This window comes from Epibacterium sp. ABV4_022, from assembly GCF_056159345.1.
On record NZ_JBSWVA010000001.1, the window covers coordinates 1 to 229,233 of the forward strand.

Consider the following 229,233-nt stretch of genomic DNA (forward strand, 5'->3'; position numbering starts at 1 on the left):
GTCCGACCGCACAGGTCGGAAGCCCCTTCTGACACCAGGGAAACGGGGGGCGTACTAGGCGGCGGATGTGCTCAGGCTGCGTTCGATCTCGATCAGGCGCTGCTTACGCCACAGGCCGCCACCATAGCCGGTCAATGCGCCGTCGGCCCCCAGCACCCGGTGACAGGGGATCATCACCGCGATCTGATTGGCCCCATTGGCACGGGCCACCGCGCGGCTGGACCCGGGGCGCCCCAGCGCCTTGGCCAACTCGCCGTAACTGCGGGTTTCCCCGGCGGGGATCTCGCGCAGGGCGCGCCAGACCTCCGCTTCGAAGCCGGTGCCATGATAGGCCAGCGGCGTCTCAAACCGCGCCGCCTGACCCGCGAAATAGGCCGCAAGCTCCTCTGCCGCCTGGTCGATCACCGCCGGGCGACCAAAGCCGAGCCCGCCGGGCTGGCGCTTTTGCAGCTTTGCCACCTCGCGCGGCAGCGCCTTGCGATCGGCAAATTCCAGCAGGTGCAGGCGATGCTGGCCGGCCACCGCCACCATCGCCCCCAGCGGCGTATCGATCCAGTCGGCCAGCAGCTGCGCGTCCTTGCGAAAGGCACCCGGCGCCACCCCGACCAACCGTGCAAAGGCGGCGCGAAAGGCGCTTGGGCTCTCGAAACCGGCATCAAGCTGCGCCGCAATCACCGGCTCGCCCGCGCTCAGGGTGGTGAAACCGTCCCGCAACCGGCGCTGGCGGGCCATTTCCAGAAAGGTCATGCCGAACTGCCGCTTGAAGGCGCGCCGGGTGGTGGAGGGATCCAGCCCCATGGCGATCACGTCACCCTCGCCCCAGCGATGGCCCGGGCGCGCTTCCAACGCCGCCAGCAAGCGCCGCACGTTCGGATCATTGCCCGCCGCCGCATCGACCGGGTGGCAGCGTTTGCAGGCGCGAAACCCCGCCTCGATACAGGCGCCGGGCGTGGCAAAGAACTGGCAGTTCTCGAACTTCGGCTTGCGCGCCGGACAGGTCAGGCGACAGAAAATACCGGTCGAGGTGACCCCCACATAAGCGCGCCCGTCATAGGCCGCATCGCGGGAGAGCAACGCTTGATACAGCGTCTGTGAATCAGGCAAATCGAACATCATGACACCAAGCTTAGCCCAGATCGCCCGGCGATGACGCCGAAAATCGGGCGTCTATTCCCCCGCCGCTGCGCGGACGAAAATGCGGTCGACACGCGGTTTCCCCCGTAAAATCCACCAGCGCGCACCCCACACCTGTTTTGCATTGTGCAAAGGAAGCCCCATCAGGACCCAGAAAAGGACCCCCATGGCCACCAAGGACCTCGGCAAGCTGGCGGCGAAATAGGCCCACCGGGGTCCGATGCGGGATGCGCCCCGCGCCGGGCCACCTTCGCACACAACGACAATGGGCCCGCGACCAGAGCGCCCGTCCCGAGGCCGCGCCACACGCCGGCAGGGCACGCCCCCCCGTTGCCGGGCCCCCGCACGCGCCGGTGACCGGATCCTCAGATCCCTGTGGCAGGCTGGCGGGGATCGATCACCTCTACCCGGCGCGGGCAAACTGTGTGGCTGCCCGCGCTCAGACCGGAGACCGGCCCCGATAAAAAGGGGGTCGTTCTGGCAAGCCAGTGCGAGCAGGCCCCGCGGGGTCTGTCCCTCCTCCACCCGGCGGCGCCGCCCCCCTTTCGGGGCCCCAGCCACGGATCACTGGATCACCGGATCAGGCCAGCAGCCTCGGCAATGGCGATGATCCCCCGCACCCTCCGCACCAGTGTGCGGACAGACCCGCCCGGCCTCAGGCCCCGGCGGCCCTGCGTGCTTGTCGGCGCCCGCACGCCAGCCCGCACGCAAGCCGACAGGCAAAAAGGGCCGCCCGAAGGCAGCCCTTGCGTGTTGATGCGCCCGGCGCGGGATGCCCGGTATCAGTCCTTTGGACCCAGCGCCGACAGGCCCTTGAGGATGTCGATGGCATAGGCCAGCTGATAATCCTCCTCGCGCAGCTCGGCGGCCTTCTCGGCCTTTTCGCGGTCGGCCTCGATCTGGCGCACCTCGTCCTCGGACAGGCTGTCGTTGTTCAGACGCCCACGCAGGTCGGCTTCGGACCGGGGACCAAAGGCAGAGCTTGCGGGCTCGTCCTCTTCGGCCTCGGGGCGGCGGCGGGGCTGCTGCACCACGATGTCGGGGCTCACACCCAGCGCCTGAATGGACCGGCCCGACGGCGTGTAATACCGCGCGGTGGTCAGGCGCATGGCGCCATCGCCGCGCAGCGGCATCACCGTCTGCACCGAGCCCTTGCCGAAGGATTTTGTGCCCACCACGATGGCGCGGCGGTGATCCTGCAAGGCGCCGGCGACAATCTCCGAGGCCGAGGCAGAGCCGCCGTTGATCAGCACCACGATCGGCTTGCCGTCGATCAGGTCGCCCGGGGTGGCGTTGAACCGTTCGCCGTCCTCGGGCTGACGCCCGCGGGTGGAGACGATCTCGCCGCTGTCGAGGAAACTGTCGGCGACGCTGATCGCCTGGGTCAGCAACCCGCCCGGGTTGTTGCGCAGGTCCAGCACGATGCCGTTGACGTTGTCCATGCCGCCCAGCGCCTCGACCTGTTCCTCGAGGTATTCCTCCAGATTGGGCGTGGTCTGTTCGTTGAAGGTGGTGACCCGCAGCACGACGCTGTCGCCTTCGGTGCGGCTGCGCACGGCGGTGAGCTTGATGGTGTCGCGGATGATGGAGACGTCAAACGGCTCCTCCTCGCCCTCGCGCACCACGGTGATGATGATCTCGGACCCGACCGGGCCGCGCATCAGCTCCACCGCTTCATCGAGGCCGAGGCCCAGCAGGCTCTCGCCATCCACATGGGTGATGAAATCGCCCGCCTCGACACCGGCCTCATAGGCGGGGGTGCCATCCATCGGCGAGACCACCTTGACGAAGCCGTCCTCCTGCGTGACCTCGATGCCGAGGCCGCCGAATTCGCCCCGGGTCTGCACCCGCATCTTGGAGGCGTCATCGGGCGACAGGTAGCTGGAGTGCGGGTCGAGCGATTGCAGCATGCCGCCGATCGCGGCCTCGATCAGCTCGGTCTCGTCCACCTCTTCGACATATTGTGCGCGGATGCGTTCGAAGATGTCTCCGAACAGGTCGAGCTGCTCGTAGACGGTTGCCTCACTGCTTTCCTGTGCCAGCAGCGGTGCCGCCACATAGGTCGTCGCCACAAAGCCCGCGAGCGTCCCGCCCAGAGCCGCCATCGCAAATTTCTTCATCTCTTGCCTATCCACCTTGCCCGGTCCTGAACCACGTTTCCGGGTCCACGGGACTGTTTTCCATTCTGACTTCTATATAGAGCGTTTCCGAGCGGCCAGTTCCACCCCCTTCACCGCTAAGTGACAAAATCGCGCTGCTCGCGGCCGCCTCACCGCCCATCAGACCCACCGGCGTGCCCTCGGGAATGACCTGTCCGGCGCTGCCAAAGACCTCGGCAAGGCCGGAGAGGATGAACAATGTGTCCGGCTGCGGCTCAAGAATCACCACATTGCCCAGGTCCAGCAAGGGCCCGAGATAGCGGATGGTGGCCGCCGTAGGGCTGGTGACCAGCGCCCGCGGACGGGTCGCCACCAGCACCCCGGCCCGGGCCACCCCGGCGGCATCCCGCTCGCCGTAGCCACGCAGCAGCAGCCCCTCGACCGGCAGCGCCAGATCGCCGCGGCGGTCGGAGATGTCGCCACGGGTGGTCTCGATGCCGTTGGCCTCGGCAATCAGCGCCAGACCGTCCGCAAACCCGGTGAGCGTCTCGGTCGAGGAGATCAGGATCGCGGTCTGCACCGGATCCTCGGTATAGCGCTGCGGCAGATCCTGGCGGTCGGCGATCGCCGTCGACAGCGCCGCACGGGCCGCCTGCACCCCCTGCAAGCCCTCCTCCAGTTTCTGCGCCGCGCTCTGTTGCAAGAGCCGCAGGTCGCGCACCTCCTGCACGTCGTTGCGCAGCGCATCGGCGCGGGCCTGCACCCCCGGGGTGACCTCCGCCAGCATCATCGCCGACCGGGCCGCGCCGAGCGGGCCGGAGGGATGCAGCATCAGCACTGGCGGCGTCGAGGTCTCGATGGTGGTGATCACCCCCAGCAGCTCCGCCACCTCGCCCTCGCGCGCCTTCAGCTGCGTGGTCAGCTGGGTTTCCCGCCGCGCCACCCGGCGCAGCCCGTCCCGCATCGCCTGCAGCCCGGCCTCATAGGCCCGCACCGTCTCGGTGAGCGCCTTGACCCGATCGCGCGCGCCCTCGGCCTGATCCAGACGCACTGCCGCCGCCTCAAGCGCCGACGCGGCCGATGCCGCCGCCTCGCCCGGGTCGGACGGCGCCGCCCGCACCACGCCCGCCGTAAACGCGGCGAGGCCGAGTCCCAGAACCATTGCCCATGCCCGGCTCATGCCAGCAGGCTCTCCCCGGTCATCTCCGCGGGTTGCTCCAGCTCCATCAAGGCCAGCAGCGTCGGCGCCAGATCGGCCAGACGCCCGTCCTTCAGCGCCGCCCCCTCCGGCCCACCGACCAGCGCCACCGGCACCAGGTTGGTGGTATGCGCCGTATGGGCGCCGCCTGTGTCCGGGTCGACCATCACCTCGCAATTGCCGTGGTCGGCGGTGACGATCATCGCGCCGCCCGCCTCTTTCAGGGCCGCGACAACCGCGCCAAGGCCCTGATCCACCGCCTCACAGGCCCTGATCGCCGCATCGAGGTCGCCTGTGTGACCAACCATGTCGGGGTTGGCGTAATTGGTGACAATGAGGTCATAGCCCGCCTTGATCGCCTCGACGAATTTCGCGGTGACCTCGGGCGCGGACATCTCGGGCTGCAAATCATAGGTCGCCACCTTGGGCGATTTGGGCATGAAGCGGTCCTCGCCCTCCTCGGGTACCTCCTTGCCACCATTGAGGAAGAAGGTCACATGGGGATATTTCTCGGTCTCCGCCAGACGGAACTGGCGCTTGCCCTGTTTGGCCACCCATTCGCCCAGCGTGTTGACGATAGCCTTTTTTGGATAGGCGGTGGTCATATAGGCGTTGTGGCCCTGGGAATATTCCACCATGCCCAGCAGCCCCGCGAGCGCGGGCCGGGGGCCGGTGTCGAACTCTGCAAACTCCGGCTCGCCAATGGCGCGCAGGATTTCCCGCGCCCGGTCCGCCCGGAAGTTGAGGCAGAAAAACCCGTCGCCGTCCTGCATGCCATCGAACCCCTCGACCACCGTGGCCTTGACGAATTCGTCCAGCTCGTCACGCCCATAGGCGGCCTCAACTGCCTCTTTGGCGGTGGCGGCGGTGAACTGACCTTCCCCCTTCACCATCGCAGCATAGGCCTGCGACACCCGTTCCCAGCGGTTGTCGCGGTCCATGGCGAAATAACGCCCGGTGACGGTGGCGATCCGCGCCCCTGCGGCCATACCGGCCTCAAGCTGATCCAGATAACCCAGCGCCGATTTCGGCGCCACGTCGCGCCCGTCGGTGACCGCATGCAGCCAGACCGGCACGCCCGCATCGCGGATCGCCTTAATCGCGGCCAGGATGTGGGTCACATGGCCATGCACGCCGCCATCGGAGACCAGCCCCATCAGATGCGCCGCCCCCCCAGTTTCCTTCAGCTTTGCGATAAAGGCCTGAAGCGCGGCATTGTCGTAAAAGGACCCGTCCTCGATCGCCAGATCGATCTGGCCGAGATCCATCGCCACCACCCGGCCCGCGCCAATATTGGTATGCCCCACCTCGGAATTGCCCATCTGACCGCTGGGCAGCCCCACATCGGGACCATGGGTGATCAGCCGCGCGGTGGGGCTGCTTGCCATGATCGCATCCAGCGTTGGCGTCTTTGCAAGATAGGGCGCATTGGCCGGTCCCGGCTCGGCACTGCCCCAGCCATCGAGGATGCAAAGAACAACGGGTTTGGGTGCGGGCATGTTTCGTCTCCGGTCAGCGACAATGGTTTGTCCCGGGTTCTACAGCCTGTGACGCGGTTGGGAAACCGGGGAGTGCGATCTCGGCAGTTTTGTGACAGCGGGCCTTGCAGGTTTCATGCATCGCCAGCGGCGCGCGATGCGCAGCGCGCCGCCAGGCGCGCTGCCGGGCCCAACGGGGGCGGCGGCATTTACAATGCAGACGCCCCCGGCGGGAGCCTCCCCCGGCATGGGGCGCCTGCCACCGCGGCGAAGGCGCAAGATCCGGGTCGCGGCGGCAATGCAGGGGTTGCTAGCCATGGCGGACAGATCAACAATAGGACGATCCCCCATGCCCCAGATCATCGCCATGCCCACCGAAACCGTGCGCGCCTATCAGGCCGGCCAGCCCGACGCCCATGGCCAGACACCGGAACGCGCCACCTCTGACGGCGGTGGCAACCCCTGTCGCCATTGCCTGACCTATATCCCCGAGGGGGCCGAGATGCTGATCCTCGCGCATCGCCCCTTTCCCACAGCACAGCCCTATGCGGAAACCGGGCCGATCTTCCTCTGCGCCGATGCTTGCACCCGGCACGCGGGCCCGGAGATGCCCGAGGTCTTCACCCGGTCCCCCGACTATCTGATCAAGGGGTATGGCGCAGACGACCGCATCGTTTACGGCACCGGGATCGTGATCGACAAGGACCGGATGATGGCGCAGGCCGAAGAGATCCTCGCCGACCCGCGCGTGCGCTACATCCACGTCCGATCCGCACGCAACAACTGCTATCAGGCGAGGATCGAGCGCTGACGCCCTTAGCGCGCGGCAACGAGGCCAAGGCCACTGGCGACGAACACCCCGCCCGTGGCCTTATGCAGCCGTGACATCGCCCGGCGGGACAGTTTCAATTCGCGCACCCAAGCGCCAAGCCCGCAGTAAAACGCCGCCACACCAAATGACCCCAGTCCGACCACTGTGACCATTGTGGCAAGCTGTCCAAGTCCTGTGCCTTCAGGTGACAGGAACTGCGGAAACAACGCGGTGAAGAATATGATGGCCTTGGGATTGCTCGCCGCCACGGTGAAGCCGCTGATAAACAGGCGGGCAGAACTCATGGTGGCTGGCCCCATCGCCTCTGCCATATCGACCCGCCGCGCAGCGCTGCGCCACATCTGGATACCCGCCCAGATCAGATAGGCAGCGCCCAGGTATTTTACCACCAGAAACAGGCTCGCGGACCCGGCAAGCACCACCCCCAGCCCGGCAGAGGCTGCAATCGCCTGCAAGATCGACGCCGATGCATTGCCCAGCGCGGTCCAGATCGACCGCAGCCAACCGCTCGCTGCACCATGGGCAAATGCGATCAGCGTGCTTGGACCGGGAATGAGAGAGACCCCGACAACCGCAGCTGCAAACAGGACGATCTGATGCAAATCCATTCCTAAAATCCCTCTCAGCCAAATACCGACGCCCAACACAGCCGTGCCGCGCCTGAACGTTTCAGGAACCTTATGCGGCGCGATCGCCCGGAGCGAGCGTTCATTGCGCCAGAGTAAACCTAGGGCAGCGTCTTGGTCATTGCGTAATTGTGGATCATCACACCGCGCCGTTCGAACTCGCGGCGCCCGGCCTCGGAAAAACCCTGCCGCAGAAAGAACCGCCGCGCCGCCTCGCTGGCTTCGACATAAAGCGACGCAAGACCAAGATTGCGCGCCTCCCCCTCCAGCTGGGCATAGAGGTCGGCGCCGATGCCCGTGCCAGCCACCTCGGGGGCAAGGTAGAAACAGTCGATGTGGCCGTCGGCCTCCAGCTCGATAAAGCCTTGCGCCACGTCGTTTGCATCCGCTGCGACCCAGATACGGCGGCCGTCGCGGGCGCGCTCCAGCACCCGGTCGACCGGGGCGGGTTCCGGGCTCCATGCGGCGCATTGTGCGGGGGTATAATCCCGCGCGCCGACCTGATGCACGGCGGTGTGAAAGATCCGCGCCCAGTCGGCGGCGTCACGGGGTTCAAACGGGCGGATCCGCATCAGCGGGACTTCGTCAGCGCGAGGAAGACATCTTCGAGGTCGGCCTCTTCGGTTTTGACGTCCCGGATGGAAATCCCGGCTGCGCGCACCGCCTCCAGCACCGCCTCGGCAGAGGTTTCGTTGCTGTGATAGCGCAGCACCACCGCGCCGTCGCCGCGCAGCTCGGCCTCGATGCCCGGCCCTTGTGGCAGGGTCGTGACGGGGGCGGCGGGCTGAACCACCATGGCGCGCGCATCAAGGCGGCCCAGCAGGTTTGCAGTCGAATCCCGCGCCACCACTTCGCCCTGATTGATGATGGCGATCTCGTCGCACATCTCCTGCGCTTCCTCCAGATAATGGGTGGTGAGGATGATGGTCATGCCCTGCGCGTTCAGCTTGCGGACGTTCTCCCACAGCATCTGACGCAACTCGATGTCGACACCGGCGGTGGGCTCATCCAGCACCAGGATATTGGGGCGATGCACCAGCGCCTTGCCCAGCAGAAGCCTGCGCCGCATACCCCCCGAAAGCGTGCGGGCATAGGCTTCGGCCTTGTCCTCCAGTCCGATCAGTTTCAGGATGCCGTCGCTGTCGCGCTCGGCCTTCGGCACGCCATAGAGGCCCGCCTGCACCTCCAGCGCGCCGCGTGGGGTAAAGAACGGGTCCAGGTTCAATTCCTGTGGCATCACCCCGATCGAGGCGCGGCTCTGACGCGGGTTTTCATCCTGATCGAAGCCCCAGATCGTCACTTTGCCACTGGTCTTCAGCACCAGCCCGGCAAGGATATTGATCAGCGTCGACTTGCCCGCGCCATTCGGCCCCAAGAGGCCAAACACCGATCCACGCGGCACGGTGAGGTCGATCCCCTTCAGCGCCTGTTTCTCGGGCTGGCCCTTGCGGCCCTTGTAGGTCTTGCGCAAGGCTTCAATTCGGATTGCCTCGTCAGTCATCGCGGCTCTTGCCCCCGGTATTTCCATGGCTCATAAAGCCCCTAACGCATTAGCCAGAGGATCGCCAGCGATGACCATAGAAGCGCCGGAAACCAAGATCGTAGACAGCTACCGTGTCGCCTGCGACGGCAGCGAAGGCGCGCTCGGTCATCCGCGGGTCTATCTGCAAATCCCCGAGGACAGCGGGTTTGTCGAATGCCCCTATTGCGATTGCAAATACATCCACCGGGATTTTGAGGGCAAAGTCGCCTGAACCGGGCCGGCCCGCGCTTTTGATCCGCGCCCGGGTTCGCTAGTCTGCCGGATATGGCAGAGCTGTTGATCGTATATCATTCCCGCACCGGCGGCAGCCGGCAGATGGCCGAGGCCGCCTATGCAGGCGCTTCGGGCGAGGGGGGCGCGCGTCTGGTGCGTGCCGAGGACGCCGGGCCGGAGGATCTGCTGGCGGCCTCTGGCTATCTGTTCTGCGCGCCGGAAAACCTCGCCGCGCTGTCCGGTGCGATGAAGGAATTCTTTGATCGCTGCTACTATCCGGTGCTGGGACAGATCGAGGCGCGCCCCTATGCGCAGATGATCTGCGCCGGGTCGGATGGCGAGAACGCCGCGCGGCAATTGGCACGGATCGCGCAGGGCTGGCGGCTGAAGCCGGTGCAGGAGCCGCTGATTATCTGCACCCACGCACAGACTCCGGAGGCGATTCTGGCCGACAAGGTGATCCCCGAGGATGCATTGCAGATGTGCCGTGACTTGGGTCAGGCCCTGGCGGCGGGCCTTGTGATGGGCATGTTTTGAAGCACTGAGGACAGCCCCCGAGCCTGGGTGGGGGTGAAGCCCCCTCCCGGGGGGAGGGTCGGGGGCTGTCCGACCTATCGGCCGGACGGTGGCGCTTTCCCAAGGTCAGGCACTGTCCTCTGCAACCTGCCGATCAGCCCCCCAATCCCAAACTCCAATTGCCCTTGGCCCCCGGATCATCGATAACCCAGAAACAGAACACGAACGATTTCCCGAGAAGGAGCGCGACGGTCATGAGCGGAACGCAATTCGGCAAAGGCTGCCATCTTCACCTGATCGATGGCTCCGCCTTCATCTTTCGCGCCTACCACGCGCTGCCGCCGCTGACGCGCAAATCCGACGGGCTGCCGATCGGTGCGGTCGCGGGGTTCTGCAACATGCTGTTCAAACAGGTCGAGGACAACAAGGGCCCCGATGCGCCGACCCATGTGGCGGTGATCTTTGACCATTCGGGCAAGTCGTTCCGCAATGACATGTACGACCAGTACAAGGCCAACCGCCCCCCCGCGCCCGAGGATCTGGTGCCGCAGTTCCCGCTGACGCGCGAGGCCACCCGCGCCTTCAACATCGCCTGCAAGGAAATCGAAGGCTTCGAGGCCGATGACATCATCGCCACATTGGCCTGTCAGGCGCGCGAGGCCGGGGGTCGCGTCACCATCATCTCCTCCGACAAGGACCTGATGCAGCTGGTCGGCGACGGGGTCGAGATGCTCGACGCGATGAAGAACAAACGCATCGACAGCGATGGCGTGCGCGAGAAATTCGGCGTCGGCCCCGACCGCGTGGTGGATGTGCAGGCGCTGGCCGGTGACTCGGTCGACAACGTGCCCGGCGCGCCCGGCATCGGCATCAAGACCGCCGCGCTGCTGATCAATGAGTTCGGCTCGCTGGAGGATCTGCTGGACCGCGCCGAGGAGATCAAACAGCCCAAGCGCCGCCAGACCCTGGTGGAAAAGCGCGACCAGATCGAGATGTCCAAACGGCTGGTGCAGCTGGATTGCGACATGGAGCTGGACTTCACCCTCGACGATCTGGAAGTGCGCGACCCGGACGCCGAAACGCTCCTGGGCTTCCTCGCCGAGATGGAATTCCGCACCCTGTCCAAGCGGATGGCCGACCAGCTGGGCCGCGAGGCCCCGACCATCCCCGAAGCTCCCTCCGCCGCGGCCGCCGCGCTGGAGTTGCCCGAGGCCCCGGGCTTTGACAGTGCCGAATATACCACCGTGCGCGACGCCGAGACGCTGCAACAGTGGATCGACCTCATTCGCGACCACGGCTATGTCGCGGTGGATACCGAGACCACCGGCCTCAACGAGATGATCGCCGATCTGGTCGGCATCTGCCTCTGCGTGGTGCCCGGGCAGGCCTGCTATGTGCCGCTCACGCACAAGGCGGGCAATTCCGACGATCTGTTTGGCTCTGACGATCTGGCCGAGGGGCAGATGCCACTGACGCAGGCGCTGGAGATGCTGAAACCGGTGCTGGAGGATGACGCCATCCTCAAGATCGGCCAGAACATGAAATACGACGCCAAGATCTTTGCCCGCAACGGCATCGACGTGGCCCCGATCGACGACACCATGCTGTTGTCCTACGCGCTGCATGGCGGCATGCACGGGCATGGCATGGACACGCTGTCGGAACGCTACCTCGATCACCAACCGATCCCGATCAAATCTCTGCTGGGCAGCGGCAAATCCGCGATCACCTTTGACCGGGTGCCGATCGAGGACGCCACGCCATATGCCGCCGAGGACGCCGACATCACCCTGCGTCTGTGGCAGCAGTTCAAACCGCAATTGCACCAGAAACAGGTGACCACGGTCTACGAGACGCTGGAACGGCCGCTGGTGCCGGTGCTGGCGCAGATGGAGCAGAACGGCATCAAGGTGGACCGCGACACGCTGAGCCGGATGTCGAACGCGTTTTCGCAAAAGATGGCCGCACTGGAGGCCGAAATCCACGAGCTCGCGGGCGAGAGCTTCAACGTCGGCTCGCCCAAACAGCTGGGCGAGATCCTCTTTGACAAGTTGTCCCTACCGGGCGGTAAGAAAGGCAAGACCGGGGCCTATGCCACCGGCGCCGACATTCTGGAGGATCTGGCAACCGAGCATGAGCTGCCCGCCCGTGTGCTGGACTGGCGGCAGCTGTCGAAACTGAAATCCACCTATACCGACGCCTTGCAGGAACATATCCACCCGGAAACGGGCCGGGTGCATACCTCGTATTTGCAGACCGGGGCCAACACCGGGCGTCTGGCCTCGACCGATCCGAACCTGCAAAACATCCCCGTGCGCAGCGAGGAAGGCCGCCGCATCCGCGAGGCCTTTGTCGCCGAAGAGGGCAATGTGCTCCTGTCGCTCGACTACAGCCAGATCGAGCTGCGCATCCTGGCCCATGTGGCGGGAATCGACGCGCTGAAACAGGCCTTTGCCGATGGTCACGACATTCACGTCATGACCGCTTCTGAGGTCTTTGACGTGCCGCTGGCGGAGATGACACCGGAGATCCGCCGCAAGGCCAAGGCGATCAATTTCGGGGTGATCTACGGCATCTCGGGCTTTGGTCTGGCACGCAATCTGCGCATCCCGCGCGGCGAGGCGCAGGGCTTCATCGACCGCTATTTCGAGCGCTTCCCCGGCATCCGTCAATATATGGACGACACGGTGAATTTCGCCAAGGAGCACGGCTATGTGCAGACGCTGTTTGGCCGCAAGATCCACACGCCGGAGATTGCCGCCAAGGGGCCGCGGGCGAGCTTCGCCAAACGGGCGGCGATCAACGCGCCGATTCAGGGCACCGCCGCCGATGTGATCCGCCGCGCCATGGTGCGGATGCCGGATGCGATTGCGCATCTGCCTGCCCGCATGCTGTTGCAAGTGCACGATGAATTGCTATTTGAAGTTCCTCAGGATCACGTGGACGAAACCATTTCGGTCGCCCGCGAGATCATGGAAGGCGCGGCCGATCCGGCGGTGCATATGGACGTGAAACTGGTGGTGGACGCCGGTCGCGGCCAGAACTGGGCCGAGGCGCATTAACGCGCGCTCTGGCCCGTTTCAGACAAAGCCCTTCCCGGCGGGCGCCCGACGTGGCCGCCGGTTTTTGACCAAACCAATTGGACGACCCGTTTTGAAACCGATCATCTTGACCGCACTGCTGGCGGCGCTGACCGCCTGCGCCCATCACATCGACCCGCAGGTCACCGCCTATAACGGCGACAGCGTCACCATTGCCACCAAACAGAAATTCAAACGCCACTGGGCGCTGAAAGTGGCCCGGGACGAGGCCGACCGCGTCTGCCGCGCCGGTCAGGGCAAGCGCGCCGAACATGCCTCGACCGAGACCGACCGCGCCCGTGGCCGCAATCTGGACCTGTTCCTCTGCTTGCAGTGACCGGTCGCGCCAATACGCCCTGCGCCGCGCCAGCGGCGCCGGGCCCAACGCCCGCAGATCATCTGTGATGATCGCACGGGGGGCGGGAGCGCCCCCTGCCTGCAACAGTGACCACCCCGGAACACAGCGCATACGCAGACCTCGCCGCCGCAAACGTCAGCCTTTCAGTCAGCAAGCCAGCCAGATCAGATCGCGGGGTTCAGGCCGCTTCCAGGCTGCGCATCCAGCTCAGGCTGTCCTCGGTCCGCGGCGTGCTGGGGGTATATTCGGCGCTGACCCAGCCCTGATAGCCACTGGCGTCGATCGCCGCAAAAAGCGCGCCGAAATCCAGCGGCCCGTTGCCCGGTTCGCAGCGCGAAGGTGCGGCCGCAAACTGCACATGGGTGGCGCGGTCTCCAAAGGTCTCCCAGACCTTGAGCGCATCGCCATGGATCAGCTGCGCATGGTAGGCATCAAACTGCAGGGTCACATTCTCGCGCTCGACCTCGTCGAGGATCTCCGCCGCGAGGTTGTAATCATCGAGGAAATAGCCCGGAAAATCGCCGCTGTTCAGCGGCTCGATGGTGAACTGCTGCTGCGGTGCAGAATCCGCCGCCGCCCGCAGGTTCTGCACAAAGGTCTCGCGCGCCGCCGCGCCCTTGGCCGGACCGGCCATCACATGGATGCGCCCGGCCTTCAGCATGTCGGCATAGCGCAGCACCCGGCGGATGTCGCGCTGGAACCGGTCGGCCAGCTCCGGCACCGCCGCATAGCCGGGATCGCCGCCGGTGTAATTCGGCGGTGGCGCATTGATCAGCAGCAGGTCCAGCCCGTTGGCCAGCAGCGCGCGCTGGGTTTCCTTGGCCGCAAACTCATAGGGAAACAGCACCTCCACCGCCTCGAACCCTGCGGCGGCCGCGGCCGAAAACCGGTCCAGATAGGGAAGCTCCGCAAAGAGCATGGATAGATTGGCCGCGAATCTTGGCATTCTCACCTCCTGCTGCACGCGTGCAGTCCGGACCCGAAGTGTAGCACACTCCGCCACCGGGCGTGCGCGGGTTTTAATTTAACTTTGAACTGCATCTGCTCTGTCGAGGCCTGATATGCCGCGCCGCCACGCAGAAGAAAACGGGTTGTTTTGTGCAATTTTAATGGCCTTCCTGACGCCGCACCGCCCGGGGGCGGCGATGGCGCTGCCACCCTCAGTTCGGCCAGTCTGCCGAGGCGCGCAGCTGTCGGCAAGGGGCCAGCCCGGGGGGTGCGAGGTCAGGCGGACTCCAGCCCATCTTCCGGCAGGATCGCAAAGAACTGCCCGCCCGACCACAGGCCGAACCAGCCGTCGTGGATCTCGCCGAGCTCCATCAGCCGGTAAAAACTCTTGCGGTCGATCAGCGCCTCCAGCCCGGCCCGCACATGCACATAGGGCGACGGCTCTCCGGTGGCGGGGTCCTGCTCGACCCGGATCGCGTTCTCCGCCCCTGCCACGCTGCGGTCGCCGACCTGGGTGACAAAGGTCAGGACCTGGTCCCGGCCGCTGCCGTCGACCTCGAAATCCACCGCCACAAAGGGCGCATCCTCCACCGTGATGCCGACCTTTTCCACCGGCGTCACCAGGTAATAGCGGCCCTCTTCCAGCTTCAGAATCGACGAAAACAGCCGGACCAGTTCGACGCGGTTGATCGGCGAGCCGAGATAGCTCCAGCTGCCGTCGCGATGAATGCGGATGTCGAGGTCACCGCAATAGGGCGGGTTCCACAAATGCACGGGCGGCAATCCGCCTTTGCCAGCGGCTTTTGCGCTGGCTTCAAGGCCCTTTGCCGTCGGGGTCACAGCTTTTTGTCCACTCATTCGTTTTGCCATTCCATCTGCGCGCGATACACTCAGACCATATAAGCCCACGGAAAGGGAAGTCATGAGCGAAGCACAGGATCTGTTGTCCGACATCGAAGCGCTGGAAGCAAAGCTGCAAGAGGCGCGCGCCTCGATCACCCGCCGCTTCATCGGGCAGGAACGCGTGGTGGACCTGACGCTGGCGACGCTCTTGTGCGGCGGCCACGGGCTGCTGATCGGCCTGCCGGGCCTCGGCAAGACCCGGCTGGTCGAAGCGCTGTCGACGGTGATGGGGCTGCGCGGGAATCGGGTGCAGTTCACCCCCGACCTGATGCCCGCCGATATTCTCGGCTCCGAGGTGCTGGATACGGCACCCGACGGCACCCGCGCCTTTCGTTTTGTGCAGGGGCCGATCTTCTGCCAGCTCCTGATGGCGGATGAGATCAACCGCGCCTCGCCGCGGACGCAATCGGCGCTGTTGCAGGCGATGCAGGAAAAAACCGTGACTGTCGCCGGGGCGGATCGCCCGCTGGAGGCGCCGTTTCACGTGCTGGCCACCCAGAACCCGATCGAGCAGGAGGGCACCTACCCGCTGCCCGAAGCGCAGCTGGACCGGTTCCTGTTGCAGATCGACGTGCACTACCCGGATCGCGACACCGAGCGCGACATCCTGCTGGCCACCACCGGGGTCGCCGAGGACGCGGCGCATCAGGTGTTCACCGCCGAGGAGCTGGTGGCCGCCCAGACCCTGCTGCGGCGCATGCCGGTGGGCGAGTCGGTGGTCGAGGTGATCCTCGATCTGGTGCGTGCCTTCCGCCCGCAGGAGGCCGGGGTCAGCGACCGGGTTGCCCAGACCGTGGCCTGGGGTCCGGGACCGCGCGCAGCACAAGCGCTGATGCTGGCGGTGCGGGCCCGCGCCCTGTTGCAGGGCCGCCTCGCCCCCAGTGCCGAGGATGTGATCGACATGGCCCGCCCGGTGCTCAGCCACCGCATGCAGCTCAGCTTTGCCGCCCGCGCCCGCGGCGACAGCCTGGCGGATCTGATCGACGAGACCGCCGCCACCCTGATCCGGACCGAGGCCGCCGCGTGAGCCATCCTGCCACCTCTCGCGATCTGGCCGCCCGGGGCCCCGCAGGCCAGATCCGCAGCCGCGCCGAAGAGGCCGCCAGCGTGCTGCCGCCCCTGCTGGTGCAGGCGCAGCAGCTCGCCGGGGCGGTGCTGCTGGGCGAACACGGGCGCCGGCGGTCCGGCGTGGGCGATGATTTCTGGCAATACCGTCCTGTGCAGCAGGGCGACAGCCGCCGCATGATCGACCACCGCCGCTCTGCCCGGGGCGATCAGCAATTCGTGCGCGAGCGGGAATGGCAGATCGCGCAGACCGTGCATCTGTGGGTCGATCAGGGCCAGTCGATGCGCTTTGCCTCCACCGCCGACCTGCCGCAGAAGATCGACCGCGCCCGCCTGCTGGCGCTGGCGACGGCGGTGCTGATGGTGCGCGGCGGCGAACGGGTCGGGCTGACCGGCGGGGTGCTGCCGCCCCGGCGCGGCAATATGCAGATCCTGCGACTGGCGGAGCATTTCACCACCCACGACGACACCGCCTATGCCCCGCCGGAACACCGGGCGCTGATCCCGCATGCCCGGGCGCTGTTCATCTCGGATTTCCTCGGCCCCTTCGAGGAGCTGGAAATCGCCCTCAGCAAGGCCGCCGACCGGGGTCTGCGCGGGGTGCTGTTGCAGGTGCTGGACCCGAGCGAGGAGCAGTTTCCCTTTGCCGGGCGCACCCGGTTCGAAGGGCCCGGCGACGGCGTCACCCATGAAACGCTCAAGGCGGCAGCGCTGCGCGACCGCTATCTGGAGCGGCTGGCAGAGCGCCGCGACGCCCTGGCGCGCCTGTGCCACGCCGCCGGCTGGACCTTTGGCCTGCACCACAGCGGCGAGAGCGCCCAGGCCGGGCTGCTGTGGCTCTATCACGCATTGGAGCGGCGCCGATGACCATGATCGCGGGCATAGGGTTTGCCAGCCCCTGGCTGCTGCTGGGGCTGTTGGTGCTGCCGCTTCTCTGGCTGCTGCTGCGGGCGATCCCGCCGGCTCCGAAACGGCAGCTGTTCCCCGCCGTCCGGCTGCTGCTGGGGCTGAAGGATGACGAGAGCCTGTCAGACCGCACCCCCTGGTGGCTGCTGCTGTTGCGGATGCTGGCGGTGGCGGCGGCAATCATCGGCCTGTCCGGGCCGGTGCTGAACCCGGCGCAGGACCGGAGCGGCAGCGGGCCGCTCCTCGTGGTGATGGACGCGGGCTGGGGCGGCGCGCCGCACTGGCAGCAGAACCGCACCCAGATCGAGGAAGCACTGGCCGAAGCCGGGCGCGCGGGCCGCCCGGTGGCGCTGTTGCGCCTGACCGCGCCGGAGCCGTTGCAGTTCCTCGCCGCCGGACGCTGGGAGCGCCAGTTGCCGGGTCTCACCCCGGCGCCCTGGGTGGCCGCGCCGGATCAGGTGCAGGCGGCGCAGGAGCTGATCGCCGGGGTCGAGGGCGGCTTTGACACCCTGTGGCTGAGCGATGGCCTCGCCATGCCGGGGCGGGCGGATCTGGTCGCCGCCCTGGCCGAACGCGGCGATATCGAGGTCTACGAAAGCGGCGCGCCGGTGGTCGGGTTGCTGCCCGCCACCTATGAGGACGGCGCCATTGTCCTGCGGGCCCTGCGCAGCGGCGCCGGGCTGGCGCAGGACCTGACGGTGCAGGCGCTGGGGCCGGATCCGAACGGCGTTGAACGGGCGCTGGCGGCGGCGACGCTGCGCTTTGAGCCCGGCGCCACCCAGGCCGAGGCGCAACTGGCGCTGCCGATGGAGCTGCGCTCCCGCATCAGCCGGTTCGAAGTGCTCGAAACCCGGTCGGCGGGGGCGGTCTCGCTGACCGATGACCGGCTGCGGCGGCGCGAGGTGGCGCTGATCTCGGCCCAGAGCAGCGACGAGGGGCTGGCGCTGTTGTCGCCGCTGCACTACCTGCGCCAGGCGCTGGAACCGACGGCGGAGCTGCTGGAAGGCGCGCTGACCGATCTGCTGCCCGCCAACCCGGATGTGGTGGTGCTGGCCGATGTGGCCCGGCTGGCCCCGGCGCAGGAAGAGGCGCTGGTCGACTGGGTCGATCAGGGCGGGCTGCTTCTGCGGTTTGCCGGGCCGCGGCTGGCGGCCAGCGACACCGCCCGCGACACCGAAGAGCCGCTGATGCCGGTGCGCCTGCGGATCGGCGGGCGCAGCATCGGCGGCGCCATGAGCTGGGGCGAACCCAAGGCGCTGGCGCCCTTTGCCGAAGGCTCGCCCTTCTACGGGCTGGAGATCCCGCCGGATGTGACGGTCAGTTCGCAGGTGATGGCGCAGCCCGACCCGGAGCTGGCCAGCCGCGTGGTGGCGGAGCTGAGCGACGGCACCCCGCTGGTCACCCGCAAGCCATTGGGACAGGGACAGGTGATCCTGTTCCATGTCACCGCCAACGCGGAATGGAGCACGCTGCCGCTGTCGGGCCTGTTTGTCGACATGCTGGAGCGGCTGGCGGTGTCCTCGGCGGCGAAACCGCCCGCGGCAGAGGATCTGGAGGGCACCACCTGGCAGGCGGCCGAGGTTCTGGACGGGTTTGGCCGTCTCAGCGATGCGGATACGCTTGGCGGTGTCGCCGGGCCGGATCTGGTCGCCGCCGCCGCCGGGCCGGATGTGCAGCCCGGGCTCTATACCAGCGGCAGCCGCGCCTATGCCCGCAATGTACTGCGGGACGGTGATGAGATCCAGCCCGCCACATGGCCCACCTCGGTGCCGGTGCTGCGCTATGAAGGCGCGGAGGAGCGCCCGCTGGGTGGCCTGATGCTGAGCGCGGCGCTGGTGCTCATGGCGGTGGATGTTCTGGCGGCCCTCGTGGTCTCCGGCCTGTGGTCGCCCGCCCGGATCGCCAGCCTCGCCCTGGCGGCGGGCCTTGCATCGGCGCTGATCGCGACAGGCCCCCCCGCGGCGCGCGCACAGGAACAGGCACAGGCCCAGGAACAGGCGCAGCGGGGCGCACCCGCAGCCACCGCCAGCCCGACCGAGCTGACATCCGAGCTGACCCTGGCCCATGTTCTGACCGGCGATGCGCAGGTGGACCGGGTGGCACAGGAAGGCCTGCGCGGGCTCAGCAACGTGCTGGCCCTGCGCACCTCGGTGGAGCCGGCAGCCCCCCATGGCGTTGACCTTGAAGCGGATGAGCTGGCGTTCTTTCCCTTCCTCTATTGGCCGGTGACGGAGGCGCAGCCGCTGCCCTCCTCGGCGGCCTACAGCAAGCTGAACGCCTATCTGCGCACCGGGGGCATGATCCTCTTTGACACCCGCGATGCCGATCTGGCGCTGGCCGGGGCCACCAGCGGCGCGGCGCGGCGGTTGCAACAGCTGGCGCTGCCGCTGGACATCCCGCCGCTGGAACCTCTGCCTGCCGATCACGTGCTGACCCGGGCCTTTTACCTGTTGCAGGATTTTCCCGGCCGTCACCCGCGCGGCGAGATCTGGGTCGAGGCCGCGCCGCCGGATGCGGAGCAGGTCGAGGGCCTGCCCTTCCGCAATCTCAACGACGGGGTGACGCCGGTGGTGATCGGCGGCAACGACTGGGCCGCCGCCTGGGCGGTGGATCAGAACAACGCGCCGCTCTATCCGGTCGGGCGCGGGTTTTCCGGCGAACGCCAGCGGGAGCTGGCGCGGCGGTTTGGTGTCAACCTGCTGATGCATGTGCTCACCGGCAACTACAAATCCGACCAGGTCCATGTGCCTGCGCTGCTCGACCGTCTGGGGCAGTAACCGCATGCAACACCCTGATCCCGTGGCGCAAGGAGCCCAGCCGCAATGACGCAAACGATCCTCTTCGACCCGCTGGTGCCCTGGGCGCTGGTCGCCGGGCTGGCGGCGCTGAGCCTTCTTGCGCTGGGGCTGGCGATCTGGCGGCGCCTGTCGGGCTGGGCGCTGCGGGCGGCGGCGGCGCTGGTGCTGCTGGCAGCCCTTTCGGGTCCGGTGATCCAGGTCGAGGACCGCAGCCCGCTCAGCGACATCGTCATCGTGGCGGAGGACCGCACGGCGAGCCAGGGGCTGTCGGACCGGCCCGACCAGATGACCACGGCCCGCGCGGAGCTAGAGGCAGCACTGGCCGCCCGCCCCAATACCGAGGTGCGCTGGATCACGGTCGAGGACAGCCCCGATGATGGCGGCACCCAGCTGATGGACGCGCTGTCGCGGGCGCTGGCGGATGAACCGCGCGCCCGGGTCGCCGGGCTGATCGCACTGTCGGACGGGCAGGTGCACGACATGGCCCGCAGCCCCGATCTGCCGGCGCCGCTGCATCTGCTGATGACCGGCCGCGCAGAGGACTGGGACCGCCGCCTGATCGTCAGGAATGCGCCTTCCTTTGGCATCATCGGCGAGCCGATGACCCTGACCCTGCGGGTGGAGGACCAGGGCGCCGCGCCTGCGGGGGCGCGGCTGACCGACCTGCAGATCTCCATCGACGGCGGCCCGGCGCAGAGCTTTCGCCTGCCGGTGGGGGTGGATTTCGACCTGCCGCTGACCCTGCCCCATGGCGGCCGCAACGTGGTGGAGTTCCGCGTCCCCGAGGCCGAGGGCGAGCTGACCGCGCGCAACAATGCCGCCCTGTTGCAGATCAACGGGGTGCGCGACCGGCTGCGGGTGCTGCTGGTCTCCGGCGCGCCGCACCCCGGCGGGCGCACCTGGCGCAACCTGCTGAAGTCCGACAGCGCCGTCGATCTGGTGCATTTCACCATTCTGCGCCCCCCGGAAAAGCAGGATGGCGTGCCGGTGGACGAGCTGTCGCTGATCGCCTTCCCGACGCGGGAGCTGTTCCTGGAGAAGATCGAGGATTTCGACCTCATCATCTTTGACCGCTACAAGCGGCGCGGCATCCTGCCGGCGATCTATCTGGACAATGTCGCCAATTACGTGCGCGGCGGTGGCGCGGTTCTGGTCGCGGCAGGGCCGGATTTTGCCAGCGCCGACAGTATCTTTCGCACGCCGCTGGCCGAGGTGCTGCCAGCCCGCCCCTCGGCCCGCGTGCTGGAGGAACCCTATCGCCCCGCCATCAGCGAGACCGGCCTGCAACACCCGGTCACCGCCGAGCTGACCGGCGCGGAGGACTGGGGCCGCTGGATGCGGCAGGTGGAACTGGAGACCACCGGCGGCGATACATTGATGCGCGGCATCGGCACCCGGCCGCTGTTGACCCTGGACCGGGTCGAGGAGGGGCGCGTGGCGCTGCTGGCCTCGGATCATGCCTGGCTCTGGAGCCGCGGCTATGAGGGCGGCGGGCCACAGCTGGAGCTGCTGCGTCGCCTCGCCCACTGGATGATGAAGGAACCGGAACTGGAAGAGGAGGTTCTGACCGCCGAGGCTACCGGCCAGCGCATGCGCATCCAGCGGCGCACCCTCGGTGATCGCGTCGGCCCGGTGACCGTGACCGCCCCGGATGGCAGCAGCTCGGAGGTGCGCCTGCGCGAGGTCCGCCCCGGGCTCTGGGTCGGGCGCTACGAGAGCGACCAGATCGGGTTGTATCATCTGGAGGAAGGCGACGAACGCGCGGTGATCGGCCTTGGCCCCGCCGCACCGCGGGAGTTCGAGCAGACGATCGCCACCGCGCGCGTGATGGAGCCTCTGGTGCAGAGCCTGCGCGGCGGCGCGATGGCGCTCGAAGACGGTATGCCCTCGCTGCGCAACATCCGCGCGGGGCGTCCTGCGGCGGGGCGCGGCTGGATCGGGCTGGTGCCGCGCGGCGCTTATGAGACCACGGCGGTGACCCAGTCCCCGGTGCTGCCGTCCTGGCTCTTGCTGCTGCTGGCGGCGGGGCTGATGATCGGGGCCTGGCTGCGCGAGGGGCGCAGCTAGGCGGTTCGATCGTCCCGGCCCGGGTGGCTGCGCCTGATCCGTGATCGCGTGCCGGGATCCTGCATGGTTTCTGCAAGGGTTCCGCATCAAGGCCAGTGCCGACGCTGTCTGCTGTGACCGTCACGCCGTCCGGGGGCGCTCCCGCCCAGGCTTGAGATCTTGCAATCTCATCGCCCGGTTGGGCCGCGCGCCGCGCCAAAGGCGCGGCGCGGGTCGCATCGGGCACAGCCCGATGCGAAACCTCTCATTCCAACGATCCCCGCGCACATCCTCGCATCAGGACGTCGACCCGAAGGTCACCGCAACCTGCGGATCACCAGGCAGCCCCTCATAGGTGACCGTGGCAGCACCATGAAGATCGGCGGGCGGCACCAGAGCGCCGAAGGATCCGACCGACACCAGATCGCCGGCCTTGAAGGTCACGCCAGCGGCGTGCAGCCACAGGATCGTTTCGGCGGGATGTCCCAACACCGCCGAGCCGGGTGCGGAGACCACCACCCGCCCCTGCGCATCCCGCAGCGTGACCTGCATCTGCGCCAGGGCAGCGGTCAGCTGCGGCACCTCCGCGACCTCGATCTCCGCGCCCAATACTCCAAGGCGCGCCCCGACCCCCATTGCAGTGATCGTCTCCGCCGTCATCGGCTCTCCGGGCGCGAGAGCAAGGTCCGGCAGTTCGATGAAGGGGCGGATGCTGCGTATGTTCTGCATCACCTCCTCCGGCGTGGTGGCCCAGTTGACCGCGGCATCCCCGATCTCAAGGATCAGATCCGCCTCCACCATCGGCACCGCACCCCAGGGGACCGGCACCGTCGCGCCGCTCGGCACCATCATGTCGCGATAGAGCACGCCACGCACCGGCGCCTCGGCGCCAAAGCGCGCCTGCGCGGGCGGGCTGGTCAGCCCGGCCTTGTAGCCGATCACCGGCCCCATGTGCGCCGAGAGGGCTTCACTCAGCCGCGCCTGCGTACAGAGTGCATCCACCATGCTCCCTTCCGCGCCCAGGGCCACGGTCGGCGTGAACCCCATGTAGTCCGATACGAAGCGCGCAACCTCCTCTGCGCTGGCACAATCGGCCCGCGCCCGCAGCGGTGTCAGCGCCGCAATCGCCGCCACCGTTGCGATCAGGGCCAGCCGCCTTGCTGGTTGCCTCAGCCGCCTCTTCTGCATGCCTTACCCTCTCTCCTCGATTTCCACCGTCACCCGCGCAGATTGCCCATCCGCATCGATCACCACAAGCGTGGCGTGGCCCGGCCCGGGGCTCGGAAGGTCGAGATCGCGGGACCGCAGACCCCGGGCCACCGGCAGACCGTTGGCCAGCACCGTAAACGGCAGCCGTCCCCCGCGCAGCTTCAGCGCCAGACGGCCCTCCACCAGCGCCAGCCGGGCGCGGGCGGGCGGAAAGACCACCTCCGGCGCCCCAGCCCCCGCGTCAGAGAACACCGCGTCCCGCGCCCGGAACCGCTGCAGGGGCTGCGGCAACTCCGCCGAGGCGAGCACCAACGCATTGGGCGGGGGCGGCGCCAGCGGCGTCAGGTCGGGCTTCAACGCCGCAAAGGCCTCGAAGAGGACCGGCGCCGCCAGTTCCGCGCCAAAGACGCCCGGAACCGGGGTGCCATCCGCCCGTCCCAGCCAGACGCCGATCACATGCTGGCCGTCCCACCCCACGGCCCAGGCATCGCGATGGCCGTAGGAGGTGCCGGTCTTGTAGGGCAGAACGCCCGCCCTGGCGCCGCGCGGCACCGGCACATCGCGCAGGGTATTGCCAAGATACCAGGCTGCAACAGGGGAGATCACCCGCGGCGTCCGGTCGGCCCTGTCGCCCACCTGAACCGTCAGCCGTGGCCCGGTCCCGCCCGCCGCCAGCACCGCATACATCTGCACCAGATCCTGCAGGCTGACGCCAACGCCACCCAGGCTCACCGCCAGCCCCGCCTTGCCGCCGGGCAGCTGTGGCTGCATCCCCGCCTGCCGCATCGCTGCCATCAACCGCGAGGGGCCAAGCGCCTCCGTCAGCATCACCACCGGCGTGTTGAGCGACATCTGCAGCGCATCCCGCACCCGCACATCGCCGCGAAACGCCCCGTCGAAATTCTGCGGCGCGTAGCCGCCAAAGGACACCGGCGCGTCGCGGATCAGCGTATCGGGATGCACCAGCCCCTCGTCAAAGGCGAGGCCGTAGACCAGCGGCTTCAGGGTCGAACCGGGCGAACGGGTGGCCGTCACCATGTCAACAAAACCGCGCCGCGCCGCGTCGGTATAGTCCGGTGCGCCGATCCGGGCGAGGACCTCTCCCGTGCGGTGATCCGCCACGATCATCGCCGCACCAAGCCGCGGCCCCGCCGCCGTCACCCGCCGGTGCAGCACCGCCTGCAGCCGCGCCTGCAGATCGGCGTCCAGCGTCACGTCAAACCGCGCCTGCGCCGGCGACGCGCTCCGCAGCTGGTCGCCCAGATGCGGCGCCAGCAGGGGGAACGGGCGGCGGCTATCCGGCATCCGCGCCTGTGCCGCATCACGTGCAACCTGCGTCGACAGCACCCCGGCCTCCCGGCTGCGCTGCAACACCCGCGCCCGTGCAGAGCGTGCTGCGCCTACCGAACGGTCAGGACGGCGTGTTTCCGGCGCTTGCGGCAGCGCCACCAGCAGCGCAGCCTCGGCGGCGGTCAGGCGGTGCGGCTCCTTGCCGAACCAGGCAAAGCTCGCCGCCCGCACCCCTTCGAGATTGCCGCCAAAGGGCGCATGGGTCAGATAGAGCGCCAGAATCTCCGGTTTCGACAGCTGCCGCTCCAGCGCCAGCGCCACCCGGATCTGGCGCAGCTTGCCCGCCCAGCGCCCTGTGGAGCCATCCTCCAGCAACCGCGCCACCTGCATGGTCAGCGTGGAGCCGCCGGACACCGTGCGCCCATGCCACAGGGCTTGCCCGGCCGCGCGCAGCATCGCCAGCGGATCCACCCCGATGTGGGTGTCAAACCGCTTGTCCTCATAGGCGCGCAGCATCTGCAGATAGGTCGGGTCCACATCCTCGACCCGCACCGCCATGCGCCAGATGCCATCCGCCACCGGATAGGCCCGCAGCAGGCGCCCATTGCGGTCGTGCAGCTCGACAGAGGTGTCCGCGAGTGTCTGGGGAAGCACCGTCGCGTCGACCCACCGATCAAGCGCGTGGGCGGTGAGCGCCCCCACGACAAGCAGGACCAGCAGCGGCGTTCTGACACCCGCCAGCCACCGCCGCAGGGGGCGCAGCGCGCCCCCGCCTGACCGAACGGTCAGGCCGCGCCCGGCCCCGGCAGGGGCCGGGCGCCCCCGCCATCGGCGCCGACGCAGCAGCACCCTGCCGGGGCGATCTGCCGGTGTCATTCGACCTGCAACCGTCCCGCCGCCGTATTGGCGCGATAGGCCGGACGGTACATGTCCTCAACCGAAGCCGCAGGATGGTGGAAGTCACCGGGGCTGACCGCGCGCACCATATAGGCCAGCGTGATCGGATCATCCCCCCGCGAGGTCACCGTCGCGAGGAAACGATCCGAGCGGAACTCCACGTGATCGGCCTCCCAGAGGCTCAGCCAGTCCAGATCGCGCAGATCGCCGGAGCGCAGCAGGTTGGGATTGTCGATCTCCAAACCCGCCGGCAGCGGGTCATTGACCATCAGCCGCGCGCCGATCTCCTCTTGCGGCAACACCCGTAGAACCGTCACCAGCCGGGTGCCGACCGCGACCGAAGCCAGATCCACCGGCTCCCCTTCCAAGGTGTAATACTCCCGCGTCAGGGCAAAGCCGTAGCCACGCGCCGCGGGGGGCACGACAGGCACGCCGATGCGGGTCAGGGTGATGTCGGTGCTGCGCCCGGAGGCCGCGGTGACCGAGAGATCCGCCGGGCTGTTACCCTGCATCACCTCGACAAAGGCTCCGGTGACCGGCTGGCCATTGACCCGCAGACCGGAGTCTTCGGGGTTGTCGACCAGCGCCTGCGCCGCCATCAGGCTCCAGGCGGCTTCCTGGGTGGAGCGATAGCCCTCACCGCCCGCAACCCGCGCCGTGAGGTAGTCGCGATTGACCGCCGCGCTGCCGGCCTCCACCGCGAGCGCCAGGACAGCCGCCGAATCGCGCAGCTGGGTGCCGTAATCGACCCGCAACAGCGGCTGTTCCGCGCCTTGGCCGGCGATCATCTGCGCGGCGCGGGCAAACATCTTGTCCGCCCGGCGCTGATCGCCATAGGCCGCGAGTGCGGCCCCCAATTGCGCCGCGCCCATTGGGGTGGAGAAGGCCTCGGCCTTCACATCCGCGTAATAGCGCAGATCGCCCATCGCCGCCGCGCCCTCGCGCGCCAGCACCAGCAGCGCATAGGCCACGTCCTCGCCACCGCTGTCAAAGTCCGGCGCGTAGTTCAGCCGGTTACGCAAATTGTCCATGGCGCGGGCAAAGGCCTGATCGGGCACCATATAGCCTTTGGCCCGGGCCCGGCTGAGGAAGTCAGACGCATAGGCATCCAGCCACAAATCACCGCTCTCGGCGCGCCAGAGGCCAAAGGCGCCATTGGCGGCCTGCCGGGTCAGCACCTTGCGGATGGCACCGTTGATGCGCGCGTCCACCTTAGGGCCATCGCCCAGACCGGCGGCCTCGGCCACCGACGACAGATAAAGGAGCGGCAGCGCCTTCGACGTCACCTGTTCGGTGCAGCCATAGGGGTAGCCGTCCAGCTGCGACAACAGCCCCGGCACGTCGAACTTGGCCAGCGGCCCCGCGGACATCACCGCGCGGGCAGAACCCGGGCGCAGACCTGCAAACACATCCGCGTTGAACAGGAAGCTGTCGCCACCCGCCAGCGAGAAGCGCCGGGTTTCCGACACCTCCGGATCATTGGCGCGCACCGGCAGGCGCAGGGTCTGGTCCAGCACCTCGCCGCCGGGGGTGGTCAGGCTCAGGCGGACCTCGGGATCGCCCACGGCCTCTGCCGTGACCGGCAGTTCCAGCAACACCCGGCCCTGTTCGGTGAGCGTCACCGAAGGCGGCAGCGCGCCCAGTTGCAGCCCGGCCCCGATCACCTCGGCCGCCAGACCGATCTCGCCCGCAGGCCCATCGGCGTGGGTGATATCCAGCCGGATGCGGCTCTGATCGCCGGGCGCGAGGAAGCGCGGCAGCGAGGCGGTCAGCACCACCGGATCGCGCACGATCATGTCGGCCTCCGCCTGCCCGACCGAGCGATCAGTCCAAGCCACAGCCATCAGCCGCACGGTACCGTTGAAGTCCGGCAGATCGATGGGCAGGGTCACGCTGCCATCGTCCCCGACCTGCACCGCGCCGTGGAAGACCGACATCAGATCCTGCGTCGGCGGCGGTGACTGGAATTGCGCCCCAAGCCCGGCATCGCCGCCGGAGCGCACACGCCCCAACGCGCCGTTGCCGGGGTCGATGAGGCGGCCATAGATGTCGCGCAGCTCCATCCCCAGACGCCGCTGACCGTGGAAATAGCCCACGGGATCCGGGCTTTGAAAGCCCGTGAGGTTGAGAATGCCGACATCAACGGCGGCCAGCGTCAGCCAGACCTCCTCGCCCGCTTCGGCCCCAGCGACCTCCACGGTTGCCTCGACAGTCTGGCGGGGGCGGGTGACCTCCGGGGTGTTGATCGTGACATCCAGTTGCTGCCCCGGCTGGGTCACCGTGGCATGGGCGATGCCCAGAGCCCGGGTCGGTGTGCGGCCCTGCCGACTGGCGACGGGCTGCACAACAGAGGCGGTCACATAGGCGCCGCTGCCCCACTCGGATGTGACCTCAAGCGGGATCACGTTCTCGCCCGCCGTCACCTCCACCGCCTGCCGGTGGATCAACTCGCTGCCCATCACGGAGATCAGCGCGGTTCCCGCCGCTTGCGGTACGATCCGCAGGCGGGCGGTGTCGCCGGGGGTGTAGCTTTCGCCATCCAGCGACAGTTCCAGACGATCCGGGGTCTGCGCGTCGGAGGCGGGCACATACCAGCCGGCGTAGAAATCCTGCGCGGCGGTCACATAGTCGCCATCCAGACGTTCCACCACCAGCTCGTAGCGGCCCCAGTCCACCGGAGCGGAGACCGCCACCGGATCGCCGCCCAGCATCGCCTCGCCCGAGGCCACGCGGGTGCGGCGGGTGATCGGCTCCCACTGCCAGTCGCCATAGAGCTGATACCACTGATAGCGCGTCTCGACCCGGTTCAGCACCCATTGCACCTGCATCGGCGCGGGGGTGAGATCCGGTGCCAGCGAGATCAACTCGAACCCAGCCTCGGTGCCCTCGGCCACCACGTCATCGGCAAACTGCGTCTTGATCCCGATCACGGGGGTCGCAGGCTGGACCGGCACGGTCAATTCACGCTCGACCGGACGGGCGGAGCCATCCGAGAGCCGCGTGCGCAGGCGGGCCTCAAGCGGCAGACCCGCTGCCTGCACCTCGGGCAAATCACCAACCGCGACGGACTGGCCATTGGCACCGGTGTCCTCGCCGCTGAAATAGCGGGTCTGGCGGTTGGTTTCCGCATCATAGCGACCAAAGCGATAACCGGGCCAATCGGCCAGCTGCCGCACCGGGGCGAGGGAGACATCGCCCTCGACGCTGAGGCCAGCGCCGGGTGCGCCAAACAGGAAGCGGGCGTCGATATCGACGACCAGCTGACCGCCGGGGCGCAGGCCCGCGACATCGCGGATCTCCTGTTCAAAGTCGATCCGCTCGGGCAGGAAATCCTCGACCAGCACGGTTTGCCGCGCCAGCGGCTCCGCCTTGGGGTCGGCATAGATCTCGATCGCCCAGGAGCCGCGCGGCGCGCTGTCGCCCACGGGCAGGGCATAGACATGACCGCCTGCATCACCGCCTTCGGAGATATGGCGCGAATATTCCACCCCATCGGGGCGTTTCAGCACCGCGATCAGCGGCAGACCTTCGATGGCCTGCGCGCGCGGATCGCGCGACAGGGCGGTGACGTTGATGGTTTCACCGGCACGATAAGCGCCCCGATCCGTGGTCAGGAAGACATCAACCGGGCCGGGCGCAGGTCGGCCCTCGACACCACGGTCCGACAGATCAAAGGCGGCATCGCGCAGCGACAGGAAGGCAAAGTCCTCCTCTCCGGCGCGGGCCAGCAGCATCGCGGGCGCAGCACTGCCGGTGCCCCGGGTCAGCCCCGGCGCAAAATGCGCATAGCCAGTGGCATCGCTGGTGCTGCGGGCAATCACCGCGTTGGCCTCCGAGATCAGCTCGACCTCGACACCGGCGCGGGCCTTGGCGTCCGACAGCCCCTGCACCTGCACATGCAACCCATCGGCCCCGGACATGGAGCTGAGACCCAGATCCGTGAGCACAAACCACTGCATCGCCGCCGGGCTGTCATAGGGATCGGCCCCCGGCACGGAAGCGCTAAGCGCATAGATGCCCACGGGCTGATCGGCCAGCACCTCGTCCAGCGGCAACCGGGTGGTCATGTCGCGGTTCAACGCCTGCTGCACCTCGGCGGTGCCGGTCCAGAGCTCCTCGGCCAGGGTGGCGTCGAAATTCTCGCTCTGCCATTGGTTCAGCGGGCGGGCGAAGAGATCCTCCTGCATGCTGCGCAACAGGTTGCGGTCGCTGATGCGGGAGAGCTTCAGGTCCAGCGTATCCACATTCACCGTCTCCACCGGCAGCGCGGTCACATCGCTGCGCGCCAGCACATAGGCGCGGCCCGGAAAGCGCACCGAGGGGCTGCGGTCGCGGATGTAGTGGCTGAGGTCCACATCCTTGATCAGCGCCTCGCCATTGGCGGCGGGAAGGCCGCGGCGCAGGGTGACCCGCAGGTGCTGGCCATGGGTCAGGCCGGTGAGGCACAGCTCCTGCCCCGAGGCCTCGACCGCCAGGCCCTCGGCCTCGGACTTCAGATAGTCGCCATAGGTGACGCCGGTCTTGGCCAGGTTTTCGGAGAAGACGATGCACATACGCGGATCGGCGCTGTCGGCCTCGACCCGGGTGTCGCTGACCCGAAAGCCGTATTTCGCCACCGCACGATCCAGCAGATCGGCGATGTCCTGACGCGGCGCGATGTCCTGTGCCAGGCGCAGCACGGAGACCATATCGCGGCCCCGGCCCAGTTTCTCGAGCGCCAGACCAGCCTCGCTCAGGGCGGTGGCCTGCAAGGGGGCGGCATCCGCACGCAGATAGCCGTTCAGCGCCGCCGCAACGGACTCGGCCTGAAGGCGACGGGTCTCGCTGCTGCTGTCGCTGGGCATGGCGCGCAGATAGCGGGCATAGTCCACCCAGAGATCCGGCGCATCGCTCAGCGCCACCGCCTCGCCCATCCAGCGCGCCGCAAGCGTGGCGTTGTTGCCGGCAAAGAACTGCCCGGCCCCATCCACCAGCGTGTCGAGGGGTTGGCCGCTCAGCGGGTAGCGGGTGCCGATCTCCTCTGCGAGCCTGCGCGCCGCGTTCAGATCCGTGCGACCGGACAGCGTCAGCCGCGCCGCACGCTCTTCCGCGCGCGCCGCCAATCCCGCGTCCACCGGAAGCTTGCGCACGCTCAGGGCGCCGACAAATCCCGAGGGGTCGCGCAGTTCGGATTTCGGGAAACAGGCATTGGATTTGGTGTTGTAGACAAAGCCGGCGCAGGCGTCCTGCGTGGCACAGGCCTGCTGGCAGGCTGACAGCGAGGTGTCGAACAGCGCCTGCAGGTCGGCGCCGAAATGATCGGTATCCGGCTGCGTCACAAACCGCATCTGCGGCAGCGGGGCATCGCCCGCGCCCTGCGCAGACACCGCAAGGCCTAAAGTATTCGAAAAAATAAAAGTCAATAAAATCAATAGGCGCCGCATGGAATCCTCCCTGTCACCAGCTAGAAGCTGACACGCGATTAACCACATGGCAAGCATCAGCGCCATAACACCAACGCTAAAGCCAAATTAAGGATTGCCTGCGAGATTGGGGCCGCAGGTGCGGAATAGAGTAGTTTGGAGTTGGCGCGCATGTCGCTTGCTGAAAAATTGGCACAGGAACGCCGAGCCCGACTGGCGGCGGAGCGGCTTCTGGAGCTCAAACAGGCGGAATTGACGGATGCGAACCGCAAACTTGGTCGCCATGCGCTGGCGCTGACCAAGCGTATTGGCGCGACTCAGGCCGAAATCGCCACCTTTCGCGATGAGAACGAGAAGGTCAAAAGCGACCTCAACACCGCCAATGAAAAGGTGGAACAGGCCGAACGCCGCCTGTGGCACTCGATCCAGGCGTTTCAGGACGGGTTTGCGTTCTTTGACAGCAACAGCAAGCTGATCGGCGCCAATACCGCCTATCTCAACATTTTTGAAGGCGTGGAGGAGGTCTCGCCGGGGGTGTCCTATGTGCGCATCCTGCAGATCCTCACCGACGAAGGGCTGATCGACACCGAAGAGCTGTCGGCCGATGCCTGGCGCGCGATGATGACCGAACGCTGGATGTCCCCGGCGCCGGAGCCGACGGTGATCCGGCTGTGGAACGACCGCTATCTGAAGCTGATCGACCAGCGCGGCCATGACGGCGACATCGTCAGCCTCGCGCTCGATATCACCACGACGGTTCACTACGAGGAAGAGCTGCGCGCCGCCCGCGAACGGGCCGAGGCCGCCAACCGCGCCAAATCCGCCTTCCTCGCCAATATGAGCCATGAGATTCGCACCCCGATGAATGGGGTCGTGGGCATGGCCGAATTGCTCAACGACACCAATCTGACCGAAGAGCAGCGCCTCTACGCCAATACGATCAAGAACTCGGGCGAGGCGCTTCTGGTCATCATCAACGACGTGCTCGACTATTCCAAGATCGAGGCGGAGAAACTGGTGCTGCATCCGGAACCCTTTGATCTCGAAGCCTGCATGCACGAGGTGGTGATGCTGCTTCAGGCCAATGCCCGCGACAAGGGGCTGACGCTCCTGGTGGATTACGACCTGTTCATGCCGACCAATTTCATCGGCGATCCGGGGCGCATCCGCCAGATCCTCACCAACCTGATCGGCAATGCGGTGAAATTCACCAATGAGGGCCATGTCACCGCCCGCGTCACCGGCGTGCCGCAATCCGAGGACAACACGGTGATGCTGCATATCTCGATCGAGGACAGCGGCATCGGCATTCCCGAAGAAAAGATCCGGCACATCTTTGGCGAGTTCAACCAGGTCGAGGATGAGGCCAACCGCCAGTTCGAAGGCACCGGCCTTGGCCTGGCGATCACCGAACGCCTGATCAAGATGATGGACGGCGAGATCTGGGTCGAGAGCGAGCTGGGACAGGGGTCCTGTTTTGGCTTCCGGCTGCCGCTGGTGGTCTCTGACGGGTCTCAGATCAACGCGCCGGAGCTGCCGGAGAATCTGAACTGCGTGATGATCGTCGACGATATGGAGATCAACCGCGAGATCCTCAATCGCCAGCTGCAGCGGCTGGGGCTCAAGGTGATCGCGGTCAACAGCGGTGCCGCGGCGCTGGAACAGATGTCGGCCGAGGTCGATCTGGTTATCACGGATCGCAACCTGCCCGGCATGGACGGTCTCAAACTGGCGCGCAGCCTGCGCCACGCCTGGCAGGATCTGCCGGTGCTGCTGCTGTCCTCCGACCCGACCGACACCAGCGATCCCGCCGTCGGCGCGATCTTTGCCGGCGTGTTGCAGAAACCCCTGCCACGGGGCGCGCTGTTCACCGCCTTGACCAACCTCAGCGCCCCCACCGCAGCCGCGCCCCCGGCCCCCCCGGCGCCGGAGCCTGCCCCTGCCGCCAGCGTCAGCGCCCCTGCAGAGCCCGTCACGCCGTCGCCGCCGCTGGCCTCCGATTTGCGCCGCATGCGGGTGCTGGCCGCCGAGGACAACCGCACCAACCAGCTGGTGTTCCGCAAGATGGTCAAGGATCTGAACATCGACCTGCGCTTTGCCAACAACGGGCAGGAGGCGGTCGAGCAGTTCCAGAGCTTTGCGCCCGACCTGATCTTCATGGATATTTCGATGCCGAAGATGGACGGCAAGGAGGCCACGCAGGCGATCCGTGCGCTCGAAGGCCCCGAGCACCGCCGGGTGCAGATCGTGGCGCTCACCGCCCATGCCATGGATGGCGATTCCGAGGGGATTCTGGCCGCGGGTCTGGACGACTATCTGACCAAACCGCTGCGCAAGGCGCTGATCCACGACCGGCTGATGAAGAATGTCCCCCCCGGTGTGGCGCCGCTGAACACCGGTGAGGATGCGCTGCGCGCCACCGGGTAGGCAGCGGGATTTATGTCGCCGCAGCCTAGGGTCAGGATCCTAGGGCCGCGTGCGGCGTCAGGCGCGGCGCAGGAACACCGGCGCGTCGGGCTCGGACATCTCGGGCTGATAGGCATAGCCGCCGCTGTCAAACCCGGTGATCGCCGCCGCATCCGTCAGCCGGTTCTGGATGATAAAGCGCGTCATGGCGCCCCGGGCCTTCTTGGCGTAGAAGCTGACCACCTTGGGGCCGCCCGGCTTGTCCTCCAGGAACACCGGCGTCACCACGCGCGGCTTCAGTACATCGAGATCCACCGCCCCGAAATACTCCTGGCTGGCGCAGTTCACCAGAACATCGCTGCCCACAACATCGGCCTGCGCATTCAACGCGTCGGCGATCTTGCGGCCCCAGTAGGCATAGAGGGTCTTGCCCTTTTCCGTCGCCAGCCGCGAGCCCATTTCCAGCCGATAGGGCTGCATCGCATCCAGCGGGCGCAACAGCCCGTAGAGCCCGGACAGGATGCGGAAGTGATCCTGCGCCCAGGCCAGTTCATCGGCGTCGAGCGAGGTCGCCTCCAGCCCCTGATAGGTATCGCCGGCAAAGGCCAGCGCGGCAGGGCGCAGGTCCGCGTCCTTGGGGTCGGCCTGAAAGCTGCGAAACCGGTCGTGGTTCAGTTTGGCCAGATCCTCGCTGATATGCATCAGCTTCATCAGATCACCCACCGACAGGCTCCGGGCCACCTCCGCCAGGGCGATGGCATCGTCCTGGAGCGCGGGATAGGTCATCTCCACATCGCGGTCGGACCAGTCGAGTTTCTTGGCGGGGGATGTTACTACCAGCATTCTCTGCCTCCGTTTGCTCTTGGCACCGACTTAGCCCGCGCCGCGCAGGACGTCCAGAAACGCCGATGCAAAACGTTCCGCGCGGCGCTCCCCCAGCAGACGCTCCATGCCGCTCTCGTCGTCGCTGCGCATCTGCGCCACCTTGGCCAGTTGCGAGGCCGAACAGGTCAGCGGCTTCTGGGTGCCGCACTCGCCGCGTTGCAACCGCGCCTGTACCTCCAGCAGCGTGTCGTAGATCGAGCCCTGTTCGCGTCCGGCCAGCTTGCGCCGCGCCGGGTGCAGCGCTTCGGCCTCGCCGGTGATCACCCCTAGGAACTCATCGCCGTAGCGGTCCAGCTTTTTTGCCCCAACGCCGGAAATGCGCGCCATTTCATCGAGGCTCTGGGGGCGTTTTTCCGCCATCTCGATCAAGGTGCGGTCGGGAAAGATCACATAGGCCGGGACTTTTTGCGCCTCGGCGAGGGCACGCCGCTTGGCCTTCAGCGCCGACAGGAGGGGCGCATCTTCGTCCGAAACCAGCGCCTTGACCGCCGGGCGGCGGGTGGCGGATTTGATGGTATCCTTGCGCAGGGTTATGCTGTCCTCACCGCGCAGAATCGGCAGCGCCGGTTCGGTCATCCTGAGCGCGCCATGCCGCTCCGGGTCGGGACGCACCAGATCGCGCCCCATCATCTGGCGGAAAATCGCCTGCCACTCGGGCTTTGAATGCTCGCGCCCGCAGGCAAAAACCGACAGATCGTCATGCCCCTTCTGGCGCACGCGGTCATTGGCGTTGCCGATCAGAATATCAATGAGATGCCCCGCGCCATAGGTCTCCTCGGTGCGCAGAATGGCCGAGAGCGCCTTCCTCACGGCAGTGGTGCCGTCAAACGTCTCGACCGGCACATCACAAAGATCGCAATTGCCGCAGGGCTGCGCCTCTTCGCCGAAGTAACTCAGCAAGGTCTGACGACGACAGGTCATCGCCTCCGCCAACCCCAGCAAGGCGTTGAGCCGTGCATGATCCGCGCCGCGCCGCTCCGCAGGTGCAAGCCCCTCGTCGATCTGGTTGCGGCGCAGGCGGATGTCTTCGGGACCAAACAGCGTCATCGTCTCAGCCGGGGCCCCATCGCGGCCGGCGCGGCCGATTTCCTGATAATAGGCCTCGATGCTTTTGGGCAGATCCGCATGGGCCACCCAGCGAATGTCGGGCTTGTCGATGCCCATGCCAAAGGCCACCGTGGCCACCACGATCAACCCATCCTCGCGCGCAAAGCGGGTTTCCACGATGCGGCGGTCCTCGGCCTCCATACCGCCGTGATAGTGACAGGCCACATGGCCCGATGCCTCCAGCGCGCGGGCGATATCCTCGGTCTTGGCGCGGGTGCCGCAATAGACAATGCCCGACTGGCCGCGCCGCGCATCGGCAAACTCCAGGATCTGTTTGCGCGGGCTGTCCTTGGCGGCAAAGGCGAGGTGAATATTGGGCCGGTCAAAGCCGCGCAAGAAGGCGCGCGGGGCCTCGCCATCAAACAGCTTCTGGATAATCTCTTGCTGGGTTTCCTGATCCGCCGTCGCGGTAAAGGCCGCCAGCGGCACGTCAAGCGCGCGGCGCAGCTCGCCGATGCGCAGGTAATCCGGGCGGAAATCGTGGCCCCATTGGCTGACGCAGTGCGCCTCGTCCACCGCGATCAGCGACACGCCAATGCGGCGCAGCATCCCCATGGCGCTGCCTGCGGCCAGCCGTTCGGGCGCCATATACAGGAGCTTCAGCTCGCCCGCCTCGATCGCGTTCCAGACCGCCTCGGTCTCTTCCTCGGTATTGCCAGAGGTGAGCGCCCCGGCAGAGACACCGGCCTCCTGCAAGGCGCGGACCTGATCGCGCATCAGCGCGATGAGTGGCGAAATCACCACCGTGATCCCCTGCCGCCTGAGCGCAGGCAATTGGAAACAAAGGGATTTGCCGCCCCCCGTGGGCATGATCGCCAGCACGTTTTCGCCTGCGCTCACGGCGTCGACGATCTCTTCCTGTCCGGGGCGAAAGCCGTCGAATCCAAAGATATCGCGCAACAGGGGGATTGCGTCGTGCATAGGGGGCCTGTGGGTTGGTCTGCTCAGGTTATGAGCGGCACAATCCCACAGCTGGAATCGGGGGGCAAGACCCGCCGCGGGCCGCAGCGGTCAATTGGCGCAGGCGCTAGTAGAACATCGCCGCGTTGTTCACCAAGATGATGCGCAGCGCATAGACACCGATCAGCACCACCAGCGGCGCCAGATCGAGCCCTTGCATATTGGGCAGGATGCGGCGCACCGGCGCGTAGAGCGGTTCGAGGATACGGTTCAGACCATACCAGATCTGCGCCACGAACTGCTGGTTCAGGTTCAGCACCTGGAAATTGATCAGCCAGCTCATGATCACATGGGCAATGATGAAGAACCAGACAATGTCCAGGACCAGCATCAGGATTTGAAACAGCGACTGCATCTTTGAACTTTCCTCTTTCGAACCGCAACACAGGTAGGCGGGGCGCGCGGATTTCGCAACCCTTCCGCAAGGTCCTAGGTTGACGTGTGGTGAACAGGTGGCATCAAGGGAACAAGTAAACCGGAGTGTTCAGATGTACCCGATCGTCCGCCTTTTGAAAGATGCCGTGATTGCCAGCCGCCAGCCGCGCCTTGCGCCGCTCGACACCCATGTGTCGCGCCACCACTGCTGGCCGTGGGACATCGACATCTGGATGGAGCTGAACAACGGCCGCACGCTGACGCTCTATGATCTGGGGCGCACGATGCTGACCCTGCGCACCGGTCTGGCAGGCGTGTTGAAACGCGAAGGCTGGGCGGTGGCCGTGGCGGGCACCTCGGTGCGCTATCGCCGCCGCATCAAGGCCTTTGAACGGTTTGAGATGAAAAGCCGCGCCATCGGCTGGGACAACCGCTTTATCTACGTGGAACAGGGCATGTGGAAGGCGAACGGCGACTGCGCCAACCACGCACTCTTGCGCACGGTGGTGACCGACAAGAACGGCATCGTGCCGCCCGAACGGGTCATCAAGGCCTGGGGCCAGGACATTCCGACCCCGGATTTGCCCGACTGGGTGCAGGCCTGGTGCGCCGCCGAAGATCAGCGCCCCTGGCCGCCGATGGCAGATGCGGGCACCGGTGCCCACCACGAGAGGCTTGCAAGCGCCTCCTGACCCCTGCCATAGCTAGACCCAACGTGCAGTCGGGCATTTGGGGGCGGTAATGGCGGAACTTACGGCGGCGCAGGGCATTTCCCTGCGCAAACGCATCTGGGGCTGGTGGTTTTTCGACTGGGCGAGCCAGCCTTATCACACGCTGCTGGTGACCTTTGTCTTTGGTCCCTTCTTTGCCGCAAGCGCGACCGAGTATTTCCTGGCAACGGGGCTGGAGAGCGAGGCGGCCAAGGCGCAGGCGCAATCGAGCTGGTCGCTCTGCCTGACCATCACTGGGCTGATTATCGGTCTCTCGGCGCCCTTCCTTGGGGCGCTGGCCGATATTGCCGGGCGCAAACTGCCGTGGATCATCGGGTTTTCCGTGGCCTATGTGGCGGGCTCGGCGGGGCTGTGGTTCATGGATCCGGCGGGCAGCAACCTGTGGTGGATGCTCATTAGTTTCGGCGTCGGCTTTATCGGCGCGGAGTTTGCGCTGATCTTTGTCAATGCGCAGCTGCCGTCGCTGGGAAGCAAGGAAGAGGTCGGGCAGCTGTCCGGTTCCGGTTTTGCCTTTGGCTATCTCGGCGGGGTGGTGTCGCTGTTCATCATGCTGTTGCTGTTTGTCGAACAGGACAGCGGCAAGACGCTGATCGGCCTGGACCCCGTTCTGGGCCTCGACGCCAGCGCCCGCGAGGGCACCCGCGCGGTGGGGCCCTTTGTGGCGATCTGGTTTGCGCTCTTCATGATCCCCTATTTTGCCTGGGTGCGCGATCCGCGCGGCCCCCGGCGTGGCAGCGCAAGCCTTGGTCGGGCGGTGTCGATGGTGGTCGCCTCGGTGAAAGGGCTGGCCCATCGCAAGAGCCTCACCAGCTATCTGGTGTCCTCGATGCTGTATCGCGATGCGCTCAATGGGCTGTATGGGTTTGGCGGCGTTTATGCGGGGCTGGTGCTCGATTGGTCGATCACCCAGATCGGCATCTTTGGCATTATCGCCGCGATCTCGGCGGCGCTGTTCAGCTGGATCGGCGGGCTGGCGGACACGCGGTTTGGCCCGAAACCGGTGATTGTGACCGCCATTCTGGTGCTGAGCCTCGTTTGCCTGATCGTGGTCAACATGTCCCGCACGCAGATCTTTGGCGTCGCTTTGGCCGATGGATCAAGCCTGCCGGATCAGGTCTTTTTCGCCTGCGGCGTGCTGATCGGCGGCTTCGGCGGAATATTGCAGGCCACCAGCCGTACCCTGATGGTGCGTCACACAACCCCGGAAACCGCCACCGAAGCCTTTGGTCTATATGGGCTTTCCGGGCGGGCGACAGCGTTTTTGGCGCCTGCGCTGATCGGCCTGATGACAACACTCACGGGCAGCGCGCGGCTTGGGATTACACCAGTGATTGCGCTCTTTGCCCTTGGTCTGCTTTTATTGACCCGGGTGGATGGTGAAGGAGATCAGGTTTGAGGTTCATTCGACAGGTCACCCTGGCGGCGTTTGTGCTGGCCGCCTGCGCGCCGACGCAGGACAGCCCGCGCCCATCCGCCGCGTCATTTGCCAACAAGGCGGTGAACTCCACCGCGCCCGCCAAACAGCTGTTCGGCGCCAAGCGCGACGGCTCCGCCCAACGCCCGGCGCCCCTGGGATCCTACGCCAAGGGCTGCGTCGCGGGGGCAGTGCAACTGCCCGAGACCGGCCCCACCTGGCAGGCCATGCGCCTGAGCCGCAACCGCAACTGGGGGCACCCGGAGACCATTGATTTCATTCAGGACCTGAGTCGCGTCGCCGCGCGTCAGCCGGGCTGGCAGGGGCTTTACGTGGGCGACATCAGCCAGCCGCGCGGCGGGCCGATGCTGTCCGGGCACCGCAGCCACCAGATCGGTCTGGATGCCGATATCTGGATGCTGCCGCCCGACCGGCTCGATCTGAGCCGCGAGGCCCGCGAAAACATCTCGTCGATCTCCTTGCGGCGCGCCAGCGGGGCCTATGTGAACAGCAATTGGAGCGCCCAGCATCACGAGATCCTGAAAGCCGCCGCATCGGACCCGCGTGTGGCGCGGATCTTTGTCTTCCCCGGCGCCAAGGTGAAGATGTGCGACACCGCAACCGGCGACCGCAGCTGGCTGCGCAAGATCCGGCCCTGGTGGGGGCATCACTATCATTTCCACGTGCGGCTGAATTGCCCGCGTGGCGCCCGGGGCTGTGTCGATCAGGATCCGCCCCCGCGCGGCGATGGCTGTGATGACGCCCGGCAATGGGTGGCCAACATCCTGAACCCGCCGCCGCCAAAACCGGTTGACCCGAACGCGCCAAAGCCTAAACCGCGCAGGGACTACACCCTTTCGGATCTTCCCCAACAATGCGCCGCCGTTCTCTCGTCCGACTAGCCTCGCTCTCTGCTGCCCTGATCGTCGCGCTCTGTGCGGCGGCCTGGGCGGCATCGGCGGTCTGGAAAGTAACCCACGCCGAGAGCAACAGCGCGACCCATGTCTCCAGCTATCGCTGGCAGGAGGACGCCCCGTGGTTCGGCGGCCTGTCGGGGCTGGAGCTCTCGGATGACGGCCGGCGCTTTACCGCGATCACCGACCGCGCGCATATGGTCTCGGGCGAGTTCACGCGCGACGAAGGCGTCATGACAAGCGTGCGGATGACTACAAACGGACGCTTGCGCGACGCGGATGGCGCGCCCGTGGCCGAAAAGGTCGAGGACAGCGAGGGCCTCGCCCTGGCCGGCAATGACAGGTATTTCGTGTCGTTCGAAAGCCCGCATCGGGTGCTGGAGTATCACGGCACGCAGGTCCGCGCCCTGCCCGCGCCCGCGGCGTTCAAACGGTTCTATTTCAACGCGTCCTTTGAATCGCTGGCCTATGGCCCGGCGGGCGAACTGCTGCTGATTTCCGAAGCGGCCGCCCGCGATACGCAGGTCTCGCGGGTCTGGCGCTGGACCCAAGCAACGGGCTGGCAGGGGTTTGGCCCCTATCCCGAAGGCGACGGGTTTCTGCCGGTGGGGGCTGATTTCGGCCCCGATGGTGCCCTTTATGTGCTGGAGCGCAAATTTGTCACCGTGGGCTTTCGCAGCCGCCTGCGCCGGTTTGATCTGTCGGATCAGGGTCTGAGCGGTGGAGAGGTGTTGCTGAATACCCCTCTGGCACAGCACGACAACCTCGAAGGTGTCAGTGTCTGGCGCACCGCATCCGGCACGCTGCGCGCAACCATGATTTCGGACGACAATTTCTTTTGGGTGCAGCGCACGGAGCTGGTCGAATACGACCTGCCCGACCGCCCCTGATGCGGATCGCCCCATAAAAACAGGGGGCACTCTCTTGCATTTGCCCCGGGATCTGCATAAACGAAGCGATCTTTCGCGCTCCGGACCGGGGTGCACAAGTCTCCGCGACCTTGTCTAAAAAACGGTAATATACATGACCCGCACCTATCTTCCTGGCGTTCTCGCCATGGCTGCCGTCGTGGTGGCCTCCAACATCCTCGTGCAATTCCTGTTCGGCAACTGGCTGACCTGGGGCGCGTTTACTTATCCCATCGCCTTCCTCGTCACCGATGTGACCAACCGCGTCTATGGCGCAGGCCCCGCGCGCAAGGTCGTGCTGGCCGGTTTCATCGTCGGCGTGATCTGTTCGCTGATCGGCACCCAGATCATGGGCGAGTTCGGCCCGCTGGTGACCCTGCGGATCGCCATCGCCTCCGGCCTGGCCTTCCTGCTGGCGCAGCTGTCGGACGTGGCGATCTTTGCCAGCCTGCGCGGCGGCAATTGGTGGCGGGCGCCGCTGGCCTCCACGCTGATCGGCTCGTCGCTCGACACCGCGATCTTCTTCACCATCGCCTTTTCCGGCGCGCTGACCTTCATCGAGCCCGGCAATGACGTCTCCTGGGCCGGGGAAATGCTGCCGCTTCTGGGCGCAGGCCCGGTTGCGCCGCTCTGGGTGTCGCTGGCCGTGGCCGACTGGCTGGTAAAGCTGTCGCTGGCGCTGATCGCGCTGATCCCCTTCCGCCTGATTGTTGCCCGTTTGACGCGCAGCCAGACCGCCGAGATCTGATTTCGCGCGATTTTCATTTGGTGATCCGAGAATTCCGTGCCACTCTGAGGACAACAGAAACAGAGAGAAAAGGAGGTGATCCAGTGTCAAGAAAGGGATTGGAGCAAGGAGCAGCAACCACCGGAGCGGTCCGCCACTGAGGCAGCCCTCTCTGGCAGAGGCCAACCGGCTGGGTTTGCATAAAAATGCACCCTAACCTGCCTTTGCTCTCAAAGACTTTCGGAAGGGCCGCCCCATCTGGAGCGGCCCTTTTCCGTGCATGGTCAGGGTATTGTGCGTGCCAACCGCGTGCTCTGGCCGTTGCTGCTGACAAGGCGGGATCTCAGTCCCGTCTCAGATGCAATTGCCCCGATTGCGTTTATCCGGGGGCAAAACCGGTTCCCACTTTTGCACGACATGCTCTTCTGGATGACGCATGTCTGGTGGTGCAAAACCGGTTCCCACTTTTGCACGACATGCTCTTCTGGATGACGCATGTCTGATTGCGCAAAACCGGTTCCCACTTTTGCGCGACATGCTCTTGTTGGTGCCGCATGTCTGATTGCGCAAAACCGGTTCCCACTTTTGCGCGACATGCTCTATGGTCCGCCCATGCTACGCATAAACGACGATATCACCCTGCAGGATTGGGAACTGACCGAGAGCTTCATGCGCGCTTCTGGCCCCGGCGGGCAGAACGTCAACAAGGTCTCCTCGGCTGTCGAACTGCGCTTTGAGGCCGAACGCTCGCCGCATCTGCCCGGCCCGGTCAAAACCCGCCTGCGCCGCATCGCCGGGCGGCGCTGGACCAATGACGGCGCGTTGATCCTGCAATGTGACGAAACCCGCTCGCAGGCGCGCAACCGCGAGATCATCCGCGAACGGCTGGCGGAGTTGATCCGCCGCGCCCTGGTGAAACCCAAGCGCCGCATTGCCACCAAACCCACCCGCGGCAGCGTCGAGCGTCGCCTCAAGGCCAAGAAGACCCGCGCCGAGGTCAAATCCCTGCGCGGTCGCGTCGACGGCGACTGAGCACAGATCCGGCAACGCCCCTTGCGCCGGTTGCGCCCCCGCGCCATCCTGCCGCCAATCAGCAGGAGAGGGAGGGCCAACCATGCGCCTCAAGGACAAGACCGCCATCGTGACCGGCGGCGCCTCGGGCTTTGGCAAGGGAATCGTGGAGGCGTTTCTGCGCGAAGGTGCGCGGGTGATGATCGCCGACATCAACGGCACGGCGGCGGCCGAGCTGGCGGCGGCGCACGGGCAATCCGCCTGCGCACAGACCGTGGATGTGGGAGATCGCGCGTCGGTCCAGGCGATGGCCAACGCCGCGCAAGAGACATTTGGCCAGGTCGACATCCTGGTGAACAACGCCGGCGTCACCCATCTGCCCACCCCGCTGGAAGAGGTCTCGGAAGAGGATTTCGACCGGGTGTTCAACGTGAACATGAAATCCGTCTACCTGACCGCTCAGGCGCTGGTTCCACACATGAAAGCGCGCGGCACCGGCGCAATCCTCAATGTGGCCTCCACTGCGGGCGTGTCACCGCGCCCAAGGCTCAACTGGTACAACGCCTCCAAGGGCTGGATGATCACCGCCACCCGCACCATGGCCGTCGAACTGGCCCCGTCGGGCGTGCGGGTCAATGCGATCAACCCGGTCGCCGGCGAAACGCCGCTGCTGAAATCCTTCATGGGCGAGGACACGCCGGAGGTGCGGGCCAGGTTCCTCTCGACCATTCCACTGGGCCGCTTTTCCACCCCGGAGGACATGGGCAACGCCGCGCTCTATCTCTGTTCGGACGAGGCCAGCATGGTCACCGGCGTCTGCATGGAAGTCGACGGCGGCCGGTGTATCTGACACCTGCGCCCGCCCCCAATCCGCGCGCCAGCGCTTAACCTGTGCGCCCCGTCAGGGGCGCTCCGCTTTGCAACAGGATTTCGCAATGACCCCAGGCCCCCGCAACCTGATCACCGATGTCGCTGGCCTTCGGGTCGGCAATGCCGCGGATCACGCCCTCAAATCCGGCACCACGGTGCTGACCGCCGATCAGCCCTTTACCGCCGCCGTCCATGTCATGGGCGGCGCGCCGGGCACGCGGGAAACCGATCTGCTGGCCCCGGACAAGACGGTGCAGGCGGTGGATGCGCTGGTGCTTTCGGGCGGCTCGGCCTATGGGCTGGATGCCTGTTCCGGCGTGGTCGCGGGGCTGCGCGCGATGGGGCGGGGCTTTCGCCTCGGCCCCGCCGTGGTGCCGATCGTGCCCGGGGCGATCATCTTCGACCTCCTGAACGGCGGCAACAAGGACTGGGACGACAGCCCCTACCCCGCCCTGGGCCGCGCCGCGCTGGAGGCCGCCGATACCGAGTTTCACCTTGGCAGCCACGGCGCCGGCACCGGCGCACTGACCGGCATGCACAAGGGCGGGTTGGGCTCGGCCTCGCTGCTGCTCGACAGCGGCCACACCGTCGGGGCGCTGGTGGTGGCCAATCCGATCGGATCCGTCACCACACCGGGCGAGCGCCATTTCTGGGCCGCCCCGTTTGAGATCGACGGCGAGTTCGGCGGTCTTGGCCCCGACCCCGCATCCGGCCTCGGGCGCAGCCTGCGCAGCCGCAAGATGGAGGCGATGGCCGCGCTCGCCGGGGCGCCGGTGTCCTCGGACGGGACCAATACCACCATCGCCATCGTCGCCACCGATGCCGTGCTGACCAAGGCCGAGGCTCAGCGCATGGCCACCGCCGCCCATGACGGCATGGCGCGGGCGATCGTTCCTTCGCACGGGCCGCATGACGGCGATCTGGTCTTTGCCGCCGCCACCGGCGCCGTGCCGCTGGACGATCCGGCAACCCACATGCTGGGCCTGTGCCATGCCTCGGCGCTTTGCCTGTCCCGGGCGATCGCCCGCGCCGTCCACGCCGCCACCCCCGCAGCCGGAGACATCCTTCCCTGCTGGTCGGCCTGATCGGCAAGTGTTTTGGCACCATTTGCCCCTGCCCTTTGCGCCAAGGCGCACCACATACTCCGCCTAGGACCAGAATGTCGCGTTGACTCCACCTCGGCGTCCGACAGAACCTGCGACCAGCGACTAGAACGCATAGGAGCCAGTTTTATGAAACCCATTCTTACCACAGCCCTGCTTGCCAGCCTTGCTGCCGCCCCGGCCTTTGCCGAGGGCGACGCCGACAAGGGCAAGAAAGCCTTCAACAAGTGTAAATCCTGCCACCAGATCGTCTCTGACACCGGCGAAAGCATCAGCAAGGGCGGGCGCACCGGCCCCAACCTCTGGGGCATTGTCGGCCGCCAGGCGGGCACGGTCGAGGATTTCCGCTACGGCGATGATCTTGTCGCCGCCGGCGAAGCCGGGCTGGTCTGGGACGAAGAGCAGTTTGTCGCCTATGTTCAGGATCCGCGCGATTTCCTGAAAACCTATCTCGACGATGGGGGCGCCAAGTCGAAAATGTCCTTTCGCCTGAAAAAGGGGGGCGAGGACGTCTATGCCTATCTGGCGCAGTTCGGCCCGGCCGCAGCGGAGGGTGAGGCGGACGAGAGTTCTGCCACCAACTGACGCTGCCCGGACGGCACAGACTGGCACAGAGCTGCCAACGCGCCGCAGCCCCGGGGGTCTGCCCCGGGGTTGCGGCGCCGTGTAGCAAGGGCGCGCTCTTGAGATATGGCCGCGCATGGCTTAAATCACCGGCTTTCGACAGTCGCCCGACCGGGCCCATGTAGCGTCAGGAGAACCATGCCAGAGCGCCGTCCCGATTTGATCCCCGCCTGGGTCGATGACCGGCTGACCCCGGTGGACAAGCTGCGCGCCCATCAGGACGGGCTGCGGCACAAGGCCGTTTCGGTCTTTGTGGTGCAGGGGCGCAAGATCCTGATGCAGCGCCGGGCGATGGGCAAATACCACACCCCCGGGCTCTGGGCGAATACCTGCTGCACCCATCCGATGTGGCGCGAAGCCTCCGACCATTGCGCCGTGCGCCGCCTGGAGGAGGAACTGGGGCTGACTGGCCTCTATCCGCAGTATCGCCATACGCTGGAATATCGCGCCGACGTCGGCGACGGGCTGATCGAACACGAGGTGGTCGATGTCTATCTCGCCCATATGCTGGCGCCGCTCGGGCTGGCGCCGAACCCGGCCGAGGTGATGGAAACCCGCTGGGTGGATTATCACGACCTGCTGGCCGAGGTCGCGCGCCATCCGGAGCGCTTCACCCCCTGGCTGAAGATCTATCTGGCGGACTATGCCGATGTGATCTTTGGCCCCGAGTTGATCGTCACCTCGCGCAGCTGAGCGCGGCTTGCCTTTTGCGCCGGGGCCATGGTCTTATGCGGCGCGGGAGGACATATCACGATGACAGTTTTGATTGCGGGCGGCGGGATTGCCGGTCTGGCCCTGGGGCTGACGCTTCACCAGATTGGCGTGCCGTTCAGGGTCTTCGAGGCCACCCGGGCGCTGAAACCCATGGGCGTCGGCATCAACCTGCAACCCAACGCGGTGCGCGAGCTGTTCGACCTCGGGCTGGAGGCACAGCTGGACGCAATCGGCGTGCGCACCCGCAGTCTCGGGTTCTTTTCCAAACTGGGCAAGACGATCTGGGAGGAACCGCGCGGGCGGGAGGCGGGCTATGCCTGGCCGCAGTTCTCGGTGCATCGCGGGGAATTGCAGATGCTCTTGTACCGCACCCTGCTGGAGCGCGCCGGGCCTGACGCGATCGAGACCGGAGCGCGGGCCGTGGGCTGGGCGGAGACCGATGCGGGCGCGACCTTGCAGCTGGCAGACGGGCGCAGCATCAGCGGCGCCATGGTGGTGGCGGCCGACGGCATCCACTCCGCGCTGCGGGCCTGCCAGTACCCCGAGGAGGGCGCCCCGATCTGGGACGGGCGCATCCTGTGGCGCGCCACCACCCGCGCGCCCCTGTTCCGGGGGCCCGGCGCGATGGTGATGATCGGCCATGACGCCCTGCGGTTTGTCTCCTACCCGATCTCCGCCGCCGATGCCGACGGCATCGCCACGCTGAACTGGATCGCCGAGAAACGCTTCGACCCCGATCAGGCGTTCCAGCGCGAAGACTGGAACCGGGCCGTGGGCATTGACCGGTTTGTCCATGACTTCGCCGCGTGGCAGTTCGACTGGATCGACGTGCCGGCGCTAATCCGGGGCGCGGAGGTGGTCTATGAATACCCGATGGTGGATCGCGATCCGCTGCCGCGCTGGACCTTTGGCCATCGGACCCTGATGGGCGATGCCGCGCATCCGACCTATCCCATCGGGTCCAACGGCGCGAGCCAGGCCATTCTGGATGCCCGCACCATTGGCGCGCAGATGCTTGCCCATGGGGTGACGGCAGATGCCCTGGCCGCCTATGAGGCCGAGATGCGCCCGGCGGCCACCAAGATCGGGCAGGCGAATCGCTCGGGCCAGGGGCCGGACGCGGTGCTGCAACAGGTGGAGGACCGCTGCGGCGGCGCCTTTGAGGTGATCGACGAGGTCATCCCGCAGGCGGAGCTGGCCGCACATGCGGCGAAATACAAGGCGATCTCCGGCTTTTCGATCGAGGCCCTGAACGCACAACCGCGCCGGATTGCCGAGGGGCATCGCCTGGCATGACGCTGGCGGGGGGCGGGGCGCTGCCCCTCTTGCCCTGTCGGGCAATTCACCCCGAGGTATTTCTAAAAAGATGAAGCCAGAGCCGTGGCGCCCTCTGCCAGTGGCGCGCGATCAGACCCCGATCACCGCCTGCACGGCCCGTTTCCAGCGGGCGTAGGCCTCTTCCCGGCGGCCGGCATCCAGCATCGGTTTGAACTCCCGGTCCAGCGCCCAGGTCGCGGCAAAGCCGTCCTGATCCGGGTAGACCCCCGCCTTCATCCCGGCAAGCCAGGCGGCGCCCAGCGCGGTGGTTTCCTGCATCACCGGCCGGTCCACGGCGGCGCCGAGGATGTCCGACAGGCTCTGCATTGCCCAGTCGCTGGCGCTCATGCCGCCATCGACGCGCAGGGTGACATTGGCGTCGCCCTCCCAGTCGGCCCGCATCGCTTCCCAGAGATCGCGGGTCTGGTAGGCCACGCTTTGCAGGGCGGCACGGGCAAATTCGGCGGGGCCGGAACTGCGGGTGAGGCCGAACATGCCGCCGCGGCAGTCGGGTTCCCAGTAGGGGGCGCCGAGGCCGGTGAAGGCGGGCACCAGGATCACATCCTGGGTGGGGTCGGCCTTGTCGGCCAGCACGCCTGATTCGCTGGCCTTGCCGATGATGCCAAGCCCGTCGCGCAGCCATTGCACCGCTGCACCGGCGATAAAGATCGACCCTTCAAGCGCATAGGTCGGTTTGCCATCGAGCTGATAGGCGATGGTGGTCAGCATGCGGTTTTTTGACAGCACCGGCGTCGCCCCGGTGTTCAGCAGCGCAAAGCAGCCGGTGCCATAGGTCGATTTCATCATCCCCGGCTTAAAGCAGGTCTGCCCCACCGTGGCGGCCTGCTGGTCCCCCGCCACGCCGAGGATCGGAATCGCGCCGCCAAGATGATCCTCCGCGGTGGTGCCGAAGTCTGCCGCGCAGTCCCTGACCTGCGGCAGCATCGCCTGCGGCACCCCGAGGAGGGCGCAGATTTCCTCGCTCCACTGGCCCGCCTTGATGTCATACATCAGGGTGCGGGCGGCATTGGTGGCATCGGTGACATGCGACGCCCCGCCGGTCAGACGCCAGATCAGGAAACTGTCGACGGTGCCAAACAGCAGCTCGCCCGCCTCGGCCCGGGCGCGGGCGCCCTCGACGGTGTCGAGAATCCATTTGACCTTGGTGCCGGAGAAATAGGGATCCAGCAGCAGGCCGGTGGTATCGCGCACCATGTCCTCGTGGCCGTCATCGCGGAAGCCTTCGCAGATCTCGGCGGTGCGCCGGTCCTGCCAGACGATGGCATTGTGGATGGCCTTGCCGGTGGTCTTGTCCCAGACCACGGTGGTCTCGCGCTGGTTGGTGATGCCGATGCCGGCAATGTCGGAGGCGGAAATGCCCTTGTCAGAGAGCACCTTGCGGCAGGTGGAAAGCGTCGTGGACCAGAGGTCCTCCGGGTCGTGTTCCACCCAGCCCGCCTGCGGATAATGCTGCGGGAACTCCTCCTGCGCCACGGCGGCCACCTGCATATCGGCATCGAACAGGATCGCACGGGTCGATGTTGTCCCCTGGTCGATCGCAAGAATGAATGTCATGAGCTCCCCCTCCAAATCTGTCTTGAGGCGGAGATTAGACATAAATCTGTTAGCGCGACCAGCCCTTACTAATAAATTAGTAGAAACGGCGCGGAGATCGGCCTGCCTCAGACGGTGTCAGACCGCGATATTGTCGATCAGCCGCACCCCGTCGAGCCAGGCCGCCACGAACATGCGGGCGGGGCGGTCCAGCCGGTCCAGGGACACGAGGGTTTCGGCGCAACGCAGGTCGATATATTCCACCTCGCCAAAGCCAAGCTCCTGGAGCCGGGTCCGCATCCCGGCCTCCAGCGGGGCGTAGGCGTCACCGGCGCGCAGGCGCGCGGCGGCGGCTTCCATCATCGGGTTCAGCTGGCCGGCACGTTCCACCGCCTGTGGCGACAGGCGCATATTGCGCGACGACAGCGCCAGCCCGGAGGCTTCGCGCACGGTGGGGCAGGCGATGACCTCGATGGGAATGTCCAGATCGCGGGCCATGCGCCGGACCACCATCAGCTGCTGATAGTCCTTTTCGCCAAAAAAGGCCTGATCGGCGCCCGATTGCAGGAACAGCTTGGCGACGACGGTGGCGACGCCCTCGAAATGGCCGGGACGGTTGGGCCCTTCCATCACCTCGGTCACGCCGTCGAGGCTGACGGTGGTGGCGTAGCCTTCGGGATAGATCTGGTCCGGGTCGGGCACATAGATCGCATCGACACCAAAGGGGGCGAGCTTGTCCGCGTCCTCATGTTCGGTGCGCGGGTAGTTGGCCAGATCCTCGGGGCTGTTGAACTGTCTGGGGTTCACGAAGATCGTCACCACCACATGGTCGCAGGCGGCCTTGGCGGCCTCTACCAGCGACAGGTGGCCCGCGTGCAGGGCCCCCATGGTGGGCACGAGGCCGAGGGTTTCGCCCTTCAGCATCCAGGCGCGGCGCAGCGCGCGCAGGTCATCCAGACGGCGCAGGATCGGGGTCGTCATGTCGGGCGTGGTCCTTCAGTCTGTCTTGGGCGCCAGGTCGGCGAAGGTGTGTTCCGGGGCCGGAAAGCGCCGGGCGCGGACCTCGGCGGCATAGTCGGCGATGGCCTCTTCGGCGGCGGGGCCCAGTTCGGCGTAGCGTTTCACGAACTTCGGTTTGAAGGCGGTAAAGAAGCCGAGCATGTCATCCACCACCAGCACCTGCCCGTCGCAGCCCGCAGAGGCGCCGATCCCGATGGTGGGGATCGGAACGATCTCGGTCACCTGATCGGCGAGGCTGGCGGGGACTTTTTCCAGCACGACGGCAAAGGCCCCGGCATCGGCGACCGCGCGGGCATCGGCGATCAGCGGTTTGGCCGCCTCGTCGCGGCCCTGTACCTTGTAGCCGCCGAGCGTGTTGATCGACTGCGGCGTGAGGCCGATATGCGCCATCACCGGGATGCCGCGCTTGACCAGGAAACGGATGGTCTCGGCCATCTCCACCCCGCCTTCCAGCTTGACAGCGGCGGCGCCGGTTTCGGCCATCAGGCGGGCGGCGTTGCGGAACGCCTGCGCGGGACCTTCCTCGTAGGAGCCGAACGGCATGTCGATCACCATCATCGCGCGGCTCAATCCGCGGGCGACGGCGGCGCCATGCATCACCATCATGTCCATCGTCACGCCGAGGGTGGAGGGCAGGCCGTGCAGCACCATGCCGACACTGTCGCCGACCAGCACAAAGTCGCAATGGGCATCCATCAGCCGCGCCATCGGCGTGGTATAGGCCGTGAGGCTGACGATGGGGCGCTGCCCTTTCAGCGCGCGGATATCCTCGGCATTGAGGGCGGTCTTTCGGGCGGTGGCGCTCATGTCTCGGCTCCTCGGCTGGACGGGCCACGGATGCGGGTCGCACGGGCCAAAGCGGGCAAGGTTTCGCGTTTCTATCACTTGCCGCTGCGGCTTACCAGTGATGCGGCGATGCAGCAAAGCTTGATTACGCGGGGAAAACCGGCAAGCCTGTGGGCAATGCCCGGTGCACACGGGCGGCATGACCCCGGTGGTGCAGAAGCCGCCGACAGAGGAGGATATTGGACGATGACATTCAAGACGCCGATCGTGGCGGCTGTCTCCGCGCTGGCGCTCTGGGCCGGTGCGGCGATGGCCAAGGAAACGGTCACCTATGCCACCCAGCTGGAACCGCCGCATCTGGACCCGACCGCGGGCGCGGCCCAGGCCATCGATTCCGTGGTCTACCTCAATATCTTCGAGGGGCTGACGCGCTTCACCCCGGATGGCGAGGTGGTGCCGCTGCTGGCCAGGGACTGGACGATCTCCGACGACGGGCTGACCTATACCTTCACGTTGCAGGAGGGGGTGACCTTTCATGACGGCAGCGCGATGGACGCCGAGGATGTGAAATTCTCGCTCGACCGGGCGCGGGGCGCGGACAGCACCAACGCGCAGAAGGCGCTGTTTGCCGATATTGCCGAGGTCACCGTCACCGATCCGCAGACCGTCGTGGTCACCCTGTCAGCGCCCAATGGCAGCCTGCTGTTCAACCTGGCCTGGGGCGATGCGGTGATCGTCGCGCCCGAAACCGTCGAGACCCTGAAAACCGCCCCCGTCGGGACCGGGCCCTATCGGTTCAACGAATGGGTGCAGGGCGACCGCGTGGACCTGGTGCGCAACCCCAATTACTGGGGCGAGGTGCCGGCGCTGACCGGCGCGACGATCAAGTTCATCTCGGACCCGACCGCCGCCTTTGCCGCGATGATGGCCGAGGACATTGACGCCTTTGACAATTTTCCGGCGCCGGAGAATGTGGTGCAATTCGAGGCCGATCCGCGGTTCCAGGTGATCGTCGGCTCCACCGAGGGCGAGACCATCCTGTCGACCAACAATGCCCAGGCGCCGTTTGACAATCCGAAGGTGCGCGCGGCGATCGCGCATGCCATCGACCGGTCGGCCCTCATCGACGGGGCGATGTTTGGCTATGGCACCCCCATTGGCACCCATTTTGCACCGCACAACCCGGCCTATGTGGATCTGACAGACCAGTCCGCCTACGATCCGGAAGCCGCCCGCGCCCTGCTGGCGGAGGCGGGGCTGCCGGACGGGTTCGAGACCACGCTGCACCTGCCGCCCCCCGCCTATGCCCGGCGCGGAGGCGAGATCGTGGCCGCACAGCTGGCCGCGGTCGGCATCACGGCGGAGATCATCAACGTCGAATGGGCGCAGTGGCTGGAAACGGTGTTCAAGGGCAAGACCTACGGGCTCAGCATTGTCAGCCACACCGAGCCAATGGACATCGGCATCTATGCCCGGCCCGACTATTACTTCCAGTATGACAACCCGGATCTGCAAGGGCTGATGACGCGTCTGAATGCCACCACCGACCCGGAGGCGCGCCGCGAGATCCTGCAACAGGCGCAACGGATCATCGCCGAGGATCACGTCAACGGCTATCTGTTCCAGCTGGCCAAGCTGGGCATCGCCAAGGCGGGCCTTCAGGGGGTCTGGGCAAATGCGCCAACGGCGGCCATCGAGATCGGCGCGCTGAGCTGGGCCGAGTGACACGCAGCGGGTGGGAGTCCCTTCGGGGCGGGGGAGGCTCCCGCTCGCTGTGTCTGCATTGAAAATGCATCCCCATCCGTTGGGCCCAGCGCCGGGCCTGCGGCCCGGCGGGCGCAGCGCGTCACGGCAGGTCGTGGCAGGTCACCACAGATCACGGCAGGTGGTCGCCCGGGATCAGGCGCGCTGCCAGCGCTCTCCCGCCTGCTGCCATCGGCGGCGCAGGACCGCGACCCGATCCACGATCGAGGGCCGCAGAGGGCCGTCGCGCGGCGCATCGCGGAACGTGGTGAACCAGTGCTCGGGTGGATTGCGGCCCAGCCTGTGGCCCTTGAATTCCAGCCGGCGCAACAGCTCTTCGGCCTCTGCCGGCACCCGGTCGGGAATGTCCTGCCCGTTGAGCGTGCCCCAGACCCCGGTCCAGAGCCGCCCCACCGACCACGGGTTATACCCGCCGCCGCCCAGCACGAGATAGCGCGGAGCCAGCGGTTTCAGCGCCGCCACAATGGCCCAATGGGCGCTGTTGGACAGGTCGAGATGGGCCAGCGGGTCCTCCGTCACCGCATCCGCCCCGCATTGCAGCACCACCGCATCGGGCGCAAATCCCGCCACTGCCGGCAGGATCAGCGCCTCGCGGATATGGGCCATTTCGCTGTCGTTGAGACCGCGGGGCACCGGCAGGTTCAGGGCTGAACCGCCCGCATCGTCCTGCAGGAGGCCGGTCCGGGGCCAGAGGTTTTCCTCGTGCACCGAGATCATCAGCACATCCTCGTCCCCGTGAAAGGCCGCCGCAACCCCGTCGCAGTGATGCGCGTCGATGTCCACATAGGCAATGCGCCGCGCCCCATGGTGGCGCAGCGACAGCATCGCCAGCACCGGATCGTTGAGGTAGCAAAAGCCGTTGGCCCGGTCCGGCATGCCGTGGTGGGTGCCGCCCGCCGGGTTGTAGACAACGCCGCCCCGGGCCAGGAGCTCCCCTGCGAGGATCGACCCGCCTGCCGCGGTGGCCGGGCGGCGAAAGATCTCCGGGTAGACCGGGTTGGACACGGTGCCGATATGGTGGCGCGCCCGGACCTCGGCACTGACCGCCTGCGCCTCCTCGGCTGCCTGCAATGCCGCCACATAGGCCGGCGTGTGCCAGGCGTGCAGCGCGGCGGGTTTGGCCCGGGGCGAGGTTACGAAGGCCGCGGGCGGCAACCAGCCCAGCGCCCGGGACAGATCCATTGTGGTCGACACACGCGGCACCCGCAGCGGGTGCCAGCGCCCGTAGGAGGAGCCGCGATAGATCTCGTGTCCGATAAACAGGGGGCGGGTCAGCATGGCTCAAGAGCTAGCGGATCTGACGCGCCGCACAAGGGGGACGGGGCGCAGGGCGGTTTTCTCATGCTGCCACTGGACGGCTGGGCTGCCGCCGCCTAACCTGCCGCCAATGCTGCACTATCTCGTCAGACGCCTCCTCTCGCTCATGCTGAGCCTCGCCGTCGCCTCGATGGTGATCTTTGCCGTGATCGAAGTCGCTCCGGGCGATCCTGCATCGTTTATGCTGGGCACCGGCGCGCAGGAGGAAACCGTCGCCGCCCTGCGCGAGGAGCTGGGGCTCGATCAAGGTAAGGTCAGCCGCTATCTGGACTGGGTCGGCGGCATGCTGACCGGGGATTTCGGCACCTCGTATACCTACCGCACCCCGGTGGCAAAGATGGTGGGAGAGCGGCTCTGGGTCTCATTGCCGCTGGCGATCTATGCGCTGACGCTCTCCACATTGATTGCGCTCCCGGCGGGGATCTATGCGGCCTCGCGGCGTGGCAAGGCGGGCGACATGGCCGTTATGGGCGCAACACAGCTGGGGGTGGCGGTGCCGAACTTCTGGTTTGCGATGCTGTTGGTGCTGGTCTTTGCCATCAACCTGCGCTGGTTTTCGGCCGGGGGATTTGTCGGCTGGGACAAGGGGCTGTGGGCGGGGCTTCATGCGCTCACCCTGCCCGCCGTGGCGCTCGCGCTGCCGCAGGCGGCGATTTTGGCCCGCGTGATGCGTTCGGCGCTTCTGGAGGTTCTGGGCGAGGATTTCATGCGCTCGGCCCGCGCCAAGGGGCTGAGCCAGAAACAGGCGATCCGCCGTCATGGGCTGCGCAATGCGCTTATTCCGGTGCTGACCATCATCGGTCTGCAGTTTTCGTTTCTGCTGGCGGGGGCGATCATCATTGAACAGGTGTTCTATCTGCCGGGCCTTGGGCGGCTGGTGTTTCAGGCAATCTCGGCGCGCGATCTGATCGTGGTGGAAAGCGTGGTGATGCTGTTGGTCTTTGCGGTGATCCTGGTGAATTTCCTTGTCGATATGGCCTATGCGGTGGTCGATCCCCGCCTCAGGAGAGCAGCATGAAAATCTTGGGTTTTGCCAGCCACACAGGACAATCCCCGGCCTCGGGTGGGGGTGAAGCCCCCTCCCGTGGGGGAGGTCGGGGGCTGTCCGGCCTCACGACCGGACGTGACCTGATTGCGAGGGCGTCATGAACCGAAGCCTGCTTCTTGGCGGTCTCCTCTCTGGGATCATGCTGCTTCTGGCCATCGTCTCCTTTGTGTGGACGCCGTTCGACCATGCGGTGATGAACATCCCCGACAAGCTCCAGACGCCAAATGGCACGCATCTGTTGGGCACCGATCATTTTGGCCGCGATATCCTGTCGATGGTGATGGTCGGCGCGCGCACCTCGTTGGCGGTGGCCCTGCTGGCCGTCGGCATCGGCATCGGTCTGGGTGTGCCGCTTGGACTGGCGGCAGCGGCAACGCGCGGCTCCTGGCTGGATGAGGTCATCATGCGCGGCAATGATCTGGTCTTTGCCTTCCCCTCGTTGGTGATCGCGATCCTGATCACCGCCGTCTTCGGCCCCAGCGCGATCAATGCCATCATCGCCATCGGCATTTTCAACATCCCCGTCTTTGCACGCGTGGCGCGGGGTGGCAGCCTCAGCCTTTGGGCGCGGGAGTTCATTCTGGCCGCGCGGGTGGCGGGCAAGTCGCGCGCGCGGATCTCGGCAGAGCATATCCTGCCCAACATCGCCAACCTCCTGATCGTGCAGGGAACCATCCAGTTCTCACTTGGCATTCTGGCCGAGGCGGGGCTGTCCTACGTGGGTCTTGGCGCCCAGCCCCCGACCCCCAGTTGGGGCCGTATGCTGGCCGAGGCCCAGACCCTCGTGAGCCTTGCGCCGCATCTGGCGATCGTGCCGGGCTGCGCGATCATCGTTACCGTGGTGGGGCTGAACCTGCTCGGTGATGGCTTGCGCGACCGCTTTGATCCCCGCCTGATGGAGGGGCGCGCATGAGCCTTTTGGATGTGTCCAACCTCTCGGTCTCGATCGGGGCGCTGCCGATCCTGCGGGATGTGACCCTGTCGATTGCCGCAGGCGAGATCCTTGCGGTCACCGGCGAGAGCGGGTCGGGCAAGTCCATGACTGCGTTTTCAGTGATGCGTCTGCTGCCGCAAGCCGCCGTCACCCGGGGCGCGATCTATCTGGAGGATGAGGACCTCTGCGCCCTCTCTGAGGACGAGATGTGCCAGCGGCGTGGGCGCGACATCGGCATGGTGTTTCAGGAACCGATGACGGCGCTCAACCCGGTGATGACCATCGGCGCGCAGGTGATGGAGACGATCCTGCTGCATACCGACACCAGCGCGGCAGATGCAAAAGCCGAGGCCGCGCGCGTGCTGACCCGTGTTGGCCTGCCTCCCGAACGGTTTCCGATGGACCGCTACCCGCACGAACTGTCGGGTGGTCAGCGCCAGCGCGTGGTAATCGCCATGGCGATTGCACTCCGGCCCAAGCTCTTGATCGCGGATGAACCCACCACCGCGCTGGATGTGACCACGCAGGCGCAGATCCTGGATCTGCTGCGCGATTTGGTGCGCGAATACGGCATGGGGCTGATGATCATCACCCATGACCTCGCGGTGGTCGCGGACCTTGCCGACCGCATCGTGGTGATGCGCAAGGGCGAAGTGGTGGAGCGCGGCCCCACCCTGAGCGTGCTGACCCATCAGCGCCACCCCTACACACGGATGCTGTTTGAAGCCTCCGCCCATAAGGTCGCCCTGCCCGCCGCACCAGAGGCCCCCGCGCCCCTGCTGGAGGTCCGCAGCGCCGTGCGCGACTACACCACGCCCCGCAAAGGCTGGCTTGGTAAGCCGGGGCAATTTCGCGCGGTGAACAACGTCAGTTTCACGCTCCACAAGGGCGAGCGGTTGGGGCTGGTGGGCGAGTCGGGCTGCGGCAAATCCACCCTGACCCGGGCCATTTTGGGCCTCGAAGAGCTGCAAGGCGGCGATCTGCTGCTGAACGGTCAGCCGCTGTCGCAACAGCGCAGTCCCGCCCAGCGGCAAGCGATGCAGGTGGTGTTTCAGGACCCCTATGGCAGTTTCAATCCGCGCCACCGGGTGGAGCGCCTGGTCACCGAACCGTTTCACCTGTCGCCAGATGCCCCAACGGGCCGCGCCCGGCAGGATCTGGTGGGTCAGGTGCTTGAGGATGTCGGCCTGTCGGCGGCGGACGCGCAGAAGTATCCGCATCAGTTTTCAGGCGGGCAACGTCAGCGCATCGCCATTGCGCGCGCCCTCATTACCCGGCCCGAACTCATCATCTTTGACGAGGCGGTCTCGGCGCTTGATGTCTCCGTCCGCGCCCGCATCCTCGACCTGATTGCCGAGCTCTGCGACGCCTATGGGCTGACCTACCTCTTTATCAGCCACGATCTGAGCGTGGTGCGCGAGGTCTGCGACCGGGTGCTGGTCATGCAAAAGGGTGAAATCGTCGAGCAAGGCCCGGTGGAACAGGTCTTTACCGCGCCCAGACACGCCTACACCCGGACGCTGCTGGCCGCCGCCCCGGTGTTGCCGGATATCACGCCGACCGAACCGCTCGAGGCCCCGGCATGAGTGTCACGCTCTCGCTGATCCTGCCGCGAGAGCGGGGACGGCTTGCCAGCCTGCTGGCGCCCTATTTTGCCGAAGTCGCCCCCTTGGCGCGCATTGATCCGACGGAACGGGCGGGTCAGTTGCTCAACCGCAAGGATGTGACGGCCTTCTGGATCCATGACGCCGCCACGCGCGTCGGCTTTGCCATCGTGCTGAACCTGCCCGATGACCGGCGGGAGTTTTCTGAATTCATGGTCCTGCCGCAACACCGCCGCAAGGGGCTTGGGATGGAGGCCGCCGCGCTGATCCTCAACGAGTTTCCCGGCTATTGGCGCATGGGCATCTCGCGGCATTCGCCGGCGGCGGCGGCGTTCTGGGGCACCCGGCTGAGCCTGCTGCCAAACGTCCGCGCCCTGCGCGAAGGCGCGCCCTTCACCGACCACCAGGTCAAGAGCTTCACCTTTGAAATCGAAGGACCCCCGCATGGCTGACACCTCCCCCCTGTGGTTCGACCCGGCGCTTTGCCTGATTGGCGGCACATGGCAGGCGCCCCTGGGTGGCGCCACCTTGCCGCTGATAAACCCCTCCGATGGCAGTGAAATCTGTCAGATCGCACGGGGCACCGACGCCGACATCGACGCCGCCGTGCACGCCGCCCAGACCGCGCAGGAGGGCGCATGGGGCGAGATGAGCGCCACAGAACGCGGCCGCATCCTGACCCGCCTCGGACAGATCATCGCCGACAATACCGACAGGCTGGCAGCGCTGGAGGTGATGGATGTGGGCAAACCCCTGACCCAGGCGCGCGCCGATGCGGTGGCGCTGGCGCGCTACTGCGAGTTTTACGGCGGTGCGGCGGACAAGGTCATGGGCGAGAGCATCCCCTATATGAACGGCTACACCGTCTACACCCTGCGCGAACCCTTTGGCGTGACCGGCCATATCGTGCCCTGGAACTATCCGATGCAGATCATCGGACGGTCTGTTGGCGCGGCGCTGGCGATGGGCAATTCCTGCGTGCTGAAACCCGCCGAAGAAGCCTGCCTGACGGCGCTGGCCTTTGCCCATCTGGCAGCGGAGGCCGGCCTGCCCGCCGGGGCGCTGAACGTGGTACCGGGTCTGGGGGCGGAGGCCGGGGCGGCACTTTCGGGCCATGCGGGCGTGCAGCATATCTCCTTCACCGGCTCGGTCGCCACGGGCGCGCTGGTGCAGGCTGCGGCGGCAAAAAACGTGGTGCCGGTGACGCTGGAGCTGGGCGGGAAATCCCCGCAGATCGTCTTTGCCGACGCCGACCTCGACGCGGCCCTGCCGTTCCTTGTCAACGCCGGCATCCAGAACGGCGGCCAGACCTGCTCTGCCGCCTCGCGAATCCTGGTCGAGCGCCCGATCTACGAGGCGGTCAAGGCGCGGATGGCTGCGGCCTATGCCGATCTCACCGTCGGCCCGGCAGCAGAGGACCTGCGCCTGGGCCCGCTGATCTCAACCCGCCAGAAAGAGATTGTCGAAGGTTTCTTGGCCAAAGGTGCGGATCTCGAAATCGCCGGTCAGGGCCGGATCAGCGCCACCGCGCCCGCAACAGGCGCCTATGTGCGCCCCACCCTGTTTGCCGATGTGCCCCCGGATCATCCGCTGGCGCAGCAGGAGATCTTCGGCCCGGTGCAGGTGCTGATCCCGTTTGAGACCGAGGCCGAGGCGGTCAGGATCGCCAACAGCACCGACTACGGCCTTGTTGCCGCGCTCTGGACCCGCGACGGGGCTCGGCAGCTCCGGCTGGCCAAGCGGCTGAAAGCGGGACAAGTCTTCCTCAACACCTATGGCGCCGGCGGCGGCGTAGAGCTGCCCTTTGGCGGCATCGGCAAGTCCGGCCATGGCCGAGAGAAGGGCTTTGAGGCGCTCTATGGGTTTTCACAATTGAAAACCGTGGCCGCGCATCACGGCTGAGCATTTCATCTTTTCAGAAATACCTCGGGGGTGAGGGCCCAATGGCCCGAGGGGGCAGCGCCCCCTCCTCCCCCTGTCACCGTTCACCACGCCGTCAGACGATCACGTCGATGCTCTCCTGCGTCCCGACGCCAAAGACCCGCTTGTAGCGCGCGATCTCCTCTGCCGGTCCCATCGCTTTCTCCGGGTTGTCCGACAGTTTCACCGTGGGCCGCCCATTGGCCGACACCGCCTTGCAGACCAGTGAGAATGGCGCCAGCCCGTCATCGGGCACCAGTCCGCGAAAATCATTGGTCAGCAGCGTGCCCCAGCCAAACGACGCCTTCACCCGGCCCGAGAACTGCCGGTGCAGTTCGGCGATCTTGTCGACATCCAACCCGTCGGAGAAGATCACCCGCTTGTCACGCGGATCCTCGCCTCGCTCTTGCCACCAGCGGATGGCAATCTCCGCCGCTGCCGCCGGATCGCCGCTGTCGACGCGAATGCCGGTCCAGCCCGCCAGCCAGTCCGGCGCATTGTCGAGAAACCCCTGGGTGCCATAGGTGTCGGGCAGGATGATGCGCAGGTTGCCGTCGTGCTCCTCATGCCAGTCCGACAGCACGTCATAGGGCGCCTGTGCCAGCGCCGCATCATCTTCTGCCAGCGCCGAATAGACCATCGGCAGCTCATGCGCGTTGGTACCGATCGCCTCGACCTCGCGGCGCATGGCGATCAGGCAATTCGAGGTGCCGGTAAAGGCATCCCCCAGCCCCTCCATCATCGCCTGCACGCACCAGTCCTGCCACAGGAAGCTGTGGCGCCGGCGGGTGCCGAAATCGGCAATGCCAAGACCGTCGACCTGCCGCAGCCGCTCGATCTTTTCCCAGACCTTGGTCATCGCCCGCGCGTAGAGCACCTGCAATTCAAACCGCCCCATGTCGTTGAGCACCGCGCGGGAGCGCAATTCCATCAGCACCGCCAGCGCCGGGATCTCCCAGAGCATGACCTCCGGCCAGGAGCCCTCAAACGTCAGTTCGTATTGGTCGCCCTTGCGTTCCAGGTGATAGGGCGGCAGGCGCAGCCCCTCGAACCACTCCATGAAATCGGGCCGGAACATCTGCCGCTTGCCGTAGAAGGTGTTGCCGCGCAGCCAGGTGCTCTCGCCGCGGCTCAGGCTCAGGGACCGGATGTGATCGAGCTGTTCGCGCAATTCGCCCTCGTCGATCAGCTTTGCCAGTGGCACCGACGTGGTCCGGTTGATGAGCGAAAACGTGACCTGAGTGCTGGGCTTGTTTCGAAACACCGATTGGCACATCAACAGCTTGTAGAAATCCGTATCGATCAGGGACCGGACGATCGGATCGATCTTCCACTTGTGATTGTAGACGCGGGTTGCAATGTCCACGGGCAGACCTCTTCCGATTGTTCACTGATTGATAGGACAGGCTGCAACCATTCGGCAAGCGGTTCAACCGCCCTGGGTTTCCCGCATGGTCTGCGCAAAATTCAGCAACACGGTCAGCAGTTCGTTGCGCGACAGCGGTTTGCTGAGGAAACAGTCCATCCCGGCCTCCAGACAGGCCTGGCGGCTGGTCTCGTCCGCATTCGCCGTCAGCGCCGCGATGAAGGGTTGCGCTATGTCGAGCTTCCGGATCGCGCGCGTCGCCTGCAGCCCGTTGACCTCCGGCATCGACATATCCATCAGCACCACCTGCGGCTGCTGGCGGCGGACCAGGGCCTCGGCTTCGGCACCGTTTGTGGCAAACTTCAGATCAACCGGCGCATCGGCCAGGAACTTGCTGATCAACAGCCGGTTGACGCGATTGTCCTCGGCCACCAGCAAGCGCAGGCCGCGCAGATCCTGCAACAGGGCCGGTGTCAGCGCCGGCGCATCCGTCACCGCCTCGCCAGCCGGGGCGGAGGACACGGCCAGATCGATGCGCAGGGTAAAGCAGGAGCCCACATCCGGGGTGGAGGTGACCGATATGTCACCGCCCATCGCCCGTGCCAGCCCGCGCGAAATCGAAAGGCCCAGCCCCGTGCCACCGTGGCTGCGCGAGATCGCGGTATCCGCCTGGGTGAACCGTTCGAAGATATAGTCCAGCTTGTCGGCGGGGATGCCGATCCCGGTATCCTCGACCGAGACCACCAGTTCGATCTGCTCCGCGCGCAGCTCGGCGCGGGCCCGCAGGGTGACCCCGCCCTGTTGCGTGAACTTGACGGCATTGCCCACCAGGTTCATCAGGATCTGTCGCAACCGCCGGTCATCCCCCGTCACCCAGACCGGCAGATCGGGATCAAGATCGATGTCGAAGGACAGCCCCTTGTCGCTGGCCTGCCCCTGCAGCAGAAGCGCCGTGTCCCGGATGCAGCTGTGCAGGTCGAAATCCACATCGAACAGCGAGACCCCGGCGGCATTCATCCGCGACAGGTCGAGCACGTCGTTGATCAGCGACAGCAGCGCGCGGGACGAGCTGAGGATGGTTTCCGTATAGAGTTTCTGATCCTCGCTCAGATCGGTGGCCTGCAACATCTGGGCCATGCCGATGACCCCGTTCATCGGGGTGCGGAATTCATGGCTCATGGTGGCCAGGAACTCTTCCTTGATGCGGGCGCCCTCTTCGGCGGCATGGCGGGCCTCTTCCAGCTCGCTTTCATGCTGCTTGGCCGCGGTCACATCGCGTTCCACCGCGATATAGGTCTCGATCCGGCCATTGTCGTCAAAGATCGGCACCTGATTGGTCTCGATCCAGATGTCCTGTCCGTCCTTGCGCCGGTTCACCAGCTCGGCGCGGAAGGGTTTGCCCGCTGCCCGCCCCTGTTCGATCAGGCGCAGGGCCTCGGGATCCGTTTCCGGGCTGTTCAGCAGTGCTCCGGGGGAGGATCCGACCAGTTCGTCAAAGGAAAATCCGGTCATCCGGACAAAGCCCTCGTTGACCCAGCGCACGATGCCATCACACCCGATCAGCATGACCCCGTCATTGGCGTGTTCGGCGATCATCGCCAGCCGGCGCGCCTCCTGCTTCTGGTCGAACAGGCGCATGTAGGCGTCTTCCAGCGCTTGCCGCTGGAGCGCCTGAGACCGCATCGCCCGGCGCGAGTGCTGGTGCCGTTTCTGTACAAAGACCAGGAACCAGATCTGGGCGATGTAATAGGCCAGGAACCCGGCGCCGATCAATTGCAGATCCGGCCCGATATTGGGGTGGTCGCTAAAGAAATAGGCCACCATCAGCAGCGGCATCAACGCAAAGATCGCCAGCCTGACCATCGCCGCCGGAGGGTTGTAGCGATAATCGAGCGACGCGCTCAGCGACGGGCCCAGCACCACACAGAGGGCAAAGAAGGGCTCTGCCAGGATCAGGTGGCCGTCCGTCGGGTCCAGGGGATGCAACAGCGGTACGGTGGCAAACCCGCAGACCGCAACCGCATAGAGCGCCGAGAACAGCGTCGTCAGCCCCCGGGCCTGCGCCACGCTCTGGCCCGCCTGCAACCGGGCCGAGAGCCGGCGCAGGTAGAGGGTTTCGCTGCCGTCGGCGACAACATAGGTGAGAAAGGTCAGCGCGGCCCAAAAGAGGCCGACGATCAGGGCAAGCGCCGCCGCCGTGGCAAAGGCAATCGCCGCGCGGGCCGGGAACAGTTCGCTGCGCGCAGTGGCATAGCGCTGCAACAGCCCCTCAGAGCTGAATTGCGCGTTGTGCTGCGCCAGTGGCCCGTCTGTCGTGCGGTTTGTCTGCTCCATTCCCTGCGAACCCGGTTATATCCGCTCCGTCATCTGTGGATCGGCCTCTGTGTACAGGTTTGAGATTAACAAATTGGGTGATGCTTTCAGGCAAATTTCACGCCGCATTGACGCATATTCTCAATTTGTGCCTCCAGCGAGCCCTCCAGGTTGATCGCCCGGCAGGCCTCTGGCACAACTCTGACGGAGAACCCCAACCGCCGGGCATCCAGTGCCGAGAAGGCAACGCAGAAATCGGTGGCAAGCCCCACAAGCGTCAGGTCGGTGATACCGCGCGTGCGCAGATACCCTTCGAGACCGGTGGGCGTGGTCTGATCGTTTTCGAAAAAGGCGGAATAGCTGTCCACTTCGGGGCGAAACCCCTTGCGGATAATCAGGTCGCCATCGGTGCGCAGATCCGGGTGAAACGCCGCGCCGTCACTGCCCTGCACGCAATGGTCGGGCCACAGAACCTGTTGTCCGTAAGGCATTTCCTGCGTGTCGAATGGTCCCCGCCCCAGATGCGTGCTGGCAAAGGAGGAATGTCCCGCCGGATGCCAGTCCTGGGTCAGGATCACGGTGTCGAACCGCGCCATCATCGCATTGATCGGCGCCACCACCTGATCCCCGTCCGGGACCGCCAGCGCGCCACCCGGACAAAAGTCGTTCTGTACATCGATTACGATCAGCGCCTCGGTCATCTCGGTCTCCTGTGTCCTGTCTCCGCCCCGGTCGAGTGTGCGTCGAAACCCACGACAAGTGCAATCAACCTGAAATTGAAAACCGTCGGGCCAGCCTGTGACACATTCGCAAACATTTTATGTATTTCACATACTTATTTCGACGCTGGCGCTTGACATCTTCGCATCTTGCAAAACCCTGCGCGAGGCTCTATGCGCGCTGGCATGTACACCATCGCCGCGCTCTATCAGTTCACCCGCTTTCCCGATCCCGCCGCACTGAAACCGGCGCTGCTGGATCTCTGCGTCGCGCAGAACGTCAAAGGCTCGCTGCTGCTGGCCCATGAAGGGATCAACGGCACCATCGCCGGGCCGCGAGCGGGAATTGATGCGGTGCTGGCCCATATCAGGTCCCTGCCGGGCTGCGCCGGGCTGGAGTGGAAAGAGGCATCCGCCGCGGAGCCCCCCTTCGGCAAGATGAAAGTGCGGCTGAAAAAGGAAATCGTGACCATGGGGCAGCCGGATGTGGATCCGCGCGCCTCTGTCGGCCACTACGTGGAGCCGGAAGAGTGGAACGATCTGATCCGCTCTGAGGATGTGGTGCTGATCGACACCCGCAACGACTATGAGGTGGCGATCGGAACCTTCGAGGGCGCGATCGACCCCAAGACCGAGAGCTTTCGCGAATTCCCGCAGTGGTGGGAAGAGAACAAGGACCGGTTTCACAACAAGCGCGTCGCCATGTTCTGCACCGGCGGCATTCGCTGTGAAAAGTCGACGAACTACCTTCTGTCGCAGGGGGTGGAGGACGTCTATCACCTCAAGGGCGGCATCCTGCGCTATCTGGAGGAAACGCCCAAGCAGGACAGCACCTGGCAGGGCGAGTGTTTTGTGTTCGACAACCGGGTGTCCGTGGGGCACGGCCTGGTTGAAGGCCCCCACCACCTGTGCCACGGCTGTCGGCGTCCGATCCTGCCGGAGGACACCGCCCGGCCCGAGTATGAGGCCGGGGTTTCCTGCCACCAGTGCATCCATGAAACATCCGATGCGGACAAGGAGCGCTTTCGCGAGCGCCAGAAACAGATCCGCCTGGCCCGGGAACGCGGCGAAACCGTCTGAGACCGCCCCGGCTGGCCCGGGGCGGAGACCTCATACCGTGGCCGAGGCCTGACGGTTCTGAATGCTCCGGCGCAGGAAGGCGATCACAAAGATCCCGGTCAGGATCAGCACGATCGTCGGTGCCGGGGCGCTGTCGATGAAGAAGCTGAGATAGACACCGCCCAGCATCGAGATCATGCAGACCAGAACCGCGACCGGCAGCATCCGCTTGAGGCTGCGCACCAGCAGAAAGGCGATCGCCCCCGGCGCGATCAGCAGCCCGACGGCGAGGATCAGCCCGGTGGCCGAGAGCGTCGCCACGATGGTCAGCGACAGGATCGCCAGCAGACCATAGTGCAGCAGCCCCACCGGCAGGCCGGAGACCTTGGCCTGCGCGGGATCAAAGGCATGCAGCATGAAGTCCTTCCACTTCACGCCCAGCACCGCCGCGACGCAGACCGAAATGATCCCCGCCGTCCACAGGTCCTGCGCGCCCACCCCCAGCATGTTGCCGAACAGGATGTGATCCAGGTGCACATTGGTCTGCAGCCCGACATACATCACGATGCCAAGCCCGAACATGCCGGAGAAAACCACACCCATCACGGTGTCCTGCTTGATGCGGCTGTTTTCCGACAGGTAGCCCGTCGCCACCGCCGTCAGCATGCCCGCGGCAAAGGCCCCGAGGATGAGCGGCAGCCCGAGAAGATAGGCCAGCACGATCCCCGGCAGCACCGCATGGCTGACCGCGTCGCCCATCAGGGCCCAGCCTTTCAGCACCAGGAAGCAGGACAGCAGCGCCGTGGGAACCGAAACCATCACCGCGATCCAGAACGCGTTCTGCATGAAACCGAACTGGAAGGGCATCAGAAGCGTATCAAGCATCAGACCAGTTCCTCCTGCATCGCGGCGGCGGCCTTCCTGCGGGCAGCGAGCAAGCCGTGCTTGGGCGCCAGCACAAAGGTGGTCAGGAAGATCGCCGTTTGCAGCACCACGATCACCCCTCCGGTGGCGCCGTCGAGGAAATAGCTGATGTAGGCGCCGGCAAAGCTGGTCACAGCGCCGATCGCCACAGAGGTCAGGATCAGCCGGGGGAAGCGGTCACACAGCAGGTAGGCGGTGGCCCCCGGCGTCACCACCATGGCGATAACGAGGAACGCGCCAACCGTCTGCATCGCCGCAACCACGCTGGCCGACAGCAGCATGAAGAACACCGCCTTCAGGAGCCCCGGGCGCAAGCCGATCGACCGCGCGTGGCTTTCGTCAAAGAAGGTGACCATCAGGTCTTTCCACTTCGCCAGCAGGATCACCAGCGACACCAGACCGATGATCGCCAGCTGCAACGTGTCCTCGGGGGTGATCGCCAGGATATTGCCCATGGTGATGGTCTGGATCGAGACCGACATCGGATTGACCGAGACCATGAACAGCCCGAGACCAAAGAAGGAGGTGAAGATGATGCCGATGATGACATCGACCTTCAGGCCCGACCGGTCCGACAGGAACAGCATCGCCGCCGCGGCCAGCCCACCGGAAAAGAACGCACCCAGCGCGAAGGGCAGCCCGAGCACATAGGCCCCGGCGACACCCGGCACCACGGAATGGGCCAGCGCGTCGCCAATCAGTGACCAGCCCTTGAGCATCAGATAGGACGACAGAAAGGCGCAGACCCCGCCCACGAGGGCCGACACCCACATGGCATTGGTCATGTAGCCATAGGCAAAGGGCTCCAGCAGAACGCTCATTTCAGGCGCTCCGTCTTGCGGGTCTTTTCACCGTATTGCACCAGCGGGCGCTCATCATCGGTGAAGATCGACACCTGCCGTTCGTCGTCATCCTCGTGCAGGTCGGCACCGCCAAGGGTGAAATGTCGCAGCACGCCGCCAAAGGCCATTTCCAGGTTCTCGCGAGTGAAGGTGGTCTCGGTGCGGCCATGGGCGAGCACCGTGCCCTTGACCAGCACGGTGCGGTCGCAGAACTCGGGCACCGAACCGAGGTTGTGGGTGGAGACCAGCATCACCCGGCCCTCGTCGCGCAAGGCGCGCAGCAACGCGATGATCTGCTCCTCGGTTTTCACGTCGACGCCGGTAAAGGGCTCATCCAGCAGGATCACCTTGCCATCCTGCGCAAGGGCCCGGGCCAGGAAGACGCGTTTTTTCTGCCCGCCGGACAATTCGCCGATCTGACGATGCCGGAACTCCAGCATGTTCACCCGCGCCAGGGCGGCCTCGACCGCCTCGTGATCGGTTTTGGACGGGCGGCGCAGAAAGCCCATATGGCCATAGCGCCCCATCATCACCACATCCTCGACCAGCACCGGAAAGGACCAGTCCACCTCTTCGGACTGCGGCACGTAGGAGACCAGGTTGCGCTTCAGCGCCTCCTTGACGCTGAGGCCCAGCAGGCGGATGTCGCCCCGGGCCACCGGCACAAACCCCATGATCGCCTTGAAGAGTGTCGATTTGCCGGCCCCGTTCACCCCCACAAGCGCCGTCACGGTGCCGCGCGGGATCTGGAAACTGGCGTTGCGCAGGGCGGTGTGACCATTGCGGTAGGTGACGGTGACATCCTGGGCCGCGATGCCGTCGCCGGCCTCTTGCGCCCGGACCATATGGCTTTCGTCTTTCATAACACTCTTTCTACCGGAAAAGGTCGGTGCCTGAAACGGCCGTGACCCGCCGGACGACGATACGCCCGACGGGTCCAACGGCAAGGGGAGTCTTTAGTTGGTGCCGGTGGTGAGCCCGTCCGCCACGGTCTGCGACGTCACCTTCAGCAGGTCGAGATAGGTGGGCACGGCGCCATCGGGTTCTGACAGGCTGTCGACATAGAGCACCCCGCCGTAATGCGAGCCGGTCTCGCGGGCGACCTGTTCGGCGGGGGCGGTGTTCACCGTGCTTTCGCAGAAGACCACCGGAATGTCGTTGTCCCGCACCCCGTCGATCACCGCGCGCACCTGTTGCGGCGTGCCCATCTGGTCGGCGTTCATCGGCCAGAGGTACAGCTCCTTCATGCCGAAATCCCGTGCCAGATAGCTGAACGCCCCCTCGCAGGTCACCAGCCAGCGCTGGGCCTCGGGGATGGTGGCGATCTCCTGCCGCAGCGGCTCCAGCGTGGCGCGCAGCTCATCCTTGTAGGCGGCGGCATTTGCCACATAGGTCGCGGCATTCTCCGGATCGTGCTCGGCAAAGGCTTCGAGGATATTGTCGATATAGACCAATGCGTTGTCGAGCCCCATCCAGGCGTGCGGATTGGGCTTGCCCTCGTAGGCGCCCGAGGCGATCGAGATCGGGTCGATCCCGTCGGTCAACGTCACGGAGGGGACGTCGCCGAGGTTGGTCAGGAACTGCTCGAACCACAGTTCGAGATTCATGCCGTTCCACAGGATCAGATCGGCGCCCTGCGCCCGGACAATGTCCTGCGGTGTCGGCTCATAGCCGTGGATTTCCGCGCCGGGTTTGGTGACCGAGACCACCTCGGCGGCGTCACCAGCCACATGCTGCGCCATATCGGCCAGAACAGTGAAGGTGGTGACGACCTTCATCTTGTCGTCCTGCGCCATCGCCCCACCGGCGGAAAACACCATGGCAAGCGCCGTGGCGGCCGGCAGCAACACCCGTTTGGTTCGCGTCATCTGTTCACTCCTTGTCTCGAATCAGCCCTCTGCGGGGCCAACATCTTGCCCTTGTGATAGTGCGGCGGCTGTGCAGCGTCAATGCAATTGCGAAGCATTCTCAAAAACGTTGAAATCGCAAACGGCCTCGCTTAAGACCTGAGCCATGATGAAGGGTTCTGACGGTTTCGCATATTCCACAGCAGTACGACGCCCGCCGAGGCGGTGCATCTGTGCTTTCGCCTACCGGACCGCGGGCCTGCTGCGCGCTCCACGGGCAGGCCGGGCGATGGCATGGCAAACGGACAGGGGGATCGGCCTGTGCGGGAGCGGCGCCGCATCAAGGCCGGGCCAGCACCTGCCGGCAAGATCCCAAACCGCCATGGGCGCAGGCAAGGGCGCAGACATATGAGCCCCCCAGCGCGCCTGCCACCCGAAGACCTGCTCTGCGCCCACGGCCTGCGCCCCACGCGCCAGCGCCGCGCCCTGGCGGCATTGCTGTTTACCGGCACGGGCCGCCACATCGACGCGCAAACCCTGCATGCAGAGGCGACACGGGCGGATGAAAAACTGTCCCTGGCGACGGTCTACAATGCACTGCGGGCCTTTGAAGAGGCGGGGCTGATCCATCGCGTTGCCGTGCCCGGTGAACGCGTCTGGTTCGACACCGGCACCGGCGCGCATGGGCATTTTTATATCGATACCGAAAACCGCGTGCTCGACATGCCTAAAGGCACACCGATCCGGCCCCCTGCCGGGTATCGGGTCACGCGCATTGAAACCGTTGTGCACCTCGAAAGGGCCGCAGATGATGACTGATCCCCTCCGCCGCAATGCGCTCAGAGCCGATCACATCGACACGGTCTGGAAACGGCTGACGACACAGGCGAATGCCGCCTTTGACGCCAACGACCTCTCGCGTGCGCAGCCGCTCTATGACCGGGCCCTCCGCGAGGCGCAGTGGCGGTTCCGAACCGACCGGGACAGCGCCACGCTGGCCGGTGCGCCGCCGATGCTGGTGGCCGCCAGCGCCAATGCGGCGGACTGCCATGCCCGCGCGGGCCTGCTGACCAAAGCCGCGCAGCTGACCTTTGACGCGCTGGGCGCCTTGCGCGACGCGATGAGCACTGTCACCGAGCCGCCTGCCTTCCGCCTCGCCTGTTTCCATCACCTGAAACCAGCCCTGTGCGAATACGCCCATCGCGCCGGAAACGCCCGGATCACCCCCGCCCTGACCCGACAGACGGCGCTGTGCACGCGCGACGCCGCCCTTGCCTTTGTGTCCGAGAACCACAGGCGCCACTGACACGCGCCCCGCGCCCGGCAGAGTTTTCTGCACACAACACCCGCGACGAGATGGCAGTGCGCCCTGCCGCGTGATAGCCATATGCGCAGGTCACGACTGGAGAGAATGCATGAGAATTGCCACTGCCGCCTACCCGCTCGACTGGCTCGACAGCTGGGCCCAGTATCAGGACAAGCTTGCGGACTGGGTGGCGACGGCTGCCGGGAACGGTGCGGATCTGCTGGTCTTTCCCGAATACGGCGCGATGGAGCTGTCGACGCTGGATGGCACGGCGATCGCCGGCAACTTGGAGGCGTCGATTCAGTCGGTGTCGGACAAGATGGAAGACGCCGCGGCACTGCACCTGCAACTTGCGGCGGAATACAAGGTTCACATTCTGGGCGCATCCGCGCCGGTGCATGCGGGGTTTGCACGCCCGGTGAACCGGGCGGAGTTTTATACCCCCACCGGCCTGCGGGAGGCCCAGGACAAGCAGATCATGACGATGTTTGAACGCGACCCGTGGGACATTGCCCCTGGCGGCCCGCTCAAGATCTTTGACACCGCGCTGGGCAAGATCGCCGTGCTGATCTGCTATGACAGTGAATACCCGCTGTTGGGGCGCGCCCTGGCAGAGGCGGATGTCATCCTTGTCCCCTCCTGCACCGAAGCCCTGGCCGGTTACTGGCGCGTCCGCATCGGCGCCATGTCCCGCGCATTGGAACAGCAATGCGTCACCGCCATGTCGTCGATTGTGGGTCCGGCCGATTGGTCCGAAGCGGTGGATGTCAATACCGGCATGGGGGGCATCTTTGGCCCGCCCGACACCGGCTTTCCCGCGACCGGCGTGCTGGCAGAGGGCCAGCTCAATCAGCCGGGATGGACCTATGCCGATGTGGATCGCTCGGCCATCGATCACGTGCGCCGGGAGGGCGTCGTGCGCAATCGGTCCCATTGGGAAGAACAGGAAACCCGCACGCAATCTGTCGTTAACCGACGCATGATATAAATGCGCCCTTGAAAATCAGGAGAAATGCGCTCATTTAAGCGCACGTCCCGGGTCATCCGGGGAAACACAAATATGGAGACAACATGGCCAAGGAAGATACGCTCGAATTTCCCGGTGTCGTGAAGGAACTCCTGCCAAACGCGACGTTTCGGGTCGAGCTGGAAAACGGCCATGAAATCATAGCACATACGGCAGGCAAGATGCGCAAGAACCGCATCCGCGTCCTCGCTGGTGACCGGGTCCAGGTGGAAATGACACCTTATGACCTCACCAAGGGGCGGATCAACTACCGCTTCAAGTAAGCGCGATTCGCCTCAGACGAAAGAGCCCGGCCCGGTGCCGGGCTTTTGTTTTGCTACGGCTTTTGGTTTCATGGCCGCCGGTCCGCCACGTAGGCCGGGCACGGATCAGGAGCCGGGGCGGCAAACCGCAGGAGTTCAAGCATGAGATTTATTCTTGGCTCGGGCAGCCCGCGTCGGCTGGAATTGCTGGCGCAGCTGGGGGTCACCCCGGACGACATTCGCCCGCCGGACATCGACGAAACCCCGCACAAGGGCGAACTGCCCCGCGACTACTGCGCCCGGGTGACCCGCGAAAAGGTCCAGGCCGTTGCAGCGGATGCGGACGATCTGGTGCTCTGTGCCGATACCACTGTGGCGCTGGGGCGTCGCATCATGGGCAAACCCCGCGACGCCGGCGAGGCCGCGGAATTCCTGCTCGCCCTTTCCGGCCGCCGTCACCGCGTCATTACCTCGGTGGCGCTGCGCCGGAACGACCAGCTGTGGCAACGCGATGTTGTCAGCCAGGTCAAGATGAAACGCCTCTCGGACGTGGAGCTTAACGGCTATCTCGCGACCGGTGACTGGGACGGCAAGGCCGGCGGTTATGCCATCCAGGGCCCCGCAGGCGCATTGATCCCGTGGATCAGCGGCTCGTTCACCGCTATTGTCGGCCTGCCGCTGGCCGAGACCGCAACCTTGCTGCACGCGGCAGGATACCCTCTCTACAAGGACCAAGCGCCATGAAAGGCACTCAGATCATTCTCGATCACATCGCAGGGCGCGAGGCCGCGGCCCTGATGGTGGACGGCACGCTCGAAGATTTTCTGATCGCAGGTGACGCGCCCTTGCCCGGCACCATCTACCGTGCCCGCGCCGACCGCCCCGTCAAGGGTCAGGGAGGCATGTTCCTCAGCACCCCCGACGGCCCCGCCTTCCTGCGTCAGGTCAAGGGTCTGGCCCCCGGGCAGATGCTGCTGGTCCAGGTCACCGGCTATGCCGAACCGGGCAAAGCCCTGCCGGTAACGCAAAAGCTCCTGTTCAAGAGCCGCTATGCCATTGTCACGCCAGAGGCGCCGGGGCTGAATATCTCGCGCGCGATCCGGGACGAGGATGAACGCGACCGCCTGCTGGAAATCGCCCACGCCGAGATGGAGAGCGAAGACTTCGGACTGATCCTGCGCTCCGCCTGCGCCGGGGCCGACCCCGAGGACATCGCCGAGGATGTCGCCACGATGGTCGCAGCCGCGCGCCAGGTCCTGGAGGATCCCTCCGACACTGCCGAAGTGCTGCACGAGGGCGACACGCCCCATCTGCAGGCCTGGCGCGAATGGACCGATCCAGCTCAGGTCGAGCAGACGCCCGGCGGATTTGAGCGCTGCGGCGTTCTGGATGCGCTGGAGACCCTGCGCAGCGGCAAGATTGCCATCGGTGCGGGCGCGTTTCTCTATGTGGAGCCCACCCGCGCCCTGGTGGCGGTGGATGTCAACACCGGCAGCGACACCTCGCTGGCGGCCGGCACAAAGGCCAATATGGCCTGCGCCCGCGCCCTGCCCCGCGTCCTGCGCTGTCTGGGACTTGGCGGCCAGATCGTGATCGATGCCGCCCCGATGCCGAAGAAGGACCGCCGCACCTTCGAGACCGCCCTGCGCGCCGCCTTCAAATCCGACCCGGAGGAGACCACGCTGGCCGGCTGGACCACGCTTGGTCATTTCGAGCTGCAGCGCAAACGCGCCCGCCTGCCCTTGTCGGAGGTTCTCTCATGAGCTGCCCGATCTGCGGCGCACCCGGCCTGCGCGCCTATCGCCCCTTCTGCAGCAAGCGTTGCGCCGACCTCGACCTCGCGAAATGGCTGAACGGAGGCTATTCCGTCCCCAGCGCAGATCAGGAAGACCTTGAAAACGCGCTGGAAGAACACGAGACCCGCCCTCCCACTGAACATTAGAGATTTTCTTTGAAAAAGCCTCTGGACACTGCATCACACAGCGCATAGAAGGCCTTCACCCAAGGCAATACGCCTTCCCGTGCCCGGGTAGCTCAGGGGTAGAGCAGTGGATTGAAAATCCTCGTGTCGGTGGTTCGATTCCGCCCCCGGGCACCACAATCACTTCGAGTTGTGGTTTGTAATTTCTTCTAATAGCCTGAATTTCGTCGAAAACATCGGATCCTTTGTCCGAGTTTGTCCGGAGCGATCCAGCCCAATCTACCCTCAATGGGGGTATGGGTCGGGGTACCGCCGAGGTCGTGAAATGAGGTACCCTCAGATGCCTGTTCTGAGCGATGCCAAAGTCCGCGCTCTAAAGCCGAAAGAGAAACCCTATAAGCAGGCCGACTTCGACGGCTTGTTCCTCCTGGTCAATCCCGGTGGCTCCAAACTGTGGCGGTTCAAATATCGCTGGATGGGTAAAGAGAAGTTGCTCTCTTTCGGAGAAAACCCTGATCTGAGCCTCGAGCAGGCTCGGGACCAACGGGAAGATGCACGCAAGCTTCTTAACGAAGGTAACCCCACAACCCGGCGCTCCAGGTCGATGTGCTCCCATTTCATACCCACGATTTCGCCGGCACACACTGCGGTTTCTGCCGCAAACAGGAATGCATGAAACGCGCGCGCCGTCGCATTGTTGAGATCACTAGCTGCTGAGAGCTCGAGACGCTCCAGTTCCGCCCTCGTCGGCAAACGGTTCCGGGCAGCTGCTTCTTGCGGCTTGCGAACATCGGTTACCTACTATTAATCCCCACTCCCGCCGAGCCACGGAGAACACAGACCTCATGAGAGGCATTTCTCTCCGCACTGTCGAGGGCGCCACTTGTTTGCAACCGGGCGTCACGCCACGCGACGAAATTTGCAGGTGAAAGTGTGGAGAGGCTCTTGTCGCCAAGATCGGATTGACCCCACCGGTCCAAGCAGAGCGTTTCCCGTTTATTGCCGCGCGTCTTCGAGCTCGCCTCGCGGGCACACCGCTCGAAGGGATCGCATACCATCAAAAGAGTGAGTGGTGCCTCAAGAGGGACTCGAACCCCCGACCTTGTCCTTACGAAGGACCTGCTCTACCAGCTGAGCTATTGAGGCGGATCGACGGTGGATTTAAACCCAACGGAGCCTGCTTTCAAGCTTAGATTTCAGCGCTCTGGGTCAACCCGTGTGTTCCATTTCAGATGGGTAACCGCGCTCCGGTTTGGCGATGCGCCAAACACAAAAGGGCGCGAATGCGCCCCTTTGCAAACTTCGAAGATGCCGGGATCAGGCCGCAGCTTCGCCCGGTGTCTTGCCAAGAATGATCATCGACAGGAGATCATCATCGGTCACATCGTCAATGTCGACGGTGCCCACAAGCTGGCCGTTCTTCATGACAGATGCCCGGTCGCAGAGTTCCATCACCGCATGCACATCGTGATCGATCAGGAAGATCCCGATGCCCTGCGCCTTCAGCTGCTGGATCAGTTCCGCCACCATCTGCGTTTCATGCGGACCCAGCGCTGCGGTGGGTTCGTCCATGATCAGGATCTTGGCGTTGAAATAGACCGCGCGCGCGATCGCCACCGATTGCCGCTGCCCGCCCGAGAGCGCCGAGACCGGCTCGTTGAACTTGCGGAAGTTCGGGTTCAGGCGGCCCATGATCTTGCGGCATTCGGCTTCCATTGCGGCGTCGTTCACCAGACCGGTGCCGGTGACGATCTCGCGCCCCAGAAACAGGTTGGAGGCCGCATCGAGGTTGTCCGCCAGCGCCAGCGTCTGATAGATCGTCTCGATATTGTGGCTGCGGGCATCGCGGGGGTTGGTGATCTCCACCTTGTTGCCGTTGATGCGGATCTCGCCCGAGTCCATCTTGTAGGCGCCCGAAAGCACCTTGATGAGGGTCGACTTGCCGGCGCCGTTATGGCCCAGCAGGCCCACGACCTCGCCGGGGTGCAGATCGACCGAGACGTCGTCCACCGCCTTGATACCGCCAAAAGAGATGGAGATGTTGTTCATCTCCACCATCGGAGTTGCGCCAGAGGCACGGAGTTCCTTGGGAGTGGTCATTATTTGGCCCCCACACGCTTGCGATAGACGATGTCGATATAGACGGCGGCGACGAGCACGGAGCCGACAACGATGTTCTGGAACGGCGCATCGACGCCCACCATGGCCATGCCGGACTGAAGGCTCTGCATGATCAGCGCGCCGAGGATGGCGCCGTAGATGGTGCCAAATCCGCCAGAGAGCGCGGTGCCGCCAATCACGGCTGCCGCGATCACCCGCAGCTCGTCCAATGTGCCGATGTCGTTGGAGTGGTTGGCCAGACGGGCCGAGGCCACAACCGCCGACAGCGCGCAGAGGAAGCCCATGATGGCAAAGATCTTCACCGTCAGCATACGGGTGTTGATACCCGACAGCTCTGCCGCGTCCGGATTGCCGCCGGTGGCAAAGATGTAGCGTCCCAGACGGGTGCGACGGGCCACAATTGTCATCACCACCGCCACTGCGATCAGGATCAGCACCGAAATCGGCAGGCCATAGCCTTGGGTAAAGCCTTCGGGCATCACCTCGCCGCGGGCCTCGAACATGCGCTCCAGACGACGGGTCGGGATCTCATAGGCATTCAGGGTGCCGACAAACCCCAGAATGGATGCGGCAATGATCGCGGCCAGCACGCCCTCGGCCCAGAGAGGTTTCACCGGGAAGTCATGTGCCAGCTTGGCCCGGCGGCTGTTCCACAGCGTCAACAATGCAAGCGCGGTCGCCACAAGCCCCAGCACCCAGCTTGCGGTGATCCCGAGGGTGCCGTTGGTGCCGCCAAACATCAGGAAGGTGGAATCGAGCGGGCCGATGGTCTGACCGTCGGTCATGTACCAGGCCACGTTGCGCCAGACGAGAAACCCGCCCAGGGTCACGATGAAGGCGGGGATTGTCAGATAGCCGACCATCCAGCCATGAAACGCCCCGATCAGGGTGCCCGCGACCAGGCCGACCACAACCGCAACCGCCCAGGTGATCGGATGGTTGAGGCCCAGCCCCAGCACATTCGGCACGAACTCGGTCTGCGTCATCGCCATGATGGCGGAGCAGGTCGCCAGCAGCGCACCGACGCTGAGGTCAATGTGGCGGGTGACGATTACAAACACCATGCCGGAGGCCATGATCGCCACGGAGACGGTCTGGATCGTCAGATTGAAGATGTTGCGCGGCGTCAGGAAGCGCCCATCGGTCACCAGGTTGAACCCGATGCAGAGAATGATGAAGGCACCAATCATACCCAATAGCCGCACATCCAGCTCAAGCTGCTGGAAGACATTGCGCTTGGTTTGGGGGGTGATTGGCTGAGACGTGGTGTCGGTCATATCCGGCTCCAGTATTCAGCGAAGTATATCAGAAAAGGGGGGTGGATGGTCCGAAAAACTCCGGACCACCCGATTTGGTTAGATCAGTTGCAGGGGGCCGGGCCGTTTTCCACGCCCTGGCAGAGCGCTTCCTGGGTGATCCAGCCAGCATCCACAACAGCCGACAGGTTGTCCTTGGTCACCGGAACCGGCGCCAGGAATTTGGCGGTCATGGTGGTGCCCGCCGGCGAGGTCCAGGACACGGCACCGTCGATGTTTTCCATCGCTGTGCCGCCGGCCATGGCCACGGCGATCTCGCCTGCGGCATGGCCGAGGTCACGGGCGTCCTTCCACACCGACACGGTCTGGGTGCCCTTGGCAACGCGGTTCAGCGCAGCGTGGTCGCCGTCCTGACCGGAAACCGGGATACCTTCCATGCCTTGTGCGGTCAGCGCCGCCACGACACCGCCCGCGGTGCCGTCATTGGAGGCCACAACCGCGTCGACATTGTTGTCGTTGGCGGTCAGGATCTGCTCCATGTTGCGCTGCGCGTTGGCGGGCAGCCAGCCATCGGTGTAGGCCTCACCCACGATATTGATGTCACCCGCATCAACCGCGGCCTGAATGATCTCCTGCTGACCACCGCGCAGGAAGTCCGCGTTGGGATCGGTGGGCGAGCCCTTGATCATCACGTAGTTGCCCTTGGGCATTGCCTCGAACACCGCGCGCGCCTGCATGCGGCCAACCTCGACGTTGTCGAAGGTCAGGTAAAAGGCGCGGTTGTCCTCGATCAGACGGTCATAGGCGACCACCGGAATGCCTTCATCAGCAGCGGCCTGCACGGCCGGGCCGATCGCCTGGGAATCCTGTGCGAGGATGATCAGCGCATCCACGCCCTGGGCGATCAGGCTTTCGATGTCGGAAAGCTGCTTGGCAGACGAGGACTGCGCGTCGGCGGAAATATATTCAGCACCGGCTTCCTCCAGGGCGGACACGATGGCCGCTTCGTCGGTTTTCCACCGCTCTTCCTGAAAGTTTGACCAGCTGACGCCGACGGTCAGATCCGCGGCAAAGGCCGAGGATGCAGCAAATGCACTGAGTGCGATAACGGAAAGTCCGTTCAAGAATTTCATGTCTTCCTCCCTTGTCATGCAGGCCAATTGCTTTTCCGGGCCCACACTGTGAGTCGTGTGTAGCAATATTTTTTTTGAGTTTCAAATTAAATCATGTAGGCTGCGACGAGGGAGAGATTGCCGGAGGCATTTTATGGTGCCATAACGTGGCGCTGCCGCGTGGAGACGGCATGGGAGGAGGATCAATTTGGCACGATCAGGACGGCTGTCGTCGGGCAGCGACCAGCGTGAAAGCGGACGGCAGCAGATCCTGGACGTGATCCGTGCGGCCGAAAGCATCGCCCGCATCGACATCGCCAAGGCAACCGGCGTCAGCCCGGCAACGGTCACCGCCATCACCGCAGAGCTGCTGGCTGCCGGTCTGATCGAGGAAATTGCACCGGACGGTTCTTCGGAAACCAAGCGCGGACGCCCGCGCGTCGCGCTCAAGATCCGCGGGGATGCGCATCGGATTGCCGGTTTGAAGGTGTCGCACCATGTGATCTCCACCGTCATCACCGACTTTGTCGGCACGGAACTGGCCAGCCACGAGATGCCCTTGGTCAAGGGCAACATGCCGGTCCCGGACCTCTGCGCCCAGATCCGGCGGGCGCTGGAGTATACCTGCAAGAAGGGTGGTTTCGGGATCGACGACCTGTCCGGTGTCGGGCTGGGCATGGCCGGCATGATCGATGCGGAACGCAGTTTCATCTACTGGTCATCCTCGCTCGAGGAGCGCAACGTGCAGTTTGGTGCGGCAATCGCCCAGGATCTGCCCTGCCCGGTCTTCCTCGACAATGATGCCAATCTGGTCGCCAAGGCCGAGCACCTGTTTGGCGAGGGCCGCACCTGCGACAATTTCATCGTCATCACCATCGAACATGGCGTCGGCATGGGCATCGTGATCGACGGGCAGATCTACCGGGGCACCCGCGGCTGTGGCGCTGAATTCGGGCACACCAAGGTCCACCTCGAAGGGGCGCTGTGCCAATGCGGGCAGCGCGGCTGTCTGGAGGCCTATGTGGGTGACTATGCGCTCCTGCGCGAGGCCAATATCTCCAGCGGCAGCGAGCGCCACAGGACCATCGCCTCGCTGTTTCAATCGGCCGAGAATGGCGATGCGATGGCGCAATCGATCCTCGACCGGGCACGGCGGATGTTTGCCATGGGACTGGCCAATGTGGTGAATATCTTTGATCCCAGCAAGATCATCCTCGCAGGCGCACGGCTGTCGTTCGACTATCTCTACTCCGACAAGCTGATCGAGGAGATGCGCCAATGGGTGGTGCAGGTGGATGCGCCCCTGCCCGAGGTGATCGTCCACGATTGGGGCGATCTGATGTGGGCCAAGGGTGCCGCCGCCTATGGCATCGAGGAAGTCACCTCGCAGACCGTGAAGGAGTTGGCCAATGCTGCGGCCTGACGCGTGTGCCCTCGCCCTGTTGATGCTGGCCCATCCCGCCCAAGCCGAACCAACGGTGCCAGAGTTCACGCCGGTGCCCATCGCAGAGCATGTCTATGACGGCGGATGGGAGCATTACGTGGGCGGCGGCCTTGCAGTGTTCGATTGCAACGGCGACACGTTACCGGATCTTTACGCAGCGGGCGGGGCCAATCCGGCACAGCTCTTTGTCAATGCCACGGCTGAACCTGGCGCGTCATTGGCGTTTTCCCCACAAACACCCCCGGCGCTGGCGCTCACGGGGGTCACCGGCGCCTATCCCCTGGATATCGACGGCGATGGGCTGGACGACCTCGCCATCCTGCGCGCGGGGCCGGATGTGCTGATGCGCGGTCTCGGACAGTGCCAGTTCGAACCCTTCGACACGTTGGGCTTTGTCAGTGGCGACCATTGGACAACCGCGTTTTCCGCCACCTGGGAAGGAGACAACGCCCTGCCGACGCTGGCCTTTGGCACCTATGTGGACCGCACAGATCCGGAGGGGCCGTTCGGAACCTGCGACGACACGCTGCTGTTTCGTCCCGCCGGAGCATCCTATGCCCCGATGCAACGGCTGACGCCGGGGTATTGCGCGCTCTCGCTCCTGTTCAGCGATTGGAACCGAAGCGGTCGCGCCGACCTCAGGGTCTCGAACGACCGGCATTATTATGTGCGCGGTGGACAGGAACAGATGTGGGCGATGGAGGCAGCGCCCCGCCTTTATGACGCCGAGGACGGCTGGCGCGAGTATGCGCTCTGGGGCATGGGGATCGCCTCCCGGGACATGAACGGCGACGGGTTTCAGGACGTCTACCTGACCTCGATGGGGGACCAGAAGTTTCAGCTGCAAACCCCCGACGCGGACGGCCCGGTCTGGGAAGACGTGACCTATGGCTTTGGCACCACCGCCCACCGGCCCTATACCGGCGGCGATGGGCGCCCCTCGACCGGGTGGCACGCGGCATTCGGGGATGTGAACAACGACGGGCGCGATGACATCTTTGTCACCAAGGGCAATGTCGAGCAGATGCCCGATGCCGCCCAGAAAGACCCCAACAACCTGATGCTGCAACGGGCAGACGGCAGCTTTGTCGAGGTTGGCGCGATGGCGGGTGTCGACAGCCTGCATCGCGGGCGCGGCGGGGCTTTGGTGGACCTGAACCGGGACGGTCTTCTCGATATTGCGGTGGCCAATCGCCGTGCGCCTCTGGAGGTCTGGCAGAACACAAACTCCGCAGGTGGCAACTGGTTGCTGCTGCGCCTCAAGGGCGCGGCGCCGAACACCCATGCCATTGGCGCCTTTGTCGAGATGGAACTGGGCGATACGGATGTCAGCCGCGAGGTGACCGTCGGCGGTGGCCATGCGAGTGGCGATCTCGGCGCCTTACACTTCGGCCTAGGGCCACACGCGCGTGTGCGGGTCCGCGTGAACTGGCCGGATGGGTCGCACTCTGATTGGCACACTGTCGATGCCAATCAACAGATCACCCTGACGCAGTAGTCCGATCTAGCGATCCACCGGCAGCCCGCTGGGGACCTGTTCCGGCACCCCAAGACGGCCCGCCGCGGCGACATCGTCCGTCAACGCGTGCAGGAACGCGACAATATCCGCGATGTCCGCTGGCGTGAGGCGCACCGGCGCGTAGCTGACCGCTTGTGTCAGCGCCTGGCGTTCGGATGCGGACTCGTGCACAGCCCAATCCTGTTGTCCGGACAGGTCAGGCAGGGTCGCGGCTGACCTGTCGTAATTATTCAATGATTCCCCCGGCTGCAGGTGATGCAGCACAATGCCCTCCAGCGTGGCAAAGGCACCGGAATGACCATAAGGCGCGGTCAGGTCAATGTTGCGCAAGGAGGGCGTGCGAAAGGCAAAGGCATCCTGCGCGGCGCCCGTGACGCGGATGCGGCCTTCGTCGCGATTGTGGGTTTCAAACCGCGCGGCCTTGCCCGGCCCGAGCTGCGGCACCGCCAGCGCATGAAAATCATGATCGGTCTGGAACCAGCCGGAGTGGCACTGGCTGCAATTGGCCTCGCCATAAAACAGCTCCATACCACGCAGGGCGGGCGCAGGAAGATCGCCCTGCCCCAGCATGTAGGCATCAAAGGGGCTCATATCGGCGCGCCACTCGAACCGGATGAAATCCGCCAGTACATTGCCGATGTCGGCAAAGGTGATTGGCGCGCCCTCCCCCAGCACCGCATCAAAACCAGCGCGATAGGCGGGGATGGCCTCGACACGTGCGGCGATCCGGTCCCATGCGCCGCCGGGTGTGGACAGTTGCCCCAGCCGCACCGCCTCTGCGACCTCGTTTTCCGAGTAATGCCCGGCCATTTCATCGGCAGAGAGCACCGGGAACATCGCCTGCGCGGCAAGCGCGTCGTCAAAGCCAGCAACCATATCCTCGCCCAAGGGGGTGCGGATACCGCCGGGGTGGTCGGGGTGATCCTCCAGCCGTCCATCGTGGAACATCACGGTGAATTCCGGTGCGCCAAGGTTCCACAGACCCGGCGCATTGCGCGGGATGCGCTGCTCGGGCAGATTGGCGGGATCAGCGCGGCGCTCAGGGCCAAGGCCGATACCGCCCTCGCCCAAACCCAGCGACAGACCGTCGCCAGTGCCAAAGCGCGGGTGGTGGCAGGTGGCGCAAGAGATGTTGCGATTGCCCGACAGGATCGGATCGTAGAACAACAGCTGCCCCAGCTCCACCGCCGCCATATCCGGTGCCGGAAACTGCGGGCGCGGGCCAAGGTCAGGCCGCATCTCCGCCTGTGCGGACGTAGCTCCCAGCAGGGCAAGCGCGATCATCCGGTGCATCAGATCCTCCCGAGTTCAAGACGCAGGCGTTGACGGTAGGGGTGATCCGGGGTCGCGATCACGCTGGGAAACTGCGGCAGGTTCACTGCGTTGGGAAAGCCCTGCGGCTCAAAACAGACGCCCATGGCGGGGCCGATCTGCTGTCCTGACAAAGCACCGGACTGGGGCGGCAGGGCGGCGGCGGTATAAACCTGCGCGCAGGGCTGATCGCTAACGATCCGCATTTGCAGCCCATCCGGTGCGGTCAGTGTCGCCACCGGCAATTGCGGATCACGGCAAGTGTCGAACACAAGCGCCACATCGCTGCCCCGGTGCTCCGGATCGAGGTCGGCAAAACTGCGCCCCAGACGAAGGTCATGATGGCTGCCATCCAGCGCTGCAATTTCACCGGTCGGGACATTGGCATCGTCCAACACGAGAAAGCTGCTGGCGTCCACCTGCAGCCGGTGATCGCAGATCGGCTGCCTACCGCCCATCAGGTTATAATAATTGTGCTGCGCGAGGCTGATCGGGGTCGCTGCGCTGACTTCGGCCCGCATGTCATAGACAATCGCCAGCCCCTCAAGCGTGACGGTCAGAGACACATCCACTGCACCGGGGAACCCCGCCTCCCCCTCCGGTGAGTGGTAGCGCAGGCGCGCGCTGGCATCAGAGAGCAGTTCAATCTCCCAGAACACATGAGAAAGCCCCTGTGCCCCGCCATGCAGCAGCGTATCGCCTTCATTGGCGTCGAGTTGGTAGCTCTGCCCATCGAGCGCAAAGCGCGCGTTCTTGATCCGCCCGGCCACCCGGCCCGCAATCACGCCGAGATAGCCCGGGTTGTACAGATAGGCGGCCGGGTCCTCAAACCCGAGGATCAGCGGGCGGTCGTCGTACAACAGGCGCAGATCGCGGGTTACGGCACCAAAGTTTAGCAGGCTGACGGAAAGGCCCGCGCTGTACAGCCGCGCCTCTTTCAGCATGTGGCCTTGGTGAAGGCCGTGATCCACGATCTGCGCGTTGCTCATTCAGACAAACCGGTTGATGACGTTTTCCAGATATTCCTGCCGCCCGGACCGCGGTTTCGGGTTGATGTTGTCGGCCTCGACCCGTTCTGCGATGTCGTCCAGTGACAGCTTGCCCGAGAGCATATCCTGCGCATCGTCCCGCTGCCACCCGGCGTAGCGGTCGGTGACAAACTGATCCAATGTGCCGTCCTCGATCATCGCCGCAGCGGCCTTGAACCCGCGGGCACAGATGTCCATGCCGCCGACATGCGCCATCAGCAGATCCTCCGGGTCGATGGACTGGCGGCGCAGTTTGGCATCAAAATTGGTGCCGCCCGAGGTGAAACCACCGTGTTTCAGGATGTGGTAATAGGCCAGCGCCACCTCTGGCGTGTTGTTCGGGAACTGATCGGTGTCCCAACCGGACTGGTAATCGTTGCGGTTCATGTCGATGGAGCCAAAGACGCCCAGCGCCTGTGCGGTGGCAATCTCGTGCTCGAACGAATGTCCCGCGAGGATTGCGTGGCCCTGCTCGAGGTTCAGTTTGACCTCATTTTCCAGCCCGTGGCGTTTGAGGAAGCCATAGACGGTCGCGGCGTCGTAGTCGTACTGGTGTTTGGAGGGCTCCTGCGGTTTCGGCTCCACCAGGATCGCTCCCTTGAAGCCGATCTTGTGTTTGTACTCGACCACCATGTTGAGCATCCGGCCCATCTGCTGGTCTTCTTGTGCCAAATCGGTGTTCAGCAGCGTTTCATAGCCTTCGCGCCCGCCCCAGAGTACGTAGTTTTCGCCGCCGAGACGGTGGGTTGCGTCCATGCAGGTCTTGATGGTCGCCGCCGAGAAGGCAAAGACATCCGGGTCCGGATTGGTCGACGCCCCCGACATGAACCGCGCGTTGGAAAACAGGTTGGCGGTGCCCCAGAGCAGTTTGACCCCGGTTTCTTCCTGCTTTTGCGCGAAATACTCGACGATCTCATTCAGGTTGCGGGTGTTTTCCGCAAAATTCGCCCCCTCCGGCCGCACATCGGCGTCGTGGAAACAGTAGTAGGGCGACTGCAGCAGGGTGAACATCTCAAACGCCACATCGGCCTTGAACTTGGCCGCCTCCATCGTGTCCTTGAACCACGGGCGGTCAAAGGTCTGGCCGCCAAACGGATCGCCGCCCGGCCACACAAAATTGTGCCAGTAGCAGGTGGCAAAGCGCAGATGTTCCTCCATCCGTTTGCCGAGGATCACCTCGTCGGGGTTGTAGTGGCGGAAGGCCAGCGGGTTGGTGCTGTCTGCGCCTTCATATTGGATTTTGGAAACGTCGCCAAAGAAGCCGGTGGTCATGTCATCAGTGCCTTCATGTTGGGATAGAGCGCGCGATACCGAGCGTATGAGGCGTCATAGGCCTCGGTCAGGTCGCGGCGTGGATCAATGGTGTGGGCGGTGGGCGGTGCAGTCATCACGGCGGAAATGTCCGCGCCTGTGGCGGTCATCGCCAGACGGGCGGCGCCCAATGCCGCGCCAAACTCGCCCTTGTCGGGAATGTCGAGGGACACGCCAAGGACAGTCGCAAGGGTTTCCACCCAATAGGGCGACCGGGTGCCGCCCCCCACTGCAAGCAGGCGCGTGAGGTTGGTGTCGGTGCCCTTGAGCGCCTCAAGGCAATCGCGCAGCGCAAAGGCCACGCCTTCCATCACCGCCTGTGTCAGCTCTGCCGGGCCATCGCCAATATCAAGCCCTGCAAGCGTGGCGCGAATGCGGGCATCGTTATGCGGTGTGCGCTCGCCAGAAAGATAGGGCAGGAACGTCACCGAAGAGGGTCCGGCGATCTGGTCCGGCAGCAGTCCCGCCAGCGTCGCCGGGGTCTGCCCAAGCGTGCGCGACAACCAATTGAGACAATCCGTCGCCGCCAGGATCACCCCCATCTGATACCACGTATCCGGCACCGCGTGGCAGAAGGTATGCACAGCCGAGGCCGGGTCAGGTTTATAAGCGGCTTTGGCGGCCAGGAGCACGCCGGAGGTGCCAAGGCTCACAAAGCCCTCACCCTCACGGAAACACCCGGCCCCGCAGGCGGCAACCGCGTTGTCGCCACCGCCCCCGGCGACAACCACCGCACCGTCGATGCCCCATTCATCGCGAAGCGCGTCACGCAGATCGCCGCTGGCGGCGGAGCCTTCGACCAGGTCGGGCATCTGATCCCGGCGCATACCGGACACGTCCAGCAGCTGCTCCGACCAATCCCGCGCGCCCACGTCGAGCCACGACGTCCCGGCGCTGTCTGACATGTCAGAGACATAGGCGCCGGTCAGCCAGTAGCGCAGATAATCCTTGGGGAGCAGCACCTTGGCGACCTGAGCAAAGATCTCCGGCTCATGCGCCTTGACCCAGGCCAGTTTTGGCGCGGTGAAGCCGGGAAACACGATATTGCCCGACAGATCCCGCACGCCTTCTGTGCCATCCAGCTGGGCCGCCTCGGCAGCCGAACGCGTGTCGTTCCACAGAATACAGGGGCGCAGAACCTTGCCCGCCGCATCCAGCAGCGTGGCCCCGTGCATGTGGCCGCTGAGGCCGATGCCGCGCAGCGCGGCGAGCTCGGTCGGGTGGTCCCGACGCAACGCCGCAATCGCGGTCTGGCAGGCGGTGATCCAGTCCTCCGGGTCCTGTTCGCTCCACCCGGTATGCGGGTGTGAGACCCCATAAGCTGCATCCGCCACGCCAATGACATTGCCACCCTCATCGGCCAGCAACGCGCGCAGCCCCGACGTCCCCACGTCAAGACCCAGAAACATTCGATGTCCTCCCAATCGCCCGGCGCGCACGACCGCTGGGGTCGTACACATATTTATTTCGGCGATTAAAATAAAACAGAATCTCCGCGCGCTGTCAATCGCGATAGCCGACGCGCCTGACCGCTCTGGCCTGATGCCCCCCGGCCGTGATCGCCAGACGCCAACCGGCGCCGCCTCCGCAGGGCAGCAGCGGTTGAGTTCGCATCTCAAAGCGCCTATGTCGAAGCCAGCTCGCCCGAACCAACCGCAACCAAGGATCGCCCCGTGGCCACGCATCTTTATCCGCAAGATCTTCCGGACGGCCTCGACCTTGGACCGGTTGTCGCCATTGATTGTGAAACCATGGGGCTGAACCCCCATCGGGACCGTCTTTGCGTGGTGCAAATGTCGGGCGGCGACGGCAATGCCCATATCGTGCAGATCGCAAAAGGGCAGACGTCCGCGCCAAACCTGACCCGGATGCTGGCCGACCCGAAGGTTCTGAAGCTCTTTCACTTCGGGCGCTTTGACATCGCAGCGCTTTATCATGCCTTTGGGACACTGGCGGCACCGGTCTATTGCACCAAGATCGCCAGCCGTCTGGTGCGAACCTATACGGATCGCCACGGCCTGAAGAACCTGACCCAGGATCTGTTGGGGCAGGATATTTCCAAACAGCAGCAGATGAGCGACTGGGGCGCCGAGACCCTGACCCAGGCTCAGCTGGATTATGCCGCTTCCGATGTTCTCTATCTGCACCGCTTGCGCAAGGAACTGGACAAGCGCCTGGCACGTGAAAGCCGCACGGAGATCGCTCAGGCGTGTTTTGACTTTCTGCCGGTGCGCGCGCAGCTTGATCTGGCTGGCTGGCCGGATACGGATATATTTGCCCATTCCTGACGGTGCCCGCCGCACCCCGCCGACGCCCTGATCCGCAACCCCAACACAGGAAGGACGAGCCATGGATCGCTATTCGCGCACTGTCGCCTACCTGAAGGTTGTGCTGCCGCTGGCGTCGCTCGGGCTGCTCTCCACCCTGTTTCTGATCTCGCGCGGCGTGGAAAACGAACCCGCGATCCCCTTTGCCCAGGTCGACATCGAAAACCGGCTCCGGGGACAGCAGGTGACAGCGCCTTTTTTTACCGGGACCACGGACTCGGGCCACGAAATCACCATTGCCGCCGCAAAGGCCCTGCCTGATGGCGATCAGGGCACGGCCTCTGCCACCGATCTTGAGGCCGAAATAAAGACCACGGAAGGAAACAGCATTCTGCTGCTGTCCGACTCCGGGTCGATCCGGCCCGACAAGGGGACCGCCACACTCACTGGCAACGTGCGTATCCTGACCGCAAACGGCACCCGGGTCGAAACCGACACGCTGGAAGCACTGCTGAGCGGCATCGAAGCCCGCAGCCCTGGCGCAATCACCGCCACTGGTCCTTTTGGTGACTTTTCCGCCGGTGCCATGCGGATCTTCACACAATCGAAGAACAGTCCCGTACATATAGAGTTCACGGACGGCGTGAAGCTGGTGTACGATCCTGCAAAAGTAGAAAGATAACCCGTGCGACGACTGACATTTGTTATGCTCTTTGGTTTGATGGCCCTCGGACAGGCCCCCGCCGTGATGGCGCAGGGGACCGGGGTATCCTTTGGGATCCTGCAGACGGACACGTCGCAACCTGTCGATATCACCTCCGAAAGTATGCGGGTGAACCAGGAAGACGGCTCTGCCTTGCTCACTGGCAGCGTGTTGATCATTCAGGGCGATATGCGGCTGAGCGCGGATAACGTTCTGGTCATCAGACGGGCCGAGGGCAACGGGATCAAACGGCTCGAGGCGCGTGGCAATGTCGTGCTCATCAGCGGCGAGGATGCCGCCGAAGCGCGCGAGGCCGATTACACCATCGAAAGCGGCACGGTGGTGATGCGGGGGGATGTGCTGCTGACCCAGGCCGGCAACACCCTCGGCGCAGAGACCATGACGGTCGATCTCACCACCGGCAACGCGACGCTCAGCGGCCGGGTCCGGACCACCCTCGGCGGCGGCAGCGATAACTGATGACCCATCCCAATCTGACAGTCACCACCGGGTCGTCGGGGCTGCGCGTCAACAAGATGCGCAAGAGCTACCGCAAGAAAGTCGTCATCCGCGATGTCTCAATGGAGCTCAACCGGGGCGAGGTCGTCGCGCTGCTGGGGCCAAACGGATCGGGCAAAACCACGAGTTTCTACACGATTGCCGGGCTGGTGTTTCCCGAGGCCGGCAGCGTCACCATCGACGGGCAGACCGTGACCTCGCTGCCGATGTACCGGCGCGCGCGCTTGGGGATCGGATACCTGCCGCAGGAAATGTCGATCTTTCGGGGGCTCTCGGTCGAGGACAATATTTCCGCGGTGCTGGATATTGCGGTTCGCCACGAACACAAACGGCGCGAACGCCTGGAGGAGCTGCTGTCCGATTTCTCGATCGAACATTTGCGCCGCGCCCCGGCTCTGGCGCTCTCTGGTGGGGAGCGTCGCCGGGTGGAAATCGCCCGTTGCCTGGCGGCAGATCCGAAATACCTGCTGCTTGACGAACCCTTTGCCGGGGTTGATCCGATTTCGGTCGGCGACATCCGCAATCTCGTTGCCGAGTTGAAAACGCGGGGCATCGGCGTGCTCATCACCGATCACAACGTGCGCGAGACCCTGGAAATCGTTGATCGCGCCTACATCCTGCACGACGGTCAGGTGCTGATGTCCGGCACCCCGGAAGAGGTCGTTGAAAATGAAAACGTCCGCCGCGTGTACCTTGGCGATAACTTTCGGATTTCCTAAACACCCCTGACGCAAGATATTCCGGCAAAGGCTCGCCGACTGGTTGTTTCAACCAACGCGATGCACGTGGAATTGCATTGACTCCGTGCCGGGTTTGTCATCGAATTGTGTCATGGCAAACATGCGTCCCGATGCAGTCCCTCCTTTGACCCTGTGCTCAGGGTCCGGCGGGCTGCACGCTGCAGGGTTTGCCCATCCTTCCTGGCGATCCTGACACCGACACCACAGCCCTGCTGTGTCCATTGGTGCGGGCCCAGGCAACACAAAAAGGAGATCACATGCGTTACAAAGTCAGCGGAAAACAGATCGACATCGGCGAATCTCTGCAAACCCACGTGGAGACGGAACTGAGTGCGATCCTGGAGAAATACGCAGGCCGACCGACCGATGCACAGGTCGTCTTCTCCCGCAGTGCGCATGAATATGTCTGCGAAGCAATCGTCCACCTGTCCACCGGGCTGACATGCCAAGCCAAGGCCCATGCCACTGAAATCTACGCCTCTTTCGAGGCCTGCCTGGAAAAAATGGACAAGCAGCTGCGGCGCTATAAGCGTCGTCTGAAGGACCATCACCGGGATCGGGCCGAACCGGTTGAACTTATGGGAGCCAGCTCGTATATCCTCGCCTCTGAACAAGCGGAGTCCGCCGACGAGCCGGACTCACTGCAACCGATTATCGTCGCCGAGATGGAGACCAAGATTCCCTCCTTGTCTGTTGGCGAGGCGGTGATGCAGATGGAACTGGCTGGCTCACCCGTGCTGGTCTTCCGCAATGAAGGCAAGGACGGGCTGAACGTGGTGTATCGGCGTGAAGATGGCAACATCGGCTGGATCGATCCCTGATCGAGAACTGAATGACCAGAGGGGGCCGGCAACAGGCCCCTTCGCCCTGAGTGGAGCAGAGGCAATGCAGATTTCCAACATCCTCACGCAGGAGGCCGTCCGGGTCATTGGTGCGGCATCGAGCAAGAAACGCCTGTTTCAGGAAATCGCAGAAGTCGGCCAGGCCGCCTACAACCTGGATGCGCAGGCCACCGTCGAAGCCCTGCTCGACCGCGAAAGCCTCGGCCCCACCGGTGTGGGCCATGGGGTCGCCCTGCCCCACGCACGGCTGAGCGACGTGGATCGCGTCGTGGGGGTGTTTGTCTCGCTGGAAAAGCCACTTGATTTTGGCGCCGTGGACCGTCAGCCGGTCGACATCGTCTTTGCGCTGTTTGCACCTGTGGACGCGGGGGTCGAGCACCTCAAGGCGCTTGCGCTTGTCTCCCGCACCCTGCGTGAACAGAGCTTCTGCACCAAGCTGCGGGCCAACCCCGACCCGGCCACGCTGCACACCATCCTCACCGAGAGCCAGTCGGTGCAGGCCGCCTGAGCACCGCAGCGGCATCGGACTGACAGGACACTCCTGATCTGCAGCCCCCCCCCTGTGGCAGGCGCCCTGTGACCTGCGACCACATCGCGGAGCGCTCCCCATGCACGCAAAGGGAGCGCATGCGCCGAGAGCCTCAGATACCGTAGGCCTTGCGCACAAATCCTGCGCCGAATTCCTGCCCCATCAATCGGTCGCAAATCCCGCGCATCAGTTTGAAACTGTCTGCGCGCAGGGTCTTCTCGCCATCCTTCAGGGCTTTGTCGGTCACCGTCGCATCCTTCTTCACGTAATGCGCAACCAGCGCCTTGTTGGCGTGGTGACCGATATTGTAGTCGTTCCGCGGCCCGTATTTCTTGACGGCCTCGGCGATCTTATTTTTCTTGTGAACCAGGATGTAGGTGTCCAGGAACGGCTCGTCATGGGTCGCCTTCAGCAATGCCGACAGGGCGTTGGTCAGCTTGCTGTCCTTCAGGATCATGTCCACCGTCGGCTTGTCGGACAACTTGCTCATCTTGCTTTCGAACGCATGCCGCTTGAGCAGATCGCTATGTTTGTCATCCGCGACCTTGAGGTAGTTGTCCAACCCCGCAATGGTTCCCTTGTGATCGCCGATCTGCTTCTTGCAGACCTTGATCGCCGCCATGATCTTCAGCTTGAGCTTGCCCACGACCATGATCGCATGTTCGACATCCTTGAGGATCGCCGCAAATGTCCCCACCGAATAATTGGCCTTGGCAATGTGTTTCTGCCAGTCATCCAACGCCGCGCCCACACCAAGCCCCTTGAGGAACAGGGGCCGGTTGTCCTGCCACTCCTTGCGGGTCATCTTCTTTGGTTTGAATGATTTGTCCATTGTCTGTCCCCATTGCAGTCTGCAGGAATGATACGATCCCGCGCGCCTGTTCCGACGCTAAAACCACAGAAAATTCGAACAGATCAGGCCCAGTCGCCAAACCCCAGCGTCATGTAATCCCGGGCATAGATCGAACGGCTCAGGGACTCGAGCTCGGCGTCGTAAATGTCCTGCAGGCTGTAGGGGTGGTCCGCCGCAACCCGTGGCACCGGCCCCGGCGACAGGCGCCCCAGCTTTCTGGCCAACCAGGGCAGATCATCGGCCATCTCGTGATCGCGGACGATCAGATCCGGCGAACCGAGCTCGGAAAAACCAGCGATCACCTGTGTCTGGCTGGCCCAGCGCGCATCCACGCGGATCGCGGTTTGCCCTGCCAGGTTCGCCTTCAGAAACAACAGGAACTGCTCGAATGCGGCCCGATGATCATCCCGCGTGTAGGTGTCATCCGGGTCTGTCGCCGGAATCTGCAGGTCAAACCGACGGCGCAGGGTCTTGCGGATCTGTCCCAGACTGTCAGCGCCGGTGCTGAGGATGCTGCGGCAGAATATCGAATGCGCCCGCGCCAGAGGGTGCCGCACCACGGTAAAGCTCCGGTGCGCCGGATTGTGCTTGCGCCATTGCCGCAACTGCTTCTGGCTCATTCCAGAGATCAGCCCATCGGGTTCGACCTTGTCCAACGCGCCGATCCAGCGGGTGACATCGGCCTCCACCCCGCATTTGATCGGCATATAGAGGATTGGCGTCACCACCCCCGCCACATAGCCCGGCACCGCCGGACCACGCCGGGGTTCGAAATTCGGCGTCCGGGTCAGATTGAACCGATCCAGCCCGGCCACGGCCTCCATCATCTCCTCCGGATTGCTGACCTTTGACACCACCGGCGCCGGGTTCTGACGCTTCAGACGCTCGTCCAGCGCCTCCAACCGGGCCGACGTGCCCAGCCATGCCGCAAGGCCGTTCATCACGTCGAGATCCTGAAGATCCTCATAGGCAATGTAGAATGCGGTCTGCCCGCTCCGCTGCAGGCGATTCAGGATGGTGACCTGAAACTCCTGGACCGCCTCCACATAGGCGCCGAATTCCGCGCCATCAAATTCGGCTTTGGCGTCCTTGCGACGGGCAACGTTGGTCAGCTTCCACTGACCGGTGCTCCGCGCGATCTTGAGCGACACATAGCTGTCGAGCGGGTTGCGGGTGAGGACAATCTTGGCGATCCGGGGATCGTCCAGAATGCAATCCAGCACCCGGGGATCATGATCGTGAAAATAGCGAAATCCGCCGAGCACGCCCGGCTGGGATCGGATCGCCGTCAGCACCTGCATCGGGTCGCTATCGCGCACATGTTGGGACACCCCCAGAATGTCATCCTTGTTCGGATAGCCGATGAAATGCGGATTGAATGCTTCCCCATGGCAGGTAACACCCTCCAGCGCATTGAGGTTGGCCTCGAGGAAATTCGATCCCGTGCGCATGTCTGCAAGCACGACAAAGGAGTGGAAGGCACCAGTCATCGGACCTCACTTCACCAGATAGGGTTTGCGGCGCGGGGGCGCACTCTGCTGCGCAAGGCTCTGAACCGGGAAGTCTCCCATGAGATAGGGATGCATGCCCTGGTTTTTCAGGTTTTGCAGGAACTGACCAAACCCGCTCAGGTCAACCAGGCGCGGCGCGGCGCTGAGATGGCCGCCGGTCGATCCGATTTCATCAACAACTGTCTGCAGGTTTTCCATCGGCGCCTCGATGAATTCCGCCATCGACCAGATGCGGATACGCGCCTTGGCCCAGTGCGACCGCAGGATCTTCAGATGCTCCGACTCGATCCGCTGCAACCGGGCGGCCTCCCGCCTCAGGTCGGCAAAGTTCCGGTTGGACTTGAACAAGGGCACCGCCCACGCGCCCGAGATCACCGAAATCTGCGCGTTGGTATCCCGCGCCATGAACCAATTCGCCTGCTGGGTGTCGCCCGGACCAAACTGAAAGCACTGCCGCTCGCCGCGGGTGTTCCAGATCAGATTGCTCAGATAGCTCTCGGGATCGTAGTCGCGCAGCGCCGCCGTATCGCTGAGGCAGCCATTTATCAACTCCTGCCCGCCCGCGAGTTCGGCCCGCCCGGGCGCAAACACATGGCCATGCACCCTGGCCCCCGTGGCACGCGCCAACCAGGTTTCGAAATCCTCGAACAATTCGGTAAACCCTTGCAGCACCGAATACGGCCCCGACGTGAGGCCGTTTTCCTCGCCGTGCCGGGGATAGCGGCTTTGCATATAGAGCCCCTTGCGCCCCCGGGTGCGACGTTCGACCGCTTTGGCGAAAATGCGGTCGATCTTGCCCGGATTGGGTTCTTTCCGCGTGCCAGCGCCAGCCCCATCCGTCAGAAACGCCTGATAGAGCCGTTCCGCATGTGGCCAGATCTTACGCGCCACAAAACAGTCCGATCGACGCAGAAGCTGCAAATGGTCATCGTAGAAAATATGCGGTTTGCCCTGGTAGTCGAACTTCGACAACGTCAGCGAGCGGCTCTCGATCTGATCGGAATAGAGCCGCGCGAGTGTCTGATAGTAGCTCTCGTCAGGGATCCACACATGCCGGAAATAGGCATCATGCCGGGGCCGCTCCGGATCCTCCAGGATCGCCGACAGGGTTCTGCGTGTCAGGCACCACCATTGGCTGCCCATATGCGGCACCAGCCCCGCCGGTATACGACGGCGCAGCTTGAACCGGCGCTGCAGCGCGACATAGGCGTCAAACAGCTTGCGGTGCCGGCGCCAGGAAAACGGAAACCTGAGGGTAAACCGTTCCGCACTGAGCCCACCCACGATCCACGGCACATCCGCAGTGGTGGCGCTTTCGATGAAATCCGTGGCCGGGCGTGCATCGAGATAGTCGATCAATTCCTGCACGGGCCGCAGCGGCAGGCACGACCCGGACGCCAGAAAGACATGACGCACCTCCGCAAACTCCGACAACATGTATTCCGAGGCAGCTTGGGATGCGGCAACGATGCCCCAGGTTCCCCATTCGCAGCGGTGGCGCCGGCTGAACCGGATCAGCGGATCGTCGGCAAGCGCCCCGCGGAACGCCTGAAAGGTCTTGCGCGGGACATTGCGATCCACATGCAGCACGACCGGACACCCGGCGGCGGTCCAGTGGCGCGCCACCTGTTCGGCGCGCTCCAGTGCCGTATGCACAAGCATCACGATGCCGACAGTGCTCATGCCCAGTTCCCCTTGGACATCAGCCCCATGATCTCCAGCTGGCGCCAGTTGATATATTTCTCGCTCCACTTGCACCAAAGCTCGGGGCGATCCTTGAGCGAATTGGCATAGGCCGTGTATTCGACCGACCTGCCGTAGTGTTGCCGCCGCTTGATCTCCTCCGCGGCCTTTTCGCCGAAGGTATCGAGAAACTTGGTATGCAGGAGTATTCCGCTCGCCTTCTCGCCACCATTGGTTTCATAGACCTGGTTCAACCCGCGCGGCAGCAGCATGTGCGTTGAGCTCACAAAAGCATATTTGCGATGCCATTTCACCAGCGGGATCTTGTTCAGCGCTGGGGCGAGCTTTGGCTTGTCGGCAAAAAACACCCGTGCGCGCGGACCACCCTGTATCCACAGGTTGCCGTAGCGATTGTTCCGCTTGATCGTGTAGTTGCCACCATCGAACCAATGCGCGATCTCCAGCGGATCCTGTCCCGCCTGATAGGGCACCTCGTCGATCCGGCCCTTGGGATACATATCCAGCAACATCGCCGCAAAGCTGCGGATCTGCGATGTATCAAGCCAATCCGTCAGCGCGCGGATCGGGCGCGTATCGCAGAACGGGTAGATAAAGAACTCATCCGGATCAACAACCAGGGACCAATGGCCGTGCGCGTAGCGCCGCAGCAGGTAGTTGATCCAGTCGACGCCATAGGTTGCGCGTTTGTAGCTGCCGCGCGTGTGCCACACCGAGACATCCGGCATATCAGACAGATACCCCTGCAGCCCGTCAGTCGAGTCATTGTCGACAAACAGAAAGTGATTGACCCCCAGGCTGCGGTAATACTGCAGGAAATAGGGCAGGCGGATTTGCTCGTTCCGGACCGTTGTCGCGAGCAGGATGTCACCGGGGCAGATCCGGTGGGTATTGTCCTGCATGCAGCGCAACTCTCGCGACTTTCGCAAGGCGCGCAGGACCCGACGCTTGCGCCTGATCCGCATCTGGTAGGAATCCCAAAGCCCCAAATAACTGCCCTCAAGTTTCAGGATCGGCCCCACGACCCTGGCACAGGCTTAATGCGCCCGCACAGATGCAGGCAATATGTCATGTCCACATTATGGAAACAATGCGTTTAGAAATGGTTACATAGTCGACGAACCGATCGGCATCACCAGGCAATGCGGCCGCACAACCCCAGATCCACCAGCTGCTCCGGTCCCTGATACCGAAGCGCACTCGGATGCCACAGATCCGGGTATTTTTGAATTTCGTTATAATAGTCATCAAAGAGGTCGGGCATGTGAAAATGCTGGCGGCGCCCCTGTTCAATCCCGGACTTCTGCACGACCTCCGGCAGGAACTTGGTATGCAACAACACGCCGGACGGTTCGGGCGCACCTGGACCGCCGTAGAGCATGTTCAAATGGCGTGGCAGCAGAGCATGGGTGGAATTGGTATAGGCGTACCGCCGGTTCCAATGGATCAGGGGGATCTTGTTCAGCGTTGGCGCACGATCCGGGCTCTGCGCAAAAAAGACCCGGTCCCGCGTACCGCCCTGTACCCACAAATTGCCCCGCGGAGCCTGCCGCCGAGACCGGAAGGGACCGGGATCAAACCAGTTCAGCAGGCGGGTCGGATCCTGCCCGGGCGCGTAGGTTTGACGCCCCAGCGGTCCCTTGGGAAACAGGTCCAGCAGCAACGCACCAAATCCAATCTGCCCCCGGCGCTCCAGACGGGTCGCCAAAGCCCGCAGATCATGGGTCTCGATCCCGTCATAGGTCAGCAATTCGTCCGCATCGACGGTCAGGCACCATTTGTCATGGCCGTAGCGCATCAACAGCCAACCGGCCCAATCCACGCCAAAACGGCTGTCGCGATAGCTGTCAGACGTCTGCCAGATCGAGATATCGCCCGTGCCGGCCTGTTGCCGCACATAATCGCTGCTGCCATCCGTGCTATTGTTGTCGACGATCAGGAAATGGCCCGCGCCCAGATCCCGATAATACTGCAGGAAATGCGGGAGACGCTGGTGCTCGTTGCGCAGCACCACCACGACAAGAACATCCCCCGGCTTGATATTCCGCGTATTGTTGACAACCTGTTGCAAGCGATGTCGCGCCCGCAGCGCGCGCCACAGACAGCGCCGCCGCTTCCAGCGCAGCCGATAGGCCGCGCCTGCCGAGATGCGGGGCAGCGCATCAGCTGACACGTCAGCGCTCGTAGGCGCCAGTCTGGTGCCAGCGCCAGGCGTCCGCAATCATCTGGTCGAGCGAAGAGCGGACCGGCTCCCAGCCCAGCTCTTCGCCGGCGCGACGCGACCCTGAGACCAGCTTGGTGCAGTCACCGGCACGCCGCGCGCCGATGGTGTAGGGGACATCCGTATTGGTCACCGCCCGCGAATGCTCGATCACCTCCATCACCGAAAACCCGGTGCCGGTCCCGAGATTGAAGACACGGCTGCCCTTGCCCTCCTGCAACCACTTCAACCCAAGAACATGCGCATCCACCAGATCGCAGACATGCACATAGTCGCGAATGCAGGTGCCATCAGGCGTCTCGTAGTCGGTTCCAAACACGGTGAGCGCATCACGCTCGCCGCGGATCGCCTGGATCATCAGCGGGATCAGGTGGGTTTCAGGCTGGTGACATTCCCCCACCTCCGCTTCGGGATCGGCGCCGGCCACGTTGAAATACCGGAAAATGACCGCGCGCAGACCATGCGCAGCTTCGAAATCCTTCAGGATGTCCTCAACCGCGCGCTTGGAGGCCCCATAGGCGTTGAGCGGCTGCTGGGGTGTATGTTCATCCAGCACCACATTGTCATGCTCCCCATAGGTCGCACAGGTCGAAGAGAACACAAAATCGAGGCAGCCCGCAGCCACCGCAGCTTCGATCAGGCACAGTGAGCCGCCCACATTGTTGGCCCAATAGCGACCAGGCTGGCTCATCGCTTCGCCGACCTGGCTGAGAGCGGCAAAATGCATCACGGCAACGGGCTCGTATTTTTCAAACACAGCATCAAGGCGCGCCCTGTCGGTCAGCTCCCCGTGCTCGAAAGGCCCGAACTTCACCGCATCCTGCCATCCGGTGACCAGATTGTCATAAGTGACCGGCGTATATCCCGCCCGCTTTAGCGCCTTGCAGGCGTGTGATCCGATATAACCGGCGCCGCCGGTCACGAGTACATTGGTCACGGTGCTTCCCCAGGTTCGGTTTTGCAAGTGAGAGTGGACTGCTCACCGGGAGTGAAGCAACTCCCTGCTATCGGAGCAACCTCAATCCCACGTGACGCTGGCGGATTATTCCGCCGCACGTGTGACCTGTGCCACGTCCTGGATATAGTCCATCAGATCGTCCCGAAGATCCGGCCGCGCCAGGGCGAAAGCGACGGTGGCCTGCAGGAACCCGGCCTTGGAGCCGCAGTCAAACCGCTGGCCTTTGAACCGGTAGCCGTAGACGGGCACATCTGCGGCGATGTCTTCCGCGATCGCATCGGTCAGCTGGATCTCGCCGCCCGCCCCTTGCTTGCGCTGGTTGAGGTTACGCAGCACCGAAGGGGACAGAATGTAGCGGCCGATCACCGCGAGGTTCGAGGGCGCATCCTCTGCCTTTGGTTTTTCGACCATCCCGTTGGCTGAAATCACCGCGCCCTTGTCCTCTTTCACATCGAGCACACCATAAGAGGAGGTCTTCTCGGGCGCGACTTCCATGGCCGCCACCATATTGCCTCCGGTTTCCTCATAGGCTTCGACCATCTGTTGCAGGCAGGGCTTGTCCGCCGCGATCACGTCGTCGGGCAGCATGACCGCAAAGGGTTCATTGCCGATCAACCGGCGCGCGCACCACACGGCGTGACCAAGGCCTAGGGCCTTGTGTTGCCGGATATAGGCGACCTCCCCGGAATCCATATTGGTGTTCTTCAACACCGAGAGCAGCTCGTCCTTGCCCTTTTTGCGCAGCTCCTGCTCCAGCACCGGCGCGTGATCGAAGTAATCCTCCAGCGCGCCCTTGCCGCGCGAGGTGACAAAGATGAATTCCTTGATGCCCGCCGCGCGCGCCTCGTCGATGGCGTATTGCACCAGCGGCCGGTCGACCAGGGTCATGATTTCCTTGGGCACGGATTTGGTGGCCGGCAGAAACCGGGTCCCGAGACCCGCAACCGGAAAAATGGCTTTGGTTACCTTTTTACGCATTTGTTCATACTCTATTGCTTGGGACGTCTCGTGCTGCATGGCACCGGTCTCTGGAAACGCGGGTCAAAGAGATCGTCTGTTTGGATCGGTTTGCGGCTGAGCGGATATTCGCCCCAACCTCCCCGGTCATCGTGCCGAGTTCTGCAGAAACAAACAGCACAAATCCGGCAGAATTCGCCTAGTCGAGGTTCATTGCACGCATCATGGTCTCTATTTTCGGCACATCCTCCGGATTGTTCAATTCCCAGAACTCCCGCCCCCGCGCTTCGACCTCGACACAGAGGATGCGTCGGCCATTCTCCAGAAACCGCAGTTGCTCCAATCCTTCAAGGGTTTCCAGCGGCCCCACCGACCAGGACGGATAACTGCGCAGCGCCTCCGGGCGATAGGCATAGACCCCGACATGATGGAACACCGGTGTCGCATCCGCGTCCGCGTAGTTGCTGGAGGTGTAGGGGATCACCTCCTTGGAAAAATACAGGGCGCTCTGATCGCTTGCAAAGACGGCGGTGGTCCCGCCGACGCGTCCCGCCTTGCGATCCGCCAGCAGGCTGTTCAGCGCAGAACCGTCACAACGCAGGACCGGTGTCGCCAGTCCCATATCCGGCGCGGTGCGTAACCCGGCGACCAGGTCCTCTATAAACCAATGCGGTGTCAAAGGGGCATCCCCCTGCAAATTCACCACGATCTCGTACCCACCGCCAAGCGCCGCATGTGCTTCGGCACAGCGCTCGGTGCCGTTGGCGCACTCTGGCGCGGTCATTACGACCTCCGCGCCAAAGCTTTCTGCGTGTTGTCTGATCCTGTCGTCATCGGTCGCCACAACCACGCGGTCAACGCCGGCCACCCCTTGCGCCGCCCGCCAGGAGCGTTCGATCAGCGTCCGTTTTTGCCCGGTCGCCCCTGTCAGCTCTGCCAGCGGCTTGCCGGGATACCGCGTCGATGCGTAGCGTGCCGGAATAACGATCAGAACCGACATTCAGGCCTCTTTCAGCTCAACGGCGGGCGCATAGGCGATAAAGAATGGGTTTGCATACCCCTCCTTGCCGTAGACCAGCGGGCTGTGATCATCAAAGCGGACCACCTTGCCGCCCGCACCGCTGAGGACGGCGTGTCCCGCTGCGGTATCCCATTCCATGGTGCGCCCCACGCGGGGATATAGATCCGCCTCTCCGGTTGCGATCAGACAGAACTTCAGCGACGATCCCGCGCTTTTCATGTCCTTGACGTTGTATTTGTTGATGTAGTCGTCAGTGGCTTGGTCCCGGTGCGATTTCGACGCCACCACCATCAGCGCCGCATTGTCGCTGTCCGCCACACGGAGAGGGGATGTTTCCCCTGCCACATCCTGTGCAAAGGGGCCTTTTTCCTCGACCGATTTGCCATCGGCAAGCGTGTAGAACATCCGCGCGCGCGCCGGAGCATAGACCACCCCGCGCGTCGGGACGCCAGCTTCGACATAGGCGATGTTGACGGTGAAATCACCGCGACGGTTGATGAATTCCTTGGTCCCGTCCAGCGGATCGACGATCAGGAAGGTATCGCCCTTGGCGCTGTGCGACTCGGCCTGCTCTTCCGTCACCAGCATCACACCGGGAAAGGCGGCGCGCAGCCCGGCGGAAATCAGGGCATCTGCCGCTTCATCCGCTTCGGTCACCGGACTGTCGTCGGATTTGACTTTCACGTCGAAGTCATCGGCGTTGTAGATCTCCATGATCTTGTCCCCGGCCTCCAGCGCAAGGCGCCGCATCACCACGACCAGTTCGTCATAATTCACTGCAAAAACTCCCAAAGACCCACAAGTTGCCACAAAGATTTGCGTTCCTTATGCTCGCATCGCAATGGATCGGCAAGAAATCCGTGCAACAATAAGCAACGCACTGCTGAAATTGAGGCCATGTTCCAGTATCGCAAAGATAGATCCGCGCTGTCCCGCGCCATAACCCTGGGTGAAGTCGTCTTCCACTCGGTGGTGCGCAGTGTGCGGTCAAAGCACAACAACGCCTTCATGGCGTTGGCGCTGAACATCGTGCAGGCAGTGATGTTTGTGATGTTCTTCTATTTCATGTTCTCCGTGCTTGGCATGCGTGGTGGCGCCATCCGGGGTGATTTCCTGCTTTATATGATGTCGGGCGTGTTCCTGTTCATGACCCACACAAAGACCGTCGGGGCGGTGGTGGGTGCTGAGGGCGCGTCCAGCCCGATGATGCAGCATGCGCCGATGAACACCACCATCGCCATCCTGTCGGCGGCCATCGGCGCGCTCTATCTGCAGGTGCTCTCGATGCTGATCATCCTGTTTGCCTATCACGTGGCCTTCACCCCGATCCATATTGAGGAGCCCATTCCCGCCTTTGGAATGCTGCTTCTAGCCTGGGCCTCCGGCGCGGCGATCGGACTGGTGCTCTATGTATTGAAACCCTGGCTGCCGGGCGCGATCGGGATCATCTCGACGATCTACCAGAGGTCAAACATGCTGTTCTCGGGCAAGATGGTGCTGGCCAACTCCCTGCCCGGGTACATGCTGCCGATGTTCATCTGGAACCCGCTGTTTCACACCATCGACCAGGCGCGCGGCTATATCTTCATCAACTACAACCCCCATGTCACCTGGTGGGAATACGCCGCATGGCTGGCGCTCATCTTCTTTGTGCTGGGTCTCATGGGGGAATTCTACACCCGCCGCGCCGTCTCTCTCAGCTGGAGTGCACGGCGCTGATGCAGCGCCCGCCTTCAGGTGACGACCCGCAGCGTGAGGTTCACCCGACCGCCTTTTGGCAACAATCGAGAAGAGCGGAATCGGATGCGATCAACCCCGTGATAGGCAAGGCGCGCATCACCGCCCATCACCACCACATCACCTGAGTTCAGCCAGATCGATTCCGTCTTTTCCTTGCGCACAGTACCACCCATGCGCAGCAGCCCGTCATCTCCCAGGGAAATCGACACCACGGGATAGGAGAAATCAGCCTCGTCCTTGTCCTGGTGCAATCCCATGCGCGCGCCCTCGCCGTAGTAGTTGAACAGACAGCAATCCGGCATGCGGTCCCGGTCCACCAGATCCGTCCACACCTTCAGCACATCGGAGGGAATGTCTGGCCAAGCCTGTCCGGACGGATGCTGTTCGATATAGCGGTATCCGCTCTTGTCGCTGTACCATCCGAACCGACCCGCCGAGGTCATGCGCACCGACATCTGTCCGCCCCCGGGCACATCGGGCGAAAACAGGGGCGCGGCGCGCAACACCGGGCGCAGGGCATGAATCAGCGCCTGCTGCGCCTCCACCGACAGAAATCCCTTGTGAATCTCGAATCCGCGCACCTTCAGCCGTGCCATTTACCCAATCTTTACTCTGTTTGCCGCAAAAGCGCTCAGAATTGCCTATGACGGGGCAATGACGCGGTTGCAGGGGTGATTTTCGCTCCCTATATACGCCGGGAAGCGGTTGGATGCAGATCCTACCGCAACTGAATCGGGGCCGGAATGCCAAAACGGGTTTCGGCTTCGGGTAATCGCCTTGTGAAGTAAAAGGGATCGAACACAATGAGCAAAGTGATCGGGATCGACCTCGGTACCACCAACTCCTGCGTTGCCATCATGGACGGCTCTCAGCCGCGTGTGATTGAGAACGCAGAAGGTGCACGCACCACCCCTTCCATCGTCGCCTTCACCGATGAAGAGCGCCTTGTTGGCCAGCCGGCAAAACGCCAGGCCGTGACCAACCCGGACAACACCATTTTTGGTGTGAAGCGCCTCATCGGTCGCCGGTTCGACGACAGTGACCTCGCCAAGGACAAGAAGAACCTGCCCTTCGCCGTGATCGACGGCGGCAATGGCGACGCCTGGGTGGAAGCCAAGACCGAGAAATACTCCCCCTCCCAGATTTCCGCCTTCATCCTCGGCAAGATGAAGGAAACCGCCGAAAGCTATCTCGGCGATGAAGTGACCCAGGCGGTCATTACCGTTCCGGCCTACTTCAACGACGCTCAGCGTCAGGCCACCAAGGACGCCGGCAAGATTGCGGGCCTCGAAGTGCTGCGCATCATCAACGAGCCGACCGCGGCTGCGCTGGCCTATGGCCTCGACAAGGCCGACACCCAGACCATCGCGGTCTATGACCTTGGTGGTGGTACCTTCGACGTCACCATCCTCGAAATCGACGACGGCCTGTTCGAAGTGAAATCCACCAACGGGGACACCTTCCTCGGCGGTGAAGACTTCGACATGCGCATCGTGAACTACCTCGCGGATGAGTTCAAAAAAGAGCATGGCGTCGATCTCACCAAGGACAAGATGGCGCTACAGCGCCTGAAAGAGGCCGCCGAGAAAGCCAAGATCGAGCTGTCCTCCTCCAGCCAGACCGAGATCAACCAGCCGTTCATCTCGATGGATTCGTCCACCGGCCAGCCGCTCCACATGGTGATGAAGCTGACCCGTGCGAAGCTGGAGACCCTCGTTGGCGACCTGATCAAGAACTCGATGAAGCCCTGCCAGGCCGCGCTGAAGGATGCCGGTCTCTCCGCATCGGACATCGACGAGGTGGTTCTGGTCGGCGGTATGACCCGCATGCCCAAGGTCATCGAAGAGGTGACCAAATTCTTCGGCAAGGAGCCGCACAAGGGTGTGAACCCTGATGAGGTGGTTGCCATGGGTGCCGCCATTCAGGCCGGCGTTCTGCAAGGTGACGTGAAGGACGTTGTCCTGCTCGACGTGACCCCGCTGTCCCTGGGCATTGAAACCCTGGGTGGCGTGTTCACACGCCTGATCGACCGCAACACCACTATCCCGACGAAGAAGTCCCAGGTCTTCTCCACCGCCGAGGACAACCAGAACGCCGTGACCATTCGCGTGTTCCAGGGTGAGCGCGAGATGGCATCGGACAACAAGATGCTTGGTCAGTTCAACCTCGAGGACATCCCGCCGGCGCCGCGCGGCATGCCGCAGATCGAAGTGACCTTCGACATCGACGCCAACGGCATCGTGTCCGTGTCCGCCAAGGACAAAGGCACCGGCAAGGAACAGAAGATCACCATCCAGGCTTCCGGCGGCCTGTCGGACGATGACATCGAAAAGATGGTCAAGGACGCCGAGGACAACGCCGAGGCGGACAAGGAACGCCGCGAGCTGATCGAGGCGCGCAATCAGGCCGAAAGCCTGATCCACTCGACCGAGAAATCGATCGAGGATCACGGCGACAAGGTGGACCCGTCCACCATCGAGGCGATCGAACTGGCAATCGCCGCGCTCAAGGACGACCTCGAGGGCGACAAGGCCAACGCCGAAAAGATCAAATCCGGCATTCAGAACGTCACCGAAGCGGCGATGCGTCTGGGTGAAGCGATCTACAAGGCGCAGGCCGACGAAGGTGGCGAGGCGGAAGACCCTGCCGCTGCCGCCGATGAAGCGGCCGCAGGCCCCGGCGATGATGACATCGTCGATGCCGAGTTCGAGGATCTGGACGACAACAAGCGCTAAGGCTGCACCTTGGCCAAAGGTGGGCCGGTCCGATCCCGGACCGGCCCTCTTTCGTTGAGGCAGAAGGGATTTTCCGATGTCAAAACGTGACTATTACGAGGTGCTCGGGGTCTCTAAAGGGGCCAGCGCCGACGAGATCAAGAAAGGCTTTCGCAAGAAAGCCAAGGAACTGCACCCGGACCGCAACACCGACAATCCGGATGCGGAAGCACAGTTCAAGGAAGCCAACGAGGCCTATGACGTCCTGAAGGACCCGGAGCGCAAGGCCGCCTATGACCGCTACGGCCATGCCGCCTTTGAAAACGGCATGGGCGGCGGCGGCGCGCGCGGCGGTGGCCATCCGGGTGGTGACTTTTCCTCCGCCTTCTCGGATGTTTTTGATGACCTCTTCGGCGACTTTATGGGCGGCGGACGCGGCAGTGGCGGGCGTCAGCGCGCCACTCGGGGTGCCGATCTGCGCTACAATCTGCGCCTGTCGCTTGAGGAGGCCTTCTCCGGCCTACACAAGACCATCAATGTGCCAACCTCCGTCAGCTGTACCGCCTGCGAGGGCACCGGTGCCGAAGGCGGGGTCGAACCGACCACCTGCCCGACCTGCTCTGGCATGGGCAAGGTGCGCGCGCAGCAGGGCTTCTTCACCGTTGAACGCACCTGTCCGACCTGTTCGGGCCTGGGTCAGATCATCAAGAACCCCTGCAAGGTCTGCCACGGCCATGGCCGGGTGGAAAAGGATCGCTCGCTGTCGGTGAACATCCCGGCTGGCGTGGAAACCGGCACCCGCATTCGTCTTGCCGGCGAAGGTGAAGCCGGCCTGCGCGGTGGTCCCCCGGGCGATCTCTATATCTTTATCGAGGTCACGCGGCACGAGCTGTTTGAACGCGAAGGCAACAACCTGCATTGCCGGGTTCCGGTGTCCATGGCCAAGGCGGCTTTGGGCGGGGCGATCGAGGTTCCGACCATCGACGGTGGCCGGGGCCGCGTGCAGATCCCGGAGGGCAGCCAGTCCGGTCGCCAGATGCGCCTGCGCGGCAAGGGGATGCCGGCGCTCCGCGGCGGCGGCACCGGTGACATGTTCATCGAACTCGCGGTGGAAACCCCCGTGAACCTCACCGCGCGCCAGAAGGAGATCCTGAAGGAGTTTGACGAGATTTCAGAGGAAAACACCAACCCTGAAACCCGCAGCTTCTTCTCATCGGTCAAAAGCTTCTGGGATGGCATGAAGGGCTGATCTTGGTCCAACTGACGGGCGCAAGCCCGTCTCAACCTGTAAAACGCCCTTCGGGGCGTTTTTCTTTTTGGTAGCCTTACGATCCCGCCACCACACGTTAACATCTCACTAACCAAGCTGGCCGCACCATGGCAGCATGGGAAAATTGGGTCGTTTCGAAGAACAGATGCTGCCTCTCTTTGAGGAGCGCGATGCTCCCCCCGCCGCCACGCTGCCGCAGGGGGGCCGCCTTCCGTCCTATATCAAGGACCACCGCTCCCGTCTGCGGGCGCGTTTCATGGCCGGGGGCGCTAGCGCCATTCCCGATTACGAGCTTCTGGAGTTGATCCTGTTCCGGTCCATCCCGCGCCAGGATGTAAAACCACTGGCGCGCCAGCTTCTGGACCACTTCGGCGACTTCAACCGCGTGATCACCGCCTCCCCCGAACGTCTCGGCGACGTACAGGGCATCGGCCAGGCGGTGATCTGCGACCTCAAGATCCTGGAAGCTGCCGCCCAGCGCATGGCCCGCGCCCGGGTGATGCAGCGACAGGTGATCTCCAGTTGGGACGCGCTTCTGGACTATTGCCACACCGCCATGGCCCATCGCGAAACCGAACAGTTCCGGGTGCTCTACCTCGACCGCAAAAACGCTCTGATCGCCGATGAGGAGCAGGCGCGCGGCACGGTCGACCACGTGCCGGTCTATCCGCGCGAAGTTGCAAAACGGGCGCTGGAACTCAATTCCAGCGCCCTGATCCTAGTCCACAACCACCCGTCCGGCGATCCCACGCCATCGCAGTCGGATATTGCCATGACCCGCAAGGTGGAGGCCGCGCTTGAGGCCCTGGGCGTCACCCTGCACGATCATCTCATCATCGGCGCCTCACAGGAACTGTCCTTTCGCGCCGAGGGCCTGCTGTGCTGAACCCCGGCGCAGATCGCTGTCACTCCGCGGCCCCAAGAGCCCGGCGCACAACACCTGCCGCAGGCAGAACCCCGACCTCCGTCTCAACCGGCGCCGCCGTATGGTTGAACCAGAACTCCTCCGTTGCGGTGCGGCGGGTGCGCACCCCGTCCGGCAGGCGTCGCATGGCCAGACCCGCCGCCGCCCCGACCTGGGCAATCAGGCGATCCAGAGCTTCTGCATCGAGCCATCCTCCGCAGTAGATCTGCCGTCCGCTGCGCATCGCCACCGGCGCCCCGTCGGCGGTGCACAGAAGGACCTCCGCATCGCCTTCCAGCTCCTCCAGATACCGCGTGGCAGCGCCACCCCCTGCCAGCGACACAGGCATATCCGGGCGCAAGCTCTCCACCCTCGACACGATGACATCCAGCCCCGGCAAGGCGGGGGGCAGAGGCGCGGTCGGAATGTTGAAATGCGCATCCCGCGCCCCGGTGCGCGGCCCATAGAGCACGTCGCCCTCGCAATCCGCCAGAGCAGCTTTCAGATCCTCGGGCATATGCATCAATCCCGGCGCAAGGATCAGATCATAGCCGCCGAACTCCCGCGCGGTCGCGGGCAATATATCGATGCTCAACCCTGCGCGGCGCAACGCCTTGTAGTGATCAAGGACCAGGCCAAAATAGCTCAACCCGGCGCCATGCGGCTGCGTCGACCACGCCCAGTCCGCATCATAGTCGAACAGGAGGGCGACGGGGGCCTGCGCAGGCTGAACCATCGGCGCGGTTTCAATTTCCTCTGCCACCTGACGGGCTTCGGCAGCCGCCGGCGCCTCCTCGCTGTCCGGACGCAGGAGGCCAGCATGCATCTGCTCCTGGGCAAAGGGGGCCTGCCGCCAGCGAAAATAGCACACGGCCTCTGCGCCATGCGCAAAGGCTTCCCAGGACCAGAGCCGGACCATCCCGGGCAGAGGCGCAGGGTTGTAGGGCGCCCAGTTCACGGGCCCCGGTTGCTGCTCCATCACCCACCAGCGGCCGCGCCCCACGGCGCGATAGAGGTCATGGTGCAAGGCCTGAAAATCCGGATCTCCCTGCCGCGCATAGGCGCGTTGCTCCTGCGGTGTCGCGCCAACGCGATCTTCGAGAAAGCCCAGCGGATAGCTGTCCCATGTCGCGATTTCCAGATCCTCGCCCAGCTTGAAGTGGTCGAAATCCGTAATCCGTCCCATGTAGTTATGCGATATCGGCGCGTCCGAGAACTGCTTGATGATCTCGACCTGCGCCCGATTGAAGGCAACAACCTGATCCGAACTGAACCGCTTGAAGGCCAGCACATGTGCCGGATTGGGTTCCGTTACGGTGAGATTGGGCAATCCGATGTCGGAAAAGTCACGGTAGTCCATCGACCAGAAGACATTGCCCCAGGCAGCGTTCAACGCGGATATGTCCGCGTCAAACCGATCCCGTAGCCAGTCTCGAAACGCCACCCGTGCCGCTTCGGAATAACTCAGGGTGGTGTCGTGACATCCGTACTCATTGTCGGTCTGCCACGCCGCCACATGGGGATTGGCGCCATAACGCTCTGCCATCAGTCGGGTGATCCGCTGGCTTTCGGCAAAATACCCTCTGTGGCTGAAACAATAATGGCGGCGGGAGCCGAACCCACGCCGATGCCCGTTAGCATCCACCGCAAACATGTCCGGATATCGGCCCGCCATCCAGCGCGGTGGCGTGGCCGTCGGCGTGCCCAGCACAACCCGCAGCCCATGCTGGCCCAGCACGTCAATGGCGCGGTCGAGCCAGTCCCACTGCAACTGGCCGGGCGATGGTTCCAGTTTTGCCCAGGAAAATTCCCCGATGCGCACCCAGCTGAGCCCCATATCAGCCATGCGCTTCGCGTCTTGGGTCCATATCTCCTCGGGCCAGTGTTCGGGATAGTAGCAGGTGCCCAGGCTTCGCTTCATGTCATCCTCACAAAATGACCTTGTGTTCATACTGACCGATTGCGCCTGTCAGGGCACAATAGGTCTGACCGGCGTTTGGGTCGTCCAACCCTTCGGCCGCCGTCGTGATAAAGAGGGTCGACAGGTCTGCGCCGCCAAAGGCCGGACAGGAGCATTGAGGTGTCGACACCTGAACAGTCTCTAACAAGGCGCCTTCGGGACTATAACAGGCAACGCGGCCAGCACCCCACTGCGCGTTCCAGAGGTTCCCGGCACTGTCGACGACTGCACCATCAACTCCGAAATCTTCCCCGCTGGCATCAACGAAGACATCCGCCTCACCCTCCGGCCAGCCGTCCGCCGCAGCCAGAGGCTGACGCATGATGCGCCCCGCTTTGGTGTCTGCGTAAAAGGCGCAGCTTGCATCCGGGGCAAAGCAGATTGCATTCGAGATCGTCACATGCGGCACCAGCTTGCGCAGCTCCCCGCGATAGAAGCGATAGATCGCCCCTGCGCCCGGTTCTGCATTGAACCCCATGGTCCCAATCCAAAAACCGCCCCAAGGGTCAGCCCGCCCGTCGTTGGACCGGGTCAGCGGATTGTCGGCCTCCAGCGCACAGATCAGATCGCGCTCTTGCGAACGCAGATCAAAACGCCAGAGCCCGGTTTCACTGGCGATCAGCAAGGCATCGTGGTCCAGCCAGCCCGCCGCCGAGACACATTCCTCGAACTGCCAGATACGGTCCTCGGTGCCCTCGACAGTAAACAGACGCTTGCCGAGGATATCGAACCAGAACAGTTGCTGCCGTTCCGGGTGCCAGAGCGGCCCTTCCCCCAAAGTACACCTGTGGGAACTGAAGACCTCCGCCACGGTCATACCGACACCGCATCATAGGCCGAGACCATGTCCCGCGCTCTGGCGGCAATGTCGTCAATGCTCCGCCCGGGTTTGTAGAGGTTGGACCCGATCCCGAACCCGGTGATTCCGGCGGCTTTCCAGTCGGCAAAATTCTCCGGCCCGACACCACCGACAGCAAAGGTTTGCGTCTGCGCGGGCAAGACGGCCTTGACCGCCGCAAACCCGTCGATCCCCAGCTTGAAGGCCGGGAAGAATTTCAGGCCATCCGCACCGGCGCGCAGGGCGCTGAAGGCTTCGGTCGGTGTAAACACACCTGGAAAGGACAGCATCCCGGCCGCCTTTGTGGCGGCAATCACATCCGGATTGCAATCGGGCGACACCACCAGCTTCGCCCCGATCTCCTGCAACCGCTGGACATCGGCACGGTCCAGGACAGTGCCCGCGCCGACCTGGGCGTGGCCGGTGGTATAGGCGACCATCCGCGCGATGCTGTCGAAGGGATCAGGGGAATTGAGCGGTACCTCGATCTGGGTGATGCCCGCCTCCAGCAGGGCATCCGTTACCGGGAGCGCTTCTTCCGGCGTCAGTCCGCGCAGGATTGCGATGATGTTGCGGCTCATGGTCTGTTCCTCATGTGATTTGCGCGCGTGCAGCGCCCAATCCGGCAAGCGTGACCTGCTCGGCGTCCAGCACCCGTGCCTCGGCATTCTCAATCGCAAGCGCTGTGGCATAGGCCTGCGCGATGTCGCTTTCGCCCACCAGAATCGTGGTCTTTCCCTGCCAGAGGGGACGCATGCCCGAGACTTCGAGACCCAGCAGCAGCCCCGACGCCCGGGACCTGGCCTCCACCGGGTCGAGATCGGTCAGCAGCGCTTCGGCGCGCAGACCAAACAACAGGTTGCCAAGCAGCTGCGGTGACTGGCTGCCGGCACGGCATCCGGCCTCAAATGCGGCGCTATTCCAGCTGTCCTTCGCCAGAGTATGGCGCAGAACGGAGGATGCACTGAGCAGCTGAAACAGCTCGCCCGTCAGAAAGGTCGAGAATTGCCTGATTTCCCCATCTTCGACCAGAACCCATTTGGTGTGCGTCCCGGGCAGGCAGATCACGCCCGACAGGTCGGGAGACAGCGCCAGGACCCCCGCAATCTGTGTCTCTTCCCCGCGCATGACGTCGGCGGGATGAAGCTGTTTCACCCCCGACAGGACATGCACCTCGATCCGCGGATCGGAGGTCTCAACGCGGGTTGCAGTGTCACATCCCGGCGGCGCGCAGGGGGCTTGGAGATAGGGGGCCTCGCACCATCCCTGGCGCGAGCCAACCATGCCGCAACAGAGGACATTCAGCGTCCGTCCAGACTCGATATAAGGCTCTAATAAGGCCAATAGGGTCTGTTCATAGTCTTCACGCGCCAGACTCGCCATACCCTTGTCAGAGTCGATCCGGCGCAGGGGGCGGCCGTCCTCCCCCATGGGCCACAGACGCAGATGAGAGGTGCCCCAGTCCACAGCGACCCAGGCGGCGCTGGTATTGGTGTGATCCGTCATCCGGACACCACGACACCGCCGTCGACCACCAGCGACTGACCGGAGATCATGCGGCTGGACTGCGATGCCAGAAAGAGCGTCGACTCGACGATGTCCTGTGGCGCGAGGTGATCCTTGAGACACTGGCGTTCAAGATGGGCCGCCAGCCCTTCGGGCGTCGCCCATTTGTCGAGCTGCTTTTCAGTCAGGACCCACCCCGGTGCGAGCGCGTTGACGCGGATGCGATCAGGTCCGAATTCGCGCGCAAGGCTGCGGGTCATGCCATTGATGCCGGAGTTGGCGGTCGTATAGGCGGGATACCCGCTGTTGCCCATCATGTAGCTGATCGAGGTGAAGTTCACGATCGCACCGCCGCCAAGCTGCTGCATGCCCGGGATCACTGCCTGGCAGGCAAAGAAATAGGCCTTGAGGTTCACCGCCTGCGACCAGTCCCAGAACGCCTCATCGACATCCAAGGTCGCGTGGCGTTGGTCGTTGGCCGCATTGTTCACCAGGATACCAACCGGGCCATGCGCGTCTGCCGCCTGGGCAATCGCGGCCTGAAGCGCCGAAATATCGGTGATGTCACACTGAATGAACAGCGGTCGGGTGCCGGTCTCGGCCTCCATCCGCTCGACAAACTCACTGGCGTCGGATCGCCCGACAAAGGCCACCCTGGCCCCTTGCCGCAGAAACCCCTCGGTCAGGGCCGCGCCGATACCGGATCCACCGCCAGTGATGAAGACGGAGGCGCCCTCCAGATCGTGGAAAGTTGCGTTCAGATCCATGTCAGTGGCTCTCCCTCGTTACCGGGCGGGTGTCCTTGCCCACCAGGAAATCCAGATCCGCGCCCTGATCGGCCTGAAGGACGTGATCGATATAAAGTTTTGCGTAGCCGCGGGTGTAATGCGGCGCATCCGGCTGCCATGCGGCGCGGCGGGCCTCCATCTCCTCGGCGGAGATCAGAAGCTCCAATTCGCCCTGTGCGGCCGACACCCGGATGCGGTCGCCGGTCTTGACCAGCGCAAGCGGCCCCCCCGCCTGCGCCTCGGGCGAGACATGCAGGATCACGGTGCCAAAGGCGGTGCCGGACATGCGCGCGTCCGACACCCGGATCATGTCCTTCACCCCCTGGGTCACCAATTTACGTGGGATCGGCATGTTGCCCACTTCCGGCATCCCGGGATAGCCCTTTGGTCCGCAGCCCTTGAGCACCAGAATGCTATCCGCCGTCACCGGCAGATCCTCGCGGTCGATATTGGCTTTCATGTCCTCGATGCTCTCGAACACATAGGCCTCGCCTTCGTGTTCCAGCAGGTGATCGGAGGCCGCCGAGGGTTTCACGATGGCCCCGTTCGGCGCCAGATTGCCCCGCAGCACCCGCAAACCGGCAGCAGGTTTCACCGGCGCATCGAAACCGCGGATGACGTCGTCGTTGAAACACTCCGCCCCGTCGGCATAGGTGGTGATATCACCACCAAGAACGGTCCGTGCGGATCTCAGGTGGCCCTTGTCCTGCAACTGCTTCAGCACCACGGGCATGCCCCCCGCGTAGCAGAAATCCTCCATCAGGTATGTGCCGGAGGGCATGCAATTCACCAGCAGCGGTATCTCAGAGCCGATCTCGAAATCCTTCAGGTCCAGTTCCACGCCAACCCGACCGGCCAGCGCCAACAGATGCACCACCGCATTGGTGGAGCCGCCGACTGCGGCGTTGGCAAGAATGGCGTTCTCGAAGGCCTGTTTGGTCAGCACGTCCGAGGGTTTGAGATCCTCATCGACCATCTCGACGATGCGCTTGCCCGTCAGATGCGCCAGCGCCATGCGACGGGCATCCACCGCTGGCAGGGCCGCGTTTGTGGGCAGCGACATCCCCATCGCCTCGACCAGAGACGCCATGGTTGAGGCCGTCCCCATGGTCATGCAGACCCCTTTGGAGCGGCTCATGCCCGACTCGGCGTTCATGAAGTCCTTCAGCGTCATCTCGCCTGCGCGGACCGCTTCGGAGAATTTCCAGACGTCGGTGCCGGACCCGATGTCCTGACCGCGGTATTTGCCGTTCAGCATCGGCCCCGAGGAAACAACGATCGCGGGCAGGTCGACGGAGGCTGCGCCCATCAGCTGGCCCGGCGTGGTCTTGTCGCAGCCGCCAAGCAGCACCACACCGTCGATCCCATAGGCGCGGATCGATTCTTCGACGTCCATCGCCAGAAGATTGCGGAACAACATCGCCGTCGGCTTCATCTGGGTTTCGCCCAGCGACATCACCGGAAATTCGACAGGAAAGCCACCGGCTTCCCAGACGCCGCGCTTCACCCCTTCGGCAAGGTCCCGCAGGCCGGAGTTGCAGGGTGTCAGTTCGGACCACGTATTGCAGATCCCGATGATTGGCCGCCCGTCAAAGGCATGATCGGGAAAGCCCTGGTTTTTCATCCAGGACCGGTGAATAAAGCCGTCCTTGTCCAGCTTGCCATACCAGCCACGGCTGCGACGGTCTTTGGTCATAGTTTTTCTCCTTCGATCACCCAGATCGTTTCGGGAAATTGCCAGGGAAGGGTCAGCCCCTGCTGCATCAGGATCTGACCGCTGAGCGTGAGCGGTCCCTCTTTCAATGCGGTGCGCCCGCGCGACAGGTGGTGCAACTCCTCGCGGTTCACGAGGTCGATCCGGTAGAGCGCTTGGGGATCGAGACCAGTCAGGCGCAGCGGGCGCGGCATGATCTGATGCGAGGTCCGCGCCTTGCCGGCAAAGACCACAAAGCGGCTGCCATCGGCCGCCTGCTGCTGTTCCGCGATCACAGTGTCATCCGCGCTGTCAAGGCGCAGAATATCCGCGCTCATCCGCCAGTGGCGGTTGTCTTTCCACCAGGCGGTGACCCGGGTCAGCACCTCGACCTCCGCCTCTGTCAACTCGCGGGGGTCCATCTCGAACCCCATGTGCCGCTGGGCCGCGACCCAGGCGCGCATCGGCATGTCGATGCTCCGTCCAGAGGTATGGCAGATCCGCGGGCCGACATGCGATCCCGTCACGGGTATCGGCAGGAACAGCGCCGCATCATGCTGGATCCGCAAGCGTTCCAATGCGTCGTTGCTGTCCGAGAGCCAGACCCGCTGCGTGAGGCTCAGGATACCTGCATCGATCCGCCCCCCGCCCGAGGCGCAGCTCTCGATTTCGACCTCCGGAAACGCCGTGCGCAGATCCCGCAGCAGCGCGTAAATACCCTCTGCCTGCGCCGCATCGGCGACCGGAAGCAGGCGGTTATGGTCCCATTTCAGGTAGTCGATCCGGTTCTCGTTCAGGATCGTCGACAGTTTGCGGAACAGGTGCGCCCGCACGTCGTCGCGCGACAGGTCCAGCACCCGCTGTTGGCGTCCCTCAATCTGATCCGCCGGGCCGAGGATCCAGTCCGGATGCGCCCGCGCCAGATCACTGTCAAGGTTCACCATCTCCGGCTCCACCCACAGGCCGAAACTCATGCCGAGGCGTTCCACATAGTCGATCAGCGGCGTCAGCCCCTCGGGCCATTTCCGCCGATCAATGTCCCAATCGCCCAACGACGACGTGTCGTCATCGCGTCTCCCGAACCAGCCATCATCCAGCACAAAACGTTCCGCGCCAAGCTTGGCCGCCCGCTCCGCGATCTCGCTCAGGACACCGAAATCATGATTGAAATAGACCGCCTCCCAGCAATTGTAGTGCACCGGGCGTGGGGTTTCGGGCTTGGGCCAGGCAACCACATGATCGCGTAGCAGACGTTGAAAGGCGACCGCACAGCCGTTGAAGCCTGCCTGCGACACCGCCAGATACAGCGGCGCGGTGCGGAATTTGGTGCCCGCCGCACGGGTCCCCGTCGCATGGCCCCATTGGATCTGCCGCCGTCCGGAGGGCAGCTCTTCGGCGCGCATCACATGCCCACCGGACCAACCGTAATGCATGCCAAAGACGGTGCCTTGGGTATTGCTGGCGCCGGCTTCGGGGAAATAGGCCAAGGGCGGATGCTCATGGCCGGAGCGCCCCGTGCGCGCCTCGCGCGTGTGGATCCCCGCCCGCCATGGTGCACGTTCGATCTGGAATTCCCCGATCCAGCGGCCGGAAACATCGACGATCTCCTGTCCCATCTGCGGCCCCGGCAATACCGGCGCGGCAAGGTGGTGCAGGGTGACCTCCCGATCCGAGATCAGCGTGGTCGAGGCGGCAATTGTCTCGCCCCGGACCTCGAAATCAAGGAGCAGCGTCAGCCCAAGATCGTGATCCCGACAAGTGAACTGCGCCCCGTTCGTGTCTTCCAGACGGAACCGCGGATGGAGCGGCGCCCCATCGCGGTAGGCCACCAGACCCGGCTGCCCCTCAAACGACAGTGAGGCCTCTGGACACAGCGACAGCGGCGGCAGCCGATCAATCATCCCGCCGGTCACCTCCTGTTCGCAGGCGCGGGCCAGTGCGGCCAGATCCGTCTCCGGCAGCAGCGCAGGCCCCCAGTAGAGCGCGCCGGGAAGACCGCCGTCAGACGACAGCACCAGCGTTTGACCCGGCGCATCGATCCGCCAGAGGTGCAGATCGTGGCTCATTTCACCGCACCAAGGGTCAGACCGGCGATGAAATGCCGCTGCATCAGGAAGAACATCGCTACCGGCGGCAGCGCCGCCACGATCGAGCCCGCGCTCATCAGGTGATAGGCCGCGCGATATTGCGCGTTGAAAGAGGTGATCCCCGCGGTCACCGGCTGGCTTTCAGCCCCCTGCGTCAGCACCACCGCCCAGAAATAGTCATTCCAGATGAAGGTGAAGATCAGCACCGACAGCGCGGCAATCGCGGGCTTCATCAGCGGCAGCACCACAAACCAGAAGATCCGCCACTCCGCGACGCCTTCGACGCGCGCCGCTTCGATCAGCTCAAACGGCAGGGCGCGAATGAAATTGCGCATGAACAGGGTGCAGAACCCGGTCTGAAAGGCAACGTGGAACAGCACCAGCCCGGTCTTGGTATTATAAAGACCCAGATCCAGCGTCAGGTCGCGCACCGGAACCATCAGGATCTGAAAGGGCACGAAGTTCCCCGCCACAAACATGAAGAACAACAACAGGTTGCCGCGGAACTTATACACGCCCAGCGCAAAACCCGTCATGCAGGACAGCGCCACCGCCCCGATCACTGTCGGCACCGTGATCAGCACCGAGTTCATCAGATAGCGCGGCATGTCGGAGGCAAAGAACACCTTGCCGTAGTTCTCGAACCCTTTGAACGCCGAGGGCCAGCCCCAGTAGTTGCCGGTGGTGAAATCCACATCCGGCTTGATGGAGAACACGGCGACCGCGATCAACGGCAGCAGCCACAGCACCAGCGCCATCGGCACCATGGCCTGATAGGTGGCGGCCCAGGCGGGTGAGGATTTCTGGATCGGACGCGGGAACATCAGCGGCCCCCTTTCTCTTCTTGGTACATCGACCACAGGAAATAGGCGATGAAGCACAGCATGATCAGGAACAGCACCACGGCAATCGCCGCGCCATAGCCCATGCGGAAGCCGTATTCCGACAGCGCTTTTTCAAACATGTAGAACGACAGCACACGCGACGATCCAAACGGTCCGCCGTTGGTCATGATGGAGATCAGGTCGAACGAGCGCAGCGCCCCGATGATCGTCACCACAAAGGCAATGAAGGTCGCGGGCCGCAGCTGGGGAATGATCACATACCACAGCATTTTCATGCCCTTGGCCCCATCAAGGCGCGCAGCCTCCACCTGCTCCGGGTCCACCGCATTCAGCCCCGTCAGATAGAGGATCATACAATAGGCAGTCTGCGGCCAAAGACCGGCAAGGATGATCCCGTAGGTCACCAGGCTGGGGTCACCGAGAACGTTTAGCGTACCAAAGCCAAAGAAACCGAGGATCTGGTTCAGCAAGCCAAAGGTTGGATCATAAAACCAGCTGAACACCAGGCCGACGACAACCTGGCTGATGACAAATGGAAAGAAGAACAACGACTTGTAGAGCCGGATACCAACGACATTCTGGTTGAGAAACAACGCGATCGCCAGGCCGGCGGGGATCGCCAGAAGGTACAGGAGCAGCCATTTCAGATTGTTCCACAAGGAGACCTCAAACGCGCGGTCGTCCATCAGCTCCACGTAGTTTTCCATGCCCACATATAGCGGCTCTCCCAGTCCATCCCAGCGATAGAAGGAGAGGTTGAAGCTCTGGAGGATCGGAAAGATCACGTAGAACAAGAAGAACAACGTGCCCGGCAACAGGAACAGGAACGGAGCAAGGGCCTGCCGGTTGCGTCGAATCCAACCGGGGGCACGATCTGTGAGCGGCAAGGCTGTGTCAGCCATAGGAGGTCTCCCGGGATACTTTACACCCGCCTTCGGTCACAGACGGCGGGACAGGCGAAAGAGGTGATTGGATCTCTGGCAGCGACATCGTGCGCTGCCCATCCACGGTATCGGGCGGGAGTGTTCCCGCCCGATCGCTTTGGATCAGTAGACCCGCTGACGGGCCTTCTCGAGGCGGTTCAGGATGTCCTCCAGATTGTCCGGGAACACCATGAACTCCTGGAAGCCTTCCATCGCAACCGACGCCATCTCGGCCGGGGCGTCGCGGTCGAAGAACTGCGCGATGCCACCGGGGCTGTTGGATGACAGCAGTTCAAAGCCCTGGGTCAGCATCTCGTCATCATCCACCGACGAGGACGCGTTGACCGGCAACTGGCCCAGTTTATCGCCGCTGTTGATGTCGGTCTGCACATCTGCGGACACGACATAGCGCAAGAATTCGCGCGCCGCGTCCTTGTTCTGCGCACCTGCCGGGATGTGGAAGGTGTCGGTGGGCGCGTCTTCGGCCATCTCGACATCCGGGTTGATCGCCGGGAACTGATAGAAATCGATCTGATCTTCACCCAACCCGGCCTCGCGCAGCGGCGCGACGGCAAAGTTGCCCATCAGATAGGCTGCGGCCTCACCATTGACCATGAACGGCAGCGCTTCTTGCCAGCTGTAGGACTGGTGGTTGTCGATGAACGCCCCCATGTCGATCAGCTCGCGCCAGTTGGCAAAGGTCTGCTGCACCCGCTCATCGGTCCACGGGATTTCCCCGTTGGTCAGTGCCATGTGGAAATCATAGCCATTGGTGCGCATGTTCAGGTAGTCGAACCATCCCCCGGCGGTCCAAAGGAATTTCGACCCGATCGTAAAGCACTTGCGGCCCGAATCGAGGATCTTCTGGCAGTTCGCCTTGAAGCTCTCCCAGTCCGTCGGCTCCTCCAGACCCAGTTCGTTGTAGATGTCTTCGCGGTAGTAGACGCCCCATTGATAATAGGTATAGGGCACGCCCCATTGCTTGCCGTCGATGGTCATGGCGCCTTTGGTCGACGCAAGGTTCTCGGCGATCTCGGGCTCGGCCCACAGGTCGGAGACATCCTCGAACAGGCCAGCCGACACATAGGGGCGCATCCGGTTCGCCGCATACCAATTGGCCACATCCGGGGCATTGGCGGTGAGGAAGTTGCGAATTTGGGTCTTGTAGGCTTCGCGATCGATCACGGTCAGCTCGACCGAGAGATCGGGGTGCATGGCATCAAAATCTTCCGCCAGCTGCTCGATCACAGCGCGTGGCGCCGGATTCGACATATCCGAAAAAATCTTGAGCGTCCCGCTCAACTCCGAGGCCTGTGCAGATGCAGCCAGACCGACGGTCATTGCGATACCCGCGACCGTTCCCTTCAGCAAGTTCATGATGTCCTCCCATATTGACGGCTGGCGTTTGGTTTCACATAATGGAACCAGTTTCCAACTATTGAAACCATGAATGATACTGTCTATGAATGTCAACAGTCTCTTCGCCTCCGGGCGGCGGGACGTCAGGGAGGACAACAATGGCAACGCCGGACACGCCGCAGCGCGGCAACGACGGAACAGTCGGAAAAGCCTTGGAAATTCTGGACCGGGTTGCCGAGTACGGACGCCCTGTGCGCTTTGCCGAGCTGCTCGCCGCGTCGCGCCACCCCAAGGCAACGCTGTACCGCCTCCTGCAAACCCTGACGAATCAGGGCATGCTGTGTTTTGACGACGAACAGCAAACCTATGCACCGGGCCTGCGCCTGGTACGGCTGGCCCATGCCGCCTGGCGGCAGAGCTCGCTGGCCCCGGTCGCCCGCGATCACCTGGACGCGCTTTCGATCGAGGTTGGCGAGACGATCCACCTGGCCCAGCTGGATCAGGGGCAGGTGCTCTATGTCGACAAGCGCAACGCCCGCACCCCGATCGAGATGTTCAGCCAGGCAGGCAAGGTTGGTCCGGGTTTCTGTACCGGCGTTGGCAAGGCAATGATTGCGCATCTGGACGGAACCGCCCGCGACGATGCGATCCGCCGGCAGGCCTATGTCCAACACACACCCCACACTCTGGCGAGCGAAAACGCCTTTCGCGCCGAGCTGGACCGGATCCGGACCGATGGCGTGGCGTTCGACCGCGAAGAGCATGAACCCGGGATCATCTGCATCGCTGCCCCCATCCTGTCCACCAAGGGCCGGGTCATGGGCGCCCTGTCGATTACATCATCCACCCAGCGGCAATCTCTTGAGGGGCTCGACGCCTTTCGCCCGCTGCTGCTGAAAACCGCCAATGACATCGCGGAGGCTGCCGAGAGCTGGCAGTTCCCCACCTGAGGAGGACCGGCGCAGCGGGCAAGGACCCCGCGCCGCAGAAAGGACCACGATCATGACCGGCGTCACGCTGACCAATGCCGTAAAGAAATACGGCGAAATCCAGACCATCTTTGATGTGAACCTCCAGATTGAGGACGGCGAGTTCTGTGTCTTTGTCGGCCCGTCTGGCTGCGGCAAGTCCACGCTCCTGCGCATGGTGGCCGGTCTTGAAGAAACCACCGCCGGACAAATCCATATCGGCGCGCGCGACGTCACCCATGTCGATGCCGCAGAGCGGGGCGTGGCCATGGTGTTCCAGTCCTACGCCCTCTACCCGCATATGACCGTCGAGGAGAACATGGGATTCGGGCTCAAGATGACCGGCCACCCAAAGGCGGACATCAAGGAGAAGGTCGCCGAAGCCTCCCGCATCCTCAAGCTGGACGACTATCTGTCGCGCAAGCCCAAAGCCCTGTCGGGCGGTCAGCGGCAACGGGTTGCGATCGGTCGTGCGATCGTGCGCGGACCGGAGGTTTTTCTGTTCGATGAACCCCTGTCGAACCTGGATGCAGAGTTGCGCGTCGACATGCGCGTGGAGATCGCGCGCCTGCACAAGGAAATCGGCGCTACCATGGTCTATGTCACCCACGACCAGGTCGAAGCGATGACGCTCGCGGACAAAATCGTCGTGCTGCGCGCCGGGCGGGTGGAGCAGGTCGGCACGCCGATGGACCTCTACAAGGATCCCGACAACAAGTTTGTCGCCGGTTTCATCGGCTCCCCGAGCATGAATTTTGTCACCGGCACCGTCCAGGATGGCAAGGTGACCGTCCCCGCGTTTGACGGACGCCAGATCTCAACCGAGGTTGCATTGCCGCCGGAGGGCACGCCCGTCATCGTCGGGCTGCGTCCCCAGAATATCGCGGTCTCGGCAGGTCACACAGCGACGCTCGATCTGCGAGAGCGCCTTGGTGCGGTGGCCTATGACCACCTGATCTGCGCCGATGGCGCCAAGATTATCGTCGAAACACGCGGCGAGGACTCGCTGGAGGAAGGGGCTGCAGTTGCCCTCGATTTCGACGACGCGGATGTGTTCCTGTTTGATGCCAGCAGCGAGGCGCGATTGCGCTGACGCCCGGGTCGGGACCGCCCGCACACAACACGGGACAGGATTGGACGGTGGCTAGAGGGCGGGCTTTGTCAGCATCAGCCACAGGATGGCCAGCACCGCTGCAAACGCGGGAAAGCCACAGGCGAACCACCAGCGATAGAGGCGAAGATACGCCTCCGGGAGCGCCGCGCCGGCCTCCCGCGCCTGTCGCGCCAGGTTCCGCATCCGGATCTGCATCCACACGACAGGCAGCCAGAACGCTCCGACCACCAGATACAACGCCAGCGACAGGGCAACCCAGCCTTCCGTCAACGACCAACCGACCTCTCGTGCCAGCAGATAGCCCGTGATCGGCTGCGCCACGGCAGCCGTTGCGGTGAACAGCGTATCCGCAAGCACCACGATACCCGCCACATGGGCGATCAGCGCTGGGTCGCGGCTGTGATGTGAAACCACCATGAAAAAGGCAATGCCTGCGCCGGTCCCCAGCAGAACCACCGCCCCGATGACATGCAGAAACAGCAGGATCTCGTAGGTCATCGCGCCTCCACGACCAGCCAGACAAAGCCCGCCAGCACCATTCCCGGAAACACCTTTAGCATCGGGCCCAAGGGATCCAGCCACAGGTCCGGGGCCGCCACGATGCTCCCCAACAGGTAGCTGAGCGACAGGGCAACCATTCCAAGCGCCGCCCGCCTGACCCACGGACGCCATAGGAGTGCAGCGCCCAACACAATGTCCAGTACAGCGCCGCCGATCACGGCCAGGGTACTTGCCCAAGGGGCGACACCCCGCTCGGTCAGGATCGACACCGTTCCTGCATAGTCAAAGAACGGGATGATCCCGGAGAGAATCCAGAACAGCGACAAGGTGGCGATTGCCAGGGGCAGCAGCAGGTAGACCCGAGCAAACATCCGATCCTGTCGCGTCGCCGGCTGCGCCTTGAGGGTATCCGCAAGAGATCGGCAAGGCGCCCCTCCGGCGGCGATCCAGGAGTCGGGATCCCCGCGAATGCCCGCCTCAAGGCTGCGCAACGCGCTGCGTCGAAGCGGAGACCGCCAACCCAGGTGGCCAAGAAGATCCGCACCACAGCTGCTCAATCGGACCATCCAGCCCGGCACGACCGGCCTCCAGCGCGCAGGCGGAATCCCGAGCCAGGCGCGCACCTCAGACGTGAGTTCCGCAAAACTCTGCACGCCTGCTTCGGTCAGTGTCGCGGTTGTTCGCGCAGGAATATCGCCGGTCGCGGCACGCACGACCGCCTCTGCAACATCATCGAGGGCAACGGTTTGAACCGGCGCATCCGCCAGCACCTGCGGCTGGACCAAGGGGATCGAAGCGATCGCACGCAACAATGCCGTTCCCCCATAGGCCTCGCGCGCCAGAACCAGCGTCGGCCGCAAAATCACCCAATCCGACAGCCGGTCGGACACAAGTGTGTCGCCTCGGGCCTTGCTGCGAAAGAACGCTGTCGGGGCGGTCTCAGACACGCCCGCCGCCGAAATCTGCACCAGCCGCACCGGCAGATCGCCGATGGCTTCGGTCAGGTTGGCGATAGCGGTTACATGGATGGCCTCCAGGTTGTCCCGCGCACCATCTTGGAGCGCCCCTGCCGCGTTTACCACCACATCCACGTCTCGCAGCATCTCTTGCCATTGTGCGACGGTGAGCGTGGTTATGTCGCAGATCTGCCATTGCACGGGCAGGTTTGCCGCCTGCGCCGATGCCGCGGAACGCCCCATCCCGACGACCTCGAAACCGGCATTGTCGAGCGCCCGCACACAGGCTGCGCCAATCAACCCGTAAGCACCAAGGACAAGGGCACGGCGTTGCTGCGACATTACTCCACCCAGATCTCCACCCGCCGATTGACCTGTCGGCCCCAACCGCTGTCATCGCAGGCGATCGGAAGTGTTTCGCCATAGGCCTGGGTCTCAATGCGCAGCCGGTCCAGATTGGCCGTTTCCGCCGCAGCCTCGACCGCCTGCCGCACGGCCTCCGCCCGCTTCAGCGCGATCGCCAGATTTCCCTCGGCAGGGCCCTCCCCATCGGAGAACCCGACAAACACCAATCGTTTGTTGTCATAAATACCGGCCTCGATCTCGCGCGCGAGCAGGTCGATATTGCTGCGGGATTGCGCGTCCGGTCGCGACGATCCGGCCTCGAATCGGAAGGTCAGCGTCAACCGCTGCAATGTGTCGAGCCCCCGGATCAGGCTTTGCAGCGCGTCGAGGCCAATGTCCTCTCCTGCCGCCTTGATCGCATTGCCCAGACGTTCCCCCTGTGCTGCCATCGGGATCCGTTCCGCGGCCTGGTCCACAAAACCGGCCCGCCGGATCACCGCCTGCGCTGCCGGCCCGCGAACATAGGTCAGAAAATCGCGGGCCACCCGGGGCAATCTCCGGGCCGGAAGATAGAGGAACATCGGCGCCGTCAGCGGGTAGTCCTCTGTCTTTATCATACGACGCCCGGCACTTAGCGAGAACCCGCAGGACCCGGTCAGGGTCAGCATCCGTGCCGTTCCGGTTTCGGCATAGCTGGCAATGCCGATCGAAAACGGATCCGTGGCCACGGTCCGCACCAACGAGCTGCCACGATCATGCCGCCGGATGGCGCGCGACAGCTCCAGCCCCGCCGGGGCCAGCAAGCGGTCTTCGACGGCCTCCGCCAGACCGGAGCCTTCGACTGTCAGATGCATCGAGATTGGCGCATCCGCTCCGCCCAGCTGCTTCCAGTTGGTGAGCTTGCCGGCATAAACGTCAGCCAGTTGCGGCAACGAAATCCGGCGCACGGGGTTGGTGCGTGATACGATCGGCACCATCGCATCCAACGCCAGCACCCGCGCGCGATTGGACAATGTCATATCGCCCATACCCGCGTCCTGCGCGAGGCGGCGCTCGGCATCCCGTATTTCGCGCAACGCCATGACGATGTCGGTCTGATCTGCCAGAAGATCGGCAAACCCCTCGTTGGTGTTGCTCACCAGGAATACGAAACGGGCGGCCGGATCACTGTCACGCAACAGGGTGTATTCAAACTCGCGTGAATCGATCTGCTCCCGGGTGGTTTGAAACCCGTTGCGCAGGGCAAACCCCTCCACCAGCGCGGGCAACAGCACTTCGGCCATGGTCGAGGACCCCGACAGGGTGATCTCGGCCACAAAATCCGACAGGCTGGGACAGCCGGGCCCGTCACAATGGACGCCGGAGCCATCAACCGTCAGTTCCCCGAACTGGGTATCGACACGATAGAACTCGCCATCGAACCCCAGCAGGTCGCCGGTGACCTCGATCGCGCCATCGGGCGAGGACAGTGTCACATCCTGGCCTGCAACCGGGACGCCTGCGCCGAACAAACAGAGTGCGGCGCAAATCGCCGCACGAAAATAGCTCATGAGAAATCCTGGTGTCGTCGCCGTCAGTTGGCGGCGATTTTCAAGCTTTCGACGAGATTATTCAACACCAGAAAATCACCAACCGCAGAACAGTCTGGCATGTTCAGGGTCAGATCCCGCGTCCGCAGGTGGTCCCCGCGGCGTTCCACCAGTTGGGCAGAGATCGTGCGATCACAATTCATCGCGGTAATCTCCGCTTCGACGGAGACGTCAGCATCGCCAAGAGCTGCGCTCTGCGGCAGGGTGTAGACCTGCAGCAGATGGGGGGCAATCTGATCGGGGTCGCCCAACAGCTCGACGGAGCCAGCGCCCCGACCGGGCTCGGACCCGGCCCAGACATGACCCTCTTCGCCATAGGTGGCACCAAATTCAAGCGCATGCAGCTCAAGCCCGCTGTGTCCCTGCCACTGCAGCGCAACACGTTCGACGCGGTCAAAATCCACAACCCGCGCACTCGCCTCCAGATCGCGCCCGGTTGCAAAATCCGCCAACACCACGGAATGCGCCGCCATGGCAGGCACCTGGCCGGAGTACGTTCCGGCAGGTGACAGGGCTTCGGTGATCATCAGACCGCTGTGATGCAGGGTGAACCGCTCCCCCGCATGGCACGGTGCGTCAATTTCGACTTGCAGGAAGGCATCTTTGGCAGAGGTCACCGTCATATCCGCGGAACATCCCGCAGCCGGATCCGTCACCGCGCCCGCATCGGGCCGAGAGGGGCGCACAACGGGCGCGGCCGAGGTAAAGGTGAGATCCTGCAACACCAGCTTTCCGGTGTCCGGTTCGCTTGGCAGCGTGGCTGGGGCAGACACCGCGACGGGTCCAGGCCCGCGCATGTCATCGGCGCGCTTTTGCATGTACAAGCCTGTGCCCAATGCGCAGCTGACCGTGGCCGCCACAATCAGCACTGTCACTCGTGTACCCATAACCACTCTCCTTACCCCAAAAGGTTAAGGATTCGTATCTCTCGAAGGAGGCCAGACTGTGGCAGGGGCCGGGAGGAATATCGGCGATTGCCACAGTCTTTAATGAAATCGTCGCTTGTCGCGATCGTCTGCGTCAGCCCAAGCGGCCGTGGCAGTGTTTGAACTTCTTGCCCGACCCGCAGGGGCATTTGTCGTTGCGCGAGGGGTTGCCCCAGGTCGAGGGGTCATCTTCGACAAAGCCCGCAAGCGGTTCTTCCACCGGGTCTGCCGCGGCCGGAGCCGGGCCCGCAGCCTGTTGCATGGCAGACTGGCGGGCCGCCATCTGCATCATCATCTCACGCTGCTCTTCTTCGCTCAGCGGGCGCACCCGGGACAATTGCTGTGTCACGGTTTCGCGCAGCGAATCGAGCATGGATTCGAACAGCTGGAAGCTCTCGTTCTTGTATTCATTGAGCGGATCGCGCTGCGCATAGCCCCGGAACCCGACCACAGAACGCAAGTGCTCCAGCGTCAGCAGATGTTCGCGCCATTTGGCATCGATGGTCTGCAACAACACCTGCTTTTCGATGTTGCTCATCCCCTCCTCACCGAAGGCATCAACCTTCTCGGCCATCAGCTTGTCAGAGGCCTCGATCAGGCGTTCACGGATCTGCTCGTCGTCCACGCCTTCTTCTGCGGCCCAGTCGGCCACGGGCACGTCAATGCTCAGCTTGTCCTTGACGTCCTCCTGCAGCCCTTTGGTGTCCCATTGGTCGGCATAGGTCTTGGGCGGCATGTAGATATCGATCAGATCGTCGATCACCTCGTGACGCATATCCGTCACGATCTCGTGGGTGTCCTCCGAGGCCATGATTTCACGACGCTGGGCAAAGACCACCTTGCGCTGGTCGTTCATCACGTCGTCGAACTTCAGCACGTTCTTGCGCATGTCGAAGTTGCGACCTTCGACCTTGGCCTGCGCACGTTCCAGCGATTTGTTCACCCAGGGGTGCACGATCGCCTCGCCCTCTTGCATGCCGAGCCCGGAGAGCAGTTTCTCCAGCCGTTCGGAGCCGAAGATGCGCATCAGGTCGTCTTCGAGGCTGAGGTAGAATCGGGTGCGCCCCGGGTCGCCCTGACGACCGGACCGGCCCCGCAGCTGGTTGTCGATGCGGCGGCTCTCGTGGCGTTCTGAGGCCATGACAAAAAGACCGCCAGCGTCGAGAACCTTCTGCTTCTCTTCGGCGTGTTTGGCTTCTTCTTCGGCGCGCAATGCCGCCGGATCCGCCTCCGGATTGGCCTCCAGCGCCTCCATCACCTTCAGGTCGACGTTGCCGCCCAGCTGAATGTCGGTGCCGCGTCCCGCCATGTTGGTGGCGATGGTGACCGCACCATAACGCCCAGCATCAGCGACGATCTTGGCTTCTTGCTCGTGATGGCGTGCGTTCAGAACATTGTGTTCAATGCCTTCCTGTTGCAGCAGGTGGCTCAGCAGTTCGGATTTCTCGATCGACGTGGTGCCCAGCAGGACCGGCTGGCCCTTTGCATGGGCGACCTTCGCCTCCGCAATCATCGCTGTGTATTTTTCGCCAGCGGTGCGATAGACCTGATCGTCCTCATCCACACGGGCGATCGGCCGGTTGGTCGGAACCTCGACCACACCGAGACCGTAGATCTCCGCAAATTCCTCCGCTTCGGTCATCGCCGTGCCGGTCATGCCGGACAGCTTGTCATAGAGGCGGAAGTAGTTCTGGAACGTGACCGAGGCCAGGGTCGTGTTCTCCGGCTGGATCTGAGCGCCTTCCTTGGCCTCGATCGCCTGATGCAGCCCCTCGGAGAGGCGACGGCCCGGCATCATCCGACCGGTGAATTCGTCGATCAGCACCACATTGCCGTCCCGCACGATGTAGTCCTTGTCGCGCTGGAACAGCTTGTGCGCACGCAGCGCCTGGTTCACGTGGTGCACCACAGTGGTGCTCTCGGGATCATAGAGGCTGGCGCCCTCTTCAAGCAGACCCGCCTGTTGCAGCGACTGTTCGAGGAACTCGTTGCCCTCGTCGGTAAAGGTCACGCCGCGGGTCTTTTCGTCGATCTCGTAGTGATCTTCATCCAGCGTCGGAATCAGCGTGTCGATGGTTTCATAAAGTTCCGAGCGATCCTCGGCCGGGCCGGAAATGATCAGCGGCGTCCGGGCCTCATCGATCAGGATCGAGTCGACCTCGTCGACGATCGCGAAATTGTGCTGTTTCTGGAACACCTGATCCAGCGAGGGCTTCATGTTGTCGCGCAGATAGTCAAAGCCCAGCTCGTTGTTGGTGGCATAGGTGACGTCGCATTCGTAGGCGGCCATCTTCTCCGCCTCGGGCTGGTTCGAATAGATCACGCCGGTGGTCATCCCCAGCGCCTCGAACACCTTGCCCATCCATTCGCTGTCACGCTTGGCGAGGTATTCGTTCACCGTGACCACATGCACACCCTTGCCGGTGAGCGCGTTCAGATAGGCCGGGAAGGTCGCGACCAGCGTCTTGCCCTCACCGGTCTTCATCTCGGAGATATTGCCCTGATGCAGGAAGGTGCCGCCCATCAACTGCGTGTCGAAGGCCCGCAGACCCAGAGCGCGGCGTGCGGCCTCGCGCACATTGGCAAAGGCTTCGGGCAGGAGGGCATCAAGGCTCTCACCGGCAAGAGCCCGCTTGCGCAGGTCCTCGGTCTTGTCCTTCAGCCCCTGGTCACTCAACGCCTCGAACTCCGGCTCCAGCGCGTTGATTTTTGCAATCAGCGGCCGTGTCGCCTTGATTTTGCGGTCGTTCGGCGTGCCGAAGACCTTTTTGGCGAGAGTTCCGATACCCAGCATGTGCGCTCCAAAAGTCCTGTTCACGGCCTTGTTTTGCGGCAGGCTTGCCCGCCGTGTTCGCAACCCATAAACAAAGGTGGAAAGACGGTCCTGCCGCAGGCCCTATGGCGATGTAAGGGGCAGGAAAATAAGTGTCAACGCCACGACCCTCCGTGGCAGGAATATAGGAAGGTTTCCATGCGCAAAGGTCTCACTTTTTTGCGGGGCGTCGTTGCAGCGACTGTTTTCGGCCTCACAGTACCCGCTCATGCCGAACAGACCGCCAATACCGTCATCGCGAAGGTGAACGGCGAAGAGATCACTCTGGGTCACATGATTGTGGCGCGATCCAAACTGCCAGCTCAATACCAAAGCCTTCCGGACGATGTGCTGTTCAATGCGCTGCTGGACCAGCTGATTCAGCAGACCACGCTGAAACAACAGCTGCACGGTGATGTGCCGGAGCTTGTGCGGCTGAGCGTCGAGCACGAGAAACGCTCGCTTCTGGCCTCGACGGTGATCGAAACGATCATGGAAAATGCCCAGTCCGAAGACGCGATTCGTGAGGCTTACGATGCCCGCTATTCCACTGGCGACGGCGGCGACGAGTTCAACGCCTCGCATATTCTGCTGGAGACGGAAGAAGCCGCGATCGACATCAAGGAACAGCTGGATGCCGGCGCGGACTTCGCATCGCTGGCGAAAGAATCCTCCACCGGACCGTCCGGCCCCAATGGCGGCGAGCTGGGTTGGTTTGAAAACGGGCGCATGGTGCCCGAGTTCGAGGCCGCAGTCACCGAAATGCGGGCCGGAGAGGTCTCCGACCCGGTGCAGACCGAATTTGGATGGCACGTCATCAAACTGCATGAGCGTCGCAAGCTGGAGGCACCCGACTTTGACGAGGTCCGCGAAGAAATCGCGCAGGAACTGGCGGTGCAGGCCGTCGAAGACCGCGTCAATCAGCTGACCGCAAATGCGATGATCGAGCGTTCCGAGATCGAAGATCTGGATCCGTCGGCGCTGCGCGACATGAGCCTGATCCAGAACTGATCCCATCCCCTGCGTTTGCAACTGGAGGCCCAAGATGGCTAAATCCCTGCCCCGTTCACCGCTTGCGCCCGCAACGTTTCCGGATCTTCCGGTGATCGGCGGTGTGCGCTTTGCCGCGGCTGCCGCGGGCGTCAAATATCAGGGCCGCACCGACGTGATGCTTGCGGTGATGGACCCGGGCACGGCGGTTGCGGGTGTTTTCACCCGATCCGCCACCCGCTCCGCCCCCGTGCTGGATTGCCAGGCAAAGCTGGGCGGCGATCCGGGCCAGGGTGCGGCCATCCTGGTCAACTCCGGCAATTCCAACGCCTTTACCGGTCACTACGGGCAGACCTCGGTTGCAGAGATCACCGCTGCGGTCGCTGAATGCACCGGGCTGCCGCAGGAGCGGGTCTTCACCGCCTCGACCGGTGTCATCGGTGAACCGCTCCCCCACGACCGTATCGTGACCAAACTGGATGACCTGCACGACGCCCTGTCCGATACCGCGCTGCAACAGGCTGCCGAGGCTATCATGACCACGGATACCTTTGCCAAGGGGGCCTCCGCGACGGTCGAGATCGACGGCGCGCCGGTGCAGATCGCCGGCATCGCCAAGGGTTCGGGCATGATCGCGCCGGATATGGCTACCATGCTGGTCTATATCTTTACCGATGCTGTGTACGACCAAGGAAAACTTCAGGCGCTGTTGTCGGCGGAGAATGATACCTCATTCAACTGCATCACCGTCGACAGCGACACCTCGACCTCCGACAGCCTGATGCTCTGTGCAACGGGCGCGTCCGGCGTGGATGCCACCGACCACCCGGCCTTTGCCACCGCTTTGCGGGGCGTCATGCTGGATCTTGCGCATCAGGTGGTGCGCGACGGTGAAGGCGCGACCAAATTCGTCGAGATCCAGATCACTGGCGCGGCCAGCGACGCCGACGCCAAGGTACATGGCCTGGCCATTGCCAACTCGCCGCTGGTCAAGACCGCCATTGCCGGCGAAGATCCCAACTGGGGTCGCGTGGTGATGGCGATCGGGAAATCCGGCGCAAAGGCCGACCGTGACCTGCTGTCGATTTCCTTTGGCGATATACGTGTCGCGGAAAAGGGATGGGTTGCCCCGTCCTACAAAGAGGAACTGGGCGCCGCCGAAATGAAGAAGGACGAGATCACGCTGAAGGTTGATCTTGGCCTTGGCGATGGGTCCGCAACCGTCTGGACCTGCGATCTGACCCATCAGTACATCACCATCAATGCGGACTATCGCTCATGACGGATCAGAAAAAAGTCGTTCTGGTCTCTGCCGTCGCCCTGATCGATGTCGAGGGCCGTATCCTTCTGGCGCAACGTCCCGAGGGCAAGTCCATGGCCGGTCTGTGGGAGTTTCCAGGCGGCAAGGTCGAAGAGGGCGAAACCCCCGAGGTCGCCCTGATCCGTGAACTTCAAGAGGAACTGGGCATCAACACCTGGTCAAGCTGCCTGGCGCCGCTGACCTTTGCCAGCCATTCCTACGAAAAGTTCCACCTGCTGATGCCGCTCTTTGCCTGCCGCAAATGGGAAGGCATTCCGCAGGCCCGCGAAGGTCAGGTGCTGAAATGGGCACGTCCGCAAGAGCTGCGCGACTACCCCATGCCCCCCGCGGATATACCGCTGATCCCGATCCTGCGGGACTGGCTCTGAACACCCCCGCATCCCCGGCACGCAAAAACCCCCGGCTGTTTCCAGCCGGGTTTTTTTTTGTTGTCTCATCCTATCCTCAGTCGAGGGTGCGGGTGACTTCCTCACGCTCGAAGATCTCGATGACATCTTTCGGGCGGATGTCTTCGTAGTTCTCGAACGCCATACCGCATTCCTGACCGGACTGAACCTCGGACACTTCGTCCTTGAAGCGCTTCAGGGTCTTCAGCGTGCCTTCGTGGATCACCACGTTGTCGCGCAGCAGACGCACACCGGCAGAGCGGCGGGCCACACCTTCGGTGACGAGACAGCCGGCAACCTTGCCGACGTTGGACACTTTGAAGACGTCCTTGATCTCGGCATAGCCGATGAAGTTCTCCCTGATCTCTGCCGAAAGCAGACCGGAGGCCGCAGCTTTAACATCGTCCACCAGATCGTAGATCACCGAATAGTAGCGGATTTCCACGCCCTTCTGGTTGGCGGTGTTGCGGGCAGAGGCATTGGCACGGACATTGAAGCCCATGACCGGCGAGCCGGAGGCTTCGGCAAGCCCGATGTCGGTTTCGGTGATCGCGCCCACACCGGAGTGCAGCACGCGCACGCGCACCTCGTCGTTGCCGATCTTTTCCATCGCCTGAACGATGGCTTCGGCAGAACCCTGCACATCCGCTTTGACCAGGATCGGCAGCTCGGAGACGTTCTCGTCTTCCTTGGCCTTCTGCATCAGCTGTTCAAGCGTCGTCGCAGCGCCGGCAGCAGCGCGTTTGTCCTTCGCCGCCTGTTCGCGGTATTCGGCAATCTCGCGCGCCTGTGCTTCGGTCTCTGTCACGTTCAGCACATCGCCCGCTTCGGGGGTGCCGTTGAGACCGAGAACCTCGACCGGAACCGAGGGACCGGCTTCCTTGACGCGTTCGCCCTTGTCGTTGATCAGCGCGCGGACCTTACCGTATTGCTCACCCACAACAAAGATGTCGCCCTGGCGCAGGGTCCCGGTCTGAACCAGAACCGTTGCAACCGGACCACGGCCCACGTCGAGCTGTGCTTCGATCACGGCGCCTTGCGCGGCACGGTCGGGGTTCGCCTTCAGCTCAAGGATCTCCGCCTGAAGCGCGATCGCTTCGAGCAGTTCATCCAGACCCTGGCCCGTATGGGCGGAGACTTCGACGTCCTGAACATCACCGGACATCGCTTCGACGATCACCTCGTGTTGCAGAAGTTCGGCGCGGACCTTGTTCGCATCGGCGGCGGGTTTGTCGATCTTGTTGATCGCCACGATCATCGGCACTTCGGCCGCTTTGGCGTGATTGATCGCCTCGATCGTCTGCGGCATGACCGAGTCGTCCGCCGCAACCACAAGAACCACGATATCCGTCACCTGCGCCCCGCGGGAACGCATCGAGGTGAAGGCCGCGTGGCCGGGGGTGTCGAGGAACGACAGCACGGCACCGCTGTCGGTGGTCACCTGATACGCACCGATGTGCTGGGTGATCCCGCCTGCTTCGCCTGCAACAACCTTGGCATCGCGGATCGCATCGAGAAGCGAGGTCTTACCGTGGTCGACGTGACCCATGATGGTAATGACCGGCGGACGCGGTTCCAGGTCTTCTTCCTTGTCCTGGACCTCCTTGATGACGTCCTCGACATCAGCATCGGAGACACGAACCACCTTGTGGCCGAATTCCTCGATGATCAGTTCGGCGGTGTCGGCGTCGATGGTCTGGTTCTGCGTGACCATCATGCCCATGTTCATGAGTGATTTGACCACATCCGCAACCCGTTCCGCCATCCGGTTTGCCAGTTCGGACACGACGATTGCTTCGGGCAGCTGCACGTCGCGGATCACCTTTTCACGTTCGACCGAACCGCCCATGGCCTTCTGACGCGCGCGCTCCTGCTTGCGCTTCATGGCTGCAACAGAACGATGCCGCCCGCCTTCGCCGCCAGTCGCCTGGCTCAGGGTCAGCTTGCCAGAGCGGCGTCCGCCGTCATCACGACCCTTGCCACCGCGACCACGCTCTTCGCGTTCGCGTTCCGCCTTGCGCGGCTGCGTGGTCGGTTTCGGCGCACCGCCCGCCGGGCCACGTGCCGCCGCAGGCGCACCGGCGCCCTTGTCAGCCTTGGGTGCCGCAGCTTTCTCTGCTGCCGCGCGCTTGGCGGCCTCTTCGTCTTCCTTGCGCTTGCGCTCTTCTTCTTCGGCTTTCTGGCGCGCCTTTTCTTCGGCCTCGCGCTGTTCGCGCTCCTTGGCCTCCTGTTCGGCACGGCGGCGCTCACGCTCCTCGGCGCGGGCCTTTTCTTCGGCCTCACGCTGGGCTGTTTCTTCGGCCTCGCGCGCTTTGGCGGCCTGAAGCGCCTTCAGGCGGCGGTCCATTTCCGCATCAGAAATACCAGCAGGGCGCCGCGAAGCATCGCCGGCAGCAACGCCACCGGCGCCGCCTTTGCCTGCGCCCGGCTTGGGGACAACCACGCGCTTACGCTTGGTTTCCACCACAACATTCTTGGTCCGACCGTGGCTGAAGCTCTGTTTCACATTGCCGGGCCGAGACCCGCTACCACGAAGACCCAATGTCTTTTTGCCGTCACTATCGCTCATAAAGCTCTTTATCCTTCCGTGCGGCCGATGCCGCCCTTTTCGCGCAAACCCTGCAATCGCTGGGCTTCCTCTACAACACGTTGGCTGAGTCCACCAGAGGCGAGCGCGGCATGTATGACAGTTTCACGCCCAAAAGCCATCCCAAGCTCGTCTGCCGTCATGCATCCGATGTATTTGCCGCGGTGCGGCGTACTCAGTTTCGACTTCCCTCGCCCGGACCCGTCAGACGCTTGGATCAAGATCCGTGCCTCTTCCTTGTCCAGCCAATCCTTGACCTTTTCATAGCCACCCACGGCATCGCCCGATTTTCGGGCAAGGCTGATCAGGTCGACCGTGCGGCGCAACACCTGACGCTCCACCTCGTCAACCAGCCCGTCCTGAACCGTGACCTGCGCCTTGAACCCGCGTGCGAAGAGTTTCTTCTTCACCGCTTGTTCCAGCGCAGCCCGCGTCGCGGTCACGTAGACACCACGACCGGGCAGCTTTCCCATCACATCCGGGTAGACCTGATTGTCAGGCCCCAGCACAAAACGGATCAGCCCGGCCTTGGGCTGTGTCTCGCCAGTCGCGATACATTTCCGTTCTGGCCCGTCAGCACGGGATTTTTCTGCACCACCACGGGTCATTCATATCTCCTGGGCGTCAGGAAGCCGATCAGGCTTCCGCTTCCCCTTCGGCTTCTTCTTCGGGATCTTCGGCATCGGCTTCAAGTTCTGCCGGGTCCACCCAGCCGAGCATGATGCGTGCCGTCATCACCAGATTTTGCGCCTCTTCAAGGCTCACGTCGAAGGGTTCGAGAAGACCTTCATCCTTCACACGTTCGCCATTGACCGTGGTCCAGCCGCCGGCCAGTTCCCAGTCAGCGCAGGTGGCGAAGTCGTCGAGAGTCTTAACGTCATCCTTCGCCAGTGCTTCCACCATCTGGGGTGTCAGGCCCTCAAAGTCAATAAGGCTGTCCTCGGCCCCCAGGCTGCGTGCATTGTCGAGCGCCGCCTTGGCCTGCGCTTCGAGGTAGTCACGGGCCCGCGCCTGAAGCTCTTCGGCGGTACCTTCATCGACGCCGTCGATGACCAGCAGTTCGTCAAGCTCAACATAGGCAACCTCTTCGAGGTTGGTGAAGCCTTCGGAGACCAGCAGCTGGGCAAAGAACTCGTCCAGGTCGAGGGTCTCCATGAACAGGGCGGTGCGTGCCTCGAATTCTTTCTGACGGCGTGCGGATTCTTCCTCTTCCGTCATGATGTCGATGTCGAGGTTGGTAAGCTGAGACGCCAGACGCACGTTCTGACCACGGCGGCCAATGGCGAGCGACAGTTGCTCGTCCGGCACCACCACTTCGATCTTGCCCGCTTCTTCGTCCAGAACCACCTTGGACACTTCTGCGGGTTGCAGCGCGTTCACCAGGAAGGTTGGCTGGTCTTCGTTCCACGGGATGATATCGATCTTTTCACCCTGAAGTTCGTTCACAACCGCCTGCACGCGGGAGCCACGCATACCGACGCAGGCGCCAACCGGGTCGATCGAGCCGTCATAGGACACAACGGCGATCTTTGCGCGCGAACCGGGGTCACGGGCCACGGCCTTGATCTCGATGATGCCGTCATAGATTTCCGGCACTTCCATCTTAAAGAGCTCCGCCATGAATTCCGGCGCGGTGCGGCTGAGGAAAATCTGCGGGCCACGGGGCTCGCGACGTACATCCTTGATGAAGCAGCGGATACGGTCGTTGGGGCGATAACTTTCGCGGCCGATTTTCTCGTTGCGGCGCAGGATGCCTTCGCCGGAACCGATATCGACGATGACGTTGCCGTATTCTTCGCGCTTGACGACACCGTTGATGATGGTGCCGTTGCGGTCCTTGAACTCTTCGTACTGGCGATCCCGCTCCGCTTCGCGCACCTTCTGCAGGATGACCTGTTTGGCCGATTGTGCTGCGATCCGGCCCATCTCAACCGGGGGAACTTCATCGATGATGGTGTCGCCGACGCTGGGGTTTTCCATGTACTGTTTGGCTTGCGCCAAGGTCAGTTCGGACTGGTAGTTTTCCAGCTCCTCGTCCTCGACCACGGTGCGCACGCGGGTGAAGGTCGCCTTGCCGGTCTTGCGGTCGATCGAGACCCGAATGTCCATCTCGCTGCCGTAGCGGCTCTTGGCGGCACGGGCGAGGGATTCTTCCATCGCTTCGACCACCAGACCGGGGTCGATCATCTTTTCACGCGCCACGGCCTCGGCGGTTTGCAACAGCTCCAGCTGGTTTGCAGAGGTGATAGCCATTACTTGTTCTCCTCTTCGGACCCTGTGGTCCCTTCTGCGGACCCTTCGGTCTCGATGTCGTCAAAGGCGTCTTCGTTCAGAACACCAGCGGCCTTGCGCTGGCGCAGCATTTCCTTGATCAGGTCGTCGGTCAGAACCAGCTTTGCGTCGCTCAGCCAGTCGAATTTCAAACCGATGGTCACGGTCTCACCGTGTTCCTCGATATTGATCAGAACCTCATCTTCTTCGACGCCGGCCAACTCTCCTTTGAAGCGGCGGCGACCGTCGATCAGATCGGCGGTTTCCAGCTTCGCCTCATAGCCTTCGAACGTGTCGAAGTCCTTCAGGCGGGTCAGCGGGCGGTCGATGCCGGGGCTCGAGACCTCCAGCGTGTAGGCATCGAGAATCGGGTCCTCGACATCGAGCGTGGCGCTCACGGCGTTCGAGATCGCCGCACAGTCATCGACCTCGATGCCGCCATCAGGACGGTCAGCCATGATCTGTAGCGTCGTGGTCTTGCCGGACATCAACCGGATGCGGACCAGTTCATAGCCCAGATCCTCGATCACCGGGGTGATGATCTCGGCCAGGCGGCGGTCGATCGCGGCTTTGGCTATCAGGTCGTTGCTCATCAGACTTCCAAACACAAAAAAACGGGCCTGCGGCCCGTCGAAATCAATCAAAGGTGCCTCAGGCCCAGAGCCCGACGCGCCGCTGTTGAGCGTGGATATACGCCTGCGGTCACCGTTTTGCAAGCCTTTCCTCCGACGCGGGCGATCAGCCCTGCCCGAGGCGCTGCTTCATGGCGTCGGCCAGGGCACGGGTACGCGCGGGATCCTGCCCACCGATCACCAGGTAACCAACGCCATCTTCGACCCAAGACGTCGCCGCCAACCCCTGCGCCATGCGGTCATTGGGCGCGCTGTCATCATTGGTGGTGGTCAGGACACACAGGGCAAAAGGTGTCCCATCTTCACCAAGATAGGCCATTTGCATCAGCGGTTTGCCCTTGAACCCCAGAACCTGCGCGCGGCGAAACTCCACGCCCTCGACCGCAGTGGCCGCCGCCAGCTCGACGCCGACCCGGCTTTGGAAATCCTCCAGAACGCCCAGCGCAACCTCTGGCGCCTGGGTGGTCTCTTCCACCGTCTCGGTCATGTAGAGGCTTTGATAGCTGGCCACCACCTCGATCCAGCCCGGCGCAGCTTGCTCTGGTTGCGACAGGTAGCCGCCTGTGAACCCGATTCCCAGTGCAAGCACAACCGAGGCCGCAAGCTGCATCGGACGCCAGTTGCGATTGGCGGCGGGGCGCGGCAGGGCTGGCGCCGGCGGGGGGGCAAGACGCTCCATCGCAAATGCTGCGCGCAGCGTCTCCATCGGCAGGCTCAACCCTTCCACCCGTGCGACCAGGGCAGGGTCGCTCTCCAGCCCGGCCTCGATCCGGGCCGCAAGTGCGGCGTCCGCCTCGCCATCCAGAAAGGCGGTCAGATCCTCATCGGTGAAACTGTTGCTTACCTCGGTCATTCTCCGGCCTCCACCGCAGACAGGGCGCCTGCGACCTTCTTGCGTGCGCTGGCCAGACGGCTCATCACCGTCCCGATCGGAATCCCAAGCGTGTCCGCGGTTTCCTGATAGGTGAAGCCTTCGACATAGGCCAGAAGCACGACGACACGCTGACCTTCCGGCAGCGCTCCTATCTTGGCAAACACTTCAGCGACGAAAATATTCTCTTCCGACGTCGCAGATCCGTCGGCAATCTCGGTGTCTTCCAGCGCCACGATCCCGGTTCCGGTCCGCACCGCCGTCGCCCTGATCTCGTTCAGCCACAGCCGGTGCGCCATGGTGAAAAGCCAACGATCAAGATGCGTACCGGGTTGATAGCTTTCGTGTTTTTCCATGGCGCGCAGGCAGGTGTTCTGGGCCAGATCATCCGCCCGATCCCGCTTGCCCGTCTGCACAAGGCAGTAACGCCAGAGCCGCGGATAAACCGCTGCGATGCCCTCCCGGATCTCTTCAAGCGCCGTTTTTTTCAAAAAACCGAGAATGAATCCCACTCCTGCGGACTGCGCAATCTATCACGTCATAGGTAATTGGCGCCACTCTAACGATATTCCGAGAGCGATCTCAACTCATTGTTTGGAAAGCGCTCACGCCATCCACCAGCGTTCGGCAATGCGGTGGTCGTCCAGTGGTGCGCGGGAGGACACCCGGTGTGGCAGCATCACATGCGGCGCGGCAGCCAGCGCCATATCGCCCTCCGACGGGTGAAAGCGAAAGCTGCCGCGACCGCGCAGCCCATCCGGCAGCGGCAATGTCGCAACGTCGACAAAGCCGTCGCGCAAGGCTTCTGCCCGGACCGCAGAATCCGGAATCACAATCAGTTCGATGGCATCAAACCATCCGGCCTGCTCGCGCTTGAAATGATGCTCGCGGCGCGCGGCGCGAAAGTGATGCTGCTCACGCGCCCGCTCGACCTCATAAAGCCCGCTGCCGACACTGCTGGCGAGCGGCATCGCAACCGCGCCCTCGGGCGCAATCACCAGGCCGGTATCCGCCAGCCGATATGGCAGATGTGGATTCCCCTCCCGCAAGGACAGAACCACCGCGCCCTCTGGCGACAGGAAGATGTCATCCAGCGCCTCCAGATGCAGCTCACCCCGCACCGCATGCGCCTCCAGCGAGGCCACAACATCCGCACCCGAAAGCAAACGCCCGTCATGAAACGCCACATCGTTGCGAATATCCAGCGACCACAGGCGCGCGGCATCATCGCTGCGCCAGCCTGTCGCCAGCTCACCGCGCAACACGCCATCTGGGGCAACTTCGGTCAGCTGGTTATACACCGCGCCACGCGCAACGCGGGACATCAGATCGTCTTCGCGCGGCACCGCCAGACGCAGCGTCCCGCCCCGCTGGGGATGTTGCGCCAACCCCGCCCCCGTGGCAGCCAGCAGCGCCGCCGCGGCACCGGTGGCAAAAAGCGCACGTCGATCCAGCCGCTTCATGACAGCAGATCCTCGCCCAGCTGATCCATCGTCTTGACCAGCGCGGCACTGATTCCGGGCTCTGACAGCGCATGACCGGCGTTGCGCACCATGATCAGATCCGAATTCGGCCAGGTCTGGTGGATGCTATACGCCGATTGTGGCGGGCAGATCATGTCATAACGCCCCTGGACGATGACGCCGGGAATATGGGCGATCCGGCCCATATTGGCGAGGATTTGACCATCCATATGGAGAAAACCGGCATTGGAAAAATAGTGGTTCTCCAGACGGGCAAACGCACGCGCGTAATCGCCGGGGCTCTCTCCCGATACGCCGTTCGAATAGACCGAGGCGAGCGCATTCTCCCACGCGGACCACGCACGCCCATACCGGATTTCCTCCTCGCGATCCCCGGAGAACAAGCGCCTGTTGTATGCGGTGATCAGATCGCTCTGCTCATCCTCGGGGATGAGATCCGTGAACTTTGCCCAGGTCTCTGGCCAGAACTTTCCCGCACCCCCACCATAGAACCAGCTCAGCTCCGCCTGCGTCATCAGGAACACGCCGCGCAGGATCAGATGCGTGACACGCTCCGGGTGGGTCTGCGCATAGACCAGCGCCAGTGTCGCGCCCCAGCTGCCGCCGAACAGCATCCAGGCATCGATGTCCAGCAGCTCGCGGATCATCTCCATGTCTGCCACCAGATGCCAGGTGGTATTGTCCTCGCAAGACGCATGCGGACGCGAGCGGCCACAGCCACGCTGGTCAAACAGGATGACGCGATAAATGCTCGGATCGAAATAACGCCGCATTGCCGGGCTGGTGCCGCCACCTGGGCCGCCATGGCAGACAATCACCGGAATCCCGTCCGGATTGCCACATTGCTCCAGATAGATCCGGTGCCCCTGCCCCACATCCAGCATCCGCTGATCGAAAGGCTCGATCGGCGGGTAGAGAAACTGCACTGCGCGCTTTTGATCCGGGTATTTGTCCATTACTGACCTAGCTAACAACTGAACCCACAAGAAAACACACGGAGACAGGAATGCAAGCGCAACAGTCCACGGTAGACCCCTCCGAAATCGCCAAGTTCGAAGCGATGGCGGCTGAATGGTGGGATCCCAACGGAAAATTCAAGCCCCTGCATATGCTCAACCCCTGCCGACTGGACTATATCACAGACCAGATCGCGGGCGAATTTGATTGCGACCTGACTGCTGAGGCACCGTTCTCAGAGCTGCGCGTCCTCGACATCGGCTGCGGAGGCGGCCTGCTGAGTGAGCCGATGGCCCGTCTTGGGGCCACCGTGGTCGGGGCCGATGCCGCCGAAGGCAACCTGCCCGTCGCCCGCATCCATGCCGAACAATCCGGGCTGGAGATCGACTATCGCCACACCACCGCCGAAGCCCTGGCCGAGGCTGGTGAAACCTTTGACGTGGTGCTCAATATGGAAGTGGTGGAACATGTCGCCGATCCGCTCAGCTATCTGACCGCGACGCAAAAGCTTCTGAAGCCGGGTGGCCTGCAGATCTGCTCCACCATCAATCGCAACCCCAAGAGCTACGCCATGGCCATTTTTGGCGCCGAGGTGGTGATGCGCTGGCTGCCGCGCGGAACGCATGAGTGGTCAAAGTTCATAACCCCGGATGAGCTGTTCGACCTGCTGGAACAGGCCGGCCTGAGGCCTGTGGACCGCAAGGGGTTCGTCTTTAATCCACTGCTTTGGAAATGGTCGATCTCTGATCGTGACCTCAGCGTAAACTACGTCACCGCAAGCATAAAACCGTGATTTGTTTGCGCCGCGGGGTCCGCGCAGCGCATCACCATCTCGTTGCGTCGCCTGATAATCGAGGTGCGCTATACTTTGGTATAGGTGGTCATCCTTCCGCGCGATTGTGCTTTGACCCGCGGATGCATAATCTCGAAAGACATTCGTTCGCGACAGGCGTTCACACCGCGCCGGTTGCATGGACACTCGAATGACAGTCTTGGGGACGCACTCACACCACTCACGGCCCCTGAATAGAAAAGAGCGCCGGAATTTCCCGGCGCTCTTTTTTTGGGGTCCGCTCCCGATCAGGCTCGGCGTCAGTCCTCGGTTTCCAGTTTGCCGCGAAACTCGCGCAGGATCGGCAGCGCCGCGCGTACCCGGTCCCCGCCCAGCTCTGTCACGACCTCGGAAATCATCGGAATGATCGATGCCAGCGCCGAATCGCGTGCCTTGCGGCCGGCCGGGCTGATCGCGACCATCTTGCGGCGCGCATCATCCCAGTCGGGGCGCACATGCACATAGCCCGCCACCTCAAGCTTGTTGATGGTGTTGGTCATAGCGCCACGGGTGACGTGAAATGCCTTGGCCAGCTGTGCCGGAGACCGCTCCAGACCGGCGCGCGCAAGATGATTGAGAACGGAGAAATGCGACAGCTCCATCCCCTTGGGCAAGGCTTTCCCAAGCCGGGCACGGGCCAGTTGGTCCGCCATCAGGATTTCGCTGAACAGCGAAATGGCAAGGGAATGGTTCTCGTCCATCAGGGTCCATCAAACTCCCGGTCATGGCTCAGCGAAGGTAAGCGTTTGCGCGCCTTTTTCACCGCTTCAAGATCAAGGTCAACGCAGATCACCCCGACATCGGTGCCCGCATCGGCCAGCACTTCGCCCCAGGGCGCAACCACCAGGGAGTGGCCGTAGGTCTGGCGGCTGGCGCCGCGACTCGCGGAATGGGTCCCGGTCTGCGCCGCGGCCAGCACAAAACAGCCGGTCTCGATCGCCCGCGCCCGCAACAGGCTGTGCCAATGGGCAGCGCCTGTCACATGGCTGAAGGCAGCGGGTGCGGTCAGGATCTCGGCGCCGCCCTTGGCAAGACGGCGATGCAACGCGGGGAACCGAACATCATAGCAGATGGTCATGCCGACTTTGGCAAAGCCTGCATCAGCGACCACCGCCCGCGTTCCGGGCCGGTAGCCATCAGATTCGCGATAGGTTTCCTCTGGCGTGACCTCCACATCGAACATGTGGATTTTATCGTAACGCGCACAGATTTCACCCGTGGGTGAAATCAGGAACTGCCGATTGGCGAAACGGCCATCCGCATCCGTTGTTTTCACACCGATCGACCCGATAGAGAGCCAGATCCCGTGATGCGTGGCAGTCTCGCGCAGCCCCGCCAGCGTCGGATCATCGTCTTCGTGGTGCAAGACTGCGCGCTGGTGCGTGCGGCTGGTGGACAGGCAGTTGGTGACCTCAGGCGTCAGGACAAACTCCGCCCCCTCGGCAACGGCGCGGGCGATCATGCCGCGTGCCGTTGCAAGGTTCTCCTCGGGCATATCCGAGGAGCACATCTGAAGAAGGCCAACCCGCACCATCTGCTCAGGCCGCCAGTAGCGGATCGAGCTTGCCGGCGCGATCCAGCGCATAAAGCTCGTCACAGCCCCCGACGTGGATTTCGCCGATAAAGATCTGCGGTACCGTGCGGCCCCCATCTGCGCGCTGGATCATCTCCGCCTTGCGGTCAGGATCGGCCAGCACGTCGATTTCGGAAAAGCTCACACCCTTTTGATTCAGCAGACGCTTTGCCGCGTGGCAAAAACCGCAAAGGGGAGAAGTGTAGATTTCGACCGGTTTCATAGGGGGCTCCGTAGGCATTGCTCATGGGTTTTGCGGCATGTGGGTGTTTTTATCAAGCATTGCCAGAGATTTCACGCCGCCGTGACCCGTGCGAGAACAAGGACGCTGACCTTCGCGGCACCCGCTGCGACACAGGCCCGCGCGCAGGCAGACAGCGTCGATCCGCTGGTCATCACATCATCCACAAGCAACACCCGCTGCCCATCGAGGCGCGACGTCATACGCGGGTTGGGCCGGATGGCATCGTCCAGAAGCATCATCCGCTCTTCCCGGCTGCGGCCCTCGAGCATCGGAGTCTTGGTGACCCTCATCAGCGCATCCGGGCAGCAATCGCAGCCTTCGCGCGCCGCAAGAGCCTGTGCCAGCAGCGCGGATTGATTGTAGCGTCGGCGCAGAAGGCGCGTCCAATGCAGCGGCACCGGCACCACCAGGGGTTTGTCCGCCAGAAGGTCCGGCGCCGCGCGCGCCATCCATGAGGAGGCAGGCCGCGCCAGATCGGTTCGGTCGCCGTGTTTCAGTGCCAGCACCAATCGACGCCCCTGCCCGCCATAGAGCAGCGCGGCGCGGCCCTGGCTCCATTCCCGTGGTGTCCGCAGACAGGCGTCGCACTGCACAATCTGGTCGTCGGCCTCTCCGGGGAGGGGTGCACCGCAGGAATCGCAGACCAACCCGGAAATAAACGAGGTGTCACGCCAACAGGCGCTGCACAGGCCAAAATCGCTCTCGACCAACCCGCCGCAGTTCAGACAGCGCGCGGGGTAGACCAGTGAAACTGCCGTTTGAATCCGTGCCCGCAACGTCATAGGTACACCTCATGACAAAAGAACCGATGGCTCATCCCCAGATCTTTGACCGAGAGGCGCTGAAACTGCGCCGCGCCCGGCGCAAACCGGAGGCGATGTTCCTGCACGACTTGGCCAGAGACGAGATCGAGGATCGGCTCAGCATGGTTAAGAGAGTCTTTACCAAGCCCGCGATTGTTGCGCCTTTTGCGGAACCCTGGGCGGACCTGCTGCCGGAGGCAAAGATCATCTCGGATGACGAGGTGCTGGATCTGGCCCCGCAGGCGCATGATCTGTTGATCCATGTGATGGCGCTTCATTGCGCCAATGACCCGGTCGGGCAGTTGATCCAGTGCCGGCGCGCGCTAAAGGAGGATGGCTTGCTGCTGGTCGTGACGCTGGGCGGTCAGACCCTGCACGAGCTGCGCAGTGCCCTTGCGGAGGCAGAGACATATGTCAGCGGCGGTCTGTCCCCAAGAGTCGCGCCCATGGGTGAAATCCGTGATCTTGGCGGGTTGCTGCAACGGGCGGGGTTTGCCCTGCCGGTCGCAGATCTTGTGCCCTTGACGGTCCAGTACCGCGACCTTGCACATCTGATGCGGGATTTGCGCGATATGGGGGAAACCAACACGCTGACCGAGAGGCTACGCAGCCCCACCCGTCGTGCAGTGTTCACGCTTGCCGATCACATCTATGCCCAGAATTTTGTCACACCAGAGGGCGCGCTGGCGGCAACCTTCGAACTCGTATGCCTCACCGGCTGGTCCCCCGCCGACAGTCAACCGCAGCCCCTGCGTCCCGGCTCCGCCAAGGCGCGGCTTGCGGATGCGCTGAAGGTGCCGGAAACCAAACTGCCCGAGACGTGATGATAACCTGAGCCAATGGTCGCAGTGAGATGATCCAATTGGCCTTTCCCACCGTACCGACGTAACAATCGACACAACATCTATTTTTCCGAGACACAGGACACTTGCCCATGCTGGATGCGACCTCACCTGCGACCCGCCCTGACCATGCGCCCGCGGATCACCCGCCGGTCAAGGCGGAAAAGGTCGGCATCCTGCTGGCCAATCTCGGAACTCCCGATCACTACAGCTATTGGCCCATGCGTCGCTACCTGAACGAGTTTCTGTCGGACAAGCGCGTGATCGATTATCCGTCGTGGAAATGGCAGCCACTGTTGCAACTGATCATCCTCAGCAAGCGTCCCTTTGCCTCTGGTGAGGCTTACAAGTCGATCTGGAATCACGACAAGGGCGAAAGCCCGCTGATGACGATCACCAAGGACCAGACCAAGGCCATGGCACAGGCGATGGAAGAGGTCTACGGCGACCGTGTGATGGTGGATTTCTGTATGCGCTACGGCAACCCTTCCACCAAATCGAAGGTCGAAGAGATGATCGCCGCCGGGTGCCGCAAGATCCTGTTTGTGCCGCTTTATCCGCAATACGCTGGCGCCACGTCGGCGACTGCAAACGATCAGTTCTTCCGCGTGCTGATGGATCAGCCCTGGCAGCCAGCGGCGCGCACGATCGAACCCTATTTCGATCACCCCGAATACATCGACGCGCTGGCGAAGTCGGTCGAGGACGCCTATGCCAAGATGGAAAAGACGCCGGACATCCTGGTGTGTTCCTACCATGGCATGCCCAAGCGCTATCTGATGCAGGGCGATCCCTATCACTGCCAATGTCAAAAGACGACGCGGCTGCTGCGCGAGCGCCTCGGATGGGACGAATCACAGATCACAACCACGTTTCAGTCGGTCTTTGGGCCCGAGGAATGGCTGCGCCCCTACACGGTCGAACATGTCGCGGAGCTGGCGAAACAGGGCAAGAAGAACATCGCGGTGATCGCACCGGCCTTCTCGGCGGACTGCATCGAGACGCTGGAAGAGATCAACGAGGAGATCTGCGAGAGCTTTGAGCACGCGGGCGGTGAAAACTTCACCTATATCCCCTGCCTCAATGACAGCGACGCGCATATCTCCGCCCTGTCGAGCGTCATTCGCAACAACCTCAAGGGCTGGCTCGACTGAGCCCCCTTGTGCAGCACGACATGGGGCCAAGCAGGCAATAAAAAAGGCGGCTGGAGATCCAGCCGCCTTCCTTGTTCTTTAGGGCAACGATTAGTTGCTTGCAGCAGCAGCGGCCACGATGACCAGCAGCAGCAGCGGCAGCAGGATGCCGGAAGAAGAACCGGTTGCTTCTTCAACAATAACCGGCGCTTCAACGATCGGTTCTGCCAGGGAGCCAGCGGATGCAGCGGATGCAGCAGCGACCAGAGCGGCAGCGATAACGAGTTTCTTCATGTTAACCTCCAGAATACGCGCACAGCACACATATGATGTGCGCACTCAAGACTTACCTCGTGGTTTTTTTCTAAGCAGTAAACCCACCGGATTGCAATTGCTTGTTAAATCCCTTTGACCCGCCCCGACGCGGTTGTCGTCAAATTAGCAACACCTGTGTGCCGTTTCGTGCCAACTCAAAAAGCTGGGCGATATGTTCGTTGTAGAGGCCGATGCAGCCATTGGAGGAGCGGCGGCCGATCTTGCGCGTGTCGTGGGTGCCGTGGATGCGATAGTACTTCCAGCTCAGGTAAAGCGCATGGGTGCCCAGCGGATTGTCCGGTCCCGGCGGGATATAGGCCGGCCATTCGGGGTTGCGCTTGCGCATGTTGGGCGTCGGCGCCCAGCCCGGCCCCTCGACCTTGCGGACAACCCGGGTGCGGCCACGCCGCGTCAGGTCATCACTCAGCGGAACCGACGACGGGAACAGTTTGTAGACCGATTGGTCCTCGGACCAGTAGTGCAACGCGCGGCTGTCGATATCCACCAGGATGGCGCCCCGCTTCAGGTTATCGAAATAGGGCCGCCAGTCCTTGGCGCGGAAGGCCGAAATATTGCGCACGACATTGGGCTCGGGCTCCGGCGGTGGCCGCAGCGGATCATAGGAGGGGTCTTCTGCCTCGCTCAGGTCCTGCGCCAGCGCGGGTGCGGCCAGAAGAGATGTCGTGCCTGCAAGGAATTGCCGACGGGTCGGGGTCAAGAATGGTTTGCGTGTCATGACATGCTTCTCTGCAATGAATCTGCGGGATTTCGCTACAGTTTATGGCCGGAATGCCTCAGTCGCAATTCAATCCCCCCATATCTCGCCAATGTGACCGGGCCGGGTTTGCCTATAAGTCACAGGAGCGTTAAGGGACGCTGTGATCCAACACTTAGGGTTTAGAATGACACGCGTATTCCTGATTATGGCTACACTGACGAGTTTTGTCCTAGCGGCCTGTACCACCGGCAATGATGGGTCCGCGACCGGCTCCGGCGTCTATAGAATTCGCAACGAAGAACGCGTTCAGTTCCGGATGCTCGATTCCGTCAACGCATTGCGCGAAGCCGCCGGCAGCCCCGCCGTGCAGCTGAACGCGCAGTTGAATGCCGCGGCCGCCACCCATTCCCGCGATATGTCGGTGCAGAACCGCCCCTGGCACTTCGGGTCGGATGGCTCCTCGCCATTGGATCGGGTCGCGCGTGTCGGATACAGCGGCGCCCTGCTGGGCGAGGCGATTTCGGAAACCTACGAAAACGAACAGCAGACGCTGGCGGCCTGGATGCAGGACAGCGGCACCCGCTCGGTTATCATGGACCCCAAAGCCACCAACATGGGGTTTTCCTGGTTCCAGGAACCCAATGGCAAGATCTGGTGGACCCTGGTGATGGCCAACTGACGCTGATCCCGACGACCTCTGATACAAAAAGGCCGCTCGTGACATGAGCGGCCTTTTTTTAATGTCTCGTCTTACCTACGCCGGGCCGAGCTAGGCTCTGAGCGTGATCAGCGTGCCGTTGTTGACCATTGCCCAGATTTCCTCGATCTCATCGTTGCGCACAGCGATGCAGCCAGCGGTCCAATCCTGAACCCTGGAGGCCCGACGCCGGTCCGACCTGTCGTTGGGTTCACCGTGAATGAAGATGTCGCCGCCCGGGCTTGCGCCGATCGCGCGCGCATAGGCCCGATCTGCGGTGTTGGGATAGGAGATCCCGAGGGACAGGTGGAACTGGCTGCGCGGGTTGCGCCGGTCAATCAGATAGCTGCCTTCCGGTGTGCGTCCATCGCCTTCGATCTGCTTGTGCCCGATGGGGGCAAACCCCAAACCGACGCGGTATTCACGCAAGACATTGCTGTCATTCAGCAGGTAGAGTTTTCGCGCGCCCTTGTTGACCACGACGGACGTCACGGGTGGTCCGTTGTAGCGCGAAATATGGGGGCCGCTGGAACACCCCGCTGTCCCGAGAGCAGCCAGAACGCCTGCTCCAAATGTTCGCCTGTGCATTGTTGTGCTCTGTCCGCTCTTCTAGGCTTTGTGCTCTTTGATTAGCACTACATCAAACTTGGTTAACAAATCCTAATCACTTTTGCGTCGAACGGTCCTGGAGCTGCGAAATGCGATTTTCGATCGCCTCCAGCCGGGAAATCACCTGGTCCCGATAGGCATCGGTGCGTTCGCCCTCTTCCTCCGAATGGGCATCCTGCATCGAATTCACGATCAGGCCGACCAGCAGGTTCACCACCGCAAAGGTCGTCACCATGATAAATGGCACGAAGAAGGCCCAGGCATGGGGGTAGACCTCCATCACCGGGCGCACGATGCCCATCGACCAGCTTTCCAATGTCATGATCTGGAACAACGAATAGGCCGACAGCCCAAGGGTGCCAAACCACTCCGGAAAACTGTGGCCAAACAGTTTCGTCGCCATCACCGACCCGATGTAGAAGATGATCGCCATCAACAGAAAGACCGAGCCCATGCCGGGCAGCGCGGTGATGAACCCTTCTACAACCCGCCGCAGCCGCGGTGCCACGGAAATGACCCGCAACACCCGCAAGATCCGCAAGGCCCGCAGCACGGAGAACCCCTGTGCCCCGGGGACCAGCGCGATGCCCACGATCAGAAAATCAAAGATGTTCCAGCCACTGAGAAAGAACCGCAAGCGCCGCACAATGAGCTTTGCCGCGATTTCCAGCACAAAGATCAACAGGCACAGCTTGTCCACGAGGTGAACGATACCGCCCGCATGCGCCATGATGACATCTGAGGTTTCCATGCCCAGTGTCACCGCATTCACCAGAATCACAGCGGTGATAAACCGGCTAAAGCTGTCGCTCTCCAGCACGGCGGTCAGGCGGTCGATCATCGGGCACTCCTCGGGGCAGGTTTCACGATAGGGTCAGACTTGCTGCAAGCTCCGTATGCGATGACCAGCGGAACTGGTCAACGACCTGTACCCAATTCAGCGTATAGCCCGCGTTAACAAGCCGTTCCGCATCCCGGGCAAAGGTGATCGGATTGCACGACACATAGGCGATGGTCGGAATGCGGGCCTGCGCCAGCTCCATCACCTGCGCCTCTGCACCAGCGCGCGGAGGATCGATCACGACTGCGTCGAACTCGGCACCAAACGGTTTCAGGTCTTCGGGCAACATCGGGTTGCGGAACAGATCGCGGGTTTCGGTGGTGACTTTCTTCAGCCCCTTCGCCTTGCGCCAGCCCAGCTCCAGCGCGCTCAGCATATCGCCTTCGCCCTCGACGGCATGCACCTCCGCCGCACGGGCCAAGGGCAGGGAAAAGGTTCCGCAGCCGGCAAAGAGATCGACCAGCCGGCGGGCGTCTCCGACGATGTCCTGCACGGCCTCGACAAGCGCGGCCTCTCCCTGCGGTGTCGCCTGCAAGAAGGCACCGGGCGGCGGGCAGACACGGGCGGGTCCAAAGCTCTGCACCGGCGGCTGCTCCATGCCGACAGGTTCGTCATCCCACGTCAGCCGGGCCAGCCGATAGCGCTCAATCGCCTGCGCCAGCTCTATCCGCAATGTGCCATCCAAGAGCTTGCCATTGCGCACCAGAACATCGAGACCGGCATCGGAACTGGTCAATGTCACAGACAGCGGCGCCTTGCGGCTTGCCCCGATCACCGCGAGCTCCTCGGCCATAGGCAGCGCGGACAACAACTCCGGCGCCAGCAGCTGGCACTCCGGGATTTCAGTGATGATGTCGGACGCGCGGCCATGGAACCCCGCCATCGCCCCTTTCTTTGTGCGCTTGACCGAGAGCACCGCGCGGCGGCGGGACCGGGGGGGCGACGTCTTGATCGGGCGAAAATGCGTCTCTAACCCGCGTGTTTTCAGGGCCTGACGGACAACATCCGTCTTCCAGTCGGCGACAAACCCGTCGCTTGCGTGTTGCAGCTGGCAGCCGCCACAGGATTTGTAGTGGCGACAGGGCGCTTGTACGCGGTGCTCCGAGGGGGTTTCGATCCGGATATCCGAAAGCACTTGCCCCTCCACCCGGCCGGACACGATTTCTCCCGGCAGGATGCGTGGCGCGTAAAGGGGACCCGGGGCGATTCCATCTCCCTGGTGTCCCAAACGTGTGATCGTGGCTCTGGTTCTGGCTGCGTCTGTCATGCCCCCTGCCTTAGCGCGGAGTGCGCTTGGGCAAAAGACTGAAACGCACCCCGGGGGCCTATTGGGCCGCCGCCGCCGACTCCTCCTCGGTGCGAATGAACCCGCCGGATTGCCGGCTCCAGAACTGCGCATAAAGCCCGTCTTGCGCCAGCAGGCTTTCATGGCTGCCCTGTTCGACAATGCGTCCTGCATCGACGACGATGATCCGGTCCATCTCCGCCAGGGTCGACAAGCGGTGCGCGATCGCCAGCACGGTCTTGCCTTCCATGACCCGGGTCAGAGCCGACTGGATCGCGGCCTCAACCTCGGAATCGAGCGCCGATGTCGCCTCGTCCAACACCAGGATCGGCGCATCCTTGAGAATGGCGCGGGCCAGCGCGATGCGTTGCCGCTGCCCCCCCGACAGCTTGACCCCGCGTTCGCCAAGAAAGGCCTCGTAGCCTTCCCGACCCTGACCGTCCTGCAACTCCGTGATGAAGTCATGCGCCTCCGCGGCCTTGGCGGCGGCGATCACCTCCTGTTTGCTGGCGTCGGGCCGACCATAGAGGATGTTCTCCATCGCCGAGCGGTTGAACATCGCCGTTTCCTGGGTGACCATCCCGATCTGGCTGCGCAACGAGTTCTGACTGACCGAGGAAATATCCACATCGTCGATCAGGATACGGCCCTGTTCCGGCTCATAGAGGCGCAGGAGCAACGAAACCAGGGTGGATTTTCCCGCCCCCGATGCGCCCACAATGCCGAGCTTTTCGCCCGGCTTGATGGTCAGGGACAAATCGGCGATCCCGCCGATGTCGCGCCCATAGGTGAACCGCAGATCATCGAAGGTGATCGCTCCATCGCGCACCATCAGGTCCTTGGCGTCGGCGGCATCTTCGATCCGGTCCGGTCGCGCCAGCGTCTTCATCCCGTTTTCGATCTCGCCAATGTTGGAATAGATCCCCATCAGGGTGAAACTAACCCATCCGGTCATTTGCGCAATCCGGATCGACACCGCACCGGCAGCAACGATGTCGCCCTCGCTGGCCCCGCCCCCCTGCCACAACCAGAGCGTCGCCCCGATCAGCAACACTGGCAACACGCCGGCCAGCGTCATCAGGCAGAACCGGAAGGACGCGGAAAGATATCCGAACTCCAGCGCCTTGTCGCGAAAGGTCACCATCGCATCCTGAGCGCCGCGCTCCTCATGGTCGGCATGCGCAAACAGCTGAACAGTCTTGATGTTGGTAATCGTATCCACAACCTGGCCGGTGACATTAGCCCGCGCGCCTGCGCGACCGGCGGAGCGTTGGCGAATCCGCGGCAGGAACCAGCGGATCATCGCAAAATAGGCCGCCAGCCAGATCAGAAACAGCAGCGTGATGCGCAGATCGACGGCCCCCAGCAATATCAATGCCCCCGCAAGCGACGCCAGCGCAAAGGCAACAACATTGATGATCTCGACGACCACCGTGGTGACCGCGGTTGCCGTCTGCATCTGCTTTTGGGCGATGCGGCCTGCGAAGTCATCATCGAAGAACCGCACCGATTGCCCCAGCGTCCAGCGATTGAGGCGGGATAAAACGAGCGGGCTGACATTGGGTTGCACGATGATCCCGTTCGACGCCGCCGAAAGGCCGAACAGCAACGGGCGGACCAGGATGAAGAAGGCCAGCGCCGCCACGATGACCACCGTATTGGTGGCAAAGAACCCCTCCGGGCCGCTGGCAATGGCAGTATCGATCACCAGACCGAGGATATACGCCGTCCCTGCCTCCATTCCGCCCGCCAACGCCGAGCAGACCGCGGCAACCAGCAGCATCGGCCAGGCCCCCGACAGGCACCAGCGCATAAACGCGCGCAACGTCTGCGGCGGTGGACCATCAGCCGGTTGGAAGGCGTCGATCAGATTTCCAAGCTTCATTCTGCTGCCTCTATGTTCAGGAATCCTCCGGACTGGCGCGCCCAGAATTGTGCATATAGGCCATTCGCCGCCAAAAGCGCCTCGTGCGTGCCCGCTTCGACAATTTTTCCCTGATCCAGAACCAGAATCCGGTCCATCTGCGCAATGGTGGACAGGCGGTGCGCAATGGCGATCACCGTTTTTCCCTCCATCATGCCGTAGAGCGTTTCCTGAATCGCGGCCTCGACCTCGGAGTCCAGCGCCGAGGTGGCTTCATCCAGCAACAGAATCGGGGCATTCTTCAGGATCACCCGTGCCAGCGTCACCCGCTGCCGCTGACCGCCAGAGAGCTTCACTCCGCGCTCACCGACATGGGCATCATAGCCGGTGCGGCCCTGCGGGTCTTCGAGATCGAGAATGAAATCATGGGCATGGGCCTTGCGCGCAGCGGCGATCATCTCCTGTTCGCTGGCGTCCGGCCGACCATAGAGCAGGTTATCCCGCACCGATCTGTGCAGCAACGAGCTGTCCTGCTGCACCATACCGATGTTCTGGCGCAGACTGTCCTGCGTCACGGTGGAGATGTCCTGACCATCGATCAGGATACGCCCGCTTTCGATATCGTAGAACCGCAACAGCAGCTTGACCAATGTCGACTTCCCGGCACCCGAACGTCCAACCAGGCCGACCTTTTCGCCCGGCTTGATCGTCAGATCCAGCTGGTCAAGCCCTCCGGCACCACGTCCATAGTGATGCGACAGCCCATCAAAGGTGATCTCGCCCTTTGTCAGCTGCAGCGGTGTGGCCCCTTTGGCATCGACCAGCTCGATCGGCTGCGCGATGGTTTCCATCCCTTCGGACACCACACCGAGCTGACGGAAGAAACTGGTCAGCGCCCACATGATCCAGCCGGTCATCGAATTCAGCCGCAGGGTCAGCGCCGTTGCAGCAGCAACAACCCCGACAGAGGCTAGCCCCTGCATCCAGAGGGCAATCCCCCAGCCCACAACGCCGACGATCAGCAGGCCATTCAGCATCACCAGGGCACCGTCCATGATCGTGAAGATCCGCATTTCGGCCTGAAAGGTGGTGCGGGTTTTCTCGATGGCGTCGCGGGCATAGTCCAGTTCGCGATCATGATGGGCAAACATCTTGACCGAGTGGATATTGGAATAGCTGTCCACGACGCGCCCGGTCACGGTCGAGCGGGCATCAGAGGCCGCCTGGCTTGCGGGGCCAACCCGCTTTACCGTCCAGCGGATCAGCGCCCCATAAAGAACAAACCAGATCACCAGCGGCAACAGCAACCTGGGATCTGCGCCCCACAGCAACAGCGCCGCCCCCACGAGATACGCAAGGGCAAAGGTAATGGCGTCAAAAACCTGAAACACCACTTCTCCGGCCGCCGGTGGGGTCTGCATGATCCGGTTGGCGATACGCCCGGCAAAGTCATTCTCGAACCAGCCAACGGATTGGCGCAGCACGTGCTTGTGCGCCCGCCAGCGGATCAGGGTGCCAAAGTTGGGCAGGATGGTGTTGTTCAGGAGCAGCACATCAACCAGCTGAAGCGCCGGACGCACCAGCAGAATGAACAGTGCCACCAGGATCAGTTCGGTGCCATGACGGGCCCAAACATCTTCGGGAGACCCGGCAAGAAGATCGACCACCCGCCCCATGTATGAAATCAGACCGATTTCGATGGCGGCAACAACGATCGACATCAGACCAGCAGCCCAGAACACGGATTTAAACGGCCGCGCGTAGTCCCGCATGAACGGCCAGAGCCGGGTCGGCGGAGTGTCCGTTTCCGGATAGTCGCAATAGGGGTTTATGAGGTTTTCAAAGAATCGAAACATGGTGTTGCTCCGTCAATTCGAGCAAAGAATTAAGAGAAAATGCGATGCGCATGGCAAAAGGCGGTGACCGAGGCCCCCGACCTACCCTACGGGCGGGACTCGGATGTCAATCGTCGTTCCAGATCCCGTAATGCATCAGCATTCCTCCGGCCAGTTCCGTTTCACGCTTTATGGGTAGCGCGAGAAAACGGCTTTGTCACGCCCCCGGGGTCATGAAGATTTCCTGACACCCGGGTCAGCTCAGATCGGGCAGGCGCTGCAGGAGCGTCTCTCTGTCGGATTCAAAACCGCTTGCGATCCACTCCGCCTCAAGCGTCCTGAGCGCACGGCCCAGGGCGGCCCCCTGCACGACCGGCATCAAATCCTGCGCGCTGATCGGAAAGGACGCGGTGGCACCCCGGTCAATATCAGTGTCTAATGTGGGCGAAACAGTCGTTTCCAGCAGCGCGGCGCGCAACAGCATGGCACGCTTCGCGATCTGCGCATCATGTCGGTACGCAAGCTCTGCCGCGCTTGTGCCGTCCGTTGCCAACTCGCGCAGGAGCGCAACGCGCGTCGCCGAAGCCTTGCTCAGGCGCAGGGCGTCCCGTGGCTGATCACCGCCCAGCGCTGCAAGGCGGAGTTCCGCCTCGACCGGCAAACCGACCTCCAGATGGATCAGGGGCGCGAGGGCACGATCATCGGCACCGGGCAGGATCTGCGCCAACACGCCGATCTGACGCATGGTCGCAACCGAGGGCGCGGGATTGACCGCAGCCAGCAGCTTCATCATCTCGGCTCCGACCCGCTCACGCGACAGCTCCGCAAGTCCGTCTTGCGTCTCGGCGATGGCGCCCAGCGCCTCGGGATCAAACCCCTCGTCCGCGTCGCCATACCAGCTGTGAAACCGAAAGTAGCGCAGGATGCGCAGATAATCCTCGCGAATACGCTGGCGGGCCTCGCCGATAAACCGCACCCTGCGCGCATACAGGTCATCCAGACCGCCCAGCGGATCGACAATCTCGCCATCCGGGCGCGCATAAAGCGCGTTCATGGTAAAATCACGCCGTCGCGCATCCTCGGCCATATCGGTCGCAAAGGCCACAACGGCCCGACGCCCATCGGTCGCCACATCCTTGCGGAACGTGGTGACCTCATGCGGGACACCTTCGGCCACGACCGTCACCGTCCCATGATCGATTCCGGTCGGGATCGCTTTGAGGCCGGCGTCGGCCGCGATCCGCATCACACGCGATGGCGCGACATTGGTGGATAGATCCAGGTCCGAGGTCGGTTCACGCAGCAGCGCATTGCGCACGCAGCCCCCGACAAAGTAGATCTCTGCCCCCGCATCAGTCAGCGCCGCGCAGACCGCGCGGGTGGAGGGCGTATGCAGCCAGGGCTCATCGATCTTCATTGCAGGTCCATCATCGTCGCAAAGCCTCGCAACATGCGCGCAGTTGCCCCCCAGATGTAATAGGGGCCGAAGGGCGCTGTAAAATAATGCCGCCGCGTGCCGCGCCACCGGCGCGATTGTACCTGATAGCGTTCCACATCAAGCACATGTGCAAGCGGCGCGCGAAAGATCTCGGCGACCTCGCCCGCTTCGGCACGCGCGTCAAAGGGCCGCTCGATCAGGGCGATCACAGGTGTGACCTGAAACCCGGTCACGGTTTCATGACACGGAAGATGTCCGAGGACCCGCGGCAAAGCCCGTGGGAGTGCGACCTCCTCCTCGGCTTCGCGCAGCGCGGCATCCGTGACATCCCGATCACCGGCATCAACCTTGCCACCGGGAAACGCGATCTGGCCGGGGTGATGTTTCAGCGCCGATGACCGTTTCGTCAGGAGGACCTGCGGCTCGGCGCCATATGTTTCGATCCCGACCAGCACGCCGGCCGGGCGCAACCTGCGGCCCTCCGGCAGGACGGTATCCGGATTGAGGTCGAAATCAGACGTCGCCGTCTGTGCGCGGGCCAGCGCCTCGGCAATCTTCTCCGCAAGCGCTGACACGGGGTTCACTCCTTCGTGGCATCAAAACCAAGCGTGGCGGGATCGAGATCGTAATGCGCCCCGCAGAACTGACAATCCGCCGTCACCCGGCCCTCTTCGGTGGTCATCGTTTCGATGTCCCGGGCCGAGTAGATCGACAGGCTTTGCCGCACACGGTTCTCCGAACAGGTACAGCCAAACCGCACGGATTGCGCATCATACACCCGGGGGCGTTCCTCGTGGAACAGACGCAAAAGCAACTCGCTTGGCGACACCGACGGCCCGATCAGTTCCAGGTCCTCGACCGTTTCGAGCAGGATATTGACGCGGTTCCAGTTCTCTTCTTCCTCGCCAGAGACAAGATCCGCGGCGGTCAGCACCTCACCGGTCCCCTCGCCCTGCGCCGCAAAGGGCGAGGCCTTTGGCATATGCTGCAACATGATGCCGCCCGCGCGCCAGTGCTCGGGTTTTCCCGGTTCGGAAGATTTGCCAAAACTGAGGGAGAACCGCGTCGGCAGCTGTTCGGACTGCGCAAAATAGGCTTCGGCACATTGTGACAACGAGGTCTCGGCCAGCGGCGTGATCCCCTGGTAAGGCTGCGTACCCTCGCCCTGATCAATCAGGATTGCGAAATAGCCCTCGCCCACCTGCTCAAACGGCGCGCCATCGGTTATGCGCTCGGGGTCAAAACTGGCATAGGCCCGAATACGGGCAGGCTCGCCTTCCTTTTCCGGGGCGTAGTAATCAGTCGCGATCATCCGCACCGCACCCTTGGACTGGACCTGAAGCGACAGTTTCCAGCGCAGGCTCATGGTCTGGCCGATCAGCGCAGTCAACAGCGCCATCTCGGCCACCAGGGCCTCTACCGGTTGCGGATAGTTGTGTTGTTTCAGGATGCCATCCAGCACGCCGTCCAGCCGCGCCACACGGCCGCGCATGTCGGATGCATCAAGCTGGAAGGGCAGGACGGTATCGTCCCACGCGATTTTCGTACCAAGTGTCATGGGGTTTCCTTAACGGCCGGCTATTGGCATACCGACGCTATATAGACTTTTCAGCCTCAGAGTGAAGGGGAGTCCGGTGATCAGACGGTTTGGAGAGGCACCACGCAGGGATCAGACCTACCGTCTGCGCCCCGGCGCCTATGCGTTGTTGCCACGAGATGGCCAGTTGTTGTTGACCTGTCAACATACCCCGGCACCGGACATCCAACTGCCGGGCGGCGGGATCGATCCGGGCGAATCACCGATCCCCGCGCTGCATCGCGAGGTCTATGAGGAGACCGGCTGGAAAATCGCAGCCCCGAAACGGGTCGGCAGCTTTCGCCGGTTTGTGTTTATGCCGGAATATGACCTTTGGGCGGAAAAACTCTGCCACATATATGTGGCTCGCCCGGTCTTGCGCCTTAGTGCCCCGATCGAGCCGCATCATAGTGCGCTTTGGCTCCCCACGGAGGATGCGGTCAGAGTTCTCGGGAATGCGGGAGACCAGCATTTTTCCGCGCTGCTGGCACGCTTGGGCTGACCGGCGTCAGGGCCCCTGAAACTCAAACAGGGTGGCGGATATGTCATCCTCCAGCCCCTTGTCATCGCCCATCACCTGGGTGAGGTGCCAATACAGATCGTCAAGGAATTCCTTGCCGCTCCGCTTCCGGTCGCAGCGCTTGACCAGTTCCACCAGCCCCTCGGTATCGAGCATGGAGCCATCCTTCAGATGCGCTTCGGTGAACCCGTCGGAATAAAGAAGCAGCCTGTCGCCCTTCTCCATCACGAATTCTTCCTGCTCGTAGTCCACATCGGGCACCAGCCCCACAGGAACACCGCCCCTGCCGATAAACTCCGTCGACCCATCGCGACGCAACAGGAGCGGGTGCGGATGCCCGGCCTGCACCATCTTGATCACCCCCGTGCGCAGGTCGGCGATGCAATAGGCCATGGTAAAGTATTCTTCGATGCCGGTATCGGCGATCAGGCGCGCGTTGAGCACACCCGCAACCTCTTCTGGCGGGCGCAGCGCGTAGAAGCGATTGAACTTCTTTTCCATCCCGACATTCTGATCGAAATAGGTCGAGGACAGATAACCGCCCAGCCGCGCGGTCATCATCGCCGAGGTGATCCCGTGGCCGGACACGTCGATGGAATAGAACCCCAGCCGGTTGATCCCGGGCGAGAACATTCCCACCAGGTCACCGCCGATATGGCCGCAGGGTTTCAACAGCAGATTGACCTCGGACTCTCCGAAGGAACGGGTCAGTTCGGGAACAAGCGATTCCTGGATCTTGCGCGCCTGCATCAGATCCTTGTCGATGGCGTCATATACGGTCTGCAGCTCATCCAGCGTTTCAGACACGATGCGGTTCTTCTCGAACAGCTCGCGCTGCATGCGCAGAATACGCTCCCCGGCCGAGATCCGCGCCCGCAGCTCGTCCGAGCTGACCGGCTTGGTGAGAAAATCATCCGCGCCTGCATCAAGCCCTTCGGCAACCTCGTTTTTTTCGCTCTTTGAGGTCAGCAGGATGAAATAGCTGTACGCCTCGTTCGATTTCGCACGAAAGGCCCGGCAGAACTCGATGCCGTTCATCCCGGGCATCATCCAGTCGCTGAGGATCAGGTCGGGCGGATCGACACGACAGATGTCCATTGCCTCCTCGCCGCCCTCGGCCTCGACGACGTCGAAGCCCCACTTCTTGAGCGAGGCCACGAGGATGCGTCGTTGCAAACGGCTGTCATCCACCACCAACACACGTCGGATGGACCCGCTCACAGGCACCTCTTCGCTTTCAACTGAATGCTCTGGCAGCACCGACAATCCCTCATTAACGCGGCGTGTCCCCTCGTGACCTTCTTAGAAAACACTTGATCGGCTTAATAGCTGATGAAGAATAAAATTTTACTCAAGTTTTTTTCCTTTACTATACTTTTACCCGATTTGACATAGGATACGCGCGTCTCCCCCGGAAGTTTGGAAGAAGACGATGATTGACTGGCCACGTGTACGCGAATTGAAAGACGAAGTCGGCGAAGACGGCTTCGAAGAGGTGATCGAACTGTTCCTCGAAGAGGTGGAGGGCGTCATCGACAAATTGAAGTCGGGCGACCGGTCCCAGCTTGAACAGGACCTGCATTTTCTCAAGGGCAGCGCGCTGAACCTCGGCTTTCGGGATTTTTCCAACCTCTGCTTTGAGGGGGAGCGTCTGGCCGCCAACGGGCAGGACAGCACGATCGACCTGCCCGGCGTGTTCTCCAGCTATGACCTGTCTAAGGCCCGCTTCCTTGCCGAAGTGGACCAACAAGCCTGACAGGGATCAGATCACGAACTGCGCCAGCGTTTCATCGTTGGTGATATCCGTATAGGTGAAACCGGCCGCATCCAGCTGTGCAAACAGCGGTGCAAAGTTCTCCGGCCGTTTCGTTTCGATCCCGATCAGCACCGACCCGAAGTTGCGGGCGGACTTCTTCATATATTCAAACCTCGCAATGTCATCTTCGGGACCGAGGATATTGAGGAATTCCTTCAGCGCACCGGGCCTCTGGGGCAGGCGCAACAGGAAATATTTCTTCACCCCGGAATAGCGTTGCGCCCGTTCCTTGACCTCGGGCAGGCGTTCGAAATCGAAATTGCCGCCAGATGTCAGACAGACCACCGTCTTGCCCTTGATCCAGGTGCGCAGGTCGCCCAGCGCTTCCACGGCCAGTGCACCTGCGGGTTCCAGTACGATGCCTTCGACGTTGAGCATCTCAAGGATCGTGGTGCAGATCCGATCCTCGGTCATGGTCAGCACATCCGGCAACGGCACGTTGCGCAGTATGTCAAAGGGGCGTTCCCCGATCTTTCCGACCGCAGCCCCGTCGACAAAGGTGTCGACCCGCCCCAGCGGCACAGGGTGACCGGCCTCCAGCGCGGCCTTCAGACAGGCGCCCCCTTCGGGTTCCACAAACAGCGCATGCACATCCTCGCCAAAATACTGCGACACGCCTGACGACATGCCGCCGCCGCCAACCGGCAGAACGATATGATCCGGGGCCCTGCCCAGTTGTGCCTCGATCTCGACCGCGATCGACGCCTGACCCTCGATGACATCAGCATCGTCAAACGGCGACAGGAAGCAGCCGCCCTTGTCGGCACACCAGGCCTGCGCGGCGGCCAGCGTGTCATCGAAGTAGTCGCCGATCAGGTGAACCTCGACATTGTCGCCGCCGAACATGCGGGTTTTCTGGATCTTCTGCTGCGGTGTCGTCACCGGCATGAAGATCACACCGCGCTTGCCCATCTGACGGCACATATAGGCCATGCCCTGTGCATGGTTCCCGGCCGAGGCGCAGACAAACAGATCCTTGCCTGCCTGCTTGCGCATGGCATTGAGCGCGCCGCGGATCTTGTAGGAGCGCACCGGGCTCAGGTCCTCGCGCTTGAGGTATATGTCCGCGCCAAAGCGCTGGGACAGGAGTTCGTTGCGTTGCAGCGGCGTGGGCGGGAAGACATCGCGCATCGCCGCCTCGGCCGCCTTGGCCTGGGTCCGGAAGTTGGTCATGGGGATTTGGTGACCCAAAGCCGCGCCCAAGGCAAGAGGGCGCGGCAAAGCATTCCTTGGTATGCCGTCAGCGGCGCTCAGATCGGGCGTTTTTCAACGTAGTGACCGTACAGAGTGGTGAGAATACTGACCTGGATCAGGCCGAACACCACGGAGGTAAGCGCCCACCACACAACCACCACAGGTCCGGTCAGCAAGAGCAGCGATTGTTCGATCGCAAACTGCATCACGACCGTAATCAGCACCAGACCGAACACCGGGCCAAATGCATCGGATGTTGCCTTCCACGCATCGGTGATGCTCAACCGCGTCCTGCCGAGGGCAACATTGGGCAATGTGATCGACAAGCGCAGGAACACCCAGGCCGGCAACAAGGCCAGACCCGGCTCCAGGATCGGCAGGACGTGAACAAAGTTCCCGCCGAGCACGCTGGCCAGCACGGCAATCACGATCAGAACCGGGATCATCGCCAAAAGAACCAGAAGCCCGATCAGGATCCCTTGAAACGCATAGGCCAGGATACGGTCAAGATGGAGCGGCGGCAGAAATCCCGGGTTCCGCTCCTCCTCCAGGACATAGCGATGCCAGGCCACGATCGGCCACATTGAAATCAGCATGACGACAATGGCGGTCAGCAACACACTGCCCACAAGGCCGCCGCCGGGAGTGACCCCCGATGCGGCCCCGGGAGACAGGAGCGCCAACACCCCGGTTTGTTGCGCCAGAACCCCGAGGATCACGCCAACCAGCACCGTCGGCAGGAGAAAAATCCGGATGACCATTTGCCAGTTTCGCACCAACATCGACACCGCGTGTTTGAATAAATACCAGCCCGTCATGGAAATACTCCTATTGAATACAACTTGCCGTCGCCCCTTCATAACGGAAGGATTCTGGACGAAAAGCCCCGAAAACCTTGCACCCACGTGCAAAAGGCGCTACGGCGCTTGACGTTCTGACCAAGAGGAAAACCCATGTCCGCGCCCAAGAAAGTTGTGCTGGCCTACTCCGGTGGCCTTGATACTTCGATCATCCTGAAATGGTTGCAGACCGAATACGGCTGCGAGGTTGTCACCTTCACCGCCGATCTCGGCCAGGGCGAGGAACTGGAACCGGCGCGAAAGAAGGCAGAGCTTCTGGGCATCAAACCGGAGAACATCTTTATCGAGGACATCCGCGAAGAGTTCGTGCGCGATTTTGTCTTCCCGATGTTCCGCGCCAATGCGGTCTACGAGGGCCTCTATCTGCTGGGCACCTCGATCGCGCGTCCGCTGATCTCCAAACGTCTTGTCGAGATCGCAGAAGCCACCGGCGCCGACGCGGTATCCCATGGGGCAACCGGCAAGGGCAACGATCAGGTGCGGTTCGAACTCTCGGCCTACGCCCTGAACCCCGACATCAAGGTGATCGCGCCCTGGCGCGAGTGGGACCTGACCTCGCGCACCAAACTGCTGGAATTTGCCGAGGCAAACCAGATCCCGATCGCCAAGGACAAGCGCGGCGAGGCGCCCTTCTCGGTCGATGCCAACCTGCTGCACACCTCCTCCGAGGGCAAGGTGCTGGAAGACCCGGCCGAAATGGCGCCGGACTACGTGTTCCAGCGTACCGTGAACCCCGAAGACGCGCCGGATGAACCCGAATTCATCGAAATCACCTTTGAACAAGGCGACGCGGTTGCGATCAACGGTGAGGCCATGAGCCCCGCAACGATCCTAACCCAGCTCAACGAATACGGCCGCAAGCACGGCATCGGGCGTCTGGATTTTGTGGAAAACCGGTTCGTCGGCATGAAGTCCCGCGGCATCTACGAGACCCCCGGCGGCGACATCCTGCTGGAAGCCCACCGCGGTATCGAACAGATCACGCTCGACAGCGGCGCCGGCCACCTGAAGGACTCGATCATGCCGCGCTATGCGGAACTGATCTACAACGGTTTCTGGTATTCCCCGGAGCGTGAAATGCTCCAGGCGCTGATTGATGAGAGCCAGAAACATGTCACCGGTACCGTGCGTCTGAAACTCTACAAAGGCTCCGCCAAAACCGTTGGCCGCTGGTCCGAGCATTCGCTCTATTCCGAGGCGCATGTGACCTTTGAAGAAGACGCGGGCGCCTATGACCAGAAAGACGCACAGGGCTTCATCCAGCTCAATGCGCTGCGCCTGAAGCTGCTCGCCGCACGCAACAAGCGCGTGAAATAATATGGCCGGGGACGACTTCGAAGACGACTTTCCAGAGGACGATCTGGAAGAGGAGCTCGACATGTTCGTCGAGGCTCAGGACGCAGTCTGGGGCGATGTCGTGGCCGAACTCAAGGCTGGCAAGAAGACGAGCCACTGGATGTGGTTCGTCTTTCCTCAGCTGGCCAGCCTCGGGCAATCCCACATGGCGCAGCTCTACGGTCTGGAAGATCTGAAAGAGGCGCAGATCTATCTGGATCACCCGGTCCTGCGACAACGCCTGATCGAGGTCTGCGATCTGATGCTGGGTCATGCCGGCAAGGACGCCGCAGAAATTCTGGGCCCGGTGGATGCCAAAAAGCTCCGCTCGTCCATGACGCTCTTTGCTGCTGTGCCGAATGCGCCCGATCACTGCGCCCAGATCCTGCAATTGTTCTACGCCGGCGAACCCTGCTCCCATACTGCGGATGAAATCGGCTGAACTCGGCTGTTCCTGCGCAAAACGGGGCAACTTGCAAGCAAAACACCTGTCGCGCTCCGGGCAAGTTTTGCTAAGCTTGGCATGACCTGAGACACAAACCGGGAGTGGCGCAGTGAAGCCTATGATCCTCAGCGGCCTGATGCTTTGTCTGGCCTCGCCTGTGCTTGCAGATTTCAACATCTGCAACAAGACAAACAGCAAGGCCTTTGCCTCCATCGGCTACAAGGATGGCGACACATGGGTGTCAGAGGGCTGGTGGACCATCGAACCAGGCGATTGCAGTATTCCTGTCGTTGGCGATCTGAAGAACCGCTATTACTACATCCGCGCCGAGAGCGAGACCGGGAACTGGACCGGCGACTATTCCTTTTGCTACATCAATGACGCCTACACCATTCGTGGCGACGAGAACTGCACTTCTCGTGGCTACAAGACCGGAGGCTTCTTTGAGGTCGACACCGGAAATGCTCTGGACTGGACCCAGAACCTGACGGATTGAGCCGTCCCGCTGCCCCTTGGTCACGCTTGTCAGTTTGTGCCCCGACCCCCTAAGCCTGTGCGCATCACCGCAGTTGGGGGGGGCGTAATGATGGAAGAGATCGCAACGGATATTCGCAAAGGTCTGGATGGCAAAAGCTTTGACGGGTCGTTGAAGTTCGACTGTGGGTCCGAGGGCGTAATCGTTCTCGACAACGGTAATGTCACGACCCAGGAACAAGCCACCGATTGCACATTGCGCCTGAGCATCGAGAACCTGAAAAAGCTCCTGCGCGGGCAGCTGAATCCGATGACCGCCGTGATGATGGGAAAGATCAAGATTTCCGGCGACATGGCAGTCGCGATGAAGCTCGGCAAACTGATCGGCTGACCGCGGCGGGCTCAGATCTTGATCGCCCGCATCTCCTCGTAGATTTCCATCGCCTGTTCCAAAACCGGTTGCAGACGCGCCGGAACCTCGGGCAATGCGCCTTCTGGCCCGGCGAAACCGGTCGAGTTCCACACCGCCCCGTACCAATGCGGCGCCCAGACGCCGTCATCCTTGTGGCCGCCCTTCGGCCAGCTCAACATCTCGGGCGAAAACGGCAGGCCGATCGCCTCGCACAGCTGTTCCAGCTTGTCCCTGGGGTTCTGACGGATGTCATAGCTGTCGATCACCAGCGGTTTCTGTCCCCATCCGCGCACAAGCTCTATCAGCTCCATCTGCTGGCTGAACCCGATGTCGTCGAGGCCAATCTGGTCATATTTCGCGGCAAAGGAGGCGATCACCCGCGCGGGATGGCGGATGAGAAAGACATTGGTGACATCACGCAGCCACTCACGGGGCACGTCCGCGATCATGTGCTGGCACATGTGTTTCTGATAGAAATGCGGCCTGGCGCCGGGCACCGGACCCAGAAGCTGCTCTGCGACGACCGATGGATCCTGCGGTTGGCTGTCCAGAATGTCGTCGCGCATCGGATGTTCAAGGCCAGTGCGGGCCAGATAGGCGGCGTAGAACGGTTCGTCCACAACCGCGCAATCGCTGCGCGCCCCAAAGGCATACATCATGGCGGTAGACAGGTTCCTCGGTCCCGACCACATGGCAATCCGCATCACTATACTCCCTGACCTCATGCAATTTTTGCCGACGCTAGAAGAAACTCCCCGGCGCGCCAACCGGTAAACTGCCGTCACCGATGCGTGACATTCGATGTCACTCCCTTGGCGCAGCACGTCGCGTCAGGCAGGCTCGTCGCAATGCAGGAACCCCTTCATTCAGGAGGATGCCATGGGTCGTCTTGATACACTGAAACACATCACGCTCGCCGCGTTCATCATCATCGGATCGCTGGCAAAGGGCATCGAAGCGCGCGCCCAGTCGCAGCAGGAACTGATTGTGGCAGGCGGCTGTTTCTGGTGCGTCGAGAGCGATTTTGAATCGGTGAAAGGTGTCTCGGAGGTGATCTCCGGTTACACCGGCGGCACCACCAAGAACCCCACCTACAAACAGGTCGGACGCGGCGGCACCGGGCATTACGAGGCGGTCAAAATCCTCTTCGATCCCTCTGTCATCCGGCGCGAGAGCCTACTGGAGTTGTTCTTCCGTTCGATCGATCCAACCGACGCCGGCGGACAGTTCTGCGATCGGGGCGAGGTCTACCGAACCGCGATATTCGTCTCTAACAAGGCAGAAAAGGCTCTCGCTCAGCAAGTCCGATCCGACGCCCAGAGAGAGCTTGGTCAGAAAATCGTCACGCCGATCCTGGATGCCAAAACATTCTACGACGCCGAGGACTATCATCAGGACTACTACAAGGGCGACGGTCTGGTGTTGACCCGTTTTGGCCCGCTGCGCCAATCCAAAGCCTACAAACGCTATCGCACCGCCTGTGGTCGTGACGCGCGGGTTGCAGACCTGTGGGGCGATCAAGCACCCTTTGTCGGAACACATTAAACCCTGCGCAACAGGTGCAAAAAAGGGGCCTCAGAGGGCCCCTTTCTTCAGGTTGAAATGTCCGGACCTCAGAAACTGGCGTCCTGCACCTCTTTCAGATCTGGGATCACATCCGCAGCCCCGTGACGTGTGACCATCAGCGCGCCGGCGCGCGACGCCTGCGCCATTGCTTGTGCCATCGGCAGGCCACGGTCCAACGCCGCCAGCACGTAGCCGGTAAAGGTATCGCCCGCGCCGGTGGTATCCACGGGCGTCACTTTTTGCGCAGGGATATCTGTTGCGGTCCCGGTGCGGCCATCAAAATGGCGCGCGCCCTCGGCACCAAGTGTGACGATCACATCGTCCACGCCCAGATCCTGCGGTGCTTTGCCGGTCGCATCCTGAAGCTGCGCCGCCTCGACTTCATTGAGGAACAACAGATCCATAAACGGCAAAACCACCTGCACCGCCGCTGCATCAAACGGCGCTGCCGCATAGGCCACGCGCAGGCCAAGCTTGCGACCGATCTCGGCTGCCTCTGCCTGCATGTTCGTCTCATTCTGCATCAGAAGAATGTCACCGGCATGCGCAGCAGTCAGGGCCTGACCGATTTGATCCGCGCTCAGGGCCCTGTTCGCACCGGGATAGAGGATAATCTGGTTTTCCCCCGCCGGGTCGACTGCGATGATCGCATGCCCGGTGGCGGTATCGATCTGCGCGATGTGGCGCGTATCGACGCCGTATTCGGTCAACCGATCAACGCACCATTTGCCCTCCGGCCCGACCGCACCGATGTGACAGGCATGCGCACCGGCCCGCGCCGCCGCAACCGACATATTCGCGCCCTTGCCGCCAAGCCCCTGTTCCAGAGAGTTGGCGGCCAGTGTTTCGCCGGGGGCCGGCATATGCGGCAGGGCATAGACCATGTCTATGTTGATCGACCCAAGGTTCCAGATTGCCATGATGCGCGCCCCCTCGTGGTTCAGCCGATATTGCAGGCCGCCAGAACGGCCATGTTCAGCACGTCATTGGCGGTCGAGCTGGTAGAGCAGATCTGGATCGGCTTGTCGACGCCCGACAGGATCGGCCCCACAACAGTCGCCCCGCCCATTTCCTGCATCAGCTTGACCGAGATCGAAGCCGAGTGCCGTGCCGGAACCACCAGGATATTGGCCGGACCGGACAGGCGCTGGAACGGGTAATGTTCCTGCGACTTGGCATTCAGCGCCACATCCACGGTCATCTCACCCTCATATTCGAAATCGACGCCGCGTTTGTCGAGCACGGTCGGCGCGATATGCATCTTCTCCGCCCGCTCCGACACCGGATAGCCAAAGGTCGAGAAACTCACAAAGGCCACCCGGGGTTCAAGCCCCATGTGCCGAGCCACACCGGCAGCACGTTCCGCAATGGTGGCAAGATCGTTCTCGTTTGGCCATTCATGCACCAGCGTGTCGCCGATCAACACGATGCGCCCCTTGTGCAAGAGCGCCGTCACCCCGGCCACACCGTGGTCCGCATCGGCGTCGAACACATGGTTGATGCGTTCCAGCACATGCGCGGATTTCCGGGTGGCCCCAGTCACCAGACCGTCGCCATGCCCATGCGCGAGCATCAGCGCAGAGAACACATGCCGGTCGCGCCCCACCAAACGGTGGATATCCTTGCGATCAAACCCCTTCCGGTTCAGGCGGTTATAAAGAAACTCCTTATAGGCATCAAAGTGATGGGTATTGGCGGCGTTGACCACCTCCAATTCGCGCACCGCATCGCCCAGACCGGCCTCTTCGAGCTTGGCTTTGACATCCTCCTGACGGCCAACCACCAGCGCCTTGCCAAAGCCCGAGCGCTGATAGGTCACAGCCGCACGCAGCACACGCGGGTCATCCCCCTCGGCAAAGATCATACGCGATTGTGCCGCACGGGCGCGCGCATTGAGGCCGCGCAGGATCGATTGCGTCGGGTCCATCCGTCCTCGCAGGCCGTGTTCGTAGGTGTCCATGTCGATGATCGGACGGCGCGCCACGCCGGTATCCATACCGGCCTTGGCAACCGCAGGCGGGATGCGGTGAATCAAACGCGGGTCAAACGGCGTCGGGATGATGTAGTCGCGACCAAAGGACAGCGATTTGCCGTAGGCCAGCGCCACCTCATCCGGCACATCCTCACGGGCCAGGCGTGCCAGTGCGTGGGCACAGGCGATCTTCATCTCGTCATTGATGGCGCGCGCATGAATGTCGAGCGCCCCACGGAACAGGTAGGGAAAGCCCAGCACATTGTTCACCTGGTTCGGATAGTCCGAACGCCCGGTGGCAACGATGGCATCCACACGGACCTCATGCGCCTCTTCGGGGGTGATCTCGGGATCGGGGTTCGCCATGGCAAAGATGACCGGATTGTCGGCCATGGATTTCACCATCTCTTGGGTCACGGCGCCCCGGACCGACACGCCGAGGAAAACATCCGCGCCGTTCATGGCGTCTTCGAGGGACCGCAGCTCGGTCTTGACCGCGTGGGCCGACTTCCACTGGTTCATCCCTTCGGTCCGACCCTGATAGATCACGCCCTTGGTGTCGCAAACGATGCAGTTCTCATGCCGCGCGCCCATGGATTTCAACAGCTCGATACATGCGATGCCTGCAGCCCCTGCCCCATTGAGGACAATCCGAACATCTTCGATTTTCTTGCCAGACAGATGCAAAGCATTGATCAGGCCAGCGGCACAGATCACCGCGGTGCCGTGCTGGTCATCGTGGAAGACCGGAATATCCATCTCTTCCTTGAGCTTCTGCTCGATGATGAAACACTCGGGCGCCTTGATGTCTTCGAGGTTGATACCGCCAAAGGTCGGCCCCATCAGCTTCACCGCCTTGATGAACTCGTCCGGGTCCTCGGTGTCGAGCTCGATGTCGATCGAGTTCACATCCGCAAAACGTTTGAAAAGGACCGATTTGCCTTCCATCACCGGTTTGGAGCCGAGTGCACCGAGATTACCGAGCCCCAGAACCGCCGTCCCGTTGGAGATCACCGCAACAAGATTGCCCTTGTTGGTGTAATCATAGGCAAGTTCGGGGTTTTCGGCGATCGCCTCACAGGGCACCGCCACGCCGGGGCTATAGGCCAAGGACAGATCCCGCTGGGTGGTCATGGGAACCGTCGCGGTGACCTCCCATTTGCCGGGGCTGGGTTCCAGGTGAAAGGCCAGCGCCTCTTCATTGGTGATCTTGGCTTTGGGCATGTCGGTCTTCGTCCTCTCCTAGTCGAAAACTGTCATATCCCAGCGGCCGCAGCCTCTCAATCCACCGCTTTCACAATTCACTCTTTTGCATTTCTTTCAAATCACGGCTTAAAATCGAAAGGGTTTGTCAAAGTTTGGCCCCAATCCAGACCCGTCTTTGCTACACTTCCTTGGTGTTTCTTAACTGCACTTGCTGCCCAAGTGGCGCAGCGACTCATCTGTCGACTGCATATGTCAGAATGGCTTCCCCCGTCCGTTCGGGCCTTTCCCGCGCGGGCCAATGAAGCATGCATACCAGGTATTGGGTTATATAGGGGTGCACAAATGACAAGTATCAACACCAACCCGGGCGCAGAGATCGCGCTTCGGGTTCTCACCGACAAGCAGGTGGAAAAGGAGGATGTCCAGGACGACATCTCCACCGGCAAAGAGGTCGACAAGGCCAAGGACGCTCCGGCGATCTGGGCCATTTCCGAAATCATGGGGTCTGATCTGGCCGGGTTCGAAGCCACCTCCAGTGGCTTGAACGTCGGCGAGGCCACCGTTTCCGTTGCCTCTGCCGGCGCGGAACAGATCACCTCGATCCTCACCGACATGAAGGAGCTGACAGTCCAGGCCAGCTCCGGTGTCGGCGACTACTCCATGATCGAGGAACAGCTCGCCCAGAAGACGGAGCAGATCAATACGATCATTTCTTCTTCTGGCTTCAACGGGGTCAACCTCCTGGCCACCGACGCCGATGGTAATGGCGGCACGGGTCTGACGGTCGCGGCGTCTCAGGATCGCTCCGGTGACGCGGCGCCGACGCAATCCACCATCACCGTCGACAGCGTAGATTTCGAGGGCAGCACCAGCTTTGACATCAACAATCGTACCGCGGTGACCGACGCAGCCTCGGCCCGTACCGCCCTTGGCGAGATCGAGGGCTTCTTGCGCTATGCCACCGACAGTGCCGCCGCCCTTGGCGCGGGTGCGCAGCAGATGGCAGAGCAGGATGTCTTTCTCGACAAGCTGAGCGACGCCGTCAAAATGGGCATCAGCGAGCTGACCGATACGGATATGGAAGACGCCGCCGCCCGATACGAGGCCCTCAGCGCTCAGGAACAGCTCAGCGGGCTATCGCTCTCGATCGCCAACGCCTCACCGGGGTCCTTGCGGTCGCTCTACTCCTGATCGCCCTGAAAACAACACCTCTGGCCGAGTTCCGCAGATGCGGGGTTCGGCCTTTGGATTGCCGGGTTTTCCTCGCGACTCGAGCCATGTAAACGTCATGCGACCTGACGAATGGGGGCTCGCATGTCTGTCACGCCGATGATGGCGCAATATCTCGAGATCAAGGCGCAATACCCGGATGCGCTGCTGTTCTATCGCATGGGCGATTTTTACGAGATGTTCTTTGAGGACGCGGTGAACGCCGCCGAGGCGCTTGATATCGCTCTCACCAAACGCGGCAAACACGAAGGCGAAGACATCCCCATGTGCGGCGTGCCGGTGCACGCGGCAGAGGGCTATCTCCTGACCCTGATCCGCAAGGGATTTCGGGTTGCTGTCGGGGAACAGATGGAAAGCCCGGCCGAGGCCAAAAAACGCGGTTCCAAATCCGTTGTGAAACGCGATGTGGTGCGTCTGGTCACCCCCGGTACATTGACCGAGGATTCCCTGCTGGAGGCCCGTCGGCACAATTTCCTTGTCGCCTATTCGGAACTGCGCGATCAGGCTGCGCTTGCCTGGGCCGATATTTCCACCGGCGTGTTCCACGTGATGCCGGTCGCCCGTGTGCGGCTCAGCCCGGAGCTGGCGCGCCTCGCCCCGTCAGAGCTGATCGTTGCCGACGGCGCAGTCTATGACTCCACCCTGCCGCTGGCGGAGGAATACAAGATCCCGCTGACCCCGCTGGGCAAGGCCAGTTTTGACAGCACTGCCGCTGAAAAACGTCTCTGTAACCTGTTCAACGTGGGCGCGCTCGATGGATTTGGCACCTTCAGCCGTGCCGAAATTTCCGCGATGGGCGCTGTGGTGGACTATCTGGAGATCACACAAAAGGGCAAATTGCCCCTGTTGCAACCGCCCTTGCAGGAATCCGAGGATCGCACGGTTCAAATTGATGCCTCGACGCGGCGCAATCTCGAACTGACTCGCTCACTTTCGGGGGGGCGTGCCGGATCGCTCCTCGCGGTCGTGGATCGTACCGTAACCCCCGGGGGGGCGCGCCTACTGGAACAACGTCTATCAAGCCCCTCGCGCAATCTCGATGTGATCTCTTCGCGTCTTGCTGCGCTCGATGCCGCCGTTGAGGATCCGACGCGAAGCGATGCGCTGCGGGGTCTTCTCCGCAAAACGCCTGATATCGACCGCGCCCTGTCGCGGCTTGCGCTGGACCGCGGCGGGCCCCGCGACCTCGCCGCCATTCGCAACGCGCTGAGCCAAGGCGAAGAGATCGAGCGCGAACTTCAGGGCGAAGATCTACCACCTCTTCTGACAGAGGCCAGAAACGCCCTTGGCGGCTTTGATGAGCTTCTGTCCTTGCTGGATGCAGCCTTGATCGCAGAGCCACCGTTGCTCGCCCGTGATGGCGGTTTTATCGCGGCAGGATATGACAGCGAATTGGACGAGGCCCGGACCCTGCGCGATGAGGGCCGTTCCGTCATCGCAGGTCTTCAGAAGAAATACGCCGAACACACCGGCATCAACTCGCTGAAGATCAAGCACAACAACGTGCTTGGCTATTTCATCGAAACCACCGCGACCCACGCCGCCAAAATGCAGTCGGCACCGATGTCGGAAACCTACATCCACCGTCAGACCACCGCAAATCAGGTGCGGTTCACAACGGTGGAGTTGAGCGAGATTGAAACCAAGATCCTCAATGCCGGAAACCTGGCCCTGGAGATCGAAAAGCGGCTCTATCAAAGGCTTTCCGGCGCAATTCTCGACTGCGCCGCGCGTCTCAACCAGGCTGCGCGTGGCTTTGCCGAGATTGATCTGGTGACCGCACTGGCTGATCTGGCCCGCGGTGAAAATTGGACCCGGCCACGGGTTGATACCTCCCGCGCGTTTCACGTGGACGGGGGCCGCCATCCGGTTGTGGAGCAAGCGCTGCGCCAGCAAGGCGGCGAGACCTTCGTTGCCAATGACTGCGACCTCAGCACGGACGATGGCGCCGCAGTCTGGTTGCTGACCGGTCCGAACATGGCCGGTAAATCAACCTTCCTGCGTCAGAACGCGCTGATCGCAGTTCTGGCCCAGATGGGCAGCTATGTACCGGCTGAATCCGCCCACATCGGCATGGTCAGCCAGCTGTTCAGCCGCGTCGGAGCTTCCGACGACCTCGCCCGGGGGCGCTCAACCTTCATGGTGGAGATGGTGGAAACTGCCGCCATCCTGAACCAAGCCGATGACCGCGCGCTGGTGATCCTTGATGAAATCGGACGTGGCACGGCCACCTACGATGGCCTGTCGATCGCCTGGGCGACGCTTGAACATCTGCATGAGGTCAACCGCTCCCGCGCGCTCTTTGCCACCCATTACCACGAATTGACCCAACTCGCCGCCAAACTGCCCGGTGTCGACAATGCCACGGTCTCGGTCAAGGAATGGGAAGGCGAAGTGATCTTCCTGCATGAGGTCAAAAAAGGCGCCGCAGATCGTTCCTACGGTGTGCAAGTGGCACAGCTCGCGGGCCTGCCCGCTTCCGTCGTGGAACGCGCGCGCAGCGTCCTCGATATGCTGGAGAAAAGCAGCCGCGAAGGCGGCGGCGCGGGCAAGGTACAAATCGACGACCTGCCACTGTTCGCCGCCGCGCCAGCGCCGCAGCCCAAACCCGCCAAAGGCCCCTCGCCGGCAGAAAAGCTCCTCGAAGAGATCTTCCCCGATGATCTCACCCCGCGTGAAGCACTCGAAGCACTCTACCGGCTAAAGGACGCCAGCAAGAGCTAAGAAAAAGGGCGGTCCCAAACGGCCGCCCTTTCATCTTCTTAAAAATATCTCCGCCAGAGGCATGGGCCCATCAGGGCCCATTTTTATTAAGACGCGGGCGTCGACGACACACCTACCTGAGCGGGTCGCAGCAGGCGGTCGTGCAGCATGAAGCCCTCAGCGGACACCTGAATGATGTCACCGGCCTTTGTGCCGGGCACAGGTGCCTCGAACATGGCCTCATGCACCTGCGGGTCAAACCGATCTCCGACCTCAGGTGTCACCACCTGAATGCCGTGCTTCTGGAACACGTCCAGCAGCGCCCGCATGGTCAGTTCAACCCCTTCGATCAACGCAGCGGAGACAGCCTTCTGCTCTTCGGTTGCAGCCTCAACCGCACGCTTCATGTTGTCATAAACCGGCAGCATGTCCCGCGCCAGTTTGGAGCCACCATATTGCTCCGCCTCACGCCGTGCCTTGTCGCCACGCTTGCGCGCGTTTTCCGCATCGGCCAAGGCGCGCATGAAGCGGTCCTTGTATTCATCACGCTCCGCACGCAGGCTGTCCAGCTCCAGCGCTTCGTCGTCGAATTCCTCGGTCTGAGCCGACAGCTCCTCGGCTTCGGCTGCCTCGATATCGTCCAAAAAGTCTTCGTTCTTGGGCTCTGCCATAATCCACCTCTAGCTCCGGTCGGATACCATTTTCCCGACCAGTTGTGCCGTGTAGTCCACGATCGGCACAATCCGTCCGTAGTTCAGGCGCGTGGGGCCGATGACCCCGACCGCACCGATGATCTTTCGATCAGCGTTCATATATGGAGACACCACCAAAGAGGAACCCGAAAGTGAGAAAAGTTTGTTCTCCGAGCCGATAAAAATGCGCACACCGTCGCCTTCTTCGGTCAGTTCAAGGAATTCGGCGATGTCACGCTTACGTTCCAGATCGTCAAACAGGCTGCGGATCTTCTCCAACTCGTCCGGCGCACCATCTTCTGAAAGGAGATTCGCCCGTCCCCGCACGATCAAACGTGCCTGATCGCCGTTCTCATCTTCCCAGGCCGCAAGCCCGCTTTCGATCATGTCGCTTGCAAGCGTGTCGATCTCCTGACGGCGTTTTTCGATCTCGACCTGCACATCCTTGCGCACATCACTCAATGTGCGCCCCTCAATCAGTGCATTGAGGAAATTGGCCGCCTCCCGCATCGAGCTTGGCGTCTGCCCCGGCGGCGGCGTGAACAGCCGGTTTTCCACATGCCCGTCCGAAAACACCAAAACCACCAACGCACGATCCTGCGCCAGAGACACAAATTCAATATGGCGCAGTTCCGCCTCATGCTTGGGCGTCAGCACCAGTGATGCCCCATGCGTCACACCCGAAAGCGCGGCCCCCACACGATCCAGCATGCCACCGACATCGCTAGAGTTATCCCCCAACGTGCGGTCTATCATCTCGCGGTCCTGTCGACTCGGATCGCCCATCTGCAAGAGGCCATCCACGAATAACCGCAGCCCCATCTGCGTCGGAATACGGCCCGCACTGACATGAGGGCTGTCCAGCAAACCTAAATATTCCAAATCTTGCATTACATTCCGGACGGTCGCGGCGCTAACCTTTTCGCTCAGGGATCGGGTCAGCGTGCGGCTGCCTACCGGACCGCCAGTATCCAGATAGTTTTCGACCAGAATGCGAAACACCTCGCGTGAGCGATCGTTCATATCCTGCAGAATGGATTTCGCGTCCGTCATCTCTTACCCGATGTTTCCGACCCGAAGGCCTTCATACCCCTCATTTGTCACTAAAGCGCATCCTCAGATATGGTCAATGACCCTTGCATCGCCAACCCCACGGGCGGTATCGACGGGGCAACAACAAAAGGATATCCACATGCGACCCTCCGGACGTGCCCTGAACGAAATGCGCAGCGTTTCCATTGAAACCGGCTTTACCAAACATGCAGAAGGTTCCTGCCTGATCAAGATGGGCGACACCCACGTTCTGTGTACCGCAACGATCGAGGACCGCGTTCCCCCGTTTATCAAAGGCTCTGGCCTGGGTTGGGTCACCGCAGAATACGGCATGCTGCCCCGCGCGACCAACACCCGTATGCGTCGTGAGGCTGCGTCTGGTAAACAAGGCGGGCGCACCGTCGAAATTCAGCGCCTGATCGGCCGTGCGCTGCGCGCGGGTGTTGATCGTGTGGCTCTGGGTGAACGCCAGATCACCGTTGACTGCGATGTGCTTCAGGCCGACGGTGGCACCCGCTGCGCGTCGATCACCGGGGGTTGGGTCGCTTTGCGTCTGGCTGTCAACAAGCTGATGAAAGCGGGCGACGTCACCATGGACCCGCTGGTTGATCCGGTGTCCGCCATTTCCTGCGGCATTTATGCAGGCCAGCCCGTGCTTGATCTCGACTACCCCGAGGACTCCGAGGCCGGCGTTGATGGCAACTTTATCATGACGGGTTCGGGCAAACTCATCGAGGTTCAGATGAGCGCCGAGGGCTCTGTTTTCTCTCGCGATCAGATGAATGAGCTGATGGACCTTGCGGCCAAAGGCACATCCGAACTCGCAGAGATGCAGAAGGCCGCCTGCGCATGACCCGCAAATTCGAAGGCGACACCTTACTGGTCGCCACACATAACGCAGGAAAGCTGGGCGAGATCACCGAGATCCTCGCGCCCTTTGGCGTGAAGGTTGTTGGTGCGGGCGAAATGAACCTGCCCGAACCCGAAGAGACCGAAGACACTTTCGTCGGCAACGCCCGCATCAAGGCGCATGCCGCGGCAAAGGCCACCGGCCTCCCGGCCCTCTCGGACGACAGCGGCATCACCATTGACGCGCTCGATGGTGCTCCCGGCGTCTATACCGCAGATTGGGCCGAGACCGATCAGGGTCGGGACTTCATGATGGCGATGACCCGCGCCAATGATGAAATTACCGCAAAAGGCGCGGATGCCCCCCGTACCGCGCAATTTCGCTGCACTTTGGTTCTGGCCTGGCCCGACGGTCACGATGAGGTCTTTGAGGGCGTGATGCCCGGACGCCTTGTCTGGCCCATCCGTGGCGAGGGCGGCTTTGGCTATGATCCGATGTTCATGCCCGAAGGCTATGACGTGACCTGCGCGCAGTTGGAAAAGGCGGAGAAAAACCGCATCAGCCATCGTGGCCGCGCATTGGCGCATTTTGTGCAGGGGTGTTTTGGTGGATGATTGGCGCAACGGGGGCTTTGGTCTCTACGTGCATTGGCCGTTCTGTCAGGCCAAATGCCCCTACTGCGACTTCAATAGCCATGTGGTTTCCCAGATCGATCAATCGGCCTGGGTGACCGCCTATCAATCCGAGCTGCGCCGCATGGGCGAGCTGCTCCCGGATCGCCTGCTGAATTCCATCTTCTTTGGCGGTGGCACACCCTCGCTGATGCATCCGGATACCGTCGCTGCGGTGATTGAAGCGGCGCGCGAGAACTGGACCTTTGCCAACGACATTGAGATTTCGCTTGAGGCCAATCCGGGTTCTGTCGAGGCGGGGCGATTTGCCGGTTATCGTGATGCCGGCGTAAATCGCATCTCAATGGGAATACAGGCGCTGAACGACGATGATTTGCGCCGCCTGGGCCGCATTCATTCCGTCGATGAGGCGCGGACAGCCTTTGACGTGGCGCGGAACTGCTTTGATCGCGTCAGCTTTGATCTGATCTACGCACGTCAGGGTCAGACCTTGGCGGCATGGAAAGCAGAGCTTTCAGAGGCCCTCAGCATGGCGATCGACCACCTCTCCCTCTATCAGCTCACGATCGAGGACGGCACCGCCTTTGGGGATCGCTACGCACGTGGCAAACTCCGTGACCTCCCCACAGACGACAACGCCGCCGATATGTATCTTGCGACTCAAGACATCTGCGACGCCTACGGTCTTCCCGGATATGAGATATCCAACCACGCCCCTCCCGGCGCGGAAAGCCGCCACAATCAGATCTACTGGCGCTATGGCGATTACGTTGGGGTTGGTCCCGGCGCGCATGGCAGAATCACGCTGAATGATCAGCGGTATGCAACCGAAGCCCCCCGCGCGCCCGGCGCTTGGCTTGACGCCGTAAAAAAGGGGAGCGGCCTCCTCCCTTTCGACCCGCTGTCCCAAGAAGATCAAGTGGCTGAACACATGATGATGGGGATGCGTTTACATGAGGGCCTAGACCTCGATCGCCATTCCAGTCTTGCGGATCGCCCAATCTCCACGACCAAAATTCACCAGCTCAAGGAGCTGGGAATGATTGACGTGGACGGATCACGGCTCAAGGCTACTTCTGAGGGACGAGCGGTTTTGAACGCTGTGCTCCGTGAACTCCTAATGGATTGATTTATGAAGATTATCTACCTCTGCCTTGGTCTGTTCTGCGTCCTGATGGCGATGGTAGGGATCGCACTTCCATTGCTACCAACCGTTCCGTTTCTCCTATTGGCTGCCTTCTTTTTCGCGCGCTCCTCTGATCGCTTGCATGACTGGTTGCTCTCCCACGCCACCTTTGGCCCGATGATCTCGGACTGGAACGAACACGGCGCCATTCGCATCGGCGCAAAAAAAGCGGCCACCGTGTCGGTCGCCGCTGTCTTGTTGCTCTCGATCTTTCTTCAGCTTCCCGGCCACATCCTGTTGATACAATCGGTAACCTTGGCCGCGGTGATGATCTTTATCTGGACCCGCCCTAACGGCTAAGCAGATTGCACAGCTCGTCCAGCTGATCCAATGTCTCATACGAGATTGTCATGGTACCGGCCTCTCCGCCAGGTTTGTGATCGATGGAAACCTTCATCCGGATCATCGCAGACAAATCGCCCTCCAGCGCACGCGTGTCTGCATCCTTCTCCGCCTGGGACTTTGGTTTCTTGGTCCCGGTGCCACCAGAGATCCCCGCCGCATCCTTTTTCACCAGAGATTCTGTCGCACGGACCGACAGGCCGCCTTTGACAATTTTCTTCGCGAGTTCAGACGCATTATCAGATGTAATCAGCGCGCGCGCGTGACCTGCGGACAACTTGCGATCCAGAACAAGACCTTGGACATCCTCTGGCAAATGGAGCAACCGCACCAGATTGGCGATATGGCTGCGGCTTTTTCCAAGAGCCTCGGCCATCTTTTCCTGCGTATGGCCGAACTTGTCCATCAGCTGCTTGTAGCTCTGCGCTTCTTCCAACGCGTTCAGATCTGATCGCTGGATATTCTCGATGATCGCGACTTCGAGCATCTCCACGTCGGAGTAGTCCCGGATCAGAACAGGAACCTCGTGCAACTGCGCGGCCTGAGCGGCCCGCCAACGACGTTCGCCGGCGACGATCTCGTAGATACCACCCTCTCGCGGCCGCACGATCAGAGGTTGAAGCACCCCTTTTTCCTTGATCGATGCTGTCAGATCATCCAGATCTTCTTGCAGGAACTGGCGTCGGGGCTGATCAGGATTGGCCTGAACCTTCTCAATCGGAACAAGAACAACGGCGTTCCGAGGCGGAGTTCCTCCCTCGGTACTCACCGGTTCAGCATTCACATCCGCCATCAATGCCGACAATCCCCGGCCAAGGCCGCGCGGTTTCGGTTTCTTATCTGCCATCTCTGCCCCTCTTGTTCTTATTCCGCCGCAACGTCTTCATGGTTTCCAATGATCTCACCCGCGAGTTGCCGATAAGCCTTTGCGCCGAGCGATCCGGGATCATAATTCAGCACCGGCATAGCGTAGGATGGCGCTTCGCTGACCCGGACATTGCGCGGAATCTTGGTACGAAAGACCAGATCACCGAGATTGTCTCTCGCATCCTGTTCAACCTGCTGAGAAAGGTTGTTCCGCCGATCGTACATTGTCAATACGACCCCCTCGATCCGAAGATCGGGGTTTGCAGCTTGTCGAACTTCTCGAATTGTCAGCATCAGTTGCGACAGACCTTCAAGCGCAAAAAACTCGCTCTGAAGCGGAATCAGCACCGAATGCGCCGCAACCATCGCATTCACAGTCAATAGGTTCAGAGACGGCGGGCAGTCGATCAGGATGTAATCCCAATCGTATTCGGCCATCGCCGGCTGTCGCAAAGCATCATGAAGAAGGAAGCTACGCTTCTCATTGGAAAACAACTCAATGTCGGCGGAGCTCAGATCAACGGTTGCAGGGATTATACAGAGATCTTCGAGGTCGGTCTCGCGAATGCATTGCGATAGCTCGGCTTCTTCGACCAGAAGATCATACGTCGTATGATCTCGCTCATCCGCCTCAACACCCAAGCCGGTGGAAGCATTTCCCTGCGGATCAAGGTCAACAAGAAGCACTCGCATCCCCTCTTCCACCATTGCAGCGGCGAGGTTGATGGCTGTGGTTGTCTTCCCTACCCCGCCTTTCTGATTTGCAATTGCAACAATGCGGGGGTCTCCCGAACGGGACACTTCAGACACGCTCTACTCCCTTGATTTTGAGAATGACAGCCTCTGGCTCAGTGAGACTTGTAATCTCTTCACACTCAAACCGCCATTGTTTGCGTGCGTTATCCACTTCTTTTTTCCAACTGGCGCCCTTTGGGAACACAGAAACGCCACCCGGCTGCAAATGGCGCTCGGAAAAACTCAGGAGATCGGACAGATCGGCCAACGCGCGCGCGGAAAGAACCCCTGCCCCCACTGGTGACGCATGTTCAATTCTCTCGGCTTTCACCACGACGTTGACCCCACATTCTCTGGCCACACTTCGCAAGAACGCGGACTTGCGCTGATCACTCTCCATCAGCGTAACAGACATATCCGGCGCTTGTTCTGCAGCCATGATCGCCACGATGATTCCCGGAAGCCCGCCACCGCTACCAATGTCGAGCCATGTCTCGGCTGGTTCGACTGCTTCAAATACCTGCACGCTATCAAGGATATGCCGTGTCCAAAGATCCTCGAGGCTCCTTCGCGAAACCAGATTGATCTTGGGGTTCCATTTGGTCAGCGTCTCGGCATATATCTTCAAGCGCTCGGATGTTTCACGTGAAACATTGAAACGCTGCGTTACTGTTTCGAGGCTCATGCAGATTGCGCTCCAACTCTCTGTAAACGCTTTAGGTTCCCGAGAATAAGCGCAAGCGCTGCCGGTGTAATCCCATCAATTCGTGCGGCTTGCGCGAGATTCGACGGGCGCGCGCGTTCGAGCTTTTGCTGTAGCTCAAACGACAGCCCCTCGATTTGGTAGTCGAAATCAGCTGGGATAATCTGAGATTCATCCTTTTTGAGAGCAAGGACTTCGCGCTCTTGCCGGGAGATATAGTTCGCGTACAACGAATCTCTTTCGAGTTGTGTCCGCACCTCATTCGATACGGTGCCCAACTCTGGAAAGAGCTCGAGGATATCTTCAAAGCCGACGTTCGGAAAAGCCAGGACATCTACGCCATTTCGACGCTTACCATCCTGATTGACCTCAAGACCAGCTTCGACCAGTTGCTTGGGCGTAAAGTCTGACGAAGTGAGAACGCGCTTTGCATGTTCAAGTGCTTCTCTCTTCTCTTCAAACACCACCTTACGATATTCACCGACACATCCAATAGAAAGGCCAAGTGGCGTCAGCCGCTGGTCCGCGTTGTCTGCTCGCAGCGATAGCCGAAATTCAGCGCGAGATGTAAACATCCGGTAGGGTTCACTCACCCCGTTGGTGATGAGGTCATCAATCATGACACCAATGTAGCTGCTTGAGCGTCCCAGCACGATGTCATCACCGCCCAATGCATGTCTCGCCGCGTTCAACCCGGCGATCAGGCCCTGTGCCGCCGCCTCTTCATAGCCGGTGGTGCCATTGATTTGCCCAGCAAGATATAATCCATCCATTTCGCGGAGCTGAAGCGTCGCTTGCAGCGCTCTGGGATCGACGTAGTCATATTCGATCGCATATCCTGGCTGCAGGATCTTGGCCTGTTCCAATCCAACGATGGACTGCACGTAGTCCAGCTGAACTTCCTCGGGAAGACTCGTCGAGATACCATTTGGATAAACCGTATGGTCATTGACACCTTCGGGCTCCAGGAAAATCTGATGCGAGGACTTCTCTGCAAAACGTACAACCTTGTCTTCGATCGACGGACAATAGCGAGGGCCAACCCCTTCGATATGCCCGCCATACATCGCAGAACGATCAAGATTAGCTCGAATAATCTCGTGCGTACGCTCGTTCGTATGCGTGATCCCACAGGAAATTTGCTTTGCCGATACGCCAGTACTGAGAAATGAGAACAGCGTCGGCTCCTCATCACCAGGTTGGGCATCCAAAATGTCCCAGTTTATCGTGCGCCCATCCAGACGTGGTGGCGTTCCAGTTTTCAAACGTCCCATTGGCAACGTAAACGCCTGCAATCTCTCAGCGAGCTTGATGGAAGGCTTATCCCCCATACGTCCGCCGTAGACAGCAACATCTCCGATATGGATGACGCCGTTCAGAAACGTCCCGGATGTGAGTACGACCGAAGGAGCGCAGATTTCAGAACCATCCGCAAGCTTAACACCGGCCACCCTCTGATCACCAGACATCAGGAAATCCGTGACCTCTGCTTCGACAATATCCAGATTCTCTCGCTGCTCCGTCGCCTTAAGGATCTCTCTGCGATAGATCTCGCGATCCGCTTGGGCACGGGGGCCTTGGACCGCTGGTCCCTTGCGGCGATTCAGCAGCCGAAACTGAATCCCTGCGAGGTCGGCGACCTTGCCCATCACACCATCTAGTGCGTCAATCTCGCGGACGAGGTGCCCTTTACCAAGACCTCCGATCGCAGGATTACAGGACATAATCCCGATCCCATCCTTCCGGAGGGAGATCAGCGCAGTCTTTGCACCAATGCGCGCCGACGCATGGGCCGCTTCGGTCCCTGCATGCCCACCGCCGATAACCACAACATCATAGTCCGGATGTTTCACGTGAAACACTCCTCACTTACCCAAGCAAAAACTCGAAAAGATCTCGTCCAGAAGATTCTCAACGTCGATACGCCCGACCAGTAGTTCCAACGCGCGTATCGCCGACCTCATATCTTCAGCCGCGAGATCATAGAATTCGGAACCATTCTCAAGCATCGTGACCGCCTGATGCAAGCTTTCCAGAGCATTTTGCATCGCATCTCGATGGCGGGCGCGCGTGGCGATCCCAGCATGAGCAGACCGATTCTTCAATGTCGTCGAAATGTGCAAAACAAGTTCGTCTATTCCTGCACCGGTTTTTCCCGACACCGCACCCGCCGCGTCTTCTCTCTGGTCCGCCTTTGGCAGCAGCCGCAAATCACCTTCTTTCATCGGAACATCCAGAACATCATCTGGCTCGGCAAGAAAAACGCGTAGATCGGCGGCCTCTGCGCGTTCCTGTGCCAACTTGATGCCGATTCCTTCGACGTGATCATCAGTGGCACGAATTCCTGCGGTATCCAAAAGCGTTACCGGGAGTCCTGCGAGATCCATGCGAACCTCAATCACGTCTCGCGTCGTGCCTGCATATTCTGATGTGATAGCTGCATTCCGGCCCGCCAGCGCGTTGAGAAGGGTGGATTTTCCGACATTCGGTGCGCCGACGATCGCGACTTCAAATCCAGTGCGGATTCGTTCAGCGATCCCGACACCTTCGACCTGTGTTTTTAATCCCGTCAGAACGTTCTGCAGCAGCGCTGTCACTTCGGGTGTCACGTCAACAGGCACATCCTCATCGGCAAAATCGATCGTCACTTCGATCAACGACGCTGCCCGAATCAAATCCGATCGCCAGCCATCCGCGATCTTTCCCAGACCGCCAGACAGGATGACCTGTGCCTGTTTGCGCTGCGCCTCGGTTTCTGCATCAATAAGGTCTGCAAGACCCTCAACCTGCGTCAGGTCGAGCTTGCCGTTATCCAAGGCGCGTCGCGTAAACTCTCCGGGATCAGCCAAACGGGCTCGATCTGTTGCCCGGATTGAATCCAGGACCGCATCAGCCACGGCCACGCTTCCATGTATTTGAAATTCAACAATATTTTCACCGGTAAAGCTATCCGGCGCCGTGAACGACAGGACCAGGGCCTCATCCAGGACCTGGCCATCTCTATCTTTCAATTTCGAAAATATCATGCCCCGCGCAGGAAGCGTCCTGCGCGTCAGGTTTTCTCCGACCTGAATGGCATTCGGGCCGGAAACACGAATTACAGCAACACCGGCCTTTCCCTGGGCGGTGGCCAGCGCAAAGATCGTATCCATGGGATGGCCTCTTTCTCCGCCCTGCCCTGTTTACGTGTTCATTGAGTCGAAAAACTCAGAATTTGTCTTTGTTTGCTTTAGCTTAGATAGCAGGAACTCGATCGCATCCGTGGTGCCCATCGGGTTCAGGATACGGCGCAAGACAAAGGTTTTGGCCAGATCTGCCTTGTCGACCAAGAGGTCCTCTTTCCGCGTGCCAGACTTGAGAATGTCGATGGCCGGGAACACGCGCTTGTCGGCGATCTTACGGTCCAGAACGATCTCAGAGTTACCCGTACCTTTGAATTCTTCAAAGATAACCTCGTCCATCCGGCTGCCTGTGTCGATCAGCGCTGTCGCGATAATGGTGAGCGAGCCGCCCTCTTCGATGTTCCGCGCAGCCCCAAAGAAGCGCTTGGGACGTTGCAGGGCGTTTGCGTCGACACCACCGGTCAGAACCTTACCAGACGACGGCACAACCGTGTTGAACGCACGACCAAGACGCGTGATCGAGTCGAGCAAGATCACGACGTCGCGCTTGTGCTCAACCAGGCGTTTGGCTTTTTCAATGACCATCTCGGACACCGCCACGTGACGCGCTGCGGGCTCGTCAAAGGTGGAGGATACGACCTCGCCTTTGACGGAGCGCTGCATGTCGGTCACCTCTTCGGGGCGTTCGTCGATCAGAAGGACGATCAGATAGCATTCCGGGTGGTTCTGCTCGATCGAGTGGGCGATATTTTGCAGCAGAACCGTCTTACCGGTCCGTGGCGGCGCCACGATGAGCGAACGCTGCCCCTTACCGATCGGCGAAACCAGATCGATCACACGTGCGGAGCGATCCTTCACTGTGGGATCCTCGATCTCCATGTTCAGGCGTTCATCCGGGTACAGCGGTGTCAGGTTGTCGAATGCGATCTTGTGACGGGCCTTTTCGGGCTCCTCAAAGTTGATCTTGGTCACTGTCGTCAGCGCAAAGTAACGCTCGTTCTCCAGCGGTGCCTTGATCTGTCCCTCAACCGTGTCGCCGGTGCGCAGCGAGAACTGGCGGATCATGTCGGGAGAGACGTAGATATCGTCCGGACCGGGCAGATAGTTGGCCTCTGGCGAGCGCAGGAAGCCAAAACCGTCCTGGAGCACTTCCAGAACCCCATCCCCACCGATGTTCCAGCCCTCATCCGCGCGTTCACGCAGGATCTGGAACATCATCTCGCCCTTACGCATGGTGGAGGCGTTTTCGATCTCCAGCTCCTCGGCCATTGCCAGGAGGGCTTTTGGGCTTTGCGCCTTGAGATCGGAAAGGTTCAGGGATTGCTCGGTCATATGCACACGGCCTTTATTCCCTCAGGGTGGAGGGCGTCACAGTATCAAATACGGAAAATGCGGGAATCCCGGACGGGGCCGCTTTAACGCTAGATAGTGAGTCTCCGGGGGTGAGTCAAACCCCGCGTCAGAACTTGAAGATCACTGAGACCACGATCACCACCATCAGAAGGGTCGGAACCTCGTTCATCAGGCGATACTGGCGCCCTGTGAGGGTATTCTTGCCCGCTTTGAAGTCCTTGTGACGAAACATCAGCCAATGATGGAACCATGTCATCGCAAGCACCGATGCGCCTTTGGTCCAGGGCCAGATGTAGGACCAATCCACCAGCCCCGGCGTGAACACCATAAACAGCCCTGCGACCCAGGTCACAATGCTTGCTGGACCCATGATCACTCTGAGCAACTTGTGTTCCATGGTGAGAAAGATCGGCGCCACATCCTGGACCTTCTCAGCCTCCTCCACGTGATACACAAACAGACGTGGGAGATAGAATAGACCCGCCATCCAGCTGATCACCGCCATGATGTGAAGCGATTTCACGTAAGGATACAGGGTGAACATCAGATCAGTCAGATCCATGGAAGGCTTCCTTGGTGCAGTCGGGTCGGTGGGCCACCCTAATATAATTAATAAGTTTTATAAGGATGATGTTTTTGTAGTGCACCCCGGAATCCGTGGATTATCGAGTCTTCACACCGGTTCTGCACAGGGTGGACAGTTTTCCTGCCTTATTCCCGCCAGAAGGGTGAACAACTCCTTAACGCCCTTAAAATTAGAGGCGTTAACAAAATATTTACATATGAGACTCTGGGGATAACATCGGGAGAAACCGGGAGAGCGCGACTTATCCACGTGGTCAAAGTTATCCCAATCCCCGATGGAGGAATCGCGGAGGAATCACCTGAGATTTCGGGAGTTGTCCCACCCTTGCGCTGAGGGTGGAAAATCATACAAAACGTCCCTGAATGATCAGACGTTTTCCCATAGGGTTGTCCACATGAGTACCCACATCCTGCTAGCTTCCGGATCGGAGATCCGCGCTCACCTGCTCCGTCAGGCGGGGGTTGCGTTCCGTGTGGAGGTCGCGCGCGTCGACGAAGGCGCAATAAAGGCCGCCCTTTTGGCCGAAGGGGCCGCGCCACGCGATATTGCTGACACGCTTGCAGAGGCCAAAGCCCGCAAAGTGTCGGGAAAACATCCCGGCGAGATGGTTCTGGGCTGCGATCAGGTGCTCGATTTTGAGGGCACGCTGCTGTCAAAGCCCGACACAAAGGACCAGGCGCTGGATCAGCTCAAGGCGATGCGCGGCAAACGTCACATGTTGTTGTCGGCCGCAGTGATCTACCGCGATGGGGAGCCGCTCTGGCGCCATGTCGGACAGGTGCGGCTGGTGATGCGCATGGCCAGCGACGCCTATCTGGAGAGCTATGTGGACCGCAACTGGGAGAGCATTCGCCATGCGGTCGGCGCCTACAAACTCGAAGAAGAGGGCGTGCGGCTGTTTACAACCATTGACGGCAGCTACTTTAATGTCTTGGGATTGCCGATGTTGGAACTCATAAACTATCTGGGATTGCAGGGGATTATCGAACAATGACAGAGCAGAAAGTCCCCCTCGCTGGTGTGATCGGTTGCCCCATCGCGCATTCGAAGTCGCCGCAGCTTCATCGGCACTGGCTGACGACCCATGGCATCAACGGTCATTACATGCCGATGCACGTGGAGCCCGAAGACCTCGAAACCGTCGTCCGGATGATGCCGCGGATGGGGTTTGTCGGTGCCAATGTCACCATCCCGCACAAGCAGGCGATCATGGATATCGCCGACAAGGTCACGGATCGGGCCAAGCTGATGGGCGCGGCCAACACGTTGATTTTTCGCGAGGACGGATCTGTTGTCGCTGATAACACCGACGGATACGGCTTTATCACCAATCTGCATGACGGGGCGCCGGAGTGGGATCCCAAGTCGGGGCCGGCGACGGTGTTTGGCGCAGGCGGGGCCAGCCGTGCTGTCGTTGCGTCCCTGATCGAGGCCGGCGTTCCCGAAATCCGCCTCACCAACCGTACCCGCGCGCGTGCCGATGATCTGGCCGAGGCCTTTGGTCAGAAAATCAAGGTCATAGACTGGGTCCAGGCCGGGAATATCCTCGAAGATGCCGCGCTGGTGGTGAATACGACGTCCCTTGGCATGGTTGGGCAACGCGCGCTGCGCGTGCCTCTCGATGGGTTGCAGCCGGGGACCGTGGTCACGGATCTGGTATACGCTCCGCTCAAGACAGGGTTGTTGCAAGCTGCTGAGGATGCGGGCTGCACGGTGGTCGACGGTCTTGGCATGCTGTTGCACCAGGCGGTTCCGGGGTTTGAACGCTGGTTCGGCCAACGTCCGGACGTTGATGACGCCGCCCGCGAAGCAGCATTGAAATGACATTTGCACTGGGGCTGACCGGCTCGATCGGCATGGGCAAATCGACCACGGCCGATCTCTTTGCGCAGGCCGGGTGTGCGGTTTGGGATGCAGACGCTGCGGTGCATCGGCTGTATGATGAGGGGGGCGCGGCGGTCCGCCCGATCACGGCGCTGTTCCCGCAGGCAACGGTCGGCGGGACGGTTGACCGGTCGGTCCTCAAAACACTGATCGCAAAAGATCCCTCCGCCCTCCAGAAGATCGAGGCGATCGTGCATCCGCTGGTACAGGCAGACCGGCAAAGGTTTCGCGAAACCACGCAGTCCGATGTGCTTGTCTTCGACATCCCGCTCCTGTTTGAAACCGGGGGGGACGCCGAAATGGATGCTGTGGCCTGTGTCCACGTTTCACCGGCGGTGCAGCGAGACCGGGTGATGGCGCGCGGGACCATGAGCGACGAACAATTCCGCCAGATCCTTGCAAAGCAGATGCCGATCTCCGAGAAGCTGGCCCGCAGTGACTACAGGATCGAAACCGATACGCTCGACCATGCCCGGAGCCAGGTCGCAGAGGTATTGGCGGACATAAGACGGAGGACAGAGCATGCGTGAAATCGTACTTGATACGGAAACCACCGGTTTTGACCCGTTTTCCGGCGACCGCATCGTCGAAATCGGGGCGGTTGAGCTGCTCAACCACATGCCCACCGGAGAGACATTTCACGTCTATATCAACCCGCAGCGCTCAATGCCGCAGGAGGCGTTTGGCGTCCATGGAATCGGGCCAGACCTGCTGGAACCGCCGCAGCCGCCGGGCCCGGGACAGGTGACCCTGAAGGACAAGCCGCTGTTTGCCGAAGTCGGGCAGGCGTTTCTGGATTTTGTGCGTGATTCCAAGATGGTCATCCACAATGCCAGCTTCGACATGAAGTTCCTGAACGCCGAATTGGGCTGGATGAACCTGCCGCAGCTGCCCATGGATCAGGCGATCGACACCCTGGCGATGGCGCGCAAACGGTTTCCCGGCTCACCTGCGACGCTGGATGCGCTGTGCCGGCGTTTCAGCATCGACAATTCCAACCGAACGCTGCACGGCGCGCTTCTGGACTCTGAAATTCTTGCCGATGTCTATCTGGAACTGATCGGCGGCCGGCAGCCGGATTTTGGTCTGTCGTCCCAGTCAGATAGCGGACCCAGCGCCGGGGACCTCGACTGGCGCCCGCAACCCCGCGCCACCGCCCTGCCCTCCCGGCTCACCGCCGATGAAAAGGCGGAGCATGAGAAATTTGTGGCAAAGCTCGGGGAAGACGCGCTCTGGAACGCGGCGCCCGACACGTAAAAAGCGCCGCGACCTGAGGTCGCAGCGCTTTGTGGTCAGTTCAACAAAACCCAAACGGGATCAGTTGGGCGTCTCGCTCGCGGCAGCGCCTTCGGACTGGCGGCGGGCCAGTTCATTGCGATAGATCGCGACAAAGTCGATATTGTCGAGGTTCAGCGGCGGGAAACCACCGTCGCGGCTGATGTCGGAAACGATACGACGCAGGAACGGGAACAGCATCCGCGGGCATTCGATCAGCAGGAACGGATGCAGCTGGTCTTCGGGGACGCCAGCGATGTTGAAGATGCCGACATATTCCAGCTCCAGCACGAACAGAACTTCGCCGCCGGACTTGTTCTTGGATTCGATGGTCAGCTTGGTGATGACTTCATACTGGTTCTCGGTGCTGCGCTTCTTGGCATCAAGTGCGACCTGAACGTTGACGTCCGGCTGCACTTCACCACCGACGCCCTTTTGTGCCATCACATTTTCAAAGGACAGATCGCGAATGAACTGTCCGAGAATATTCATCTGGACTTGCTGCTGACCTGTGCCTTCGGCTGCGCCATTTTCGGCCATGGAAATCTCCTGAATTTAACGTGTCGCAGCGTGCTTACCAGCTTGGGGAAACATCCTCAAAGTCTTATTTCGGGCCCTCAACCCAGCCGGACCGGTCTTCGGGACGGCGACGTGGGGTGACCTCTTCGAAATCGCCGTCGATCACGTCACCTTCTGGGCCGGAGGGATGCATGGTTGACCGCGGATGGCTGTGCTGCGAACCCATCTGAAACGAGGTTACATGCACCTTGGAGCGCAGATAGGCGAAGGCGCGGGTGCGAAATCCCGGCATCAGCAACAGGAACCCGAAGGCGTCGGTAAAGAAGCCGGGGGTCAACAACAACGCGCCGGCCAGCAGGATCATCGCACCATGGGCCAAGGGTTCGGTGGGATCAGACAGCCGTTCGAATGATCCGCGCAGCTGCCCCAGCGCCAGTTGACCCTGCGTCCGGACCAGCCACGTGCCCAGCACCGCCGTCAGGATCACGATCCCGAGAGTGGGCCACAGGCCAATCAAGCTGCCAACCTGAATGAACAGGGCGATCTCGATGATGGGTACCAGCATAAAAGCCAGAAAAAGGGGCATGATAGGCGTCCTCTCGATAGGGCAGAACGGTGGACTTGGTCCCGCCTGTCACCTACATAAGAGCAGAGTGCGTCGGTTTCAAACCGACAGGTCCTGATGGACGAAGAGGTATAAATGGAGTCGCCCTTGATAGAGCTTTTGGTCCTGGCTGGCATCGCGGTCTTCTTGATCCTGCGCCTGAAAAGCGTTCTGGGTACACGCGAAGGGTTCGAGAAACCCCCGTTGGCGGGGAGCGAGCCCCGTACGCCGCAACGCAAGTTTGAGGTGATCGAGGGGAGTCCCGATGATGACATCGTCGCCTATGTCGATGAGGGCAGCCCCCAGGCGCAGGCGCTTGCGGAAATGAAGCGGGCAGAGCCCTCTTTCCACGTGGCTGAATTCGTGCAGGGTGCCCGTGGCGCCTACGAGATGATCCTGATGGGGTTCGAAACCGGGGAACTTGACGGGATTCAGCCGTTTATCTCCGATGAAATCTTCCAGAGCTTTGTTGACGCCGTTGCCGCGCGCGAAGATCAGGGGCTGACGATCGAAGCCGAATTTATTGGCGTCCGGGAAACCGTTATCGAGGATGCGACCTTTGATGCGGCCACCTCGACGGCTGACATCACGGTTCGGTTTGTCGGCGAGCTGACCTCTGCCGTGCGGGATCGGTCGGGCGAAATTGTCGAGGGTGACCCGAAGGCGGTGAAGCGCCAGAAGGACACCTGGACATTCTCCCGCCAGATGGGCGGCGACGATCCGAACTGGCAACTGGTGGCGACGGACGCATGATCGGGGCGCTTCGGCGGGGACTGGGCGCGGGCGTTCTGCTCGTAGCCCTCTGTTCCGGCGCCGGAGCGCAACCCGCGACCGGTCCGTCGCATCAGATACTGGAGTTTTCGGATCTTCCGGACTGGGACCTCGACAACCATGTCGAGGCCCTTCGCGTCTTCAGGGAAACCTGCATGGACATGGACGGGGCGGATTGGCAATCGCTCTGCGCCATGGCGCATAATGCGGATGATGGTGGCGCGCGGGCCTTCTTTGAACTGTTCTTCCGCCCGGTGCTGATCGAGGATGGAAAGGCGGGACTGTTTACCGGCTATTTCGAACCGGAATTGAACGGGGCACGCACACCAAATGCCCGGTATCGCTACCCGGTCTATCGGATGCCGCCAGAGGCTCGGCAGACCTCTTTGTGGTTGTCTCGTCGCGATATTTTGACCTCGGGGGTGATGAAAGGTCGCGGGCTGGAGATCGCCTGGGTCGATGACCCGGTCGAGCTGTTCTTTCTGCAAATTCAGGGCTCTGGCCGCATTCGGCTTGAGGATGGATCAACCATTCGGCTGGGCTATGGCGGCGCAAACGGGCACCCTTACCGTTCGATCGGGCAAGAGCTGGTCCGACGCGGCATCTACAATCTGCATCAGGTCAGCGCCCAGGTGATCCAGAACTGGGTGCGGCGGAACCCCGGCCCGGGCGCAGAGCTGCTGATGCACAATCCGTCTTATGTTTTCTTTCGGGAAATCAAACGTGTCGCAGCACACAGAGGACCTCTGGGCGCGATGAACAGGTCGATCACACCCATGCGGTCGATCGCGGTCGATCCCGCCTTTACGCCGCTTGGTGCCCCGGTCTGGATCGAGAAAAACGGTCAGTCGAGGATGCATCGATTGATGATCGCGCAGGACACAGGCTCTGCCATCAAGGGCGCGCAACGTGCCGATATCTTCTTTGGCGCTGGCGACGAGGCCGGGCGGAAGGCCGGCCAGCTGCGTGATCCCGGCAGGATGCTGGTCCTGATGCCGATACAGCGTGCCTATGCCCTGTTGCCGGATGATCTGTGATGACCCGGCGCAAACTGACAGATGACGAGATCGACCTCTGGCAAAAGGTTGTGAAACACGCCGAACGCCTGCATGCGGATCGCGACAAGAAGGCGGGGGATCATGCGGTCCCCCCTGCCCCGAAACCAAAGCCAAAGCCGCAACGCGCCCCGAATGCCGCCCTGCCCCATTTCGAAGTGGGCAGCCAGGCGCGGGACAAGGCGATGGGCCATGACCTGAAGCCCTCTCCCGGACGTAAACTGGCAACCGCCCCCTTGCGCATGGATGAAAAGGCCTATCGCCGGATGAAGCGGGGCAAACTGAAGCCGGAAGGCAAGCTGGATCTGCATGGCATGCGGATAGATGCGGCACATGGGGCGCTGACGCGCTTTATCCTGACGGCGCAGGCCGCCGACAAACGGCTGGTCCTGGTGATTACCGGCAAGGGCAAGGATCGCGATGTCGAAGGGCCGATGCCGGTGCCGCGCGGGGTGTTGCGCCATCAGGTTCCGCAATGGCTGACAATCCCGCCGTTGGCCCAGGCGGTGCTGCAAGTCACCCCTGCGCATCTCAGTCACGGCGGCGAGGGCGCCTATTACGTCTACTTGCGCCGCAACCGCTAAGCTCAGCCTAGCGGTTTTCGCGGCGTTGCTGACGTTCGATCATCAGTTTGCCCTGCGTGTTCACAACCTTTTGGGATTGGGGCAGAATCTGCTGGAGCAGGCTGGGATCAACGGGGCCAAAGACACGGCTCACGTTGCCCGCCGATCGCAGCACGGCCAGCAGGCTTGGTGATGTCGCGGCCACAAAATGCCCGGATGCCGCATCGGCGTTGAACGCAGTCAGGTCGATCACCTCGATCGGCCATTTCTCCAGTCGATCCGCGGATTTGATATTGCCGAGGCGTTCGCCCTGATTGGTGCCGCGCAAGCGACCGGAGATATTGAGGATGCGATCCTTCTCCGACACCATCACCGCAAAAGGTTGCGGAACCTGGCGCAGATCCGCCATCTGGCTCTCGAACAGATCCACGTCGAGGTCGGGCGAAATCAGCATCACACCGCCATTGAGCGTGCGTGCCGCCCAGCCGGGATCATGCAGATCCGCCTGTCGCAACATTTCCATCGTCAGCGCAGAGCCCATGGAATGCGCCACCAGAATGATACGCTGCGCCCCTGCCCGTTTGACCCGTCTGATGGTTTCCTCCAACCCGTCGCGGGCAAAGAGCATGCTGTCGATGTCATACGCATATCCGAAGGCCCGGCCCCGGCTGGGCCAGGAGTACATCACCAGCGATCCCGGCAGATCCACATCATGCGCCATTTGCGCAGCGCGATAGGCGGTCTCGGGATGGGTGCTGTTGTAGCCATGCACAAAGATCGTCACTTCACGCAGCGGCCAGTCGTTTTCCTGCTGCTCCCGAATGAACCGGCTGCGCAGCTCCTCGACGGTGGCAACGGGGTGCTCTGCCGCGATCGCGAAATTCTTGTGCGGATCAGGATTCTTGTGCCGGTAGGACAGCTCTCCGGGGCTGTGGGTTGGCGGGATGGTGACGGTCAGCTCCATCATCTGCAACTGATCGGATCTGCCGAACCCGAAGGTTCCATCCGGTTCCATCTCGCGGGTGGTGGTTGCAAACACGGTAAGAGGCGTGCCGACCTGAACGGCGTCAGGCAAGATCGGCATCAGATCCCGATCCGCACAGCCTGTCAGCAGGACGGCCATGCAGATCGCCAGCACGTGTTTTATCATCTCATGACCCTTTACACCTTGACCGCCGATCACGTCGCGATCTGCGTGCGAAAGGTAGCGGATGAGACGCAAAGATCTAGCCCAGGAGTGCGGGGAAAGCCCCTTATCCTACGTCATCAGGGGATCAAACCGCATCCGGCCGGGATCGAGGAGACGCCGCCCTTTAGTCCAAGCCTAGAGAACATAGCGGCTGAGGTCGGCGGATTTTGTCAATTCGCCAAGGTTCTTGTTCACAAAGGCCTCATCAACGGTGATCTCTTCGCCGGACCGGTCCGGTGCAGCAAAGGAAAGTTCCTCAAAGACACGCTCCATCACCGTATAAAGGCGCCGCGCACCGATGTTCTCAACGCTATGGTTGACCTCTGCCGCAATCTGGGCAAGCGCGTGAATGCCGTCCTTGGTGAAGGTGACCTTGACCTTCTCGGTGCCGAGGAGGGCTTCGTACTGACGGGTCAGCGCATTGTCGGTTTCGGTCAGAATACGGACAAAATCCTCTTCGCTGAGCGCACGCAGATTGACGCGGATCGGCAAGCGCCCCTGAAGTTCTGGTAGCAGATCCGAAGGTTTGGCGATGTGAAAGGCACCGGAGGCGATAAACAGGATGTGGTCGGTCTTGACCGGGCCATGTTTGGTGCTGACGGTGGTGCCTTCGATCAAGGGCAACAGGTCCCGTTGGACGCCCTCGCGGCTGACATCCCCCCCCCGCGCATCCGTGCGCGCACAGACCTTGTCGATCTCATCAAGGAACACGATTCCGTTCTGCTCCACAGAGGTCAGGGCCGCCTTGGTGACGGTTTCATCATCCAGCAGCTTGTCCGCCTCTTCGCCGATCAGCACGTCATAGCTTTCGGCCACTGTCATCTTCTTGCGCGTCGTGCGGCCACCCATGGCTTTGCCAAAGAGGTCACCAAGGTTCATCATCCCCATGTTGCCGCCCGGCTGTCCGGGGATCTCGAACATGCCCCCCATCGGGTTTGAGGTGTCGGCGATGTCCAGCTCGATCACGGTGTCATCCAGTTCCCCCGCTTTGAGCTTCTTGCGGAACATGTCCAGCGTGCTGTCACGGGCATCTTCGCCTGCGATCGCGTGCAGGACGCGGTCCTCTGCCGCCTTGTGCGCCTTGCTTTTTACATCATTGCGCATGTGCTCGCGGGTCTGAACGATCGCCGCATCCACCAGATCACGCACGATCTGTTCGACATCGCGGCCGACATAGCCGACCTCGGTGAACTTGGTGGCCTCGACCTTGATGAAGGGCGCGCGGGCAAGCTTGGCCAGGCGGCGCGAGATCTCGGTCTTGCCGACACCCGTGGGGCCGATCATCAGGATGTTCTTCGGGTGCACCTCATCGCGCAGATCATCCGGCAGCTGCTTGCGCCGCCAGCGGTTGCGCAGGGCCACGGCGACAGCGCGCTTGGCGTCTTTCTGGCCGATGATGAACCGGTCGAGTTCGGAAACGATTTCGCGGGGGGTCAGATCAGTCATGTCTATCCCTTGAGGTCAGTGAGAAGGCGGCAGCCGATGCAGCGGCAGCACGCCGGAAAGAAGCGAGAGCAGCGCGGCGCGAATCCGGGCCCAGAAGGCACCAAGGATCACCAGCACCACGCCAAGCGCCAGGATGCTGATCCCGGTGCCCTCGCTGTCGAAGACGGTTGTGCTCAGCGCCACGATATAGCCGATGGCGGTGATCAGGAACGATCGGCGATCGATTACGATGGCAACCAGCGCAAAGAACGCCAGCACCAGCGCCAGCAGCAGCCCCTGATCGCCTTCGAGGAGCGATAGCGCGATGGTGTTCACCAGCGCCGGTGCCGCCACCACATGGAGCCAGAACCCTTGGGCGGAGCGGCGGGTCACGCGATGCGGGTCGCTGAGGTCAAAGGCCATGGCGACCGCAAAGACCAGCAGACCCACCGCCAGGGTGATCCACGCAAACGGCCCATTGGCGCTGAGGCGGAACAGATCACCCAGTTCGGTGGGCACACCCGATTGATCCGCCGCGACAATCAGCGCCACTGCAAACAGGCCAAGCGCGATCAGCGCCATGGCAAAGGGCACGCGGAACCGTCCCCAGAACGCAAACAGCGCAAGCGTCGACAGGGTGAGCGCCATCGGGAGCGAGGAATAATCCTGCTGCGCGATCATGAAAGGCTGGGCGTATTGGGCAATAAAACCGGTTGCGGCATTGCCCGCAAACATCACCGACAGGGCAATGGCAGGTGCCACCATGCGCCGGCGGCGGATGAAATACTCAGAAAGCCCCCAAAGCACGGCGGCGCCGATCAGCGCGGCGGTGGTGGCCTGGGTGCGATAGTTGACGATCTCGGTCAGCATCGAGGCGGTGTTCACCGCGATCCACCCCATGGCGAGGATCACCAGCCCGACAACGATGAAGATCTCGTTGAAGCCCTTGAACAGCTCAAAGGGCTCATCGCCTGGTGCGAGATTTTCGCGCGCCCCGCGCCGACTGTCCGCCAGCGCCGACAGCGACGCCGCCTGCGCTTCGGACAGCAGCCCGGAGCCAACCGCCGCCCGGAGATCGTCACGGGAAATCATTTGGCGATGCGCTCCACTGTGAGGTTGCCATTGGTGTAGACGCAGATGTCTGAAGCGATCGCCATTGCGTCACGGGCCACTGTTTCTGCGTCACGGTCGCTGTCCATCATGCCGCGCGCGGCGGCCAGCGCGAAATTGCCGCCAGAGCCGATCGCCGCGACGTCATGTTCCGGCTCCAGCACGTCGCCTGCGCCGGTGATGACGTAGAGATCCTTGCCATCGGTGACGATCAGCATGGCCTCGAGCTTTTGCAGGTATTTGTCGGTGCGCCAGTCCTTGGCCAGCTCGACACTGGCACGCTGAAGCTGCCCGGGCGTTGCTTCCAGCTTGGCTTCGAGCCGTTCCAGCAGGGTAAAGGCATCGGCGGTCGATCCGGCGAACCCCGCCACGACATCATATCCGCCCGGCGACAGCCTGCGGACCTTCCGGGCGCTGCCTTTGATCACGGTCTGTCCCAGTGATACCTGCCCGTCACCGGCCACCACGACCTCACCGCCCTTGCGGACGCCGATGATGGTGGTGCCGTGCCAGCCGGGGAATTGATCCTCTGCCATAAAAGCCTCCGTTTCTTTGCCGACCTATATGGAAGTATCGCTGGCCCGGCACAAGGGCAGGGCCAAACTCCGCCGGATCTTCGCAAGCACGTGCGCGCGTTAACAAACTGCTCATTTGCTATGCATCCGGTGCAATTCGGGGCTGAAGAATGGGCAATTGTGAGACTCAGCAGACGCGCCTACACGGTCATCAACAACCGACAAGGGGTCGGCTGGATCTATCAAGGAACACGATCATGGCAAACGCAAGCACCATCATTGCACCGGCCGGCTCCGTCGCAGTTCTGCGCGCAGTCGATTTCTTCTTCAACCTGCGCAGCAACCTTGCTGACTGGAACGAAGCCCGCATCACCCGCAAGGCGCTGTCCTCGCTGACCGATGCACAACTCGAAGACATCGGCCTGACCCGCGCCGAAATCCAAGCGCTCTAAATCCAGATGACATATCCGGTAGCGTAAAAGCCGTCCTGACGCAGGGCGGCTTTTCCTTTGTCCGGGGCTGGCGAGCTGATCCGCCACGAAAAAAGGCGCCTCCCTTGGGACGCGCCTTTTTCTATTTCATGCGTAGCGAATTAACTTCCATGTAACCGCTTTTCCACCATGCGGTGGCATTCGGTTCCTTATGGCTATCGGGGCAGTTGTTGAAGGGTAGTCCATCGACTCCCAGACACCGCTTTCAGGGCAAAGCTCGCCAGTTCTTGCTGTAGTTCCAATTGGTTTGTTAGCCATTTGGAGGCTCCTTATCAATCTAGGTTAAGAAGGAGCCGCGCAACGTGAGTTTGGTTGCTACACCTAATTCGCTACGCGACCCCTTTGCTCATCGAGCGATTACAGATTATCGGCTGATCTACCAATATCAAGGGAATAATCTGACATGAGCACAAGATGTTGTGTGTAGGCATATCAAGTACCTATAATTAAAGAAAAACCCGCAACGAGATAAACACTCATTGCGGGTTTCTAATAACTGATCGCGTAGCGAATCAGGTGTAGCTTCTCCAATAAATCCTAGTGTGATTCACCGGTCAATTATTTTCTTTTCTTATAAATCAAAGACCTAAGAAAAGAATCACAAAAGGTACAAATTACTTGCGCCCTTTCGTGTTGTTTTCAGCATCTAGTATTCAGATGGCTTCGTCGATCCAGCTTTTGAGTGCAGCTTTGGGGGCGGCGCCAGCGCGGTTGGATACCACCTGGCCATCCTTGAAGACGAAAAGCGCAGGAATGCCACGCACGCCCATTGCGGCGGCGGCGTTCGGGTTGCTGTCAACGTCGACTTTGGCGATTTTCACCTTGTCGCCGTATTCGGCGGCCAGCTCTTCGAGAGCGGGGCCGATCTGTTTACAGGGGCCGCACCATTCGGCCCAGAAGTCCACCACAACGGGGACATCGGAATTCTTGACTTCGGCGTCGAAGGTCGCGTCGGTGACGGCTACGGTGGACATGGGTATGTCTCCTGAGAAGTTTGGCAACTGGACCCGAAACCTATGGACGCCAGCAAGCGGCGTCAAGGTTCCAGCCGCTGGAAAGCAGCGCGTTCACGCGCCTGTGTGATCAAGGTGACCGGAAGCGGCATCAGAGTGGCAGTGCGCGTCCAGAGGATCGCGGTCTCAATCTGGCGATCCGGATAGATCTGGCGCAGTGCGGCGTCATAGGCTCCCATCTGCCGCAACAGACCTTCGGGGCAGGTTTCAGGGCTTTGGGGGACAACCGCGTTGGACTTGAAATCGACCGCAAGCACCCGGTCTGGCGTCACCACCAGTCGGTCGATGACACCATGCATGCGGGTCTCACCCAGATCTGCGGTGATGGGCACTTCGGCCAGCGTGTTCGGCGCGAATACCTCCTTGCACTCCGGGGCATTGAGAACCCGTTGCGCTTCCGCTAGCAGAGCCTGCCAGTCATCATGGTGCGCGATATGTTCGGCGCGACTGTCCCACTCTGCCTGCGGCACATTCGGCAGATGTTCGAGCAGGAGGTGCAGTGCTGTGCCGCGGGCCTTGGCTTCTTCTTCGCTGAGGCCGTTGTCACCGGGCAAGGCCTTGGCCCCGCCCAGATCTTCGGACGGGCGCAGGGTCGTCGCGGGCGCCACATAGGCGGGCGCTGCGCGGCGAAAGACGTCTGGCAGCGTGATCTCTTCTTCTTCGGTCAGATCGGACGGTACAAAAGGCGGGGCATTCCAGTCCCCATGCGCCCACCGCAAGCCCTCTCCGCCGGGGGCGTCAAAGGGCAGGGCGCCCATGGTTTTTAGGGCCGCTTCAACCCGCTGATACCAGCTCTCTCCCCCCTTATCGAGATCACCGGCCCCGGCCACGATCAGCCATTTTTCCGCCCGCGTCAGCGCGACATAAAGCAACCGCAACCGTTCGTTGGCCTGTTTTTCCTGCGCAAACGCGCGGGCGGCATCCATGGCCGGTGGCATCTGGTCACTGCTCATGCGCCATAGGGGCGTGCCTTCGACCTCCATCACCTCTGGCGCGGGCGAGGGGCGGCGCTTGGTGGTGTCGGGCAGGATCACGATCGGAGCCTCCAGCCCCTTGGAGCCATGCACCGACATCACCCGGATCATCGAACTGGCAGCGCCCATCTGGCGCTTGATCTCCAGATCATCGGTCTGCATCCAGACAAGGAACCCGGTCAGGCTTGGCACCTCCGTGCGTTCATAGGCCAAGGCCTGCGACAACAGCGCATTGATGCCATCCTCAGCCTCGGTGCCCAGACGCCCCAGCAATTTTGCACGGCCCAGATGGCGGGTCAGGATACGTTCGATCAGATCATAGGGGCGCAGGAAATCCGCCTGACCGCGAAGATCATCGAGAATCGCCATGGTTTCCGGGAATGCCTCAGACCGCGCACGCAAAGCAGGCCAGAGGTGCATCTCTGTGCGTCGATGCGCAAGATCAAAGAGCTGTTGCTCGCTCCAGCCAAAGATCGGCGATTTCAGGGCTTCGGCAAGTGACAGGGAATCCTCGGGCAGCGCGAGGAATCGCAGCAAGGCTGCAATATCCTTCACCGCCAGCTCTGCCCCAACCTTGAGGCGGTCAGCGCCCGCGATTGGCAGCCCGGCGGCCTTGCAGGCGCGAATGATCTCGGAAAACAGATCCGACCGGCGCTGCACAAGGATCAGGAAATCGCCCGCATGTACGGGGCGGCGCTGGAAGGTACCACGCTCGGGGCCATCTTCTGGAATGGTGACGCCGCTGTCGATCATCTCCTTGATCTGCCCGGCGATCCGTTCGGCGAGGATTACGGAATGGTGGCGTGGGCTTGGGCGGTCGACCGGGTCCGTCCAGTCGCGGTCTTCCTCATCCTCTGTCTTTTCCACCAGCGGCCACAGGTCCACCCGGCCCGGCAGGTCGGATTTAAACGCCTGGTGTTTGGCGTCGCGCGCAAACCCGGCCCGGTCCTGACCATCAAACACCACGTCAACCAGACCAAGGATCGCCGCAGAGGAGCGGAACGAAAACGCAAGGCTTGCGTTCTGCAAGCCCTCGCCGGTGTCCTCCAGCCTGCGACCGAACTCCGCCTGCATGCGATCAAAGGCATCCGGGTCCGCGCCCTGAAAGGAATAGATCGACTGTTTCTTGTCGCCGACCACAAAAATGGTGCGCTCGACATCGGCGCGGGCGCCTTCGCCGGCGGTGAACTCCTGCGCCAGTTTTTCCACCACATCCCATTGCACCGGGCTGGTGTCCTGCGCCTCGTCCACAAGGATATGGTCGATGCCGCCGTCCAGACGATAGAGCACCCAAGCCGCCACCGCGGGATCATTCAAAAGGTTGCGGGCCTTGACGATCAGGTCGTCGAAATCAAGCCAGCCCCGCAGCTGCTTGCGCCGCTCATATTCCGGTAGGAACACCCGGGCAAAATCGTGCAGGACGAGCGATTTCTCCATCGCATCCAGCGCAAGACGACGGGGGCGGGCTGTTTCGACCCGCGCCATGAAGGGCTCCAGCTGATCCATCAGCGCGCCATGGCTTTCGCGCAGTTTCTTGGTGGGAAAGCTGCCGATCTTGGCGCTGAAGGGGGCTTTTGCGCTTTTCCCGGTGAGGAACACATCCTCCAGAATGGGCAGGACCTCGGGCGTGACGGAGGAAATCCGCGCGAGTTTCTCGGCGTTCTTGGCATCCGTCGCCCCGCCAGTCTTGAGCATCTCGATGGTGCGCGACAGAATGTCGGCCTCATTGCCGAGAAACACCTCGGCTCTCAGCGCCTCCAGATCATAGCCAGCAGGCAGCTCGAACACTTCACCCAGCGCATTGCGGTCGAGGTCTGGGTCGAACCCGGCTTGCCTGCGGCAAATTTCGGCTGTCAGGCTCTCAAAATCCAGACCTCCGATATGAAAGGACGCAGCCTCAACCACATGCGCGTCGGGGCCTTGCGCCATATCCTCGGTTATTTCCGCACGCAGCATGGCGGCCGCGCGATCTTCCATTTCGGAAAACTGCGGGCTGACACCGGCCTCCAGCGGGAAACGGCGCAGGAGCGATGAACAGAACGAGTGAATGGTCTGGATCTTGAGACCACCGGGCGTCTCGATCGCGCGCGCAAAGAGGGTGCGTGCCTGCGCCAGCCCATCCCCGACAGAGGCATCTTCGGCACCAAGGTCCACCAGTGCTGCGCGCAGTTTGGCATCGGGCAGCATCGCCCATTCCCCCAAACGCTGAAACAGCCGGTTTTGCATCTCGCTCGCGGCGGCCTTGGTGTAGGTCAGGCAGAGAATATGTTGCGGTTCCACCCCGCGCAGCAGCAGCCGTGCAACCCGGTCGGTCAGAACCTTGGTCTTGCCCGATCCGGCATTGGCCGCAAGCCATGTGGAGGCATCGGGGCGGGCGGCGCGAAACTGTGCCTCGGACGCGGCGTTGCGGCTCATGTCAAATCCTCCGGCACAGGGTCCGAGCTGCGATCCCATTCGCCGTAGCGGGCGAGGTGGTCGTAATCCCCGGCAAAGTCATCCCGGTGCACCATGCGGCGGCTGCTGTAGCCCTGTTCGGCGTCAAAATAGGCCTCGATCAGGCTGCGCAACTCTTCCCAGACCTTGGCGGGTGGTTCATCCAGAATAGGGGCTGCGACCTCTTTCACCGGAGGCTTCAGCCCGATGTAGAGGGACCGTTCCACCCGTGCTGCACCATAGTCCTCGAATGCGCCTTGCTCTGCCATGGCGGTCTCGATCAACAGCTGTTTTTCAAAGGATTTCTGTTGCTTTTCCGAGGGCGGATCCCCGGTTTTATAGTCATAAAGATGCAGCATGCCGCGTTCATCCACATCAATCCTGTCGGCCTTGGCGGCAATCTCGAAATCGAGGGGATCCAGGCGGACCTGACCGGATTTCTCAAACCCCGACGGGCGGGCACGCAATTGGCGCTCTCGCTCACCAGAGACAAAATCCTCCGCTACTTTTTTCAAGCGTGTCAGCCAGAGCGTGCGGGCAACCGGCCATGGCACCTCCGCCTCCAGGATGCGCTGTGATTGCTCGATAAACGCACGGGCGGTGAGGATCTCTGGCTGTTCCTGAGCGGATTTTATAAAATCTTCCAGCACCTTATGGATGATGGTACCGCGCAGCAGGGCGTCTGGTTCCTGCAATAAAGGGTCCACAGGTTTCAGCCGCAACACGTGTTTGGCGTAGATCGCATAAGGGTCGCGGATCAGTTTGGGGATCTCCGTCACCGTCAGACGACGTGGCCTTGCTGCAACCGGCGGGCGCGGCGAGGGCCGGGGGCTGAGCGGCGAGGGCTGCGGCGCATCCAGAACGCTGGCCCAATCCTGCCAGACCTGCCCCCGCATGCGCATCGCGGACAGCGCGGCCTGACCACCCTGATCCGGCAACCCACCCAGGAGGTTGGTCATTCGATTGAGCCAACGCGAGGGCACTGTGTCGGCCTCTTCGGACCTCACCGCACGGGTGAGCCAGACTTCGGGTGCCGCGACCGCCTGCTGAAAATCATGCGCCGACAGACCAATGCGCCGCTCTGGCAGGAGCAAACCGGCCTCGTGGCGCAGTTTGCGGTTGAGCCATGGATCGGGGCTTGCGGCCTCGGGCCAGCTGCCCTCATTCAGCCCGCCAAGGATGACCAGATCAGCACCTTGCACCCGTGCCTCCAGAGTGCCCCAGATCATGATAGACCCATAGGGCGCATCGCGATCGCGCACTTCGCCTTGTGACAGCAGCGCGCCCAGGAGGTCCGCAAAATCGCGGGCGGTCATCTCGCCGCCGTGGGGCGCTTCGGCTTCAAGCTCTTCAAAAATCTCAAGCGCCTTGCGCCCGGCCTTCTTGTCCCAGAGTTCGCCAGCATCGGAATGTTGATAACCGCGCGCGATCTTCTCAGCGGTCGCTCGTAATGTTGCAACCCAGCCGGTTAGTTTAAGAGGTCCGGAGGTTTCACGTCCTGTAAACGTTGTCGCGACCCATTCCGCCCATTCGGGAATTGCCCCTCGGGTCAGCCCGAATTTGCGAAGTGAATTTTCGTCAGGAAATGGGGGGCCGTATTTTCGGAGGCTGAGCTCTAGCTCGCGTGTCTGCTTCAAGTGGTGACCACGCGACTCCCCAGAGTTGGTTAACGGGTGTTTCAGCAGTGTCAGCAGCATATCGGCCTGCAAGGGCAGGCAAAACAGATCCGCCACGTGCCGTAGGAACCGACCCGGTGGCGACAGCTGTAGCGGCAGACCCGCGGAATCGTCCGGCAGGATGTTCCAGCGATCCAGCGCGGCAGAGACCTGACGGGTGAGCATCCGATCCGGTGTGATCAATGCCGCCGTCTGCCCGTCCTCGGCAGCCTGACGCAGACGCAGTGCAATTGCCAAGGCCTCGCTGCGGGGGCTTGTGGCCTCGATGAGCGTCAACGCGCCTGTGGCTTGGTCCAGATCGGTCAGATGCGGGCCCTCGCTCATCCATGCATCGGTCACGGGCGCGGGGCGCAGAGCCAGCGAAATCAACTTGTTGCGCGGTGGGGATACGGGTTTCGTATCGACCCAAGCGCGAATGTCGCGCGGGCGCAGATCAAGATCACGCATCAACTTGAAAAACCGGTATTGCGGATGATCTTCTGCAACCAACCCGTCGGCCAGACTGTCCCAGACCTCCTCTGGTTGGTCAAAATCGAACCCCGGCAGGACCACGGCGCCCTGTGGCAGGCGCGCAATGGCTTCCATCAGCAACAGCGTGGTGCCGCGCGAACCGGTGGAGCCTGCCAGGATGATGGGGTGTTGCGGCGGCGTGTGTTCCCACTCCGCAATCAGATCCAGAACCACCTGCCGTTGCCGCGCATTCACATCGAGCGCGCCTTCGTGCATTTCGACAAACTGATCGGCGATGCCGATGAAGTCCTGCGCGCGTTTCCAGTGCCCGGACATATCCGACACATCCAGCGCGCGGATCTGATCTGTTGTCACGCCTTCGCTTTGCATCTCGTCGATCAACTCGGCCAGACTGTCTGAGAGATCATAGAGCGACGAGCGCGCCGCCAGATCGGGTTGCGCATCAAGGAGTTTTGCAATCAGTTGTGACAGCTCCAACCGGCGGCGCAGGGGCGGCAATGCCGGGGGCAGACCGCGTAGATTGGCCTGTCTGCTGAGGCCTGAGAGCAGAGAGATACGTGGCAAAAGCCGCGCCGGGCCACTGTCGAACAGGTGACGCACTCGGCGCTGCATGCGTTCGGTGTTCAGGATCAGCTCAACCCGGGCCAGCGCCTCTGGCGGCTGATCTGCAAATCGCTGGCTCAGCCCATCCACAAGCGCGCGGGGGAAATCCACACCGCAAGGAACGGCGAACAGACGTGGTGTGGTCTGGCTGGGGTCAAACATCTGCGCGTGCCATCATGTCTTCGGCCAATGCGATGCCTTCGGGGCGGCCCACGTCGCACCAGTGGCCGGGGTATTCAACCGCCGAGACGCGTGCGTCGGGAATGAGAAGGTCCCACAAGGCATTGAGGGAGAAAACCTTTTCAGTCACGCGATCGAGCTGGTCGAGTTTGATGATCTGCGCACCGGTGTAGACGAGATCGCCACCACGGGTGATGTGACCTGCGTTGCTTGCGGTGAAATCTCCGGCCCCCAGTCGCCCCACGGCGCGCGTGGTCGGCACGCAGAGCAACAGCGCATCCATGTGTTCCGGTCGCCAAGCGTCCCGCAGCACCACGAGAGGATTGGGCCCGCGCCATGCAACATCGGGGTTCAGCGTATAGCTGCAGGTCGCATCGAGCAGGGGGCGCGCTTGTTTCAGCCCACCACCAGTATCAAGGATTTCGTTCCCCTCATGACTGATGAGGACCTCACGCCCCTCAAGATGGGTCGCCAGAACCTCGGCCTTGTAATGCGTATTGATAACAACGCGCTGGGGCGTGATGTCAGAGACCAGATCCAGCGCATGATCAATCAGCGGCCGCCCTGCCACGGGGATCATCGGCTTTGGTCTGTCGGCGGTGAGTGCACCCATGCGGGTGCCAAATCCGGCAGCAAAGATCATAACAGCAGTTGGAGCAGTCATGCGCGCAGCCTCTCCATGGCCTCGGGTGTTGGGGCGGGCAGGGCGGAGAGCAACTCCTCCGCCACGCTGGCGAGGGCGGGGTGGTTCAGTCCGCGTTCGAAATGATCCCAGACGCGCGGCACAAGGTCGATATAGTGGTGTTTGCCAAACTGCTGCGACAGGCGCGCAAAGATGCCGAGGATACGCATATTGCGCTGAACGCCCGTCACCGTATAGGCGCTGCGGAAGCTTGCCTCCTCGACGCCGGTTGCGCGGATGTAATGGTCGATCATCTGCATCTCGACACCAGCCGGGACGTCGCGGCGCGCGTCCTGCAACAGTGACACCAGATCATAGGCGCGATGACCGGCTTTGGCGTCCTGAAAGTCGATGACCCCGACTTTGGCAATCCCGTCCCGTTCTGGCAGCCAGAGCAGGTTCTGGGCGTGAAAATCGCGATGCACAAACACCATGTCGCCTTGCAGGTGGTTGCGCAGGATATCCTCGAACCTGTTCTCGAACCGAATACGGGCCGCCTCTGCGGGATCGCCGAGGATGGCGCTGCGGTACTCACTGAAGGCAAGCCCGGTCATTTCCGCCATGATCCGCGGCCCGAGCGGGGGCAGGGCCGGCGCTGGGGTGTCATGAAGATGCACCAGCAGATCTACAGCCGCGCGGTAAAGCGGCAGTTCGGCGGTCGCATCAGCAGCGATCACCTCCGTGAACAGCGCGTCGCCCAGATCCTCGATCAGCAGCAGGCCCCTTGCGTGATCCGCTGCCAGGATCTCCGGCGCGGATACGCCACGCGCGCGCAGGTCTTCCGCAAGCTCTGCAAAGGGCCGGGTATCGCCGCCATCTGCGGGGGGCCAATCCATCAGGACCGCAGGTGTGCCACCGGTGGAGGTCAGCCGCTGATAGCGGCGGCTGGAGGCATCTCCGGCAAGCGGGGTGACGTTCCAGCCCGCGTAGCCATGTGCCGCCAGAAAGCTGTCGATTTCGCTCTTGCGCGTGGTCATGGCATGATCCCTTTCAGCCGCGAGTCCCATTTGTCCGCGCTCCAGACAAGCTCCATCTGCCGCGCGTCCTCGCTGTCCCTGTCCAGTGAGAAGCGCAGCGTGAGGGCGTTTTCGGGGCGCAGATCTTCGAGTTTCTCCGGCCATTCGATCAGGCAGATTGCGTCGTCAAGGGCGGCGATCAACCCGAGTTCCTCGACCTCGTCCACATGGGACAGCCGGTAGAGGTCCGCATGCCACAGCTCACCCGTGGGCACCTCATAGGTTTGCACCAGCGTGAAGGTGGGGGAGGGCACATCCTCGGGCACCTCCATGAGCGATTGGATCAGGCTGCGGGCGAAATGGGTTTTTCCAGCGCCGATCGGCCCGTCAAGCAAGACAACATCGCCCGGAACGAGGATCCGGGCGATGGTTTGGGCCAATTCTGAAGTTGCCTCGCTGCTGGGCAGCCGGCAGGTCGCAGAGCTTTGTGTCATGGCGCCACAATGACGTTGCGCGCAGGGCTCCGCAAGCGGGTTCAGCCTTCTCTGGAGGCCGCGAAACGCTCATCTTCCGGCGGGGCGAGGGGCAGTCCAACCTGCTGGAAACGCACCATGGTGGACCCGTTCTGAAGCGATTGCACCCGGCAGAGCAATTGATCGCCGTTTCGCATGTTCACGCGCGACCACCAATCCGACCGATCCTCCGTTCCACCGGCGATGAAGTCGCGAATTTCGCCCCAGGTCGGGGTTGGTCCGGACAGTTCCTGCCAGGTGCGGCAGGCATCGGTCACGGTGATCCTGGCAAAGCTCGCCTCGGGATCGGTTTTCCACATCTTGTGGTAGGCCGTGTTGGAGTAGACCATGTTGCCGTCGGTGCCAAAAACCGCAAAGGCGTCGTCCATGTGATCCAGGATCGACTGGCCAAGTTCCAGTTCAGAGCGGAATTGACGGGTCAGCGTGATCTCTGCGGTGATGTCTTCGAACAGGAAGGCAATGGCCCCATCGGGATGCGGACGGCCGGACACCGAGTAGACCGAGCCGGACGGCAGGGACCAGGTTTCCTGATAGCGTCCCTCTGCCGCCGCTTCGAGCAGATCGGCCATCTGGTGCCGCCAGCTGGAGTAATTCTTTGGTTCCGGCATCATGCGCTGGTCGCGGAGGCGGTCGAAGAAGGACATCATGTTTGGCCGCGAGCTGAGAAAACTGGCGGGCAGCGCGGTCAGGTCGATCAATACCGGGTTGAACAGCACCAGTTGCCGATTGCGGTCAAAGATCGCAAGGCCGATCGACAGCTGGGCAAAGGTCTTGGCCAAGGTCTGCACGAAATTGCGCTGGGCGACTTCGGCGTCCACCACGGCGTTCACATCCATCGCATGGCACAACCAGCCCGCTTCGGTCTCGGTGGTAGACACATTGTACCAGAGCTTCTTGTCGGTCTCAGGCAATTCGACAGAGATCCGCTCCGCGCGGCCACTGTTCATCGGGGCATCAAGATTGGGAAACAGCGGTGCAGAGGTGTCATTGCCGCGCCCCCGGATTTTCTGGTTCAGCCGGTCATAGGCGAGATTGGTCCAGGTGACACGGGCATCGTCCGATTGCAGCCAGACCGGATAGGGCGCCTGATGCACGGCTGCCCGCAGGGTGGTCAGCTCCTGATCGTCGCCGGATTGGCCAAGCTCCGAGGCGCTGCGGCGCAGCTGCACCCGGGTGACGCCATCGATCCATTCGCAATGTGCTTCTCGGCTATCTGCCTCTGCGGTGCCCGAAAGCGTCAGGGAGCCGACATCGCGTAGGAATCCCGGAGATTGCGGCAGGCCCGGGTAACTGCGCGAAAGCTTGTCGCGCAGTTTTGTCCAGCTGAAGCTCTCGGCATCGTCGCCCAGGAATTTTCGCGCGCCAGAGGACCAGGCGATCAGGGTCTGATCGTCAAACAGAAACACGGCGTCTGTGCGACCGTCTGCAATCAGCAGATCATGTTCCATTCCCTTGCGCTCGGTGCGGGGGCTGAGGAACCAGACGGCGACCGCGGCGCTGGCGATACATAGGGTCACCAGAACGAACCACTCTACGGACATCAAATTCTGCATGGACACTGCCTCGCTTGTTCTCCTTGAGCGTATGTTCCCCCACAATGGTTAAACGAAGTTTAATTGGTTTCCCAAAAGTGAATACTTAAAACTGTATGGGAATATTTTCTCCGGACGGAACCGGGGTATCGCCGTGGATCGCATCGATCTTGCGGCGCGGCCAGGTGACGGTGATCAGCGCGCCTTGCTGCGTCGGTGTCAGGTTTTGCGAAATGCGCACATCCCGTCCATTGGCAAACTCCAGCCTGGCGCCGGTGCGCTCCAGCAGTGTTTTTGCGATGAACAGGCCAAGCCCCATGCCTTCGTATTCCGGGCGTTTGCCGCGATCCGCATGCGGTGCGCGCCGGCGCATGAACGGATCGCCAAGCCGCCCGAGCAGGTGCCCCGGAAACCCGTTGCCATCATCGCAGATCCGCACCGACACGCTGTCCTCGCTCCAATGCAGTTCGATCCAGACCTTGGCCTGTGCAAAATCCACAGCGTTCTGAACCAGGTTGCGCAGCCCGTGAATGATCTCCGGTTTGCGCAGAACGCTGGGCTGGTGCAGGTCGTCCCCCGCCGCGGGGTGTTCGCTGAAATGAATGTCCTTGCCGCGATCAAAATGCGGCTCCGCAGCCTCGTGCACCAGGGCGGACAGCGGGGTCTGACGCAGGTGCAGATCATCCTTTCCCGCCCGTCCCATGCTGCGCAGGATGTCACGGCAACGGTCAGCCTGCTCGCGGATCAATCGCGCGTCCTCCTGCAGATCCGGATGATCGTCCAGCTCTTCGATCAGTTCAGAGCTGGTGAGCTTGATGGTGGCCAGCGGGGTGCCCAACTCATGCGCTGCCGCCGCGATGACGCCACCCAAATCGGTGAGCTTCTGTTCGCGGGACAGGGCAAACTGGGTGGCGGCCAATGCGTCCGACATCGACCGAATCTCGGCGCTGATCCGATAGGAATAGGCGCCAATGAACAGAATCGCGATGATCAGTGCCGCCCAGTGTCCGAACACGAACAAGGTCGGCATGTGCAGGATCTCTCCCTGCGCGGTTTCGAGCGGCATGTGGAACGGCACCAGCAGCGAAACCAGGATGATCGCACTGGTGCCGATAATGAGCGTCGAGCGCAGCCCCATCACCGAGGCTGAGATTGTCACCGGGCCAAGCACGAGCAAGGCAAAGGGGTTGTTCAGCCCGCCGGTCATATAGAGCAGGAAGCACAGTTGCAGCAGGTCAAACAGCACCATCAGGAAGTTCTGGAACTCCGTCAGGCGCTTGTTTTCGGGGAACACGATCAGCGCGACCAGATTGGCCAGTGCGGAAATCCCGATCGCCAGATAGCAAGGCAGAACCGACAGCTGGAGGTCGTACTGCATCTGAGCCACGCCAATGGCAGTGGCCTGTCCGACGATCGCCACCCAGCGCAGCACGATCAATGTGCGCAGCCGGATCCAGTGGCTGCGTTCCTGGCCGGACATCAGTCCAAAGGTGGTCTCACTCATGTGACGTTTGCTCCCGTTGCATCGCCGGTAATTGTTGATAGGTCTGGCGCGGATCGGGATCAACTGCGGCACGTTTTCCCTGCGTGCTTGTCCCGCTGGGCTCAATGAGGAAACGAGACATGGTTCGAAACATTGCAATTCTGGCGTTTGCCGGCGTCGTCGCCCTGTTGGGGGGGATCTGGTACATGACCTTGCGCGGAGGATCCGGCGATAGCTTTGCCCAATGCCGTGCCAGCAGCGTTGCGGGTGGCACCGATGCGATCGGCGGGCCCTTCGAACTGGTGAATGCAAAGGGAGAGACGGTCACTGACGCTGATGTGATCACGGAACCCTCGATCCTCTATTTTGGCTATACCTTCTGTCCCGATGTCTGCCCGCTGGATACGGCCCGCAATGCAGAGGCGGTGGATGTGCTGAACGAGCGTGGCTACTCCACCACGCCGGTCTTCATCTCGATCGATCCCAAGCGCGACACACCCGAAGTTGTTGGCGATTTTGCCTATAACCTGCATGAAAAGATGATCGGCCTGACCGGATCGCCAGAGCAGGTCAAGGCTGCAAGCCAGGCCTACAAGACCTATTACAAGGCGCAGGAGGGCGATGAGGATTACTATCTCGTGGATCACACCACCATGTCCTATCTGGTGCTGCCCGAGCATGGCTTTGTGGATTTCTTCCGCCGTGATGTGACGCCGGAGCAGATGGCCGACCGTGTGGCCTGTTTCATCGACAACAGCTGATGCCGGTGGAGATTTGACGTTTTGCTTGCGGGACGTAATATCTCTGGAAACAAATGCGTTTGACGCTGGAAGGAAAGTGAATGGCCGAAGCAGTTCAGTCCGAGGTTGGACCTGACCCCTCGCTCCTCTTGGTCGATGATGACGAACCGTTTCTGCGCCGTCTGGCCAAGGCGATGGAGAAACGCGGCTTTGCCGTGGAGACAGCGGATTCCGTGGCCTCCGGGCAAGCGATCGTAACCGCGCGGCCCCCCGCCTATGCGGTGGTGGATCTGCGCCTTGAAGATGGCAATGGTCTTGATGTGGTCGAGGTGCTGCGGGAGAAACGCCCCGACAGCCGCATCGTCGTGTTGACCGGCTATGGCGCGATCGCCACGGCCGTTGCGGCGGTCAAGATCGGGGCGACGGATTACCTGTCCAAACCGGCGGATGCGACCGACATCACCAATGCGCTGCTGGCCGGCGATGACGCCCTGCCGCCGCCGCCGGAGAATCCGATGAGTGCGGATCGTGTGCGCTGGGAGCATATTCAGCGGGTGTATGAGCTCTGTGATCGCAATGTCTCGGAAACCGCGCGGCGTCTGAACATGCATCGCAGGACCTTGCAGCGCATTCTTGCCAAACGCAGCCCCAAGTAAGGTCAGCGCATGCGCACATCCGGCGAGCCCGATCCATTGAACCGTCCTTCACCCAAGGGCGGCTGGTCCGAGGAGACGACGGTGTTGCGCAATGTCACCGTTGTGCCACCGGTCGAGAGCGGAATGGTGCAAGCTGCGGGGCTGTTGCACGCGGACGGCAGCTATTGCCCCGAGGGCGCCCTGTGGCGGCGACACCGCCCCATAACCACCGAACCGGATATGCCGAAGGAGATTTCACAGGAAATCTCCGGGCGCTGGCTCTGGGGGGGGGTGCTCTGGGCGCATTTCGGGCATTTCCTGGTGGAGAGCACTGCCCGTCTCTGGGCGCTGGCCAATCTGGATGCGCCGGTGGATGGTGTGTTGTTCATCCCCAAACGGCCCGCCGTGGGGGACCAGGTGCGCGGATTTCAGTCCGAGTTCGTCCATTTGATGCAGCCGGGCCTGCCGGTGCGCGTGGCGGCGGAGCCGTCCCGAGTTCAGGAACTGGTGGTGCCCGGGCAGGGTTTCGGACTGGGCGAAATCACCCAGGCAACACGCAGCTATCGCAATGCCATTCACGCGCAGTTCGCCCGCGATATTCCCCCCGAGGGGCCGGAGAAACTCTATATTTCGCGCTCGAAACTTGGGCTTGGCAAAGGCGGGCTCCTCGGGGAAGAGCAGATGGAAGCCTATCTCGCGGCCGAAGGCTACGAGATTTTCCACCCTCAGGAGCACAGCCTTTCCGCACAACTGGCGCGTTACAAGGCGGCGCGGAAGATCATCGCGGCTGATGGCTCCGCGCTGCATCTCTATGCGATGGTGGGACGGCCGGACCAGAAGGTGGCAATGGTGCTGCGGCGCAAGTCGACCGCGCATACCTTGCTGACCGACAATGTACGGCACTTCTGCAAATGTGATCCCCTGGTGATCGGCGCCCTGCGCACGGAATGGGTGCCCAAGGGCAAGCAGCGCTCCAGTCGCCTGAGTTTCGGAGAGCTGGACCATTCCGTGATCGGACGGGCGCTGAAGGCCGGCGGGTTCATCAAGGGCGGTAAAAACTGGCCAGTGCTGGATGACGCTGCACGCCAACAGCTGCTCAGGGACAAGGGCATCAAGAGCCACCGTTTTGTCGAGTCGCCAGAGTTTCGCAAGGCGCGCGAGGAGCAGGAGCGCGCAGAACGTCGTGCCCGCCGCGCGGCACGGCGCGCGCGGCGCGAAGCCCGGCAGGCCGCACAGAATGACGGATGACTGTCAGAGCTGATGCAACAGCGCCTCGTGACGGCTGACAAAATCCCGACGTACCTCGACGGGCGGGCGCAGGTGAATCTCCAAACCCTCGATCAACTCGGCATTGGGTCTGCCGAAGAATTTCGTCGCCTCGGCCTCTGAAAATCCGGCGATCTGGACCGCTTCCATCCAGGCGGAGACCTTGTCCGCGCGTTTGATCTGCGCCTTGACCGTTTTGGGAAGCGCGGCCGGCAGGCCGAACCGGATGTGGATCGCCGAGGTCAGCCGCGCATCCAGCTCTCCATAGCCGGAGCCGATCGCCGCCTTGACCGGCGAAATCATGTCGCCGATCACATATTCCGGCGCATCGTGCAAAAGCGCCGCAAGTTTCCATTTGACTGGTGCCTTGGGATACATACGACCGTGAATATCCTCCACCAGCAGCGAATGTTCGGCGACGGAATAGGCAAAATCCCCGCGCGTCTGCCCGTTCCAGCGCGCCACAAAGGCCAGTCCGTGCGCTATATCCTCGATCTCGATGTCGACCGGCGTCGGGTCCAGCAGATCAAGGCGGCGCCCGGACAGCATTCGTTGCCAGGCACGAGGTGATTTAGGGGGCATGAGGTCATCCGTCGTTGTCGCGCTGGGCACTAGCTACCCCCGTCGTCAGCCGGTTGCAAACCCACAATGTCTGGGCAAAACCGGCGTGAAATCTCCATAAATCCTCACATCCGGAAACGATGAGTTGTTGTTGGCGCTGGTTGATACAGGCCAGTTCAGACACCATATATAGATTGAAGAAAGGGGCGCGTCCCCGACATGGCTTGCCCTTTTCCGGTGCTCACACAGGAAAGGAGAAGCACAATGTTCAAACGTCTCATATCCGCAGCACTGGTATTTGGCATGGCAGCGATCGCGCCGCCGGCACAGGCACAGACCTGCGCCCCGCGCGAGGTGATCGTTGAGCGCCTGGAACATCAGTTCGACGAACGTCTGAGTTCGGCGGGGTTGCAGAAAGGGCGACCCTTGGACGTGATCGTCGAGATCTGGTCCTCGCAGGGAAGTGGTACTTTTACCGTATTGCTGTCCCATCCGACGGGACTGAGCTGTCTAGTGGCCTCGGGTCAGCACTACTTCATCGTCCCGGAGCATGACCGACGCAACGATCCGGCCAGCTGACGCGGTCCGGTGCGATTCTGGTGATCGGTATGGCAGATGTCCGACGCCATCTTCGTTGCTTATCAACCTTTGCGGTGTTACCTCCCAAAGCCAAGAAACCTGTTGAAATCTCAAACGGAGCAGAACATGGCCGGAGATTATATCGTCAAGGACATCGCGCTGGCGGGCTTTGGCCGCAAAGAGCTGGACATTGCAGAAACCGAAATGCCGGGCCTGATGGCGCTGCGCAAAGAATACGGTGAGGAAAAGCCGCTGAAGGGCTCCCGTATTGTCGGCTCGCTGCATATGACGATCCAGACCGCTGTGCTGATCGAAACGCTGGTGGCGTTGGGTGCCGATGTGCGCTGGGCGTCCTGTAACATCTTCTCGACCCAGGATCATGCTGCTGCGGTCATCGCCGAAGCGGGTGTTCCGGTTTTTGCGATCAAGGGTCAGAGCCTTGAAGAGCATTGGGATTACCTGGACCGGTCCTTCCAGTTTCCCGAAGGTCCGAACCTGATCCTTGATGATGGCGGCGATGCAACGCTCTATATTCTGTTGGGCGCACGTGCCGAAGCGGGTGAAGACGTGATCGCGGTTCCGACCTCCGAGGAAGAAGAGGTCATCAAGGCGCAGATCAAGAAGCGGATGGAACAATCCCCCGGCTGGTTCACCAAGATGCGCGATCAGATCAAGGGTGTTTCCGAGGAAACCACCACCGGTGTGCACCGTCTCTATGAGCTGGTGAAGCAGGGTCAGCTGCCCTTCCCGGCGATCAACGTGAACGATTCTGTCACCAAGTCGAAGTTCGACAACAAATACGGCTGCAAAGAGAGCCTCGTCGACGGTATCCGCCGCGCCACCGACACCATGATGGCGGGCAAGGTTGCCGTTGTCTGTGGCTATGGTGATGTGGGCAAAGGCTCTGCCGCGTCGCTGAGCGGTGCCGGTGCACGGGTCAAAGTGACCGAAGCAGACCCGATCTGCGCGTTGCAGGCCGCCATGGACGGTTATGAGGTGGTCCTGCTGGAAGAGGCGCTGGACGCGGATATCTTCATCACCACCACCGGCAACAAGGACATTCTGTGCATCGAACACATGCGCGAGATGAAGGATATGGCCATCGTCGGCAATATCGGCCACTTCGACAATGAAATTCAGGTGGCGAACCTGAAGAACCACAAGTGGACCAACATCAAGGAACAGGTGGATATGGTCGAGATGCCTTCGGGCAACCGGATCATCCTGCTCTCTGAGGGGCGTCTGCTGAACCTCGGCAATGCGACCGGTCATCCGTCGTTCGTGATGTCTGCCTCCTTTACCAATCAGGTTCTGGCGCAGATCGAATTGTGGACCCGGGGCGATGAGTACGACAACAAGGTCTATATCCTGCCCAAGCATCTTGATGAGAAAGTTGCAGCGCTGCATCTGGAGCGTGTCGGTGCAAAACTGACCAAGCTGACGCCTGAGCAGGCCGCCTATATTGGCGTCAAGCCCGAAGGCCCGTTCAAGCCGGAACACTACCGCTACTGAGCGATCGGATATTTGAAGAATTGGAAAACCCGGCCATCGCGCCGGGTTTTTTCGTGATGCTGTCCGGCGCTCGTTCCAGGGGAACATCGCCCCACCCACCCTCCCAAACCGCATTTCTGATATGGACTGCGAAGAAAAACCCCTTTGTTGGATTTTGGAATCTTCCTACCGTCACGCCATCGCAACGCTGCCAAAGAGGCAGCAGATCCAGGACAGGAGAATGTGACCATGGGCAAACGTGAAGAGCTGATTGCGCAATATGCGGATGATCTGAAGGCCAAATGCGGCGTGACGCCGGACATGGATCTGCTTACCAAAGTGACGATCGGCTGCGGCCCGGCCATTTACAATGCGGATGCGTCTACCGTTGCCTCCAGTCAGCCCGAGGAACTGGAAACGGTAAAAAACAACTTTCTGATCAAGAAGCTTGGCCTGACGGACGGACCGGAGTTGATGGCGGGGATCAACGAAGTGATCGAGATCTATGGCAAGTCCGAGCGCAACAAGTACCGCGCCGTGGTCTATTACCTCCTGACCAAGCATTTCGGCAAAGAGGCGATCTACGGCTGACCCAGCCCGTGTGGCCGACAGCTGCGGTTGAAGTGGACATTTTGACCAGTCGGTCAGGTTTTAACCAGATTGTCGCGCACCGGGAATTGTGGCCATCGGCGGCCTCGGATAGAAGCCTCTCGGCGCAGTGACGGCGCAAAATCTGACGCGCACGGTGGGAGTGGGCGTTGAGTGACGAGAAGGCCGCGGCGGATGTCAGCGGCCTTTTTGCTTCGCCACCTCTGCCAGCGGATCAGAATACGGTCAGGACAAGGCCCATGATGGCACAGGCAAGCGTTGCGTATCCGCCATCGATCACGGTCAACAGGCGCGGCCGCATGCCATAGAGGTTGTTGAGCGCAATCCAGGGCGTGATGAAAAACAACCCTATGCCCAACCCCGCCACAACCCCGGCGCCGAGTGTTTCAATACCGGACAGGCTGAACACATGGCGCATCATGCCGCAGACCACCAATTGGCAGAGGAAACCGATGGCAAACATGGCCGGGGTCTGGCCGCCTTTGGGTTTTCCCGCTGCATCGCGTTCGATGCCCGAGGCTGTCATCCATGGGTCTGCCAATGCACCGTAATAGGCCGCCCCTGCTGCAAAAGCGGCGAGTGTCGCCACAAGCACACCAAAAAGTTCCAAGCCGTTGTCCCTCCCTGACACTGATCCGGGACAAGAATGCCAGATCGGGTGATCCGGTCAATCGGCTTGCGTGTGTCCCATCTTGCAGATCTCGTTCCACTCGGCCTCTGTCACGGGCTGGACCGAGAGCCGCGAGTTCTTGACCAGGACCATGTTTTCCAGGGCGGGGTTGGATTTGATTTGGTCCAGAGAAACCGGCTGTGAAAAGGCGCGAATGGCCTTGATGTCCACGCATTCCCAGCGTGGATCATCCGTTTTGCTGTCTGGGTGCACCTCGGCGCAGACCTCGACGATCCCGACCACGGATTTTTCCTTCAGGGAGTGATAGAAGAACCCGCGATCCCCCAGTTTCATCTCCCGCATGAAATTGCGGGCCTGATAGTTGCGTACGCCGTCCCATTCCTCGCCAGCATCCCCTTTGGCGACCTGGTCGTCCCAGCCCCAGGTGTTGGGTTCGGATTTGAACAGCCAATACGCCATTAGCCGATGACCTTCTTCCAGGTGATCAATTCGACTGCTTCAAACAGACCGGCCTTGTTGTAGGGATCATTTGCGGCCCAGGCTTCACCAGCGGCCATATCTTCGACATCCAAAATGACCAGAGAGCCAACCATCTCACCGTTCTGGTCCAACAGAGGGCCCGCTTGGGCGACAACTCCGGTCTCCTCGATATAGGCAAGGTGCGCCGCACGATTGTCGAGACGGGTTTGCAGATGGTCGGGTTTGTCGCGGGCAATCAATGCAATGAGCATTTTATTCCTCTTTGAGTGGTCTTTTAAGCAATTGATCCGCAGCGTCGGAGATCGTCAACCTTTGATCCAGCAAATTGGTTACCGTTTGCGTGATCGGCATCTCCAGCCTCATCACCTGGGCGGCTTTTGCCGTTGCGCGGGCGGTGGCGGCGCCTTCAACGGTGATCGACGGGTCAAAGGCCTCGCCACGCCCGAGACTGAGACCAAGGCGGAAGTTGCGGGATTGTTCCGAGCTACAGGTTAGCGTCAGGTCGCCAAATCCGGAAAGTCCGGCAAGGGTTTCCGGCCGCGCACCGCGCGCAAGGGCCAGTCGCTGCATCTCTGCATAGCCGCGGGTCATCAGCGCAGCGCGGGCACTGTCGCCGAGCTGTGCGCCGATGACGGCACCACAAGCGATCGCGATGACGTTCTTCAGCGCGCCACCAATCTCGGCACCGACCAGATCCGTGGTGCGATAGAGCCGCAGATTGTCTGTGGAAAGGCTCGATTGCAACGCCTTGCCGGTTTCGTCCGGGTCGCAGGCCAGCGTCAGCGCGGTGGGCAGACCCCTTGCGATATCTGCGGCAAAGCTGGGGCCGGTGAGCAAGGCCGCTGTCGCCTCGGGAGCCGCTTCGCGCAGCACGGAAACCGGACCCAACCCAGTGTCGAGTTCGATCCCTTTGCAACAGGCCACCAGTGTCTTGGTCGCAAGTGCCGTGCGATGCTGCGCCAGAAAGCTGCGCATTTTCTGCATCGGCACCGCAAGGAGGATCACATCATGCGCCTCGAAACAGGCATTGTCCGACGTGACGGTCAGGGACGCGGGCAGGGGCGCGTCCGGCAGGCGGCGGGTGTTTTCCCGAGATGCCTGCATGTCGGCCGCATGGGTTTCATCACGACACCAGAGCGTTGTTGGCGCTTTGCGCGCCAGCGAGATCGCCAAGGCGGTGCCAAACGCACCTGCGCCGAGGACCGCGACGCTCATGCTTTTGCTCCCTTTTTCCCGCTGCCAATAAGCGCGGGGCTGGTCTGGTCCAGCGGCCAGCGCGGGCGAGCTACCAGATCCATGCCATCGCGTGCTCCGGTGCGAAATCGCTCAAGCCCGGCGTAGGCGATCATGGCCGCATTGTCCGTACATAGATTTAAGGGTGGTGCGAGAAAATCAGTCTCTAATTGGGCGCAAAGCGCCATTAGGCCAGCGCGAATTTCCGTATTGGCGGCAACGCCTCCTGCCACCGCCAGCGTGGGGTGCGTGGGGTTCTCATCCAGGTAGAGCCTGAGTGCGCGGCGCGTTTTTTCAACCAATGTATCGACGATGGCAGCCTGAAAACCGGCGCAGAGATCGGCGCGGTCTTGCCGGGTCAAGCCGCCTTTCTCCGTTACGATCTGATCCCGCATCCGGATCAAGGCCGTCTTCAGTCCGGAAAAGGACAGGTTGCAATCGGGGCGGTCCAGCAGGGGTCGCGGAAAACGGAACCGTGTCGGGTCGCCATGCTCCGCTTCTTTTTGCACGGATGGGCCGCCGGGTTGTGGCAGGCCGAGCAGACGTGCGGTCTTGTCAAACGCCTCACCCGGCGCATCGTCAATCGTTCCACCGAGACGCGAGAACGCCTCTGGCCCGCGCGCAATCAGATATTGGCAATGGCCGCCTGACACCAACAGCATCAGATAGGGGTAAGCGACATCATCCGTCAGCCGGGGCGTCAGCGCATGCCCTGCAAGGTGATTGACGCCCACCAAGGGCAGCCCTTTTGCCGCCGCGATCCCCTTTGCACACATCACACCCGACATCACGCCGCCGATCAGGCCCGGACCTGCGGTCACGGCAATGGCGTCGAGATTATCCAGGGTCAGATGCGCCTCGGACAGGGCATCCAGCACACACGTATCCAGCTTTTCCGCGTGGGCGCGGGCGGCGATCTCCGGCACGACCCCGCCAAAGGCGCTGTGCAACGCGGTCTGGCCAAAGACCACCGACGACAGGATCTCTGCCCGCTCGCCCGCTGTTTGGCGCACAACGGCTGCCGCGGTATCGTCGCAGCTGCTTTCCAGTCCGAGAAGAGTGAGCGTTTGGGTCATGGGCCTACCGTTGCATCCTTTGTGCTGCGGGGCTACCACCATGAAGTGATGCAAACAATCCCGGGAGCGCGCAGGTGCACAGGAACGGGCCAGCCCTTCTGATGACGCGCCCGCGCGAGGCGGGAGAGCGTTTTTTGGATCTTCTTCCAGTGGCGCTGCGCGCGCAGTTGTCGGTGATCCATTCCCCGTTGATGCGTATCTCTGCCTTGCCGGTCAAAATCGATCTCGGCGGAATCGAGGCGGTGATCTTCACCTCGGGCGAGGGCGTGCGGGTCACATCCGAGGCACAACCGCATCGTATGAGAGCCTATTGCGTTGGGGAACGCACAACCCAAGCGGCGCGCGATGCGGGGTGGCAGGCGGATTGTCTGGGGGACACCGCTGATGCGCTGGTTACGGCGCTGCTCGCGGATCAGCCCGCAGGCGCTTTGCTGCATCTGCACGGAGAATACACCCGCGGCGCCGTAGCCAAACGTCTGTCCGATGGTGGGGTTTCGTGCAGGGGGCAGGCGATTTACCGTCAGGATCTCTGTCCCTTGACGACAGAAGCGTCGGATGCGCTGGCGGCGCAGGTCCCGTTGATCGTGCCGCTTTTTTCACCGCGCACCGCGGCGCATTTTGCCAGCTTATGTCCGGAAACCGCGCATTTGTCGCTGATTGCGATGAGTGACGCGGTGGCAGAGGTCATGCCGCGCTTGCAAAGTGGGGCACGACACGTAAGTAAGTTTCCATCAGCCGAGGCGATGGCGGATTTGGTGCGTGATGTCGCACAGGATTGGCTTCGGGTTGAGGCGGAGCGACCCGGAGACTAGGGTCATCCTGTATTGTGTTGAACACGTTTGGGGAATCGGGGGAGGCCAGAGTGGCTGAAGGCAAGAAATCAGGAGACGCGGCAACACCGGCCCCGGGAGACTCCGCGGACGATCTGAAAAAGGATCACGAGGCGGCCCCCGACACGGTCAGCGCAGAGGAAGTTGAGGAGCGGCTCGCAACAGAAGAGCTTGACGACTTTGCGGAAACCGAGGTGCCTGTTTCCGAGACCGAGACCGAGACCGAGACCGAGACCGAGACCGAGACCGAGACCGAGACCGAGACCGAGACCGAGACCGAGACCGAGACCGAGACCGAGACCGAGACCGAGACCGAGACCGAGACCGCTGCGCAGGACACGCCGGCAGAGGACCCAGCGCCGGTGCCTGTGGTCCAGGAGCGCATCGTCGAGAAACGCGGCGGTTTCGGGGCTGCGATCCTTGGCGGTGTTGTGGCCGCGCTCATCGGGTTTGTTGCGGGTCAGGGGGGCGCTCTTGATGGCGTCCTGCCCCCGTCCTTGCGCGGATCCAGCGTCGATCTTGAACCCTTGCAGACCGCCCAATCCGATCTGAAATCGGACGTGGCAGATCTGCGCAGCAGCGTGGCGGCGATCGAGGTGCCTGACCTGGACCCGCTCCGTGCACGGTTGTCCGATCTGGAGGCCGCACAAGAAACGCAGGAGCAGCCTGCATCAGGCATCGACGAGGAACTGGCGCAATCGCTTCGGGACCTCACCGACCGTGTGGCTGCGCTGGAGGCGCGTCCCATCACCGAGGGGGCGTCCGCGGATGCCGTCGCGGCGTTTGAAGCGGAACTCCAACGTGTGCGCGACAGCCTGAGCGAACAGCAGGCCGAGGTGGAGCGCATGGTGACCGAGGCGCAGGAGATGGAACGCGCAAGCGCAGAGGCCGCCCGTATCGCAGCGGCGCAATCCGTGGTGTCGCGGCTGCGGTCGGCGCTGGATGCCGGTGCGCCCTATGCCGATCTGGTGGACGAACTTGGCCGACTGCAAGTCGAGGTTCCCGACGATATTCGATCTGCAGCGGATACAGGTGTTGCGACCCTCGCGGGACTGCGCGACGGGTTCGCCCCGGCCGCGCGCGCGGCACTTGCGGCCGCACGCGAGGAAACCAAGGGCAGCGGGGGCCTCATGGCCTATGTGAACCGTCACCTAGGGGCCCGTTCCGTTGCGCCACGCGAAGGGGATGATCCGGATGCGATCCTGTCGCGGGCCGGTGCCGCCGTGGAGAGCGGAGACATTTCCGCCGCGCTTGATGAACTCACCGCCCTGCCCGACAGCGCCAAGGAGGAGCTTGCCCCGTGGCAGAACTCGGCGCGCACGCGCCTTGATGCCGAAGCCGCCACCGACGCGCTCTCGCAAAGCCTGAACGCCAACTAAGGACGTCGCCATGCTCTGGTCATTGTTGAAGATTCTCGTATTCGTCGCGATCGTCGCGCTTCTGGCCTTTGGCGCGGGCGTCCTGATGGAAACCGCCGGAGGCGTGCAGATCACCCTTGCGGGCACGGAGTACACGCTTGGTGCATTGCAATCGGTGATCGCTCTGCTGGCGCTGATGGTGCTGACGTGGCTGTTTTTCAAGCTGCTCTCGCTGTTGATCGCAACGTTGCGGTTTCTGAACGGCGATGAAACGGCGCTGTCGCGCTATTTCGACAAGGGACGTGAACGGCGCGGTTATCAGGCGCTCGCCGACAGTCTGATGGCGCTGGCAGTTGGTGAGGGACGCACCGCACTGACCAAAGCGGCACGCGCCGAACGCTACCTCCAGGATCCGGCTCTGACCGATCTGGTTGTGGCGCAGGCGGCGGAAATGGCCGGTGACAGCCGCAAGGCATCGGAAGCCTACAAACGCCTGTTGTCGGATCAGTCCACCCGCTTTGTGGGCGTGCGCGGGATCATGAAGCAAAAGCTGTCGGAGGGGGATACCGAGACTGCGCGGCACCTGGCCGAAAAGGCGCTTGCTTTGCGACCCAAGCACGAGGAAGTGCAGGATACCCTGCTGAAACTGCAGGCGCAGGCCGAAGACTGGGCCGGTGCGCGACAGACGCTGGCGACAAAGCTCAAGACCGGGACACTCCCGCGGGAGGTGTTCAAGCGTCGGGATGCGGTGTTGGCGCTGTCGTCGTCCAAGGCGCTTCTGTCCGAGGAGGCCTCACCGGAGCAGCAGGAACAGGCCATCGAAGCCAACCGCCTCTCGCCGGATCTGGTTCCCGCCGCGGCGCTGGCGGCCCGCAGCTATATTGCCAAAGGCAAGCCGCGCAACGCCGTGCGGATCCTGAAAAAAGCCTGGGAGGCGCAGCCGCATCCGGATCTCGCCCATGCCTTTGCCGAGATCGAGCCGGATGAGACCGCGCAGGACCGGGTAAAGCGGTTCGAGACCCTGCTGCGCGTGAAACCCGACCATGATGAAACCCGTCTGGTCAGGGCAGAGCTTTTGATTGTGGCAGAGGATTTCCCCGAAGCGCGCCGGGCGCTGGGCGATCTGATTGATCGAGCGCCGGATGCGCGTGCGCTGACGCTGATGGCTGCCATCGAAAAGGGCGAAGGTGGCCCGGACGCCATGGTGCAGGGCTGGCTGACCAAGGCGCTGTCGGCACCGCGCGGTCCGCAGTGGGTCTGCGAGAGTTGCAATCATATTCAGGCGGCGTGGACGCCGACGTGTGAAAACTGCGCCAGCTTTGATACGCTGACCTGGAAGCGCCCTGATGCGCCGGAGTTCAGCACTGCCACCGGGGCTGCCATGCTGCCGTTGCTGGCCGGGCGCGCGGAAAACAGCACCGGTGCATTGACCATTGTCGATCCTGACCTGGGTCCTGATCTCAAGGACGTGACGGAGGCACCTTCGTCCGAGGGCGCATCGGAGAGCGACGCGGAAGATCAGCGCTCGAATGCGTCTGACGGCACCAAATAGAACCCAACACCCCCTGGCCACGTCCTTGGCAGGCCGGGGTGGGGTAGCAGTTGGGCCAGGGTCCCTTGATCTGAGCCGTTGCACCGTGGCGTGCGGGCTGCGGCGGCGCGGGGTTGTGTTTCTGCGGTGATCGTCGCACCCGGGGCATGGGCGTCATTCATGTATCGCTCAAGCCAGGCGACCGAAGCGATACGCTCATAATCCACGTGACGGTGGCGAAAAACGAATTGGGGAAGGTCCAAATTGGTGCCCAGAAGAGGACTCGAACCTCCACGTCCATACGGACACTAGCACCTGAAGCTAGCGCGTCTACCAATTCCGCCATCTGGGCACGGGTTGGTGTCGGGCCGTATAAGCGGGATTTGCATCCTCGGCAAGCGGAAAACGCATCAGACCTGCGTCCAAAGCCTCGCCGCGCAGGCGAATAGATGCTTTGGTCTCAAAGGCTTGGTCAGGCGATGATGTCAGGAAATAATGGTGCCCAGAAGAGGACTCGAACCTCCACGTCCATACGGACACTAGCACCTGAAGCTAGCGCGTCTACCAATTCCGCCATCTGGGCACGGGTTGGTGAAGGGCCGTATAAGGAGAGTCGGGCGGGGCGTCAAATGGATTTTTGACATTTTTCCAAAATACGATGACGGAGCCGGACCCCGGTCGCGGCTCAGGAACAATCAGCGACGTTTTGCGCCTTGTTTCAAAGGGCTTGGAGCGATAAATCGGAACAGCAGCTACGTGAGAGGAGCCAAGTCATGTCCAAACTGGTCACCATCTATGGCGGATCGGGCTTTGTCGGTCGTTACATCGTACGCCGCATGGCAAAGGCAGGCTGGCGCGTCCGTGTCGCGGTCCGGCGCCCCAACGAGGCGATGCATGTCAAACCCTATGGCGTCCCTGGCCAGGTCGAGCCGGTGTTCTGCAATATCCGCAATGACGAGTCCGTTGCGGCTGTCATGGCTGGCGCCGACGCGGTGGTAAACTGCGTTGGCGTGCTCAACGAGGTGGGCAGGAATACCTTTTCGGCAGTGCAGGCGGAGGGCGCGGGGCGTATCGCCCGCATCGCGGCGCAAAACGGTGTTGGAAAACTGGTCCATGTTTCTGCGATCGGCGCGGATTCGCAGGCCGAGAGCGTCTATGCGCAAAGCAAGGCCCGTGGCGAGGATCTGGTCCTCGAAGCCTTCCCCGAGGCGATGATCCTGCGACCGTCGGTCATTTTTGGTGCGGAGGATCAGTTCTTCAACCGGTTCGCCGCCATGACCCGTTTTGGCCCCATCCTGCCGATTGCCGGTGGGGAGAGCCGGTTTCAGCCCGTGTATGTCGATGACGTGGCGCAGGCAGCGGTTGCGGGGCTGACGGGGGAGATCGCGCCCGGCGTCTACGAGCTTGGCGGTCCCGAGGTAAAGTCGTTCTCTGCATTGATGCAGGATATGTTGGCGGTCATTCACCGCCGTCGTCTGGTCGTGTCCCTGCCGCATGTCGTGGCCCGCGTGATGGCATGGAGCTTTGACCTGGCGCAGTCGATCTCTTTCGGGCTGTTTGAGAATACGCTGCTGACGCGCGATCAGCTCAAGAACCTCAGGAACGACAATGTGGTGGCGGACGGGGCCAAGGGCTTTGCCGAGCTCGGCATCGAGCCCGTGGCTTTGGGATCTGTGCTACCGGACTACCTGTGGAAGTTCCGCCCCTCGGGCCAGTATGACGAACTGATGCGATCCGCCCGGAACATTCGCGGCGACGTGTGAGGCTTTCGCTCTGCCGCGACCGTCGCAGAGCCGCGGGCGCTGGTTGTTCGGCGGTTGGCGCGTCAGCTGTAGGCGATGCTCAGAAGCACCAGGCCCAGGATGACCCGATAGATCACATAGGGCGTGAAGCTGACCGATCTTAGCAGCCGCATCATCAGAGTCAGCGCGGCGAGCGCAGAAAACATGGCGAGGGCGGCGGCGATGCCCATGTCCCGCATCAGCGCCGTATTGGCATCCAGCGCCACCTCCGTGCCCAGGAACAGACCGGATGCCGTGATCGTCGGGATCGACATTAGCATGGCAATCCGTGCCCCCTCTTCCCGACTATAGCCAAGCTGGCGGGCACCGGTGATTGTAATACCGGAGCGGGATGTGCCCGGGATCAGGGCAATCATCTGCCACAGGCCCATGATCAGGGCGTCACGCAGCCCCCAGTTCTCCAGTGTTTTCTCTGTGCGGCCGCGCTGGTCCGCAACATAGAGAACAAGACCAAACACCAGCATTGCCCAGCCGATCACCGCGATCGAGCGCAGCATGTCGCTCAGGCCGGTGAGGTGCAGGAAAATGCCGAACACCACCGTGGGTACGGTGGCCACGATCAGCCCCATCGCCAGCCGTGTTCCGGGCGTGTCCATATGGCCGCAGAGGGCTCTTGGCAGGCCGGCAAGCCCGGTTTTCACGTCCCGCCAGAAGTAGAGAATGACCGCCAGTAGGGTCCCGATATGGACTGCGACGTCGATGGCCTGACCTTGATCTTGCAGACCGGTCAACGCGGGCAGGAGAATCAGGTGACCGGAGGATGAGATCGGCAGAAACTCTGTAATGCCTTGAATCAAAGCGATGAGGATCAACTGAAACAGAGGCATGGATAAGTCGTCCGCTGCGGTTTCGGCAAAAGGCACGTGATTTCACCTCTTGTATAACCCCTTTATTTTTATAAGAAAGTCGCAATTTAGGTCCGAAACGGACCTGAAATACCCTGTACAAGCTGGCCAAAAGCAGTATTCACAGACAGCTAGCCCATAAATAGGTCAGTAACACTGACTTTAATTGGGGCTTCAAGGTATTCATACTGTCGCCGCCAGCCAAAAGGAGAGTTTCGCCGTGGCCAAGCAACCGATGCTGAAATTCGTGAACATTGATCGCGATATGCCCGAGAAACGAACTGCCGAGACTCGCAGGGAGGATTTCGACGAAATCTACGCGGAATTCGCGGCGGTGAAGGCAGAGGAACAGGCGAGCCGGTGCAGCCAGTGTGGCGTGCCCTATTGCCAGTCGCACTGCCCCTTGCACAACAACATCCCCGACTGGCTGCGTCTGACCGCAACCGGGCGGCTTGAGGAAGCCTATGCAACCTCGCAAGCGACAAACACCTTTCCCGAAATCTGTGGTCGCATCTGCCCGCAGGATCGCCTCTGCGAGGGCAACTGTGTGATCGAACAATCCGGCCATGGCACCGTGACCATCGGTGCGGTCGAAAAGTACATCACTGACACCGCCTGGGACAAAGGCTGGGTGAAACCTAATGCGCCACTGGCAGAGCGCGAGGAATCCGTCGGCATCATTGGCGCAGGTCCCGGTGGTCTGGCGGCCGCCGACATGCTGCGCAAGGCTGGCGTGCAGGTCACCGTCTATGACCGCTATGATCGTGCGGGGGGGCTGCTGACTTATGGCATCCCCGGCTTCAAGCTGGAAAAAGAAATCGTCATGCGCCGCAATGAGCTGCTGGCAGAGGGTGGCGTGACCTTCGTGATGAACTGCAACATCGGTGAGGACATTTCCTTTGAGGAGATCCGCGCCAAGCATGATGCGGTCATCATTGCCACCGGCGTCTATAAATCCCGTGATCTGAACATGCCGGGCTCTGGTGCGACAGGCATCGTCAAGGCGATCGACTTCCTGACCGCATCCAACCGGGTGGCGAACTTTGGTGACACCGTGCCCGAGTATGAGGACGGCACCTTCAATGCCAAGGGCAAGAAGGTTGTGGTCATCGGCGGCGGTGACACCGCGATGGACTGTGTGCGGACCTCGGTTCGTCAGGGCGCCGAGTCGGTGAAATGTCTCTATCGTCGTGACCGCGCCAATATGCCGGGCTCGCAGCGTGAAACGCAAAATGCCGAGGAAGAAGGCGTGATCTTCGAATGGCTCTCCGCCCCCAAAGGCTTCACCGATGAGGGCGGCAAGGTTTCGGGCGTGATGGTGCAGAAGATGCGTCTGGGACAGCCCGATGCGTCGGGCCGCCAATCCCCCGAGGTGATCGAGGGCGCTGACTATGTCGAAGACGCCGATCTGGTTATCAAGGCGCTTGGCTTTGAACCCGAGGAGCTGCCGACGCTCTGGAACCAACCAAATCTGCCCGTGACCCGCTGGGGAACCATCAAGGCGGAGTTCAAAACCGGCGCGACCAATCTCGATGGTGTTTATGCCGTGGGCGACATCGTGCGCGGCGCGTCGCTGGTGGTCTGGGCGATCAAGGACGGCCGCGACTGTGCCGAAGCGATCATCGAGCGTTTCAACACCAAGGCCGCCGTCGCCGCCGAGTAATCAACAGGTTTCCCCGAGCGGTCCGGCGCCCCTGACAAGAGGCGCGGCGCCACCGCCAGGCAGAGGAGAATGAACATGACGAAATACGATGAAAACTGGGTGCGTGCCGAGGAAGCAAAGCGCCAGTGGATGGCTGAAAACGGTCTCTATTCCGAGGAAGAAGAGCATTCCTCCTGTGGTGTGGGCCTCGTGGTCTCCGTCGACGGCTCCAAGAGCCGCAAGGTGGTCGAGGCCGGCATCGACGCTCTCAAGGCGATCTGGCACCGTGGCGCTGTGGACGCCGATGGCAAGACCGGCGATGGCGCCGGCATCCACGTGCAGATCCCGGTGCCGTTTTTCTGGGATCAGGTGAAACGCACAGGCCACGAGCCGCGGGTCGATGAGTTGCTCGCTGTTGGACAGGTGTTCCTGCCCCGCACGGATTTCGGCGCGCAGGAAACCTGCCGGACCATCGTGGAAACCGAAGTCCTGCGCATGGGCTACTACATCTACGGCTGGCGCCACGTGCCAGTGGATGTGACATGCCTCGGTGACAAGGCGAACGCGACCCGTCCGGAGATTGAGCAGATCCTGATCTCCAACTCCAAGGGCGTGGACGAGGAGACCTTTGAGCGCGAACTCTATGTGATCCGTCGCCGCATCGAGAAGGCCGCCGCTGCCGCGCAGGTTGGCGGGCTCTATATTGCGTCGTTGTCCTGCCGGTCGATCATCTACAAGGGCATGATGCTGGCCGAGCAGGTTGCGGTTTTCTACCCCGACCTGATGGATGAGCGGTTCGAGAGCGCATTCGCGATCTATCACCAGCGCTACTCCACCAACACCTTCCCGCAGTGGTGGCTGGCGCAGCCGTTCCGCATGCTGGCCCACAACGGCGAGATCAACACGCTCAAGGGCAACGTCAACTGGATGAAGAGCCACGAGATCCGCATGGCCTCCTCGACCTTTGGCGACCACGCCGAGGACATCAAACCGATCGTGGCGTCGGGGTCCTCCGACTCTGCGGCTCTGGATTCGGTGTTCGAGGTTCTGGTGCGTGCCGGTCGGTCCGCGCCGATGGCAAAAACCATGCTGGTGCCGGAAAGCTGGTCCAAACAGGCCGAGGAACTGCCGCAGGCCTGGCGCGACATGTATTCCTACTGCAACGCCGTGATGGAGCCCTGGGACGGTCCCGCCGCGCTGGCAATGACCGATGGCCGCTGGGTCTGTGCCGGTCTCGACCGCAACGGTCTGCGCCCGATGCGCTATGTGGTCACCGGTGATGGTCTGGTCATTGCGGGCTCCGAGGCGGGCATGGTGCCGATCGACGAGGCGTCTGTCGTTGAGAAAGGCGCGCTTGGTCCCGGCCAGATGCTGGCCGTCGACATGAAAAAGGGCGAACTCTACCACGACGTTGAAATCAAGGATAAACTTGCCCGCGCTCTGCCGTTTGGCGACTGGGTTGCAAAGGTCAATGATCTGGATGCCGTGCTCGGCGGGGTGACGGAAACACCCCTGTTCTCGGGCGAGGAACTGCGCCGCCGCCAGATTGCCGCCGGCTACACGATCGAGGAGCTGGAGCAGATCCTGGCGCCGATGGCCGAAGACGGCAAGGAAAGCCTGGCCTCCATGGGCGATGACACGCCCTCTGCGGTTCTGTCCAAGCAATACCGCCCGCTCAGCCATTTCTTCCGCCAGAACTTCTCCCAGGTGACCAACCCGCCGATCGACTCTTTGCGCGAATTCCGGGTGATGAGCCTCAAGACCCGGTTCGGCAACCTCAAGAACGTGCTGGACGAGGACAGCTCGCAAACCGAGATCGTGGTGCTGGAAAGCCCCTTTGTCGGCAATGCGCAGTGGGACAAGCTGGTCGACAACCTCGGGTCCAAACTGGCCGAGATCGACTGTACATTTGCCCCCGGCAAAGGATCGCTGCACGCTGCGCTGGCGCGGATTCGGGCCGAGGCCGAAGAGGCCGTGCGCTCCGGTGCGGGGCACATCGTGCTGACGGATCAGTATTCCGGCGATGGCAAGGTGGCGATGCCGATGATCCTGGCCACCTCGGCGGTACACTCGCATCTGATCCGCCAGGGTCTGCGCACCTTCTGTTCGCTCAACGTGCGTTCGGCGGAATGTATCGACCCGCATTACTTCGCGGTGCTGATTGGCTGCGGCGCAACCGTCGTGAACGCATATCTGGCCGAAGATTCCCTCGCCGACCGCATTGAACGCGGTCTTCTCGACGGCACGCTGACGGAAAACGTCGCCCGCTACCGCGAAGCGATCGACCAGGGCCTGCTGAAGATCATGGCTAAGATGGGCATCTCCGTGGTGTCTTCCTACCGGGGTGGTCTGAACTTTGAGGCTGTGGGCCTGTCCCGCGCCATGGTGGCGGAGTATTTCCCCGGCATGACCTCGCGGATTTCCGGCATCGGTGTCTCTGGTATTCAGGTGAAAGCCGAGGAAATCCACGCCAAAGGCTGGAATGCGCCCGAGGGCATCATGCCGATCGGCGGATTTTACAAGGCCCGCAAATCGGGAGAGACCCACGCTTGGGAAGCCACCTCGATGCATATGATGCAGATGGCCTGCAACCGTTCGTCCTATGAGCTGTGGAAACAGTATTCGGCCAAGATGCAGGCGAACCCGCCGATCCATCTGCGGGATCTGCTGGACATCAAACCGCTGGGCAAGGCGATCCCGATCGAGGAAGTGGAATCGATCACCTCGATCCGCAAGCGTTTCGTGACCCCGGGCATGTCGCTTGGTGCGCTGTCGCCCGAGGCGCACAAGACGCTGAATGTGGCGATGAACCGGATCGGAGCCAAGTCCGACTCCGGTGAGGGCGGCGAAGATCCGGCGCATTTCGTGCCCGAAGCCAACGGCGACAACCCGTCGGCAAAGATCAAACAGGTCGCCTCGGGCCGCTTTGGTGTGACCGCCGAGTATCTGAACCAATGCGAAGAGCTGGAAATCAAGGTCGCGCAGGGTGCCAAGCCCGGCGAGGGTGGCCAGCTGCCCGGCATGAAGGTCACCGACCTGATTGCGCGCCTGCGTCATTCCACCAAGGGGGTGACCCTGATTTCGCCGCCGCCGCACCACGACATCTACTCGATCGAGGATCTGGCGCAGCTGATCTATGACCTCAAGCAGATCAACCCGCGCTGCAAGGTAACGGTGAAGCTGGTGGCCTCCTCCGGTGTTGGCACCATTGCTGCCGGCGTGGCCAAGGCCAAGGCCGACATCATCCTGATCTCGGGCCACAACGGCGGTACCGGGGCCTCGCCTGCGACCTCGATCAAGTACTGCGGTCTGCCGTGGGAGATGGGCCTCACCGAGGCGCATCAGGTGCTGGCGATGAACAACCTGCGCGGCCGTGTGACTCTGCGCACCGATGGCGGTCTGCGCACCGGGCGTGACATCGTCATGGCCGCGATGATGGGGGCCGAGGAATACGGCATCGGCACCGCCGCGCTGATCGCGATGGGCTGCATCATGGTGCGTCAGTGTCAGTCGAACACCTGCCCCGTCGGTGTGTGTACTCAGGATGAGGCCCTGCGTGGCAAATTCACCGGCAATGCCGACAAGGTAGTGAACCTCATCACCTTCTACGCACAGGAAGTCCGCGAGATTCTGGCTTCCATCGGGGCACGGAGCCTCGATGAGGTGATCGGCCGTGCGGATCTGCTGGCGCAGGTGTCGCGTGGCTCCGCCCACCTTGATGACCTCGACCTGAACCCGCTGCTGATCACAGTCGATGGCTCTGCCAGCATCGTCTACAACCGCGACAAGGACCGCAATGCGGTGCCGGACACGCTCGATTCGGAAATCGTGCGCGATGCCGCGCGGTTCCTCAAGGATGGCGAGAAGATGCAGCTCTCTTATGCGGTGCAGAACACGCATCGCACCGTGGGCACGCGTACCTCCAGCCATATCGTGCAGAACTTCGGCATGCGCAACACCCTGCAACCCGATCACCTGACGGTGAAGCTGCAAGGCTCTGCCGGTCAGTCCTTGGGCGCCTTCGCGGCCCCCGGTCTGAAGCTCGAAGTCTCCGGCGACGCAAACGACTATGTCGGCAAAGGTCTGTCGGGTGGCACGATCGTCGTGCGCCCGCCGATGGCCTCGCCGCTCAATGCGGCAGAGAACACCATTGTGGGCAATACCGTTCTTTATGGTGCCACCGATGGTTATCTCTTTGCGGCCGGTCGTGCGGGCGAACGGTTCGCGGTGCGGAACTCGGGCGCCAAGGTGGTGATCGAGGGCTGTGGCACCAACGGTTGCGAATACATGACCGGCGGTGTGGCCGTGATCCTTGGCAGCATCGGCGCGAACTTCGGCGCTGGGATGACGGGCGGCATGGCCTATCTCTATGACCCGGATCAGTCCGCTGAGACGCTCATGAACATGGAAAGCCTGGTGACCTGTCCGGTGACTGTGGACCATTGGGAAGCGGAACTGAAAGGCCTGATCGAACGCCACGTTGCCGAAACCGGAAGCCGCAAGGCAGCAGAGATCCTGCAACATTGGGAGAGCGAGAAGGGGCATTTCCTTCAGGTTTGCCCGAAGGAGATGCTGGACAAGCTGGCGCATCCCATCGCGACGGAAGCATCGGCAATCCCGGCAGAGTGATCGAATAATCCCCGAGAATAAGAGACCCTCTTATTCCTGAAACTGAACCCCGCAGTGTTTCGGCCTGCGGGGTCCTTTTTTGCGCCGCGCGCCTGCGCGGGCAGATGCCGGCGGGGCGATTTTCCCTGTTGGAGTGTTTGGATGCTCTGTCCTATAGAGAGGCCATGGCAAAAGCAGCGCGTAAGACAAAAACAAAAAAATCCACCTCCAAATCCGCGCGGCTTGGTCTCCGGGCCGTGGTGGCGCGGGTACGGCGCTGGATCTTGCGGGGGCTGTTGGGCAGCCTTGCGTTTGTTCTTGCGCTGATCCTTTTGTATTCGGTGGTGAACCCTCCGATCACCCATACGATCTGGGCCGAGAAACGCCGGCTTGGCGATGTGGATCGCGAATGGGTGCCCTTAGAACAGATGGCCCCCGTGCTGGCGCGATCCGTGGTTGCGGCAGAGGATGCGCGGTTTTGCGAACATTGGGGGTTCGATGTCACGGCAATCCGCGATGCGCTGGAATCCGGTGGCAAGCGCGGCGCGTCCACCATTACCCAGCAGGTGGTGAAGAACGTCTTCCTGTGGCAGGGGCGCAGTTGGGTCAGAAAAGCGCTTGAGACCTTTATGACTCCGGTGGTCGAGGCCACCTGGAGCAAGCAACGCATCGTCGAGGTCTACCTGAACGTGGCCGAGATGGGCGAGGGGATCTTTGGCGCGGAGGCTGCGGCACGGCACTATTTCGGTACCGGTCCTGATCAACTCAGCCCGCAGCAGGCGGCATTGATTGCAGCCCTGCTGCCAAATCCAAAAGAGCGTTCTGCCGCCGATCCCGGCAATTTCATGCGCAAACGGGCGCGTCAGATCGTGGATGGCGCTGCCACGATCGAGCGCGATGGCCGTGCTGCCTGTTTCGAGCATTGAAGTTTCCGTTCTGGCAAGGCATTGCTGGAGAAACAAGATCCCTTAACAACCGGAGAGCTCAGGACGCCCATGGCTCGTCTCTATCATGTCCCCCTGTCCCCCTTCTGCCGCAAGGTGCGCCTGTCCCTGGCGGAAAAGAAGATCGAGGTGGAGCTTGTCGAGGAGCGCTACTGGGAACAGGACGCCGACTTCCTGCGCCGCAACCCGGCGGCCAAGGTGCCGGTCCTGCGTCTGGATGGCATGCTGATGGCCGAGAGTGCCGCCATCTGCGAATATATCGAGGAAACCCGCCCCGACCCCAGCCTGATGCCAAAGAAACCGGCCGAACGTCTGGAAGTGCGCCGGCTGGTGAGCTGGTTTGACGACAAGTTCCATCATGAGGTCACGTCGAAGCTTCTTTATGAACGGGTGAACAAGAAGATGACCGGCGAAGGCTATCCGGACAGCAGCAATGTCAAATCCGGTGCCAAAGCGATCAAGTATCACATCGATTACCTGTCGTGGTTGCTGGACCATCGCCGCTGGCTGGCCGGAGACAACATGACGCTTGCCGATTTTGCGGCCGCCGCACATCTGTCGTCGCTCGATTATATCTCTGATGTGGACTGGAACC

General features: G+C 62.5%; 208 protein-coding genes and 4 tRNA genes (1 of these 212 only partly in view). 93 read left to right on the forward strand and 119 right to left on the reverse strand.

All coding sequences use genetic code 11. The features are described from left to right. Nucleotides 1-54: 54 nt before the first annotated feature. From ACXAF5_RS00005 to gpmI, 4 genes are all read right to left on the reverse strand, one after another. Nucleotides 55-1,116 carry a bifunctional transcriptional activator/DNA repair enzyme AdaA gene (locus tag ACXAF5_RS00005; protein ID WP_474945069.1) on the reverse strand — a complete coding sequence of 354 codons (1,062 nt, stop codon included), beginning with the start codon at nt 1,114-1,116 and terminating at the stop codon, nt 55-57. A gap of 800 nt (nt 1,117-1,916) precedes the next feature. Continuing rightward, complete coding sequence (locus ACXAF5_RS00010; RefSeq protein WP_239325071.1) at nt 1,917-3,254, reverse strand: S41 family peptidase; 1,338 nt, start codon at nt 3,252-3,254, stop codon at nt 1,917-1,919. 7 nt (nt 3,255-3,261) lie between these two features. Further along, complete coding sequence (locus ACXAF5_RS00015) at nt 3,262-4,413, reverse strand: murein hydrolase activator EnvC family protein (protein WP_370645779.1); 1,152 nt, start codon at nt 4,411-4,413, stop codon at nt 3,262-3,264. Then, entirely contained in the window at nt 4,410-5,930 is a 1,521-nt protein-coding gene (gene gpmI / locus ACXAF5_RS00020) for a 2,3-bisphosphoglycerate-independent phosphoglycerate mutase (RefSeq protein ID WP_474945070.1), read from the reverse strand. The genes ACXAF5_RS00015 and gpmI overlap by 4 nt, the downstream gene beginning before the upstream one ends. Nucleotides 5,931-6,258: 328 nt before the next feature. Between gpmI and ACXAF5_RS00025 the strand changes: the two genes are divergently transcribed. Continuing rightward, nucleotides 6,259-6,720 carry a DUF1203 domain-containing protein gene (locus ACXAF5_RS00025; protein ID WP_474945071.1) on the forward strand — a complete coding sequence of 154 codons (462 nt, stop codon included), beginning with the start codon at nt 6,259-6,261 and terminating at the stop codon, nt 6,718-6,720. A 5-nt stretch (nt 6,721-6,725) separates the two neighbouring features. Here ACXAF5_RS00025 and ACXAF5_RS00030 read toward each other — a convergent pair whose 3' ends face one another. The 3 genes from ACXAF5_RS00030 to ACXAF5_RS00040 all read right to left on the reverse strand — a co-directional run bounded on the left by ACXAF5_RS00030 (nt 6,726) and on the right by ACXAF5_RS00040 (nt 8,868). After that, nucleotides 6,726-7,349 (reverse strand): LysE family translocator, encoded by a 624-nt coding sequence (locus ACXAF5_RS00030; RefSeq protein ID WP_474945072.1) that lies wholly within the window; start codon nt 7,347-7,349, stop codon nt 6,726-6,728. 119 nt (nt 7,350-7,468) lie between these two features. After that, complete coding sequence (locus ACXAF5_RS00035) at nt 7,469-7,939, reverse strand: N-acetyltransferase family protein (protein WP_474945073.1); 471 nt, start codon at nt 7,937-7,939, stop codon at nt 7,469-7,471. Then, nucleotides 7,939-8,868, reverse strand: a complete 930-nt coding sequence (locus tag ACXAF5_RS00040) for an ABC transporter ATP-binding protein (RefSeq protein ID WP_239367862.1) — start codon at nt 8,866-8,868, stop codon at nt 7,939-7,941. Before ACXAF5_RS00040 ends, ACXAF5_RS00035 begins: the two co-directional genes overlap by 1 nt. A 70-nt stretch (nt 8,869-8,938) precedes the next feature. Between ACXAF5_RS00040 and ACXAF5_RS00045 the strand changes: the two genes are divergently transcribed. From ACXAF5_RS00045 to ACXAF5_RS00060, 4 genes are all read left to right on the forward strand, one after another. Further along, nucleotides 8,939-9,121 (forward strand): zinc-finger domain-containing protein, encoded by a 183-nt coding sequence (locus tag ACXAF5_RS00045; protein ID WP_005679955.1) that lies wholly within the window; start codon nt 8,939-8,941, stop codon nt 9,119-9,121. Between the two features lie 53 nt (nt 9,122-9,174). Further along, nucleotides 9,175-9,660: a flavodoxin family protein gene (locus ACXAF5_RS00050; RefSeq protein ID WP_474945074.1), complete on the forward strand. Its 486-nt coding sequence runs from the start codon at nt 9,175-9,177 to the stop codon at nt 9,658-9,660. 233 nt (nt 9,661-9,893) lie between these two features. Continuing rightward, entirely contained in the window at nt 9,894-12,701 is a 2,808-nt protein-coding gene (gene polA / locus ACXAF5_RS00055; protein ID WP_474945075.1) for a DNA polymerase I, read from the forward strand. A 91-nt stretch (nt 12,702-12,792) separates the two neighbouring features. Beyond that, entirely contained in the window at nt 12,793-13,056 is a 264-nt protein-coding gene (locus ACXAF5_RS00060; protein WP_046002071.1) for a hypothetical protein, read from the forward strand. 199 nt (nt 13,057-13,255) lie between these two features. Here the strand turns inward: ACXAF5_RS00060 and ACXAF5_RS00065 are convergent, their stop codons facing one another. Then, the gene (locus ACXAF5_RS00065) at nt 13,256-14,023 is read right to left on the reverse strand and encodes a hydroxypyruvate isomerase family protein (protein ID WP_474945076.1); all 768 of its coding nucleotides are present in this window, start codon (nt 14,021-14,023) and stop codon (nt 13,256-13,258) included. A gap of 278 nt (nt 14,024-14,301) precedes the next feature. After that, complete coding sequence (locus ACXAF5_RS00070) at nt 14,302-14,883, reverse strand: DUF1285 domain-containing protein (protein ID WP_474945077.1); 582 nt, start codon at nt 14,881-14,883, stop codon at nt 14,302-14,304. Nucleotides 14,884-14,947: 64 nt separating this feature from the next. Between ACXAF5_RS00070 and ACXAF5_RS00075 the strand changes: the two genes are divergently transcribed. Genes ACXAF5_RS00075 through ACXAF5_RS00090 form a run of 4 tightly spaced genes read left to right on the forward strand, consistent with a single transcriptional unit; the run spans nt 14,948 to nt 21,764 of the window. Then, nucleotides 14,948-15,955, forward strand: a complete 1,008-nt coding sequence (locus ACXAF5_RS00075) for an AAA family ATPase (protein ID WP_474945078.1) — start codon at nt 14,948-14,950, stop codon at nt 15,953-15,955. Continuing rightward, nucleotides 15,952-16,860 (forward strand): DUF58 domain-containing protein, encoded by a 909-nt coding sequence (locus tag ACXAF5_RS00080; protein ID WP_474945079.1) that lies wholly within the window; start codon nt 15,952-15,954, stop codon nt 16,858-16,860. Before ACXAF5_RS00075 ends, ACXAF5_RS00080 begins: the two co-directional genes overlap by 4 nt. Further along, nucleotides 16,857-19,676 (forward strand): DUF4159 domain-containing protein, encoded by a 2,820-nt coding sequence (locus ACXAF5_RS00085; protein ID WP_474945080.1) that lies wholly within the window; start codon nt 16,857-16,859, stop codon nt 19,674-19,676. The genes ACXAF5_RS00080 and ACXAF5_RS00085 overlap by 4 nt, the downstream gene beginning before the upstream one ends. Before the next feature lie 45 nt (nt 19,677-19,721). After that, the gene (locus ACXAF5_RS00090; RefSeq protein ID WP_474945081.1) at nt 19,722-21,764 is read left to right on the forward strand and encodes a hypothetical protein; all 2,043 of its coding nucleotides are present in this window, start codon (nt 19,722-19,724) and stop codon (nt 21,762-21,764) included. Between the two features lie 276 nt (nt 21,765-22,040). On the opposite strand, the gene ACXAF5_RS00095 is transcribed toward ACXAF5_RS00090, so the two are convergent. From ACXAF5_RS00095 to ACXAF5_RS00105, 3 genes are read right to left on the reverse strand one after another with little or no spacing between them, the layout of a single operon-like run. Beyond that, a complete protein-coding gene (locus ACXAF5_RS00095) occupies nt 22,041-22,931 on the reverse strand; it encodes a 2-keto-4-pentenoate hydratase (protein WP_474945082.1) in 891 nt (296 codons plus the stop codon). A 3-nt stretch (nt 22,932-22,934) separates the two neighbouring features. After that, the gene (gene pbpC, locus ACXAF5_RS00100; RefSeq protein ID WP_474945083.1) at nt 22,935-25,118 is read right to left on the reverse strand and encodes a penicillin-binding protein 1C; all 2,184 of its coding nucleotides are present in this window, start codon (nt 25,116-25,118) and stop codon (nt 22,935-22,937) included. After that, nucleotides 25,115-30,562, reverse strand: a complete 5,448-nt coding sequence (locus ACXAF5_RS00105; RefSeq protein WP_474945084.1) for an alpha-2-macroglobulin family protein — start codon at nt 30,560-30,562, stop codon at nt 25,115-25,117. The genes pbpC and ACXAF5_RS00105 overlap by 4 nt, the downstream gene beginning before the upstream one ends. 150 nt (nt 30,563-30,712) lie before the next feature. Here ACXAF5_RS00105 and ACXAF5_RS00110 point away from each other — a divergent pair, with 150 nt between their 5' ends. Then, the gene (locus ACXAF5_RS00110; RefSeq protein ID WP_474945085.1) at nt 30,713-32,968 is read left to right on the forward strand and encodes a response regulator; all 2,256 of its coding nucleotides are present in this window, start codon (nt 30,713-30,715) and stop codon (nt 32,966-32,968) included. 57 nt (nt 32,969-33,025) lie between these two features. Here the strand turns inward: ACXAF5_RS00110 and yaaA are convergent, their stop codons facing one another. The 3 genes from yaaA to ACXAF5_RS00125 all read right to left on the reverse strand — a co-directional run bounded on the left by yaaA (nt 33,026) and on the right by ACXAF5_RS00125 (nt 36,254). Continuing rightward, a complete protein-coding gene (gene yaaA, locus ACXAF5_RS00115) occupies nt 33,026-33,790 on the reverse strand; it encodes a peroxide stress protein YaaA (RefSeq protein ID WP_474945086.1) in 765 nt (254 codons plus the stop codon). A gap of 30 nt (nt 33,791-33,820) precedes the next feature. Next, nucleotides 33,821-35,860, reverse strand: a complete 2,040-nt coding sequence (gene recQ, locus ACXAF5_RS00120; protein WP_474945087.1) for a DNA helicase RecQ — start codon at nt 35,858-35,860, stop codon at nt 33,821-33,823. A gap of 106 nt (nt 35,861-35,966) precedes the next feature. Beyond that, entirely contained in the window at nt 35,967-36,254 is a 288-nt protein-coding gene (locus ACXAF5_RS00125) for a YggT family protein (protein WP_239325024.1), read from the reverse strand. Nucleotides 36,255-36,387: 133 nt separating this feature from the next. Between ACXAF5_RS00125 and ACXAF5_RS00130 the strand changes: the two genes are divergently transcribed. The 11 genes from ACXAF5_RS00130 (at nt 36,388) to ACXAF5_RS00180 (ending at nt 46,586) form a co-directional block, all read left to right on the forward strand. Continuing rightward, complete coding sequence (locus tag ACXAF5_RS00130; RefSeq protein WP_474945088.1) at nt 36,388-36,966, forward strand: acyl-CoA thioesterase; 579 nt, start codon at nt 36,388-36,390, stop codon at nt 36,964-36,966. A 49-nt stretch (nt 36,967-37,015) separates the two neighbouring features. Continuing rightward, nucleotides 37,016-38,401: an MFS transporter gene (locus ACXAF5_RS00135; RefSeq protein WP_474945089.1), complete on the forward strand. Its 1,386-nt coding sequence runs from the start codon at nt 37,016-37,018 to the stop codon at nt 38,399-38,401. Then, complete coding sequence (gene mepA / locus ACXAF5_RS00140; protein ID WP_474945091.1) at nt 38,398-39,321, forward strand: penicillin-insensitive murein endopeptidase; 924 nt, start codon at nt 38,398-38,400, stop codon at nt 39,319-39,321. Before ACXAF5_RS00135 ends, mepA begins: the two co-directional genes overlap by 4 nt. Beyond that, nucleotides 39,294-40,223 (forward strand): esterase-like activity of phytase family protein, encoded by a 930-nt coding sequence (locus ACXAF5_RS00145; RefSeq protein ID WP_474945092.1) that lies wholly within the window; start codon nt 39,294-39,296, stop codon nt 40,221-40,223. Before mepA ends, ACXAF5_RS00145 begins: the two co-directional genes overlap by 28 nt. 133 nt (nt 40,224-40,356) lie before the next feature. After that, complete coding sequence (locus tag ACXAF5_RS00150; RefSeq protein WP_474945093.1) at nt 40,357-40,989, forward strand: queuosine precursor transporter; 633 nt, start codon at nt 40,357-40,359, stop codon at nt 40,987-40,989. Nucleotides 40,990-41,580: 591 nt separating this feature from the next. Continuing rightward, complete coding sequence (gene arfB / locus ACXAF5_RS00155; protein ID WP_239325002.1) at nt 41,581-42,000, forward strand: alternative ribosome rescue aminoacyl-tRNA hydrolase ArfB; 420 nt, start codon at nt 41,581-41,583, stop codon at nt 41,998-42,000. Between the two features lie 82 nt (nt 42,001-42,082). Beyond that, a complete protein-coding gene (locus tag ACXAF5_RS00160) occupies nt 42,083-42,829 on the forward strand; it encodes an SDR family oxidoreductase (RefSeq protein WP_474945094.1) in 747 nt (248 codons plus the stop codon). An 85-nt stretch (nt 42,830-42,914) separates the two neighbouring features. After that, a complete protein-coding gene (locus ACXAF5_RS00165; protein WP_474945095.1) occupies nt 42,915-43,934 on the forward strand; it encodes a P1 family peptidase in 1,020 nt (339 codons plus the stop codon). Between the two features lie 147 nt (nt 43,935-44,081). Continuing rightward, nucleotides 44,082-44,537, forward strand: a complete 456-nt coding sequence (locus tag ACXAF5_RS00170; RefSeq protein ID WP_239324996.1) for a c-type cytochrome — start codon at nt 44,082-44,084, stop codon at nt 44,535-44,537. Nucleotides 44,538-44,714: 177 nt separating this feature from the next. After that, nucleotides 44,715-45,269 (forward strand): isopentenyl-diphosphate Delta-isomerase, encoded by a 555-nt coding sequence (idi, locus tag ACXAF5_RS00175; protein WP_474945096.1) that lies wholly within the window; start codon nt 44,715-44,717, stop codon nt 45,267-45,269. A gap of 60 nt (nt 45,270-45,329) precedes the next feature. Further along, entirely contained in the window at nt 45,330-46,586 is a 1,257-nt protein-coding gene (locus ACXAF5_RS00180) for a flavin-dependent oxidoreductase (protein WP_474945097.1), read from the forward strand. A gap of 111 nt (nt 46,587-46,697) precedes the next feature. Here ACXAF5_RS00180 and glpK read toward each other — a convergent pair whose 3' ends face one another. The 3 genes from glpK to panB form a co-directional block, all read right to left on the reverse strand. Beyond that, entirely contained in the window at nt 46,698-48,182 is a 1,485-nt protein-coding gene (gene glpK, locus ACXAF5_RS00185) for a glycerol kinase GlpK (protein WP_474945098.1), read from the reverse strand. A 117-nt stretch (nt 48,183-48,299) separates the two neighbouring features. Further along, entirely contained in the window at nt 48,300-49,142 is an 843-nt protein-coding gene (gene panC / locus ACXAF5_RS00190) for a pantoate--beta-alanine ligase (protein WP_474945099.1), read from the reverse strand. Between the two features lie 15 nt (nt 49,143-49,157). Continuing rightward, nucleotides 49,158-49,988, reverse strand: a complete 831-nt coding sequence (gene panB, locus ACXAF5_RS00195; protein WP_474945100.1) for a 3-methyl-2-oxobutanoate hydroxymethyltransferase — start codon at nt 49,986-49,988, stop codon at nt 49,158-49,160. Between the two features lie 225 nt (nt 49,989-50,213). On the opposite strand from panB, the gene ACXAF5_RS00200 reads away from it, so the two are divergent. After that, a complete protein-coding gene (locus ACXAF5_RS00200) occupies nt 50,214-51,692 on the forward strand; it encodes an ABC transporter substrate-binding protein (RefSeq protein WP_474945101.1) in 1,479 nt (492 codons plus the stop codon). A 174-nt stretch (nt 51,693-51,866) separates the two neighbouring features. Here ACXAF5_RS00200 and ACXAF5_RS00205 read toward each other — a convergent pair whose 3' ends face one another. Then, nucleotides 51,867-53,009 carry an acetoin utilization protein AcuC gene (locus ACXAF5_RS00205; protein WP_474945102.1) on the reverse strand — a complete coding sequence of 381 codons (1,143 nt, stop codon included), beginning with the start codon at nt 53,007-53,009 and terminating at the stop codon, nt 51,867-51,869. A 109-nt stretch (nt 53,010-53,118) separates the two neighbouring features. Between ACXAF5_RS00205 and ACXAF5_RS00210 the strand changes: the two genes are divergently transcribed. From ACXAF5_RS00210 to ACXAF5_RS00230, 5 genes are all read left to right on the forward strand, one after another. Then, nucleotides 53,119-54,066 (forward strand): ABC transporter permease, encoded by a 948-nt coding sequence (locus tag ACXAF5_RS00210; protein ID WP_474945103.1) that lies wholly within the window; start codon nt 53,119-53,121, stop codon nt 54,064-54,066. A 127-nt stretch (nt 54,067-54,193) separates the two neighbouring features. Continuing rightward, on the forward strand, nt 54,194-55,009 hold the full coding sequence (locus ACXAF5_RS00215) for an ABC transporter permease (protein ID WP_474945104.1): 816 nt from the start codon (nt 54,194-54,196) through the stop codon (nt 55,007-55,009). Further along, entirely contained in the window at nt 55,006-56,616 is a 1,611-nt protein-coding gene (locus ACXAF5_RS00220) for an ABC transporter ATP-binding protein (protein WP_474945105.1), read from the forward strand. The genes ACXAF5_RS00215 and ACXAF5_RS00220 overlap by 4 nt, the downstream gene beginning before the upstream one ends. Continuing rightward, complete coding sequence (locus tag ACXAF5_RS00225; RefSeq protein WP_474945106.1) at nt 56,613-57,086, forward strand: GNAT family N-acetyltransferase; 474 nt, start codon at nt 56,613-56,615, stop codon at nt 57,084-57,086. The genes ACXAF5_RS00220 and ACXAF5_RS00225 overlap by 4 nt, the downstream gene beginning before the upstream one ends. After that, on the forward strand, nt 57,079-58,536 hold the full coding sequence (locus ACXAF5_RS00230) for an aldehyde dehydrogenase family protein (protein ID WP_474945107.1): 1,458 nt from the start codon (nt 57,079-57,081) through the stop codon (nt 58,534-58,536). The genes ACXAF5_RS00225 and ACXAF5_RS00230 overlap by 8 nt, the downstream gene beginning before the upstream one ends. A 94-nt stretch (nt 58,537-58,630) precedes the next feature. On the opposite strand, the gene pncB is transcribed toward ACXAF5_RS00230, so the two are convergent. The 3 genes from pncB to pncA all read right to left on the reverse strand — a co-directional run bounded on the left by pncB (nt 58,631) and on the right by pncA (nt 62,934). After that, nucleotides 58,631-59,920 carry a nicotinate phosphoribosyltransferase gene (gene pncB / locus ACXAF5_RS00235; protein WP_474945108.1) on the reverse strand — a complete coding sequence of 430 codons (1,290 nt, stop codon included), beginning with the start codon at nt 59,918-59,920 and terminating at the stop codon, nt 58,631-58,633. Between the two features lie 63 nt (nt 59,921-59,983). Further along, nucleotides 59,984-62,254: an ATP-binding protein gene (locus tag ACXAF5_RS00240; protein WP_474945109.1), complete on the reverse strand. Its 2,271-nt coding sequence runs from the start codon at nt 62,252-62,254 to the stop codon at nt 59,984-59,986. A gap of 86 nt (nt 62,255-62,340) precedes the next feature. Then, a complete protein-coding gene (pncA, locus tag ACXAF5_RS00245; protein WP_474945110.1) occupies nt 62,341-62,934 on the reverse strand; it encodes a bifunctional nicotinamidase/pyrazinamidase in 594 nt (197 codons plus the stop codon). Nucleotides 62,935-63,138: 204 nt separating this feature from the next. Here pncA and trhO point away from each other — a divergent pair, with 204 nt between their 5' ends. Beyond that, the gene (gene trhO, locus ACXAF5_RS00250; protein WP_474945111.1) at nt 63,139-64,032 is read left to right on the forward strand and encodes an oxygen-dependent tRNA uridine(34) hydroxylase TrhO; all 894 of its coding nucleotides are present in this window, start codon (nt 63,139-63,141) and stop codon (nt 64,030-64,032) included. A gap of 30 nt (nt 64,033-64,062) precedes the next feature. Here trhO and ACXAF5_RS00255 read toward each other — a convergent pair whose 3' ends face one another. From ACXAF5_RS00255 to ACXAF5_RS00270, 4 genes are all read right to left on the reverse strand, one after another. Beyond that, a complete protein-coding gene (locus tag ACXAF5_RS00255) occupies nt 64,063-64,896 on the reverse strand; it encodes a metal ABC transporter permease (RefSeq protein ID WP_474945112.1) in 834 nt (277 codons plus the stop codon). Beyond that, the gene (locus tag ACXAF5_RS00260; RefSeq protein WP_239367790.1) at nt 64,896-65,756 is read right to left on the reverse strand and encodes a metal ABC transporter permease; all 861 of its coding nucleotides are present in this window, start codon (nt 65,754-65,756) and stop codon (nt 64,896-64,898) included. The genes ACXAF5_RS00255 and ACXAF5_RS00260 overlap by 1 nt, the downstream gene beginning before the upstream one ends. After that, entirely contained in the window at nt 65,753-66,640 is an 888-nt protein-coding gene (locus tag ACXAF5_RS00265) for a manganese/iron ABC transporter ATP-binding protein (RefSeq protein ID WP_474945113.1), read from the reverse strand. The genes ACXAF5_RS00260 and ACXAF5_RS00265 overlap by 4 nt, the downstream gene beginning before the upstream one ends. Nucleotides 66,641-66,733: 93 nt before the next feature. Then, nucleotides 66,734-67,597, reverse strand: coding sequence for a metal ABC transporter substrate-binding protein (locus ACXAF5_RS00270; protein WP_239325132.1), 864 nt, complete (start codon nt 67,595-67,597; stop codon nt 66,734-66,736). 435 nt (nt 67,598-68,032) lie between these two features. Between ACXAF5_RS00270 and ACXAF5_RS00275 the strand changes: the two genes are divergently transcribed. The 9 genes from ACXAF5_RS00275 to ACXAF5_RS00315 all read left to right on the forward strand — a co-directional run bounded on the left by ACXAF5_RS00275 (nt 68,033) and on the right by ACXAF5_RS00315 (nt 72,796). Beyond that, the gene (locus ACXAF5_RS00275) at nt 68,033-68,443 is read left to right on the forward strand and encodes a Fur family transcriptional regulator (protein ID WP_474945114.1); all 411 of its coding nucleotides are present in this window, start codon (nt 68,033-68,035) and stop codon (nt 68,441-68,443) included. After that, nucleotides 68,436-68,930: a hypothetical protein gene (locus tag ACXAF5_RS00280; RefSeq protein ID WP_474945115.1), complete on the forward strand. Its 495-nt coding sequence runs from the start codon at nt 68,436-68,438 to the stop codon at nt 68,928-68,930. The genes ACXAF5_RS00275 and ACXAF5_RS00280 overlap by 8 nt, the downstream gene beginning before the upstream one ends. Before the next feature lie 109 nt (nt 68,931-69,039). After that, a complete protein-coding gene (locus tag ACXAF5_RS00285) occupies nt 69,040-69,918 on the forward strand; it encodes a carbon-nitrogen hydrolase family protein (protein ID WP_474945116.1) in 879 nt (292 codons plus the stop codon). Nucleotides 69,919-70,001: 83 nt separating this feature from the next. Beyond that, nucleotides 70,002-70,220 carry a translation initiation factor IF-1 gene (infA, locus tag ACXAF5_RS00290; RefSeq protein ID WP_005620785.1) on the forward strand — a complete coding sequence of 73 codons (219 nt, stop codon included), beginning with the start codon at nt 70,002-70,004 and terminating at the stop codon, nt 70,218-70,220. Between the two features lie 141 nt (nt 70,221-70,361). Continuing rightward, nucleotides 70,362-70,943 carry a Maf family protein gene (locus ACXAF5_RS00295; protein ID WP_474945117.1) on the forward strand — a complete coding sequence of 194 codons (582 nt, stop codon included), beginning with the start codon at nt 70,362-70,364 and terminating at the stop codon, nt 70,941-70,943. Further along, nucleotides 70,940-71,962: a ribonuclease E/G gene (locus ACXAF5_RS00300; protein WP_474945118.1), complete on the forward strand. Its 1,023-nt coding sequence runs from the start codon at nt 70,940-70,942 to the stop codon at nt 71,960-71,962. The genes ACXAF5_RS00295 and ACXAF5_RS00300 overlap by 4 nt, the downstream gene beginning before the upstream one ends. Then, on the forward strand, nt 71,959-72,141 hold the full coding sequence (locus tag ACXAF5_RS00305; protein ID WP_239324955.1) for a DNA gyrase inhibitor YacG: 183 nt from the start codon (nt 71,959-71,961) through the stop codon (nt 72,139-72,141). The genes ACXAF5_RS00300 and ACXAF5_RS00305 overlap by 4 nt, the downstream gene beginning before the upstream one ends. Before the next feature lie 81 nt (nt 72,142-72,222). Next, nucleotides 72,223-72,297, forward strand: a tRNA-Phe gene (locus ACXAF5_RS00310). 163 nt (nt 72,298-72,460) lie between these two features. After that, the gene (locus ACXAF5_RS00315) at nt 72,461-72,796 is read left to right on the forward strand and encodes an Arm DNA-binding domain-containing protein (RefSeq protein ID WP_474945119.1); all 336 of its coding nucleotides are present in this window, start codon (nt 72,461-72,463) and stop codon (nt 72,794-72,796) included. 394 nt (nt 72,797-73,190) lie between these two features. Here ACXAF5_RS00315 and ACXAF5_RS00320 read toward each other — a convergent pair. From ACXAF5_RS00320 to xylF, 4 genes are all read right to left on the reverse strand, one after another. Next, nucleotides 73,191-73,266, reverse strand: a tRNA-Thr gene (locus ACXAF5_RS00320). Nucleotides 73,267-73,437: 171 nt separating this feature from the next. After that, complete coding sequence (locus ACXAF5_RS00325) at nt 73,438-74,220, reverse strand: ATP-binding cassette domain-containing protein (RefSeq protein WP_474945120.1); 783 nt, start codon at nt 74,218-74,220, stop codon at nt 73,438-73,440. Further along, complete coding sequence (locus tag ACXAF5_RS00330) at nt 74,220-75,518, reverse strand: sugar ABC transporter permease (protein ID WP_474945121.1); 1,299 nt, start codon at nt 75,516-75,518, stop codon at nt 74,220-74,222. The genes ACXAF5_RS00325 and ACXAF5_RS00330 overlap by 1 nt, the downstream gene beginning before the upstream one ends. Nucleotides 75,519-75,601: 83 nt before the next feature. Continuing rightward, nucleotides 75,602-76,630 carry a D-xylose ABC transporter substrate-binding protein gene (gene xylF, locus ACXAF5_RS00335; RefSeq protein ID WP_239322371.1) on the reverse strand — a complete coding sequence of 343 codons (1,029 nt, stop codon included), beginning with the start codon at nt 76,628-76,630 and terminating at the stop codon, nt 75,602-75,604. Between the two features lie 187 nt (nt 76,631-76,817). Here xylF and ACXAF5_RS00340 point away from each other — a divergent pair, with 187 nt between their 5' ends. After that, nucleotides 76,818-78,032: an ROK family transcriptional regulator gene (locus ACXAF5_RS00340; protein WP_474945122.1), complete on the forward strand. Its 1,215-nt coding sequence runs from the start codon at nt 76,818-76,820 to the stop codon at nt 78,030-78,032. Further along, nucleotides 78,019-79,551: a CRTAC1 family protein gene (locus ACXAF5_RS00345; protein ID WP_474945123.1), complete on the forward strand. Its 1,533-nt coding sequence runs from the start codon at nt 78,019-78,021 to the stop codon at nt 79,549-79,551. Before ACXAF5_RS00340 ends, ACXAF5_RS00345 begins: the two co-directional genes overlap by 14 nt. 6 nt (nt 79,552-79,557) lie before the next feature. Here ACXAF5_RS00345 and ACXAF5_RS00350 read toward each other — a convergent pair whose 3' ends face one another. From ACXAF5_RS00350 to xylB, 4 genes are read right to left on the reverse strand one after another with little or no spacing between them, the layout of a single operon-like run. Then, nucleotides 79,558-80,865, reverse strand: coding sequence for a cytochrome-c peroxidase (locus ACXAF5_RS00350; protein WP_474945124.1), 1,308 nt, complete (start codon nt 80,863-80,865; stop codon nt 79,558-79,560). Further along, a complete protein-coding gene (locus ACXAF5_RS00355; protein WP_474945125.1) occupies nt 80,865-81,872 on the reverse strand; it encodes an aldose epimerase family protein in 1,008 nt (335 codons plus the stop codon). Before ACXAF5_RS00355 ends, ACXAF5_RS00350 begins: the two co-directional genes overlap by 1 nt. Next, nucleotides 81,873-83,183: a xylose isomerase gene (gene xylA, locus ACXAF5_RS00360; protein WP_474945126.1), complete on the reverse strand. Its 1,311-nt coding sequence runs from the start codon at nt 83,181-83,183 to the stop codon at nt 81,873-81,875. It abuts the gene before it with no gap. After that, the gene (gene xylB, locus ACXAF5_RS00365; RefSeq protein ID WP_474945127.1) at nt 83,180-84,631 is read right to left on the reverse strand and encodes a xylulokinase; all 1,452 of its coding nucleotides are present in this window, start codon (nt 84,629-84,631) and stop codon (nt 83,180-83,182) included. The genes xylA and xylB overlap by 4 nt, the downstream gene beginning before the upstream one ends. A 264-nt stretch (nt 84,632-84,895) precedes the next feature. On the opposite strand from xylB, the gene ACXAF5_RS00370 reads away from it, so the two are divergent. The 6 genes from ACXAF5_RS00370 (at nt 84,896) to ACXAF5_RS00395 (ending at nt 88,801) form a co-directional block, all read left to right on the forward strand. Then, nucleotides 84,896-85,510, forward strand: a complete 615-nt coding sequence (locus ACXAF5_RS00370) for a ribonuclease D (RefSeq protein ID WP_474945128.1) — start codon at nt 84,896-84,898, stop codon at nt 85,508-85,510. Between the two features lie 61 nt (nt 85,511-85,571). Beyond that, on the forward strand, nt 85,572-86,171 hold the full coding sequence (gene lptC / locus ACXAF5_RS00375; RefSeq protein WP_239322363.1) for an LPS export ABC transporter periplasmic protein LptC: 600 nt from the start codon (nt 85,572-85,574) through the stop codon (nt 86,169-86,171). A 3-nt stretch (nt 86,172-86,174) separates the two neighbouring features. Then, nucleotides 86,175-86,672, forward strand: a complete 498-nt coding sequence (locus ACXAF5_RS00380; protein WP_474945129.1) for an LptA/OstA family protein — start codon at nt 86,175-86,177, stop codon at nt 86,670-86,672. After that, the gene (lptB, locus tag ACXAF5_RS00385) at nt 86,672-87,430 is read left to right on the forward strand and encodes an LPS export ABC transporter ATP-binding protein (RefSeq protein ID WP_239322361.1); all 759 of its coding nucleotides are present in this window, start codon (nt 86,672-86,674) and stop codon (nt 87,428-87,430) included. Before ACXAF5_RS00380 ends, lptB begins: the two co-directional genes overlap by 1 nt. A gap of 278 nt (nt 87,431-87,708) precedes the next feature. Beyond that, nucleotides 87,709-88,272: a ribosome hibernation-promoting factor, HPF/YfiA family gene (gene hpf / locus ACXAF5_RS00390; RefSeq protein ID WP_239322360.1), complete on the forward strand. Its 564-nt coding sequence runs from the start codon at nt 87,709-87,711 to the stop codon at nt 88,270-88,272. Nucleotides 88,273-88,336: 64 nt separating this feature from the next. After that, complete coding sequence (locus ACXAF5_RS00395; RefSeq protein ID WP_239322359.1) at nt 88,337-88,801, forward strand: PTS sugar transporter subunit IIA; 465 nt, start codon at nt 88,337-88,339, stop codon at nt 88,799-88,801. A 133-nt stretch (nt 88,802-88,934) separates the two neighbouring features. Here ACXAF5_RS00395 and ACXAF5_RS00400 read toward each other — a convergent pair whose 3' ends face one another. The 9 genes from ACXAF5_RS00400 to cysQ form a co-directional block, all read right to left on the reverse strand. After that, nucleotides 88,935-89,654: a hypothetical protein gene (locus ACXAF5_RS00400; RefSeq protein WP_474945130.1), complete on the reverse strand. Its 720-nt coding sequence runs from the start codon at nt 89,652-89,654 to the stop codon at nt 88,935-88,937. An 83-nt stretch (nt 89,655-89,737) separates the two neighbouring features. Then, on the reverse strand, nt 89,738-91,165 hold the full coding sequence (locus ACXAF5_RS00405; protein WP_474945131.1) for a nodulation protein NodH: 1,428 nt from the start codon (nt 91,163-91,165) through the stop codon (nt 89,738-89,740). Between the two features lie 6 nt (nt 91,166-91,171). After that, the gene (locus tag ACXAF5_RS00410) at nt 91,172-92,869 is read right to left on the reverse strand and encodes a DUF5927 domain-containing protein (RefSeq protein ID WP_474945132.1); all 1,698 of its coding nucleotides are present in this window, start codon (nt 92,867-92,869) and stop codon (nt 91,172-91,174) included. Further along, entirely contained in the window at nt 92,866-93,852 is a 987-nt protein-coding gene (locus tag ACXAF5_RS00415) for a glycosyltransferase family 2 protein (RefSeq protein WP_474945133.1), read from the reverse strand. The genes ACXAF5_RS00410 and ACXAF5_RS00415 overlap by 4 nt, the downstream gene beginning before the upstream one ends. A 167-nt stretch (nt 93,853-94,019) precedes the next feature. Continuing rightward, nucleotides 94,020-95,060, reverse strand: a complete 1,041-nt coding sequence (locus tag ACXAF5_RS00420) for a glycosyltransferase family 2 protein (protein WP_474945134.1) — start codon at nt 95,058-95,060, stop codon at nt 94,020-94,022. 1 nt (nt 95,061) lies between these two features. Further along, the gene (gene galE, locus ACXAF5_RS00425; RefSeq protein ID WP_239322353.1) at nt 95,062-96,045 is read right to left on the reverse strand and encodes a UDP-glucose 4-epimerase GalE; all 984 of its coding nucleotides are present in this window, start codon (nt 96,043-96,045) and stop codon (nt 95,062-95,064) included. Between the two features lie 105 nt (nt 96,046-96,150). After that, nucleotides 96,151-97,044: a UTP--glucose-1-phosphate uridylyltransferase GalU gene (gene galU, locus ACXAF5_RS00430; RefSeq protein ID WP_474945135.1), complete on the reverse strand. Its 894-nt coding sequence runs from the start codon at nt 97,042-97,044 to the stop codon at nt 96,151-96,153. Between the two features lie 178 nt (nt 97,045-97,222). Then, nucleotides 97,223-98,023 (reverse strand): 3-deoxy-manno-octulosonate cytidylyltransferase, encoded by an 801-nt coding sequence (locus tag ACXAF5_RS00435; protein ID WP_474945136.1) that lies wholly within the window; start codon nt 98,021-98,023, stop codon nt 97,223-97,225. Next, nucleotides 98,024-98,821 (reverse strand): 3'(2'),5'-bisphosphate nucleotidase CysQ, encoded by a 798-nt coding sequence (gene cysQ / locus ACXAF5_RS00440; protein WP_474945137.1) that lies wholly within the window; start codon nt 98,819-98,821, stop codon nt 98,024-98,026. Nucleotides 98,822-98,941: 120 nt separating this feature from the next. On the opposite strand from cysQ, the gene ACXAF5_RS00445 reads away from it, so the two are divergent. Continuing rightward, complete coding sequence (locus ACXAF5_RS00445; protein ID WP_474945138.1) at nt 98,942-99,763, forward strand: ABC transporter permease; 822 nt, start codon at nt 98,942-98,944, stop codon at nt 99,761-99,763. Nucleotides 99,764-99,777: 14 nt separating this feature from the next. Here the strand turns inward: ACXAF5_RS00445 and ACXAF5_RS00450 are convergent, their stop codons facing one another. Beyond that, nucleotides 99,778-100,380 carry an alpha-ketoglutarate-dependent dioxygenase AlkB family protein gene (locus ACXAF5_RS00450; RefSeq protein WP_474945139.1) on the reverse strand — a complete coding sequence of 201 codons (603 nt, stop codon included), beginning with the start codon at nt 100,378-100,380 and terminating at the stop codon, nt 99,778-99,780. Nucleotides 100,381-100,587: 207 nt separating this feature from the next. On the opposite strand from ACXAF5_RS00450, the gene dnaK reads away from it, so the two are divergent. The 3 genes from dnaK (at nt 100,588) to radC (ending at nt 104,654) form a co-directional block, all read left to right on the forward strand. Then, a complete protein-coding gene (dnaK, locus tag ACXAF5_RS00455; protein ID WP_474945140.1) occupies nt 100,588-102,519 on the forward strand; it encodes a molecular chaperone DnaK in 1,932 nt (643 codons plus the stop codon). Between the two features lie 76 nt (nt 102,520-102,595). Further along, entirely contained in the window at nt 102,596-103,747 is a 1,152-nt protein-coding gene (gene dnaJ, locus ACXAF5_RS00460; RefSeq protein ID WP_474945141.1) for a molecular chaperone DnaJ, read from the forward strand. A gap of 136 nt (nt 103,748-103,883) precedes the next feature. After that, the gene (gene radC, locus ACXAF5_RS00465; RefSeq protein WP_474945142.1) at nt 103,884-104,654 is read left to right on the forward strand and encodes a RadC family protein; all 771 of its coding nucleotides are present in this window, start codon (nt 103,884-103,886) and stop codon (nt 104,652-104,654) included. Nucleotides 104,655-104,673: 19 nt separating this feature from the next. Here the strand turns inward: radC and ACXAF5_RS00470 are convergent, their stop codons facing one another. From ACXAF5_RS00470 to ACXAF5_RS00515, 10 genes are all read right to left on the reverse strand, one after another. Next, nucleotides 104,674-106,593 (reverse strand): beta-galactosidase, encoded by a 1,920-nt coding sequence (locus ACXAF5_RS00470; RefSeq protein ID WP_474945143.1) that lies wholly within the window; start codon nt 106,591-106,593, stop codon nt 104,674-104,676. A 7-nt stretch (nt 106,594-106,600) separates the two neighbouring features. Next, entirely contained in the window at nt 106,601-107,449 is an 849-nt protein-coding gene (locus ACXAF5_RS00475; RefSeq protein ID WP_474945144.1) for an SMP-30/gluconolactonase/LRE family protein, read from the reverse strand. Further along, a complete protein-coding gene (locus ACXAF5_RS00480) occupies nt 107,446-108,051 on the reverse strand; it encodes a 2-dehydro-3-deoxy-6-phosphogalactonate aldolase (RefSeq protein WP_474945145.1) in 606 nt (201 codons plus the stop codon). The genes ACXAF5_RS00475 and ACXAF5_RS00480 overlap by 4 nt, the downstream gene beginning before the upstream one ends. A 10-nt stretch (nt 108,052-108,061) precedes the next feature. Continuing rightward, nucleotides 108,062-108,976 carry a 2-dehydro-3-deoxygalactonokinase gene (locus ACXAF5_RS00485; RefSeq protein WP_474945146.1) on the reverse strand — a complete coding sequence of 305 codons (915 nt, stop codon included), beginning with the start codon at nt 108,974-108,976 and terminating at the stop codon, nt 108,062-108,064. Continuing rightward, nucleotides 108,973-109,743, reverse strand: a complete 771-nt coding sequence (locus ACXAF5_RS00490) for an SDR family NAD(P)-dependent oxidoreductase (RefSeq protein ID WP_474945147.1) — start codon at nt 109,741-109,743, stop codon at nt 108,973-108,975. The genes ACXAF5_RS00485 and ACXAF5_RS00490 overlap by 4 nt, the downstream gene beginning before the upstream one ends. A 1-nt stretch (nt 109,744) precedes the next feature. Continuing rightward, on the reverse strand, nt 109,745-111,460 hold the full coding sequence (locus tag ACXAF5_RS00495; RefSeq protein WP_474945148.1) for an IlvD/Edd family dehydratase: 1,716 nt from the start codon (nt 111,458-111,460) through the stop codon (nt 109,745-109,747). Beyond that, nucleotides 111,457-113,523 carry an alpha-galactosidase gene (locus tag ACXAF5_RS00500; protein WP_474945149.1) on the reverse strand — a complete coding sequence of 689 codons (2,067 nt, stop codon included), beginning with the start codon at nt 113,521-113,523 and terminating at the stop codon, nt 111,457-111,459. The genes ACXAF5_RS00495 and ACXAF5_RS00500 overlap by 4 nt, the downstream gene beginning before the upstream one ends. Further along, on the reverse strand, nt 113,520-114,368 hold the full coding sequence (locus ACXAF5_RS00505; RefSeq protein WP_239322337.1) for a carbohydrate ABC transporter permease: 849 nt from the start codon (nt 114,366-114,368) through the stop codon (nt 113,520-113,522). The genes ACXAF5_RS00500 and ACXAF5_RS00505 overlap by 4 nt, the downstream gene beginning before the upstream one ends. Beyond that, a complete protein-coding gene (locus ACXAF5_RS00510; protein ID WP_239322336.1) occupies nt 114,368-115,291 on the reverse strand; it encodes a carbohydrate ABC transporter permease in 924 nt (307 codons plus the stop codon). Before ACXAF5_RS00510 ends, ACXAF5_RS00505 begins: the two co-directional genes overlap by 1 nt. A 144-nt stretch (nt 115,292-115,435) precedes the next feature. Further along, nucleotides 115,436-116,689 (reverse strand): ABC transporter substrate-binding protein, encoded by a 1,254-nt coding sequence (locus ACXAF5_RS00515; protein WP_474945150.1) that lies wholly within the window; start codon nt 116,687-116,689, stop codon nt 115,436-115,438. Between the two features lie 140 nt (nt 116,690-116,829). On the opposite strand from ACXAF5_RS00515, the gene ACXAF5_RS00520 reads away from it, so the two are divergent. Further along, nucleotides 116,830-117,621 carry an IclR family transcriptional regulator gene (locus ACXAF5_RS00520; RefSeq protein WP_239322334.1) on the forward strand — a complete coding sequence of 264 codons (792 nt, stop codon included), beginning with the start codon at nt 116,830-116,832 and terminating at the stop codon, nt 117,619-117,621. A 52-nt stretch (nt 117,622-117,673) separates the two neighbouring features. Beyond that, entirely contained in the window at nt 117,674-118,732 is a 1,059-nt protein-coding gene (locus ACXAF5_RS00525; protein WP_474945151.1) for an ABC transporter ATP-binding protein, read from the forward strand. A gap of 51 nt (nt 118,733-118,783) precedes the next feature. On the opposite strand, the gene ACXAF5_RS00530 is transcribed toward ACXAF5_RS00525, so the two are convergent. The 5 genes from ACXAF5_RS00530 to secA all read right to left on the reverse strand — a co-directional run bounded on the left by ACXAF5_RS00530 (nt 118,784) and on the right by secA (nt 125,864). Beyond that, nucleotides 118,784-119,251: a DUF2269 family protein gene (locus ACXAF5_RS00530; protein ID WP_474945152.1), complete on the reverse strand. Its 468-nt coding sequence runs from the start codon at nt 119,249-119,251 to the stop codon at nt 118,784-118,786. Further along, nucleotides 119,248-120,552 carry an SDR family oxidoreductase gene (locus tag ACXAF5_RS00535; protein ID WP_474945153.1) on the reverse strand — a complete coding sequence of 435 codons (1,305 nt, stop codon included), beginning with the start codon at nt 120,550-120,552 and terminating at the stop codon, nt 119,248-119,250. The genes ACXAF5_RS00530 and ACXAF5_RS00535 overlap by 4 nt, the downstream gene beginning before the upstream one ends. Then, nucleotides 120,552-122,105, reverse strand: a complete 1,554-nt coding sequence (locus tag ACXAF5_RS00540; RefSeq protein ID WP_474945154.1) for a phosphate ABC transporter substrate-binding/OmpA family protein — start codon at nt 122,103-122,105, stop codon at nt 120,552-120,554. The genes ACXAF5_RS00535 and ACXAF5_RS00540 overlap by 1 nt, the downstream gene beginning before the upstream one ends. A 23-nt stretch (nt 122,106-122,128) precedes the next feature. Further along, on the reverse strand, nt 122,129-123,031 hold the full coding sequence (locus ACXAF5_RS00545; RefSeq protein ID WP_474945155.1) for a hypothetical protein: 903 nt from the start codon (nt 123,029-123,031) through the stop codon (nt 122,129-122,131). 133 nt (nt 123,032-123,164) lie between these two features. After that, complete coding sequence (gene secA / locus ACXAF5_RS00550; RefSeq protein ID WP_474945156.1) at nt 123,165-125,864, reverse strand: preprotein translocase subunit SecA; 2,700 nt, start codon at nt 125,862-125,864, stop codon at nt 123,165-123,167. A 177-nt stretch (nt 125,865-126,041) separates the two neighbouring features. On the opposite strand from secA, the gene ACXAF5_RS00555 reads away from it, so the two are divergent. From ACXAF5_RS00555 to mutT, 3 genes are read left to right on the forward strand one after another with little or no spacing between them, the layout of a single operon-like run. Further along, nucleotides 126,042-126,893: a peptidylprolyl isomerase gene (locus tag ACXAF5_RS00555; protein ID WP_474945157.1), complete on the forward strand. Its 852-nt coding sequence runs from the start codon at nt 126,042-126,044 to the stop codon at nt 126,891-126,893. A 34-nt stretch (nt 126,894-126,927) separates the two neighbouring features. Next, a complete protein-coding gene (gene argJ, locus ACXAF5_RS00560; RefSeq protein WP_474945158.1) occupies nt 126,928-128,154 on the forward strand; it encodes a bifunctional glutamate N-acetyltransferase/amino-acid acetyltransferase ArgJ in 1,227 nt (408 codons plus the stop codon). Next, nucleotides 128,151-128,561, forward strand: coding sequence for an 8-oxo-dGTP diphosphatase MutT (gene mutT, locus ACXAF5_RS00565; RefSeq protein ID WP_474945159.1), 411 nt, complete (start codon nt 128,151-128,153; stop codon nt 128,559-128,561). The genes argJ and mutT overlap by 4 nt, the downstream gene beginning before the upstream one ends. A gap of 76 nt (nt 128,562-128,637) precedes the next feature. On the opposite strand, the gene infB is transcribed toward mutT, so the two are convergent. The 8 genes from infB to pip all read right to left on the reverse strand — a co-directional run bounded on the left by infB (nt 128,638) and on the right by pip (nt 137,380). Then, nucleotides 128,638-131,148 carry a translation initiation factor IF-2 gene (infB, locus tag ACXAF5_RS00570; protein WP_474945160.1) on the reverse strand — a complete coding sequence of 837 codons (2,511 nt, stop codon included), beginning with the start codon at nt 131,146-131,148 and terminating at the stop codon, nt 128,638-128,640. An 8-nt stretch (nt 131,149-131,156) separates the two neighbouring features. Beyond that, nucleotides 131,157-131,774, reverse strand: a complete 618-nt coding sequence (locus ACXAF5_RS00575; RefSeq protein WP_474945161.1) for an RNA-binding protein — start codon at nt 131,772-131,774, stop codon at nt 131,157-131,159. 28 nt (nt 131,775-131,802) lie between these two features. Further along, complete coding sequence (gene nusA, locus ACXAF5_RS00580) at nt 131,803-133,419, reverse strand: transcription termination factor NusA (RefSeq protein ID WP_474945162.1); 1,617 nt, start codon at nt 133,417-133,419, stop codon at nt 131,803-131,805. Further along, a complete protein-coding gene (rimP, locus tag ACXAF5_RS00585) occupies nt 133,419-134,030 on the reverse strand; it encodes a ribosome maturation factor RimP (protein ID WP_239322321.1) in 612 nt (203 codons plus the stop codon). Before rimP ends, nusA begins: the two co-directional genes overlap by 1 nt. Before the next feature lie 145 nt (nt 134,031-134,175). Further along, nucleotides 134,176-134,922, reverse strand: coding sequence for an anti-sigma factor family protein (locus ACXAF5_RS00590; protein WP_474945163.1), 747 nt, complete (start codon nt 134,920-134,922; stop codon nt 134,176-134,178). Beyond that, nucleotides 134,919-135,431 carry an RNA polymerase sigma factor gene (locus tag ACXAF5_RS00595; RefSeq protein WP_474945164.1) on the reverse strand — a complete coding sequence of 171 codons (513 nt, stop codon included), beginning with the start codon at nt 135,429-135,431 and terminating at the stop codon, nt 134,919-134,921. The genes ACXAF5_RS00590 and ACXAF5_RS00595 overlap by 4 nt, the downstream gene beginning before the upstream one ends. A 114-nt stretch (nt 135,432-135,545) precedes the next feature. Further along, complete coding sequence (locus tag ACXAF5_RS00600) at nt 135,546-136,403, reverse strand: ABC transporter substrate-binding protein (RefSeq protein WP_474945165.1); 858 nt, start codon at nt 136,401-136,403, stop codon at nt 135,546-135,548. After that, a complete protein-coding gene (gene pip / locus ACXAF5_RS00605; RefSeq protein WP_239322317.1) occupies nt 136,400-137,380 on the reverse strand; it encodes a prolyl aminopeptidase in 981 nt (326 codons plus the stop codon). The genes ACXAF5_RS00600 and pip overlap by 4 nt, the downstream gene beginning before the upstream one ends. 50 nt (nt 137,381-137,430) lie before the next feature. Between pip and ubiG the strand changes: the two genes are divergently transcribed. Next, a complete protein-coding gene (gene ubiG / locus ACXAF5_RS00610; RefSeq protein WP_474945166.1) occupies nt 137,431-138,174 on the forward strand; it encodes a bifunctional 2-polyprenyl-6-hydroxyphenol methylase/3-demethylubiquinol 3-O-methyltransferase UbiG in 744 nt (247 codons plus the stop codon). Between the two features lie 299 nt (nt 138,175-138,473). On the opposite strand, the gene ACXAF5_RS00615 is transcribed toward ubiG, so the two are convergent. From ACXAF5_RS00615 to ACXAF5_RS00630, 4 genes are all read right to left on the reverse strand, one after another. Further along, nucleotides 138,474-138,914 carry a MarR family winged helix-turn-helix transcriptional regulator gene (locus ACXAF5_RS00615; protein WP_239322315.1) on the reverse strand — a complete coding sequence of 147 codons (441 nt, stop codon included), beginning with the start codon at nt 138,912-138,914 and terminating at the stop codon, nt 138,474-138,476. Next, nucleotides 138,914-139,747 carry a carbon-nitrogen hydrolase family protein gene (locus ACXAF5_RS00620; protein WP_474947780.1) on the reverse strand — a complete coding sequence of 278 codons (834 nt, stop codon included), beginning with the start codon at nt 139,745-139,747 and terminating at the stop codon, nt 138,914-138,916. Before ACXAF5_RS00620 ends, ACXAF5_RS00615 begins: the two co-directional genes overlap by 1 nt. A 4-nt stretch (nt 139,748-139,751) precedes the next feature. After that, a complete protein-coding gene (gene grxC / locus ACXAF5_RS00625; RefSeq protein WP_239322313.1) occupies nt 139,752-140,009 on the reverse strand; it encodes a glutaredoxin 3 in 258 nt (85 codons plus the stop codon). A 71-nt stretch (nt 140,010-140,080) separates the two neighbouring features. Continuing rightward, nucleotides 140,081-140,812 carry a double zinc ribbon domain-containing protein gene (locus ACXAF5_RS00630; RefSeq protein WP_474945167.1) on the reverse strand — a complete coding sequence of 244 codons (732 nt, stop codon included), beginning with the start codon at nt 140,810-140,812 and terminating at the stop codon, nt 140,081-140,083. 11 nt (nt 140,813-140,823) lie between these two features. Here ACXAF5_RS00630 and ACXAF5_RS00635 point away from each other — a divergent pair, with 11 nt between their 5' ends. Continuing rightward, entirely contained in the window at nt 140,824-141,657 is an 834-nt protein-coding gene (locus ACXAF5_RS00635) for a class I SAM-dependent methyltransferase (RefSeq protein ID WP_474945168.1), read from the forward strand. 110 nt (nt 141,658-141,767) lie between these two features. Continuing rightward, complete coding sequence (hemH, locus tag ACXAF5_RS00640) at nt 141,768-142,829, forward strand: ferrochelatase (RefSeq protein WP_474945169.1); 1,062 nt, start codon at nt 141,768-141,770, stop codon at nt 142,827-142,829. Nucleotides 142,830-142,919: 90 nt separating this feature from the next. Here hemH and ACXAF5_RS00645 read toward each other — a convergent pair whose 3' ends face one another. After that, on the reverse strand, nt 142,920-143,102 hold the full coding sequence (locus tag ACXAF5_RS00645) for a hypothetical protein (RefSeq protein WP_239322309.1): 183 nt from the start codon (nt 143,100-143,102) through the stop codon (nt 142,920-142,922). A 139-nt stretch (nt 143,103-143,241) separates the two neighbouring features. After that, nucleotides 143,242-143,859: a L,D-transpeptidase gene (locus tag ACXAF5_RS00650; RefSeq protein WP_239322308.1), complete on the reverse strand. Its 618-nt coding sequence runs from the start codon at nt 143,857-143,859 to the stop codon at nt 143,242-143,244. Nucleotides 143,860-144,025: 166 nt separating this feature from the next. Here ACXAF5_RS00650 and dalA point away from each other — a divergent pair, with 166 nt between their 5' ends. Continuing rightward, nucleotides 144,026-144,520: a divisome-associated lipoprotein DalA gene (gene dalA, locus ACXAF5_RS00655; RefSeq protein WP_474945170.1), complete on the forward strand. Its 495-nt coding sequence runs from the start codon at nt 144,026-144,028 to the stop codon at nt 144,518-144,520. A gap of 90 nt (nt 144,521-144,610) precedes the next feature. Here the strand turns inward: dalA and ACXAF5_RS00660 are convergent, their stop codons facing one another. From ACXAF5_RS00660 to hslO, 8 genes are all read right to left on the reverse strand, one after another. Continuing rightward, nucleotides 144,611-145,126 (reverse strand): L,D-transpeptidase family protein, encoded by a 516-nt coding sequence (locus ACXAF5_RS00660; protein WP_239364412.1) that lies wholly within the window; start codon nt 145,124-145,126, stop codon nt 144,611-144,613. 76 nt (nt 145,127-145,202) lie between these two features. Continuing rightward, nucleotides 145,203-145,988, reverse strand: a complete 786-nt coding sequence (locus tag ACXAF5_RS00665; protein WP_474945171.1) for an ion transporter — start codon at nt 145,986-145,988, stop codon at nt 145,203-145,205. 22 nt (nt 145,989-146,010) lie between these two features. Beyond that, on the reverse strand, nt 146,011-147,255 hold the full coding sequence (locus ACXAF5_RS00670) for a class I SAM-dependent RNA methyltransferase (RefSeq protein ID WP_474945172.1): 1,245 nt from the start codon (nt 147,253-147,255) through the stop codon (nt 146,011-146,013). A 58-nt stretch (nt 147,256-147,313) separates the two neighbouring features. Continuing rightward, nucleotides 147,314-149,158, reverse strand: a complete 1,845-nt coding sequence (locus tag ACXAF5_RS00675) for an ABC transporter ATP-binding protein (RefSeq protein WP_474945173.1) — start codon at nt 149,156-149,158, stop codon at nt 147,314-147,316. Then, nucleotides 149,155-150,993, reverse strand: coding sequence for an ABC transporter ATP-binding protein (locus tag ACXAF5_RS00680; RefSeq protein ID WP_239364396.1), 1,839 nt, complete (start codon nt 150,991-150,993; stop codon nt 149,155-149,157). The genes ACXAF5_RS00675 and ACXAF5_RS00680 overlap by 4 nt, the downstream gene beginning before the upstream one ends. Before the next feature lie 235 nt (nt 150,994-151,228). After that, nucleotides 151,229-152,389, reverse strand: a complete 1,161-nt coding sequence (locus tag ACXAF5_RS00685) for a CCA tRNA nucleotidyltransferase (protein ID WP_474945174.1) — start codon at nt 152,387-152,389, stop codon at nt 151,229-151,231. After that, complete coding sequence (locus tag ACXAF5_RS00690) at nt 152,386-152,985, reverse strand: CoA pyrophosphatase (RefSeq protein ID WP_474945175.1); 600 nt, start codon at nt 152,983-152,985, stop codon at nt 152,386-152,388. Before ACXAF5_RS00690 ends, ACXAF5_RS00685 begins: the two co-directional genes overlap by 4 nt. A 5-nt stretch (nt 152,986-152,990) precedes the next feature. After that, nucleotides 152,991-153,968 (reverse strand): Hsp33 family molecular chaperone HslO, encoded by a 978-nt coding sequence (gene hslO / locus ACXAF5_RS00695; RefSeq protein WP_474945176.1) that lies wholly within the window; start codon nt 153,966-153,968, stop codon nt 152,991-152,993. Between the two features lie 76 nt (nt 153,969-154,044). On the opposite strand from hslO, the gene ACXAF5_RS00700 reads away from it, so the two are divergent. Further along, nucleotides 154,045-154,488 carry an NUDIX hydrolase gene (locus ACXAF5_RS00700; protein ID WP_474945177.1) on the forward strand — a complete coding sequence of 148 codons (444 nt, stop codon included), beginning with the start codon at nt 154,045-154,047 and terminating at the stop codon, nt 154,486-154,488. A 6-nt stretch (nt 154,489-154,494) separates the two neighbouring features. Here the strand turns inward: ACXAF5_RS00700 and ACXAF5_RS00705 are convergent, their stop codons facing one another. After that, entirely contained in the window at nt 154,495-155,766 is a 1,272-nt protein-coding gene (locus ACXAF5_RS00705; protein ID WP_474945178.1) for a PP2C family protein-serine/threonine phosphatase, read from the reverse strand. Nucleotides 155,767-155,938: 172 nt separating this feature from the next. Between ACXAF5_RS00705 and ACXAF5_RS00710 the strand changes: the two genes are divergently transcribed. Next, entirely contained in the window at nt 155,939-156,262 is a 324-nt protein-coding gene (locus tag ACXAF5_RS00710) for an Hpt domain-containing protein (protein ID WP_239322296.1), read from the forward strand. 6 nt (nt 156,263-156,268) lie between these two features. Here ACXAF5_RS00710 and ilvA read toward each other — a convergent pair whose 3' ends face one another. Then, nucleotides 156,269-157,495, reverse strand: coding sequence for a threonine ammonia-lyase IlvA (gene ilvA, locus ACXAF5_RS00715; protein ID WP_474945179.1), 1,227 nt, complete (start codon nt 157,493-157,495; stop codon nt 156,269-156,271). 77 nt (nt 157,496-157,572) lie between these two features. Then, complete coding sequence (locus tag ACXAF5_RS00720) at nt 157,573-158,376, reverse strand: hypothetical protein (RefSeq protein ID WP_474945180.1); 804 nt, start codon at nt 158,374-158,376, stop codon at nt 157,573-157,575. Between the two features lie 93 nt (nt 158,377-158,469). Between ACXAF5_RS00720 and ACXAF5_RS00725 the strand changes: the two genes are divergently transcribed. From ACXAF5_RS00725 to ACXAF5_RS00740, 4 genes are all read left to right on the forward strand, one after another. Further along, nucleotides 158,470-159,693, forward strand: a complete 1,224-nt coding sequence (locus ACXAF5_RS00725; protein ID WP_239322293.1) for an argininosuccinate synthase — start codon at nt 158,470-158,472, stop codon at nt 159,691-159,693. 1 nt (nt 159,694) lies between these two features. Beyond that, nucleotides 159,695-160,153, forward strand: coding sequence for a DUF1810 domain-containing protein (locus ACXAF5_RS00730; RefSeq protein ID WP_474945181.1), 459 nt, complete (start codon nt 159,695-159,697; stop codon nt 160,151-160,153). Nucleotides 160,154-160,274: 121 nt separating this feature from the next. Then, on the forward strand, nt 160,275-160,652 hold the full coding sequence (locus ACXAF5_RS00735; protein ID WP_239322396.1) for a DUF1036 domain-containing protein: 378 nt from the start codon (nt 160,275-160,277) through the stop codon (nt 160,650-160,652). Nucleotides 160,653-160,739: 87 nt separating this feature from the next. Continuing rightward, complete coding sequence (locus ACXAF5_RS00740; protein ID WP_474945182.1) at nt 160,740-161,021, forward strand: SCP2 sterol-binding domain-containing protein; 282 nt, start codon at nt 160,740-160,742, stop codon at nt 161,019-161,021. An 11-nt stretch (nt 161,022-161,032) separates the two neighbouring features. Here the strand turns inward: ACXAF5_RS00740 and ACXAF5_RS00745 are convergent, their stop codons facing one another. After that, a complete protein-coding gene (locus ACXAF5_RS00745) occupies nt 161,033-161,746 on the reverse strand; it encodes a sulfotransferase-like domain-containing protein (protein WP_474945183.1) in 714 nt (237 codons plus the stop codon). 175 nt (nt 161,747-161,921) lie between these two features. Between ACXAF5_RS00745 and msrA the strand changes: the two genes are divergently transcribed. Then, a complete protein-coding gene (gene msrA, locus ACXAF5_RS00750) occupies nt 161,922-162,587 on the forward strand; it encodes a peptide-methionine (S)-S-oxide reductase MsrA (protein WP_474945184.1) in 666 nt (221 codons plus the stop codon). Nucleotides 162,588-162,655: 68 nt separating this feature from the next. Here the strand turns inward: msrA and ACXAF5_RS00755 are convergent, their stop codons facing one another. Beyond that, nucleotides 162,656-163,528: a ribokinase gene (locus ACXAF5_RS00755; protein ID WP_474945185.1), complete on the reverse strand. Its 873-nt coding sequence runs from the start codon at nt 163,526-163,528 to the stop codon at nt 162,656-162,658. 20 nt (nt 163,529-163,548) lie between these two features. Further along, entirely contained in the window at nt 163,549-165,804 is a 2,256-nt protein-coding gene (locus ACXAF5_RS00760; RefSeq protein WP_474945186.1) for an NADP-dependent malic enzyme, read from the reverse strand. Nucleotides 165,805-166,128: 324 nt separating this feature from the next. On the opposite strand from ACXAF5_RS00760, the gene ACXAF5_RS00765 reads away from it, so the two are divergent. After that, nucleotides 166,129-166,977 carry a flagellin gene (locus tag ACXAF5_RS00765; RefSeq protein ID WP_474945187.1) on the forward strand — a complete coding sequence of 283 codons (849 nt, stop codon included), beginning with the start codon at nt 166,129-166,131 and terminating at the stop codon, nt 166,975-166,977. Nucleotides 166,978-167,100: 123 nt separating this feature from the next. After that, complete coding sequence (gene mutS / locus ACXAF5_RS00770) at nt 167,101-169,740, forward strand: DNA mismatch repair protein MutS (RefSeq protein ID WP_474945188.1); 2,640 nt, start codon at nt 167,101-167,103, stop codon at nt 169,738-169,740. 86 nt (nt 169,741-169,826) lie between these two features. On the opposite strand, the gene ACXAF5_RS00775 is transcribed toward mutS, so the two are convergent. Continuing rightward, nucleotides 169,827-170,390 carry a nucleotide exchange factor GrpE gene (locus ACXAF5_RS00775; RefSeq protein ID WP_009177390.1) on the reverse strand — a complete coding sequence of 188 codons (564 nt, stop codon included), beginning with the start codon at nt 170,388-170,390 and terminating at the stop codon, nt 169,827-169,829. A 9-nt stretch (nt 170,391-170,399) separates the two neighbouring features. Then, a complete protein-coding gene (hrcA, locus tag ACXAF5_RS00780) occupies nt 170,400-171,464 on the reverse strand; it encodes a heat-inducible transcriptional repressor HrcA (protein ID WP_005616154.1) in 1,065 nt (354 codons plus the stop codon). Nucleotides 171,465-171,603: 139 nt separating this feature from the next. Here hrcA and rph point away from each other — a divergent pair, with 139 nt between their 5' ends. From rph to ACXAF5_RS00800, 4 genes are read left to right on the forward strand one after another with little or no spacing between them, the layout of a single operon-like run. Then, complete coding sequence (gene rph, locus ACXAF5_RS00785; RefSeq protein ID WP_011540185.1) at nt 171,604-172,317, forward strand: ribonuclease PH; 714 nt, start codon at nt 171,604-171,606, stop codon at nt 172,315-172,317. After that, a complete protein-coding gene (rdgB, locus tag ACXAF5_RS00790; RefSeq protein WP_474945189.1) occupies nt 172,314-172,928 on the forward strand; it encodes an RdgB/HAM1 family non-canonical purine NTP pyrophosphatase in 615 nt (204 codons plus the stop codon). The genes rph and rdgB overlap by 4 nt, the downstream gene beginning before the upstream one ends. Then, nucleotides 172,921-174,075, forward strand: a complete 1,155-nt coding sequence (gene hemW, locus ACXAF5_RS00795; protein ID WP_474945190.1) for a radical SAM family heme chaperone HemW — start codon at nt 172,921-172,923, stop codon at nt 174,073-174,075. The genes rdgB and hemW overlap by 8 nt, the downstream gene beginning before the upstream one ends. A gap of 3 nt (nt 174,076-174,078) precedes the next feature. Then, a complete protein-coding gene (locus tag ACXAF5_RS00800) occupies nt 174,079-174,432 on the forward strand; it encodes a YbaN family protein (protein WP_239322281.1) in 354 nt (117 codons plus the stop codon). Here the strand turns inward: ACXAF5_RS00800 and ACXAF5_RS00805 are convergent. The 7 genes from ACXAF5_RS00805 to ACXAF5_RS00835 form a co-directional block, all read right to left on the reverse strand. Beyond that, nucleotides 174,422-175,321 carry a ParB/RepB/Spo0J family partition protein gene (locus ACXAF5_RS00805; protein ID WP_474945191.1) on the reverse strand — a complete coding sequence of 300 codons (900 nt, stop codon included), beginning with the start codon at nt 175,319-175,321 and terminating at the stop codon, nt 174,422-174,424. The two genes, ACXAF5_RS00800 and ACXAF5_RS00805, sit on opposite strands and share 11 nt — an antisense overlap. Nucleotides 175,322-175,338: 17 nt before the next feature. Continuing rightward, on the reverse strand, nt 175,339-176,151 hold the full coding sequence (locus tag ACXAF5_RS00810) for a ParA family protein (RefSeq protein ID WP_474945192.1): 813 nt from the start codon (nt 176,149-176,151) through the stop codon (nt 175,339-175,341). Continuing rightward, nucleotides 176,144-176,761 carry a 16S rRNA (guanine(527)-N(7))-methyltransferase RsmG gene (gene rsmG / locus ACXAF5_RS00815; protein ID WP_474945193.1) on the reverse strand — a complete coding sequence of 206 codons (618 nt, stop codon included), beginning with the start codon at nt 176,759-176,761 and terminating at the stop codon, nt 176,144-176,146. Before rsmG ends, ACXAF5_RS00810 begins: the two co-directional genes overlap by 8 nt. Then, a complete protein-coding gene (gene mnmG / locus ACXAF5_RS00820) occupies nt 176,758-178,632 on the reverse strand; it encodes a tRNA uridine-5-carboxymethylaminomethyl(34) synthesis enzyme MnmG (protein ID WP_474945194.1) in 1,875 nt (624 codons plus the stop codon). The genes rsmG and mnmG overlap by 4 nt, the downstream gene beginning before the upstream one ends. Before the next feature lie 12 nt (nt 178,633-178,644). After that, nucleotides 178,645-179,931: a tRNA uridine-5-carboxymethylaminomethyl(34) synthesis GTPase MnmE gene (gene mnmE, locus ACXAF5_RS00825; RefSeq protein WP_474945195.1), complete on the reverse strand. Its 1,287-nt coding sequence runs from the start codon at nt 179,929-179,931 to the stop codon at nt 178,645-178,647. A 30-nt stretch (nt 179,932-179,961) separates the two neighbouring features. Next, complete coding sequence (rho, locus tag ACXAF5_RS00830; RefSeq protein ID WP_239322275.1) at nt 179,962-181,233, reverse strand: transcription termination factor Rho; 1,272 nt, start codon at nt 181,231-181,233, stop codon at nt 179,962-179,964. 127 nt (nt 181,234-181,360) lie between these two features. After that, the gene (locus ACXAF5_RS00835; RefSeq protein ID WP_474945196.1) at nt 181,361-181,816 is read right to left on the reverse strand and encodes a CopD family protein; all 456 of its coding nucleotides are present in this window, start codon (nt 181,814-181,816) and stop codon (nt 181,361-181,363) included. Between the two features lie 418 nt (nt 181,817-182,234). Here ACXAF5_RS00835 and ACXAF5_RS00840 point away from each other — a divergent pair, with 418 nt between their 5' ends. The 4 genes from ACXAF5_RS00840 to dnaQ are packed head-to-tail and all read left to right on the forward strand — an operon-like array spanning nt 182,235 to nt 184,981. Continuing rightward, a complete protein-coding gene (locus ACXAF5_RS00840) occupies nt 182,235-182,834 on the forward strand; it encodes a Maf family protein (RefSeq protein WP_239364294.1) in 600 nt (199 codons plus the stop codon). Continuing rightward, complete coding sequence (locus tag ACXAF5_RS00845) at nt 182,831-183,664, forward strand: shikimate dehydrogenase (RefSeq protein WP_474945197.1); 834 nt, start codon at nt 182,831-182,833, stop codon at nt 183,662-183,664. Before ACXAF5_RS00840 ends, ACXAF5_RS00845 begins: the two co-directional genes overlap by 4 nt. Further along, complete coding sequence (gene coaE, locus ACXAF5_RS00850) at nt 183,661-184,254, forward strand: dephospho-CoA kinase (protein WP_474945198.1); 594 nt, start codon at nt 183,661-183,663, stop codon at nt 184,252-184,254. Before ACXAF5_RS00845 ends, coaE begins: the two co-directional genes overlap by 4 nt. Further along, nucleotides 184,247-184,981 (forward strand): DNA polymerase III subunit epsilon, encoded by a 735-nt coding sequence (gene dnaQ / locus ACXAF5_RS00855; protein ID WP_239322270.1) that lies wholly within the window; start codon nt 184,247-184,249, stop codon nt 184,979-184,981. Before coaE ends, dnaQ begins: the two co-directional genes overlap by 8 nt. Before the next feature lie 60 nt (nt 184,982-185,041). Here the strand turns inward: dnaQ and secB are convergent, their stop codons facing one another. Both secB and ACXAF5_RS00865 read right to left on the reverse strand, forming a co-directional pair. Continuing rightward, complete coding sequence (gene secB / locus ACXAF5_RS00860; RefSeq protein ID WP_239322269.1) at nt 185,042-185,539, reverse strand: protein-export chaperone SecB; 498 nt, start codon at nt 185,537-185,539, stop codon at nt 185,042-185,044. 64 nt (nt 185,540-185,603) lie between these two features. Then, nucleotides 185,604-186,104, reverse strand: coding sequence for an FxsA family protein (locus ACXAF5_RS00865; protein WP_239322268.1), 501 nt, complete (start codon nt 186,102-186,104; stop codon nt 185,604-185,606). Nucleotides 186,105-186,218: 114 nt separating this feature from the next. Here ACXAF5_RS00865 and ACXAF5_RS00870 point away from each other — a divergent pair, with 114 nt between their 5' ends. From ACXAF5_RS00870 to ACXAF5_RS00880, 3 genes are read left to right on the forward strand one after another with little or no spacing between them, the layout of a single operon-like run. Beyond that, nucleotides 186,219-186,875: a Tim44/TimA family putative adaptor protein gene (locus tag ACXAF5_RS00870; protein WP_239322267.1), complete on the forward strand. Its 657-nt coding sequence runs from the start codon at nt 186,219-186,221 to the stop codon at nt 186,873-186,875. Then, on the forward strand, nt 186,872-187,930 hold the full coding sequence (mltA, locus tag ACXAF5_RS00875) for a murein transglycosylase A (protein WP_474945199.1): 1,059 nt from the start codon (nt 186,872-186,874) through the stop codon (nt 187,928-187,930). Before ACXAF5_RS00870 ends, mltA begins: the two co-directional genes overlap by 4 nt. Beyond that, entirely contained in the window at nt 187,930-188,532 is a 603-nt protein-coding gene (locus ACXAF5_RS00880; RefSeq protein ID WP_239322265.1) for a Smr/MutS family protein, read from the forward strand. Before mltA ends, ACXAF5_RS00880 begins: the two co-directional genes overlap by 1 nt. A gap of 7 nt (nt 188,533-188,539) precedes the next feature. Here ACXAF5_RS00880 and ACXAF5_RS00885 read toward each other — a convergent pair whose 3' ends face one another. The 4 genes from ACXAF5_RS00885 to hslV all read right to left on the reverse strand — a co-directional run bounded on the left by ACXAF5_RS00885 (nt 188,540) and on the right by hslV (nt 192,771). Next, nucleotides 188,540-189,661 carry an alpha/beta hydrolase gene (locus ACXAF5_RS00885; protein WP_474945200.1) on the reverse strand — a complete coding sequence of 374 codons (1,122 nt, stop codon included), beginning with the start codon at nt 189,659-189,661 and terminating at the stop codon, nt 188,540-188,542. Nucleotides 189,662-189,835: 174 nt separating this feature from the next. Then, a complete protein-coding gene (hslU, locus tag ACXAF5_RS00890; RefSeq protein WP_239322263.1) occupies nt 189,836-191,146 on the reverse strand; it encodes an ATP-dependent protease ATPase subunit HslU in 1,311 nt (436 codons plus the stop codon). Nucleotides 191,147-191,161: 15 nt separating this feature from the next. Further along, nucleotides 191,162-192,217 carry a hypothetical protein gene (locus ACXAF5_RS00895; RefSeq protein ID WP_474945201.1) on the reverse strand — a complete coding sequence of 352 codons (1,056 nt, stop codon included), beginning with the start codon at nt 192,215-192,217 and terminating at the stop codon, nt 191,162-191,164. Continuing rightward, nucleotides 192,214-192,771, reverse strand: a complete 558-nt coding sequence (hslV, locus tag ACXAF5_RS00900; RefSeq protein ID WP_239322261.1) for an ATP-dependent protease subunit HslV — start codon at nt 192,769-192,771, stop codon at nt 192,214-192,216. The genes ACXAF5_RS00895 and hslV overlap by 4 nt, the downstream gene beginning before the upstream one ends. Nucleotides 192,772-193,007: 236 nt before the next feature. Between hslV and ACXAF5_RS00905 the strand changes: the two genes are divergently transcribed. Then, entirely contained in the window at nt 193,008-193,202 is a 195-nt protein-coding gene (locus ACXAF5_RS00905) for a DUF1127 domain-containing protein (RefSeq protein ID WP_474945202.1), read from the forward strand. A gap of 692 nt (nt 193,203-193,894) precedes the next feature. Here the strand turns inward: ACXAF5_RS00905 and trxA are convergent. From trxA to regB, 8 genes are all read right to left on the reverse strand, one after another. Continuing rightward, nucleotides 193,895-194,242: a thioredoxin gene (trxA, locus tag ACXAF5_RS00910; protein ID WP_227512115.1), complete on the reverse strand. Its 348-nt coding sequence runs from the start codon at nt 194,240-194,242 to the stop codon at nt 193,895-193,897. A gap of 35 nt (nt 194,243-194,277) precedes the next feature. Then, nucleotides 194,278-197,643, reverse strand: a complete 3,366-nt coding sequence (addA, locus tag ACXAF5_RS00915) for a double-strand break repair helicase AddA (protein ID WP_474945203.1) — start codon at nt 197,641-197,643, stop codon at nt 194,278-194,280. Further along, the gene (gene addB, locus ACXAF5_RS00920; protein ID WP_474945204.1) at nt 197,640-200,573 is read right to left on the reverse strand and encodes a double-strand break repair protein AddB; all 2,934 of its coding nucleotides are present in this window, start codon (nt 200,571-200,573) and stop codon (nt 197,640-197,642) included. Before addB ends, addA begins: the two co-directional genes overlap by 4 nt. Then, nucleotides 200,566-201,255: a nucleotidyltransferase family protein gene (locus ACXAF5_RS00925; RefSeq protein ID WP_474945205.1), complete on the reverse strand. Its 690-nt coding sequence runs from the start codon at nt 201,253-201,255 to the stop codon at nt 200,566-200,568. Before ACXAF5_RS00925 ends, addB begins: the two co-directional genes overlap by 8 nt. Beyond that, on the reverse strand, nt 201,252-202,250 hold the full coding sequence (locus ACXAF5_RS00930) for an aminoglycoside phosphotransferase family protein (protein WP_474945206.1): 999 nt from the start codon (nt 202,248-202,250) through the stop codon (nt 201,252-201,254). Before ACXAF5_RS00930 ends, ACXAF5_RS00925 begins: the two co-directional genes overlap by 4 nt. Next, nucleotides 202,247-202,723, reverse strand: coding sequence for a tRNA (adenosine(37)-N6)-threonylcarbamoyltransferase complex ATPase subunit type 1 TsaE (tsaE, locus tag ACXAF5_RS00935; protein ID WP_474945207.1), 477 nt, complete (start codon nt 202,721-202,723; stop codon nt 202,247-202,249). The genes ACXAF5_RS00930 and tsaE overlap by 4 nt, the downstream gene beginning before the upstream one ends. Nucleotides 202,724-202,764: 41 nt before the next feature. Continuing rightward, entirely contained in the window at nt 202,765-204,315 is a 1,551-nt protein-coding gene (locus ACXAF5_RS00940) for a PAS-domain containing protein (protein WP_474945208.1), read from the reverse strand. Nucleotides 204,316-204,400: 85 nt separating this feature from the next. Continuing rightward, the gene (regB, locus tag ACXAF5_RS00945) at nt 204,401-205,798 is read right to left on the reverse strand and encodes a sensor histidine kinase RegB (protein ID WP_474945209.1); all 1,398 of its coding nucleotides are present in this window, start codon (nt 205,796-205,798) and stop codon (nt 204,401-204,403) included. A 119-nt stretch (nt 205,799-205,917) separates the two neighbouring features. On the opposite strand from regB, the gene ACXAF5_RS00950 reads away from it, so the two are divergent. From ACXAF5_RS00950 to ACXAF5_RS00960, 3 genes are all read left to right on the forward strand, one after another. After that, entirely contained in the window at nt 205,918-206,538 is a 621-nt protein-coding gene (locus ACXAF5_RS00950) for an SCO family protein (RefSeq protein ID WP_239364219.1), read from the forward strand. A gap of 80 nt (nt 206,539-206,618) precedes the next feature. After that, nucleotides 206,619-207,173, forward strand: coding sequence for an ActR/PrrA/RegA family redox response regulator transcription factor (locus ACXAF5_RS00955; RefSeq protein WP_239322251.1), 555 nt, complete (start codon nt 206,619-206,621; stop codon nt 207,171-207,173). Between the two features lie 9 nt (nt 207,174-207,182). Then, nucleotides 207,183-208,400 (forward strand): glycosyltransferase 61 family protein, encoded by a 1,218-nt coding sequence (locus tag ACXAF5_RS00960; RefSeq protein WP_474945210.1) that lies wholly within the window; start codon nt 207,183-207,185, stop codon nt 208,398-208,400. A gap of 3 nt (nt 208,401-208,403) precedes the next feature. Here ACXAF5_RS00960 and ACXAF5_RS00965 read toward each other — a convergent pair whose 3' ends face one another. Then, nucleotides 208,404-209,000 carry an HD domain-containing protein gene (locus ACXAF5_RS00965; RefSeq protein WP_474945211.1) on the reverse strand — a complete coding sequence of 199 codons (597 nt, stop codon included), beginning with the start codon at nt 208,998-209,000 and terminating at the stop codon, nt 208,404-208,406. A gap of 243 nt (nt 209,001-209,243) precedes the next feature. Between ACXAF5_RS00965 and ACXAF5_RS00970 the strand changes: the two genes are divergently transcribed. The 3 genes from ACXAF5_RS00970 to ACXAF5_RS00980 all read left to right on the forward strand — a co-directional run bounded on the left by ACXAF5_RS00970 (nt 209,244) and on the right by ACXAF5_RS00980 (nt 211,640). Further along, on the forward strand, nt 209,244-209,558 hold the full coding sequence (locus ACXAF5_RS00970) for a hypothetical protein (protein WP_474945212.1): 315 nt from the start codon (nt 209,244-209,246) through the stop codon (nt 209,556-209,558). A 126-nt stretch (nt 209,559-209,684) separates the two neighbouring features. Further along, nucleotides 209,685-211,070: an adenosylhomocysteinase gene (gene ahcY, locus ACXAF5_RS00975; RefSeq protein WP_474945213.1), complete on the forward strand. Its 1,386-nt coding sequence runs from the start codon at nt 209,685-209,687 to the stop codon at nt 211,068-211,070. A 228-nt stretch (nt 211,071-211,298) separates the two neighbouring features. Continuing rightward, nucleotides 211,299-211,640 (forward strand): DUF2853 family protein, encoded by a 342-nt coding sequence (locus ACXAF5_RS00980; protein WP_474945214.1) that lies wholly within the window; start codon nt 211,299-211,301, stop codon nt 211,638-211,640. A gap of 232 nt (nt 211,641-211,872) precedes the next feature. Here the strand turns inward: ACXAF5_RS00980 and ACXAF5_RS00985 are convergent, their stop codons facing one another. Genes ACXAF5_RS00985 through tsaD form a run of 5 tightly spaced genes read right to left on the reverse strand, consistent with a single transcriptional unit; the run spans nt 211,873 to nt 215,078 of the window. Beyond that, a complete protein-coding gene (locus tag ACXAF5_RS00985; protein WP_474945215.1) occupies nt 211,873-212,268 on the reverse strand; it encodes a DUF1761 domain-containing protein in 396 nt (131 codons plus the stop codon). A gap of 57 nt (nt 212,269-212,325) precedes the next feature. Continuing rightward, entirely contained in the window at nt 212,326-212,748 is a 423-nt protein-coding gene (locus ACXAF5_RS00990; RefSeq protein ID WP_474945216.1) for an EVE domain-containing protein, read from the reverse strand. Continuing rightward, nucleotides 212,748-213,020, reverse strand: a complete 273-nt coding sequence (locus tag ACXAF5_RS00995) for a YciI family protein (protein WP_011540145.1) — start codon at nt 213,018-213,020, stop codon at nt 212,748-212,750. The genes ACXAF5_RS00990 and ACXAF5_RS00995 overlap by 1 nt, the downstream gene beginning before the upstream one ends. A 1-nt stretch (nt 213,021) precedes the next feature. Continuing rightward, entirely contained in the window at nt 213,022-213,984 is a 963-nt protein-coding gene (locus tag ACXAF5_RS01000; RefSeq protein WP_474945217.1) for an NAD(P)H-dependent glycerol-3-phosphate dehydrogenase, read from the reverse strand. Beyond that, entirely contained in the window at nt 213,981-215,078 is a 1,098-nt protein-coding gene (gene tsaD / locus ACXAF5_RS01005; RefSeq protein WP_474945218.1) for a tRNA (adenosine(37)-N6)-threonylcarbamoyltransferase complex transferase subunit TsaD, read from the reverse strand. The genes ACXAF5_RS01000 and tsaD overlap by 4 nt, the downstream gene beginning before the upstream one ends. Nucleotides 215,079-215,212: 134 nt before the next feature. Between tsaD and ACXAF5_RS01010 the strand changes: the two genes are divergently transcribed. From ACXAF5_RS01010 to ACXAF5_RS01020, 3 genes are read left to right on the forward strand one after another with little or no spacing between them, the layout of a single operon-like run. Further along, a complete protein-coding gene (locus ACXAF5_RS01010; RefSeq protein ID WP_474945219.1) occupies nt 215,213-215,890 on the forward strand; it encodes a uroporphyrinogen-III synthase in 678 nt (225 codons plus the stop codon). A gap of 50 nt (nt 215,891-215,940) precedes the next feature. Next, a complete protein-coding gene (locus tag ACXAF5_RS01015) occupies nt 215,941-217,287 on the forward strand; it encodes a COG4223 family protein (protein WP_474945220.1) in 1,347 nt (448 codons plus the stop codon). Nucleotides 217,288-217,297: 10 nt separating this feature from the next. Then, nucleotides 217,298-218,818: a heme biosynthesis HemY N-terminal domain-containing protein gene (locus tag ACXAF5_RS01020; RefSeq protein WP_474945221.1), complete on the forward strand. Its 1,521-nt coding sequence runs from the start codon at nt 217,298-217,300 to the stop codon at nt 218,816-218,818. 244 nt (nt 218,819-219,062) lie between these two features. On the opposite strand, the gene ACXAF5_RS01025 is transcribed toward ACXAF5_RS01020, so the two are convergent. Both ACXAF5_RS01025 and ACXAF5_RS01030 read right to left on the reverse strand, forming a co-directional pair. After that, nucleotides 219,063-219,149: transfer RNA gene (locus tag ACXAF5_RS01025), tRNA-Leu, on the reverse strand. 144 nt (nt 219,150-219,293) lie between these two features. Then, nucleotides 219,294-219,380, reverse strand: a tRNA-Leu gene (locus ACXAF5_RS01030). Between the two features lie 190 nt (nt 219,381-219,570). On the opposite strand from ACXAF5_RS01030, the gene ACXAF5_RS01035 reads away from it, so the two are divergent. Beyond that, nucleotides 219,571-220,560 (forward strand): complex I NDUFA9 subunit family protein, encoded by a 990-nt coding sequence (locus tag ACXAF5_RS01035; protein WP_474945222.1) that lies wholly within the window; start codon nt 219,571-219,573, stop codon nt 220,558-220,560. 62 nt (nt 220,561-220,622) lie between these two features. On the opposite strand, the gene ACXAF5_RS01040 is transcribed toward ACXAF5_RS01035, so the two are convergent. After that, nucleotides 220,623-221,426, reverse strand: coding sequence for an undecaprenyl-diphosphate phosphatase (locus ACXAF5_RS01040; RefSeq protein ID WP_474945223.1), 804 nt, complete (start codon nt 221,424-221,426; stop codon nt 220,623-220,625). Between the two features lie 238 nt (nt 221,427-221,664). Between ACXAF5_RS01040 and ACXAF5_RS01045 the strand changes: the two genes are divergently transcribed. The 4 genes from ACXAF5_RS01045 to fzlA form a co-directional block, all read left to right on the forward strand. Beyond that, the gene (locus ACXAF5_RS01045) at nt 221,665-223,107 is read left to right on the forward strand and encodes an NAD(P)-dependent oxidoreductase (protein ID WP_474945224.1); all 1,443 of its coding nucleotides are present in this window, start codon (nt 221,665-221,667) and stop codon (nt 223,105-223,107) included. A gap of 75 nt (nt 223,108-223,182) precedes the next feature. Continuing rightward, on the forward strand, nt 223,183-227,715 hold the full coding sequence (gene gltB / locus ACXAF5_RS01050; protein ID WP_474945225.1) for a glutamate synthase large subunit: 4,533 nt from the start codon (nt 223,183-223,185) through the stop codon (nt 227,713-227,715). A 164-nt stretch (nt 227,716-227,879) separates the two neighbouring features. After that, the gene (gene mtgA / locus ACXAF5_RS01055; RefSeq protein ID WP_474945226.1) at nt 227,880-228,620 is read left to right on the forward strand and encodes a monofunctional biosynthetic peptidoglycan transglycosylase; all 741 of its coding nucleotides are present in this window, start codon (nt 227,880-227,882) and stop codon (nt 228,618-228,620) included. Between the two features lie 69 nt (nt 228,621-228,689). After that, a protein-coding gene (gene fzlA, locus ACXAF5_RS01060; protein WP_239322232.1) for an FtsZ-binding protein FzlA crosses the window boundary here: on the forward strand, nt 228,690-229,233 show its 5' portion. 122 nt of this gene lie beyond the right edge of the window; the window shows 544 of its 666 coding nt (coding positions 1-544); the start codon lies at nt 228,690-228,692; the stop codon falls past the right edge of the window.

Coding starts and splice junctions, on each gene's coding strand:
- ACXAF5_RS00540 (WP_474945154.1), bottom strand. CDS start 122,105: ATGAGCTATTTTCGTGCGGCGATTTGCGCCGCACTCTGTTTGTTCGGC.
- mutS (WP_474945188.1), top strand. CDS start 167,101: ATGTCTGTCACGCCGATGATGGCGCAATATCTCGAGATCAAGGCGCAA.
- tsaE (WP_474945207.1), bottom strand. CDS start 202,723: ATGACACAAAGCTCTGCGACCTGCCGGCTGCCCAGCAGCGAGGCAACT.
- dalA (WP_474945170.1), top strand. CDS start 144,026: ATGACACGCGTATTCCTGATTATGGCTACACTGACGAGTTTTGTCCTA.
- ACXAF5_RS00205 (WP_474945102.1), bottom strand. CDS start 53,009: ATGCTGACCCGCCCCCTGTTTATCGGACACGAGATCTATCGCGGCTCC.
- infB (WP_474945160.1), bottom strand. CDS start 131,148: ATGAGCGATAGTGACGGCAAAAAGACATTGGGTCTTCGTGGTAGCGGG.
- ACXAF5_RS00215 (WP_474945104.1), top strand. CDS start 54,194: ATGAACCGAAGCCTGCTTCTTGGCGGTCTCCTCTCTGGGATCATGCTG.
- ACXAF5_RS00835 (WP_474945196.1), bottom strand. CDS start 181,816: ATGGATCTGACTGATCTGATGTTCACCCTGTATCCTTACGTGAAATCG.
- ACXAF5_RS00740 (WP_474945182.1), top strand. CDS start 160,740: ATGATGGAAGAGATCGCAACGGATATTCGCAAAGGTCTGGATGGCAAA.
- secA (WP_474945156.1), bottom strand. CDS start 125,864: ATGCTGGGTATCGGAACTCTCGCCAAAAAGGTCTTCGGCACGCCGAAC.
- ACXAF5_RS00735 (WP_239322396.1), top strand. CDS start 160,275: ATGATCCTCAGCGGCCTGATGCTTTGTCTGGCCTCGCCTGTGCTTGCA.
- ACXAF5_RS00510 (WP_239322336.1), bottom strand. CDS start 115,291: ATGGCTGACACAGCCTTGCCGCTCACAGATCGTGCCCCCGGTTGGATT.
- ACXAF5_RS00025 (WP_474945071.1), top strand. CDS start 6,259: ATGCCCCAGATCATCGCCATGCCCACCGAAACCGTGCGCGCCTATCAG.
- ACXAF5_RS00925 (WP_474945205.1), bottom strand. CDS start 201,255: ATGACTGCTCCAACTGCTGTTATGATCTTTGCTGCCGGATTTGGCACC.
- dnaK (WP_474945140.1), top strand. CDS start 100,588: ATGAGCAAAGTGATCGGGATCGACCTCGGTACCACCAACTCCTGCGTT.
- ACXAF5_RS00525 (WP_474945151.1), top strand. CDS start 117,674: ATGACCGGCGTCACGCTGACCAATGCCGTAAAGAAATACGGCGAAATC.
- xylF (WP_239322371.1), bottom strand. CDS start 76,630: ATGAAATTCTTGAACGGACTTTCCGTTATCGCACTCAGTGCATTTGCT.
- ACXAF5_RS00350 (WP_474945124.1), bottom strand. CDS start 80,865: ATGCACCGGATGATCGCGCTTGCCCTGCTGGGAGCTACGTCCGCACAG.
- ACXAF5_RS00870 (WP_239322267.1), top strand. CDS start 186,219: ATGGAGTCGCCCTTGATAGAGCTTTTGGTCCTGGCTGGCATCGCGGTC.
- ACXAF5_RS00265 (WP_474945113.1), bottom strand. CDS start 66,640: ATGAAAGACGAAAGCCATATGGTCCGGGCGCAAGAGGCCGGCGACGGC.
- ACXAF5_RS00905 (WP_474945202.1), top strand. CDS start 193,008: ATGGCAAACGCAAGCACCATCATTGCACCGGCCGGCTCCGTCGCAGTT.
- coaE (WP_474945198.1), top strand. CDS start 183,661: ATGACATTTGCACTGGGGCTGACCGGCTCGATCGGCATGGGCAAATCG.
- ACXAF5_RS00675 (WP_474945173.1), bottom strand. CDS start 149,158: ATGAAGCTTGGAAATCTGATCGACGCCTTCCAACCGGCTGATGGTCCA.
- ACXAF5_RS00090 (WP_474945081.1), top strand. CDS start 19,722: ATGACGCAAACGATCCTCTTCGACCCGCTGGTGCCCTGGGCGCTGGTC.
- ACXAF5_RS00760 (WP_474945186.1), bottom strand. CDS start 165,804: ATGCCCAAAGCCAAGATCACCAATGAAGAGGCGCTGGCCTTTCACCTG.
- ACXAF5_RS00445 (WP_474945138.1), top strand. CDS start 98,942: ATGTTCCAGTATCGCAAAGATAGATCCGCGCTGTCCCGCGCCATAACC.
- ACXAF5_RS00400 (WP_474945130.1), bottom strand. CDS start 89,654: ATGGACAAATCATTCAAACCAAAGAAGATGACCCGCAAGGAGTGGCAG.
- pbpC (WP_474945083.1), bottom strand. CDS start 25,118: ATGACACCGGCAGATCGCCCCGGCAGGGTGCTGCTGCGTCGGCGCCGA.
- lptC (WP_239322363.1), top strand. CDS start 85,572: ATGGATCGCTATTCGCGCACTGTCGCCTACCTGAAGGTTGTGCTGCCG.
- ACXAF5_RS00895 (WP_474945201.1), bottom strand. CDS start 192,217: ATGATTTCCCGTGACGATCTCCGGGCGGCGGTTGGCTCCGGGCTGCTG.
- panC (WP_474945099.1), bottom strand. CDS start 49,142: ATGACGACCCCGATCCTGCGCCGTCTGGATGACCTGCGCGCGCTGCGC.
- ACXAF5_RS00940 (WP_474945208.1), bottom strand. CDS start 204,315: ATGCAGAATTTGATGTCCGTAGAGTGGTTCGTTCTGGTGACCCTATGT.
- ACXAF5_RS00010 (WP_239325071.1), bottom strand. CDS start 3,254: ATGAAGAAATTTGCGATGGCGGCTCTGGGCGGGACGCTCGCGGGCTTT.
- galU (WP_474945135.1), bottom strand. CDS start 97,044: ATGCGTAAAAAGGTAACCAAAGCCATTTTTCCGGTTGCGGGTCTCGGG.
- ACXAF5_RS00880 (WP_239322265.1), top strand. CDS start 187,930: ATGACCCGGCGCAAACTGACAGATGACGAGATCGACCTCTGGCAAAAG.
- ACXAF5_RS00500 (WP_474945149.1), bottom strand. CDS start 113,523: ATGAGCCACGATCTGCACCTCTGGCGGATCGATGCGCCGGGTCAAACG.
- ACXAF5_RS00930 (WP_474945206.1), bottom strand. CDS start 202,250: ATGACCACGCGCAAGAGCGAAATCGACAGCTTTCTGGCGGCACATGGC.
- infA (WP_005620785.1), top strand. CDS start 70,002: ATGGCCAAGGAAGATACGCTCGAATTTCCCGGTGTCGTGAAGGAACTC.
- ACXAF5_RS00590 (WP_474945163.1), bottom strand. CDS start 134,922: ATGACCGAGGTAAGCAACAGTTTCACCGATGAGGATCTGACCGCCTTT.
- ACXAF5_RS00255 (WP_474945112.1), bottom strand. CDS start 64,896: ATGCTTGATACGCTTCTGATGCCCTTCCAGTTCGGTTTCATGCAGAAC.
- ACXAF5_RS00150 (WP_474945093.1), top strand. CDS start 40,357: ATGACCCGCACCTATCTTCCTGGCGTTCTCGCCATGGCTGCCGTCGTG.
- dnaJ (WP_474945141.1), top strand. CDS start 102,596: ATGTCAAAACGTGACTATTACGAGGTGCTCGGGGTCTCTAAAGGGGCC.
- mutT (WP_474945159.1), top strand. CDS start 128,151: ATGACGGATCAGAAAAAAGTCGTTCTGGTCTCTGCCGTCGCCCTGATC.
- ACXAF5_RS00490 (WP_474945147.1), bottom strand. CDS start 109,743: ATGGATCTGAACGCAACTTTCCACGATCTGGAGGGCGCCTCCGTCTTC.
- ACXAF5_RS00950 (WP_239364219.1), top strand. CDS start 205,918: ATGGTTCGAAACATTGCAATTCTGGCGTTTGCCGGCGTCGTCGCCCTG.
- ACXAF5_RS00165 (WP_474945095.1), top strand. CDS start 42,915: ATGACCCCAGGCCCCCGCAACCTGATCACCGATGTCGCTGGCCTTCGG.
- hslO (WP_474945176.1), bottom strand. CDS start 153,968: ATGACACTTGGTACGAAAATCGCGTGGGACGATACCGTCCTGCCCTTC.
- ACXAF5_RS00040 (WP_239367862.1), bottom strand. CDS start 8,868: ATGACTGACGAGGCAATCCGAATTGAAGCCTTGCGCAAGACCTACAAG.
- ACXAF5_RS00670 (WP_474945172.1), bottom strand. CDS start 147,255: ATGACAGACGCAGCCAGAACCAGAGCCACGATCACACGTTTGGGACAC.
- ACXAF5_RS00035 (WP_474945073.1), bottom strand. CDS start 7,939: ATGCGGATCCGCCCGTTTGAACCCCGTGACGCCGCCGACTGGGCGCGG.
- lptB (WP_239322361.1), top strand. CDS start 86,672: ATGACCCATCCCAATCTGACAGTCACCACCGGGTCGTCGGGGCTGCGC.
- ACXAF5_RS00630 (WP_474945167.1), bottom strand. CDS start 140,812: ATGACGTTGCGGGCACGGATTCAAACGGCAGTTTCACTGGTCTACCCC.
- nusA (WP_474945162.1), bottom strand. CDS start 133,419: ATGGCTATCACCTCTGCAAACCAGCTGGAGCTGTTGCAAACCGCCGAG.
- ACXAF5_RS00530 (WP_474945152.1), bottom strand. CDS start 119,251: ATGACCTACGAGATCCTGCTGTTTCTGCATGTCATCGGGGCGGTGGTT.
- ACXAF5_RS00480 (WP_474945145.1), bottom strand. CDS start 108,051: ATGAGCCGCAACATCATCGCAATCCTGCGCGGACTGACGCCGGAAGAA.
- ACXAF5_RS00135 (WP_474945089.1), top strand. CDS start 37,016: ATGGCGGAACTTACGGCGGCGCAGGGCATTTCCCTGCGCAAACGCATC.
- ACXAF5_RS00495 (WP_474945148.1), bottom strand. CDS start 111,460: ATGACCAAAGACCGTCGCAGCCGTGGCTGGTATGGCAAGCTGGACAAG.
- ACXAF5_RS00960 (WP_474945210.1), top strand. CDS start 207,183: ATGCGCACATCCGGCGAGCCCGATCCATTGAACCGTCCTTCACCCAAG.
- ACXAF5_RS00275 (WP_474945114.1), top strand. CDS start 68,033: ATGAGCCCCCCAGCGCGCCTGCCACCCGAAGACCTGCTCTGCGCCCAC.
- addA (WP_474945203.1), bottom strand. CDS start 197,643: ATGAGCCGCAACGCCGCGTCCGAGGCACAGTTTCGCGCCGCCCGCCCC.
- ACXAF5_RS00980 (WP_474945214.1), top strand. CDS start 211,299: ATGGGCAAACGTGAAGAGCTGATTGCGCAATATGCGGATGATCTGAAG.
- ACXAF5_RS00410 (WP_474945132.1), bottom strand. CDS start 92,869: ATGAGCACTGTCGGCATCGTGATGCTTGTGCATACGGCACTGGAGCGC.
- ACXAF5_RS00885 (WP_474945200.1), bottom strand. CDS start 189,661: ATGATAAAACACGTGCTGGCGATCTGCATGGCCGTCCTGCTGACAGGC.
- ACXAF5_RS00225 (WP_474945106.1), top strand. CDS start 56,613: ATGAGTGTCACGCTCTCGCTGATCCTGCCGCGAGAGCGGGGACGGCTT.
- ACXAF5_RS00130 (WP_474945088.1), top strand. CDS start 36,388: ATGTACCCGATCGTCCGCCTTTTGAAAGATGCCGTGATTGCCAGCCGC.
- trhO (WP_474945111.1), top strand. CDS start 63,139: ATGTACACCATCGCCGCGCTCTATCAGTTCACCCGCTTTCCCGATCCC.
- ACXAF5_RS00405 (WP_474945131.1), bottom strand. CDS start 91,165: ATGACTGGTGCCTTCCACTCCTTTGTCGTGCTTGCAGACATGCGCACG.
- ACXAF5_RS01020 (WP_474945221.1), top strand. CDS start 217,298: ATGCTCTGGTCATTGTTGAAGATTCTCGTATTCGTCGCGATCGTCGCG.
- rsmG (WP_474945193.1), bottom strand. CDS start 176,761: ATGAGCCTCGAAACAGTAACGCAGCGTTTCAATGTTTCACGTGAAACA.
- grxC (WP_239322313.1), bottom strand. CDS start 140,009: ATGAAACCGGTCGAAATCTACACTTCTCCCCTTTGCGGTTTTTGCCAC.
- ACXAF5_RS00305 (WP_239324955.1), top strand. CDS start 71,959: ATGAGCTGCCCGATCTGCGGCGCACCCGGCCTGCGCGCCTATCGCCCC.
- ACXAF5_RS00730 (WP_474945181.1), top strand. CDS start 159,695: ATGGCCGGGGACGACTTCGAAGACGACTTTCCAGAGGACGATCTGGAA.
- ACXAF5_RS00220 (WP_474945105.1), top strand. CDS start 55,006: ATGAGCCTTTTGGATGTGTCCAACCTCTCGGTCTCGATCGGGGCGCTG.
- ACXAF5_RS00710 (WP_239322296.1), top strand. CDS start 155,939: ATGATTGACTGGCCACGTGTACGCGAATTGAAAGACGAAGTCGGCGAA.
- xylA (WP_474945126.1), bottom strand. CDS start 83,183: ATGACCACCGGCTTCTTTGGCGACGTTTCCAAAATCCAATATGAAGGC.
- ACXAF5_RS00005 (WP_474945069.1), bottom strand. CDS start 1,116: ATGATGTTCGATTTGCCTGATTCACAGACGCTGTATCAAGCGTTGCTC.
- ACXAF5_RS00865 (WP_239322268.1), bottom strand. CDS start 186,104: ATGCCCCTTTTTCTGGCTTTTATGCTGGTACCCATCATCGAGATCGCC.
- ACXAF5_RS00765 (WP_474945187.1), top strand. CDS start 166,129: ATGACAAGTATCAACACCAACCCGGGCGCAGAGATCGCGCTTCGGGTT.
- ACXAF5_RS00845 (WP_474945197.1), top strand. CDS start 182,831: ATGACAGAGCAGAAAGTCCCCCTCGCTGGTGTGATCGGTTGCCCCATC.
- regB (WP_474945209.1), bottom strand. CDS start 205,798: ATGAGTGAGACCACCTTTGGACTGATGTCCGGCCAGGAACGCAGCCAC.
- msrA (WP_474945184.1), top strand. CDS start 161,922: ATGGGTCGTCTTGATACACTGAAACACATCACGCTCGCCGCGTTCATC.
- gltB (WP_474945225.1), top strand. CDS start 223,183: ATGACGAAATACGATGAAAACTGGGTGCGTGCCGAGGAAGCAAAGCGC.
- ACXAF5_RS00210 (WP_474945103.1), top strand. CDS start 53,119: ATGCTGCACTATCTCGTCAGACGCCTCCTCTCGCTCATGCTGAGCCTC.
- ACXAF5_RS00545 (WP_474945155.1), bottom strand. CDS start 123,031: ATGGGTACACGAGTGACAGTGCTGATTGTGGCGGCCACGGTCAGCTGC.
- ACXAF5_RS00110 (WP_474945085.1), top strand. CDS start 30,713: ATGTCGCTTGCTGAAAAATTGGCACAGGAACGCCGAGCCCGACTGGCG.
- ACXAF5_RS00775 (WP_009177390.1), bottom strand. CDS start 170,390: ATGGCAGAGCCCAAGAACGAAGACTTTTTGGACGATATCGAGGCAGCC.
- yaaA (WP_474945086.1), bottom strand. CDS start 33,790: ATGCTGGTAGTAACATCCCCCGCCAAGAAACTCGACTGGTCCGACCGC.
- ACXAF5_RS00575 (WP_474945161.1), bottom strand. CDS start 131,774: ATGACCCGTGGTGGTGCAGAAAAATCCCGTGCTGACGGGCCAGAACGG.
- ACXAF5_RS00070 (WP_474945077.1), bottom strand. CDS start 14,883: ATGAGTGGACAAAAAGCTGTGACCCCGACGGCAAAGGGCCTTGAAGCC.
- ACXAF5_RS00230 (WP_474945107.1), top strand. CDS start 57,079: ATGGCTGACACCTCCCCCCTGTGGTTCGACCCGGCGCTTTGCCTGATT.
- ACXAF5_RS00485 (WP_474945146.1), bottom strand. CDS start 108,976: ATGACGGATCACACCAATACCAGCGCCGCCTGGGTCGCTGTGGACTGG.
- ACXAF5_RS00065 (WP_474945076.1), bottom strand. CDS start 14,023: ATGCCAAGATTCGCGGCCAATCTATCCATGCTCTTTGCGGAGCTTCCC.
- ACXAF5_RS00200 (WP_474945101.1), top strand. CDS start 50,214: ATGACATTCAAGACGCCGATCGTGGCGGCTGTCTCCGCGCTGGCGCTC.
- ACXAF5_RS00240 (WP_474945109.1), bottom strand. CDS start 62,254: ATGGAGCAGACAAACCGCACGACAGACGGGCCACTGGCGCAGCACAAC.
- ACXAF5_RS00745 (WP_474945183.1), bottom strand. CDS start 161,746: ATGCGGATTGCCATGTGGTCGGGACCGAGGAACCTGTCTACCGCCATG.
- idi (WP_474945096.1), top strand. CDS start 44,715: ATGCCAGAGCGCCGTCCCGATTTGATCCCCGCCTGGGTCGATGACCGG.
- ubiG (WP_474945166.1), top strand. CDS start 137,431: ATGCAAGCGCAACAGTCCACGGTAGACCCCTCCGAAATCGCCAAGTTC.
- ACXAF5_RS00650 (WP_239322308.1), bottom strand. CDS start 143,859: ATGACACGCAAACCATTCTTGACCCCGACCCGTCGGCAATTCCTTGCA.
- hpf (WP_239322360.1), top strand. CDS start 87,709: ATGCGTTACAAAGTCAGCGGAAAACAGATCGACATCGGCGAATCTCTG.
- mltA (WP_474945199.1), top strand. CDS start 186,872: ATGATCGGGGCGCTTCGGCGGGGACTGGGCGCGGGCGTTCTGCTCGTA.
- ACXAF5_RS00755 (WP_474945185.1), bottom strand. CDS start 163,528: ATGGCAATCTGGAACCTTGGGTCGATCAACATAGACATGGTCTATGCC.
- polA (WP_474945075.1), top strand. CDS start 9,894: ATGAGCGGAACGCAATTCGGCAAAGGCTGCCATCTTCACCTGATCGAT.
- ACXAF5_RS00325 (WP_474945120.1), bottom strand. CDS start 74,220: ATGACCACTCCCAAGGAACTCCGTGCCTCTGGCGCAACTCCGATGGTG.
- rimP (WP_239322321.1), bottom strand. CDS start 134,030: ATGAGCAACGACCTGATAGCCAAAGCCGCGATCGACCGCCGCCTGGCC.
- ACXAF5_RS00515 (WP_474945150.1), bottom strand. CDS start 116,689: ATGAACTTGCTGAAGGGAACGGTCGCGGGTATCGCAATGACCGTCGGT.
- ACXAF5_RS00680 (WP_239364396.1), bottom strand. CDS start 150,993: ATGTTTCGATTCTTTGAAAACCTCATAAACCCCTATTGCGACTATCCG.
- arfB (WP_239325002.1), top strand. CDS start 41,581: ATGCTACGCATAAACGACGATATCACCCTGCAGGATTGGGAACTGACC.
- ACXAF5_RS00450 (WP_474945139.1), bottom strand. CDS start 100,380: ATGGCACGGCTGAAGGTGCGCGGATTCGAGATTCACAAGGGATTTCTG.
- ACXAF5_RS00725 (WP_239322293.1), top strand. CDS start 158,470: ATGTCCGCGCCCAAGAAAGTTGTGCTGGCCTACTCCGGTGGCCTTGAT.
- argJ (WP_474945158.1), top strand. CDS start 126,928: ATGGCTAAATCCCTGCCCCGTTCACCGCTTGCGCCCGCAACGTTTCCG.
- radC (WP_474945142.1), top strand. CDS start 103,884: ATGGGAAAATTGGGTCGTTTCGAAGAACAGATGCTGCCTCTCTTTGAG.
- ACXAF5_RS00295 (WP_474945117.1), top strand. CDS start 70,362: ATGAGATTTATTCTTGGCTCGGGCAGCCCGCGTCGGCTGGAATTGCTG.
- rdgB (WP_474945189.1), top strand. CDS start 172,314: ATGACCCGCAAATTCGAAGGCGACACCTTACTGGTCGCCACACATAAC.
- rho (WP_239322275.1), bottom strand. CDS start 181,233: ATGACCGAGCAATCCCTGAACCTTTCCGATCTCAAGGCGCAAAGCCCA.
- ACXAF5_RS00620 (WP_474947780.1), bottom strand. CDS start 139,747: ATGGTGCGGGTTGGCCTTCTTCAGATGTGCTCCTCGGATATGCCCGAG.
- ACXAF5_RS00555 (WP_474945157.1), top strand. CDS start 126,042: ATGCGCAAAGGTCTCACTTTTTTGCGGGGCGTCGTTGCAGCGACTGTT.
- hrcA (WP_005616154.1), bottom strand. CDS start 171,464: ATGACGGACGCGAAATCCATTCTGCAGGATATGAACGATCGCTCACGC.
- gpmI (WP_474945070.1), bottom strand. CDS start 5,930: ATGCCCGCACCCAAACCCGTTGTTCTTTGCATCCTCGATGGCTGGGGC.
- ACXAF5_RS00170 (WP_239324996.1), top strand. CDS start 44,082: ATGAAACCCATTCTTACCACAGCCCTGCTTGCCAGCCTTGCTGCCGCC.
- secB (WP_239322269.1), bottom strand. CDS start 185,539: ATGGCCGAAAATGGCGCAGCCGAAGGCACAGGTCAGCAGCAAGTCCAG.
- ACXAF5_RS00615 (WP_239322315.1), bottom strand. CDS start 138,914: ATGGACGAGAACCATTCCCTTGCCATTTCGCTGTTCAGCGAAATCCTG.
- ACXAF5_RS00415 (WP_474945133.1), bottom strand. CDS start 93,852: ATGCGGATCAGGCGCAAGCGTCGGGTCCTGCGCGCCTTGCGAAAGTCG.
- ACXAF5_RS00395 (WP_239322359.1), top strand. CDS start 88,337: ATGCAGATTTCCAACATCCTCACGCAGGAGGCCGTCCGGGTCATTGGT.
- pip (WP_239322317.1), bottom strand. CDS start 137,380: ATGGACAAATACCCGGATCAAAAGCGCGCAGTGCAGTTTCTCTACCCG.
- ACXAF5_RS00355 (WP_474945125.1), bottom strand. CDS start 81,872: ATGAGCAACGCGCAGATCGTGGATCACGGCCTTCACCAAGGCCACATG.
- ACXAF5_RS00180 (WP_474945097.1), top strand. CDS start 45,330: ATGACAGTTTTGATTGCGGGCGGCGGGATTGCCGGTCTGGCCCTGGGG.
- ACXAF5_RS00970 (WP_474945212.1), top strand. CDS start 209,244: ATGTTCAAACGTCTCATATCCGCAGCACTGGTATTTGGCATGGCAGCG.
- ACXAF5_RS00270 (WP_239325132.1), bottom strand. CDS start 67,597: ATGGTGTTTTCCGCCGGTGGGGCGATGGCGCAGGACGACAAGATGAAG.
- tsaD (WP_474945218.1), bottom strand. CDS start 215,078: ATGACCCAAACGCTCACTCTTCTCGGACTGGAAAGCAGCTGCGACGAT.
- ACXAF5_RS00965 (WP_474945211.1), bottom strand. CDS start 209,000: ATGCCCCCTAAATCACCTCGTGCCTGGCAACGAATGCTGTCCGGGCGC.
- ACXAF5_RS00105 (WP_474945084.1), bottom strand. CDS start 30,562: ATGCGGCGCCTATTGATTTTATTGACTTTTATTTTTTCGAATACTTTA.
- ilvA (WP_474945179.1), bottom strand. CDS start 157,495: ATGACCAACTTCCGGACCCAGGCCAAGGCGGCCGAGGCGGCGATGCGC.
- ACXAF5_RS00660 (WP_239364412.1), bottom strand. CDS start 145,126: ATGCACAGGCGAACATTTGGAGCAGGCGTTCTGGCTGCTCTCGGGACA.
- ACXAF5_RS00505 (WP_239322337.1), bottom strand. CDS start 114,368: ATGTTCCCGCGTCCGATCCAGAAATCCTCACCCGCCTGGGCCGCCACC.
- ACXAF5_RS00995 (WP_011540145.1), bottom strand. CDS start 213,020: ATGCTCATTGCATTGATTGCCCGCGACAAACCCGACCATCTGCAAACC.
- addB (WP_474945204.1), bottom strand. CDS start 200,573: ATGTTTGACCCCAGCCAGACCACACCACGTCTGTTCGCCGTTCCTTGC.
- ACXAF5_RS00800 (WP_239322281.1), top strand. CDS start 174,079: ATGAAGATTATCTACCTCTGCCTTGGTCTGTTCTGCGTCCTGATGGCG.
- ACXAF5_RS00050 (WP_474945074.1), top strand. CDS start 9,175: ATGGCAGAGCTGTTGATCGTATATCATTCCCGCACCGGCGGCAGCCGG.
- panB (WP_474945100.1), bottom strand. CDS start 49,988: ATGAGCGCCACCGCCCGAAAGACCGCCCTCAATGCCGAGGATATCCGC.
- ACXAF5_RS00300 (WP_474945118.1), top strand. CDS start 70,940: ATGAAAGGCACTCAGATCATTCTCGATCACATCGCAGGGCGCGAGGCC.
- ACXAF5_RS00535 (WP_474945153.1), bottom strand. CDS start 120,552: ATGTCGCAGCAACGCCGTGCCCTTGTCCTTGGTGCTTACGGGTTGATT.
- ACXAF5_RS00645 (WP_239322309.1), bottom strand. CDS start 143,102: ATGAAGAAACTCGTTATCGCTGCCGCTCTGGTCGCTGCTGCATCCGCT.
- ACXAF5_RS00470 (WP_474945143.1), bottom strand. CDS start 106,593: ATGAAGCGAAGCCTGGGCACCTGCTACTATCCCGAACACTGGCCCGAG.
- ACXAF5_RS00665 (WP_474945171.1), bottom strand. CDS start 145,988: ATGATCGACCGCCTGACCGCCGTGCTGGAGAGCGACAGCTTTAGCCGG.
- ACXAF5_RS00030 (WP_474945072.1), bottom strand. CDS start 7,349: ATGGATTTGCATCAGATCGTCCTGTTTGCAGCTGCGGTTGTCGGGGTC.
- ACXAF5_RS00260 (WP_239367790.1), bottom strand. CDS start 65,756: ATGAGCGTTCTGCTGGAGCCCTTTGCCTATGGCTACATGACCAATGCC.
- ACXAF5_RS00990 (WP_474945216.1), bottom strand. CDS start 212,748: ATGGCGTATTGGCTGTTCAAATCCGAACCCAACACCTGGGGCTGGGAC.
- ACXAF5_RS00045 (WP_005679955.1), top strand. CDS start 8,939: ATGACCATAGAAGCGCCGGAAACCAAGATCGTAGACAGCTACCGTGTC.
- ACXAF5_RS00720 (WP_474945180.1), bottom strand. CDS start 158,376: ATGAAGGGGCGACGGCAAGTTGTATTCAATAGGAGTATTTCCATGACG.
- rph (WP_011540185.1), top strand. CDS start 171,604: ATGCGACCCTCCGGACGTGCCCTGAACGAAATGCGCAGCGTTTCCATT.
- ACXAF5_RS00015 (WP_370645779.1), bottom strand. CDS start 4,413: ATGAGCCGGGCATGGGCAATGGTTCTGGGACTCGGCCTCGCCGCGTTT.
- ahcY (WP_474945213.1), top strand. CDS start 209,685: ATGGCCGGAGATTATATCGTCAAGGACATCGCGCTGGCGGGCTTTGGC.
- dnaQ (WP_239322270.1), top strand. CDS start 184,247: ATGCGTGAAATCGTACTTGATACGGAAACCACCGGTTTTGACCCGTTT.
- ACXAF5_RS00125 (WP_239325024.1), bottom strand. CDS start 36,254: ATGCAGTCGCTGTTTCAAATCCTGATGCTGGTCCTGGACATTGTCTGG.
- ACXAF5_RS00280 (WP_474945115.1), top strand. CDS start 68,436: ATGACTGATCCCCTCCGCCGCAATGCGCTCAGAGCCGATCACATCGAC.
- ACXAF5_RS00840 (WP_239364294.1), top strand. CDS start 182,235: ATGAGTACCCACATCCTGCTAGCTTCCGGATCGGAGATCCGCGCTCAC.
- ACXAF5_RS00520 (WP_239322334.1), top strand. CDS start 116,830: ATGGCAACGCCGGACACGCCGCAGCGCGGCAACGACGGAACAGTCGGA.
- ACXAF5_RS01000 (WP_474945217.1), bottom strand. CDS start 213,984: ATGAGCGTCGCGGTCCTCGGCGCAGGTGCGTTTGGCACCGCCTTGGCG.
- ACXAF5_RS00435 (WP_474945136.1), bottom strand. CDS start 98,023: ATGTCGGTTCTGATCGTTATTCCGGCACGCTACGCATCGACGCGGTAT.
- ACXAF5_RS00685 (WP_474945174.1), bottom strand. CDS start 152,389: ATGAAGATCGATGAGCCCTGGCTGCATACGCCCTCCACCCGCGCGGTC.
- hemH (WP_474945169.1), top strand. CDS start 141,768: ATGCTGGATGCGACCTCACCTGCGACCCGCCCTGACCATGCGCCCGCG.
- hslU (WP_239322263.1), bottom strand. CDS start 191,146: ATGACTGATCTGACCCCCCGCGAAATCGTTTCCGAACTCGACCGGTTC.
- ACXAF5_RS01040 (WP_474945223.1), bottom strand. CDS start 221,426: ATGCCTCTGTTTCAGTTGATCCTCATCGCTTTGATTCAAGGCATTACA.
- ACXAF5_RS00635 (WP_474945168.1), top strand. CDS start 140,824: ATGACAAAAGAACCGATGGCTCATCCCCAGATCTTTGACCGAGAGGCG.
- ACXAF5_RS00805 (WP_474945191.1), bottom strand. CDS start 175,321: ATGGCAGATAAGAAACCGAAACCGCGCGGCCTTGGCCGGGGATTGTCG.
- mtgA (WP_474945226.1), top strand. CDS start 227,880: ATGGCAAAAGCAGCGCGTAAGACAAAAACAAAAAAATCCACCTCCAAA.
- ACXAF5_RS00145 (WP_474945092.1), top strand. CDS start 39,294: ATGCGCCGCCGTTCTCTCGTCCGACTAGCCTCGCTCTCTGCTGCCCTG.
- ACXAF5_RS00955 (WP_239322251.1), top strand. CDS start 206,619: ATGGCCGAAGCAGTTCAGTCCGAGGTTGGACCTGACCCCTCGCTCCTC.
- xylB (WP_474945127.1), bottom strand. CDS start 84,631: ATGTTTCTGGGTCTTGACGTGGGGACGTCGGGGCTGCGCGCGTTGCTG.
- ACXAF5_RS00475 (WP_474945144.1), bottom strand. CDS start 107,449: ATGACCGTGGCGGAGGTCTTCAGTTCCCACAGGTGTACTTTGGGGGAA.
- recQ (WP_474945087.1), bottom strand. CDS start 35,860: ATGCACGACGCAATCCCCCTGTTGCGCGATATCTTTGGATTCGACGGC.
- pncA (WP_474945110.1), bottom strand. CDS start 62,934: ATGACCGAGGCGCTGATCGTAATCGATGTACAGAACGACTTTTGTCCG.
- ACXAF5_RS00095 (WP_474945082.1), bottom strand. CDS start 22,931: ATGCAGAAGAGGCGGCTGAGGCAACCAGCAAGGCGGCTGGCCCTGATC.
- ACXAF5_RS01035 (WP_474945222.1), top strand. CDS start 219,571: ATGTCCAAACTGGTCACCATCTATGGCGGATCGGGCTTTGTCGGTCGT.
- ACXAF5_RS00600 (WP_474945165.1), bottom strand. CDS start 136,403: ATGAAGCGGCTGGATCGACGTGCGCTTTTTGCCACCGGTGCCGCGGCG.
- glpK (WP_474945098.1), bottom strand. CDS start 48,182: ATGACATTCATTCTTGCGATCGACCAGGGGACAACATCGACCCGTGCG.
- ACXAF5_RS00075 (WP_474945078.1), top strand. CDS start 14,948: ATGAGCGAAGCACAGGATCTGTTGTCCGACATCGAAGCGCTGGAAGCA.
- ACXAF5_RS00285 (WP_474945116.1), top strand. CDS start 69,040: ATGAGAATTGCCACTGCCGCCTACCCGCTCGACTGGCTCGACAGCTGG.
- ACXAF5_RS00085 (WP_474945080.1), top strand. CDS start 16,857: ATGACCATGATCGCGGGCATAGGGTTTGCCAGCCCCTGGCTGCTGCTG.
- mnmE (WP_474945195.1), bottom strand. CDS start 179,931: ATGGATACGATCTTTGCGCTGGCCACCGCCCAGGGAAAGGCCGGTGTT.
- ACXAF5_RS00345 (WP_474945123.1), top strand. CDS start 78,019: ATGCTGCGGCCTGACGCGTGTGCCCTCGCCCTGTTGATGCTGGCCCAT.
- hslV (WP_239322261.1), bottom strand. CDS start 192,771: ATGGCAGAGGATCAATTCCCCGGCTGGCACGGCACCACCATCATCGGC.
- ACXAF5_RS00330 (WP_474945121.1), bottom strand. CDS start 75,518: ATGACCGACACCACGTCTCAGCCAATCACCCCCCAAACCAAGCGCAAT.
- ACXAF5_RS00315 (WP_474945119.1), top strand. CDS start 72,461: ATGCCTGTTCTGAGCGATGCCAAAGTCCGCGCTCTAAAGCCGAAAGAG.
- ACXAF5_RS00160 (WP_474945094.1), top strand. CDS start 42,083: ATGCGCCTCAAGGACAAGACCGCCATCGTGACCGGCGGCGCCTCGGGC.